Origin of the sequence: Streptomyces sp. NPDC050617 (genome assembly GCF_040654795.1) — a bacterium.
Lineage (GTDB): Bacteria > Actinomycetota > Actinomycetes > Streptomycetales > Streptomycetaceae > Streptomyces.
Genome location: NZ_JBFAIS010000015.1, coordinates 1 through 210,856, shown reverse-complemented (window position 1 = coordinate 210,856; position 210,856 = coordinate 1). Strand labels below are relative to the sequence as shown.

The following is a 210,856-nucleotide window of genomic DNA, read 5'->3' as shown; positions in this document are numbered from 1 at the left end:
AGGCAGGGGCCGAGGTCGAGGCAGGGGCCGAGGTCGAGGCAGGGGCCGAGGTCGAGGCAGGGGCCGAGGTCGAGGCAGGGGCCGAGGTCGAGGCAGGGCGGGAGCGGCGGTGTGCCGCGGCCCGGCCGGTGGCCGGTTCCGGCGGGCCGGGCTGCCGGCGCCGCCTATCCGGTGGCCGCGGCCGGCTGCGGGACTGCGGGGCGGGTGTCCGGCAGGAGGGCGAAGCAGCCCAGGCTCAGCAGGGCGACCGCGGTCAGGTACACGGCCACGCCCCAGGGGGCGCCGGGCCCGTGGGCGAGGGCGGTGGCCACCATCGGTGTGAGCGCGCCGCCCAGGACCGTGCCCAGGCTGTAGCCGACGGACGCGCCCGTGCAGCGTACCCGGGAGGCGTACAGCTCCGGCAGATACGCCGCGACGGCGGCGAGCATCGTGACGCACCCGAGCATCGCGCCCAGATAGCCGAGGAAGATCAGCGGCGGCCGGCCGGTCGACAGGAGGCCGATCATCGGGAACATCCACACAGCGCAGCCCGTGCACCCGAGCAGGCACAGCGGCCGCCGCCCGTAGCGGTCCCCCAGAACGGCGGCCACGGGGATGAGCGCGCCCGTGATGACGGCGACGGACAGTGTGCAGCCGAGCATGACGGTACGGTCGACGCCCAGGCGGTCGACGGCGTAGGACAGGGCCCAGGTCGACATGGTGTAGGAGACGGCGGTCGAGGCGGCCAGCGCTCCCGCGGTGAGCAGGAGCAGCCGCCCGTGCTCGCGTGCTACTTCGACGAGCGGCATGCGGGCGCGCTCGCGCTGTTCGAGGAAGTCGGGGCTTTCCGGGAGCGAGGTGCGCAGCGCGAGTCCCGCCGCGGTGAGCACGCCCGCGAACAGGAACGGCAGCCTCCATCCCCAGAGCATGAACTGCGCGTCGCTCAGGGCGGCGGACAGCGCCAGCATGATGCCGTTGGCCAGGACCGAGCCGAGCGGCGGGCCGATCTGCGGGAAACTCGACCACAGTCCGCGCCGGCCGGCCGGCGCGTGCTCAGCGGTCAGCAGAACCGCGCCGCCCCACTCCCCGCCCACCCCGACCCCCTGCACGAAGCGCAACACCACCAGCAGCACGGGCGCGGCGATGCCGATCGAGTCGTACGTCGGCAGACAGCCGACAGCGACCGTGGCGAGCCCGGTCACCAGCAGCGAGATCACCAGGACAGGCCGCCGGCCGCGCCGGTCTCCCAGGTGGCCGAAGAGAGCGGAGCCCAGCGGCCGCGCCGCGAACCCGACGCCGAAGGTGGCCAGGGCGGCAAGGGTTCCGGCCAGCGGGGAGACCGTCGGGAAGAACTTCGGCCCGAGCACCAGCGCCGCCGCGATGCCGTAGACAAGGAAGTCGTAGAACTCGATGGCAGTACCGGCCAGCGAAGCCGCCGCAAGCCGCGACAGACGAGGCACAGCAGCAACACGTACGGACAGCGAAGGAGCCGAGGACGATGTGTACATATCGACTGAACTGCCCTGCATGATCACGGGTTACGGGGCGCACAGAGGCACGCAACCTGCCGGACCACACCACAGGACGCCACCACAGTCCAGCCGCCCACGCCGCGCGACCTACTCCGACCACAGACCCCCACCGGGACCGACCGCGCCGCGCGACCTACTCCGACCGCAGACCCCCACCGGGACCGACCGCGCTGCGCGGCCTACTCCGGCGGGAGCCCCCCACGGGGGCCGTCTTCTCCCTTCGTACACGCAGACGCGCCGGCACAGCACAGGCCCGCCCGACAGGCAGGCAGGCAGGCAGGCAGGCAGGCAGGCAGGCAGGCAGGACCAGCCGCGACCACAGGTCGACCGCTGGCAAACGCCCACGAAGTCACAGCTCCGGGGGCTCCGCCAGCACGTCGCACCCGTGCGCCCCTGGCCGCGCTCGGTCCCACCGGGACTGGAGGAACCGGAGGGGCCAGAGGGCGAACCTGCAACTCGCAAGGCCCGCTACGGACTGACAGCACACCGGATACCTCCCCCGGCCGGCCACCTTCCTCGGCCAACTGCGACCACGGCGACGCCGCCGGCGGATTCAAGACGCACGCCGCCCAGGAGTCGGCACCAGGACATGCGACCCGATCCGAGAACAGCGACGAACGAGTACGGCCAGCCAGGTACGAACTGGCCCGAGGTCCATCCGCTGCAGCCGCAGACAGGGCAGAACAGACACTCCACTCTGGTCGGGGCATCGGGACGGAGCCAGTCGCCGACGTCAACCGCGAGAACCAGGAATCCGCCGGCGGCCAGCGACATGGGCAGGCCCGCCAACACCCACCACAGCCGGGGCACCTCCACGCCCCCACACTCGAAGGACTCGACACAGGCTGACGCGGCACAACCCCGGCGGGACCAAGCCACGCGCCACCACGACCAGCCAGGGCAGGCCACGCCCGGCCAGGGCAGGCAGAGCGGGACGGGGCGGGGCGGAACCGTTTCGGCGGGAACGGCTCGTACGTCGACGAGGCGAGGAAGGGACCTACCACGCGAGGCCCCCGCGCGAACGAGCCGCTCAGCTCCGTGATCGCCTCGGCGGGCAACACGGCAACTCCCGCATCCGAACCCGGCCGCCCCGCAACGCACCGCGGCGACGGACACCGTCATTTCCTCACGGCCGTCCAGCACCAGCTCAGCACGGCTCCCGAACAGATAACCGGCCTGCACGCAGCCCTGCGCGCCACAGGCCAGTACACCGGCGCGACCATCGACCGGGCAACGCTTGAAGGGCCGCTGCTGACCGCCTACCTCACCGACTCCGCAACGCCTCCGGCCACCCCGCAGCACGGCACGAACCACCCACCGACACCCGGAGAAAACCAGCCCACCTGCGGGCGGAGGTACGGCGGGAACTGGAGAAGCTGATCCGACTCACGGACACCTCGGAAGAGCAGCCGACCGCGGAACTGACGGCCGAAGACCAGCCCGAACTGCGCCGACCACTCGACATCATCCACACCAACACCACCAACGAACCCAAAAGACAACCCACCCAAACCCAACAACCAACCACCCAACCCGACGACTGCTCGATTCGGTGACGGGCAGGACTTGCACAAACCGTTTCAGTAAGAATAGTTTCAGCGAGAACTGATTGAGGTGCTGCCGCGAGGCGGCCGACCACAGGAGACGACGATGACGGTCACGCACCAGGACACGGTCGAGCAATTCCTCGAACGGATCCGGGACGCCTGGGACGCAGGAGACGCGAGCGGCTACGCGGCACAGTTCGCGCACAACGCCTCGTACGTGATCTTCATGGGGGACGTCATGCTCGGCCGCGCCGCCATCGAACAGACCCATCATGAGGTGTTCACCCGGTGGCAGAAGGGCACACGCATGGCAGTCAGGCCAATCGACGTGCGGATGCCGGACGAGTCGACAGCGGTGGTGACCACCGTCGGCGGCATCGGCAAGGGCAGCCGGATCAACGTCGACAAGTTCCAGACCTTCACGCTGCACCGCCACGACGGACGCTGGGAATGCGTGGCCTTCCAGAACACGAAGATGAGCCGCCGCTCCAAGCGCGCCTACCGCCCCTGACGACCTCTCCAGCCGCTCCCGGACGCACCCCCGCCCAGCGCCCGGCCGCATACGGCACCCCCTGCAGGCCGGGCCCGGCAAGCCCCTCGGCGGGTCGGCAGGCATCAGGCCGCGGCCGGGCGTGAACCGCCCCAGCGAAGCGCGCGGCGCAGATCGCGGTCATCCACCCCATCGCCTGGGCATCGGCAGACCCGGTCATCCGGAACAGCACTGACCAAGCACATGCCACCGGGGTAACGGGAAGCGCCGGTCAGCTACTCCCAGACACATACGCACGGCTCTGCACAGCGCCGCCACCGGCGGCGGTGGATCGGCTCCGGCAGGATCTGCTGACCGGCCTGTGCGCCTTCGGGCGTCCAGGGGGCCTTGAAGGTGTCTGCCGCGGGACGGAGCGGTGCCGAAGCCTCGAAGCGTAGGGTGCCTTGGCCTCCTACGCTTCGAGGGCTGGGGTGAGGCGTGTGATCAGCAGACCTTGATCTTGTAGGTCTTGTCGTTGGGGCTTCCGCCTGTCTGCGAGCTGTCCTTGGACAGGTCCTTGAGGTAGTGCCCGGCATTGACCGCGATCATGAACCGGTCGCGGCTGTCGTAGAACCTGGACTGGACGTCGCCGTACTGGTTGCGGTTGTCGATCGAGGAGATGCTGCCCACCGCTGACTCCCCGTTGGGCCAGTGGAAGCGGCGCAGGTCCTGTGTCGTGCAGGTGGACCAGTACATGGCCCCGCCGGAGAAGTTGCTGTCCTTGTAGACGCACAGTCGGCCACGGGAGCATTTTCCGTCCGCGAGGTCCATGAAGGCGCCCTTGCCGAGTGCGATGGTGTGCGCGTCGATCTGGCGTGAACCGGGATTGTGCGCGAGGGCCTGACGTACCTGCTGGGCCATCCCGCCGACTTCCGCACTGCGGTCGTGCGGCGCTGTCGCGTAGGGTCCTCCGCCGCGGCCGTCTGGTGCCGCGGCCCAGGCGGACGCCGCGGGCGCGGCGATGAGCGCGATGGTCAGGGCGCCCAAGGCTGCGGCTTTCACCATGGGGTTGCCGATGAACTTCATGATGCCTCCGTGATCCGGTGTGCGCGGGCCCGTCGGGCCGCTTCGTCGCCCGGTCGGGCCTCGGGACGGGAGTGCCGTATGGAGGTTCCTCCCCGCACGGACCGAGAATGGCCGATGCGGGAGGAGAGGAGTTGACGACGAGCGCCACGTACGTGCCGATGAACGCCAACGACCTCCCAGGCATCCGTGTCAGAGAGGCGGATGGCCGGGCAGGGCCGCGGGAGGTGGCCGGAACCAGAAGTGCCCCGCCACCCCCAACGCGCCGTCGTGGCAGTGTGGGAACGGATGTAGGGGGCAAGTTGCTCGGGGGCTCGGGGGGAAGGCTTATGGGGCTGCTGATCCGTACCGAGGATCTGCCTCCGGCCGAACGGTTCCCGTTCTGGCGGGACATGATCTGCCAGACCATGGCGCCGTACGACATCCGCACCGACCACGTGGACGACTTCCGTGCCCAACTGCACGTGGCAGAACTCGGCGCCGTCGACCTGGGACTGATGATCCAACCGTCCCTGCAGGCCCACCGCACCCGCCAACACATCCGCCGGTCCGACCCTGAGCACTACACCCTCGGTCTCCTCGTGCGCGGGCAGGTCAATATGGCCCAGGACCACCGCGACACCACGCTCGGCCCTGGCAACTTCGTACTGCACAGCACCTCCCGCCCCCTCCGTACCTCTACCGAAACGGGCACAACGGGGTGGACCGGGCTGCTCATCTCCTTTCCCCACACGCTGCTCCCGCTGCCGGACCGCAAGATTGCACAGCTGACCGCCGCTCGGTTGCCGGCCCAGAACGGGCTCGGCCGACTAATGGCCCGGCAGCTTCACGAACTGGCCGACGGCGTGGGGACGTACACGGCCGCCGACGCCGCGCGGGTGGGCATGGTCACCGTGGACCTGTTGTCGGCCCTGCTCGCGCACGAGCTCGAAGCGGGCGCCGCGCTCCCGCCGGAGACACACCAGGCCACCCTGATCGCCCGCATCCACGCCTTCATCGACGAGAACCTCGGTGACCCGGGACTTACACCGCAGGCGGTCGCCGACGCCCATCATCTGTCCGTACGTAGTCTCCACCGGCTCTTTCGCACTTGTGACGGTTCCGTTGCGGCATGGATCCGCTCCCGTCGGCTGGAGCGCTGCCGTCGCGATCTGACCGACCCCGGGCTCCTGCACCAGTCGATCCAGACCATCGCGGTACGCCGGGGCTTCACCAACACCGCCCACTTCAGCCGCATCTTCCACACCGCATATGGCCTGAGCCCCCGCGACTACCGGCGCCAGGCGGCCACCCGCAAGCCACAGTGGTGACATACGGGCGCGACGGCGCCCTCCGGTCTCCGTTCGGAGACCCACTTGGGGCGGCGTGGAACAACTGGCTCAGAGGGGCAGTGCAATGCCCTTGCTGCCACACGCGCGGGCGGCGGTCACGAGGGTGACGTGATGGTGCCGGCGGGCACCAGGTCACACGGCCTCACTGCCGGGGCCGGTGCGGCCTCCTAGCCAGGAGCTCCGGAGCCCTTTCTCGGCTCGACGAGGTACCAGTCGCCGGCTTCCAGCGCGTCCGGGAGAGGTGTGTACGGGAGAGGTGTGTACGGCTCAACCAGCCCCCTCGCGCCCTTGGCCGGACGGTAGAACAGATGCGTAGCCGAGTGCTCGGCGGAACTGCCGTCCTCCAGCGACGTGTTCGCCGGGACTCGGTAGATGTACTTCCCGGGCTCCACCCAGGAGCCTCTGGCCATACACCGACCGGCCTTCAGCGCCCGCAGGGCATCGGAGAAGTCCATACGGACACGGTAGTCCTGACACCCGGCCGCGCAGCACCGGATCGCATCCGACCAGACTCCCAACCACCCCCGCCCCGAGCCCGTCCGCTACCGGCGGCGGGTGATGCCGAACCGGCTGCGGGACTTCACGGCCGGCGCTTCGGCGGCGGCGCGTTCGGCTTCCTCCGCCTGCCGGCGCGCGACGCGCTCAGCCTCCGCCCGGTCGGCGGCCTCCTTGGCGCACGGTCCGCACAACCCGTCTCGCCCACCGGGGCCACGAGGACCGCCTGGTCTCCTGCCAGCGTTCGTCGGTGAACTTGGTGCCGCAGCGCGTGCACACCGGCCGTCGCGCCTCCCGCTCAGCGGCACGGTGCCGCTCCTCCTCCGCATCGGCGCGGGCTTCCTGGGCGCGAAAGAGGACGTCGCCGTAGGGGTTGTCGAGCGCGGCCGTCAGCGTCTGCCCGCCCTGGCGTCCCAATCGTCGCCACATCGCCGCGCCGGCGCCGTGCTCCGCACGCTGCCATCAGCGCCTTCCACGACCTCGGGGCCGTTCAGGCCGGCGACATCGACGCCGCCCGCGAGTTCGCCGACACCGAGCCGCGCATGTCCAGGAACTGGTCGCCGGATATCGGTCGACGCCCACACCACGGCAGGGAGCAGCGCCGTCACGGCCGGCGTCGCCGATCGGCGCACTGCGGCGAACGCCAGGAACACGGACACGCGCAGTCCGAGTCAGGACAGGAAGGTGTCCAGGAGGCTGCCTAGGTTCCCGGGCGTGTTCGGCACGAGCGAGTGCCGCAGCATCAGCAGCGCGCTGAGCACGGCGGCGCTGCCAGGGCTCGGCCGCGCCGCCGGACGCCGCCGCGGCCGGGTCCCGCCGACTGGTCCGGGGCCTGGGCCCGGAGAGTGCCGGGGGGGGAGGTAACGCGGTCACGAGCGGGCCCCCTTGTCGCCGTTGTCCTCGCTGCTCTTTTCGCCGTCAAGCGCGGCGGGCAGCTGCGTGCGCAGCGCCTCAATGAGCTTGCCGCTGCGGTCCAAGGCGGCGGACAGGCCCTCAGTGGGCGTGGTGTTCGCCCGCTGGGCCAGGGTGACGCCGAGCACGAGGCGCTGCCGGCCGCCCGCCCGTACCTCGGCGGCCCACATCAGGCTGCCGCCCGCGGGGGTGGTCGAGCCGGTTTTGAGGCCGATGACGCCGGGCCGGTCCAGGAGCTGGTTGGTGTTGGTGACCGTGCCGGGTATGCCTGGCACGGTGGTCTCGCGCAGGGCGACGACCTTACGCAGGGCCGGCTGCCCCATGGCCGCCCGTGCCAGCTTCAGCTGGTCGTCGGCGGTGCTGCGGGTGCTCTCCTCGACGCCGCTGGCACCCGTGTACGCGGTGTGGGTCATCCCGAGGTCCTGAGCGGCCCGGTTCATCTTCTCGACGAACTTCTCCTGGGAGCCGGAGTCCCAGCGGGCGAAGAGCCGGGCGGCATTGTTGCCGGAGGGCAGCATGAGGAGCTCCAGGAGCTGGCGCTGGGTGAAGCGCTGCCCCTCGCGCAGCGGCACAGTGGACTCGCTCAGGGACTGCGACTCCTGGGCGGCCTTCGCATCGACATCGACCCGCGGCCCCTGCTCCCCGTCCTTGAGCGGGTGCTCCTTGAGGATCACGTACGCGGTCATCACCTTGGTCACGCTCGCGATCGGCACCGGCGTGGCCCCGCCCTTGCTGCCGAGCGAGCCCAGCCCGTCGACCGCGATACTGGTCTGGCCCTCGCCCGGCCACGGCAGGTCCATCTTGCCGGCGATCGCCGCGCGGTCGGTGAGGGAGGAGTGCGAGGAGGCGATAGGGGACGGCCGGTCCCCGACAAATGCGACACCCGCGTACGTACCCCCGCCGAGAACCGCGGCCAGCGCCAGCGCGCCGCACACCGCACGTCGCCGGGGGACCCGGACCGCCCTCGCACGCCACACACCCATCGGAACCCGCCTCTCCGCCGCCAGTCGCACGGTTCGCCGTGCACTGCACACAGCCTGGACGGGCCCCGTATCCGGTCGATCGTGGCCGTGCATCCACTAGTGCGCGGTTTTGTGCCGGCCGGGTGACGGACATGTTCCGAGACCATGACCGACGCTCTGGAGCCCGTCGGCCACGCCGCTTTGCTGACCGCCGAGCGGGCCGTCCGGACCGAGATCAAAATCGGATATGCCCGCGTCGCAACCGGCGGGCAGAAACCCGAACGGCAACTCGACGCCCTCACCACCGCCGGATGCCGGATACCGGATACCGGAAGATCTTCACGGACACGAAGTCCGGCAGACCGCGCTCCGGCCGGAACTCACGGCATGTCACGCCTTCCTCAACCCCGGTGGTTTTGTAGGGACCTTCGGGAGATGTTCGTGCCGACTCCGGGAGGCGCTCAATGGAGCTCGAGGCACGGAATGTCGGTGAGTTTTGAAGTCGCTCGTGCGTGCGATGGCGGGGTGACGAGCCTCCAGCCCTGATCACGAACCTCGCACTCCTCGGCCCTGGTAGGTGGCTAACGGGGCGCTGACAGCTGGCAGCGGCAAGGTGCTCGGCCCTGTACTCGTGAAACTGCCGCTACCTGGCATGCAGCGGGGCGTGGCTGACTTCCGAGGTCTGCAGCGGGGGCATGCAGATTGACGCGGTGCTCGTACTCGCGGCGGGCCTTGCGCTGGGCCGGGACCGCCGCGGTGCCGTCGGGGGCTTGGCGGAGGTCGAGGTGTCGGCGGTGGGTCGCGGGCATGGCCTTGATGCGCAGGGTGTAGCCCTGGCCGCGCCGCACGGTTACGCCCTGGTCGAGCGTGGCGCGCTCTGCGGGCTCCCGTTCGGCCGCCTCTGCCGAAGGCCCGCGCCTCCCGGCCACGACGGTCGAGGTTCACCCCGGTTCATCCGTTCGCGCGGCGCCGCCGCCCCTCCCGGGGCTCGTTGGACAGCCCTATCCGGTTCCCGCGGCGCGGCCAGCGCGACGGGACAGCTCCGCGAACGCCACACGCAACTCCGCCGAGGCAACTACCTCGATCTCGGTGTCGAAGCGGGCCAACGCCGCCGCGAGGGCGGCGACCGGACCAGGCTGACGCCGGGATCCTGATCCTGGGCCGCCCTCGCCATGGCAGGGCCAGACGTCCGCGCTCCCGGAACCCTCGAACCGGGCCGACAGGAAGGCGGTCACGTCGCCCCCGGCACTCCACGGGGAACGAACCGCGGCCCAGCCAGGACCCGCAGTGCCATCCGGTCGACACGGAAGGTCCGCCAGTCGCCGCGGTCGGGGGCCCAGCCGGCGACGTACCAGCGCCCGAAACGCACCACCAGATGATGTGGCTGCACCCGGCGAGGCGGGCGCGGCTCGGCATCCTCGGTGCGCCCCGGTGCGCCCCGGTGAGCGGTAGTCGAACCGCGGCCTCTCCCCCGCGCGGGCCGCGGCACTCAGCGTCAGCAGGATCCCGGTATCGGCCTGCGAATCGGCACCGTGCCCGGCCACGCTGACTTTGTCGGTGTCGAACCGCTGCCGCAACCGCGACGGCAGCACCTGCCGCACGGTGGCCGGCGCCCGCGCGGCCGCCTCCTCGATGCCCGCGCCCGTCCCGACGGCGATCCGAAGCGCCACAGCCAGCGCGACCGCCTGCTCCTAGTCGAACAGCAGTGGCGGCACCTGGCTGCCCGCTGCGAGTCGGTAGCCGCCGTGAGGGCCCTTGATCGCCTGCACGCGGTAACCCAGCTCGCGCAGCCGGTCGACGTCGCACGGCACGGTTCGTTCGCTGACGCTCAGCCGCTCGGCGAGCAGGCCGCCCGGCCAGTCCCGGCGGCCCCGCAGCATGGACAGCAGCAGCGTCGGCAGCCGGCTGGAGGTCGTCGTCGAGGAGGCGATCGGCATGTTTCGCCGTGCCAAAAGAAGCGGACGTTTTCTGACCTGTACTGCTGACATCGTCGGTCCTGTCGCCGGAACCTCCGGCACCAGAAATCACTCGTGAAGGACCGGAACACCATGTCGCTCAACGCTGTCGCGCACCTGAACTTCCACGGCCAGGCCCGCGAAGCCCTGGAGTTCTACCAGTCGGTCTTCGGCGGCCGGCTCACCGTCGCCACCTACGCCGACTTCGGGATGCCCGCCGAACTGCCCGGCGCGACGAACGTCGTTTTCGGCCAGGTCGTCGCCGACAACGGCTTCCGGGTCATGGCCTACGACGTGCCTGGCGAACACACGCCGACCGCCCCTGGCGCGCCCACCACGCGTCGGCAGAACGGCACCACGATCACCCAGGAGCCGTTCTTCCTGTCCGTCCGCGGCGACAGCGTCGAGGAGGTCACCCCCGTGTGGGAGGGCCTCGCCAAGGGCGCGACCGTGATCGAGGCGTTCGGCCCCGCCCAGTGGGCGCCCGCGTTCGGGATGCTGGCCGACCGCTTCGGCGTCACCTGGATCGTCGACGTCGCGGCCGAGTACACCCAGGCCTGACCGTTCCGCGAGGTGTGCGGCCGGACCGGCCGCCCACCTCCACCCCAGGAGAAACCCATGCGAACCCGTCCGCTCGGCCGGACCGGCATCCAGGTCAGCGCCTACGCCCTGGGCACGATGATGTTCGGCCCGTACGGCAACCCCGACCCCGACGACTGCGTCCGCATCGTCCACCGCGCCCTCGATGGCGGCATCAACGTCATCGACACCGCCGACGTCTATGGCGGCGGCGGTAAATCCGAGAAGATCATCGGGAAGGCCCTGCGCGGCCGCCGCGACGACGTCGTCCTGGCCACGAAATTCAACGGCCCGATGGGATCCGACCCCAACCGGCGCGGCAGCTCCCGCCGGTGGATCGTTTCCGCGGTCGAAGGGTCGCTGCGCCGCCTGGGCGTCGACCACATCGACCTCTACCAGGCCCACCACCCCGAGCCCGGCACCGACACGGAGGAAACCCTCGGCGCGCTGACCGACCTGCTGCGCGCGGGCAAGATCCGTGCGATCGGCCACTCCAACCTGCCCGCCTCGGACATCGCCCAAGCCCAATGGGTGGCCGAACAGCGCGGGCTCGCCCGCTTCCGCTCCGAACAGCCGCACTACTCGGTCCTCAATCGCGGGATCGAACGCGAGATCCTGCCGGTCTGCGAGCGCTATGGGCTGGGTGTGCTGGTGTGGAGCCCGTTGGCGATGGGCCTGCTCGCCGGGCGCCTCCGAAAAGACAACGGGGAAACGGTCTCGGCCGGGCGTCTGCACTGGGCACGGCGGCATATGACCGACGAACGCAAGCTCGACGCCGTCGAAGCGCTCGCCCGGATCGCCGAGCAGGCCGGACTGTCGCTGCCCCACCTCGCTCTGGCGTTCGTAACGGCCCACCCCGCGGTCACCTCGGCGATCATCGGCCCCCGCACACCCGACCAGCTCGACGACCTGCTCGCGGGAGCGGACACGCTCCTCGACGACGACCTGCTCGACCGCATCGACGAGATCGTGGCGCCGGGAACCGATGTCGGACCCGTCGACGTCGCCTACGTCCCACCGGCGCTCGCGCAGCCGGAACTCCGCCGACGCACCACCGAAACCCGGGCAGCGCGCCGACAGCCGCCGCAGTGACGTGACGACGGCTGCTGCTGCATGCACAGTGCCCGCCCCGGGCGATGGACTCGGCCGGACCGCCGGTTCCGGCGCCGCGACGCCGGAGCCCACAGGCATGCCTGCGGATCCATTACAGGGTGAACGCGCTCACAGCGCGCGGCCCGACCATGACCCACATCCCCCGGAAGAAACAACTACCAGGCCACCTCCCCCGAACGACCCTACGACCCTTCTCAAACCCCTCCAGGGCACATCCAACATCGCCCTGACCTGATCGACGGCTGTCTCACCGGCCCTGGACCGGAACTGACCCGCCATCCGACAACACCCGAACCAGTCGGTAAGAAATGTCGGTAAGAAATGGGGACTCACTTCATGCCGATCCCACTGTCCGCGTTGGACCTCGTAATCGCGGAGCAAGGACGCACCGCCGCCGAGTCGCTCGCCGCAACCAGCCGAACCGTGATGCGTCTGGACGATCTCGGATACCGGCGTATCTGGTTCGCCGAGCATCACGGAACCGATCTTTCCGCGAGCGTGGTGCCGGCGGTTCTGATCGCGCACCTCGCAGCACAGACCAGCAGAATTCGACTCGGGTCCGGCGGTGTTCTGGCGCCCAACCATGCGCCACTGGCGCTCGCGGAACAGTTCGCCACACTGGCGACGCTGCATCCGGACCGCATCGATATGGGCATCGGCCGGGGACCGGGTACCTTCGACCAGACGATCGTGCGGGCGTTGCGCCGAGGCGGTGAACCGAGCACGGACAGGGAGTACAACGAAGACGTGGCCGCGGTGCTGCATTACCTTTCCGGTGAAAGCGGCGTACAGCTCATCGCGGGCCGGCGACAGGACAAGGGCGGCGCCCGTCCGTGGCTGCTGGCGTCCAGCCCGGCCAGTGCGGAACTGGCGGCGCGACTGGGACTACCGATCGCGCTGGCGCACCACATCCGGCCGGACCGGACCATCACCACGGCAGCACGTTATAGGGAACTGTTCACGCCATCGCGGTGGGCGGACCAGCCCTACGTGATGGTTGCGGTCGAGACGGTCGTGGCGGACACCGAGGCGGAGGCCGCACGCCTGGCCCGGCCGACCGACGTCGCAAGATCCAAGCAGACCTCATCAGCGCTGCTGTCCCCGGAAGAAGCAGCCGTCCACGAGATTCCGGAAGAGGCCCGGAGCTACGTAGAGGCCACCGGTGCGGAACAGGCACGCGGCACGGTGGAGACGGTGCGACGCCGGTTCGCGGAGATCGTGGAGCAGACCGGCGCGGACGAGCTGATGCTGTACGCGTCCATCTACGATGCCGACGCACGGATCCGCTGCTATGAACTGGCCGCAAAAGCCGCCGAGTAGGCCCAACGGTCGGCCCTGGCCCACATGCTGCCGTCAGCATCAAGGCGAAACGGTCGTCCTCAAAGCGCTCGCCAGCCTGCAGAGTGTGTCGTGTTAGCCGTGCCCCTCATCGGCCGAGGTGGCATCGACGCGGCCGTAGCGGGCGATGGTCTTGGCCTGCTGCTTGTCGTCGGCGGCTTCGAGGAGTTCGTTGACGAACTGGGTGGCCAGGACGTACTTGACCCGGTAGCCCTTCACGGCGGCTTCGGTGCCCAACGCGATCAGCAGAGTCGAACGCCCGCAGCGACTTCTCCCGGGGGAAGCGGCAGCCTTGATGCGACGCTCGGAGCGGCGCCGGGCCCGGTCGTCGCACTCGGCCAGCAGCAGCTCGGCGAGGAAGCCCCAGTAGGACATCTGTTCCCGGGACGCGGCCTGGGCGAGGCCGGGGAACTGGTTGCGGACGGTGGGTAGCCGCAGCAGCCTGCACGCCCGGCCGATGGCGGTGGTCGCGGCTGCCTCGGTGATCCCGCGGTTGCGGTTGGCGCGCATGTCGCTTCTCCCCTCACGTGGAGCCCTGGGGCCGCGGTGTCGCAGTAGCTGGTCGTAGAGGGCAATCGACGGCAGCGGCCGGGTGTCGGGCGGCAGGTGGGTCAGCCGCCACTCGACTAGGAAGGTGACCGTGGCCCGCGCCGGCCCGCCGACCCCAGGGCGCACAGGGGCCGGCGGCGCAGGAGCGGTGGGGGCGGGGGTGTCGAGTACGTCGCCGGCGGCGGCCTTGCGGTCCTCAGGGCGACCCGTCCGCTGTCAGGGCTCCGCCACCGAAGAGGAGGGCGCCGCGAGGTCGACGCGCTGGCCGGTGCTCAACGCGCAGACGTGCAGCGGGCCCAAGCCCGTACCGCCTGGGAGAGAGAATGCGACGGCCGAAACGGTGACGCCTGCAGACCGAAACGCCCCCGCCCCCGGTGGGACGCCTCGCCGGAACCCGACCTCCTCTACGGGCCTGCTTCTGCGCCGCACCGGCTCTGGGCGCTTTCACGGCGGGTGGCGCGGCGGTGCCCCCGTACCGCTCGCTTCCAAGGAACCGCAGGATGGCACGTGTCCTCTCGTACAGGGTCAGGCGGGGCGGGAGCGCGGGGCCGGGAGTCAGGAGGGCGTGGTTGCGAGCGACGCGGCAGCCTCCCAGGCGAACCCGTCCGGGTCGGTGAAGGTGTCGGCGGTGCTGCCGAGGACGATGCGGTGCGAGCCGGCGCCGTCGGCGGGGACGCCGAGATCCTTGGCAAGGGAACGGTGCTTGTACAGCGCCAGCTTGACGGGGCTGGACTGCCCGGGGGCGAACTCGGCGTACTTACCACCGAAGCTCTTGGCCACGGTCAGGCCCCGGCCGACGTAGAACTGCTTAGTGGCCTTCACATCCTCGACGCCGAGCAGTAGGACGACCTCGTCGATCTCGCGGGTGGCGGGGCCGGTGTCCTTCTTCGCCGAGGTCGCGATCTTCCAGATCGTCCCGTCCGGGGCCTGGACGGTGCCGCCGTAGCCCCACAGCGACTTCGCGGCGGGCTTCAGCACCGTGGCGCCGGCGTCCACGGCGGCGCCGACGAAGCTGTCGACGGTGGCCGGCCCGGACACCGTGAGCGCCAGGGTGAAGCCGCGGAATCCGGTGGAATGCGCCTCGGACGCCCGCAGGCGTATGTACGTGTCCACGCCGAAGGCGCTGTAGAAGCGGCGGGCGGCCTCGGGGTCGGCCACCTCAAGGGTGACGGACGCGAGGGACGTGTTGGCTGTGGTGGAAGTGGTGGTTGCCATGACCATCACGCTAGGGGCTGCGCGGCGGCCGGGGCTTCTCGATTCCTGACCGGTCTCGCGACTTGTTTCGCCACGCACGCCGGCATCCCCTCCACCTTGATCGCCGGTCCCGCATCGCGGGCCGTACCCGCGGCATCGGCATGGTCGGCCGCCGCATCGGCCGCCTGGCGCCGGAAGGCCCCGGGCGGCATGCCGACCAGCTCGGTGAAGCGGGTGGTGAACGTGCCCAGCGACGCGCAGCCGACCGCGAAGCAGATCTCGGTGACGCTGAGGTCGCCCCGCCGCAGCAGCGCCATCGCCCGCTCGATGCGACGCGTCATCAGGTACGCGTACGGCGACTCACCGTAGGCGGCCCGGAACTGCCGACTCAGGTGCCCGGCGGACATGTTCACATCACGGGCGAGCGACTCTACGTTCAGCGGCTGCGCGTATTCCCTGTCGATCCGGTCGCGGACGCGGCGCAGCCGCGCGAGATCAGCCAGGCGCTGGGCCTGGACGCGCGCACGTCGCCACTCAGGCTTACACATGAGGCCCTCCCCTTTGTCTTTCATCTTCCCTTCCCATCGACGTCTTCGAGCGTCTGGGGCGCCCGCCTCGGCGGGCGCCCCAGACGCTCGGTGGTGTGGGCCGACCCGCCGGGCTCGACCAGCCGGTCGAGCGACTGCCGGACAGCAGCGGGACGGAGTTTGGGCTCATGACCGGTTCAGCAAGGCCCCGGACGCGGCCCTCACGGGCGACCGGCAGGGCAGGCGACCAGCAGGGCAGGCGCTTCCGCTCTGGTGAGCCGCCGCGTTCCTGAGGAGTGGTCGCGATGTCGGCCCGCCTCACGGCCGCATCGATACCCTCACAGCTCAGCGCAGCTCCTGGATGCGGACCAGGTTGCCCGCGGGGTCGCGGAACGCGCAGTCGCGGACGCCGTACGGCTGCTCGGTCGGCTCCTGGACGACCTCAGTATCACCGGCCTGCACCTTCTCGAACGTGGCGTCGAGGTCCGGGGTGGCCAGCAGGATCCAGCCGTAGGTGCCCTTGGCCATCATCTCGGTGATCGTGCGGCGCTCGTCCTCGGTGATGCCGGGATCGGCGGCGGGCGGCGCCAGAAGGATCGACGTACTCGGCTGACCAGCCGGGCCGACCGTGATCCAGCGCATCCTGCCCTGCCCGACATCGCTGCGGACCTCGAAGCCGAGGACGTCACGGTAGAAGGCGAGCGACGCGTCGGGGTCGTCGTGCGGCAGGGAGCTGGTGTGAATGGTGATGTTCATGATGAGCAGACTAGAAGCGGCTCCGTGTCCCGCGCTTCTCGATTCCTGATCGATCCGGCCACGCTCGGACGTCGCACCGCCGTGCGGCCATCCGCAGCCGCCCTCTGCCCTACAGCGGCCCCCGGCCTCGAAATGTGCAACGCGCCCCGGAACTTTCTTGCAGAGAATCCCAGATGATCACCCGTCCGTACACCCCATTGCCCCCTCGTGTACATGGCGCGGGCCACCGGTCTCTCCCGTAGAAGCAGAAGGACCGCACGGCCTGTCTCAGGGAGGGCCCACCATGCATGCCCACCACGTGCCGGGAAGTTTCGTCGGTCTCAATAAGATGCTCCAGGCACCCGACGAGCACACCACGAAGCCCGAGAAGGAGCACGTCAAAAACTATTTTTCGGGAGCTGCATTCAACGACGAGGAGACGGCGAAACTGATCGAATTCACTTCGACCCCCGCCATCGCCGCCGGATACGCGACACAGTCCCGGTGCGGATACGTGCTCACCGTACAGGTCAAGAAGAAGTACCTGACGAAGAGCGGCGACGGCATCGAGGCCGACTGGATGGCGAAGCAGGCCGCACCCTACAAGATCGTCGGGATTCAGCGAGTGGAAAATCTGACGTCGGACGTGGTCGCACTCACCGAGGCCGAGCTACGCGAGGCGGCCAAGAAAGAGGAAATGGCCGATTTCATTTAAAGATGGACAACGATATAGAATTCAAGGAATCCCACTTCGGCAAATTCCTGCCCGACCAAAAGGCCGAGGCGGCCAGGAACTACCTCAAGGACAAGCAGGAATTCTTCGGCAGTTGAGCGGCAGGGAAGGGTTCCCGTAGAGCTGGATGCGGGTCAGGGCGCAGCGCAGCGGGTCCGCGGCGGCGATGATGGCGTGCCCGGCGCCCGCGTCCTCCGGCAGTGGGCGTATGAAGACGGCCGAAGGCGTGGACCGATCGGTCAGGCGGCCGCACGGCGGCATCGCGGCAGGCGCCTTGCCTTGCGAAGGTCTCGCCGGCGGGAGGAGTCCGGGCGTGACGGCCTCCTCGTATGCGGCTGTGTCCATGAGTTCAAGCCGGCCGTGGTCGCCAGGGACGCGGGGTCCGGCGATGCCGGGCCCCGCGTCGCGACGTGCTGACGGCAGCGTCTACTGGATGGTGAAGAAGAAGGCGGCGTTCGTGAAATCGCCGTCCTTGTTGAAGACGCTTACGTAGGCCGTGTGCGGGTCGCTGTTGCAGACGCCCACCGGCTTGGTGAACACCCGCACAGCCCCGCCCCTGGCCTCGTATCCGTTCAGGGTCCCTGTCGGGATGCTGCGCGCGAGGTCGATGTCCGGGTCGGAGATGTGGACGCAGTAGCGGCCCGCGGACGGGTTCGTGACCTCGTCCACGTTCTTGGCGAGCAGCAGACTGCCGTTTGCCGCCACCGATGCCGCTGCCTGTGCGTAGGGAGCGTCCGCCTTCGGGGGGTCGGCTGCCACGGCCGAGCCCGACCCGGCCGCCAGCAGCGCGGCGGCGAGAACCGCCACCGTCGCGGAGAGGCGCTTGCGCATGTGTCCTCCTCATAGCGCTGTCCGGCACTCGCCGGACAGGACGGGGGAATCCTGGGCTTGACGCCCCCAATCCATGCGGAAAGTCCCCTATAAGAATGAAGTTCATGAAAAGTGCCATACGTTGACGCTCACGCCTGGTGGGCGGTGAGGAAGGCACGACGCCCGCGGTGCCAAGACGCGGGGATCACCCGCACCTGAGTGTTCGGCACTCGTCGACGAGGGCCTTCATTGGCGGGCACCAGGACGTGCCGGGCGCGGGCGTTCGCGCGCAGCACCTTCTCGTTGGCCGCCGCGATCAGGTTCGGTGCGCTCCAGCGCAGTTTCGTGCCGTACGCGGGAGCGTCGGGGACGACGTCCAGGTGGCTGGTGTCCGCGTCGAACGCCACACCCGGGCACGCCAGGAACCGGCTGCGAAGGAAACCGCCCCGTGCCGCACGACCCCAGCGAACCCGCCCGGCCCAGCGCTCCACCCGAACCGGCGACACCCGAAGCCGCCCCCGCCCCGCAGGGCGCCGGGGCTGCCCAGAGCACTTCGGCGGACCATCTCGGCGAGGTGCTCGAGGAGATCCGGGCGGTCGTCGCCGGCGACGGGGCTGGCGAACTGCGCCGGGAACTGGACCAACCGCGGCAGGACCTCGAAACACTATGCGAGGACGTCGCCGCCGGTGAAGGCAGCGCGCAGACGGCCCTGCCGGGGGGGGTATTCATCCACGCGGGGGTGGTCGCCCTGTACTTCCTCGCCCGTGACCTGTGGTCCACCGATGACGAGACCAGCGAGGGAACCGGGTGTCCGGAACTCCGCGAGCCGAAGGCTGCCACCTGGTCTGGGGTGCCGACGCAGGAGGCGCTGTGCTGGTGCATTACCACTACGCCGGCAAAGAAATGAAGGCTCAGGCGACCTTGCGGAGATTTCTCGTGCTCACTCCATCGGCGGGGGGACACAGCGGGACTACGTCTCCATCGCGAACACGTACCGCTCGCGCCGGTACTCATTGAGCGCCCACATGCCCACACGCCCACAGGCGGCCGGTTCCGCCGTGACAACTCAGATCTTCCGGTCCAACGGGGAGGCGCCATGCCTCGTCGGCCGGAGAGGTGCTGCCGCCCTCCTTCCATGTACGGAGGTAGCCGCGGCGGCGGGAGCCGTTACTGATGGAGAGGTAGTAGGTACCGCCTGCGCTGACCACACCCTGTACCTGACGGGCATTGGGAATTTCGGCGATGCCGGTGGAGTAGACCCGGTTCTCCGAATCGACCGGTACGAGCGCGCCGCTGGAGGGGTGCAAATTCCAGCGCACGGCCTGAGTCACGGTGGTGGCGGGCTCGTCGGCCAGGGAAGGCGCGGCGAGTTGAGCGGCGACTACGGCGAACGGGGTGGCGGCGATGCTGCGGAGGATCGTTCTTCGGGTTGCTCCTCCGCTAGCCGGTTGCACTTGAGGCGTGTCCATGACATGCAAGGTAAGGCCGGATTCCTTACCCCCGGTGGCGATATTCAGCCTCGTCTCCTCGGGGATAACTGAATGCAGCCGACCGCAACTGGGTGGCGTAGGCGGCGGTGGCGGGGCGCGGGTGGAGGGTGCCGGTGTGGGGGACCGTGCCGACGAGCTCGGGGCGAGGGCGAGCCACTGGTCGCGGAAGCTGCCGTCGCCAGCAAGCGGGCACCAGGCTCTCGGCCCCCGACCTGCCCGCTGGATCTCCCGCGCGCTGCGCTTTCTTGGCCTTCGCGGCTGCCTCGCGTTCCTTCACAATCGGCTCGAGCCGCTCATCGTGGCCATGCTCCCGCTGGACTGCTTCGCCGCCCGGCTCGCCTGGGTCGGTGCAGTCCTGGCCGGCCTTCGTACCGTAGAGGGGCAGGATTCGCGGTCAGGGATGATCAGGGCATGACTGACCTGGCCTCCATCGACCTGAGACCGGCCGTCGCCGAGCAGCCCGATCCGCTGCTCTTCGTGACGGTCTCGGGCGCGCACCTCTACGGTTTCCCGTCCCGCGATTCCGACGTCGACCTGCGCGGCGTCCACCTGCTGCCGGTCGAAGCACTGGTGGGCTTGCACGATCCGGAGGAGACCCGGTCGCGTATGTGGGTTCACGACGGCGTCGAGTTGGACCTCGTCACCCACGATCTGCGGAAGTTCGTCCGGCTGATGCTGCGCCGCAACGGTTACGTGCTGGAGCAGCTGCTCTCCCCGCTCGTCGTGCACACCACGGCCGCGCACGCCGAACTGGCAGCCCTCGCACCGGGCGTGCTCACCTCGCACCACGCCCACCACTACCGGGGTTTCGCGAACACCCAGTGGAGGCTCTTCGAGAAGAACGGCGAACTCAAACCCCTCCTCTACACTTTCCGGGCGCTCCTGACCGGCATCCACCTGATGCGCAGCCGCCAGCTACAAGCCGACCTGCCGACGCTGCTCGGCGAGGTGGCCGCGCCCGACTACCTGCCGGACCTGATCACCGCCAAGGCCGCCGCCGAACACGCCGCCTCGACCGAGATCCCAGCGGAACGCGCCGCGCAGGACGTTCAGCAACTGCACGCGGTGCTCGACGAGGCCCGTGCGGCCACGGAACTGCCGGACACGGCCACGGCACAAGAGGCCCTGCACGACTTCGTCGTACGGCAACGCCTGACGGAAGCCGGATGACAGTGGAAGAACGGTAGCGACAGGGATGGTGGCCTCTATGGATATGACGTCGTCGGGCCGGGCTCGGGTCGAAGCGGGGTGGCAGAAGGTCCGTGACGACGGGCGGGTCTGCCCGCTACTGCTCGAAGCCGCCTACGCCGAGCCCCGCCTGCGGCAGCTGTTCCCATGGACCGGAATGGGAGAGCTGCACTTCAGCCGCTGCACAGAGTGGGACTGGACCTCGGACATCCCCTACATCCAGCCCGCCGCAGACAACAGCTACTGGGTCTCCGGCCCCCTGCGCACCCAGACCGTAGGGCCAGCGGCGACACCCGAGGAAGCCGTCGCGATGGTGGTCGAACGCCTTCCCCCGGGCTCCGGCCCCGCCTTCGCCGGCACCCCGGAGGAACTCGCCGCCCACGAAGCCAACCGGTCAGGTTCTGCAGACAGAAGAGCCATCGAGCACATTCGTGGCCGCCCCATGAGCGACGCATGGCCGCCAGGCTCAATGTCCCCCGGCACTCGCGTAACGGTCATTCGCGATCCCTCGTGGAACGGACCGTGGCAAGACGAGTTCCCGGGGACGATTGACGATCTCGGCACCCCCGAACCCGCTCAGCAGGCCAATGCACGGGAAGGTGAACTGGCGTACTGGGTCACCTTCGACGAGCCTCAATACGAAAGCAATGGGGATGGTCCTTACCGGAAGGCGCAGATTTCGGAGCAATACCTACGGCGAGAGCGCCAGGAGTAGGCCGTTGCCGAGTACCAGAATCGCGGGTCGGGAGCCGGCCGGGCTGCTATCCCCGGTGCCGCCCGGTCGTGTCGCCTCGTGGTCACGGACCTAGCCAGTCCGTGCCGTCGCGCTGCCAGCCGGCTTCGACGGGGCGGAGCGGTAGATTCCGTCAGCCCATTCACCGTTTGGGCCGCGGCGGGTGAGGCCTCGACGACCTGGGTGGCGACCAGCAGGCTGGGACGGCACTGCTTGCCGGTGCCGGACCGTCCGGTGATCTCCTTCTCGATGACTGTGCGGTCGCCGCGCTTGAACCGGGAGTGCAGCAGTACGGTGCCGCCGGGGCCGTGGCGTTCGGTGAGCGTGGTGAAGAGTTCCACGGCGCGGGCGACGTTGTTGGCCACGACCGCAGGGTCCGAGGGTTCCCGGGTGTCCCGGCCATAGTCGGGGTGCCCGCCGGAAAGGACGTGTTGCAGCCCGTCGCGGGTTAAGGGCCCGTAGCCCGTAGCTCCTCGGCCGGTGCCGCCAAAGAGCCCGGACGGAGGCCGTCGAAGGATCTGGCAGCACGACGGGCTTCTCGTTCCGTTCCCATCGGGCCCCGGGACGGGTCAGCGGGTGCGTTCGTAGTGGCGGCGTGCTTTTTCGCGGTTGCCGCAGACAGCCATCGAACACCAGCGGGCGCGGTTGGCGCGGCTGCGGTCGAGCAGGAACAGGCGGCAGTCGCTGTTGGCGCAGGGGCGCAGTCGGCCGGGCAGTTGCTTCTCGGTGGCGGCCCAGGCGAGGACCGTCTCGACGGCCAGCCGGGCGTGCGGTGGGGTTCTGACCGCCCAGCGAAGGCCGTCCGAAGTGATCTCCGGGGTCTGGTAGACCCCTTCGAGCAGCGGGCCCAACGCGGCGGCAGGGCGTTCTCCGCAGACGATGCCCTGCAGGACGTCCCGCGTCTCGCGCAGCAGGGCGAGTTCCGCGAGGCTGCCGTCGCCGCCGTGCTCCTGCGCCCAGCGCCTGCCCTCGGCCGGGTCGTCGAGGGCGTCCTGTTCCTCACCGTTGACCAGTGGCCTGCTGTTGAGCAGGTCCAGTAGCGCGGCCATCGGATGCCACTCCCCCTTCTAACCGTATCGATTCATTTGACAGGTTAGATCACCTCATGCTTGTGTGGCGAGCGGGCTAACCGGATCAGGCGCACAAAGGGGTTAGATGTGCGCTCGGTGCACCACCGGGTCGTCGCCGTCGGCGCCCCGTGATCGTCCTGCTGCACGGTTTCCCGACCAGCTCGTTCATGTTCCGCGAACACGGTCTCCTCGGGCGGGTGCCCGGATAAGCAGGGCCGGGGCCGGAATCGGTGAGTCACCGCGCCCGGCCGCCTGCGGTGTGCGGCATGCCTCCCGCAGCGAGAACACCACAGCTCAAAAGATCAGCGAAAGGCGATCAGCTTCTATGAACGGTGCCGAGACGGTCCTGTGCAGCCTGCTCAACAACGGCGTGGACGTCTGCTTCGCCAATCCCGGCACGTCGGAGATGCAGTTCGTCGCGGCGCTCGACCGCCACCCGAGCATGCGCGGCGTGCTGTGCCTGTTCGAAGGGGTGGCGACCGGTGCCGCCGACGGCTACGCCCGTATGACCGGCCGGCCGGCCGCGACCCTGCTCCACCTCGGCCCCGGCCTGGCCAACGGTATGGCGAACCTCCACAACGCCCGCCGAGCGCATACCCCCGTGGTCAACGTCATCGGCGACCACGCCCGTTCGCACAAGGAGCTCGACTCGCCCCTGGAGTCCGACATCGACGCCGCAGCCGCGACCGTCTCCAGCTGGGTGCGCCGGCCGACGGCCTCGGCGGACATCGGTCCCGACACCGCTGCCGCCGTGGCGGCGGCGATGAGCGCCGGGGTGCCCGATGCCCCGGACAAGTCACGCACCGGCACCTCCGGCGCGATCTCGACACTCATCATGGCGGCCGACCTGTCCTGGGAAGAGAGCGCTCCGCCCGCGCCGCACCTCGCGGAACCGCCACTGCGGTCCGTGACCCGCGCCGACGTGGAGGCCGCAGCGGCGCTGGTCGCCGGGCCCGAGCCCGTCGCGCTGCTGATCGACGGCGCCGGGCTGGGCGAGCGCGGCCTGCAAGCCGCCGCCCGGATACGGAAAGCCACCGGAACCACCGCCTTCTGCCCCACCTGGCCCGCCCGGTTGCGGCGCGGCGCGGGCGTACCGGCGATCCAGCCCCTCGGCTACCGGGCCGAAGCCGTCAACCAGCAACTGGCAGGCATCGAGCACCTCATCCTGGTCGGAGCGCGCGAACCAGTGGCGTCGTTCGCCTACCCGGGCCGTCCGGGCCTCCTCACCCCACCGGGAACGCACGTGCACCACTTCGTCCCCGACGCGGGCTTCGATGTCGTCAACGCGCTGACCGAACTGGCAGACACCGTCGCACCGGACACCCGCGTAGCGCTGCCGGCCCAAGACGCTCCGACTCCCCACGTGGACGAGCCGCTGCGCACGGAGAATTGGGCCCAAGTCATCGGCGCCCTGCTCCCCCGGGAAGCGATCATCGTCGACGAGTCCATCACCGAGGGGATGAACACCCTCGCCCCGGCGACCGCCGGCTCCGCACCGCACGACGTACTCGGCCTCGCCGGTCTCGCCATCGGGCAGGGCATCCCCGTGGCCGCCGGCGCGGCCATCGCATGTCCCGAACGGCCCGTCGTCTGCCTGCAAGCCGACGGCAGCGCCCTCTACACCATCTCCGGGTTGTGGACCCAGGCCCGCGAGAAGCTCAACGTCACCACCGTCATACTCAACAACCGCTCCTACGCTATCCTCCGCGCCGAACTGGACCGCGTCGGCGGCAGCCAGGCAGGACCGGCCGCCAACGCCCTCTTCAACCTCAGCCGACCCGACATCGACTTCACCGCCATAGCCACCGGCATGGGCGTCCCCGCCACACGGGCAACGAGCACCACCGAACTGGCCCAACAGTTCGCCACCGCACTGGCCACACCCGGACCCCACCTCATCGAAGCGATCCTCCAGCCGACCTGAAGCGGACCCGGCTGCCGACGCACCCGTGCTCGTGCTCGTGCTTGTACGTGCTCGTAGCGGATGGCCTCGCGCACATGCGCGCGCTGCGCCGCCGTCACCCCACGCAGCGCATCGCCCCCGCCGGGACGGACCGGACCCCGGCCCCTCTCGCGGCTTGAGTCCCGGGGGGGGCTTTGGCACCCTGCGCGTCACCGTGGCGCCGTAGGAGCGTGGCGTGTTCAGGCGGCGGGGGTGAGTTCGGCGCGGCCGAACAGCAGCGCGAACCCGGACGGGAGCTGGTGCAGGATGCGCGTGAGAAGGTCGGGACCGGCCAGGGCGGCGACGGCGGCGAAGACGGCTCCGGTGTCCCAGCGCATGGTGGCCGGGGAGGCTTCGGCGCGGGCGGCAAGATCCTTGACGAAGGCCCAGCCCGTCAGGGGCCGGGGGTCGGGGATCTGGGCGGTGAGGAGACGTGCGGCTGTTCGGGGAAGACGGGCGGCGAGTTCGACGCGCTCGTCGCCCGTCAACTGGCGCCCCAGTCCCTCGACGACCAGACGGACGGCCTCGTCGGCCCGTTCGCGGGTGGGGTAGGCGCCTTCGTAGCGGACCTTCTCCAGCATCTGCTCGTACGACATGCGGGGTGCGGGCTGCAGCGGAACGTGCGGGGCGGAGAACACGTGCGGTGGTTCCTTTCTGTCGCGGGGACGGTGATCACCGGAGAATTGAGGTCAGGCGGGCTGCGGCGTCCGACGAGCAGGCCGTAGTCCGCTGGGCGGTAGGGGGCAGTGCCTGCCCCAGCAGGCATCGGCGGCGTCTGTGTCGGCGACGCCGAGGGCGGTGACGGCGCACCGAGCCGCGATCCGCCCGGCGGCCCCTCGGTCCAGGCCGGGCCGCCGTCCGGACGAACCGCTCCGGTGACGGCGGTTCGGTGCTCTGCAGCGAGTTGGGAAGAAGCCGGGAACGCTTCGCGGAGCAGGGCACCGCCGCCGCCTTCTTCCGCCGACGGGCCGACAGACCGACGGGCCGACGGAGTGCGCGGTACGGGAGAGGGGAGATCTGCTCTCCCCCTCTCCCGATGTCAGGTCCTTGCCGCCCTCACGTCAGCCGGAGACTTCCCTGGGGCTGGATCCGCCGCTGATGGAGATCTTGCGGGGCTTGGCGCGTTCCGCGATGGGGATCCGGAGGGTGAGCACTCCGGCGTCGTAGTCGGCCTCGATGTGCTCGGTGTCCAGCGTGTCGGCCAGCACGATCTGGCGGGAGAAGACGCCGAGCGGCCGCTCCGACAGTTCCATCTGCACGTCGTCGGCCTTCGCCACGGGCCGGCGTTCGGCCCTGACGGTCAGCATATTCCGCTCGACGTCGATGTCGAGCGCGTCCGGGCTGACGCCGGGGATGTCGAAGGCCACCACGTACCGATCGCCCTCGCGGTACGCGTCCATCGGCATCGGAGACGGCCGCGACCAGGTGCTCGGGCCCGTCATCTGCTGGGCCAGCCGGTCCAGTTCACGGAAGGGGTCGGTGCGCATCAACATCGTGAAAACACCTCCAGCGGTTCGGGCAGTTGCTGCCAATGCGCTGCGCTGAAATCCGTTGTAGCATGTCATCCAATGGATGACAAATACTGCGTCGTCCAGTCGACGACAACCTTGAGGGAGGCACCCGTGACAGCAGCCGACCAGCCGGCCCCGTCCGGGGCCGACGGCCGCAACCCGGCGTCGTTTCTCGCCGCCGCAGCGGCCCTGCACGCCATCGACGACGCCCTGCACACCGCCCAGCAGGAGAGCTCCGACACCTCCGCCGCCGACCCCGGTCCGCAGCAGGCTCTGGCCTCCCTGCTGCTACTGAGACAGGTCCGCGAGCAACTCGCCGGATGGGAGACCGGACTGATCGAAACGGCCCGGTACGCGGGGGCCAGCTGGGCCGACCTCGCCCACCCGCTCGGCGTCGCCAGTCGTCAGGCCGCCGAACGCCGCTACCTGCGCAACCGGCCCGGCCCCGCCGGGAGCACCGGCGAACAACGCGTCCAGGCCACCCGCGAACGCCGCGCCGCCGACCGCTCCCAAGCCGACTGGGCCCGCCGCAACGCCGCCGACCTGCGCAGTATCGGCGGCCAGATCACCGCCCTTACCGACCTCCCGCCCGCCGCTCGCCGTCCGCTTCGCCAGCTCCACTCGGCTCTCGCCCACGACGACCCCGCCGACCTCATCCACCCCCTCAGCGCCACCCGCCCCCACCTGACCGCCACCCACCCCGACCTCGCCGCCCGACTCGACACCCTCATCGCTCCGGTCGTCCCCTGACGGGAGCTCGTACGACCGGTCAAGGCTGAGGCCCGCGCCTCAACGGCGGCGGAATCACTCGACGCGCACATACCCTCAGCTCCGTGACCCGCAGCACGACGAAACCCCGCGGCCTGGCCGCCGACGGGCTTCTGCCGCTCGGCGGCCGCACGACGCCCGGCTTCGGCGGCACAGGGCATCGAAGCCGTCCGTAACCGCGCAGCGGTACCTCTCGGAGGAACGACGTCGACGAATTTGGTGACGGAGTACAGGGGGTGAGCGTCGGCGACCCGTTCTGGGACTGGGCGGTGTCGCCGGCGCAACCGCGGGATGCGGCGGCCCGCCGACGGCGCCGCCCCTCCAGCCGGCCGTCGGCGGCCCGAGCTCGGTACTACGGACGCTCGGCCGGCCGCGAGGACGCCCAGCCGCATCAGTTCTCACCAGTCGGCCGGCCGCGGCCTGTTCGGCTGAGCGGTAGCGGAGCGGGCAACCGGTTCGGGGTTACAAGCGCTCCTGGATCCACAGGACGAGGAGGCTGACCGCGCCGGTGCCGATGCCGTAGCAGGCCCCGCGCAGCAGGTGCCCTGCGGCGGCGCGGCGTTGTCGTACGGCCCATCGCCCGAGCCGTTTCGTGCGGGTGTCGGCCGTGCGGGGAGCGGGCAGGCCGGGGCTGTCGCGCATGGCAGGTGTCCTTCCGTACGGGGATGCCGGGCAGGAGCCCTTCCGACTGGGTGCCTGGAGGTCGATGGCCGGAAGGGCTCCTTCGCTGTCGGGTCAGCGGCGGTCGGCGAACTGGTCGAACCGGTCGGCCAGGCGCCGGTCGGGGCGGGGCACGATGGGGCAGGCGGCGCTACGGGCGGCCAGCCTGTCGACTGCCTCCTCCAGGTCTCCGGTGGGGCCCTTCGCCCTGGATCCGCCGGAGCGGACGTTGCGGGCGACGGCTTCGAGGCCCTCGACGAACGCGTCGTCGGGGAAGCTCGTCTCGTCGGCCATGGAGTGCGCCAACTGGTGGTACCAGTGCCGGGCCTCCCTGGACTCGCCGAGGTGGAGGTGGTGGAGGTGCAGGCAGTAGGCGGCCGCGCGGTTGCCGGCGCCGGCGGCCAGCTGCCACCAGAACTGCGCGGACTCGGAGTGCCCGGTCAGGTGGAGCAGGCAGGCGTACACCAGCGCTCCGGCGACGTCCATCTCCTCTTCTTCGACCAGATGGGTGTGGGGGCCGGCCCCTTCGGCTTCGGCGAGCTGGCCGACGTGTCCGGCGGCTCCGGGGCCGTTGAGCACCCAGCGGGAGACGACGCCGAGGCGCTGCCCGGCCTGGGCGGCGCGGGCCATGTCCGGGGGCGGGGCGGTCTGGGCGGCGTCCGCGGCCAGGCGGCGCAGGGCGGCTCCGACGTCGAACGCGGCGGGGGATGTGGTGGGTACGTACGCGTCGGCCAGGAGTTCGTCGATCGTCAAGGTCACTGTCCTCGCCCTTGCCCTTTCCTTTTGCCGTTCCTGCTCGGGTTCGGCGGCAACTGCAGGTGAACCCGCAGCCGGTCCCTGCCTTTGCGGCCGTGGTAGTCGACGGTGCGCTCGTCCAGTCCCATGAAGCGGGCGATCTGGCGGGTCGGGTAGCCCATGAGGTGGCGCATGACGATGACGGTGAACTGGCGGGGCGGCAGCAGCGTGATCGCCTCGTACAGGCCGCAGGGCCCGTCCGCCAGTTCCAGCTCGTCACGGACCGCGCGCAGGCTGCGGGCTATCGACCCGTTGATGATGAACGCGGGGTCGCGCTGTTCTCGCTCGAGCTGGGTGGTGACGTGCCGGTGCAGAACGGCGAGGGTGTGCTGTTCCAGGTCTTCTTCCTGGAGCAGGTCGTCCCAGCCGGCCCGGATCTCAAGGAAGACGCGGTGGACGGATTCCTCGGCCGCGGCGCGGCTGCCGAGGTGCAGCTCGGCGAAGGTGTGGAAGAACTCCTGGTGGCCCAGGTAGAAGGCTTCGAAGTCGATCGGAAGGTCCACGAAGTCGGGGGCCGGCTGGGTCAGCTGGGGGCGGCGCGCCGTCGGTGCGGCGTCCGGGGGGACGTCATCGTCGCTCACGCGGGCTCCCCTGGGAGATGGGCATCACGGTCTCTTTTCGCCGAGGCAGGAGCACGCCAACTCGCGTGCCCTGAGGGTTTGTTGGCCTCACTCACCACCTAAGCGATTTCGGACGCGAACCACTCATACCTCTCCCGGGAAATCTCACGTTGCGCAAGCATCCGTAAGCGAAGGGCAAGATCATGCTCGTCGGACGCACCCCTGACCAGCACATGTGGCGCGTGAGCCATCGCAGGCGCGATCACATTCGTTCATTCAAGTGGCATACGTCACAACGGATTTGGCCAGAAGGTGGAGTGGTTTCCGCAGAGCAGTACAGAGTTGGACGGAACCGCCGAAAGCTCCTTCCGTGCGGCACCACTGCCACGAACCGGCCGCCCCGGGCCGCTGCGCACACCGTCAGGCGGCGCACTCCGTCAGGCTGCGCGCTCCGTCCGGCGGCGCACACCGTATGAAAAGCGCCCCGGGACACGGGTAGGGCGACCGCACCGCGGGTAATCCCCTCGCACGGAGGACGCGTCGTTTCGCCGGGCCGCCGGCCCTGCGCCCATAGACCGAGGCCCTCCGTCCCTGGAAGGACACGATGCGTTGTCCCTGCCCGCCCCGTACCACCTGCTCGTGCTGCCCGACGGCGCATGGGAGACGGTCGACTGCCTGGCGGCCATGATCCGCTGCCACGCCACAGCGTCCACCGTCATCGTCGACGTCTCGGCCGTGAACCGGCTGACCATCGACGCGCTGGCCATCCTGGTGCGCAAGGCCATGCGCCTGCACTCCATCGGCGGGCAGCTGCTGCTGGTCGGCCCCACCCCCGCCATGCGCAGGCTCATCGAACGCACCGGCAGCGCCCCCCTCCTGCGCACCTTCCCCGGCAAGGCCGCCGCGGTCCGTTCACTGTCTCAAGACGGCCGCACCTGGCGCCCGGTGGACCTGACGGAGGGACGGGGCACCCTCTTCACCGATACGCCGCCCACCCCCACCTGACCCCTCCGGGGCGGACTCGAAGGGCGCTTCGCGACGGTGGAGGAAGACCGAGCGCCGCCGCGCCCGAGGCCGGCGGATGCGCCGAAGCACCGGAGCACGCGGGCGGGCTCGGGGTCTGTCGGCGGTGGAGGGCGGCGCGGAGCGGGTCGACCTCGGCCACGGCCACGTAGGTGGGCGGCAGGCCGTCGAGGTCGTCGGCCCGGAGCGGGGAGGCGTACGGGGCGGAGTGGCTCCGGGGCGCGTAGTACTGCCAGCCCTGCCGCATGGCGGCGCGGTTGAGGACGGGGGTATCAGTGAACTCCCGCATCGAGGCGCTGGTCGCGCCGGCGTCCAGGCCCGGGTAGGTGAGCGCCTGGAAGGCCACGTACGGCCCGTCGAGATCGCGGGCGCGCAGCGCGGTGGCGGCGGCGAGGTTCCCGCCCGCGCTGCCGCCCGCGACGGCGATGCGCCGCGGGTCGCCGCCGAGGTCGGCCGGGAGCAGGGCATGGGAGCCGGGCGCGAGGTTCGCTAGACCGCGGTGAAGCCGCCGTCAGCGGCTACCACGGCGCCGGTGATGAAGCTGGAGCGCGGTGAGGCGAGGAAGCACAGGACCTCGGCGATCTCTTCGGGCTGCGCGACTCGGCCCAGGGGGTGCGCGTCGGCGAAGGACGCCAGGTACGCACGGCTGTCGGAGCGGATGGCGTCGAGGAAGTCGGTCTCGATGACGCCTGCGGCCACAAGGTTGGCGCGGATGCCCAGGGGCCCGCCCTCGACGGCGAGCACCTTGGTCAGTTGGGCCAGAGCGCCCTTCGACGCGCTGTAGGCGGCGCCTTCGGGCAGAGCGACGGTGCAGGTGTAGGAGCCGGTGCTGACGATGGCGCCGCCGCCGCGGTTCTTCATGGCCCGGAAGGCTTCGCGGGCGCAGAAGAAGGCGCCGCGGGCGTTGACCGCCATCACGGCGTCCCAGTCCTCGGCGGTGGTTTCGGTGATGGACTTGTTCAGGATGCGTCCGGCGTTGTTCACCAGGATGTCCAGTCCTCCGAAGGCATCCAGGGCCGACTGCACCGCGCGGGCGGCGGTCTCTTCCTGTGCGATGTCGCCGCGCATCGCGAGTACGCCGGGAAACTCGTCCGGCAGAGTCGTGATGTCGGGGCTCAGGTCGACGGCGACGACGCGGGCTCCGCGGGCGTGCAGGAGCGCCACGGTCTCCTTGCCCACGCCGCGCGCGGCCCCGGTGACGAGGGCGGTCTTCCCTGCGAACTCGGCGGATTCGGCGAACCCGGCGGATTCGGTTGCTTCGGACGCTTCGTACGCCCCGGATGCTTCGGATGCTTCGGCGGATGCGGCGGCGGGCGTGGATGCAGATGTCACGGTGCGGTCCCTGGAGAAAAGGTGAGTGTGAGTACGAGCACGGGGCTTCTGGTGTGCTGTTCCGTGGCGCGGTGAACGGTCCTGGCTGGCCGGGCCGTTGGCGGTTCACGGGGGGCGCGGCGTTCATGGCGGGCGGCCGACGCGGGCGCCGTACGGCCGGGTTGTTCAGTGCGCGGTGAGCCCGCCGTCGACCACCAGTTCCGAGCCGGTGATGAACGAGGAGTCGTCGCAGGCCAGGAAGAGGATGGCGGGTGCGACCTCGTCGGCGCGGCCGGCTCGGCGCATGGGGGTGCGTTGGATGTCCGGCTGCTGGTCGCCCTGGTCGTCCAGGAGTTCCTGGATCATCGGCGTGGCGATCACGCCAGGATGCACCGAGTTGATCCGTACTCCCTGCCGGGCGTATTCGACGGCGGCGGTCTTGCTCAACAGGCGCACGGCGCCCTTGGACGCCTGGTAGGCCGCGGCCGCACCGCTTCCGACGAGGCCGAGTACCGACGACGTATTGATCACCGACGCGTTGCCGCTCGCGCGCAGGAGCGGCAACGCGGCCTTCATGCCGAGCCATGTGCCTTTCTGGTTCACGTCGATGACGCGGTTCCAGACCTCTTCCCGTGTGTCCTCGATGCCTGGCCAGTCCAGGATGCCGGCGAGGTTCACGAGCACGTCCAGCGTCGCGAACCGGTCGCGTACGACGGTGATCACTTCGTCCCACTCCCGCGCGGAGGAGACGTCGAGGCGGGCCGCGACGACCTCCGTGCCGCGTTCCCTGATCCGGTGGGACAGGTCCCGCAGGGGTCCTTCGGCGACGTCGGTGATCACTAGCCGGGCGCCTTCGCGGGCGAAGAGTTCGGCGGTCGCTGTGCCGAGGCCGCCGGTCGCGCCCGTGATCAGCGCGACCTTGCCGTCAAGTCGTCGTCCTGCCATCGACAGGGTCCTCGATTCTCGTTGATGCCGGCCGGCTGGCAGGCCGGTTGGCAGACCGACTGGCCGGCTGACTGCTGTTCTGCTGTACTGCTGTGCCGAAATTTCGTGGTCCGGGGACGTCGGATTCGCCCCGGTGACCAGCCGGGCCGCGGCCCGGCCCGGCCTCCTCTACGACGGCTGCTGCTGCTCCCGGTAGAGCACGAGGTGCTCGTGATAGAGCACTCCGTCCCGGATGTCGCCCGTGGCGGTGAACCCGGTGTCGTCGACGTAGTCGAGGTGGCTGCCGGTCACCGTGTACCGGCCGGTGTACGCGCTGCGCCGCTCGCCGCGGGCTTCGTCGTAGCGGCCGTCCGGCAGCAGCTCCTGGCGGATGTGGCCATCCGCGGTCACCCACATCCCGACCACGTCGACGTGGTCGCCCTCAACGGTGACGGCCATGGCGGCCCCCTCTCCTCGAATGGTGCGGCGAATGGTGCGGCCCTCGCCGCTCCACCGAGTCTGGGCAGGTCAGCGGCCGTCAACCAGGACGTGTGCTGCCTGGGTGCGGCACACCCAGGCAGCACACCGCACCCGCCGCCTAGCCTGGACACATGGACGACAACCGCCTGGGAGACTTCCTGCGCATACGCCGTGCCGGCCTGCGGCCGGAGGACGTCGGCATGGCGAGCTACGGGGTCCGCAGAGTCGCCGGACTGCGCCGCGAGGAGGTCGCCGTCCTGGCCGGAGTGAACGCCGACTACTACACCCGCCTGGAACAGGGCCGCGAGCGCAATCCCTCACCCCAGGTGGTCGACGCGCTCAGCCGCGCGCTGCGCCTCGACGCGGACGCCCGCGCGCACGCGTACCGGCTGGCCGGGGCCGTACCGAACGACCGGCTCGCCGTCCATGCCGCCGAGCGGGTCAGCCCGGCGCTGCGCCAGCTGATGGACGGCTACTCGAACACTCCGGCGTTCGTCATGAGCCGGACCTTGGACCTCCTGGCCGCCAACGCCCTGGCCGATGCCCTCTACGCCCCGTTCGAGCCGGCGGACAACTTGGCCCGCATGATCTTCCTCGACCCCGCGGGCCGCAGCTTCTACACGGACTGGGACCGGGCAGCGCACGCCGCCGTCGCCAATCTTCGCGAGGCCACCGGATTCGACCCGGACAACCCACGGCTGCGTGAACTGGTCCGCACCCTCACCGAGCACAGCGCGGACTTCACCCGCTTGTGGGACACCCACACCGTGCGCGGCAAGACCCAGGACGCCAAACGCCTCCTCCACCCGGACGTCGGTCCCCTCGCCCTCACCTACCAGGCTTTCGACGTACGCGAAGCCCCCGGCCAGCAGCTCGTCATCTACCACGCCGAACCAGGCAGCCCCAGCGCCCAGTCCCTCGATCTGCTCGGTTCCCTCCAGGCCACCCGGCTCCGGCCCGGCCCTCGGCCCCCTCGCTGATACGCCGACGAAACAGACGTCGCCGACGTCCTTCCCTGCGCATGCTCCAACAGCCGGGCCGAGACGCCTGAACCGAGACGGCCGGTCCAACCGACTTCAGTCGCTCTGCTTCCAGGCCGTGAGCTGGAAGAGCCGGGCGGTGTGCATGTAGGGCGGACGGGCGGTGGTGGCGAGTTCGAGGCGTTCGAGGTCCGCGTAGAAATCCGGTTCGTATTTGCGCGCGTCGTCGGTGATGTAGTCGCAGAAGCTGCGGATGCCGTAGTGGGCGATGTCCCTGCACCCGAGCTTCCGCAGGCTGGGGATGATCTCTTCGGCCGTGTGGAGTGTCAGCGCCGAGTCGAACATCCGGGTCCGGGCCTGATCGGTTTCGAGTGCGGCGAGCGCGGCCGCGGGGTCCCCCTCTCGGACGGTGATGTTCAAGGGCGCTGAATGCCGGTTGATCGCCATGACGGAGATCAGTCCCCCGGGCTTCAGCGGGGCGAGCGCCGCGGCGAGAGTGCCCGGTACGTCGTCCACGTACTGCAGGAGGTTGTGGCAGAGCACGACGTCGAACTCCCCGTCGGCGAGGTCGCGGGGCAGGTCGGTCGCATCGGCCTCGACGCAGTCGATCAGTTCTGTCACGCCGCCCGCCTCGGCGCGTTCGCGAGCCGCGGCGAGCATGGCGGGCGCGTAGTCGACGATGGTGACATGGTGCCCGCGGGCCGCGAGGCGGATGGCGTCGCCGCCGTCGCCGCCGGCGAGGTCGAGTATCCGCAGCGGATCGCCGCCCGGGCCGCCGAGGTGGCCGAGCAGGTTCGCCTCAGCGATCGAGTAGCGCAGCCGCCCCCAGGGGGCGTCCTGCCATTCCTGCCACGTGGTCATCGCCGTGTCGAACTTCTCAGGAGCTTCAGACATCTGGCGACGATAGCGGCCTGGCCGTGGCGGCGAGGGGTGCGGGCGGAGCAGCAGTTTGGTCGACCGCGCGTCCCGGCGTCCGCGACGAGGGTCGAGAAGCCGTGAGGTGCGGTTTGCGCGTCACAGCGGGCGGGCGAACGGTGCGAGCAGGCCCAGGGCACGGGCGCGGGCGACTGCTTCGGCTCGGCCGTGCGCGCCGAGTTTGCGGTAGACGTTGCGCAGGTGGGTCTTGACGGTGTTGCGCGATACGGACAGTTCTCGGGCGATCTCCGGTGCGGGCAGGTGGGTCGGCAGGTAGCGCAGCACCCGCATCTCGCTGTGGCTGAGCGGCTCCAGCGGCGGCGCGGTCCATGTGTCCGCGGGGCCGCTTCCGGCGGACAGGTTCCGGATGGCGGTGATGAGGGCGGCATGCCGGGTGCGGTGCGCGTGGTGCCTGCTCAGCAGGTGGTGGGCCGGATGCAGCAGGAACCAGATCAGTACGCCGTCGGGCTCGGCCAGGTCCAGTGCCCGTTCGAGGGCGCGTTCGGCCGCCGCGGGGTCCTCCAGCCTGTCCCGGGCGATCGCTTCCAGCAGGAACGCCTGCGCCGACCAGGCCCGCCAGATGAGCGTCGCGGAACCGTCCAGGACCGGCGCGAGGGCGGTGACCGCGGCGTGCGGGTCGTCCTGGGCGAGCCGTAGCATCGCCAGTACGATCCGCATCTCCGCCTTCTCCCGGTCTCCGCGGTCGAGCCCGTTCAGGACCCGCGCGGCGCGCTCCGTCTCCCCCAGGCGGACCAGGGTCTGCAACTGGAAGCCGTGCATCGATGTGGCCACGGGGTTCGGCGCGGCCAGGAGTCCGGACAGCTGTTCGGCCGCCTCGAAGGCGGCCAGCGCCTCCGTGTTCCGGCCGCGCGCCGACGCCAGGGTCGCGCGGACATGGCAGATTCCCATCCCGGCCAGCGGCTGGGCGGCGGCTCTGATGGTGTGTTCGGCGCGCCGCACCCACTGTTCCGACTCGTCGAGCCGTCCTTGCCAGGCTCGTACCGCGCCCAGGGTCATGTAGGCCGCCCCGGCGGCCGGTTCCTCGGTCCAGCCGTGCTGCCGGGCCAGGTTCACCGCCCGCATGCCGTGGTCGGCCGCCAGGTCGAAGGAGAGGAAGAACTCGTTGGCCGCCTGGTAGGCCAGGCTGCTGAACTCCAGATAGGGCCGCCCGGTCCGCCGGGCCAGTACCCGGCCCAGCTTCAGGTGCCGCCGGGCCTCGGCAAAGCTGGCTGTCCAGTACTCGCTGCTGTCGAGGCTGGTCAGCGCCAGCGCCCGCAGGTCCTCCTCAAGCCGGGGCCGCGTCGCGTCGGCGGCCCCGGCCCGGCGGGCCCCGGCCCCGGCCTCGGCCTCGGTCAGTCGCTGCACCTGTCGCGCCTGCTCGGCCGCGGCCGGCAGGTCCCCGCGCCGGCGGGCCAGCATCAGCCGGACGATGCCGAGCAGGAGCCGCAGGTGGTCGTGCCGGTCGGCGGGCGCCTCCGGCTCGCGGCGTTCCGCCAGGCCGAGGTACCGCTGTGCCGCCGTCACCGATCCATGGGCGAGCTCGTCGGCGGCGAACAGGGCGGCGAGCTCACCGTCCGCCGCGGCCGCCTCGTCGGGGAAGCCGGTGAGCAGCTCGTGCGTGGTGGCCGTCCGGCCGTCCAGGTACAGCGCGGCCCAGTGGTCGGCCAGCAGGCGGGTGGCCAGGCGCCACTCCCCCGCGGCCTGGGCGTGCCGGATCGCGTCCACCGGGTGTCCGTGCCCGGCGAGCCATCCGGCGGCGGTGCGGTGCAGCGCGGCCAGTTGGTCCGGCGCGGTGCGGCGCAGTTCGAGCCGCAGCAGATCGGCGAAGAGCCGGTGGTAGCGGAACCGGGATCGCGAGGCGTCCAGGCAGAACACGAACGCGTTGGCCCGCTCCAGGTCCTGGAGGACCCCTTCGGCGCCGCTGCCGCCGGTGAGCGCGTCGGCGAGTTCGCCGCTCACCCATTCCAGCACCGAGGTCCGCAGCAGCAGTTCCCGCACCGGACCGGGCTGCCGTTCCAGCACCTCGGCCAGCAAGTACTCGGCCACCGTCCGCTCGCTGCCGGAGAACTCGGCCACGAACCGCTCCGGGTCCCGGTGCCCGGCCAGCGACAGGGCGGCGAGCCGCAGCCCCGCCGCCCAGCCCTCGGTCCTGCCGTGCAGCAGTGCCAGCGACGGCTCGGGCAGCGTCACTCCGGCCGCGGCCAGCAGATGCCGGGCCTCCTCCGGTGTGAAGCGCAGGTCGGCGGTGACGAGCTCGGTCAGTTCACCGTCCAGCCGCAGGCGGTGCAGCCCCAGCCGTACGTCGTGCCGGGTGACGAGTACGAACCGCAGTTCGGCCGACGCGCGCATCACCAGCAGTTCGAGCTGCCGGCGCGCTTCCGCCGGGCCCAGTTCGTGCACGTCGTCGATGACCAGCCAGATCCGGTCCGTCAGCGGCGCCAGGTCGGTCAGCAGTCGTTCCACGACCTCCCAGCCGTCCAGGTCCGGCGTCGCCGTCAGCGCCCGTACCAGCGTGGCCCCCGCGACCGTGGCACGCAGCGCGTCGAGCACCGACAGCCAGAACCGCTGCGGATCACGCCCGTCGGGGCCGACCGCCGTCCAGGCGACCCGGTCGGCGCCGCCCGCCTGGTCGGCCCACTCTTTGGCCAGGACGGTCTTCCCGCTGCCGGCCGGGGCCGATATCACGGTCACCCGGCCCGCGGCCGAGAGCCGCTCGTACAGCGCGGGTCGCCGCACCCGGCCCGTACCCGGGCGGGGTGGGCGCCCGGCCGCGTGTCGCGCGCCGTCGGCAAGTTCCATGGTGGCGATCCAATCACCCCGATGGGGTGAGGCCCGCTCACCCCCTTGACGCGGACGCTGGCACCCGAGAACCGGGACGGCGTCACGCCTGCCGGGCGACCACGCCCGCGGAGCGACGCCCACAGAGCACCAGGGAGAACCGAGCATGCGCGCGGTCGTGAACACCGACGCCGGAATCCGTACCGTGGAGGTCGGCGAACCGGAGGGGGCGCCGGACGGAGCGGGGGTACGGATCTCGGTGGCCGCCGCCGGGATCTGCGGCACCGATGTGCAGTTCGTCGGCGCCGGCATCACCGGATTCGTCTACGGCCACGAGTTCGCCGGGGTCGACGACACCGGCAGGGCCTATTTCGTCGAGCCGACCCTCTACGGCGGAACGTGCGAGGAATGCCGGGCCGGACATCCGCAGCGATGCGTGGAACCCGGCCACGGGAATCTCGGCGTCTTCATCGACGGGGGCATGGCCGAAACAGTCGTGGTGCCGGAGTACACGCTGCTGGAGCTGCCGCCGCGGCTGGCCGCACGGGACGCCTGCCTGATCGAGCCCGGCGCGGTCGCCTGGCACGCGCTGCGCCGGGCGCGCGTACGGCCGGGGGAACGTCTGCTCGTGGTCGGCGGGGCCACGATCGGGCTGCTGGCCGCCGCCGCGGCCCGGTATCGAGGGATCGACGTCGATGTGGACGCACGCCATCCCCATCAGCTGGCGGCCGCCGAGAAGCTGGGAGCCGGCCGGCCGAACGGCGCGTACGACGTGGTGATCGACGCGGCGGGCGGCGATTCGAGCCTGGCCCGGTCCGCCGACGCCGCACGGCGCGGCGGCCGGATCGTCTCACTGGGCGTGTACATGGACACGATGCCGGTGCCCGGCAGCGCCGTGAGCCAGGTCAAGGAGCTGACGTACATCAACAGCATCGCCTACGGCCGGCACGACGGGGTCCGCGAAGTCGGGGAGGTCGCGGCCATGCTGGCCGAGCAGCCGGACATCGCACACGCACTCATCACCCATCGGTACCCGATCGAGGACGCGCGCGAAGCCTTCCGCGTCGCGGCCGACCGCAAGGCCGGCGCGATCAAGGTGGTCATCGAGCCCTGAAGCCCTGACCGTTCAGCCATCGCAATCGCCTCGCTCGCCTCGCCTCGCCGGACGGGCGAGCGCGCCATTCCAGTGCAGGCCACAGGCCACAGGCCACCCTCAGTCGTTGCACACAGCGGTATATGCATACATAAACAATGCGCGCTTGATTTAACCGGCGTGTGCAATTATCGTCCAGCGCTGTAAGCACCCGATGCAAGCACCTGGAAGGTAGCTCCCATGCCTCTCGCGCTCCTGGCCCTCGCCATCGGAGCCTTCGGGATCGGCACCACCGAATTCGTGATCATGGGTGTGCTGCCCCAGGTCGCGGGCGACTTCGGCGTGACCATCCCGACTGCCGGCCGGCTGGTCTCCGGCTACGCCCTGGGCGTCGTGTTCGGCGCGCCGCTCCTGACCGCCCTCGGCACCAAGGTGTCCCGCAAGAAGATGCTGATGTTCCTGATGACGCTGTTCGTCATCGGCAACGCGCTGTCCGCCCTCGCGCCGAACTTCGGCGTCATGCTCATCGGCCGGATCGTGGCCTCCCTGGCGCACGGCGCGTTCTTCGGCATCGGTTCCGTGGTCGCGGCCGGCCTCGTCGCTCCGCGGAAGAAAGCCTCGGCCATCTCCCTGATGTTCATGGGCCTGACCGTGGCCAACATCGTCGGCGTCCCCGGCGGTACGTACATCGGCCACGCCGCCGGCTGGCGCGTCACGTTCATCCTCGTCGCGGCGCTCGGCGTCATCGGCTTCCTCGGCGTCGCCAAGCTGGTGCCCGATACGGGACGGCCCGATTCGGTGTCCGTACGCACCGAGTTCGCCGCTTTCCGCAATGCGCAGGTGTGGCTGGCCATGGCCATGACCGTCCTCGGCTACGGCGGCGTCTTCGCCGCGATCACCTACATCACCCCGATGATGACCGAGGTGGCCGGCTACACCGAGGCCACGGTGACCTGGCTGCTCGTCCTCTTCGGCATCGGCATGTTCCTGGGCAACCTCCTCGGCGGCACGTTCGCCGACCGCAGGCTCATACCGATGCTCCTCACCACCCTCGCGGCCCTCACCGCCACGCTGCTGCTGTTCACCGTGACCGCCCACAGCAAGGTACTGGCCGCGGTCACCCTCTCCCTGATCGGCGCCCTCGGCTTCGCGACCGTGCCGCCGCTGCAGAAGTGGGTGCTCGACCATGCCTCGGCCGCTCCGACCCTGGCCTCAGCCGCCAACATCGGCGCCTTCAACCTCGGCAACGCCCTCGCGGCCTGGCTCGGCGGCGTCGTGATCGCCGCGGGCCTCGGCTACACCTCCCCCAACTGGGTCGGCGCCGCCCTCTCCGGCACAGCCCTGCTGCTCGCCCTGGTCGCCGCCCGCCTCCACCGGCGCGCCCGCACCGCCGAACACGTCGCCTTCACAGCGCCGCCGCCGACCGGGGCCCCCGCACCCGACCAGGCCAAGGGGCGTACCGCCGTCCCTGCCGAGCCCTGATCGATCGCTCCCGCGTGGCAATCGTTTGCATTACCAGGCGTCTGCAATTATTGTGCGCGCCGGGGATGTCATCGCACCCCGGCTCCACCGACCGAAAGGGCACCGTCATGTCCCTCAAGGAAATCCTCCCCGGCCGCCTCGGCTTCGGTACCGCCCCGCTCGGCAACATGTTCCGCGCGATCCCCGACGAGGAGGTCACCGCCACCGTCGAGGCCGCCTGGGACCAGGGCATCCGCTACTACGACACCGCCCCGTTCTACGGCGCCGGCCTCGCGGAGTCCCGCCTGGGCGAGGTCCTGTCCACCAAGCCCCGCGACAGCTACGTCCTGTCGACCAAGGTCGGCCGGGTCGTCCTCGACGAGCTGGAGGAGGGGGCCCGCGACCTCGGCGAGAAGGGCGGCCTGTTCGAGCACGGCAACCCCAACAAGATCCTCCACTCGTGGACCGCCGAGGCCGCCGAACGTTCCATCGAGGACAGCCTCAAGCGGCTCGGCACCGACCGGCTCGACATCGTCTGGGTCCACGACATCGCCCAGGATTTTCACGGCGACCTGTGGCTGCAGAAGTTCGAGGAGGCCCGTACCGGCGCCTTCCGTGTGCTGTCGCGGCTGCGCGACGAGGGCGTCATCAAGGGCTGGGGCCTCGGCGTGAACCGCACCGAGCCCATCGAGCTGACCCTCGCCCTCGACGAGCCGCGGCCGGACGGGTTCCTCCTCGCCGGCCGCTACACCCTCCTCGACCACGAGCACGCCCTGCAACGGCTGCTGCCCATGGCCCAGGAGCAGAACGTCGACATGGTCGTCGGCGGCCCCTACAGCTCCGGCGTCCTCGCCGGCGGCGCCCACTTCGAGTACCAGCAGGCCCCGCCGGAGATCGTCGAGAAGGTCTCCCGCCTCAAGGCCCTGACCGAGAGGCACGGCGTCTCCATCAAGGCCGCCGCCCTCCAGTTCTCCCTGGCCCACCCGGTCGCGGCCGCCGCCGTTCCCGGCGCGACCCGGCCCAGCCGCATCGCCGAGGACACCGCCGCCCTCAACGAGACCGTCCCGGCCGCGTTCTGGCACGAGCTGCGCACCACCGGCCTGGTCAGCCCGGCCGCTCCGCTGCCCGACGGCGCCTGACCACAGTCCGCGGACCGTCTGGGCGCAGCACCAAGCACCTCGCGAAGCGGGTGTTCGAACGGTCCGGCCGGGCAAGGGGACGTCGTGGCGCGGCAGTTCGACGCGGCGCCGATGTCCGTGGGGTTCAAGCTCTCGGCGGATCTGCTGAAGCATCTGTCGGGGCTGTCCGAGGGGGCGGTCGCCGACACCGCCGTACGGACGCGGAAGACCGTACGGGCGATGGCCGGGGACCACGTTCAGCACAACGCGTACTTCATCGGCTTCCCCCGCCAACGTGCCGGACACGTACGAGTTCTGGCAGCAGTGCGTCGTAATGAAATTAGTCCCTTCGCTTTCCTCGCCCTCGACGCCACGCCGGGTGTCATATGGCACCCAGCACTTGGCTTCCTTGACGCCCTCGCAGGCAGCTAAGCCTTAACGTACGACCGGAAGGCGATGTCGAGATCCTGATAATTTCTGGTTGTGGGACTGATGAGCCGCCTTTCCCCTCCGCACTTCGGCTTCTCGTAAGCCCAGTACGAATACCCACGGCCATTGAAGACGGAGACGAATCCGGGGTCGCCGCTCGGGAAGCTGTAGCAGGTCTTCCCTGGCGGCCCGCTGTCCGGAGCGGGAAAGTCATACCGTCCTTGATGCCCCGCCTGGCGGTATGCGCACAGCGAAGAGGGGCCGCATGCCGCGCCGTTGACGATCTCCTGTCCAAGCCTCGCCTCCTCCTGCGCCACGATTTTCCACGTGGTGGCCGATGACGGGTTCGGCTTCGCGGACGGTTCGGCAGGCGACGGCTGAGACTTCCGCGCCGTCGCTTCCCTGGAACTCGCCTCCTCGTCCTGGCCGTTCGGTAGCGCGGCTTCCCTTCCGGGGGCGGCCGCTTCCCCGGGCGCCGCAGGAGACCCCGCGGAAGGAGCGGAGGGCGATGGGGAAGTCCTCACGTCGGCCGGACTCGGTCGCGGCGCGACGCCGGGACTGTTTTTGAGCGCTTGATGCTCCGCCAAGGGCATCCGGTGGTTGAGAACCGCGATCAAGACACCGACGACAACGCCCATGACGGCGAGGAACGCCACAGAGATGATCACCGGCGGGAAAACGCGACGCGGCGGCGCCTCAGTAAAGGTCAGACTGGAGATGGTTCCGCTCTGCACGACGTTATGCGCACGTCCGCCGGAGATCTGATTGTCGACCGTGTCGCCTTTTGCCGGGTCGCACCTCCCCGGACCGTCATTTCCCGAGCCAGCTCCCGAGCCGGTCTTTTCTGTGCCACTGCCGCTCATACCGTCCCCCCGTTCGCTGTCCGGCAGCCTATGGCACCTCAGCGGCCACGCAGAAACTCCTTACAAAGCCGATCAGTTGCGTTCACATCTGAAATCGAGCGGTAAGGGGCCGGGCGCGCCTCTTCGATCAGGAACGGACAGGTCTTGCTGTGTCGGTACGGGGCTGCCTGCGGACAGGCGGCAGCTTCACGGCCGGCGTGGAGTGAGGCGTACGAAGGGCAGTTGGCGGCCGACCGCACGGTAGTCCTCTGGTGTGCCGTCGACGGAAAAGCCCATGAAGCGCACGAGTTTGCGCGCGGCCTTCGGGTGGCGCGGTGCGTAGCGAGCCATGAAGTCGCCGCCTTCGTCCGTGCCGAGCGGATGCGCGGTGACGGGGATGGTGCGCAGGCCGACTTGGATACTGGCCCGGGGCGTGGCGAGGAGGTTCTGGTACCAGGCGGCGGTGGGGCCGAAGCCGGAGCACACCACGTAGCTGTTGTCGGTCCGGTCGTGTTCGACGACTTCGATGACGACTTGGCGACGCTTGCCGGAGACGCGTCCGGTGTGGTTCAGCAGGAGCAGCCGACCGCCGAAGAGCCAGCCCAGGCGCAGTCGGTAGAGGCGGATGGGCGCCCGGAACAGCAGGCGGCGCAGGCCGGTGGGCGGGGCGGGTCGCTGGGTGATCTCCATGGTGGGTGTCCTTCGGGCGCGCAGGCGAGGTCCTGATGATGTCGCCATAGTTTTAGCCGTAGTTGTAGCCGTAGTTGTAGCCGTGGCGCGCCCACGTCCCATACCAGTTGGAACAGCAGTCGGCGGCTGCCTGGGCGCTCGGCGCGGGCGGTCACGGCTCCTGCCTGGTGGCGAGCCGGGCCAGGGCAGTCAGTTCGCGGACGCACTGGGCCAGGGACAGGCGCGGCGGGCGCGCCATGCGGACGATCGCCGCGTCGATCGCGGACTTCAGGGTGAGGGCCATCAGCCCCGTGTCGAACTGGCGGAACTCCCCGCTCTCCTGCCCCGCGCGCAGGATCGGCTCAAGCGCGTCGACGTTCGCCCGCGCCGTGACCTCCATGCCGTAGCGCAACGCCCCCTCGGCGTCCCGCTCGTTCAGGCAGATCTCGGACATCGCCCGTACCGAGGACGGATTGCGGGCCACCCACTCCAACTGGGCCTCGATCCGGGCGGTGAGCGCCCCGAGCGCCGAGGTCTCACCCGCGACGCGTTGCGAGATCGACCGGTGCGCACGTAACCCGACCTCTTCCAGGACGGCGTCCATCAACTGCCCCTTGGTGTCGAAGTGGTAGGAGATCAACCGGGTGCTGGAGATCCCCGCCCGCTGCTTGATCCGCGCGAACGTCGTCTGCCCGTAACCGTATTCGGCCAGCGTCTCGATGGCCGCCTCCACGATCTGTGCTCGCCGCGCACTCGCGGCGAGCGACCGCTCGGACGCGCCGGTGGGCGGCTCGGCCGCCTCGCTCATTTCCTTTGTTACTCGCATGAGTAATTAGTTGCTCAGCCGAGTAACGCTTAAACCTGTGCGAAGCCGGCTACGGACGGGGCCGGAACGTGGCCGTACGTTGCCGGGACCTGCTCGTACGCTCAGCGCTCCCACCACGGCGGGTGTACGACACGGGTCTCGGCGACGGCACAGGCAGTGCCGTTGACGACCTCGTGGTGGGCGAGGGACCAGCCGACGACGCCGCTGCCCTTCCGGCCGAGTTCGATCAGCCGGTCCGAAGTACCGCCGTGGCCGGTGTCGACGGCGCAGTCGACGAGGGGCGCCCAGGCCCTGCCGTCCAGGGCGGACGCGAAGGCCGCGACGGGCAGCACGAGGACCGCCAGGATCAGGGCCGCCCCTTGCTCGGCGCCGGCGAGCCGGTGGCCCCATGTGCGCGGCGCCCCGGCGGCGCGGCGTCGGCGTCCGCCGGGGCCGCGGCGGCCCATCCGGTACTCGGCGACGATCCCCTGGCGCAGCAGACAGGCCGTCAGCCCGGTGGCCGTCCCCCACCACGGGCCGAACAGGACGGCCACGACGATGCCGACCGCCAGCGGATTGACCGCGGCGAGGGCCACCACGCGCAAGGTGGCGGCGAACGACCGGGCGTGCGGTACGGCCCCCTTCGCGGCGAAGTAGGCGAAGACCATGCGGGAGAGGACGACGGCGAGCACGGCGGTGAGCGGCGCGCTGGACAGGAGCATGCCGATGAGCACGTCGGGCCAGTTGCCCGGTTCCAGTCCGGTCAGCACCTCGGTCGCCGCTTCCCCGCCGCCGACGGTGTAGGCGAGTTTTACGGCGGGCAGGGCGACGACCGCGGCCATGAGCACCGTATGGCCGGGCCCTCCGCGCGCGTCACGCTCCCGCGCCCGCGCGGGAGCGTCGGCAGAGGCTGGCGCCGCGTCCAATGCGGGTGCGGTGTCGGACACCGCTCACCCCTGGTACGCGGCGTGCTCAACGCCGCCGTCGTGCCATGCGGTCGCGGCGGGCCCCACGGCGGTTCCGCCGGGCTTCCGGACGAGTCCGTCGAGCCTCCTGGCGGGCCCACCTAGCTCCCCGGCAGGCCCGGTGACGAGCGGGAAGCCGGGCGCTGACTGCGTGTCAGTGGCGTCGGCGGCAGTGGGGAGGAGGAAGGGAAGGATGGAGAGGAGAGAGCGCGGCGCATGGTCCATGATCCATGGTGAGAACGGGCCGCGCGTCGGCGCCACCACAGTTCCACCGTCAGATGGACAGGCCGTGCGCGTACGGCCGTGGCTGCCGGGCCTCCCGTCCCACCCTGACTTCTGTGAGGTACCGCGACGGCTCGGCCGGGCGGAAGGTGTACGTGAACGGGGGATCCGGCGGCACTGCGGATCCGTACACCGGATGATGCATCCGGATGCGCGCAGACGCACCCGGATGTACGCAACCGTCAGGGCGGCGCGGCCCGGCGCGTCAGGACCGACGCCAACCGAGCCGCGGCACCGACCGGGCCGCGGCGCCAACCGGGCCGTGCACCCGCCCGCGCCCGGCCGCATCAGGCCGCATCCGACCGCACACGTCCGCGTCCGGATGCCTCCCCACGCCAACGCCTTCGGACTTCAAGAGGAGAAGACCGTGAACAAGTACGTCACCCGCGCTTCCAGGACCGTGCTGGCCGGGGCCGCTCTCGCCGGGCTGACCGCGCTCGTCGCCCCGGCGACGCCCGCGGCGGCCACCCCGCCCGGCCTTTCCTGCCAGACCGGCAAGCATGCCAATGACGACTACACGGGGTACGCGCTGTGCCAGAACAACGGCGCCGCGCCGCAGACCTTCTGGGTGCACCTCGTGTGCGGCTGGGCACCGGACGTGGACGGCGAGCACGTCACGCTCCAGCCGGGCAGTCCAGCCAGTCCACCGCGCACTGCGGCGCCATCGGCACCGGCATCGGCGAGATCAGCGTGCAGCCCTGACCGCCGACCGGAGCCGTCCCGGGGTCCACCGGTTCGGGCCCCGGGCCGTATGCACCAGGACCGTGGAGATCCAGACCGCACAGGTCCGGACCGGTCGTCAAGAGCCCGGCAACTCATACGGCTTGGGCCATCGCGCGCATCGCCCGGGAAGCGACGGAACCTACCATCCGAGGCAGCCGACGGCATCGAGCACGCCGCCGGCGAAGACAGGGGCAGGGGCAGGACTCCCGGCCCTGTACACACATCGGATGGAGGATCTCGACCATATGCGTAGCTTCAGCCGCGTCATCGCGTCCGTAGCCATCGGGGTGGTGGCCGTGACAGGGCCGGTCGCCCTCGGCACGTCCTCGGCGAGCGCCGCGCCGCGCACCGCCGTCACCGCGACCGCATCGGCGCCGGTGGCGACGGCCGCCGGCAAGACCCGCTGCAACCCGGCCAAGCTCATACACCAGGCGAACGTGTACGCGCAGAAGTCCGACACCTACACGGCCAAGGCGCGGCACGAGATGTTGCTGGGTCATAAGAAGAAGGCCGTCGCCTATAAGAAGAAGGCGCGGGCCTATGACAAGAAGGCGACCGCCTACCGCGCCAAGGCGAAGCGGTGCAGTGACCGATAGGTGACAGACGCCGTACCACCTGGGCTCGCGCTTTATCCTCAGCCCGAGAACAGCACCAGCATCAGCGCCGATGAACGTTCACGGGGGATAAAGCACGAGTCCGAGGGCCGGCTCTCCTCTCCGACGGTCACGAACGGGCCGCGGAGGGTGCGGACTTTCCTGGTCCGGATGGGGATTGCCGGTCCGCGTACGGGCGGTGGATATCGGGCGCGGGGCCGGTGGGGAGCGGTTCGCGGTGGTCGGCGCGCAGGCCGTCGAGGGAGAGGTGCAGCAGCCTGTTCCACATGTGCGGGCGGCACTGGTCGGTGAGCTGGACGGCGCGGCCCAGTGAGACCAGTAGGAGCAGCAGGTCGTCGGCGGTCACGCCGGGCCGCAGCAGGTTCGCGGCGTGGGCGCGGGCGCACAGTTCCTCGATGACGAGGCGGAGCTGCTGGATGCCTTCCACATTGGGTTCCGACCAGGTCAGTGCGAAGTTCTCCATGGTCGCGCGGTGGTGTGCGTAACCGGTGAGCGCCTGCTGGTAGAAGTCGGCCAGCGCCGCCCAGGGGTCCTCGGCGTCGATCGCCGCCCGGCGCGCGGACTCCGCCCACTTCGAGAAGTCCCTGTGCAGGACGGTACGGACGAGGTCTTCCTTCTTCGGGAAGTGCCGGTAGAGGGTGCCCATGCCCACGTCGCTGCGGCGGGCGATCTCACGGACGTCCACCGCGGTGCCCTGCTCGGCGAGTACGCCGGCGGCGGCCTCGATGATCGCTTCCCGGTTGCGGATCGCGTCCACGCGCGGCGCGCGGCGCCGGGTGGTGCCTTCTGTCTCGTCCCCTGCCATGGGACGAGCATATCCCCCTTATGCGGAGCGCATGTTCCGCACCGTGCTACGTTGTGGAGCAAGTGCTCCGGATAACGAAGGTGATGCCGTGCCCGACCCGTCGACCACCACCGCCCACGAGACCAAGACCCCAGCCGCCGGCGGCTGGAACGAACAGATCATCGCCGAATTCCGAGCCAACGCCGGGTACGTGCCCTGGAGCAGCGAGGAGGAGTTCGCCGCGGGCCGCCCCGTTCCGCCCCGGTTCCCCGGGTTCGACGAGCAGGGCATGCCGCTCATCCTGGTGCATCACACCGGGGCCAGGACCGGCCGCGAGCGGATCAGCCCGCTGTTCTACCAGCCGGTCGGCGACAGCTGGGCCATCTTCGGGACCCACGGCGGCAGCCCCCGCCACCCCGTCTGGTACCACAACCTCATGGCCAACCCGCAGGCCACAGTCGAGGTGGGCACGGAGACCGTGCCGGTCGTGGCCCGGCTCGCCGAGGGCGCGGAACGCGAACGGCTCTGGGCGAAAGAGATAGCTCTCGTTCCGAAGTTCGCCGAGTTCGAAGCCGCCGCCGACAGGCAGATCCCCGTCGTCGTACTGGAACGCGCCGACGGACATGTCGCCGCCCCGCCCCTCCCCCACCACTGAACCACGCAGTTCCTGGCACATATCAGGAAGCCGCCTTCCCTGATATCGCCAGGCTGGTATCGCCCATCAGCTCACCAGAAATCCGGCGGCCGGCCCGAGATCGCGACCTCAAGCGCATACACACCTCCCCAGGGAAAAGCATGATGACTGTCACCGCAGAATCCGGTTCCATCCGATACCTCCTCGACAGGGCCGCCATCACCGAACTGATCTATACCGTCGCGCGCCATGGATAACCGCGACTGGGATCTGCTTGCGACCTGCTACGCCCCGGAAGCCGTCGGCGAGTACATGAATGCAAGCGTCGCCGGCCGCGAGGCGATTACCGCAGGGGCGAAGGGATTCCTTGAGCCTTTTGACGCCACCCAACACCTCGTGGGCAACGTCCACATCACTTTCACAGCCGACACCGCCACCGCCACCACGCATTCCACCTTCATCGCTCAGCACGTGCGCGAAGAGGCGGCCGGCAGCGGGCAGTACATCCTCGGCGGCAACTACGACGACACTCTTCGCCGGACGGACGAGGGCTGGAAAATCACCAAGCGTCAAATCCGCGGAATTTGGGGCACCGGCGACGACTCGGTTCTCACTGCACCTGTTTCCTAGCGATCCTGCCGCACCGTCGCCTGACCGGGAGGAATCGCCCTTCCCTCCCGGCTTCGCCAGGGCCAAGGCCCACGCCGTCCTCGACACCGAGTCGAGTGCGCTTCCAGCCTGCGAGACCGTCAGGAATTCCCTACCAGACCCCTCCGCCAAAGAGAGACACATGCCTCATCTCGCTCTGTACACATTCGGCGTCCTGAAGTCGCCACTCAACGATCCCGCACCTCTCCCTCGGGAGTTCCATGAAAGCGGCGAAGCCATTTACCGGGAGATCGGAGGGCATCCCGGATATATCGCTCAGGCTGAGGCAGCGGACAGCAGCCAGGGCACATTGTTCGAGTGGGACTGGGGCGAATGGGGAGCCTTCACCGCTCCGGCCTGGTACGAAAAAGGCCGCACCGAGGAAACCACCGCCCTGATAGCGACCCTCTCGCTCTGGACCGACCTGCGATCCGCCTTCGACGCCGTCTACACCGGTCCGCACCGCGCGGCGCTCAACAGGCGTTATGACTGGTTCGAGAGGACGGAACACCCGGGTTACGTGTTCTGGTGGGTCGCCGACGGCTCGATACCCACCTGGCAGGACGGGGTTTCCAGGCTGGAGTACCTCGACGGCCACAGCGCGGCACCGTACGCCTTCACCTTCCACCGCTCATTCGATCCAGCCGGAAAACCGACCAAGCTCAAAGACGTCCGATCGAGGAACGACTCGCCTATATCCGAATCGCCTGCATAGAACTGACCGGGATTCAGTACGCGGCTACACCGATGCCTTGGTTCCTGCCGTGGTTCCCCGGCGCGGAACTGACCGTCACCGCACAGCGCTACGGCGGCATCCCCCACTCGTACGTGGTCTGCGGCCGGGACAACGTCGTCCCTGCGGCGCTCCAGCGCCGCATCATCAAGGAGATCGACGCGGTCTCGGCCACGCCGGCCGCCGTGACCGAACTCGACTGCTCCCACTCCCCGTTCCTGTCACAGCCCGCCGCCCTCGCCGACGCCATCGCCGCCGCACCGGCCGCGGACTGAGACCGGCCGGATCCTCGCACCATGGAGGACAGGGCAGGGCAGCGCATCGGCATCGTCGGATCAGCTCGTCGGCCTCGGCCCCGCTCAGCCGCTCAGCCGCTCAGCACACCGAGCAGGACCCGGACCGTCTCCGCCATCTTGTCCCGGCCCTGGGCGACGTAGGGGCGGGGGTCGGTCAGGTCGGGGCGCTCCGCCAGCGTCTCGCGGACCGCGCCGGTGAACGCGACGTTGAGAGCGGTACCGATGTTGATCTTCACGATGCCCGCCTGGACGGCTTGTCGCAGGTCGTCGTCGCCGACGCCCGACGAACCGTGCAGCACCAGAGGTACGGGCACGGCCTCCCGGAGGCGTTCGATGAGCGCGTGGTCCAGGGTCGCGGAGCGTTCGGTCATCGCGTGGCTGCTGCCGACGGCGACGGCCAGGGCGTCCACCCCGGTGTCCGCGACATAGCGCGCCGCCTCCCGCGGATCGGTGCGCACCCCGGCCGCGTGGGCGCTCGCGGGAGCGTCGGGCTTGCCGCCCACATAGCCGAGTTCGGCCTCCAGCCACAGGCCCGCGCCGTGGGCCCACTCGGCCGCGGCGCGGGTGGCGGCGAGGTTCTCGGCGTACGGCTGCGCCCCGGCGTCGAACATCGCGGAGGAGAACCCCGCGTCGGCCGCCGTGCGCAGCAGCCGCATGTCCGTCACGTGGTCCATGTGCAGTGCGACGTCGACGTCACAGACCTTGCCGACCTCGGCCGCGGCCCGCGCGATCGGCTCGACCCGGCCGCCGTGGAACCGTACGGCGTTCTCGCTGATCTGCAGGATCACCCCCGGGACGCCCGCGGCGGCCGCGCCGGCGGTGATCGCCTCGGCGTGCTCCAGCGTGATCACGTTGAACGCCGCGACGGCCCGGCCCGCGGCGGCGGCCTTCGAGACGAGTTCGCGCGTGGGAACCAGGGGCATAGGGGTGTCCCCTCGCTTTCTTGTCGGTTCGGTGGGTACGGGCCGGTGTCGGCCCGTACCGCTGCGTGGTTCGGACGGTACGGATACGCGGGCGATCAGGACTTCAGCGGGGCCGGACTCTCGTCCGCGACGTCGTCCGCCGCGCCCGGGGCCACAGAGTTCTCGGCGTGCTCGCCGCTCTTCTCATCGCTGTAGACCATCAGAGTCGAGCCCGCGAGGGCCAGCACGATACCGAGGGCGCCCCACACGCTCGGGAGCGTCTGGTAGACCGCCAGGGACAGCACGATGGTCAGCACCGGGGCCAGCGCGTTGGTGATGGGGGCGACGACCGTGGCCTTGCCCCGGCTGAACGCCATGACCAGGAACAACGCGCCGACCGCGTTGAGGACCTGGGTCACCGCGGTGAGCGCCGGCGCCTGCCACGGAGCGTGGGACGGGAAATCGCCCATCATCACGAACGCCACCGGAACCAGCAGCAGTCCGCTGATGGTCATCCAGCCGAAGGTCGTCCCGTCGTTGACCCCGACCACCGCGGCCTTGCGCATGCAGAACGCCTGCACGCCCCAGGCGATACAGATCAGGATGGCCATCAGCAGCCACGGGCCGTGCGAGTTCGAGTCGTCCTTGCCGCTGGGAATGGAGAGCAGCACGATCGCCGCCAGCGCCGCGACGACACCCACCAGGGCCAGCCGGTTGATCCGCTCCTTCAGCAGCGCCATCGCCATGAGGACGGTGACCACCGGGGAGAGCGACACCAGGGGGAAGATCAGGTACGCCGGGCCGTTGGCGAGCGCGTGGAACAGCAGGAGTTGGCCGCCGGCGCCGGTCAGTCCCGCGATCAGCCCGTACACGGCGGCGATCGGCCGGCGGTCGAATGTGTTGCCGCGCATCGCGAAGTACGCGGGAATGAGCATCGTGAAGGCCCAGATGATGTAGATCATCTCGTTGGGGTAGTCGTACCTGCTGTTCGGCTCACTGGAGAAGGCTCCCCACACACCCCAGAACAGGACCAGCAGCGACGCGTACAGGATCCAGCTCTTCTTGCCTGCGTTCATCGGTCTTCTCCTCCTGGGGCAGAGATCCCGGAGGCCATGCGCAGCGCGTCGAGCGCGGGCTGGTCGAGCGGGGTTTCGGCGAGTTTCGCCGCGTACAGGGCGGCGCCTACGACGGGCTCGTACAGAGGGTGTCGCAGTTCGTAGTGGGTGAAACGACTCTTCAGTCCGGTGGCGAACGCCTCCAGCACCGCGTCCGCGCCGAAGGTGCCGCCCGAGTAGGAGACCGGTACGGTCTCGTCCGGGCCGAACCCCAGCCGCTCGCGGGTGACGTCGACGAGCAGGGCGAGTTCCCGGCCGGCCTCGGCGAGGATCGCCGAGGCGGCCTCGTCGCCCAGAGCGGCAGCCTCGGCCACCGAGCGGCTGAGCGCGGCGATCCGGCCGCGGTCGCCCTGCCACTGGTTGTGCACGACGTCGATCACGTCGAGGTCGGACGCGAGATCCAGGTGGCGCCGGAACACCTCGGCCAGAGGGCCCTCGGGGAGCCGTCCGTCGCCCATCCGCGAGAAGGCGTTGAGGCCGCGGACCGCGATCCAGTGCGCAGATCCCTCGTCGCCGAACATCTCGCTCCAGCCGCCGACGCGCACGCCCCGGCCCAGCCGCTCGCCGTAGGTCATGGAGCCGGTGCCGCTGATGACGTTGATGCCGTCGACCGCGCCCAGTGAGCCGGCCCAGCCGCAGACCATGTCGTTGTCGCAGGCGTAGCGGTCGTGTCCGAGCACGGCCCGCGGGGTGGCGTTCAGGACGGGCAGATCGCGTGCCGCCTCCCCGTAACCGGGCAAGCCGAAAAAGGCGTACTCGATGTCGGCGGGGGTCAGCTCGGCCGCCGCACAGACAGCGTCGACCCCTTCCCCCAGCACCCGCTCGACGAGCTCGATGCCGTGGGAGAAGTAGTACGAACTTGCCGCCTGCGCTCGCGCCACGACTTGTCCGCCCCGGTCGACCAGGCAGAATGCGGTTTTCGTACCGCCGCCGTCGACACCTAGGAACATCGTTGTACCTCCGTCCGGCGCCCTGGATCCGCGCCGTTGATGCCTTTGATCAGTTGTGCAAGGAGTGCAGGGTCACGCCCTGCACGACGCGGTTGACCTCACCCGAGGGGAACGGGTTGTCGGCCCGCAGGCCCCGGGCCTGGGCGGAGCGCAGGGCTATGAGCTGGGCGTACACCACAGCGGACAGCGCCAGGGCGACGTCCTCGACGCCGTCGAGGCCCGGCAGCGGCCAGGCGTCGTCGCCGTCCGCTCCGGCATCGGGGCCCGCGGAGACCGTGACGACGCTGCCGGCGGGAAGATTTCCGCGCAGCTCCGCGGAGATGTCCTGGTCGTACTTGCGGGTGTAGGGGTCGTTCGACATGTACACCACGACGGCCGAACGGTCGTTGAGCACCGCCTTGGGACCGTGCCGGAATCCCAGCGAGGTCTCCGAGACGGCCATGAGCCTCCCGCCGGTGAGTTCGAGCACCTTCAGCGCCGACTCCTCGGCGAGGCCCTTCAGGGGGCCGCTGCCCAGGAAGACGATGCGCTCGGGCGCGCGGGCCACGAGGGCGCCGACGGTGCGGTCCACGGCGTCGCTCTCGCAGATCGACTCGACCGCCTGGGCCAGGCGTTCGGCGACCTTGTCGTAGGCGCTGCCGCCGAGAGCGAGCAGTGCCGCGAGCGTCATGCACGTGAAGCTCGACGTCATGGCGAAACCGCGGTCGTTGGACGCGGCCGGCATCAGCAGCACGTGGGACTTCGGCAGCTCCGCGTGCTCGCGGGCCAGGCGGCCCTGCTCGTTGCAGGTGATCACGAGGTGGTGCACCTCGGTGAGGACCTGGTCGGCGAGGGCGGTGGCGGCCACGGACTCCGGGCTGTCGCCCGAGCGCGCGAAGGAGACCAGCAGCGTGGGAACGTCCTCGGCGAGAGCGCCGCGGGGGTCGGCGACGAGGTCCGTGGTGGGGACCGCGTCGACGCGGCGTCCCAGGCGCCGGGCCAGGGCGGGCTGGAGCACCTGGCCGGCGAACGCGGAGGTGCCGGCGCCGGTGAGTACGACGCGCAGGTCGCCGCGGGCGACGAGCGGACGCACGAAGGCGTCCAGCGACTCCCGGGAGGCCGCGACCATCCGGTCGACCTCCCGCCACAGGGCGGGCTGCTGGGCGATCTCGCGGACGGTGTGGGCGGCGCCGTCGTCCAGGGACAGGGCGCCGGAGGGCGTGGTCACACGTGCTCCATCAGGTGGGGGTGGGAGGCGCGGTCGTAGTCGCGCAGAACGTCGCGGACGTGGTCCACGGCCAGGTCGCGCGGCCGGGCGGCGAGCTCGCCGTGGCGGACGCGGGCGTACTGGAGCGGGAGGTGGGCGCTGAGCAGCGGCAGGGGGATGTCCACGGCCGAGAGGTTGTCCATCAGCCGGGCCTGGGCCTTCTCGATCTCAGGGTCGGGCCAGTAGTACCGCATCCGGTCGCTGTAGCTGTAGCGGCGGGCGAGGCGCTGCTCGGCCGCGCTGCCCGGGTAGTAGCCCTCCCACTTGGCGGGCTCGGCGAGCATCCGCTCCTCGACGACCTCGGGAAGGCGTGACCGCTCGGCGGCCGGGACCAGTTCGTCCTCGATCGCGGCGAGGGCGAACAGCGCCTCGCGCAGGGCGAAGGTCAGCCCGGGGCCCACCTTGAGGACCGCCCAGTGGTCCTCGACCAGCGCGGTGAGCGCCTCGGCGGTCTGGTAGTCGGTCGAGTGGGCCTCGTAGACCATGGTGGGTTCGTCGTCGAGGACCGTGCGCAGTTCCTCGGTCAGCTCACGCCGGTAGTCGACGACCTGCACATGGTCGAACTCGACGGCCGGCTGGACCACGAGGGCCATGACGCGCGGCCAGACCTCGTCGATGCCGTGCTGGGCGAACGCCTTGCGGTGCTGCTCCAGTGTGGTGCGCGCCGCCTCGGGCGTGGTGGGTGCGAGCGCGTCGAGCGTCTCGTGCGCGCCGCCGGGCGTGGGCACCTCGGTACCGATCACGTACCGGATCCGCTCGGCCCGCTCGGGGCCCGCCGTCTCCTCGGCCGTCCGGATCAGCCGCGCGGCGCGTTCGGCGACCAGGGCGTCGGTCAGCGGTACGGGGTCACCGGCGCAGGCGAAGCTGCAGTCCAGGTGGATCTTGGTGAAGTCCGCCGCCACGTAGGCGGCGACCAGGGCGTCGGCCCGCTCCATCGCCTCGTCGGGCGTCAGGGACTGCCACCGGTTCGGTCCGAGGTGGTCGCCGCCGAGGATCACGCGGTCCAGTGGCAGACCGTTATCGGCGGCGATGCCGTACACGAGGTCGCGGAAGTCCGCGGGCCGCATGCCGGTGTATCCGCCGTACTGGTCGACCTGGTTCGAGGTCGCCTCCACCAGTACATGACCGCCGGTCTCCCGTGCTTGCACCACGGCTGCCTCGATGACCAGCGGATGAGCCGAACACACCGAGGTGATGCCCTGCGGTCGTCCGGCCTTCTGGAGCCGGACCACCTCGCTCAATGGGCTCTGCATTGCCAACCCCTTACTCAACATGCGTCTTCAAGCCAATGTGCCGTCATGGCCTGCGGCTCATTCCGGACAGTACTGGTCTGGTTCAGGGTCGTCAATAGTCTTATTCTGGTATTCATCTGGTATTGCGCCGTCGCGCCGGCAGACCGCGGCGACCGCCCAAGTCCGGTGGGCGATCGCCTAGGTCCGGCAGGTGATCGTTTAAATCTCGTTGGTGATGGAGGCCCGGAACCGGTAGCGGTCCCCCCGGTAGACCTGGACGGTCAGTTCGATCGGGCGTGATTCCTGGTTCGACGTCAGCTGGGTCGCGACGAGCATCGGCATGGTCTCCCCGATCTCGAACAGCTCGATCTCCCGTGGCGTCGGGTGGCGGGCCTCGACCGAATAGTCGGCGACGCGGGGCAGCTGCGGCGGGTCGGCGGCGCGCAGGGTGGCGTAGAGCGAGGCCGTGTTGAAGTCGGTCTCGGCCAGGGCGGGGCAGGCCGCCAACGGAAGCCGGTTGTGCTCGAGCACGACGAGCAGACCGTCGAGGAAGCGCAGCCGGTGGAGGTCGAAGAGGTCGGCGCCCGGAGCGATCCGGAGCTGCTCGGCCTCGGACACCGTGGCCGGACGAACGGTGGCGGAGAGCACCTTGCCGGCCGTCGTCAAGCCGTTGACCTGCGCATAGTCGGCGAACCCCTGGACCTGCGGGGCCGCCGAGGCGGACGCCACCGTCGCCTCGGGGAGCACATCGAGCTCGGCGACGAACCACCCGCGCGACGACGACGGCCGCACGATGCCCCGCGACTCCAATTGCGCGAGTGCCGCTCGCAGCGTCACGCGCGACACGGCGTACCGCTCGACCAGAGCCCGCTCGGAGGGCAGCCGGTCACCGGGGCGGGCGGCAGCGGCGCGCAGGTCGTCGAGCAACTGCTTGGCTGTGCGCTCGTACAACGGGAGGGCGTCGTCACCGAACAGACCTCTGGGCATCGACGTTCGCGCATCTGTCATACCAGAAGCGTACCGATTCGATCGACGGTGTGAACCCTCGTCCAGGAGGCCCACTCGTTGACAGTCCACTCGAATACCGCTTACGTTCTCGAAGCAGGCCACCCGATGATGAAGAAGTCGCCGGTGAGCGACCTTCCGTTTCGCCGCGCCCCGGGCACCGCCGGTGATCGAGGCGGCGTTGTCGCAGCTCACCGAGGATGCCCGCGCGCTACCGCCGGAGGCGACCTCGCACGGGGGCGCCCGTTCGGACGATACGCCGTCCCCCGACCCCAGCCGACCCACTGAGAAAACCGGTAGTAAGACCAGGCGTCGACCAGCCTTACGGACGGTCGCTCCGTCGCGAGCGTGCGGCTCGACTTCGACGATCCACAACGACGGACAAAAGGCGGCTGCCCCAGTCGGGCACGCACGACCGAAAGAGAGTTCGACATGACGGACATGAACCGGCGAAGCGTACTGAAGGTGGCGCTGGGAGGTGCCGGCCTGGCCGCCTTCCCCGCCGTGGCCATGGGCGCCTCACCCGCGACCGCCGCGCCGAACTCGGGTCCTGACCTCGTCGGAGTCGGCGACACCTCCATCACCCTGGAATTCGACGACCGACTGCGCAGCCGGGTGGCGCTCAAGGGCGTCGACCTCACCCGCTTCGACGCCGGCGAAGCCCTGCTGGTGGACGGCAAGGCCATCGAGGCGTTCGCCTACCGCGGGCACCGGACCCACCACACCCGGCACCCCCGCCACGGCGCGGGCGTCCGGGTGACGATCGAGGGCACGTCCAAGGAAGGCGTGCAGAAGACGGTCGAGCTGACCTCCTTCAAGCGCCTCACCGGCATGATCGTGATGAAGGTGACCTACACCAACAGGTCCTCCACCGCGCTGAAGGTGACCGGGTGGCGCAACGGAGCCCACGAACTCCTGGAGACTCCCGGCGGCTTCTACACCTTCTCCGGCACCACGTACACGGACCGCCGCGACTGGGTGATGCCGGTGAAGGACGGCTACGTCCAGGAGAACTCGTTGGGGATGGACTCCTCCGACTACGGCGGCGGCACCCCGCTGGCGACCGTCTGGCGCCGGGGCGCGGGCCTCTCCGTCGGACATGTCGAGCCCGTGGCGACGATCCTGCGCATGCCGGTCCGCAGGACGGACGCCGGAGCGAGCATCGCCATCCAGGACGACACCGCCCGCACCCTGAAGCCGGGCCGTCGGCTCAGCACCGCCACCACGTTCCTGACCGCCCTCCCGGGCGACCACTTCGTGCCGCTCCAGCGGTACCGCGACTACATGAGCGACATCGGCCAGCGCGCTCCCAAGGTCCCCGCCTCGGCCTTCGAACCCATCTGGTGCGCCTGGGGCTACGAGCGCGGCTTCGCCACCGAGCAGGTCACCGGAACGCTGCCGAAGGCGCACGACGTCGGTCTGCGCTGGGCCGCGCTCGACGACGGCTGGCAGACCAACGTGGGCGACTGGGGCATCGACACGGCGAAGTTCCCGCGCGGCGAAGCGGACATGCGGGCCTTCACCAAGGAGATACGGGACGCCGGTCTGCGGCCGCGCCTGTGGTGGGCCCCGCTGGCGGCGCACCCCGACAGCAAACTGTTCCGCGACCGGTCCGACATGCTGCTGCTGGACCGCGACGGCAAAAAGCAGTACGTCACCTGGTGGGACTCCTACACCGTCTGTCCGGCCTACCAGCCGACGGTGGACTACTTCGTCGAGCAGGCGAAGAGGTTCATCGGCGAATGGGGTTACGAGGGGCTCAAGATCGACGGCCAGCACCTCAACAGCGTCGCGCCCTGCTACAACCCGAAGCACCGGCACGCCCGCCCCGAGGAATCCACCGAGGCCGTGGCCACGTTCTGGAAGGCGATCCACGAAGCCGCGCACGGGGCGAACCCCGACGCCCTCGTCGAGCTCTGCCCCTGCGGCACCGCCTTCGCCTTCCACAACCTGCCCTACGTCGACCAGTACCCCAGCTCGGACCCGGAGTCCTCCTACCAGGTCCGGAGCAAGGGCAAGTCGATGAAGGCGCTGATGGGCGCGGGCAGCAGCTACGCCGGCGACCACGTCGAACTGAGCGACGGCGGGAATGACTTCGCGTCCTCCTACGGGGTCGGAGCCGTCCTGTCGACCAAGTTCACCCTCCCCGGAACCGGAGCCCCGGACAAGGCGACCGACCTCACCCCGGAGAAGGAGGTCCTCTGGCGCAAGTGGGTGTCCCTGTACGAGAAGAACATGCTGTCCACCGGCGAGTACCGCGGTGAGCTGTACGACATCGGCTTCGACAAGCCCGAGGCGCATGTCGTGGCCAAGAAGCGGACCCTCCACTACGCCTTCTACGCCGACCAGTGGGACGGGACGGTCGAGCTGCGCGGTCTGGGCCGCACGCGGTACCGCCTGACCGACCCGTTCACCGGCAAGTCCCTCGGAACCGCCACTGCTCGGCACAACACCGTGAAGCTGTCCTTCAAACGATTCCAGCTCATCGTGGCCGAGCCCATCGGCTGATCAGCGGGGGCGGCCGGGGCGGCCGGGCGGGCCTCGATCAGCGCCGCCCGCACCCGGTCGCCGCAGCCGGTCCTCGGCCGCCCGCGCGGCGACCTCCTCGCCCCGCGTCAGCTCGGCGACCGCCTGGACCTTCCCGCCACCGTCTGCGACCGCTCGACGCACCGGCCCGTGACGTCGAAAGGATCCGGATCGTGTCCCTCCCAGATCCGGCGGGACGCCTCTTCCGGGTACGGCACGGTCTGCGACTCGACGTCCAGGACGCGGGTCAGCGCTCGCTCGGGCTCGTGGGCGGGCCATCCGGGGTCGCCGGTCATGGCGAAGCGGACCCATCCCCCTCGCAGTTCGCGGGATGCCGCTGAGACCTCCGGCGCCGGGCGGTCGCCGAAGGCGTACTGGCCGACGGGGCTGTCCAACGTGCCGAACGCCAGGGGGACGTCGAGGCTGTGGCAGGCGCCCAGGGCTCCGCCAGCCGCCGACGCCGACGCCGCCAGCCGCAGCTCGAAGAGGAACGACGTGCCTCCGGCCGCCTGGTTCGTCTGGGCCAGCCGCAGTGAGGGCATCCGGAAGAGCGCGTCCGAATACACCAGTTCCAGCAGTTCTTCCCAGGTGGCCTGCGGGTAGGCGGCGCGGTAGGCGTCGGCGCCGTCCGGTGCCGGAGCGAAGAGGTCCAGGGCCGTACGAGCCTCGGCCTCGGTGAAGGTGCCCAGTCGGCCCATCATGACGCTGAACAGTCGGAACTCGTCGCGGGTGTGGCCGACGAGGAGTTCGATTCCGCCGGTACGGCCGTCGGCCAGCGCCCTCCAGGGCGGTTCGGTGAGCACCGTGCCGTCGAGGACCGGGCACACGGCGACACCGGTCTGCGCGAGCCGGCCCCACCTCTGGCGGTGGCCCGAGAGGTCGGCACCGAGGGCGGTGAGCTCGCCGGCCAGGCGCGAGGGGTCGATGCCGGACAGGGCCTCGGCGTCGGGTGCCGCACCGATCCGGTCCGCGAGGACGGCGGCGACCTCCTCGGCCAGCGCACGGGTGCACAGCGACCCCGGAACCGAGTGCGCGATGGCCCTGCGGAACAGCCCGCGCGCCCGCTCCATCGTCAGCATGGCCGCGATGGACCCCGCCCCGGCGGACTGCCCCGCCACCGTGACCTGGTCTGGGTCCCCTCCGAAGGCGGCGATGTTGCGCCGCACCCATTCCAAAGCCGCTATCTGGTCGAGAAACCCTCGATTGGCCGGGGCTCCCCCGACCAAGACGAAACCCTCGGCCGCCACCCGGTAGTTGATGCTGACCACGACCAGGCCCGCGCTGGTCAGGGCCGCAGGATCGTACATGGGATCGCTGGAGGCGCCCGCGATGTAGGCGCCACCGTGGATCCACACGAGCACGGGCAGACCGGCCGACCCCAGGGCCGGGGTGCTGACGTTGAGCGTCAGCCAGTCGTTCCCGGCCGAGTCCTCGGCCGTCGGCCCCGCCTGCGGAACCACCGGGCCGAACTCGGTCGCCTGCCTCGTCCCGTCCCACCCCTCGACCGGGGCAGGAGCCTGGAAACGCAGCTGCCCGACCGGCGGCCGGGCATAGGGGATGCCCCGGAACACCGCGTGCTCACCCCGCCATCGCCCTGCGACAACTCCCTCCGCGGTATGCGCCCTTGGCTGTCCGGACATGCCGCTCCCTCCGCTACGAACGGACTCCCAGCTTGTACCGGGTGCGGCACCGCTTCGCCACCCAGGAGGGTGCCGGCCTTCGCCACGGCCTCGACGCGGGCCGCCGTGGGGGCGGGGCTGCGCCTCATGGCCAGCTCCGCCACCGCGGCGCCCGCGTCGTCCCGCCCCGGAATTCCTCTGCTCGTTCCTCGTGTTCCGCTACTCCGAAGCGCTACCGGCTACTCCGACGCGTTATCGGCCTGGTCGCGGAGTACCAGCCACTCCTGAAGCTCGATCAGGTTCCCTTCCGGGTCCGCCAGGTACGCGACCCTCATCCGGTCGCCCATGGGGGCCGGGGCTGCGGAGAATTCCGCACCCCGCGAGGTGAACTCGGCGTGGGCGGCGTTCAGATCCTCCACCCGCAGCACCACCAGCGCGCGGTATCCCTCCGGCTCCGCCCCCAACCGCTCCAGCACACCGGCCATCTGCGTACGGTCCTGCAACGCGATCCCGGCCTGTCCGGCGTCGGGGGTGAACTTGGCGTACGGGCCGTTCTCCGCCTCGAACTGCGGCTTCAGCCCGAGCACGTCGCGGTAGAAGCGGTAGACGCGGGGGAAGTCGGACACCAACAGGCGTATCTGGGTCAATTCCATACCCGCCTTTCTAGCCCAGTTCCGGCTCCGACCCGAATCGAATGCGGTTGGCCCCCGGGCGCGCGCCCGGGCGGCGGGCTACGGGACTACTGGGCTACTGGGCTACTGGGCTACCGGGACGCGTCGGGATACGCGGCGGTCGCGCGGATCTCGATGAGGAGTCCGGGGCTGGCGAGACCGCTGACTCCGATGATCGTCCAGGTCGGGTAGGGGGCCTTGACGAGACGCTGCTTGGTTTCGACGAAGCCGTTCAAGTGCTGTCGGATGTCGACGTGGTAGCTGGTGACGTCGACGAGAGCGGACGAGTCGAGGTTTTCGAGCCGGAGGATCTCTTCGATCTTCCGAATGGCGATCTCGCTCTGCTCTTCGATGGTCTCCGGGATGGTTCCGTCGGCGCGGCGGCCGATCGTCCCCGCGATGAACAGGAGGCCGTGCGCACGGACCGCGGCGGAATAGCCGAAGCTCTCGAAGGCGCTGGTGGTGCTCCCGAAGACGGCGTTGTCCTCGGGGATTTCGACGGTGTGGATGGTCATTGCGGTGTTTCCTTTTCTCTGTCGAACATTTCTGGGTCGGCTATTTCTCTGCCGCCGTGGTCGTGGGGTCAGTTGCCCCAGCGGGAGGAGCAGCTGGCGTGCTCCATCCGGGTCCGGCCGAAGGTCTCGCGTTCGCGGAGGAATTCGCCGGGGATCGTGTACCGGAGTGCGTTCTTGGGGTGCTTCGCAGCCTGCGCGACGATCGCGTCGGTGAGCGAGCGGACCATGTCCAGCCGTGGATACGCGGTGTGCACGACGTCGGCCTGCTCGTCGGTGAGGTCGTCGATATGGTCGGCGCCGAGCGTGCCGCCGAAGTCGAGGGCGAGGCCTTCACGGACGAGCACGCACAGCGTGCCGCGGCGTTCGGCGATGCCGGGCGACGTGTGCAGGGCGATGGCCTGCCATACCTGATCCGCGTCCGTCGCGGGCAGCCCGCGCTCGATGAGGAAGGCGGCGGCCCGGTCGGCGCCTTCGACCTCGAACCGCTGCCGGTACGGGCCGCCCGACGCCACGCCGAGGTCGTGCATCGCACACGCGGCGAACAGAAGGTCGTCGTCGTAGTCGTCGCCGGCGGTCAGGGCGAGGCGCGAGGCCGCCAGTCGCGCGTACAGGTACGTGCGAATGCTGTGGTTGAACACGGATGGCGTCTCCACCGGCTGGACGAGGTCCACGATGGCGGCGGCGAGCGGTGTGCCGGGCAACGCGATCAGGTCGGTGGCCGGTTCGCTGGCCGATTCGCTGGCCGATTCGGTGGTCGTCGGGTTCAGGTCGGGAGTCGCTTCGCGAGTCGGTTCGCTCATGTCTTCAGCCTGGCCGTACCCGCCCTGACCTGGCGAGAGGCTAAATTCCCTCACTTCGATAGAATCTTGCCATGACAGTGCACCGAGTCGCAGTCCTGGCGCTGGACGGGGTAACCCCGCTCGACCTGGCGATCCCTACGCAGATCTTCAACGCCCGCCCGGAGACCCCCTACGAGATGACCGTGTGCGCGCTCGACACGAAGGTGGCCACCACCGCGGGATTCGCCCTGGTCGCCGACGGGGGCATGGACCAGGTGCGCGCCGCCGACACCGTGATCGTGCCGGGATACGAGCCGCTCCTCCGGCCGCCGGAAGCCGTGCTCGGCGCGCTGGCCGAGGCCCGTGACCGGGGCCGCCGTGTGGTATCCATCTGCACGGGAGCCTTCGCGTTGGCCGCGGCAGGCGTGCTGGACGGGCTGCACGCCACGACCCACTGGAGGCACATCGACGACCTCGAACGGGACTTCCCGGCTGTCACGGTCGATCGCGACGTGCTCTACGTCGACGAGGGCGACGTGCTCACCTCGGCCGGGGTGTGCTGCGGCATCGACCTGTGCCTGCACATCGTGCGCCGCGACCTGGGCGCGGCGGAGGCCAACCAGATCGCGCGCGGCCTGGTCGCCGCCCCGCACCGCGACGGCGGGCAGGCCCAGTACGTACCGGCTCCGGTCCCGGTCGCCGGTCAGGCATCGCTCTCCGACACCCGGGGGTGGGCCCTGCACCGGCTCGCCGAGCCTCTCACCCTGCGCGTGCTCGCCCGGCACGCCGGCCTGTCGCAGCGCACCTTCATGCGCCGGTTCACCGAGGAGACGGGCACGACTCCGTTGCAGTGGCTGCTCAACGCCCGCCTCGGCAAGGCACGGGAACTGCTGGAATCCACGGACCACCCGATCGACCGGGTGGCACGCGACTGCGGCCTCGGCACCGCCGCCAACCTGCGCCTGCACTTCCGCCGCGCCCTCGACACCACCCCCACCGCCTACCGCCGCACCTTCGGACGCTCGGCGCCGCGCACCCCGGCCCGTTCGCCAGAAGACCTGCGTTCGTAAGGCCGGCACTCGGAAGGTCTGCGTCCGGCAGGCCCTCCCTCGGGCTGAACGCGCCGCCCGCCGGCGGTGCGGTCGACGAGGGCGGTCGCAGGCGCCTGTTCCCCTTCCCCCCTCCGCCGGGCTCTGCCGAAAGGCAGAGTTCCGGATCGGTCCTGAGGTGCACGCCCGCGCGCCCGCGGCGATCGATACTGGACGACGTGCCCCTCATCAGCCGTTTTCGCCGTTCCGTACGTCGCCCAGGGCCGGACGCTCCGGCGTATTCGGGAAGCGCTGGACGGGCCGTCGCGGGGACGGCCGGAGCAGCGCTCGCCGCGCTGTGTCTGTTGGCGGTCGCCGAGCGGTTGTGGCATCTGCCGCACGCCGTATTCCAGCTGTCGATGGTCGCGGTCGCCACGGTGGCCTTCCCGTGGCGGCGGCGCCGACCCGAGGCCGTGCTCCTGGTGCTGGCGGTCCTCGCCGGGGCGGCGCCCGTCGTCGGCCCGGTGACGGCGGGCGCCGCGTACGCGGCGGCGCTCGGCACGGTACGGCCGCGCCACCGGGTCCGGCTGCTGGGCGGCGCGAGCCTGCTGGTCATGGCGGCCGGGATCGCGACCGGGCCCTCGCACGGCCCCGGTTCGGCCGTCTACGGACTCGAACTCGGAGTGGTGCTGGCGGTGACCGCCGTGGTCGTGCCCGGTCTGATCGGGACGGTGTACGGGCAGCAGACCCGTTTGCTGCGGGCGCTGCGCGAACGCGGCGACGCGGCCGAGCGGGCCCGCCGGTCCGCGGACAGCGAGGCCCGCACCCATGAACGGTCCCGGATCGCCGCCGAGATGCACGACCTGGTGGGCCACCGGCTCAGCCTCATCTCGCTGCACGCCGGAGGCTTGGAACTCGCCCTCGACCGGGCCGCACCGGAGCTGCGCGAGGAGGCCGTGGTCGTCCGGCGGACCACACGTGACGCGATGCGCGAACTGCGGCAGGCGCTCGGGGTGCTCGGGCCGCTCGGGCGGGACGCCGGCCGGGACGCGCTCACCGACGCCACCGGAACCCGGGCCGACATCGAGGCGCTCGTCGCGGAGTCCCGCGACGGCGGGATCTCCGTACGGCTGGAATGGAGCGGCCCCGATCTCGACGCGTGCCCGGCGCGGGTCCGCCGCGCGGTGCACCGGGTGGTGCGGGAGGCTTTGACGAACGTGCACCGGTACGCGACTGCCGCCCACGTCACCGTACGGGTCGAGCGGGGCGAGCGGGTTGAACCGGTCGGGCAGGACGAACCGGCCGACGACCGGGCGGTGCGGGTGACGGTCCGCAATGGCCCGTCCCCCGCTGCGGACGGCACGCCGCCCGAAACCTGGACGTCATCCGAAGCCCGGAAGTCTTCCGCATCCGGCACGGGGCGAGGGCTGACGGGCCTGCGCGAGCGGGTCGAGCTGCTCGGCGGCGCCTTCGAGGCCGGCCCGCTGGCGTCCGGCGGGTTCCAGGTGCTCGCGACCGTACCCACGGAACCGGACGACGACGTCGCGTGGAGACGGTCCGGAGACGGCGCGGAAGCTGTCACACCGACCGCGGCGGACGACGCGGCGGCGCTGTCGCGCGGGCCGCGCACCGCCAGGGTGCTGACGTTCGGCCTCGGGGCGGTGGCGCTGTGGGTGCTGATGGCGCTGGCGATCGCCTTGGTGTACGGCCAGCCGAGGCACCTGGCCCCGCCTCAGAGACCGCGCCTCGGTATGTCGTACCAGGAGCTGAAGGGGGTCTACGACAGCGCGGCCGAACGCGCCGCGGCCACTGGGCACGAACCGCCGCGCCCCAGCGGTACGGCGGGCTGCGTCTACCCGCCCGCCGGCCGTGACCCCCGGCCGGGCGAGTTCGCCGTCACCCGGTACTGCTTCGACGTCTCGCGACGTCTCATCTCCATCGACCGTTTCACCGTCCCGTCCGTACGGGACACCGCACCCTGGGAGACCCCGTGACCGAGCCCGTACGGCCGATCCGTGTCCTGCTCGCCGACGACGAGGCGATGATCCGGCACGGGGTGCGGCTGATCCTGCGGCACGCCGACGGCATCGACGTGGTCGCCGAGGCCGCCGACGGGCGCCGGGCGGTCGAGGAGGCCGCCGCGCACCGCCCGGATGTGGCGCTGGTGGACATTCGTATGCCCGGCCGTGACGGGCTGGCCGCGATCCGGCCGCTGCTCGCGCTCGATCCCGCGCCGCGCGTGGTGATGCTGACGACCTTCGGCGACGAGGAGAACGTACTCCGGGCGCTGCGGGACGGCGCCTCGGGGTTCCTGCTCAAGGACGAGGGGCCGCAGGAGCTGATCAGCGCGGTCCGCGCCGCGGCGGCCGGTGACGCGGTGCTGTCGCCCGGGGTCACCGGGTCGGTGATCGCCCGGATGCTGCGCGGCGGCGCGTCGCGCGCCGACGACCCGGCCGCGCGGGACGAACGGATCGCGCGGCTCACCGGGCGCGAGCGGGAGGTGCTGGCGATGCTCGGCGAGGGGCTGTCCAACCAGGACGTCGCGGAACGGCTGGCCATCGGCATCGGCACGGTGAAGACGCACGTGGGCGCGATCCTGGAGAAGACCGGATCGACGAGCCGGGTGCAGGCGGCCCTCCTCGCACACCGCGCCGGGTTGTGTCCCTGACCTCTGACCATTCGGCACTATGCGGCGTGACCGTTTTGACCGTGCGATCGCGTGAGAGGCGCGTTCGGATAGCGCCCTTTCGGCAGTGCTGAGGGCCCGACCAACGGCAGAGAACGGGTCGGCGGAGGTCTGCCGAAAGGCAGGGGCGGGCGGCTCGTACTCTCCTCTTCGACAGAGCCCAACTACCGCCTACGGGACGACGTTTACGCAGGTGAGAGACGTGATGCTGGGTACGTCCCCCAGCCCGCGCGTCAGTCGCGGGCCGCCGTTCCCCAGGCCCCCAGGCGGAGTCCTCATGTCGCAGATGTTCGTTTCCCGCGGAACTCCCGGTTCTCACGGCACCCCCGACTCGCAAGGCACTCCCGGCCCTCCCGGCTCTACCGACGCCGGGTCGGCCGCCGCCCGTGCCACCAGCCTGACCAAGACGTACGGGAAGGGCGAAACCCAGGTCACCGCGTTGGACTCGGTGTCCTTGGAGTTCGCGCGGGCCCGGTTCACCGCGGTCATGGGGCCGTCCGGGTCCGGCAAATCGACGCTGATGCACTGCATGGCGGGCCTCGACCCGGCGACCTCGGGTTCGGCCCGGATCGGCGACGTGGAACTGGCCTCGCTGAATGACCGTCAACTGACCGAGCTGCGGCGGGAGAAGGTCGGCTTCGTATTCCAGGGCTTCAATCTGCTGCCCACCCTGACCGCGCTGGAGAACATGACGCTCCCGCTGCGCCTCGCCGGCCGGCGGCCCGACGCCGCCTGGCTGGACACCGTTGTCGCCACCGTGGGGCTCGCCGGACGCCTCGCGCACCGCCCGGCCCAGCTCTCCGGCGGCCAGCAGCAGCGCGTCGCCGTCGCCCGCGCGCTGGTGTCCCGTCCGGAGATCGTGTTCGCCGACGAGCCGACCGGCAACCTCGACTCCCGTTCCGGCGCGGAGTTGCTGGGCTTCCTGGGCGATTCGGTGCGGGAACTGGGCCAGACGGTGGTGATAGTGACCCACGACCCGGTCGCCGCCGCGCACGCCGACCGCGTGGTCTTCCTCGCCGACGGGCGGCTGGTGGACGAGCTGCACGAGCCGACCGCCGATGCCGTGCTCGACCGGATGCTCGCGTTCGAGGCCCAGGGCCACCGCGCTCGCTGACCGTACGGCTGACGGCTACCCGTTTCCCTCCGCGTACGACTTCCCCGTACGACTCCCCGTACGACTCCCCGTACGACTCCTCGTACGACTCCTCGTACGACTCCTCGTACGCCTTCCCGCGCGTCTCCCCCATACATCGAAAGCCCACCCACCATGCTGCGAACAGCCCTGCGCAACGTTCTCGCGCACAAGGCCCGTCTGATCATGACCGTCCTCGCGGTCTGCCTCGGTGTCGCGTTCATCTCCGGCTCCCTGGTCTTCGCCGACTCCACCACCGCCGCCTATCGCGCCGCCATGTCCAAGAACTACGCGGACCTCGCCGTGATCGTGAGCCCGAAATCCCGTCCGGGGGACGCCGTCGGCGAGGAGTACGGGGCTCTGGACGACGCCCTGGCGCGGAAGCTGGCCGCCGTTCCCGGCGTCGCCTCCGTCCGCCCGAAGGTGGGCGGTTCGGCCACCCTGGCCGCCAAGGACGGCACGCCGATGCACGGCGGCAGCCCGGCGGGCGGGACCGGCGCCGCCTACGTACCGGGGCCCGACGGCCAGGACAGCGACTACCCGCTGGCAGCGGGCCGCGCGCCGCGCGACGGCGGCGAGGTCGCGCTGGACCGCGGGACCGCGGCGGCCGGCGGCTACTCCCTCGGCGACACCGTCACGCTCGCCAGTGACGGGCCGGTCCTCAAGCCGCGCCTGGTGGGCCTGGTGTCCACCAAGGACGACCGGGTGAACTCCGGGGGCGCCACCCTGGCGTTGTTCGACAAGGCCACCGCCCAGAGGCTGTTCACCGCGCCAGGGCGTTACAGCGGGATGGACCTGACCGCCGCGCCGGGCACCGACCAGTCCCAGCTGTCCGAACGGGTCGCCGCCGTGCTGCCGGCCGGCCGCGCCGAGGCCACCACCGCTGCCGCCCTGGCCGACCAGCAGTCCCTCTTCATCGGGACCAAGACCAAGAGCTACGAACGCCTTCCGATGCTCTTCGCCGCCGTCTCGCTGTTCATCGGCACGTTCCTCATCCTCAATACCTTCACCATGCTCGTGGCGCGCCGCAGCCGCGAGATCGCATTGCTACGGGCGATCGGCGCCACCCGCCGCCAGGTGGTCCGCTCGGTCCTCGCCGAGGCGGCCCTGGTCGGACTCGCCGCGTCCGTACTCGGGTTCGTACTGGGCCTGGGCGTGGCCTCGGTGCTGCCGGACGTACTGGAGACGTCCGGCGAGCCGCTGCCCAGCGGGCCGTTGGTGATCGGCCCGACCGCGGTTCTCGCCTCGCTCGCCGTGGGCGTCGGCGTCACCGTGCTCGCCGCCTGGCTGCCGTCGCGCCGTGCGGCGCGGATCGCGCCCGTCGAGGCGATGCGTACGGCCGAACAACCGCCGTCCGCCGTGGTCTCCCGCGTACGCGGCGCGGTCGGCCTGGTCCTGGCCGTCCTGGGCGCGGGGCTGCTGTTCTCGCTGAGCGACGCGACGAGCGCTACGGACGCCAACCTCCAGACGGCGATGTTCGGTTGCGGCATCCTCGTGGCCGGTCTGATCGTGCTGGCCCCGCTGCTCGCGGGCCCGGTGATCCGCGTCTTCGGCCGGCTCCTCACCCGCTTCGGCGCCGTGGGCGATCTCGCCCGCGAGAACGCCCTGCGCGATCCGCGCCGTACCGCCGCCACCGCCGTCGCCCTGATGATCAGTACGGCGCTGGTCTCCGGCCTCGCCGTCGTGCACCGGTCCACGAGCGAGGCCCTGGACGCCCAGGCCGCCGCCGGACTGAGCGCGGACTACGTCATCAGCACCCGCTCCACCACCACCGCCGTCGACTCCGCCGCCGTCCGGCGGATCGCCGACGTGCCCGGCGTGCGGACCGCCTCCGCCGTGGCCGACTCCACCATCGCCGCCGGGCCCCTCGTCAAGAGCGTCTCCGGGGTCGACCCGAAGACCGTGGACGACGTGATGGGGCTCCACTACCTGAGCGGTTCCGCCAAGGACCTCGGCCCCGGCAAGCTCGCCGTCTCCCGCGGCTTCGCCCGCGACCACCACGTCACCACCGGCCAGCAGATCAAGGCGAGCATCGGCCCCGGAACCGTCGACCGCGACGAGACCTACACCGTCGTCGGCGTCTACCAGGACAACCCCACCGCCGAGGACGTCCTCGGCTACCGCGCAGACGTGCAGAAACACGGCTACCTGCGCGACTCCGTACAGCGCGTCCTGGTCCGCACCGCCGACGGCGTGGTCTCCAAGGACCTGGAGAGGCGCCTGCGCGCGGCCGTGGGAGGCAGCCCGCTGCTGAAGGTCCAGAGCCGTGCCCAGCTCGTCCGGGAGCAGGCCGGTGTCGCCGGCGAACTGATGACCATGGTGTTCGGGCTGCTCGCCATCGGCGTGCTGATCTCCGCGCTCGGCATGGTCAACACCCTCGCCATGTCGGTCTCGGAGCGTACCCGTGAGATCGGGGTCCTGCGCGCCATCGGCATGGACCGCTCCGGCGTCCGCCGCATGATCCGCCTGGAGGCCGTCTGCGTCACCGCCTTCGGCACCCTGCTCGGGCTGGCCAGCGGGCTGTTCGGGGCGTGGAAGGTCAGCGGGCTGGCCAACGGCGCGATCCCGCAGTACTCCTTCGCCCTCCCCTGGGGCACCCTCGCCCTCGTGGTCGTGCTCTCCCTCGCCGTCGGCGCGCTCGCCGCCGCCCTGCCGGCACGACGGGCCGCCGCGCTGAGCCCATTGGAAGCTGTCGCGGAGGCGTAGAGGACATAGGAGGTAGAGGCGGTGGAGGCGATAGAGGCGGTGGAGGAGGTATAGGCGGTGGGGCAGGAGATAGGAGGGGGGAGGGGGCATGGGCCGCTTACGTGATGCCGCCGTTGCTCATCAGCAGCTGGCCATTGATCCACTCCCCCTGCCTGGAGCACAGGAAGTCCACGAGGTGCGCGGTGTCCTGCGGGGTGCCCAGCCGCCCGAGCGGGGTGCTGCGGAGGCATGCCTCCCGAACGTCCTCGGGCATCCAGCCGGTGTCGACCGGTCCGGGATTGATCGCGTTGGCGGTCACCCCGAGGTGGGCGAGTTCTTGGGCGGCGGCCAGGGTGATGCGGTCCAGGGCACCTTTGCTCGCCCCGTAGGGCAGGTTGCCGACGGTGTGATCGCTGGTGAGGCTGATGATCCGGCCGGTCCCCCGCTCCGCGGCGAAGCGGCGTCCGAACTCACGGATGAGCAGCCAGGTGGCGCGCGCGTTGACGGCGAAGTGCCGGTCGAAGCTCTCGACGGTGGTGTCGAGCAGCCCGGAGTCGACGGACTCGCAGTGGCTCATCACCAGCGCGGTGACGCCGCCCATCCGCTGCTCGACCTCGTCGAAGACGCGTGCCGGGGTGTCCGGGTCGGCGAGATCCGCCTCGATCGCGGTGGTGGACGCGCCGTGCTCGGCCAGGGAGCGGCTGATCGCCTCGGTCGCACCGGGCTCGCGGCCCCAGCTCATACGGTCGTCGTACGGGGTCCAGTAGGTGAAGGCGATGTCCCAGCCCGAAGCGGCCAGCCGACGGGCGATGCCCGCGCCGATACCGATGGTGCGGCCGACGCCGGTGATCAGGGCTATCGGGCGGACGCCCGCGACGCCTCGCCCGGGTCCTTGCCCTTGCCCATCTCCATGTCCGTGTCCGTGCTCGTGTCCGTCAGCAGGCTGGTTATGATCGGTGTTCGTCGTCACGGCCCGGAATGCTTCACGAACGGCACCGCAGCGTCAATCGCTTTCTGGTGGACGTCAGCGTGAGCAGCGCGCAGTGCACGGGGGAAATGACGGAGGAAGACGAGTATCGAGTATCGAGTGGCGTGTGTCGAGAGGCGAGTTCGGTGCGAGCAGAGTGGCGCGGTCGTGACGGGCCCGGCAGGGCGGTCCGGACGGGCGGACTTTCTGTACGACACGGCCCCGCCGTGGCCTGAACCTTGCCGTTTTCGCCCACGGGCACCAGGGAATCCTGCCCCCAGCACCGCGGGCCCACTGCTCCGCACATCACACACCGCACGCCGCGTCGGCGGAAAGGCGGGTACGTCCATGGCCGATCTGGCGAGATTCCCCGCGTCCGCCTCGCCGCGGGACCTCATCGACGCCATCGAACGGCACGGCGTCGTCGTGGCCGAGGGGCTGCTCGCGCCGGATCTGCTCGCCCGTCTCAACGCGGAGCTGGACCCCCTGCTCGAAGGGGCCGCGCCGGACCATGGGAAGGCGTTTCTCAATCCGACGCTGTCGGAGTTCTTCGGCGAGCGGACCCGCCATCTCACCGGGGTGGCCGCCGTCTCGCGGGTGTTCGCCACCGAGGTCGTCACGCACCCCGTGCTGCTCGCCGTGTGCGACGCGTTCCTGCTGCCCGGCTGCGCCCGCTACCAGCTCAATCTGGCGCATGTGATCGACCGGGGCCCCGGTGCCGAGCGGCAGTGGCCGCACCGCGACGACGAGGGCTGGGACGTGTATCTGCCGGACGGCCACCCGGAGTTGCAAGTCGCCTCGGTCCTCGCGCTGCGCGACTTCACCGCTGAGAACGGTGCCACGCTCGTCGTCCCCGGCAGCCATCGCCGGCCCGATCGTATGCGTACCGCGGCGGAAGCGGAACTGGTGCCCGTAGAGATGAGCGCCGGTTCCGCGGTCATCTACCTCGGCTCCACGCTGCACGCGGGCGGCGCCAATTCCACGACGGATCAGTGGCGCAGAGGTATGCAGGTCAGCTATGCCCTCGGGTGGCTTCGTACCGAGGAGAACCACTTCCTCACGACCCCGCCCGCCATTGCCCGGACACTCCCCCGGCGCGTCCAGGAGCTGTTGGGGTACGCCGTTCACGACGGCGTGGAGCGCCAGGGCGGGGCGCTGGGCCACGTCGATCTCCGTGAGCCGGTCGAACTCCTCGCCGAGGGGGCGCTGTAGCGGGGGCCCGGAGTGCGTCGCGCCCGGCGCGCAGGCAGGCCCGTACGCGCGGGAGCGGGTTCCGCGCGGACGAGCTCCGGATGAACAGGTTCCGCGTGTCCGTCGTCCACACCGAAAGCGAGGAGGCAGTGTCCGAGACGCGATCGCACCGCGGTGCGATCTGGCCGCCGGCCCCCACCGTCCAGCCGTGTGTGCCGCTGCCCGCGCAGCGCCTCCGTCACGCCGGCCGGGGGCCGTGCGGCCTGCCCGAAGTGGCGCTGCGGAGCCTGCTGGTGTCCCGCCTCACGCCGGTCGTCGGCGCCGAGCGGGTCGCGGCCGCCGAGCGGGAACTGGAGGCTCTGCGTTCGCGGCTCGACGGGCGCCAGGTCTGGCACATCAGCGACAGTGCGGCCCGCGGCGGCGTGGCGGAGACGCTCCGCGAGGAACTGCCTTACTTCCGGGGCGCGGGCATCGCCATGCGCTGGGCGACCCTGGACGCTCCTCCGGCGTTCCGGCGGTTCACCAAGGCGCTCTACTACCGGCTGTGCGGGGTGCGTACCGACGGCTCGCAGCCGGAGCCTGACGGCGACCGCGATCGCGATCGCGACCGACCGCTGTACGAGCGGGTGTGCCGGGAGGCGGCGGAACGGTTCGTCGCCGGGGTCGGCCGCGGCGGCATCGCCGTGGTGCACGACCACCAGGCGGCCGGGCTCATCCCCCAGCTGCGCGAGGCCGGCTTCACCGTACTGTGGCGGGCCCATATCGGCGCGCCTTCGCCTCCGCAACAGGCCGATCCCGCCTGGGAGTTCCTCTACCGCTACGTCGCGGACGCGCACGGCTGCATCGCCTCGTACCCCGGCGCCCTGCCTCTACCTCTCCCCCTGTCCATGTCCCAACCTCAGCCCCCGCCCCTGCCGCGTGGGCTGCCGCAGCCAGGCCGCCCGCACATCGTCCGCCCGTCGATCAATCCGCTGGCCGCGAAGAACATCCCGCTGCGCGCCCCGGCCGACCGCGTGCTGGAGGCAGTGGGCCCCCTTCCGCCTCGTACGCCGCTGGTCACGCAGGTCGGCCGGTGGGACGCGGTCAAGGACGTTCCCGGCGTGATCCGCGCCTTCGCCGACCACGTGGACCCGGCCTTCGGGGCCCATCTGCTGCTCGTCGGCCCCAGCACCGAGGGCGATCCGCACGCCGGGGAGGTCTTCGCGCAGTGCCGCCGGGCCCGGTCGGGTCTGGGGCGGTTACGGGCGCGGGTGCGCGTACTGCGGTTGCCGGTCGCGGACTCGCGCGAGCACGCCCTGACCGTCAACGCCATTCAGCGCTGTTCGGCCCTCGTGATCCAGAAAAGCCTCGCGGAGGGGTTCGGGCTGACGGTGTCCGAGGCCGCGTGGAAGGGCCGCGCCGTGATCGCTTCTCCAGTCGGCGGTCTGCGGCAGCAGGTCGAGCACGGCCGGAGCGGGCTGCTGCTGACCGGCCCTCACGACCTGGCGGGCCTGGGAGCGGCGGTCAACCGCCTGCTCGCGGACCCCGCCCACGCGGCGGAACTCGGCCGCAACGGTCACGAGCACGTACGGCGTCACTTCCTCATCGACATCGGCCTGCGCGACTTCGCACGCGTCCTGACCCGGACTCTGCCCTGCTGAAGGCCGCCGGCGCCGCCGGCTCTCGCCAACGCCGCCGCTGTGCCCGGCCGGGCCGGAACCACGGACGAAGGACGCGGCGCCCAGGCGGGCCGCACACCGAGAAGGATGCCGCACACCGAGAAGACCGAGAAGGGGGAACCAGTGCGTGTTCTTGCCTTGGGGGCCCACCCGGACGACATCGAGCTGCTGTGCGCCGGCACTCTCGCCCATTACGCGGGCCAGGGCGCGCGGGTCACGGTCGCGATCTTCACCGACGGCGCGCTGGGCTCCGGCGCCCCGACCCCCGCCGGGACGGCGGCCCTGCGCGAGGCGGAGGCGAGGCGTGCCGCGGACGTCCTGGGCGCGGAGCTCGTCTGGCTGGGGCTGCCGGACGGCTTCCTCTACGACACCCGCGAGACCCGGACCCGTACCGTGGACGTCCTGCGCCGCGCCCGGCCGGACATCGTCTTCGCCCACCATCCCGACGACCAGGCGGCGAGCCGACTGGCGGCGGCCGCACGGCTGCTGGCCCGCGAATCCGCGCTCGCCACCGGGCACCCCGCCACCACCGCGGTGCCGCCCCTCTTCTACCTGGACACCCTGGCCGCCACGCACGGCGCCCCGGATCTGTGGGTCGACATCACCACGACCATGGATGTCAAGGAAGCCATGCTCACGGAACATCTGAGCCAGAACGCGGCCAGACGTGCCCGCAAGGGCAGCGATTTCGTCGATCTGGCGCGGCAGCAGGCGGCGCGGCGCGGACGGCAGGCCGACGTGCGCTATGCGGAGGCGTTCAGCTGTGCCCCCGCCCACCCGGCCACCACCGCGGCGGACCTGACGCCGCCCGGCATCACGGTCCCGTACCGTCTCGCATCCGCGTCCACATCTACATCTGCATCTGTTCCGAGGGGCCGCGACGCCCCCGGGCGCGGGCGGGGGGCGGCGGCACGTTGAACCGGACGCCGTCGCGGGGGCTGCGGCGGGCGGGAGGAGACCGACGTCCATGGGCAGTACGCAGAAGGAGACCGCGCGGCGCCGGGGCGCGACGGCGCTCTACGCCGTCTTCTTCATCAACGGCCTGGTGCTGGCCGGCTGGGCTCCGCGCATCCCGCAGATCAAGGCGGACCTCGGCCTGACCGAGGCCGAACTGGGTCTGGCGCTGCTGGGCGTGGCGCTGGGTTCGCTGCCGGCCATGGCGGCGGCGGGCGTCCTGGTCAACCGGTTCGGCAGCCACACGGTCGTCCGTATCACCGTCGTCTGGTACGCCGCCTCCATCGTGCTGCCCGGACTCGCCCGGAACCTGGCCGGGCTCGTCGCGAGTCTGACGGTGCTCGGGGCGGCGGTGGGCTCGCTCGACGTGGCGATGAACACGCACGCGGTGGAGGTCGAGCGCGGCTCCGGCCGTTCCCGGATGTCCTCCTTCCATGGTCTGTACAGCGCGGGCGCACTGGCGGGCGCGCTGCTCGGCACGGCCTGCGCGGCGCTGGGGCTGACCCCTCTGGCCCAGTTCGCGGGCACCGCCGTGGTGACTGCCGCGACTGCCTGCTTCGTAGGCGGCGCACTGCGCCCGGTGCCCCGTCAAGAGCTCCCGCCCCACCGGAACCACCCGTCCCATCGGAACAGTCCACACCGCCGGAACGATCAGCCCCGTCGGGTCGGCCCGTACCGCCGTCGTCCGCGCGCGGGGCGGTTGCCCCTCCGCCTCCTGCTGCTCAGCGCGTTGGGCCTGTCCGTGCTGATGATCGAGGGGGCGATGACCGACTGGGGCAGTGTGTACCTGGCGGGCTCGCTGCACGCCGGGCCGGGGGTGGCCGGGACGGGCTACGCAGTCTTCGCACTGGCCATGATGGCGGGACGGCTCGGCGGGGACCGGGCGGCCGGGCGCCTGGGACCGGCCAGGACGGTGCGTTACGGAGCCGTGCTGAGCGGATGCGCGGCGCTGACCGCTCTCGCGGCCGGGGACCCCGTGGTGGCGGTGGCGGCGTATGGGGTCGTGGGGCTGGGAATCGCGGCCTCCTTTCCGCTGGTGGTCAGCGGAGCCGGGCGCTACCCCTCCGGTACGAATCGAGCGGATGACCCATACAGCTCTCGTAGCACGCCTGGCACGGCCGTGGCCACCGTCACCTCGACCGGCTATCTCGCCTTCCTCGCGGGACCGCCGCTGATCGGCTCGTTGGCATCCGCCGTCTCCTTGCGCGCGGCCCTGCTGGTGGTGCCGGCGCTGGCGGTGACGGCGGTATGCCTCGCCCCGCTGCTCGGCGCCGGGCCGGACCGCGGGCAACCCACCGATGAGCACTGAACTACCGTGACGTTTCACCGGAGTTGCACGGAACAGGAATTGAATCATGCATACAGTCGCTCTGTTCGACCTGGACGGAACCCTGGTCAACTCGGAGCCGCGCAGCCGCGCGGCGTGGTCCCGCCTCTTCCGGCGCCACAAGGTGCCCCACGACGACGCCACGCTGCGCGCCTTCGCCGGACGCCCGGGAAAGGAGGCGCTCGCCGACCACCTCCACTCCTTCCACGGGCACACGCTGGACGAGCTGTACGAGGAGGTGGTCTCGTACTCGTCGCACCCCGACCTGCCCGTCGCCGAACCCGTAGCCGGAGCCCTGGAACTGCTGGCACGGCTGAGACAGCAGCACGTCCCACTGGGCCTGGTGACCTCGGGCCCCCGCGACTACGCCCACGCCGAACTCGGCAACCTGGGCGTACTGGACGCCTTCGACGTGCTCATCACCTCCGACGACGTGACCCGAGGCAAGCCCGACCCACAGGGCTACCTCGCGGGCTGCGCCGCACTCGACGCGGAACCGGCCCGAGCCGTCGTCTTCGAGGACGCCCCCGCCGGCATCCGCGCGGCCAAGAGCGCCGGCATCTTCTGCGTCGGCCTCACCACCACGCAGTCCCCCGCGGCACTGGCCGGAGCAGACGTGATCATGGCTGATCTGACCCAGGTCACGTGGCCGATCCTGTCGACACCGAAGCCCGGACCGGGCGAGCCGCGGCCCGTGGGCTGACGAAGACGAGCAGAAAGCGCGCCCTCCGGCGGCTTCCGAGGGGGCAGTACGCACGCTGTTGCCAACGACGTCGGACTCGGCGCTCCGCTGTTTCCGGCATAGCACGGCTGTCCTGATGCCGTCTGCGACCCGCAACTACGAACGAGTGGGGTGCCGTGGAGGAATCAGCCCTGATAACGCCACAAGCGCGTAGCCGCCTTGTCGTGCGTTTCGGGTCAGGCGTTGCGGCCTGGTGTGACCGGTTGCCGGAGCTCGTTGATCAATTAGCGGCTCGCTGGAACCTGGCCGTCCTCGGGGCGGGTGGAGGCGGCACTTCGCGGGTGTTCCGCTGCACACGGCAGGGTGGTGGGACTGCATGGCTGAAGCTCACTCCCGACCTTGAGATCGCCGCCGCGGAAGCGGAGGCGTTGCGTGCCTGGGCCGCCACGCCGTCAGTGGTCGGCCTGCTGGCGGCGGATCTGGCCGTGGGAGCCCTGCTGCTGGAGGACGTGCGGCCAGGGGTACCAATGCGGCAGATCCCCTGGGGACTGCCGGAGGTCGCGGGGCTGCTGCGGGCACTGCGCGTGCCCGTCCCTGCTCTCGGGCGAGGGTCCGTACTGCGGCCCCTGGCGCACCGAGTGGACTTCCTCTTCGAGCTCACCGACCGCCGGTTGTCGAGCGCAGGCCTGAGCGGGGCGTTCGCCCCGGCGGTGCTCGACCGCGCTCGTACGGCTGCCCTGGATCTCGCCGGCAGCGGCACGGTAGGACTCGTACATGGTGATCTTCATCCGGCCAACGTGCTGTCCGGGCCCGGCCGGCGCATCGTCGCGATCGACCCCCGACCCGCTCTGGGCGACCCCGACTTCGATGCCGTGGACTGGGTGATGGCGGGGGTGCGGGAGTTCGCCGAGCTGGAGCGGAACGTCGAGGAGCTGACTGCACTGGTTCCCGGCCAGTCCGCCGCTCGCGTACTGGCCTGGTGCCGCGCTGTCGCCGTCCTCGACGCGGCCTCCAGGCTCTGTGCAGGGCGGAACGACGCCGAGTCACGGTTCCTCGTGGCTCTGGCTCATAGCTGAAAGTGAATGAGACGGACGGTGACGCAGGGGCGCGTTCGGCTGCCGGGCCGCCCTCGGTGGGCGGTGTCGGCAGAGGGCGGCGGCGCCTGATCGGCTGAGGCCGCCGCCGGCGCCAGCATGCCGCGCCGCGGGCCGTGTCACCGGCCGCGTGCGGCTACGGCGTCGAAGAACCGCACTACCTTCGGCGCCGCCGCCTTGAACGACCCGACGTGATCGACGTTCCCCTGGTCCATCACCGGCGCCCGCGTCCCGTGGTCGGCCAGTTGCGCGGCGCAGCTGGTCGCGTTGCCCATCGGTACGTCCGTGTCGCCCGAGGCCGCGTACAGGCGTACCGGTACGGCCGGCCCCCAGTCGCAGGTGTGGTCGGCGGCGCGCATCGCCTCCAGCAGGCCCCCGGTGGGGTGCTGCATCTTCGCGCGGAAGGCGGGGGTCAGCATCTTCTCCACCGTGGCGGGCAGCGCCTTGAGGATCTCCTCCTCGCTGTGCTCGCCGTCGTACAGTTCCTCGACGCGGCTCGCGTACGGCGCGCGGAACGCTTCGGCCGGGGCCTTGTACAGCGGATGCAGGCGGTTCTGGGCGACGAGCCAGTACGAGGTGTAGAGGACGCCGCTGGTGTCGTTGACCCGGCCGTCGAACAGCGCCGGGATCTCCTGTCCCTCCAGGTCGTACGGGCCGCTGATCGGCGCCAGCGCCTTCAGCCGGAAGTGCCGGTCGGCTCCCCCTTGCAGGGCCCGCCCGAGCGCCATCGCGGCCTGGCCGCCCTGGGAGAAGCCCGTCGCGTAGACGTCACCGGTGAGGGTGCGGCCGAGGCGGTCCGCCGCCGTACGGGCCGCCCGCAGCATGTCGACCGAGGCCGTCACCGCGGAGCGGGTGTCCATGTACGGGTGGCGGCCGGGTCCTTCGCCGAGGCCCAGGTAGTCGGGCGCGGCGACCGCCCGTCCGGCGCTCGCGTTCAGGTAGGAGGAGATGCGGCCGGGGCCGTCCTCCACGGAGGGCGCGTAGGAGCGGTTGACCATCGTGCCGTGGGTGTCGGCGACCACGTCGAGGCGGTGGCCGAGGCGGTGGCCGCCGTCGGCGGGAAGCGTGAACAGGCCGGTGGCCGTGGTGGGCCGGCCGTGGGAATCGACGGTCCGGTACGTCAGTCGGTACGCCCGTACTCCGTATCGTACCGAGTCGGGGGCCGTCCCATGCTCGACGAGGAACCGCCTGACCTCTGCGGCATCGCGGGCGGCGACGGGCGTGACGGAGATCAGCGTTCCGCGGGAGGCATCGGCGTGCTGCGCTGCGCGGGCCGGCCCGGCGGGTACCGGCACGGAGGCGGCGGGCGCCGCGACGGCCGGCGCGGCGGCGACCGCGGCCAGCAGCAGGGCCCCGGCAGCGGCGATACCTCGCCCCTTCCGCCAAGTACGGCTGTTCCGGGAGGACTCGGGGGGCTTGTACGTCTCATCTCTCATGCTCCGGACGCTACGGACACGCCGGTCGCCCCGACATCCGAGAACCCCCCGGAATCGGGGTGGTCCTGATGCCACCCCACCAGCGCGCTTTACTCCGCGGGGAGTTGGGACAGAAAAGAACGCACAGCGGCGGCGAACTGCTCCGGAGCGTCGCGGTGCACGACATGTCCGGCGGGAAGTTCGGCCAGCTGGGCCCGGCCGGCCCGGCGGGCGATCATTTCCCGGGCGTGGTCGTGCGTCAGTACCTCGCTCTCCGTTCCCCTGATCAGCAGGGTCGGGCAGTCCACCGATTCCCAGTCGCTCCAGTATTCGCCGGTGAGGGCTTTGTGGGACAGCACGGTGTGGTCGATGTCGAACGAGTACCCCCAGCCGTCCTCGAACTGACGGAACGAACACTCGAGATAGGGCGCCGTCGCACCGAGTCCCGAGACCAATGCCTGGCGCGACGGTGCGTTTCGCGGCAGTCGCGTCACCAAAGACCAGTCGGCGTTCACCACGGCACCGATGTCCTCGACGATCAGAGCGGTGACCTGCTCCGCGTGCCGGGCGGCGTATTGATAGGCGTTCACGCCGCCCAGGGAATGGCCGACCACCGCCGCCGGACCGATTCCCAGGTGCCGGTGGAATGCCGCGATGTCAGCGACGTAGTCGGTCCGTTGATAGCTCTGGGCGCGGTCGGACTCACCATGGCCACGCTGGTCCAGAGCGATCACCCGCCATCGCGGCGCCAGCGCCTCGGCCAGCGGAGCGAACGTCGACGCCTCGTTGTAATGCCCGTGAAACGCCAGCAGCGGGATGCCCGCACCACCGAAGTCCAGAAACGAAAGCCGCCGCCGATCAACCGTGCAGAACTCACGCATATGCGCATGCTAGGCGCTCTGGCGGGAGGCCGGTACGCCGCCGGCGCCACGGTCGATGGCTGCGAGGCTGCGACCCCGGCGAGCCGTCCGGCGCAAACCAGTAGAGCACTGCCGGATGCACGGCAGCTCGCGGGCGGTAGGCCCCCTGCCGGGGCACTCCATCTGGTCGCCGGGATCCCGTCCATAATGGTCCGGTCCCATTTCCATCGATGTTCCCTTGTCGTCTTCTCGATGCGGAGTCTTGAATGCGCCGTTTCCTCTCCCCATTCATCGCCCTATGCTGCGCGCTGCTCGGCATAGCCGGCCTGGTCGTGGGTCTGCCCGGTGGGCAGGCCCAGGCCGCCGCCGGGCCGCCGCCCTCCTCGACAGGGCAGAGATGGACGCTCCAGTCCGTGGCGAACGGCAAATACATATCCGCCGAAATCCACGACAGCGGCAACGACTACGGCAAGCTGCGCGCCCGTTCCGACAGCGCCGGCTCGTGGGAGCGGTTCACCCTGCACAGCGATGACGGCGGCAAGACCGTATCGCTGCGCTCCGAGGCCAACGGCGACTACGTGTCCACCGAAATCAAGGACCAGGGAAACCACAGCGGAATGCTGCGCGCCCGTGGCACGCACCTCGGGTCCTGGGAGCGCTTCGTCCTGAACCGCGCCGCCGACGGGACCTACACACTGCGGTCCCAGGCCACCGGGAAGTACGTATCCGCCGAGATCGACGGTACGGGCGGCGACGCGGGGCTGCTGCGCGCCCGCTCCGCGACGGCCGGATCCTGGGAGCACTTCCGGCTCCAGAAGGACGGCGGCGTCAGCTCCGGTACGGACGCCCCGGCCCATCCGACCCCCGCGAACAGCGTGCACGTCATGGAGTGGAACGTCTGCGCCAACAACAACGGCGACGCCGCCTGCCGCTTCTACCGCTCGACGGCCGCGCCGCTGGCCGACGCCGTCGCCCAGCGCGCCAAGAAGACGTCCGCGGACGCGGTGCTGCTGGAGGAGTTCTGCGAGAAGCACGCCCAGCCGGTCGAGCAGCGGCTGAACGAGGTCACCGGGCGCGGCTGGGCCGTACGGTTCGCGCCGATCCAGCTCCTCGTCGACGGGACGGGCGGCGCGGTCGCCGCGCAGAAGCAGTGCCACGCCGACAGCACCGGCGCGGACCGGGGCTCGTACGGTGTCGCCCTGGCCGTACCGGACGAGAACACCTGGTACGCCGCCTACCCCCTCCCCTCTCCCCCGGGCAAGGAGCAGCGCACCGCCCTCTGCGCCACGGCCCCGTCGCTCGCCGTCGACTTCTGCGCCGCGCACTTCAGCACGGGCGGCGCCAAGTGGGATGACCCGGACGGCAGTTACCGCAGGGCGCAGGTGCAGACGATGCTGAAGGCCGTCGACAAGCCGGGCTACCGCGCCGTCTTCGGAGGCGACTTCAACACCTCACCGCCGGATGCCGAGGACGGTGACGGGCCGGCGGACGTGACGGTGCCGTTCTACGACCGTTTCCAGGAGTGCGACCAGTCGGCGGCGGGCGGCAGGCGCGACGGCACGATCACCAACGGCAGGCTGAAGCTCGACTACATCTTCGGGCCGCAGCAGGCTACGTACCGCTGCGGCGTGACGGAGACGGGCCTGTCCGACCATAAGATGCTCGACGCCACCATCTCCTTCGGCTGAGGATTTGGGGCCTTGGGGCCGCTGTGGCGTCGCAGCAGCGACGCCACAGCGGGCCCCTCACCCACCCTCTGAATTCCATCCCCTCAATTCGCCTCCGGCCCGAATCGGCGCTTGTACGCCGACGGCGTGATGCCCGTCTCGCGGCGCAGCAAGGCGCGCAGATTGGCGGCGGTGCCGAGCCCGCTGCGCCGCGCGACCAGCTCGAAGCGGGCCTCGCCCCGCTCGATCAACCTGCACGCGAGGGCGAGCCGTTCCGCTGTGAGCCAGGCCAGCGGCGTCGTACCCAGCTGCGCCTGGAAGCGGCGGTGCAGGGTCGCCGGGCTCACCGCCGCATGCGACGCGAGGTCGGCGACGGTGAGCGGTACTTGAAGGCGTTCCTGGGCCCAGGCCAGGACAGGCGCCAGGGACTCGTCGGGCAGGTCGGGCATGGGCCGTTCCACGAACTGCCGCTGCCCGCCGTCCCTGTGCGCCGCGAAGACCAGCCGTCGGCTCACGGAGTTGGCGATCTCCGCGCCGTAGTCGCGGCGGACCACATGCAGCCCGAGATCGAGGGCGGCCGCGCTGCCCGCGGCGGTGAGGATGGAGCCGTCGTCCACGAACAGTACGTCCGGTGCGAGATGGACGGACGGGAAGCGGGCCCGGAAGTCGTCCGCCCACTGCCAGTGCGCCGTGGCCCGGCGGCCGTCGAGTACGCCGGCCTCGGCCAGCGTGAAGGCGCCGCTGCAGAAACCGATCAGCCGCGCGCCGCGCGCGTACGCCCGTCGGACGGCGTCGAGTACGGCCGGGCGGCGGGGCACCTCGATGTCGGGGCGGTTGGGGACGATCAAGGTGTCCGCCGTGTCGGCCGCTTCCAGGTCGGCGACGCCCGTGAGCGTGAAGAATCCGTCCCGCATCGGGGTGTGGGGCTCGGGGGAACAGAGCCTGAAGTCGTAGAGCTCGCGGCCGAGCTCCGGTCGCCGCAGGCCGAAGATCTCGATGGCACAGCTGAGTTCGAAGGGGTTCGAGTTCTCGTCGACGATCACGACGACGCGGTGCGGACCGTCCGCCGAGCATGACGCTTCCTGCGAGGGTGATGCGTACGGCGCATGCGAGGATTCTTTCGTCATGTGCGATTCCTAGCACTCGTGCCCCTTCGCCACACGACTCAGGATGGGCGCATGAACAACGAACCCCTGCACCTCAGCAAGGCTCTGGCCTCCTTCGACGCTCTGTGGAGCCCTCGCATCGTCGAGCGGGTGAACGACTATGACGTCCGCATCGCAAAGGTCGAGGGCGAACACGTCTGGCATGTCCACGACGACACTGACGAGTTCTTCCTCGTACTCGACGGAGAGCTCCGCATCTCCCTGCGCGAATCCGCCGGGGAACGCACGGTCGTACTCCCGAAAGGCGCGGTATTCACCGTCCCCCGCGGCACGGAACACAAGCCGCATTCCCCCTCCGGCGCGGCGATCCTCCTGTTCGAGCCCACCGGGACGCCGACGGTCGGCGATCGCCACGATGAGGTCCCGGACCATGTGGATGTGACGACCGGACACGCCCTCAGCATGTGAGCCGGGGACGGGGCGCCCTGGCCCCATTCGGTACGGTCCTGCGCGTGCCCTGTACTGTCGCGGACAGTCGTCGGGCGATTCCTGAGGTTGATGGCTCAGGAAGCGAGAAATGGTGGGATTTCGTAGATGGGCCAGCCGGATCCGCATCTCCAACAGCATCCGCAACCGCACCCCCCTCCGTATCCCCATCCGCCGAACTTCGCACGCCTGGCCCGGTACGGGGCCATTTCCACGCGCTTGTCGCTGCTGAGCGACCGTCGGCTCGGCGACGCAGTGGCCGCCGCGACTCCCCTCGGGTCCGGGATAGGGGGGCGGTCGGCGGAGATCAAGGTCGATGGGGCCGGAGTCTTCGTCAAGCGCGTCCCTTTGACGGACATCGAGCTGCGGCCGGAGAACGTACGGTCGACGGCGAACCTCTTCGGGCTGCCGATGTTCTATCAGTACGGGGTGGGCTCAGCGGGTTTCGGGGCCTGGCGCGAGCTGGCCGTGCACACGATGACCACCAATTGGGTTCTCGGGAACCAATACGAGGGCTTTCCCCTGATGTACCACTGGCGGATCCTCCCGGACTCCCCTCCCCAAGGGTTCGCCGATGAATTCGGCGGTATCGAGGGAGCGGTCGCGCACTGGGAGGGCTCGTCGGCCGTGCGGAGGCGGTTGCAGGCCATCGGCCGGTCCTCCTCCAGCCTTGTGATCTTTCTGGAACACATACCGCGGACGCTCGACGCGTGGCTGGGCGAACGGAGAGCGGGCGCTCCGGAAGACGCGGACGGACCGGCGTACGCATGGGCCGAGGAGGCTCTCCTGCGCGGCGCCGCCTTTATGAGTTCCCGCGGCCTCGTCCACTTCGATGCCCACTTCCGCAACGTCCTGACCGATGGCCGGTCGATCCATTTCGCGGACTTCGGTCTCGCCCTCAGCTCCGGGTTCGAGCTCTCCCCGGAAGAGGCCGAATTCCTTTCCCGGCATCGCATGTATGACGCCCGCTACATCGCCGCCCATCTGCTGCGCCACCATCTGCCGGACGGCGTACGCGGCGGCGCCGAGCACAGCGCGTTTCTGCGGAATTGGCTCGCGGGGGAAAGGGCCGCCGTCGACCTTTCACCCGAGATCGCCGCGATCATCGACCGACATGCCCGGAGTTCCCTGGTGCTGGACCGATTCCACCGCCGCCTCCTCACCACGAGCAAGCGGACTCCGTACCCGGCGGCCGAGGTGGAAAGGGCCGGGGCGAGCGGCCTTTCGGTGCGATAGGCCAGGCACCGCAGGGCTACGCGGAACGCGGGGCGGGCAACGACCTCCCCAAACGTACGAGCGGGGAGGCGGCCATGAGCGCCGGGGACAGCAGCATCCCCGCGGCCGTCGCCAGCAGGCTGGTGCGCAGCCCCCATTCCTGCGCGAGGAAACCGCCGAGCAGGGAGCCGAGCGGGGCCAGGCCCATGCCGGCGAATGTGATCGTCGCGGCGGCGCGGCCTTGCATCGCGTCCGGGGTTACGGACTGCCGGACGGCCATGACCGTGACCGACACCAATTGGCTGCCCGCGCCGAATACGAAATTGACCGCCAGGAGCACGGAAACCGTCACCGCGGAGGAGTCGTGCAGTACGGGCACGCAGAGAAACGCCCCATCGCCCGACGCGGCCGCGGATATGAGCACCACACCGTAACCGAATCGGCTCGGCAGACGGGCCGCCAGCATCGAGCCCAGGAGCGCTCCCGGCCCCATCGACGCGAGCGCCAATCCGACGGCGGTTCCTGAGAGGTGCAGTTCTCGCGGCAGAAAGAGCAGATAGACGGTCATCATGGCTGCGAGGGAGAACTGAAAGGCCGCCGAAGCCAGGCATACGGTCCGCAGCGAGGTGTCGCCGGCGACGCATCGCAGACCTTCGTGGATGCGCCGCCACACCTGGCTGAGGCGTCCTGAGTGGCTCGCCGGGATCGTTTCGCGGCGGCCAATCCGTCGGATCGACAGGAACGACATCGCGAAGAACAGCGCGCTGGAGGCGGCGGCGACCGGGGCCGACAGCAGCGACACCAACGCGCCGCCGAGGGCGGGGCCGCCGGTCTGCGCCGCTGACCTGCTGCCTTCGAGGGCGCTGTTGCCCCGTACCCATTGGTCCCGCGCCACCAGTCGTACGAGAGATGCCTGATACGCCACGTCGAAGAACACGGACAGCGTCCCGACAGCGAAGGCGACCACGAACAGCGCGGTCAGCCCGAGCCGCCCGAGGAGACCCGCCACGGCGGCGGCCCCCAGCGCCAGCGCCCGTCCGGCGTCCGCCAGCACCATCACTCTCCGCGCCGACCACCCGTCCACCCACGCACCGACGAAGAGCGAGAGCAACAAGGCCGGCGCCTGTCCCACCGCACGAAGGACGCCCAATTGGCCGGCGCCGGCGTCGAGCGTCAGGACGGCGAAGAGCGGCAGCACCACCAGACACGTGTGTTCGCCGAGCTGGGAGGAGGTCTGTCCCACCCAGAGTCTGCGGAAGTCGAGGTTCCGCCACAGGTTCGAGGGAACAAGGCGATCGGAATCGGACACGGGAGAGGAGGCCGACGAGGCGGATGGCACGGGAACCCCTGAGGTTGCTGAACACGAGCCCGCCACCGCCCGGGCGCACGAAGACGCACCGACGGTTCAGGCGGGAAAGGCTCGCTGTGCCGCAACAGCCGCGATGTCTGGAGCAGCACGCGATGACGGGCCGATCACGGCCTACGACGTCAACGCGCGCTCATACGACCGGGCATGCCTCAGCTCCTCACGGGTCACTCGCTGCGTCTGGACATTAGCCTTCCGGAGCGCGGCGGGGAAGGCCGTTGTGGAGGGGCGTGGAGGGAGTACGGCCGACCGCGCCAGCGACGTCGTCCACGCCCTGCCGACGGCTCAGCGCGGGTTGTGGTCCCCGGTGAACCCGTCGATCGACTCGCGGAGGATGTCCGCGTGTCCCGCGTGCCGGGCGACTTCTTCGAGCATGTGGATGAGCACCCAGCGCAGCGAGACGGCAGCGCCGCCGAAGAACGCGTACGCAGTCCCGACGGCGTCGATGTCGAGGCTCTCGATGGCCTCGTCCGCAGCGGCTCGGGCACGGGCGTAGAAGTCGAGGATGTCCTCGGTCTTCTCATCGTCCGCGATGTGCCAGTCGGACGCCCCGTCGCCTTCGACCTGGAACGGTAGGGGCTCGTCGTCGCGGCCGAAGGTCAGGCAGAACCAGCCGAGTTCGGTGCCTGCGAGATGTTTGACCAGCCCCAGCAGACTAATAGTCGACGGGGTTACCGGACGGCGTAGTTGGTCGTCGTCAAGGTTTTCGAGCTTCCATAGCACAGCGTCGCGGTGACGATCCAGAGCGGCATGCAAGCTCTCCTTCTCACCGCCGGTGAACGGCACATGTTTGACCATCCTCTGAGCCTATTTGACCAAGGCGGTGTCCAAACCTGCTCCGTGCGAGGCCCCATGCAACTCCTGACGCGGGACATCATCCGACGGAGCGATGCGCCACGACATACGTCTGCTGAGAATGAGGGTCGTGAAGGCTTCAAGAACATCCAGCCGCATGTCCTTGTTCGTAGCCGTCGTAGCCGTCATGGCCGTTCTCGGGCTCGTCGGTTCCTGTTCCGGTCCCGGCAGTGCGCCGCACGCCCGCAAGGGCAGTCCTGGTTCGATCGCGGGCGGAACCGTCGAAGTGGAGCAGGGGCGGTTGAAAGGGGTCGTGGGTGGTGGGGCCGCCGTGTTCCGCGGGGTTCCCTATGCCGCGCCGCCGACCGGGAGGCTTCGGTGGGCTCCGCCCGTCGCCGCGCGGTCGTGGGTGGGGACGCGCGACGCCACGCGTACGGGCGCCGCGTGCCCACAGCTCGACGGTGCGGGCAAGCCCGCGGCCAAGACCTCGGAGGACTGCCTCCATCTCAATGTCACCGTCCCGACCGGGGGCGGAGCCGCGAAGCCGGTCATGGTGTGGCTGCACGGCGGCGGGTTCAACACGGGCAGCGCGAACGACTACGACCCGACGAGCCTCGCCCGCGAGGGCGACGTCGTCGTGGTCGGCGTCGATTTCCGGATCGGCGTCTTCGGCAACTTCGGGCTGCCCGGCATGGCCGGCGCGGGCGACTTCGGTCTTCTCGACGAGCAGGCCGCGCTGCGCTGGGTGCGTGCGAACGCCGCCGCTTTCGGCGGCGACCCGCGCAATGTCACGGTGTTCGGCGAGTCCGGCGGCGGGGTGGGGACGTGCGGGCTGCTGACCTCGCCCGCCTCCAAAGGGCTGATCGACAAGGCGATCATGCAGAGCGGGTCGTGCATGCTCGACTGGCCGGCGGGCGGGCTCGGACTCGGCGCTCCGGCCGGATCGTTCTGGCAGCCGGTCGAGCAGGTCGAACGGGCCAGCAGCGACGCGGCGGCCAAGCTCGGCTGCACCGGCAGGCCGGACAAGGTGACGGAGTGCCTGCGCGCCCTGCCCGCCGAGAAGGTCTACGGGTCCGGGGCCGGCTTCAACGCGGCCGCTGTCGGCACGCCCGTACTCCCGGAAGATCCCGGCGACGCGCTGCGCGCCGGCAGGTACCTGCGCGTGCCGACGGTGTCCGGGCACACCCACGACGAGGCCAGGGCCATCGCCGGCGTCGCCGATCTGCTGGGCGACCCGATCACCGACGAGCGGTACCGGGAGCTCGCCCGTACGGCCTTCGGCCGCCGCGCGGGCGACGTCCTGGGCCGCTATCCCGCGCAGGACTACCCCTCGCCGGCCCTGGCCTGGTCGGCCATGGACGGGGACCGGGTGTTCATCTGCACCCAGCTGAGGGCCACCGCCGCACTGGCGGCGCACGCGCGCACCTATGCCTTCGAGTTCGCCGATCCCAAGGCGCCGTCCTACGAACCGGCCTCACCCGCGGTGCCGCCGGGCGCCTCCCACGCCTCCGACCTCAACTACCTCTTCGACCACGCCGGAGGTCAGCCGGCCGAACTGAACCCCGCCCAGCGCGCACTGAAGAAGGCCATGATCGGCTACTGGACCCGCTTCGCCCGCACCGGCGACCCGAACGGCGCCGGAGCGCCCGTCTGGCGGCCGTGGCACGGGGAAGGCCAAGGTACGTCCCTCTCGCTCGCCCCAGGAACGGGAAAGATCACCCCCGTTGACGCCAGGGCCGAACATCACTGCGCGTTCTGGTCGACCGTTCCCAAGTGATCCGGCGTCGCTGACGGGACACGCCCACATCCGGGGGTACGGCCCGGGCCGCGGGCAGGCGACCGAGAGGCCTGCCCGCGGCCCGGCCACCTCGGGAACGCGCAGGGGCGTCGGCCGGTCCGTACCGCGCTACTCCCCCGCGTCACTCCAAAGGACCTCGCCGTCCACCACGACGTCGAACGGGTTGAGACCGAGCGCCCGTGCGATGCCCATGGAGGCGTCGTGTCCCGGGTGGATGTACGCGACCAGTTCGGCCACTCCTTGTGCGCGCAGCCAGCCCGCCATGGCGAGTGCTCCCTCGCGTCCGTAGCCGTCGCCCTGGTAGTCGACGCCGATCACCCATGCGAGCGACGCCTCAAGGATTCCGGACCCCGGGCGGCGGCGCAGCGTGGCCTGCACCGTGCCGACCAGTCGCCTGTCGGAGGTGCGGCGCAGCATCCAGTTCAGCCATCCCTGTGTGCCGTCCGGCGACCGGCCTTCGCACTGGCGGCCGTACCGCGCTTCGAGCTGGGCGGGTGAGTCGGGCGCGCCGCCTGTCCAGGCGTGGAGTCGGACATCGTCGAAGAGCGTGACCGCTTCACGCGCGTGTTCGACGCGGAGTGGTTCCAGGGAGAGGCGCGGTGTGGCCAGGGGAGCGGCGGCGGGCCATGGCGTAGTAGCGGGCATCGGCGCACCATAGCCCGGCCCCACCTTCGAGTGAACTGAGCCGACTGCCAATGGAGTTGGCGCGGGCCGTGCGTCGCCGATCGCGACCGTCGCCGTTCGCTGTCGTCACCTGCCCGTGCATCGGGGCGCGAGAGCGTCTGAGCCCCGCTGCGGAAGGGCGGATCTCTGCCCGCGTCAAGCCAGTTGGGCCGCCCCTCCCCCGCGAAGCGCGGCGCCGGGCGCCGCCGGGCGGCGCGTCACGGCTTGGGGCGAGGGGCAGCGTGTCGGCGGGTAAAGAGCTGGCAATGTCGGTATATGTATGCTCGTACCCGCAAAGAGGACACCAACTCCCCAGCGTGTGCACGCCGTCGCCGCGTGCCGCCCTCGTCAGCCGTGGGCCGGTCCGGCCCTTCGGCACCCCTCCATCGACCCGCGTACAGACCGCCATCGCCGAGTCGATGCTGTGCGCAATCCCACCCCGCCCTCGGCCAGTCACGGCCGCATGTAAGGAGAGAGACATGCGCTACGGAAACGCGCTGCGCGAACAGATCCACACGCCCGATACGACCCCGCTCGTCGGCATCTACGACATGTACTCGGCCTCGGTCGCCGCCCGGCACTACGACGGGTTCTTCGTGTCCGGGTTCGGCTTCGCGGCCTCGCACTACGGGCTGCCGGACATCGGGTTCATCGCGTGGCCGGACATGGTCGCGTTCGTCGAACGGCTCCGGCTGGCCTTCCCGACCCACCATCTGCTGGTCGACATCGACGACGGCTACGTCGACCCGGAGGTCGCGTGCCACGTCGTGCAGCGGCTGGAGCGGACCGGCGCGTCGGGCGTCATTCTCGAGGACCAGCAGCGCCCGCGCCGGTGCGGCCACGCCGACGGCAAGCGGGTGCTGCCCCTGGAGGAGTACCTCCAGAAGCTGGACCTCGTCCTCCGGAGCCGTCGGGACCTCGTGGTCGTGGCGCGTACCGACGCCACCGAGGAGGAGGACATCCTGCGCCGCGCCCAGGCGCTCGCGGAGACCGACGCCGACGTGGTGCTGGTCGACGGGGTGCGGGACGTCGAGTGGATCCGCCGGATCCGCAAGGTCATCAACGACAAGCCGCTGCTCTTCAACCAGATCGCGGGCGGCAAGTCGCCGCGGCTCTCGCTCTCCGAACTCACGGCCCTGGAATGCCAGGTGGCCATTTACAGCACGCCCTGCCTGTTCGCCGCCCACACCGCCATCGACACCGCGCTCGGCGAGTTGAAGAAGGCCGACGGCCGGCTCCCCGAGTTCTCACCCTCCACGTCGGTGGGCGTACGCGCGTCCACCGAGCTCCTGGAGAAGAACATCAGCCGGCACCACCCCCAGGAAACCCAACTCGCCTCCGTCTGAGGCGGATCACTTTTCGGGGCACCCGCGCGCCATGCGTGGGTGCCCTTGCCGACGTCAGATCCGATGGCTATGTATGAGAAGCGGTAACAGCATGATGGGATTCACCGTGCACAAGGCACGGAATACCTTGGCAATCGGCGTCGGCCTGCTGTGCGCGGCGCAGTTCGCGGACGGAACCGCGTGGGCCGACGCGCCCGATGGCGGCATGGAGACGCATCACGGCTCCTCGCTGATCACGATCGACAATTCGAATGCCGATTCGTGGCTGGAGATCGACAGGACGCTGAATGTGCTCGGTCCGTTCAGCAAGGGAACGGCCGGCAGCGACCACGACGGCGGCGGGGGCGCCATCGACCAGCATTTGTCGTGCTCGGAGGGCCATGTTCAGGCCGCGCCCGTGGAACGCGGTGAGGAGAGGGAAGAGGAGGGCCGGGGGTCCGCGGCGCACGGCGGCGATGATCCCGAAGGGGACGCCGACCACGGCTCGTCGCCCGCCGACCATCAGAAGCCCGGAGCCGGCGGCCCCGCCCCCCGGCCCGCGAACCAGTGCATGCCCCGCACGTCCTCGCCCCGGGAAGGAGGCCCGGCATGCCCGTGACCCTGCTCCGGCACCGCTGGCTGCGCCGCGTCGACTGGTACATCGTGGCGCTGCTCTCCACCATCGGCCTCGCGACCTTGCTGCCCGCCCGCGGCGCGTCCGAGGACGCCCTCGGGGCGGCGACCAGCGTGGCGATCGGGCTGCTGTTCTTCGTCTACGGCGCCCGGCTCTCCCCGCAGGCCGCGTTCTCGGGGCTGCGGCACTGGCGGCTGCATCTCTCCATTCTCTCTTTCACCTTCGTCGTCTTCCCCGTCCTCGGCCTGGCGTTCACCACCCTGCCGCCCTACGTGCTCGGCGCGGAACTCGCTACAGGCCTGCTCTTCCTGTGCGTACTTCCGTCCACCGTCCAGTCGGCCGTCGCTTTCACGTCTTTGGCACGGGGAAATGTGGCCGCGACGGTCTGCTCCTCGTCGTTCTCCAGCCTGCTCGGCGTATTCCTGACGCCGCTGCTCGCCGCGCTTCTGCTCCAGGGGGAATCTGAGGGGGGCATGCGTTTCTCGGCGGATCAAATGCTGAGCATCGTGGTGCAGCTTCTGGTGCCGTTCGGACTGGGACAGGCGGTACGGCCCTGGATCTCGGGCTGGATCACCCGGCACCGCCGCATCACGATGGTGTGCGACCGGGGGTCCATTCTGCTGGTGGTCTATTCCGCGTTCGGGAAAGGGGTCGACGCCGGTATCTGGGGGCGGCTCTCTCCGGTACGGCTCGGTGTGCTCCTGGCGCTGTGCGCGCTGCTCCTGGCCCTTGTGCTGGCGATGAGCACATGGGCGGCGAAGAGGCTGGGCGCGGGCCACGAGGACCGGGTCACCATCGTCTTCTGCTCCTCGACGAAGAGCCTGGCCAGCGGTCTGCCCATCGCCAGCGTGCTGTTCGCCGGGCAGGACGTGGGCCTGGCCGTGCTCCCCTTGATGCTGTACCACACGCTTCAGCTGATGGTCTGCGCCGTCATCGCCCGCCGCTGGAGCGAACGGCCCGTGGCGGACGTTCAGCAGCCGGCGGCCGCCTCCGCCGCCGCGGAGGCCCCGGCCGTCAGAGCCTGAGGGACAAGCAAGAGGGGCGGCCCTCCGTCCGGCGCTTCGCCCGTCAGTTGCCCCAGGGCGACTGACGGGCGAAGCTTCGTCCCGTTCGGGTGAGCATTCGGGTGAGCGAAATTATCGGGAGTTCGTCACCCGATATTCGTCAGGGCGTCGAACGCGGCGTCGGGCAGGGTGATTTCGGCGGCCCGTACGTTCTCCTCCAGATGCTCTACGGACGAGGTCCCCGGGATCGGGAGCATCACCGGGGAACGCTTCAGCAGCCACGCCAGGGCGAGCTGTGACGGGCTCGCGCCGAATTGCCGTGCCTGGGCGGCGAGGGGGCCGTCGGTCTTCGACAGCTCCCCTGTGGCCAGGGGGTACCACGGGATGAAGCCGATGCCGTTGTCCGTCGCGTACTCCAGCAGCGGCTCGGCCTTGCGGTCGGCGAGGTTGAACAAATTCTGCACCGAGGCGATCGGGGTGATCGCCGACGCCGCTTCGACGTCGGCGACGGAGACTTCGGAGAGTCCGATATGGCGGATCTTCCCCTCCTGCCGCAGCAGCTCAAGCTCGCCGACCTGCTCTTCGAGAGGCACCTTCGGGTCGATGCGGTGCAGCTGGAAGAGGTCGATCCGGTCCAGGCCCAGATGACGGAGGCTCATCTCGGCCTGCTGGCGCAGGTATTCCGGCCTGCCGACCGCAAGCCACTCGCCGGGGCCCTGACGGGTCAGGCCCGCCTTGGTCGCGATGACCAGGTCGTCGGGGTACGGGTGGAGCGCCTTCTTGATGAGCGGTTCGGCGACGACGGGGCCGTACGAGTCCGCGGTGTCGAGGAAGTTCACCCCGAGGTCCACGGCGCGGCGCAGCACGCGGACGGCTTCGTCCGGATCTCTGTGGTCGCCCCAGATGCCGGGGCCCGTCATCTGCATGGTGCCGAGGCCGAGACGGGTGACGGGAAGGTCATTGCCCAGGCTGAACGCCCCGGCTGCCGTCGCGGGTCTGTGGAGCGTGGTCGCCCTGTCGGTGGTCATCGACGGTCTCCTCAGTGGGTTCTTGTCCGGATGTGCTGGTCAGCGTGCGTCCGTTCGGTCGTCCCAGGGGCGCCAGTGGCCCGTGGTGTCGACGGTTCCCAACTGCTGGTCGGCGAAGTGGACACCGTATCCGTAGACGCCGTCCTGGGCGAGAAGGCCGATGAGCCGGCGGCGTGAGCGTTCGGCTTCGGCGCGGTCGTGGTCGAGGACGACTGCCCAGTCGGGGTGCGCGACCTGGACGGGTGAGTGCATGGCGTCGCCGAAGGCGACGATGCGGCGGCCGTCGCCGGTGTCGAGGATCCAGGCGGTGTGGCCGGGGGTGTGGCCGGGCAGCGCCCAGGCGCGGACGCCTTCGGCTATCTCGGTCCCGTCGGCGACGGCCGTGGTCCGCTCCCTCTCGCCCGCGAGGCGTTCGCCCGAGGCGGGGGCGGCGCCTTGGCTGTCGTCCGAGGCGGAGGCGGCGCCTCGGAGTTCGAGTTCGCCTTCGCCGACGATCCACCGCGCGTTGGGGAAGAGGCTGTGCGGGCCCTCGACCGCGTCGGGGCGGGCCCAGCCGGAGTGGTCGTCGTGCAGGTGGGTGAAGGCGACCGTCTCCAGCTCGGCCGGGTCCACGCCGAGGCTCGCCAGGGACGCGGGCAGGTCTTGTACGTGCTCGAAGCCGTGCTGGAAGTGCTCCGTGTCCTCGCCCGAGATGCGTCCGTGGCCGGCGTCGAGGAGCACGCGGGTGCCGCCGCGCTCGACGAGCAGCGCCCCGCACCCCATGGCCAGGTGCTCCGCGTCCGTCATGTGGTGGCGGTGCGGGTGCCAGTCCGCCGCGGCGGAGGCGGGGTAGACGCGCGTCGGGATCATCGCGACGCCCGCGTCGGGGACGTAGCTCAGGGTGAGTTCGCCGATGGTCCGCGTCCACAGGCGGGGCAGCCGGGAACCGGAGTCGTCGGCGGGGTGGCTCTGACGGATGTCGTCCATGGTGGAAGTGGTGGCCTTCTCGGTTGGTCTGCGGTGGTGGTCGGCGGGGCGCGGTGCGCTCACCGCGTCAGCTCGCGGATCGGTTCTCCGGCCGCGTACGCGCGGATGTCGTCGAGCGCGTCGCGGTAGAAGACGGCGTAGGTGTCGGCGGTGACGTAGCCCAGATGCGGGGTGAGCACCGTCCGCGGGGCGCTGCGCCACGGGGAGTCGGCGGGCAGCGGCTCGATGGAGTGGACGTCGAGGGCGGCTCCCCCCAGCGTCCCGGCGGTGAGAGCGGCCAGCAGCGCCTCCTCGTCGACGACGGGGCCTCGGGAGGTGTTGATCAGCAGCGCGTCCGGCCGCATCCGGGCGAGTTCGTCGCGGCCGATGAGTCCGGCGGTGCGCGGGGAGAGCTTGACGTGGAGGGTCACCACGTCCGAGGTCTCCAGCAGTTCGCGCTTGCTCACCGGGGTGACGCCCAGCGACTTCGCGTGCTCGGCGTCGAGGTGGGCGCTCCAGGCGACGACGTCCATGCCGAAGGCGAGGCCGACCCCGGCCACGCGGCTGCCCACGCCGCCGAGGCCGATGACGCCCAGCCGGGCCCCGTACAGGTCGCGCCCTACGGTGCGCTGCCAGGCGCCTTCGCGCAGGTTGCCGTCCTCGGCGGGGAGGGAGCGGGCCAGGGCGTGGATCAGGCCCCACGTCAGCTCGGCCGTCGGGGTGAGTCCGGCGGGGCGGGTGCCCGAGACCGTGATGCCTCGCCGTCGGGCTTCGGCCACGTCGATGGAGGCGTTGGCCGGGCCGGTGGTCACCAGCAGGCGGAGACGGGGCAGGCTGCCGAGCACTTCGGCTGGGAAGGCGGTGCGCTCGCGCATGGCCACGACGACGTCGTACGGCTCCAGCGCGGCGATCACCTCGTCCGGGCCGCCCAAGTGGTCGGTGAATACGGTGAGTTCGGGGCTATCGGGCAGGGCGCTCCAGTCGGCGTACTGGTGGGCGACCCGCTGGTAGTCGTCCAGGATCGCCACTCGGCGGATCTCAGGCATGGGCGTTCTCCTTCCGGTGCCGGTTTCCAGGGCAGCACTCGCTCTCACTGCTGAGCGTGCTGCCGCTTCGGGGGCCGCTCTCGCACTGGTACCCGTTGCCGGGCCGCTGCTCGCTGTCGCGGCCCGTGCCCGTACCGCGTCGGTCTGCCGCGCCGGCCTCTGCCGTCACCACTGGGTCGGCGACCGGTCCGGCGCCGAGCTCGGCGACCGGTTCGGAAGGACTCGGGCGGAGGAGTTCGAGGCACCAGATGCCGACGCCGATCAGCGCGGTCACGGCGCCGAGCGCGCAGACCCCGGCCCAGCCGAGGGCGGGGTACAGCGCCGACGCCAGGGCGGAGGCGACGGTGCTCCCCGCGAACGACGCGACCATGAGGGCCGTCGTCACCCGGCTGCGGGCGTGCGGGACGCGGCGGTAGAGCACGCTCTGATGGCTGATCAGCAGGGCCTGCTGGGCGAGGTTGAGCGCCATGATGCCGACGATCAGCGCGATCAGGCCGCCGGGACCGCCCGTTCCGGCGAAGGCCAGGACGCCCCAGCTCGCCGTCAGCAGGACCAGTCCCCCGGTCGCGACCTGGCGGCCGCGGCCGCGGTCCGCGAACCGGCCGGCCGCCACCGCGGCGACGGCTCCCACGACCCCGGCGAGCCCGAACAGGCCGATGACGGCGGGCCCGTACCCGTAGGCCGGACCGGCGAGCAGGAACGACGACGCGGTCCACAGGATGGTGAAGCAGCCCATGCCGACCGCGGCCAGGCCCATGCGGCGGCGGAGCAGCGACTCGGTGCGTACGAGCGTCAGTACGGAGCGCAGCAGCTGGGGGTAGGGGGTGTTCCGGGTCGGCGGCACCGGGCGCAGCACTACGCGCAGGGTGATCGCCAGCACCGCCATGACGACGGCCGCGAAGACGAACACCAGCCGCCAGTCGCCGAATTGGGCGAGCACGCCCGCGGCGGTGCGGGCGAGCATGATGCCGACGAGGAGGCCGCTCATGACCGTGCCCACCACCGAGCCGCGTTCGTGGTCGGCGGCCAGCGAGGCCGCCATCGGCACCACGATCTGTGCCACGGCGGAGGTGACCCCGACGATCGCGACGGCGGCGTACAGCGCGTTCAGGGAGGGGGCGGCGGCCGCGCCGAGGAGGGCGACGGCGCTCAGGCCGAGGAGCACGCTCACCAGCCGGCGGCGTTCGAGCACGTCGCCCAGGGGTACGAGCAGCGCCAGCGAGAGCGCGTAGCCGATCTGGGAGGCGGTGACGACGAGGCCGCCGGCGCCTTCGGAGACCCCCAGGGCTCGGGAGATGACCGGCAGCAGCGGCTGGGCGTAGTAGATGTTCGCGACCGCCGCGCCGCAGACCACCGCGAGCAGCAGGACTGTCGCGCGGCTCAGTGGCGACCGGTCGCCGGCGGCGCCCTGCCCAGATTGTGGATCGTTCATGCCAGAAGTCTTGCCGCCGCCGGTCGCGGCGGTCAAGCTGTTTCGGATTGAACGTTCCATAAGTGAGGGGTGTCACACATCGCCGACCCCCGCCGGGGTCGGCGGCGCCCTTATGGAGCGGATAGTCCAATATGGAGACGCAAGGAAGCGCTCCCCGCGCCCGCCGGGGTGCTCGCGCCGCGACGCAGGAGGTTCATGTGCCGTCCGTAGGCCGCCCCCGTGCCTTCGACATGGAGACCGTGCTGGAGGCCGCTATGCGGCTGTTCTGGGAGCAGGGCTACGAGGCCACCTCGCTGGCACAGCTGCGCGCGGCCACCGGTCTGTCCTCCGCGAGCCTCTACGGCACCTTCGGCTCGAAGGAAGGGCTGTTCGAGCGGGTCGTGGAGCACTACGCCCAGGGTCCCGGCGGCGTCACCGACGTCATCGCCGACGAGACGATCAGCCCGCGGGAGGCCGTCGCCTGCCTGCTGCACGGCTCGATCGACATGCAGGCCGACTCCGGCCACCCCGTCGGCTGCCTCATCGCCCTGTCCGGCACGACGCGCGCGCCGGGCGAGGATCAGGCCGGCGTGCGCGCGGCCGTCGCGTCGCGCCGCGCGGCCGACCGGGAGCGCATCAGGGCATGCGTGGAGCGAGGAGTCGCCGCAGGCGAACTCGGCGCCCGCACCGACGTCGACAGCGTCACAGCCATGATCCACACCTTCCTCCTGGGGCTCTCCACGCAACTGCGCGACGGGGTGCCGGCGGCGACGCTGCACTCCGCGGTCGACGCGCTGCTGACGGTCTGGGGCCCGACCGCGGAGGCGTAGCGACGGCTCCTCGTCACCGGATCGGAGACCGTCACGCCGTCATAGGGGCAGGACGCAGCCCAGCGACGACGTGGCGAAGGGCGGGCCGGAAGGCGTGAGGGCGCCGGTGTCGCGGTTGACGGTGTAGACGCCGACCGTGTTGCCGTATTGGTTGGCGGTGAACAGGAGCGCGCCCGTCGGGGACAGGCTGAGGTGGCGGGGCCAGGAGCCGCCGCTGGGGACCGTGTCCAGCAGGCGCAGGCCGGCCCCGGCCTCGGTGACGGCGAAGCGGGCGACGCTCTCGTGGCCGCGGTTGGAGAGGTAGAGGAAACGGCCGTCGGCCGAGACCGCCACCTCGGACGGGTAGTTGCGGACGGCTTTCGCCGAGCGGGCGGGCACCGTGGGCCGGCTCTCGCCGCGCGTCAGGGCGCCGGTCGCCGGGTTGTAGGAGTAGACGGTGACGGTGCTGTCGAGCTCGTTGGCCACGTAGGCGTACGGGGCCGTCGGGTGGAAGACCATGTGCCGGGGGCCGGCGCCCGGCGCCGAGCGGACCTCGGAGACCGCGCGGAGGGCGCCTCCGGCGTCGAGCCGGTACGTGTACACCTTGTCGGTTCCCAGGTCGACGGCGAAGACGTACGCGCCCTTGGGGTCGGTGATGATCTGGTGCGCGTGCGGGCCTTCCTGGCGGCTGGGGTCGGGTCCGGAGCCGGTGTGCTGCACGAGTCCCGTGCGCGCGCCCACGCTCCCGTCGCCGCCTATGGCGTGGGCGGCGACGCTGCCGGCGCCGTAGTTCGCGCTGAGCAGGTAGCGGCCGCCGGGGTGGACGGAGAGGTGGGTGACGTTGGCGCCGCCGGTGGACCGCGCCGGGCCCAGAGCGGTCAGCGCGCCGCCCGTGCCGATGGCGAAGGCCCGTACCGCGCCCTGCCGTCCGCCGTTGTCCAGCGAGTAGAGCACCTTGCCGCCGGGGCCCGCCGCGAGGAAGGAGGGGTTGGCCACCGCCGGGAAGCCGCTCCGCCGGGTCAGCGCGCCGGTCGCGGTGTCGTACGCGCAGGAGATGATCCCGTTGCCGTACGTCCCCAGGAACGCCTGCCCCACGGCGGCGTCGGGTTCCCGGTCGGAGGGCGCTCGCAGAGCGCGTGCGACGGGCGCCTGGGCGCCGAGTGCGGCGGCGCCCAGCAGCCCGATGAACGAACGGCGGCCGAGGCCGGAGCTCCGAGCGGCTCGCTCGGGATGATCGGGGTGCTCGGGGGGATGTGGGGGCATGGCGGGCACCTTTCGACACCTGAGAGGGGATGACACGCGTCGGAGGCGGAGTCGGCGCGACCTCCGCGCGTCATGTCATGCAATCGTCAATAGCATGGCGGCCGACACCCGCTTGGCCCAGACCAATTGCCGCCATCCGCTCCGCTCCGGCCTCTCACGGCCCCGCGCGAGCCGAGACCGTCAGGACAGGCGCGGCTGACCGTTCGAAGCGGTCAGTCCGCCGTCGACCGGAATGTGCACGCCGTTGACGAACCGGGCGGCGGAACTGGCCAGGAAGAGGATGACGTCGGAGACTTCGTCGGCTTCCGCGGGGCGCCGCATGGGCGTCCGCTTGCGGTACTCGGCGAGCAGCTCCTCGTTCCCGGTGAGGGGCGCGGCCAGCGGGGTGCGGGTGAGGCCCGGATGCACGGCGTTGACGCGTACGCCCTCGTGGCCGTGGTCGAGCGCCATGGCGTTGGTCAGGTTGACCAGCGCGCCCTTGGCGGCGTTGTAGGCGACCAGGGCCCAGTCCGCCCGCAGCCCGGACACCGAGCCGACGTTGACGATGTTGCCGCCGACGCGCCGCAGATGGGGCAGCGCGGCCCTGGATGCGAAGAAGACGCCGTCGATGTCGACAGCCATGATCCTGCGCCACGCGGCGGTGTCGGTCTGCTCCGCCGTTCCGGCTTTGGCGGTGGCCGCGTTGTTGACCAGTACGTCCAGGCGGCCGTACTCCTCGGCCGTGTCCGAGACCAGCGCGGTGACCGCGGCCTCGTCGGCGACGTCCACGACGCGCGTCACGACCGTCGCGCCGGAGGGCGCTTCGGCGGCGGTCGCCTTCAGCTTCCCCTCGGTCCGTCCGGCGGCGATCACCGTCGCGCCCTCGCTCGCGAAGCCGCGCACGGCGGCGGCGCCGATGCCGGACCCGCCACCGGTGACGATGACGACCTTGCCCTCGAAGCGGTTCGCTTCCACAGCAACTCCCCACTCATATATGGCCAGTTCACACGACAGTACGCGGGGACCACAGCGCCGCGCACCACCGCGTTCCCCGCGCTGCACACCTCGCGGGGCCGCAGGCATGGCGCACCCTGGCGAACTGCGGTGACGGCGTCAAAACAGTGGATTAGACCGCCGATTGCGGGCAGGGAATCAGAAGACCCTTTCACCAGCCACCCCCACCCCCCTCGGAACGGACCGCTCATGATCGGACCGTACGGGCGCTGAACCACCCGTACGCGCGCGCGTGGCCCCTCGTGCGGGGAAGAACGGAGACTGCACATGGCCCGCCACGCCCCCAACACCCTGCTGTCCGCGTTACTGGTGGAGGCCGACTGGTCCTCGGGCGGGCTGGCGCGTGCGGTCAACGTGCTCGGCACCGCGCAGGGTCTGACCTTGCGCTACGACCGCACGTCGGTGGCCCACTGGCTCAGCGGCTCCCGGCCCCGGCCGCCCGTTCCCGAGCTCGTCGCCTCCGCCTTCAGCCGCCGCGTGCGGCGGGTGGTCACCGCCGAGGACACCGGACTGCTCCAGGCGCCGCAGGCGACCCGGCCGTTCCCGCCCTCCCCCGCGTCGGGGGGAGACGCCCTGCGCCGCCTGACGGCCCTGTGCCGCACGGACGCCGACCCCGCCCGCCGGGCCGTGCTGGCCCGTACCACCGCCTACACCCTGACCGCCCTCAACCCGCCCGCCTGGAAGCCGCCGTCTCCCCCGGCCCCGCCGCGCGGGCCGGAGGGCCAGGCGACCTCCGCCGACGCCCTGGCGTTACAGGCGATGACCGAGACCTTCGCCTCCCTCGCCGAACGCCATGGCGGCGCCCACATCAGGTCCGCGCTGACCGCCTACCTCGCCGAGGGCGCCGGCCGGCTGATCACCGCCCCCGCCCCCCACGCCTTACGCCGCGACCTGCTGACCGGCACCGTCCAGCTCACTCACCTGCTCGCCGGCATGACCGACGACTCCGGCCACCACAGCCTGGCGCAGCAGTACTTCCACACGGCGCTCCAGCTGGCCCAGGAAGCCGGCAACCGCCGGCTGTACGCGGTCACGCTGCGCGCCATGAGCACGCAGGCCCTGAACCTGGGGCACCCGGACCACGCCCTGACCCTCGCCGACACCGCGGTGGACGCCGCGGGCGCCGGCGCCGGGCCGGCCACCCAGTCGTTCCTCCTGGCCCAGCGCGCCCATGTCTACGCCAGGCAGCACCAGCCGCGCCGCGCCCTGGCCGATCTGACCGCGGCGGAACGCCACCACGAGCAGGCCTCCAGCCCACCCGGCCCCTTCACTGCCTACCCGCGGGCCGGCCTGGACTACCAGCGCGCGCAGGTCCTGCGCGCGCTGGACGACCCGTCGCAGGCGCTCTCCGCCCTGTCGGCCTCCGCTCGGCACCGCGCCCCCACCCAGCGCAGGGCGCACATCCTCACTCAGGCCCGGCTCGCCGAGACCCTGCTGTCCATGGGGCACGTGGAAGCGTCCTGCGACCACTGGCACACCTTCCTGGACCAGTACCCCCACCTGCACTCCCAGCAGGCCGACCGCGCGCTCGCCCTCCTCCTGGAGAGTCTGCGCCGCTTCCCGCGCCAGCCCCAGGCGACCGCTGTCCGCAAGCGCGCGCTCGCCCTCGCGCGCCTCCGCCCCGCTCCGTGATTCGGCCGGTCGGATCACGCGTCCCTCGCCTCCCGCGCCGCACGCTCCTGTCGCCCCGCCTCCATGCCGGAGGCGGGGCGTTCGAGGGCGCCCGCCGCGGCGCTCGGCATCACCTCGCCCTGTGCCCGCTCACTCCTCGGCTCCGGCGAACTTCGCTTCTCGCTCGGCCTCCGGGCGGGGCAGCCCCCTTCCCCCGTGTCGGCTCTGAAGCCGCCCTCCCTCAGCAACTCGACGGAACGGTTGAGTAGTTGATCGCAGATGAGGAGGGGGGCGCAGAACCTGAAGGGATCGTCCATCCCTTCTGCATACGTGCTCCGTGCCGCCCGCGCCAGGGCAACGCCGAGGCCGGAGGCGTCACCCACCCGAAGAAACGTTCCTCATTCGTCCACATGCCGGACGCGGCGGAGGCTAACGGACGGAGGGCCGGGAACGGCGCGTTCCGTGCGGGGTTCGCGCCGGCCCGCGAGCCGCCTCGCGCCGAGGCACCAGAGGACCATCGGCGCCCCAGGAACCCCCCGGAGACTCGCCAGTGCGTGTGCGTTCAACGCGTGCACGCACTCACGCACCGGGGCGCTTGTCCGGCCCCGGCGGCCGTGGCCTGCTGGACATGAGCCCGCAAGGCGCCGGTCCCATCCCGCTCCCACCATGAGCGGGCGGCAGCCGACGGGCCCCGCCCCCGGCGACCTCGCCCTTTCACGGGAGGACTTGTGATGGCCACGACCGCGTTCACCGCATCAGCCGACGGCGCCGATCCCGGCGTGGCCGTACTGGAGTGGGCCCGCCAGCTGACCGGTCCGGCGCTGCGCAGGTGGACCGAGCTGCTGCCGCCGGCCGTGGCCGGCTGGGCGGGCTACCACCTGGGGTTGCAGGACGAGACCGGGCGCCCGCCGCGAGGGTACCGGGGAAAGGCGGTGCGCCCGGCCCTCGTCCTCAGCTGCGCCGAGGCGGCGGGCGGGGCGGCGCGGGACGCGGTGCGCGCGGCGGTGACCGTCGAGCTGGTGCACAACTTCTCGCTCCTCCACGACGACGTCATCGACCAGGACGCGCTGCGCCGCCACCGGCCCACCGTCTGGAAGCTGTTCGGCGTTCCGGCGGCGATCCTCACCGGGGACGCCCGGCTGGCCCTGGCCCATCGCGTCCTCGCGACCGCCCCCGGCCCGCGGACGGCCGATTCGATCGCCATGCTCGGCCACGCCGTGGAGGGGCTGGTCGAGGGGGAGGCGATGGATGTGGCCTTCGAGCGGCGCCCGGAGGTCACCACGGCCGAGTACGCCGCGATGGCCACGGCCAAGACCGGGGCGCTGACGGGGGCCGCGTGCGGCCTGGGCGCGCTGGCAGGCGGCGCGGACGTCGAACGGGCCCGCTTCTTCACGAAGTTCGGACGGCATCTTGGCCTGGCGTTCCAGATCGTGGACGACCTCCTCGGAATCATCGGTGATCCGGGGACGACGGGCAAGCCGGTGGGCGGCGACCTCGCCGCACGCAAGAAGACCTATCCCGTAATCGCCGCCCTCGCCTCCGACACGGAGCAGGGCCGGACGCTGGCCGGGATGTACGCGAGCGGCGCCCCGCTGTCGGACGCCGACCTGCGGTGGGCGGCACTGCTGGTCACGGATGCCGGCGGCGTACGGGCAGCCCGTAGCGCGGTCGACCAGGAGCTTGAGGCGGCCTTCGCCGCACTGGCCGAGGCCGACCCCGCCCCCGAAGCCCGACGAGATCTGATGGCGCTGGCCCGAGTGCTCACCCACCGCGACGACTAGTGCTCGCCCACCGCGACGACTGAGGAGTGGACCCGTATGCCGCACGACCAGCACACCAACGGCCCCGACGACGGAGCGGCCGCTACCCCACCGGCACCGGGAGGCGGCCGGGCACGCACGGTCGTCCTGGCCTCCCCCCGCTCCTTCTGCGCCGGGGTGGAGCGCGCGATCGAGGTCGTCGAGACCCTGCTGGACCAGCGTGACGGCGCCGGACAGCCGGTGTACGTCCGTAAGCAGATCGTCCACAACACCCATGTGGTGCGGGGGTTGGAGCGGCGCGGAGCGGTCTTCGTCGATGAGCTCGACGCGGTGCCCGACGGGGCGCTGGCGGTGTTCTCCGCACACGGCGTATCCCCCGCCGTGCGGGCCGAAGCCCGCCGCAGGGGGCTGCGCGTGGTGGACGCCACGTGTCCGCTCGTGACCAAGGTGCACTCCGAGGCGCGCCGCTTCGCGGCCCGGAACGAGCCCGTGGTGCTGATCGGGCACGCCGGGCATGAGGAGGTCGAGGGCACCCTGGGCGAGGCCCCGCAGGCGTCGGTGCTGGTCGAGAGCGTCCAGGACGTGGCGGAGCTGGATCTGCCCGAGGACGCCGAGGTCGCCTACCTGACCCAGACCACCCTGGCCGCGGACGAGACCCGCGACGTCATCGCCGCGCTCAAGAACCGGTTTCCGCGTGCCCACGGCCCCGGCGCGGACGACATCTGCTACGCGACCACCAACCGGCAGCTCGCGGTGGAGGCGGTCGCGTCGGAGGCGGACGTGGTCTTCGTGGTGGGGTCGGCGAACTCCTCCAACTCCGTGCGCCTGACGGAGGTCTGCCGGCGGCTCGGCACGCCCGCCCACCTCGTCGAGGACGCTCACGCGATCCGCCCCGAGTGGGTGGCGGACGCGGACACCGTCGGGCTGACCGCCGGGGCCTCCACCCCGCCCCCGCTGATCGAGGGCGTCATCGCGTTCCTGCGCACGCTGGGCCCGGTGACCGTCGAGGAACGCAGCACCACCATCGAAGACGTCCACTTCGCCCCGCCTGCCGCCGTGAGGACCTGATGACCACACTCGCCCCCGCCCACACCGCCTATCCGCTGCTGTCCGGGATCGCCTGTCCGCAGGATCTCCGCGGCCTCTCCGCCGGGAAACTGGAGGAGCTGGCCGAGGAAATCCGCGCCTTCCTCATCGAGAAGGTCACGGCCTCCGGCGGCCATCTGGGCCCCAATCTGGGGACCGTGGAGCTGACCCTGGCGCTGCACCGGGTCTTCGACTCCCCGCACGACACGCTGCTCTTCGACACGGGCCATCAGGCCTATGTCCACAAGCTGCTCACCGGCCGCGCCGAGGGCTTCGACCGGCTGCGCCGGGCCGGGGGCCTGTCGGGCTATCCGAGCAGTGCCGAGTCGGAGCACGACGTCATCGAGAACTCCCACGCCTCCACGGCCCTGGCCTATGCCGACGGCCTGGCCAAGGCCCGTCAGCTGGCGGGCGAGAGCGACCGGGCGGTGGTGGCGGTCGTCGGCGACGGGGCGATGACCGGCGGCATGGCCTGGGAGGCCATGAACAATATCGGCGGCGCACCCGACCGTCCGGTGATCGTCGTCCTCAACGACAACGAACGCTCCTACGCGCCCACCATCGGGGGTCTCGCCGACCATTTGCAGACGCTGCGGACGGAGACGCGGGACGACGCCGGGTGGCTGAGCCACCGCCGGCCGTCCGACGAAACCACCGGCGCCCCGGATGGTGCGAGCGCCGGCGCCGCCGGGCCGCTGCCGGTGGCGCCGAGCCTCTTCGAGCAGCTCGGCTTCGCCTACCTCGGCCCCGTCGACGGCCACCACCTGCGCTCGGTCGAGGAAGCCCTCCAGATCGCCCGCGAGATGCGCGTGCCGGTCGTGGTCCACGCCGTCACCGTCAAGGGCAAGGGCTACGAGCCGGCCGAGAGCGAGCCGGCGGACTGCATGCACGCCGTCGGCGTCCTCGACCCGGCCACCGGCAAGCCCCGGTCCGGCAGCTCCTCGCCCACCTGGACGAACATCTTCGCCGACGAGCTGTGCGCGCTCGGCGCCCGGCACGAGGAGCTGGTGGCGATCACCGCCGCGATGCCCGGCCCCACCGGTCTGGCCCGCTTCGGCCGGTGCTACCCCGACCGGTTCTTCGACGTCGGCATAGCCGAGCAGCACGCCGTCACCTCCGCCGCGGGGCTGGCCGCGGGCGGGCTGCACCCCGTCATCGCCGTCTACGCCACCTTCCTCGGCCGCGCCTTCGACCAGGTGCTGATGGACGTCGCCCTGCACCGCCTGCCGGTCACCTTCGTGCTGGACCGGGCCGGCATCACCGGTCCCGACGGACCGAGCCACCACGGCATGTGGGACCTGACGCTCCTCGGCGCCGTGCCCGGCATCCGCATCGCCGCGCCCCGCGACGCCGCCCAGCTGCGGCTGCTCCTGGCCGAAGCCGTCACCTGCGCCACGGGCCCCACCGCGCTGCGCTTCCCCAAGTCCTCGGTCGGCCGCGACATTCCCGCCGTCGAGCGCCGCGGGCCGCTCGACGTCCTGTACCGCAAGGGGTACCCGGACGTGCTGCTCGTCGCCGCCGGGCCGCTCGCCGAGCCCGCCCTCGAAGCCGCCGACCGCCTCACCCGTCACGGCGTGGGGGTCACCGTCGTCGACCCGCGCTGGGTCCTGCCCGTACCGTCCGAACTGACCGAGCTGGCCGTACGCCACCGCCTGGTCGTCACCATCGAGGACAACACCCGGCACGGCGGCGTCGGCACGGCCGTCGCCCGCGCGCTGGCCGACGCCGGCGCGACCGTGCCGATCCGCGCCCTGGGGCTGCCCGGCCGCTTCATCGCGCACGGCACCCGGGGCGAGCTGCTCGCCGCGGCCCGCCTCGACGCCCAGGGCATCGCCCACTCCGTGCTCCGCGCCCGCGCCGGGCACCCCGCCCGGGCGGCGGAGCTCGACGCCGCCCAGCACGTACGGAAGGTCTGAGGATGACCGCCATCGACCTGGGCCTGCCGGCCCTGCCCCCGAAAACCCCGGTGCGCCGCCCCACCCGGCGAATCCATGTCGGCGATGTCCCCGTCGGCGGCGGCGCACCGGTCTCCGTGCAGACGATGACCACCACCAACACCGCCGACATCGACGCCACCCTCCAGCAGATCGCCGAAGTCACCGCGGCCGGCTGCGACATCGTCCGGGTCGCCGTCCCCTCCCAGGACGACGCCGACGCGCTTCCGGCGCTCGTCGCCAAGTCGAAGATTCCCGTCATCGCCGACATCCATTTCCAGCCCCGCTATGTCTTCCAGGCCATCGACGCCGGCTGCGCCGCGGTGCGCGTGAACCCCGGCAACATCAAGAAGTTCGATGACAAGGTCAAGGAGATCGCGGCCGCGGCCTCGGCGGCGGGGACCCCGATCCGCATCGGCGTCAACGCCGGGTCCCTCGACTCGCGGCTCCTGGCCAAGTACGGCTCGGCCACCCCCGAAGCTCTCGCCGAGTCCGCGCTGCACGAGTGTTCGCTCTTCGAGGAGCACGGCTTCGCCGACCTCAAGATCGCCGTCAAGCACCACGACCCGCTCACGATGATCGCCGCCTACCGGGCGCTGTCCGAACGCTGCGACTACCCGCTCCACCTCGGCGTGACCGAGGCGGGCCCCGCCTTCCAGGGCTCCATCAAGTCCGCCGTCGCCTTCGGCGTGCTGCTGGCCGACGGCATCGGGGACACCGTCCGCGTCTCCCTGTCCGCCCCGCCCGTCGAGCAGGTCAAGGCGGGGAACCACATCCTGCAGTCCCTGGGACTGCGCCCCCGTCAGCTCGAAATCGTCTCCTGCCCCGGCTGCGGCCGCCTCCAGGTCGACATCCACACACTCGCTTCCCGGGTCGAGGCCGCCTTCGACGGCTTCCCCCACCCCCTGCGCATCGCCGTCATGGGCTGTGTCGTCAACGGCCCCGGCGAATCCCGCGAGGCCGACCTCGGCGTCTCCTGCGGCAACGGCAAAGGGCAGATCTTCGTCAAGGGCGAGGTCATCAAGACGGTCCCCGAGTCGAAGATCGTCGAAGCTCTTCTCGACGAAGCGACCCGAATCGCCGGGGAGGGTGGGCTGCGATGAACGCCTCACCGCTCCCTGGCCGCCAGCGACCGGGCCGGCGCCCGCCCTCGGCGCACCGGGCGTACGGGCGCGCGGCCGGCCCCGAGCGGCGGCGCGCCGCTCGGCCGGAGCGCCCACCAGCGGCTCCCCCTTCCGCCGACGGTCTTGCCGGAAGGCCGTCCACGGGGAGCAGCCGGGCCGCCGCGGCGTTCTGCGGCGGCCCGGCCGGAGGGCCCGAGGGTCGGCCCGTCACACCACGTCGATCTTGAAGGTGGAGGTGGTGTTGCGGATGTTCTCGGCGTTGTCCCGCAGGGTGAGCCGGCGGAACGTCGCCTGTCCCACGGCCGGTCCCTGCCCCGGCTCCGGCATCTCGTTGGCCCAGATCCCGAAGCCGGACCTGGCGTCGTACTCGTCGCCGCTCTTCTTCGCCCCGGAGACCGTCACGTCCGTCAGCTCCGTGTCCTCGACCGGGTTCTGGGGCCGCTGTCCGACGTAGTTCGTCTGGAACATGATCCCGTGGTAGGTCGGGTCGGTGATCACGGCGCCGTTCACCCGGATCGCCCGGAACGGCTTGGACGCCGAGAAGAGCCAGATGGCGGGGAAGGTCTGGCCGTTCCAGAAGTGGCCGCCCGTGCGCTCCAGGGCGAGGTTCTCGAAGGTGGTCCGGCCGGGCCCGAAGCCGTTCATCGGGAATCCGAAGTCCAGCGAGGAGATGGTCACCGCCGAGTAGACCAGGGTGTCGGTGACGCGGATGTTCCGGAAGGTGTTGAGCTGGCCGCCGTAGACGGCGAGGCCGGCGGCGCGCCAGGTGAGCTTCGAGGTGAGGTTCTCGTAGACGTTGCCGGTCTGCTCGCCGCCGCCCGCGTCGAGCGCGGAGAACAGCGCGAAGGAGTCGTCGCCGGTGGACCGCGCCTCGTTGTTGGTCACCAGGTTGTCGGTGGAGCCGTTGGTCATGTTCAGGCCGTCGGCGTAGGTGTCGCGGATGCGGTTGTTCTTGAGCGTCATCCGGTCGGTGTCGGCGCCCCAGTAGAGGCAGACCATGTGCTCGGCCCAGATGTCGTCGATGGTGATGCCGGAGACCTTCTGGAAGTCGAAGACCTTGCCGGGCCCGTCGATGCGCGAGGTGTAGTTGCCGAAGTAGGCGAAGCCGGAGAACGTCGAGCCGTTGGCGCCGTTGTCCGCGCGGAACCCGATGTCGGTGTTCTGCTGCCCGGCGGGGGCGTGGAAGCGGGTGAACCACGGACCGGCGCCGATCACCTTCACCGGCTTCAGATAGACCTGGAACTTGCTGGAGGTCTCGTAGTCGCCCGGCGGCAGATAGACGCCCTTGAGCTTCCCGGTGGTGTCCATCCGGGCCTTGTCCAGCGCGTTCTGCACGTCCTGGTGGCCGAATCCGGCGGGTTGCACGAAGGTCGCCGGGTCGGGGTTGGGCGCCGCGGCGGTCTTCTCGAAGTCCGCGAAGTCGATCGTGTACGAGGAGGAGTTCTGGGCGTCCTTCTGGAGCCGGACCTTGCTGCCCGCCGGAACGGTGCGGCCGAGGTCGAGGCGGGCCTCGTCGTAGATGTGCCGGGCCGGTCCCGCGCCCGGGTCGTTCACTGGGTACGCCTCGGGCCCGTACAGCCAGGCGTACTTGGACGTGAGGTCGAGCGGCGCCGTCTTCGCGCCGTTCACGTAGACGTTCAGCGTCGCGTTCGTTCCGCCGCCGCCCGGCGCGTCGGGGAGGGAGAACCGGGTGACCAGGGTGTTGGTCTCCACCGGGGTGGTGAACTCGACGTACTGGCCGGTCTCCTTGAGCGTCACGGCCTTGCGGCCCGACGCCTCGCCCGCCAGGTCGCCGATCTTCCGGTTGGGCCCGATGATCTGGGCGCCGCCGCCGGTGGCGGCGGATTCCGCCTCGACGGTGCGGTACGGCATGGCGGCGCCGGTCGCCGCCGATCCGGCGTGCGCGGGGCCCGGTGTGGGCTTGCCGCTCGGCGGGGTGAACGCGGCCCGCGCGGAGCCCTCGCCCGCCGCGACGGTGCGTGAGGCCGTACGGCTGTCCGGGGACGCGTTGCCCGCAGCGTCCCTGGCCCGCACGGTGTAGGCGGTCCGGTGGTCCGTGCCGCCGGGGGCCGTGGTGTCCTGCCAGCTCGTGGCCGCGGCGGGCAGGCCGGCGCGCAGCCGGCCGTCGGCGTAGACGTCGTATCCGGCCGCTTCGGGGGTGTGCTCCCACCTCAGCGTCGCGCCGTCCAGCCGGACGCCGCGCGGCGCCTGCGGCGGGGTGGTGTCGCCCGACACGGCTCCGTACACGGCGAGTTCGCCGACTCGCCGCGCTCCGGCGACGCGGAGGTAGCGCAGCGGTGCGCCGTCGAGGGGCAGCGTGACCTCGCCCCGGCGGGCGCGGGCGTCGGAGAGGTCGACGAAGTCGCGGCCGTTGTCGGAGCCCTGGAGCCGGACCTGCTGGGCGGCTCCCGGCAGCCGGAGCTCGACCCGGTCGAGGCGGCGGGTGGCCCCGAGGTCGGCCCGTACCCAGTGGGACGTGCTGCCCTTCGCATACGAGCCGGGGTCGCCGTCGTGGGCGCGGGCGGCGTTCGCTTCGCCGGTGAGGCGGATGGGCAGCGGCGGGGCGCTGTCGCGGTCCGGCGGGGCTCCGGCGGTGGCGGGCTGGCCGCCTGCCAGCATGAGTCCGGTGCCGAGCAGGGCGGCGAGCACGGGTCGCCAGGCTCTGGTGCGGTGCGCGGTGCGCTCCGCGCCGTATTCTGTTGTGCCCATGACATTCCCTTCTGTGGGAGGGTGGGCGGCGGCCGTGCCGCGAGGCGGTCAGCCCCGCAGCCAGACCGCCGTGTCCTGCGGCAGCGCGCCCCCTGGCGTTAAGGGGCCGCTGGCCAGCAGAAGTTCGGAGTGCGCGGGCAGCGCCATGTCCGCCGCGCCGAGGTTGACGACGCACAGCACGCTGTCGCCGCCGTCCGGCAGCTCCCGCGCGAAGGACAGCGCGTGCGGCGCGTCCGTACGCAGCCAGCGCAGCGGGCCCGCGTCCTGGAAGGTGCGGCGCGAGCGCAGCGCGGTGCGGTAGAGGGCGAGCATCGAGTCCGGGTCGGCGGCCTGCCGTTCGGCCGCGTACCGCTGCCAGCCGGCCGGGCGCGGCAGCCAGCTCGGGCCGTCGCCGGCGGCGCGCCAGGGCAGCGGCACCCGGCAGCCGTCGCGCCCCGGATCGACGCCGCCGGAGCGGGCGTGCATGGGGTCCTGCACCAGCTCGGGCGGTATCTCCGCCTCCGGCAGGCCCAGTTCCTCGCCCTGGTAGAGGTAGACGGAGCCGGGCAGGGCGAGGGTGAGCAGGGCCGCGGCGCGCGCTCTGCGGGTGCCGAGGGCGAGGTCGGCGGGGACCCCGAAGCGCTTGCGCTCGAAGGCGAAACCGGTGTCCTCGGCCCGCCCGTAGCGGGTGACCGTGCGGGTCACGTCGTGGTTGGCCAGCACCCAGGTCGCGGGCGCGCCGACGGGGGCGTGCGCGGCGAGGGTCAGGTCGATGGACGCGCGCAGCTCGGCGGGGTCCCAGGGGCGGGCCAGGAAGTCGAAGTTGAAGGCGGTGTGCAGCTCGTCGGGGCGCAGGTAGCGGGCGAAGCGCTCGGGGTCCGGCAGCCAGATCTCGCCGATCAGCACGGCCCCGTACTCCTCGGCCAGCCGCCGCCAGGAGCGGTAGACGCCGTGCAGCTCCGGCCGGTCGTGGAAGGGGTGGCGCCCGTCCTCGGCGTCGCCGCCGGGCATGTCGGGCAGCCCGTCGGCCTTGGCGAGGAGCGCGGCGGAGTCGATCCGTACGCCCGCCGCGCCGCGCTCGAACCAGAACCGCAGGACGTCCTCGTGCTCCTGGCGCACCGTGGGGTGGGCCCAGTTGAGGTCCGGCTGCTCGGGGCTGAAGAGGTGCAGGTACCACTGGCCGCTGTCGGTGCGCGACCAGGGGACGCCGCCGAACTCGCTCACCCAGTCGTTCGGCGGCTCGGCGGAGGGCGGCCGGAAGTGGAACAGCTCCTGCTCCGGCGAGCCGGGGCCGGCGGCGAGCGCCGCCTTGAACCACGGGTGCTGGTCCGAGACATGGTTGGGCACGATGTCCACGATGGTGCGCAGGCCCAGGTCGCGCGCCTCGGCCAGGAGCCGCTCCGCCTCGGCGAGGGTGCCGAAGGCGGGGTCCACGGTGCGGTAGTCGGCAACGTCGTAGCCGCCGTCGGCGAGCGGCGAGAGATACCAGGGGGTGAACCACAGCGCGTCCACACCGAGCTCCGCCAGGTACGGCAGCCGGGCGCGGACCCCGGCCAGATCGCCGGTGCCGTCGCCGTTCCCGTCGGCGAAGGAGCGTACGTACACCTGGTAGATGGCGGCGGTGCGCCACCAGTCCGTGCGGGGCAAAGGAGGGGTCCTTTCGTACGGGTGCGTACGGGGGCGTACGAGGCCGGGCGCGTGCCAAGCAGGCGTACGGGCGGTCTCAGGGGCGGGGTCAGCCCTTGAGTCCGCCCGCGCCGAGGCCGGCGATGATCTGCCGCTGGAAGACCAGGAACAGCGCGATCAGCGGAAGCGAGGCCATCACCAGCCCCGCCACCAGACTGTTGAGCGGGGTGTCCTGGGCGACGCGCTGGAGGAAGACGCTGAGCGGTTGCTTCGCCGGGTCGGGCAGGACGAGCAGCGGCCAGAGGAAGTCCTTCCACGCGGCGACGACGGAGAGGATCGACACCACGGCGAGGATCGGACGGGACAGCGGCAGCACGATCCGCCACATCGTGCCGACCGGGCCCGACCCGTCGATGCGCGCGGCGTCCAGCAGCTCGTCGGGGACGCGGTCGAAGAAGTTCTTGAGGAGGTAGATGTTGAAGGCGTTCGCGGCGGCGGGCAGCCAGACGGCGCTGGGGCTGTTGATCAGGTTCCGGTTGACGAGCGGTACGTCGACGACCGTGAGGTAGGCGGGCACCAGCAGCGCGGTGGCGGGCATCATCAGGGTGACGAGCATCAGCCCCAGTACCGCGTTCCCGAACCGGGGCCGCAGTTTGGAGAGCGCGTACGCGGCGGGGACCTGCACCGCGAGCTGGATGAGCCAGGCGCCGCCCGCCAGCAGCACGGTGTTGAGGAAGTAGCGGGTGAGGTCCATCTCGCGCCAGGCGCGGGCGTAGTTCTCGGGGTGCCAGTGCTCGGGGACGTAGGTGGGCGGGTTCCGCGCCAGCTCGGCCGAGGACTTCATCGCGCCCGTCGCGGCCCAGTACAGCGGGACGAGGAAGGCGACGGTGAACAGCGCCAGCGCCACGGCCAGCGCCGACCAGTAGACGAGCTTCCCCTTGCGGGTGCGCAGCACGCCGGGGCGGACGAGCGTACGGGTCGAGGCGGTCATCAGTCCTCCTTGGCGCCGCGGGTGGCGCGCAGGTAGAGGGCGGAGAACGCGGCGAGGACGAGGAGCAGCAGCAGGCTCAGCGCGCTCGCGGTGCCGAAGTCGTCGTAGACGAAGGCGTAGCGGTAGACGAGGAACATCACGGTGACCGTGGAGTCGTCGGGGCCGCCGCCGGTCATCACGTACGGCTCGGTGAACACCTGCATCGTCGCGACGATCTGGAGCAGCAGGAGGACCAGCAGGACGAACCGGGTCTGCGGGATCGTGACGTGGCGCAGCCGCTGCCAGAGGTTCGCGCCGTCCAGCTCCGCCGCCTCGTACAGCTCGCCGGGGACGGTCTGGAGGGCGGCCAGGTAGATCAGGGTGGCGGTGCCCATGTTGGCCCAGGTGGAGACGACCACCAGGGAGACCAGTGAGGTGGAGGCGGAGTCGAGCCAGCCGGACGCCGGCAGGTGGAGGGTGCGCAGCACCTCGTTGAGGAGCCCCGGCCCCGGGTCGTAGAACCACTTCCACATCAGCGCCACGACGACCGGCGGGAGCATCACCGGGAGGTAGACGAGGACGCGGAAGTACGCGCGGGCGTGCCGGAACTCGTTGAGCAGCACGGCGGTGAGGAACGGCACGAGGAAGCCCAGGACCAGCGCGTAGGCGGTGAACAGCGCGGTGTTGCGCCAGGCGGTGGCGAGCAGCGGGTCGCGGAACAGCTTCTCGAAGTTGGCCGTGCCCGCCCAGGTGTTTCCGGTGGCGAAGTTGACGTGCTGGAAGCTCAGCAGCACATTGCGGATGATCGGCCACCAGGAGAACAGCGCGAAGACGGCCACGGCGGCGCACAGGAATCCGTACGCGGTCAGGTGCTCGCGCACCGAACGGCGGCGGCGGGCGGCGCGGCGCTCCCGCTCGGCGGCGGGCGGCCGGGACGGGGGCGCGGTCAGCTCCAGCGCGGGCGCGGCGGCCATCAGAGCGCGCTGTAGATCTGGTCGACCTTGTTCTCGGCGGCGGCGAGGAGCGCGTCGATGTCGGCGTCCTTCTCAGTGAGGACGGCCTGCATCGCGTTGTCGAGCGCGGCGTAGACCCGCTGCGCCTCCGGGGGCTCGATCAGGCCGGGGACGCGGGGGGACGCCTCCATGAAGGACTGGTAGTTGCCGACGGGGACGTTGGCGTACGTGCGCTTGGCCTTCTCGACCCGGTCGCGGACGGAGCCCTTCCAGATGTCCGGGGTGGGCGGCATGGGCAGCCCGACGGGCAGCTTGGCCGCCAGATTGTCTTTGATATTCCGCTCGACGAGATCCGGGTTGAGGTACTTCCACTGGAGCCACGTGACCGCGGCCCTGATCTTCTTCGGCGAGGACTTGGGGTTGACCATGTACCCCTCGCCGCCGATCAGCGTCGCCTTGGCGTCGGGTACGGGCGCGAGGCCGTAGTCCCGGTACGCGCCGCCGAACTGCTTGGCGATGACGGCGATGTTGTCGGCGGCGGAGACGTACATGCCGAGCTTGCCGCTGCCCATCATCCGCTGGACGTCCTCGGCCTGGAGCAGTTGCCTGCTGCCCATGGAGTCGTCCTCCCAGCGCATGTCGTGCAGGGCCTGGAGGGTGGCCCTGCCCGCCGCCGAGTTGAACGCGGCCTTCCATTTCCCGTCCTGCTCGGTGGCCATCCGGCCGCCGCGCGAGTACAGCTCGGCGGTGAAGTGCCAGCCGCCCTGGTTGTTCTTGGAGAAGTCGGCGTAGCCGGCGGTGTCGTCGCCGAGCTGCGCGATCCGCCGCGCCGCGGCGCGCACCTCCGCCCAGGTCCGCGGCGGCTTGTCCGGGTCGAGCCCGGCCTTCTCGAACAGCGCGCGGTTGTAGAGCAGGCCCATGGAGTAGTTGGCGGTCGGCAGGCCGAACTGCCGGGACCTGTCGTCCTGGAACACCTTCATCAGCTCGTCCCGGACGTCGCCGCGGTGCGGCATGTCCGTGAGGTAGTCGGTGATGTCGGCCGCCTGCTTCTTCGCGATCAGGCCGCGGGTGTCGGTGAAGTAGACGTAGAAGACGTCCTCCAGCTTGCCGCCCGCCAGTTTGGTGTTGAAGGTCTTCGGGTCCATGAAGCCTTCGTGGGGGACGATGTCGATATCGGGGTTGGCCTGCTCGAATCGGCGCACGTGCTGGTCGAAGAGTTTGCGCTCGAACGCCTGCGTCGTGGGCGGCTGCCCGTTGACGGCGAGCTTCACCTTGCCGCCCGGCGCGCCGTCGTCACCGCCGCCGCTGTCACTGCTGGTGCCGCAGGCGGTCAGTGCGGTGAGGGCGAGAACGGCGGCGGAGGCGAGGACGAGGGAGCGGCTTGTCGAAGACGGCGTGGGTGACATCGGTGGACCCCTCCGGGCGTGGGCGATGCGGTGAGCGGTGGCGCACACTCAAGCACCGGGGCCGGAGGAGGGCAAGATGTCACGCAGAACTTGCAAAATACTGACAGCTATGGAGAGTTCAGCCGATCGGGCGGGCTCAGCTCGTCGGGGCCGGGCCCGTCGAGCCCCGTACGACGAGCTCCGGCTCGAACATGATCTCGTCGCGGACCACTTCCCGGCCGTCGATCTGCGCCGTGAGCAGCTGCACCGCGGTACGGCCCATCGCGTCGATCGGCTGCCGTACGGTCGACAGCGGCGGCTCCGTGACCGTCATCAGCGGCGAGTCGTCGTACCCCACCACCGAGACGTCCTCCGGGACCCGCAGCCCGCGCCGGCGGGCCGCCCGCACCGCGCCCAGCGCGATGATGTCGCTGGCGCAGACGATGCCGGTCACCCCGGCGTCCAGCAGCCGGGAGGCCGCCGCGTGGCCGCCCTCCATCGAGTACATCCCGCGCACCACGCGCTCCGGCGGCAGCTCGGCGCCCGCGGCGCGCGCCACGGCCTGACCGGCGGCGAGCTTGCGCCGCGAGGGCACGTGGTCGGACGGGCCGAGCGCCAGGCCGATGCGCTCGTGCCCGAGCGAGGCGAGATGGCGCCACGCCTGCTCCACGGCGACCGCGTCGTCGGTGGAGACGCAGGGGAAGTCGAGCCCCGGAATCGGCGCGTTGACCAGCACCACCGGCAGGTTCCTGGCGTGCAGCAGCCGGTAGTGGTCGTGCGCCGCGTCCGCCTGCGCGTACAGGCCGCCCGCGAACACCACGCCGGAGACCTGCTGCTGGAGCAGCAGGTCCACATAGTCCGTCTCCTGGATGCCGCCCGGCGTCTGGGTGCAGAGCACGGGGGTCAGGCCACGCTGGGCGAGGGCGCCGCCGACGACCTCGGCGAACGCCGGGAAGATGGGGTTGGACAGCTCGGGCAGCACCAGCCCGATGAGCTTGCCGCGCTCGCCGCGCAGCTGCGTCGGCCGCTCGTAGCCGAGGACGTCGAGCGCGGTGAGCACCGCCTGCCGGGTGCCCTGCGAGACTCCGGGCTTGCCGTTCAGCACCCGGCTGACGGTCGCCTCGGAGACGCCCACCTTCTTCGCCACCAGCGCAAGTCGTCGCGTCATACACGCAACATTAGCGCAAGTTTTGCAGGCCGCTTGCGCCAGTGTCACGTTCCCTGCGCGGCTTGCGAGTGGTCATGAACGGCGGGCGAATCCGGGCGGCCGTCACGGGAGTTGCTACCTCAGTACGGCCAGCAGGGACCGGTTCAGCGGACGAACTTCCAATTCACCTGCGGGACCATGTCGGTGCCGGCCGGCACCAGCTTGCGGAAGGCCGCCTGGCCGAGGTCTATGTGGGTCGAGGGGCAGGAGGGGCACTTGTCCCGGACCGGCACGGTGATGGTCTTGCCCTTGTACGTGACCTGCACCTTGATCCCCGAACAGAGCGGGTCGTTGTTCGGGTTGGCCGAGGTCCACCACGCGGCGGAGACGGCTACCAGGTCCTGGGCGGTGGGGTCGATATACGTGCCGCAGGCGCCGTAGCCCTTGTCGTTGTAAAAGGTCATCTTGCCGGTCATGGTCTTGCCGATAGGTATGTCGGCGTGGGCCGTTCCGGTGCCGAGGGCTATGCCGGTGACGGCGATCACGCCGCAGACCGTGGATCTCCAGCGTAGGGATGCGCGCATGGCTTCTCCTCATCCGAGTTCATCCGGGTCGTTCCGGGGTGGTGCTCGGGGCAGGTGCCGTTGCCCGGGAGGCGGTGGATCTCGGAGCTCTCCCGAGCACATGAGTGTCATGGACTCCGACCGCCTCACAACCCTCAATGGGCACAACTGTCCGGAACTAGCGGATATATTCGGTGAGTTTGGCCCGGAACGGAGGTCCGGTCTCCGCTCCCCCGCCCCTTGCGTTCCCTGACGTCTCAGCCGCCGTCCGCCTCGCCCTGCGCGTCGTTCTCCGCCTCGGGGAGCAGCGGAAACAGCCGGGAGATGAGTGCCACGGGCCGGGCGTCGGCGGGGCGGGCCAACGGGCGCTGCTCGCGGTCCTGGTAGGGGGCGAGCGCCCGCCGCAGGACGGCCGCGACCCGGCTCATCTCGTCGGGCGTCAAGTAGGCGACCGCGCTGAAGGCTTCCTCCTGGCGCCACTCGGCCGGGGCCTGATCGCGCCGGGCGACCCACCGCCGCCAGCTCTCGTCCTCCAGCCCGCGGGCCAGGTCGCCGAACTCCGCCGCGGGCGCGCCGCCGTCGGCGCCGGACCCGCGCCGCCGCAGCCGCCAGGGCCGGGCCCGCCCCCCGCTGTGCGGGGCTTCTTCCACCTGGCCGTGGCGGGCGAGCTGCCGCAGGTGGAACGAGCAGAGTCCGGAGCTGTAGCCGAGCCGCGCGGCCGCCTCGGTCGCGGTGACGGTGCCGACTTCCCCCAGCAGGGCCAGCAGGGCGGTACGGACCTCGTGCTCACGCAGTCCGCCGCCCTCGTCTCCCTCGCCGTCGCGGGTCCGGCCGGGCGGGGTGGTGAGGTCGTCTTCGGTCACTTTGCAAAGTCTGCTACTTTGCAAAGCTCCTGGCAAGCCGTGACCGCATGCTGCGCGCGAAATATGGGGAGACACCACCGTCATGTCCGTTCATCACGACCCGTCCCACCCCCTCGACCGGCGCGTGCGCGTGCAGGGCCGGCCCGTCGACTCGTACCCGGAGCTGCCGGCGGAGGCGCGGCGCGGCTCGGCGCGCCGGGTCACGGAGATCGGCGAAGAGGTCCTCGGCCGCCGGTGCCGGGAGGTGGCCGAGTTCGGCTCCGCCGAGCTGTCGGCGCTGATCGACGACATGTTCCGGACGATGTACGTGGCCGACGGCGCCGGCCTCGCCGCCAATCAGGTCGGCGTCGACCTGCGGCTCTTCGTGTACGACTGCCCGGACGACGCCGGCATCCGGCACGTCGGCCACATCGCCAACCCGGTCCTCGAACTGCCCGGCCCGGACGACCGCCGCCTCGTCGACGACCATGAGGGGTGCCTCTCCGTGCCGGGCGCGACCATGCCCGTCCACCGCACCGACCGCGCCGTCGTACGGGGTTTCGACAAGGACGGCGAGCCGGTCGTCGTCGAGGGGACGGGGTACTTCGCCCGGTGCCTCCAGCACGAGTGCGACCATCTCCTCGGCCACACCTATCTCGACCGGCTCTCCAAGCGCGACCGCAAGGACGCGCTGCGCCAGATGGCGGACCGCCGCGAGGAGGTCTACGCCCGTCGCGCCGCCAAGGCCGCCGATCTGGGCTGATGAGGGGTCGAGGGGGGCGTCGGAGGGGCCGCCGGCGCCGGATGGCGGAGCAGCGGTGGCGGTGCGCGCGGGGACGGGGGAAGTTCGAAGCATCCGTCCGGTCGGCGTGACGGACGTCCGAGTGGTGGCGGCGGGTGGCGGGGAGCGAATCCATGACCGATGTCCCGGCTTCGGCCTCGACAGTGCGCGACGGCGGGCGAGCCGGCCGTCGCTCCTGGCAGATGATCGACGGGGCGCTGGAACCCCTCGACTTTCCGGGCCCGACGGACATGCGCTTTCCGGAATCCCTCGCCGAGTATGTGCTGGAGCATTTCTCCCGGCCCGGAGACTGGGTCCTCGACCCGTTCTGCGGCTTCGGCACGACGCTCGCGGCAGCCGGCCGGCTGGGCCGGGAGGGCGTCGGGTTCGAGCGCGACGCGGAGCGCGCCGCCTTCACCCAGGCACGGCTCCCCGATCCGTCGCGCCTCCTCGTCGCGGACGCGGAGCACGTCGACGCCGGGCCGTGGCCGCCGTTCACGCTGCTGCTGACCAGCCCCCCGTTCACCAGTTTCCGTACCTCCGTGGGGCGCGACGGCCGCGAGACCCATCTCGACGACGCGCGACGCATCTTCGCGAGTCTCAGGCGCTTTCTCGCACCGGGGGCGACGGTGGCGGTCGAGGTGTCCCAGCTGCGGCGTCCCGAGTGGCGCTGGACCCGGCCGCTGGTGTGGGAGTTCGGCACGCTGCTCGGCGAGCTCTTCCACTTCAGCGAGGACATCGTCTTCGTGCAGACAGGGTCCGACCACGCGGCTCCCGGCTATCACCACACCCACGTCCTGGTGTTCCGCCACGAGCCGTGACGGCCGCGAGCAGGTCGCGGGCGATGGCGGAGGCTCCGTTCGCGGCGGGGGTCCCGTGCGCGGCGGCTGTCGGCGTCGGTGGGGATGACGGTCTGGCGGAGGCCGTGGTCGTCGATGAGCCGCTGGTGGCGCTCGGTGAGCAGGAGCGAGTCCAAGCCGTGGGACCGGAGTTCGGTGTGGACGGCGATGAGGCGGGAGACGTGCCCCAGGCCCCGGCCCCGGCCCCGGCCCCAGGCGAAGGAGACGACGCGGCGGGTCATGAGGGGTCCTGGGCGAGTGCGGCGGACCGTCCGCGCGGGGCGGGGCGCTGCCCTCCGGCGGGCCCATGGCCGGCGACGCGTTCCTGGGCGACGGCGCGTTCCCGGTCGGGGGCACACTCCTGGCCGACGGCACACTCCTGACCGACGGCGCGCTCCTGGTCGGGGGCACGCTCCTGACCGACGGCGCGCTCCTGGTTGGGGGCGCGTTCCTGGTTGGGGGCGCGTTCCTGGTTGGGGGCGCGTTCCTGGTCGGCGGCGGGGAGCGCGAAGCGCACTGCGGTGTCTTCGCCGACCGGTCGCAGCGGCGTGACCGTCGCGTACCCGGCGGCGAGGAGGGCGGCCTCGCCGCCGTCGCGGGGTGCGGCCGGCTGGTGGGCGGCGTGGAGGAGTTCCGGACCGAGGCGCTGGATGGTGAGGCGGCTGTCCGCGTGGGCGCCGAGCCCGGCGTGCCGCACTCCGGCCAGCCGGTGCGCGGGCACGTTCGGCACGTTCACATTGCAGAGCGGCGGCGGCTGCCGCCGGTCGCGCGCGCGGGCGAGGACCGCGGGCAGTACGGCCGTGAGGACGTCGAGCGCCGTGTCCCAGTGGTAGGGCGCGCCGTGGCCGAGGGAGAGGGCGACGGCCGGACGCCCGTACTGGATCGCGGTGAGCGCGGCGCCGACCGTGCCGGAGTGCAGCACGGCCGGGCCGATGTTCGCCCCCGGATTGATGCCGGACAGGACCAGGTCGGGCGCGGGGCCGAAGGCGCCCTGGCAGGCGGCCGCCACGATCAGCCCCGGCGGGGCCGCCACGGCGTGGACGGGGATGCCGGCCAGGCCCGCCGGGGCGCGGAGCCGGGTGGGCACCAGCCCGTCCGCGGCGACCGCGCGGCTGGTGCCGCAGCCGCTCTCGTCCTCTTCCGGGGCGGCCACGACCACGTCGAAGTCCTGGTCGCGGAGGCGGCGGGCGAGCCGGTGCAGCCCCTCGCCCGCCACGCCGTCGTCGTTGGTCACCAGGACTCTGGCGGCTGCGGTCATGCGGTGCTCCTCCCCCGGCGCCGTCGGGCCGGGCGGCGCATCGGGGTCAGCCGCCGATCATGGACATGCTGCGGTCGGGGCGGACGAAGTCGGGGTGGTTGATCTTGTGTCCGGGCCACTTGTGCCAGAGGGCCTCGCGGATCATCCGCTCCACCGCGGGGTCGTCGGCGCCCGAGCGGAGCGCGGCGCGCAGGTCGGTCTCCTCCAGCGCGAACAGGCAGACGCGGAAGGCCCCTTCGGCGGTGACGCGCATGCGGTTGCAGCTCTCGCAGAAGGGGTTGGTCACCGAGGGGATGAAGCCGAGCGCGCCGGGTGCGCCGTCGGCGAACCGGAAGGACGTGGCCGGCTGGGGCGAGTCCTGGGCGACGGGGACGAGGTCGAAGGCGGCGGAGACGGCCGCCAGCGTCTCCTCGGCCGGCACCACCTTGTCGCGCTCCCAGGTCTTCTCGGCGTCGAGCGGCATGTACTCGATGAAACGCACGTCGTAGCCGCCCTCGCGGGCCAGGCGCGCGAAGTCGACCGCCTCGTCGTCGTTGGTGCCGCGGATGACCACACAGTTGATCTTGATGGGGTCGAGCCCCGCCGCCCGCGCGGCCTCCAGCCCCTCGGACACCTTGTCGAAGGCGTCCCGCCGGGTCATCTCGGCGTAACGGTGGCTCAGCAGCGAGTCGCAGGAGACCGTGACGCGGCGCAGTCCGGCCTCGCGCAGCGGCCCGGCGAGCCTGTCCAGCAGCAGCCCGTTGGTGGTGATGGAGACGTCCACCCCCTCCAGCGCGCAGACGCGGCGCACGATCTCGGGGAGCTCGCGGCGTACGGTCGGCTCCCCGCCCGTGATCTTGAACTCGCGCACGCCCAGGGAGTGGAAGAGGCGCGCCAGCCGGTCGATCTCGTCGACGGTGAGGATCTCGTCCTTCTCCAGCCAGGGCAGCCCCTCGGCCGGCATGCAGTACGTGCAGCGCAGATTGCACTTGTCGATGACCGAGATCCGCAGGTCGCCCGCGACGCGGCCGAAGGTGTCGGCGAGCGGGCCCTCGGTGGGGGCGGGGCCCGGGTTACGCCAGTCGTACGTGGGTGCGGCCATGGCTGCTGCTCCTGTTCTGCGCGGGACTGTGGGCGGTTCGTCCGGTGATGGGGGCGGAGTCCGCTTCCGGGAGCAACTCCCGGAAGTACTCCAGCACTTGGTCGGGGGACAGCTCGGAGGCGTCGAGGTGGTGGACCGGCACGCGCGACGACAGCTCCTCGGCCACGTCCTCGAAGCACTGCGACACCAGGGACACATAGGAACTGGTGAAGGAGCGCTCCAGCACGCGGTTCCGCCGCCGCATCCGGCGCATCAGCACGTCGGTACGGGCCGTCAGGTGCACCACGGCCGCCGGCGGCGGCAGCGCCGAGGTGATCAGGTGGTGGTAGCGGTAGTAGGTCTCGTACTGCTGCGCGCTCAGCGCGCCGCTCAGCCGCATCGCCTTCGCGTACGCCAGTGAGCTGTGCACGTCCTGGTCGAGCACGCTGCCGCTGCCGGTGCGCAGGTTCTGCAGGACGCGCAGCAGCAGGGTCTCCAGCTGGCAGAGGAGGGCCGAGCCGCTGTCGCCGCGCAGATAGCGGGTCAGGTAGTTCTCCCGCGCCCCGCCGCGGCCCCGGCCGCGGTTGACGGGGACGATGTCCCGGACGTGGTGGGTCCGCGGCGCGCGGGCGGTGTGCCGTTTGAGCAGCGTGCTCTTGCCCACGGCGGGCGGGCCCAGGAGCACGACGGGGGCCGGCGCCGCCTCCCGCCACAGGGCCGGGACCGGATCGATCAGGCGACGTGCCGCCCGCTCGATGTCGGCCACGGGCACGTCGGCCATGGACGGGTCCGGTTCGGCCGCCGGGCGGGAGAACCGGTGCGCCTCCTTGCCCAGACAGTGCGCGGCCGCCGGTTCCAGCTCGCCGTCCGCGATGCTGTCCAGCGCCCGCCACCGAAGGCCGGGGCCGGGGGCCTGGCCCGTGTCCATGCTGCGCCGCCAGGTGAACACCCGCAGGTCATAGGGGACTTCACCGTGCGGCCCCGCGGGGAGGTACAGCTCGGCCAGGTAGTCCAATCGGGCGGCCGGCACGCGCTGTCGGCAGGCCCGGCCGGCGGCGGCCGCGGCGGCCTGCCGTGCCATGCCTCCGGGCGGGACCTCGGTCCAGGGGAGTCCGGCGGCCCCGGATTCCGCGTTCGGACCGGGATCGGCGAGCAGGACCCGGCCCCGGCTGTCGAGGATCAGGCATGCGGCGCGTCGGTGGGCGGGGCGGTGCCCCGGCGGCAGGTCGGTGAGCATCGCGTTCCTCACGGCTCGGTCGGCAAGAGGCGGCGGTCGGGGGCCGGGTCCGCTGCTGGGGCGGGGGCGGGTTCCGCTACAGGGGCGGGGGCTGGGGCCGCGAGGGGGTCGAGGGTTGGTGCGCGGTGGATGGGCGCGGGCGCGGGCCCGGCGTGCCGGAGGTCCATCGCCCCGTCCATCGCCCCGTCCATCGCCCCGTCCATCGCCCCGTCCTTCGCTCGGGTGCGGGCCAGTTGCGCCAGGGTCAGCAGGGCCACCCGCTCCGCGAAGGCGACCGGGTCGACGTCCCGCCCGGCGCGGGCGCGGGTCTCCCGTGGCGGCAGCAGCCAGGAGAAGCGCACGTCACCGCGGATCAGCGCGTCCCTGACGGCGGCCTCGGCGGCCTCGGCCGTCCCGGCCGTCCCGACGGCCCCTGCGGTTTCGGCGGCCCCTGCAGTTTCGGCGGCCCTGGCCGTCCCGTCCGTCCCGGCGGCCCCTGCGGTTCCGGCGGCAGGCGAAAGCGACGCCCGCACCCGGAAGTCGGGTCGCTCCAGCACGTCTCCCCCGCCCGGCCGGTCCGCGCCGAGAAGCGCGGCGGCCCCCTCCGGCCCGGCTTCGACCAGGCCCCGCACCAGGCAGCCGGGCGACTCCTCCACCCGCAGGACGCGGCTCGCCGAGCCCGTTCCCCGTACCGGCGGCAGGCCCAGCCACCAGCGCTCCTCCACACGTTTCCCCTCAAGCGCCCCCGGGGGGTCGAGGATCTCGCCGCGCCACCCCCGGCGCGCCAGGTCGGCGCGGAGCCGGCCGGCGGAGACGGGGAATAGCGACGCGGCACGCCATCGCGGCGCCCGCACCCCTTCGGGGAGGGCGTGCAGCAGGCGCCACCGGCGGATCGGCGAGGTTTCGATGTTGGTCAGCAACCGGCGGTAGGAGTCGGCGGGGAAACGCACGCCGCCGCCGAGGTGCGGCTGCGCCTCGACCAGGCAGGCCAGCAGCAGAAACCCCGTGTCGTCGTCCGGCTGGGCCCGCGGCGCGGGCCACGGCGCCCGCCCGAGGACACCGACGTAGCGGCGCCGCCCCCCGTCGGCGACCGTCCCCGAGGCGAGGCTCGGATCCTCGCCGCGCGCCAGGCACCGGGCGATGCGCGTCCATACGGCGTCCTGTACCGGCAGGTCCCGCGACGGAATCGGGGGGAGTTCGGGCGAGGGGTGGAGCGTACGGGCGCGGGCCGCGCCGGGCGGCCGGGCCGGGCGCCCGTACAGGCACGCCTCGATCTCGCGGTCCAGTTCCGCCAGCGGGGACCCGAGGCGGGTGCGGAGGAGCAGCGCGAACAGCCCGATGCCGGAGAGGGCCACCGGCCCGTCCGCCGGCAGCGGGTCGTGCCGGCTGGTGATGAGCGCCGGGCCGGGAGCCGGGTCGGCGGCGAGGCCGGGGCGGATCTCGCGCAGCCGGCCTCCGTACTGCGCGGCGGAGTAGCCCAGCCGGCCGGTCAGGAGTTCTTCCAGGTCTCCGGCGGCGACCGCCACCTCGATGTCCGGCACGGCCGCGGGCGGTTCCGCGGTGAGGCCGCCCCCTGCCCGTAGCCGCATGGTCCGTACGGCCGAGGGCCGCGCGTGGGCGTCCACCACGACGAAGCGGTAGACGGTCTCGCGCAATCGGCCGTGCGCGGCGGCGGCGAGTTCCTGGAGGGCGGTCATCGGAGACGGGGTGGACTCGGCGCGGTCACTACCATCACCGCGGTCGGCGGGAAGTCCCGTCAGCTGTTCCAGCAGGCGCGCGGCCGGGACGGCCCGGTCTTCCGCGGCGAGGGGCCCGATCCGGGAGCCGGGGTGGTACGTGCGGTCGCGGGGCTCGCCCGTGGCCCGTGCCCACGCCAGCGCGTTCCGCTCCCGCCGCACGCCGCGCCGTACGGTCCCCCCTGGGTCCGGCGCGGACATGACGGTGATGCGGTCTCCCGGTACGGGGCGCAGGATCTTCCGGTTCGGGTCGTCCGCGCGCAGGACCCGGTCCACGAGGCCGGGCGGTACGGGGAACTTGTGGGCGTTGAGCCATGCCGCGTCGCCGAGCCCGTACTGCCCCTCGGGCAGCGGGGCCACGCAGGCAGGGCGGGCCCGGGACAGCAGCTCCGCCAGCGGTTCCGCCCAGTCGGCGTCCGCGCCCGGCGGCTCCCCCTCCACGCTGCGGGTCTCCATGATCGGTTGACAGGGCGTCAGGAGCAGGTCCGGCGCCCCGGTGTCCGTCAGCCGGTCCACCCAGGCGGGGGTGGTCAGGCTGTCGACCATGTGCCACACGAAGCAGTCCGGCGTACGGACGGCCAGGCCGTGCTCCGGGCCGTCGAAGGTCGAGGGCGTCCACATCAGCTCCAGCCCCGGGCGCGGGGCGAGCGTCATCCAGTCGCGCACCACCGTCGTGTCGGTGAAGCCGAGCCGCCGCAGGGCGTGGGCGATGCGGGGGTCGTCGGGGTGCAGGACGGGGAGGGCGCGGTCCAGGAGGTGGAGCGAGGCGATGTCGAAGTGGTCGCGGTGGGAGTGGGAGATCCACACCGCGTCGGGGCGGGGCAGGGCCCGCGGCCGGATCCGCCGGGCCGGGGCGAAGCCCGTCAGCCCGCCGCGGTAGCTGTCGCGCAGGTGCGGATCGCACAGCAGCGTGAAGCCGCCGGCGCGCACCAGCACCGTCGCGTGCCCCGCGACCTCGATCGCTACGGACATACCGGCCTCCTCACAGATTCCGCGGGGCGCGGCCGACGCCGCCGGACGTGACGCGGTCCTCCCCGCCTCGCGGGCGGCCCTCCGGGCGGTGCGCGCTGATCCGCAGCCGTTCGGCCAGGCCGCGGAAGGCGCGCCCCCGGCAGTACAGGGCGGACTTCTCCGCCGCCGTCATCTGGCCGAGGGTGCGCCCGTCCCCGTCCTGCGGCACGAACACGGCGTCGTAGCCGAAGCCGGCGTCGCCGCGCGGCCGTTCGGCGATGTACCCCCGCGCCACGCCCTCGCCGACCACCCGCCGGCCGTCCGTATGGCAGAGCAGGGCCACGGTCCGCACGCGCGCGCCGCGGTGCGCCACGGGTACGCCCGCCATCTCCGCCAGGACCTTCGCCACGTTCTCGGCGTCGTACGCGCCCTCGCCCGCGTACCGGGCCGAGCGCAGTCCGGGGGCGCCGCCGAGCGCGTCCACTTCCATCACCGTGTCGTCGGCGACGGCGAGGCGCCCGGTGGCGCGGACCACCGCGGCGGCTTTGAGGTAAGCGTTCTCCTCGGCGGTCGCACCGTCCTCGACGACGTCGGGCAGCCACGCGGGCCGGGGCAGGAGGTCCAGGCAGCCGTGCAGCAGGGCCCGGATCTCCGCGGCCTTGGCCGCGTTGGCGGTGGCCAGGACTGCTTGCAGCATGCGGAACTCCTCAGCGGCGGCGAACGGGGGGCATTGGGGATGGCGGACGGGGGTCATTCGTCGTCGCGCCGCCCCGGCAGCGGCGCGGGCTCCGATCGGCTGTGGCCCATGGCGAGGTAGCCGCCGTCGACGGGAAGGTCGGCGCCGGTGATGAAGGTCGCGCCGGGCCCGCACAGGAAGAGCACGGCGGCGGCGATCTCCTCGGGCTCCCCCACCCGCCGCAGCATGTGGTGCTCGCCCAGTACGGGCCCCCAGGCCGCCCGGTCGCCGCCCGTCATCCGCTCGACTTCGGGGGTCCACACCAGGCCCGGCGAGACGCTGTTGACGCGGATGCCGTCGTCGGCAAGGTCGAGCGCCTGACAGCGGGTCAGCGCCAGCAGCGCCCCCTTGCCGGCGCTGTACGTCCACTGGCCGGGCTGCGCGATGTGCCCCGAGATCGACGCGACGTTGACGACGGCGGCGCCCGAGGTCAGGCGCAGCAGGGGCCCGACTTCGGCGGTCATCATGGCGCTGCCCTTGACATTCGTGCCCAGGCTCCGGTCCCAGTCCTCGGGTCGGGCCCGTTCGCCGCGCGCCAGGAACGCGGCGGCGCAGTTGACGAGGGCGCGCACCGGCAGTCCGACGGCCTCGGCGGCCCGCGCCGCCGCGCGGCAGTCGGCCTGCCGCGAGATGTCGCCGACCACCTCGGTGGCCGTCCCCTCCAGCTCCTTGGCCGTACGGTGCAGGGTTTCGGCGTCCCGGTCCACGAGGACGACGTGGGCGCCCGCCGCGGCGAAGGCGTGGGCCGTGGCGCGCCCGATGCCGGACGCGCCCCCGGTGATCACGCAGGTGGCGCCGGCGAAGTCCCGCGCCGGTCGCCGCGCGGCCGGCGCGGTGCTGCCGGAGGTGGTGATCGGCGCTGTCATGACTGGCCCCAAGACTCGATGGTGCGGCGCTGGAACTCGATGGTGCGGCGCTCGCGGCATGAGCGAGCCGCCTACACATACTCATAGTGACGAGATCATCACCATCCGCAACCGCAGGAGGCTCGCCGGGCCTCGCGCGAGCAGTTGTGTACCGGCGGTCCCCCGGCCCGGCCAGAAAGGACGGCCGCGAGTTGAGCAGGTCTCCGGAGCCCCCGCCCCGCCTCGTCCTCCCCCCGTACCGGGCGGGCGCGGGCGCGGAGGCAGGACGAGGCCGACCACCTGTCGGACGCGCTGCTGCCGTACATGAGCCCGTACGGGGCAGGGGTGCACCCGCCGGGGCCGCCCAGCTGGTCCGGTCGCCGCGTCGGCGGCCTGGAGGGCTTCGCCCGCGGCTTCCTCCTGGTCACCGTCCGCCTCGCCGGGGCCGGGGGCGCGGACCCGAACGGCCGGGACTCCCCCGCCCTCGCCCTCGCCCTCGCCCTCGCCCTCGACGAGGTGTTTTTTCCGCCTGGCGTTTCCGTGACGGTCGACGGCCTAGCGGTGCGCCTGGAAGCAGCGCCCGGAGAGCGTCAATTGCTGATCAGGCCGGGCGCTTCGCGGCCCGTCGTCACCGGGGGACGTTCTTGACCGGGAGTTCCTTGGTCGCGCCCGCGATGTAGTAGTCCTTGGGGGCGGAGAAGAGGACGAAATCGTGATCGTCCTTGCCGATTTTGGCGCGGACGGTGAAATTGCCGTTGGCGTCGGCGGTGGTCTGCGCGTTGGTCTCGGTCTCGTAGTACGTGCGCAGCAGGACGCGGGTGCCCTTGACCGGCCCGTGCCCGGCGGGCCATGCGACCTTGCCGGTGACGGTGAGGGTGTCGCCGGGGTGCACCGTGGTCTTGTCGACCTTGTAGCTGATGGTGCCGGCGACGGGCTGGACGGCCACCGAGGTGTCGGCGAAGAAGAAGTGCCCGTCGTCGGGGTCGCCGGGGTCGTACGCCGCGCGGAACTCCACCTCGTGGCTGGGGGCCAGGAACTTGCTCGGCTTCTTCTCCCAGCGGTCCGCCCGCACTCCCCGGAGCGCGAACCGGCCCTCGGCGTCGGTGCGGAGGGTTCCGAGGCTGCGGGTTTCCCGCTCGGTGGGGTCGATGGGGTCGCCCCACGGGTTCCAGGTGTCGAAGGTGACGTTCTCGCTGAGCTGGACCGGCGCGTCGGCGGCGGGGGTGCCGTCGGCGCGGGTCACCGTTCCGGTGAGGTCGACGGTGCGGTGCGAGAAGTCGGTCGTCGCGGCGCTGCTGGAGAGGGTGACCTTGAAGGGGTCCGCCGGCTCGGCGGCGGCTCCGTGGGCGGCCGGTATGCCGATGGCGGTGGTGGCCATGGCGAGGGCGACGGCCGTGGTGAGCCGGGCGAGGGGGATGCGCGTATTCACATGGGCTCCGCTGGTGTCGTGGGTCGCCGGTGGTTCCGGCACCCGCTTCGACGTGCGGAGTGACGTGCGTGGTTGTAGGGGCCGCGGAGAGTGCATGGGCTGTTCAACGGCTGGTCGTCTGCTGGTCTTCTGCGACAGGAGCGGCGACCGCCCCGAGGTCGCTGCGCCCCTCACTCGCACCGACGCTCACGGCGGGCGCGTGGAAGGATGCTCCCCCATGGGATCACGACTGGTGTTCGGGGACGGCCTGCGGGCCGAACTGGGGTCGCCGAGGCGCGTCCGCAGGCTGGAGAGCAGCCCCCGCTCGCGCGTGTGGCACGTCGAACTGCCGCGAACACCGGGCTGCTTCGGATCGTCGGTTGTGGTGAAGCAGCTCGTCGAGGGCCCCGGCGCCGACGAGCGGTACGCCCGTGAGGTCGCGGCCCAGCGGCTCGCGGCCCGCTCCGAAGTCCCCGTGGCGGCCGCGCTGCTGGCCGCGGATGCCGGGGAGCGGATGCTCGTACTGGAACATCTGGAGCACCGGCGCCCGTCCGGCGACTGGATCGTCGGCTACGCGACCGCGCTGGCCCGGCTGCACGCCACTGCCCGCCCGGAGGACGCGGGCACGCTCCCCCGATGGCGCGGCCCGAACCGTACGGACGTCGAGTCCTTCCTCGGGCTCGCCGAATCCCTCAAGGCCCCTGTCCCGGCCGGGGTTTCGGATGAGCTGCACGACCTCGTGTCCCGCCTCGACCGGGCCCCGGCCAACGCCCTCCTCCACGGGGACCCGTGTCCGGGGAACGACCTGCACACCCCCGCCGGGGTCAGGTTCATCGACTTCGAGCAGGCGTCACTGGGCAACGGCCTGATGGAACTGGCCTATCCGCGCATCGGCTTCCCGACCTGCTGGTGCGTCACGTCGGCGTCCGTGCCGCTGCTGGAGCGGGCGGAGCGCGCGTACCGTACGGCCTGGCGGACCGCGACGGGCTCCGAGCCCGAGGGCGACCTCACCGACGCGTGCGCCGGCTGGCTGCTGCGCGGCGACGCCCTGGTCGAACGCGCCCACCGCGAAGGCGCCGACCACCTCGCCCGCGTCCCGCACGAGGACTGGGAATGGGGCACCGCGACCGCCCGCCGGCGACTCGCCCACCGGCTCGCCGTGGTCAGCCGCATGACCGCCGCCCACCCCGCCCTCACCCGCGTCAGCACCCTCACCGCCGACATGCGCCGCCGCATGCTCACCCGCTGGCCGGCCCTCCAACCGGTCCCGGCCGAACGGCCGTAGGGAACGCGCGGCCCTGGCGGCGGCTAACGTTCCGTCGTGATCGATTCCCCGCTGCCTCTCCTCTTTCTCGACGTCGACGGCCCTCTCATCCCCTTCGGGGCGACGCGGCAACAGTTTCCGGACGGGTACCCGACCTACCGGGCGGCGCGGCCCGTGCCGCGCGGGGGCGGCGCGAACCCGCTGCTGACCAGGGCCAACCCGGCCTACGGGCCACGGCTGGCGGCTCTGCCGTGCGAGCTGGTGTGGGCCACGACCTGGATGTCCGACGCCAACGCGTGCGTCGCGCCGTGGCTCGGCCTGCCGGAGGCGCCCGTGGTGGCGTGGCCGGACCCGTCCGAGGACGAGGGGCGGGACGGGCTCCACTGGAAGACCCGAACCCTTCTCCGCTGGGCGGCCGGAGGACCGTTCGCCTGGGTCGACGACGAGATCACGGACCGCGACCGCGCCTGGGTCGAGGAGCGCTGCCCGGGTCGCGCCCTCCTGTACTCCGTGGACCCCCGTCGAGGACTCGCGGACGACGACTTCCCGGCGCTCGAAGCGTGGCTGCGAGCCGCCGCGTCCGCCGGCCGGACCGGTTCGTGACTCAGGGCGACTCGGGCGCGTGACGGTTTTCCGGCGGGTCCGGCGAGTCCGGCGGGTCCGGCGGGTCAGGCGGGTCAGACAGGTCAGGCGCCGGACGCGGCCTCCTGTGCGGCGCCGGACGCGGCGCGGTGGCGGTCCACGACTCCCTCGATGATTCTCATCAGCCGGTCCCCGGTCTGGACGATGCTTCCGTTCTGCTTGCTGACCTGCGCGCCTTCGAGGAGGAAGGTGATTTCGGCCGCGGCCTGTCCGGGGTCGGGCAGGCGGGCCGCGGCGCACATGGCGGTCAGTCTGCGGGCCTGGTCGGCCTTGTGCTGTTCGATCACCTGGCGCGCCGGGTGGGAGCGGTCGGGGAGTTCGGCGAGGGAGTTGATGAAGGGGCAGCCCCGGTGGGAGATCGCGGGCAGGCCCTCCGCGATGAAGCGGGCCAGGCCCAGGATCTGCTCGGCGGGCCGGTCGGGGTGTTCGGCCTCGACCCGGTCGAAGGCCGCCTGGTAGTCGGCGGCGACGATCCGCAGCCACTCCGCGACCAGCGCGTCCTTGGTGTCGAAGTGCCGGTAGATCGCCATCTTGGTGGTCTCGGCCTTCTCGGCGATGGCCTGGACGCCCACCCGCCGGATTCCCTCGCTCTGGAAGAGCTCTTCCGCCGCGTCGAGGATGCGCTCACGCGGCGGCAGTTTCGCCACCCTGCTCGGTCTTCTCTCGGTCGATGCCATGACTGCTCCGTGACGTCCGGTCGGTCGGTTGCCTGACTGCGGGGGTCTCAGCCCCTGCTACGGTACCAGTCCGTCCCGTGCGATACCGTTGGGTATCGCTAGGGACCTATCGGTATCGTTCTTTCCTCTGGGAGTGACAGTGAGAGTTGCCGAGTACGTACGCTTCGACGCGGTCGGACTCGCGGAGCTGGTCGCCGACGGCCAGGTGACCCCCGCCGACCTGGAAACGGCCGCGCGCGAGGCCGCCGAGGCGGTCAATCCGCACATCAACGCCATCGTGGAGACCTGGCCGGCCGACGACGGGCCCGCCCCCGGCAGCGCGCCGCTGGCCGGAGTCCCCTTCCTGGTCAAGGACATCGGGGTCACCATGGCCGGACGGCGGCTGGAACTGGGCAGCCGCCTCGCCGCCGGCAACACCGCCCGCGCCGACTCCTTCCTGATGCGGCGCTTCCGCCGCGCCGGCCTCGTGACGTTCGGGCGTACGACGACACCGGAGATGGCCTACAGCATCACGACGGAACCGGTGCTGTACGGGCCGACCCGCAACCCGTGGGACCTGGAGCGGAGCGCGGGCGGCTCCAGCGGGGGCGCGGGCGCGGCGGTCGCCGCCGGAGTGGTGCCGATCGCGCACGCCACCGACGCCGCGGGCTCGCTCCGCATCCCCGCCGCCTACAACGGCCTCTTCGGGCTGAAGCCCACCCGCGGCCGTATCTCCATGGGCCCCGACGCCGACGAGGTGTTCAGCGGCCTGGCCGTGCAGGGCGGCGTCAGCCGCACGGTTCGCGACAGCGCCGCGCTGCTCGACCAGATCCGCGGCCCGGAGCCGGGCGACCCCTACTTCGCCCAGGAGCCGCACCGGCCCTACACGCAGGAGATCACCCGCTCCCCCGGCCCGCTGCGCATCGGCGTCCTCCCGCAGGCTTGGGGCGGACGCCGCACCGCCGCGCCGGTCGCCGAAGCCCTCGCCCGTGCCGTGCGCCTGCTCGAATCCCTCGGCCACCACGTCGAGGAGGCCGAGGTCGGCCTCGGGGCCGGCTGGGAGGAGTTCGTCCTGGCCAACGCCCGTCTGATGGCGGCGAACCTCGCGGCCTCCGTCGACGAACTGGCCGCCGCCTTCGGCCGGCCGATCGACGACTCGACCCTCGAATCCGAGACCCTCGCCGGATACCGCTACGGTCAGCAGGTCAGCGGCGCCCAGCTCGTCGCCGCCCTCGCGATACGGAACCGGGTCGCCCGGAGCCTGGCCGGGTCCTTCGACGCGTACGACGTCCTCCTCACCCCGACCGTGCCGGAACTCCCCATGCCCTTGGGCGCGTACGCCGAGGGCGGCGACGCCCTGGACGGCCTCGGCTGGATCGACCGCCTCAACGACCGCTCGCCGTTCACCATGGCGTTCAACGCGGCGGGCACGCCCGCCATGTCCGTGCCGGTGACGGCCGACGCCGCGACCGGGCTCCCGGTCGGCATGCAGTTCGCCGCCGGATACGGCCGCGAAGGCCGCCTCTTCCGTCTCGCCGCACAGCTCGAACAGGCAAGCCCGTGGTCGGACCGGACGCCGGCGGTGTGGGCGGGGAACCGCACGGACGGCTGAGGCGCGGCGACGGAGCCTTGCTCCGCGCGGGCTCCGGCCGGCCCTTACGCGGGACCACCGACACGCTTCTACAGAGACTCCTCTGCAAATAATCCTTTGCAGAGGAGTCTCTGCATTGCGTACCGTCCCGCCATGCCTTCCGAAGAGCCTGAAACCGGCGCCACACAGCCCCCCGTCAAGCCCACCCGCCGCCTCGACGCGCACAGCCTGCGCGGGCTCGCCCACCCGCTGCGGATGCAGATCTTCGAACTGCTGAGTCTGGACGGGCCCGCCACCGCCACCGGGCTCTCCGAGCGCGTCGGGCAGAACACCGGGACCGTGAGCTGGCACCTGCGCCATCTCGCCGAGCACGGGTTCATCGAGGAGGAGACCGGGCGCGGCACGAAGCGCGAGCGCTGGTGGCGGCGGGTGGACGCCACGAACGAACTGAACATGGCCGACTTCCGCGACGAGCCGGAATCCCGCGGCGCGCTGTCGGTCTATCTGCACGAGCTCGTGCAGCAGTACTTCAGCCGCGTCACCAGCTACATCAGCGAGGACTGGGACGACGCCTGGCGCACCGCCGGCACCGTCGCCGACTGGCCGGACCTGCGCATGACGCCGGACCAGCTGGCGGCGCTCAACGCGGAGCTGATGGCCGTCGTCGCCCGCCACACCCCCGCCCCGGATGCCGTACCCGATCCGGACGCGTTGCCCGTGGTCGTACAGCTCCAGTCCTTCCCCCGCCACGAACGCGGCTCCGCGTCGTGAACGCGGTCGTACGCGGCGGGCTGCTGCGGCGGCACCGCGACTTCCGGCTGCTGTGGTGCGGCGAGACGGCCGGCAAGTTCGGGGCGGCCGTCACCGGGGTGACGATGCCGCTGATCGCCGTATCCGTCCTGCACGCCGCCACGTTCGAGGTCGGGCTGCTGACCGCCGCCGCCTGGGCTCCGTGGCTGGTCATCGGCCTGCCGGTCGGGGTGTGGGTGGACCGGACGCGGCGCCGGCCGATCATGCTGACCGCCGCCGCGGTCTCCCTCGTCGTGTTCGCCGCCGTGCCGGTCGCGGCGGCCACGGGCCTGCTGAGCATCGGCCTGCTGCTGGCCGTCGCCCTGCTGACCGGTACGGCGACGGTGTTCTTCCAGACCGCCTACACCGCCTATCTCGCTACCCTCCTGGAACCGGCCGACCAGCCCGAGGGCAACGCCAAGCTGCACGGCAGCGCCTCCGCCGCGCAGATCGCCGGGCTCAGCTCCGGCGGCGTCATCGCGCAGTTCGCGGGGGCGGTGAACGGGATGTTCGCCAACGCCGCGACGTTCCTCGTGTCCCTCCTGTGCCTGTCCGGCATCCGGCACGCGGAGCCGCGCCCCGCCCGCCGGCCGCGCGCCGCCAGGACCGGGCCGACGGATGCCGCCGACGGGACGGCGCGGCCCCGCGGCGCTCTGACCGGTGAGCTCGCGGAGGGGCTGCGGCTGGTCGCGGGCGACACCTGGCTCCGTACGCTCACGCTCTTCGGCGCGGCGTCCAACCTCGCCCTCATGGGGTACCAGTCGATCAATGTGGTCTTTCTGGTCAGGACCGTCGGGCTGCCCTCCGGTTCGGTCGGCGCGCTCGTCGCGGCGGCCGGCGCCGGCGGCGTCGCGGGGGCCTTCGCCGCGCGCCGGGTCGCCGGGCGGGTCGGTACGGCCCGCGCGACGCTCCTCTTCGAGCTGGGGCTCTCCCTCTTCGCCCTGCTCATCCCGCTGACCACGGGCGGCGCCGGGGTCCTGTTCTATGTGGCGGGCGGGTTCTGCGTCTCGGCCGGCGTCGTGGCCGGGAACGTCATCAAGGCGAGCTTCCAGCAGCGCTACTGCCCGCCCGAGCTGCTGGGCCGGCTCACCGCCACCACGTCGTTCCTCAACTACGGGACGATCCCGCTCGGGGCGCTGCTGGGCGGCGCGCTCGGCGCCGAGCTCGGTCCGCGCGCCGCGATGTGGATCACCACGGCGGGCATCCCGCTGGCCGCGCTGATCCTGGTCTTCTCACCGATCGGGCGGTCCAGGGACCTGCCGACATCGCGCCGCCGACCGGAGCCAGAATCGAACGGACCGCGGTATTCGGCGCGCGAACCGGTCTCGCCCCCGCACTGAACGGGCGTTCCCCGCGCCCTCCCGACGGGCTCGACGCCGCCCGGCCACCCCTTATGACCGGGAAGTTCGCCACCGTCCGGCGACCGCCGTGGAGCCGGAGAGCTTCGCCGCGGCACCGGAGCGGACACCTCCGCTACGACAGAATCACACAGGCTATGTTCGAATCCGGGCGATCACTGTGGAAAGCTGAGCCCGTGCTCTCCATGCCCATCCGGTCCACCGGAATCCTGGCTCTGTCCCTGGCGCTCATTACCGGCTGTTCCGCCGGCGCGTCCAAGTCCGCGCCCGAAACGCCTTCGAAGGCCGCCGAGCAGAGCGCGTCCGCGAAGTCCGGCGAAGATATCCGCCTGCCTCAGGCCAACGCCTCTTTCGACTACCAGATCGGCGGGCCGTACACGCCCCCGGACGGTGTTCAGGCGGTGTCCCGCGACCGAACGGCCAAACCGGCCAAGGGCCTCTACAACGTGTGCTACGTCAACGCCTATCAGACCCAGCCCGGCAAGGCGATCGACTGGTGGAAGGAGAACCACGACGACCTTCTCCTGCGCGACTCCCATAAGGAACTCGTCGTCGACGGCCCCTGGAAGGAACCGCTCCTCGATATCTCCACCCCGGAGAACCGCAAGGACCTCCTCGACATCGTCGGCCCCTGGATCGACGGCTGCGCCAGTGCCGGATTCGACGCCGTGGAACCCGACAACCTCGATTCCTACGAGCGCTCCCACGACCTGCTCACCGTGGAGGACGCCGCGGAATTCGCCAAGCTCCTGACCCGCCGGGCCCACGACAAGGGCCTGGCCATCGCCCAGAAGAACACCACCGACCTCCTTGAGCAGCACGAGGACATCGGCTTCGACTTCGCCGTCGCCGAGGAATGCGCGCACTACAAGGAGTGCCCGGACTTCATGGACGCCTATGACAACAAGGTCTTCGCCATCGAGTACGAGAAGGACGATTTCGCGGCCGCCTGCACGTCCTGGGGCAAGGATCTCTCCGTCAATCTGCGCGACCGCGATGTGGTTCCCGCCGGCAAGAAGGGATATGTCTCCAAGCGCTGCTGATGAAGCGCGCCACTGAATGAGCGATATTTTGCGTTACTGGCGATGAGTTGCGGACGAGGGGCGCTGCCGTGCGGCAGCGCCCCTCGTCCGCTGTTCGGGAGCCATCCGGCTCGCTCAGGATTCGTCGCGTTCGCCGCTCAACGAGTCCTTCACTCCGTCGGCGCGGTCCTTCAAGTCGTCGACCGCGCCCTTGGCCTTCCCCTTGGCCTGATCGGTCTTGCCCTCGGATTTCATGCGCTCGTTGCCGGTCGCGTTTCCGACGGCTTCCTTCGCCTTGCCCTTGATCTTGTCCATCGCGCTGTTCTCACCCACGGGAGACTCCTCACGGTCTTGGATCACTGACGAACCCAAAGTAGTACAAATGGCGCTATGAGGTCCATCGGAGACCTATGTCAGCTCTGCTCGCGACATCTGCCGTTCACGCCCCTTCGGGAGCATGCAGGTGCGGGTGCCCGGAATTCCGCCGCCCAACCGTCCTCATCCGAGGGCATGGGCCGGATCACCGCTGGTCGGGTCGGCGCCGGCCCCCGCAGGCGCGCGGCGACGGGCGCATGACCGGTGTATCGACCAGGCGGCTCCGCGGGTGCACCATCCCGACATCCGGGGCATGACTCAGCAACCTGACCGAAAGGCGTGGACATGGCCCTGCTGGACCCCCTGGCATCGGCGCTCCTGAGCGGTGCGGTGGAGGTGGTCGACCTCACGACCCCGCTGAGCGAGAGCACACCCGTCATCGAGCTGCCCCCCGAGCTGGGCCAGGCCCGGCCGTTCGAAAGGGAGCTGATCAGCCGGTACGACGCGAACGGGCCGGAGTTCTACTGGAACAACCTCCGGCTGTCGGAGCACACCGGCACCCACTTCGACGCCCCCGTCCACTGGCTCTCCGGCCGCGGCCTCGACGACGTCGCGTCCGTACCGCCGGCCCGGCTGGTGGGCCCCGCGGCCGTGCTCGACTTCCGCGCCCAGGCCGCCGCGGACCCGGACTACCTGCTCACCCGCGAAGACCTCGACGGCTGGGCCGAACGGCACGGTCCGCTGCCCGAGCACGGCTGGCTGCTGCTCCGTACGGGCTGGGACGCCCGCGCGGGCGACCGCGACCGGTTCCTCAACGGGGGCCACAGCCCCGGCATCGGCCCCGAATGCGCCCGCTGGCTGGCCGAGGAGACATCGGTGCTGGGCATCGGCGTGGAGACCGTCGGCATCGACGCGGGAGCCGCCGGGTCCTTCGCCGACCGGCCGTTCCCCTGCCACTGGCACCTCCTCGGCGCGGGGAAGTACGGGCTCACCCAGCTCCGCAACCTGGACCGGCTGCCCGTCACGGGCTCGATGGTGCTGGCAGCGCCGCTCCCCATCGTCGGCGGCTCCGGCAGCCCGGCCCGCGTCCTCGCCCTGGTCGAGAGGTCCGGGAAGGCCGAGGAAGCCGAGAGGTCCGAGAAGGCCGAGAAGGTCGGCGACGTCAAGAAGGTCGAGAAGGTCGAGAAGGTCGAGAAGGTCGAGAAGCCAGTCGATGAGCATGAGCGATGAGCAGATGAGCGATGACCCGGGGATGGAGCGCAGCCGCGAACTGCTGCGCCGCCACCAGGAACACACCACGCGCAGGCCCCGCACCTTCACCGCGCTGCGCAAGGAATGGGACGTCTTCCCCGGCGTCTTCTCCCCCGAATTCACCCCGGTGACGGCCATGTTCACCGCCTGGCTCCCCTATCCGCCCGGCGGCTCCTTCCTGGAGGTCGGCTGCGGCACCGGAGTCACGGCCGTCTGGGCGGCGCTGCGCGGCTGCCGCCGCGTCGTCGCCGTCGACATCAACCGCGCCGCGGTCGAGAACACCCGCGCCAACGCGCGCCGGCACGGCGTCGCCGACCGGCTCACCGCCGTCCACAGCGACCTGTTCGCCGCGCTGCCCCCGGACGCGGCGTTCGACGTCGTCTTCTGGAACTCCAACTACGTGGAGCCGCCGGCCGGTTTCCCCCTCGACACCATGCTCCACCACGCGTTCTTCGACCCCGGATACGCCGCGCACCAGCGCTTCCTCGCCGAGGCGCCGACCCGTCTGACCCCCGGCGGCCGGCTCCTGCTCGGCTTCAGCGACGTCGGCAACCACGAGCATCTGAGGGAGCTGTGCGATACGTACGGGCTGACTCTCTCCACACTCCGCTCCGAGGTCCGCGAGCTGCACACGACCGTGGAGTTCCAGCTCCTGGAGCTGACCCCGGCCCGTCGTCGGCGGTGATGCCGCGCCGCGTCACCCCATCGGGTCTCTTGACAGGCGTTTCGGCGCGAAAGCGCCGCGCGTCGGCGAATCTTGCCCGCGCCGGTCCGTCGGACCTCGGACCGGCGGACGGACCGGGATCACCGGTATCACTGGGGAAGGGAAATTCCACACTGTGAACTTTCGTAAGCGCGCCGCTGTCGGCCTGATGGCCGCGTCCCTGCTGGGCAGCGGCCTGGCCCTCGCTCCTGCGGCCTCCGCCGCCCCCGCCGCCTCGACCGCTTCAGCCGCCTCGGCCATCAACATCGCGGGCACCGCCCCGTCCTGCGTCAGGCGGGACGTCATCAAGCACAAGAAGTACGTGAAGGTCACCAACGGGTGCGGCCGTGCGATGCACCTGAAGGTCGTCATCGACTGGGGGCCCGACTCGCGGTGTCTGACGTACCAGAACGGCGAGCAGTGGCAGTGGCACTGGGGCCGCGGCTCGTACGGCAAGGTCGTCACCTGCTGAGCCCCTGCTCACCTCCACCGCGCTCATGAACGCGGCCGCGGCCCCCGGTGGCGTGCACCGGGGGCCGCGGCCGGCCTGGAGCCCGTACGGCCCGGCGGCGCCGATCAGAAGAAGCGCGAGCTGCCGACCGGTCCGGGCGAGCCGACCCGGGCGCGGGTGCCGGTCAGCCAGCCCGCCGCCGTGGCCGTCACGAACGCGGTGAACGCCTCGTCGGGATCGGGCGGCGTGTTCCCGTCCCCCGGATCGGGGGTCCCGTCGGCCCGTACGATCTCGGCCGCGATCTCCGCCTCCGGCCGGTCGTCGGCGGGCAGCCGCTCCGTACCGCTCTCGCCGGCGTGCAGCTTCTCCCCCCAGGGCTCGACGGCGAATTGGCAGAGCAGCCCGCTCATGTCGGCGCAGGCGACCGGGGGCTGCGTCCAGCAGGTCGCGTGCTCGTAGAGGACCTGGCCGTCCGCGCGCTCGCGGAGGGCGACGGCCGTCTCGTCGTCGAGTTCGCGGAGGTCGTAGGCGACGACGACCGTGTCCGTACGGCCGGGCGCGTACGGCTCGGCGGGCAGGCCGAGGACCTCGGCGGCGGCGAGGCCCAGGATGCGCTGGGACCGGCCCGGCAGCAGGGAGACCGTGCGCGGCTTCAGGCCGGTGGCGGCGAGGACCGCGGCCAGCCGATCGAGTCCGGCGCGGCACTGTTCGACGGTGTCCTGGACGTAGGCGTAGCGGCCTCTCATGCCGGACGTGAAGCCGTACGGCGAGAGGGCGCCCAGGTAGCCGCCGGTCAGGGCGTAGTGCCAGCCGCGCAGGTCCCGGCCGTCGAGCGGGCCGGCCGCCGCCGCGAGTCCGGCCCGGTGGAGCATGCTCCGGACGCGGTCGTGGGCCCATTCCCAGCGGGCGTCGTCCGGGGCCGGGAGCTGGGCCGCGGCGTCGCGCGCCCGGTCGAGCTCGCCCGCCAGCAGGGAGTTGAAGACCAGGAGGTAGCGCTCGGGCCAGGGGTGCAGTACGGCTTCGCGCTCCGCGAGCACGGCGACCGCTTCCCCGTGGCGGTGCTCGCGCTCCAGGGCCGAGACCAGTTCGGCGCGGAGTGCGCGCGACTCGGGGGCCTGCCGCAGCGCCTGGCGTAGGGCCGGTACGGCCAGGAAGGACACGCCGCGCTCGACGCAGGCGTAGCCGAAGTCGTAGAGCGCCTGCGGGTTTTCGGGTTTCTTCGTCAGGCCCTTCGCCGCCTTCGCGAGGTCGTCGAAGTCCGCCGCCGCGGCGAGCCGTCGCACCACTTCGGCCAGGTCGCGGAGCGGGGCCGTGTCGGCGAGGGGGCGCAGAGCCCGTACGGTCCCCGGAAGGTCGCCCGAGTCGAGGAGCTGACGGGCCTGTTCGAGTTCGTTCGTCATCAAAGGTGATCTTTGTCCGGGGCGCATCGCGACGCAACGGGTTTTCGCCCGGCTGTGCGCGGAGCGTTCCCCTCGCCCTTACTATCGCCCGGTCGCTCTCACCGCTCTCTCCCCTTCTCTCTCTTCTCTCCCTTTCCTCTTCCGTCTTCACAACTCTCCCTGGAGAAACTGTGATCGCACATATGGTCAACCGGAACGACAAGTTACCGATCACCGCCGCCGCATTCCTGGCCGCCGCCTCCCTGGTCGCGACCGCGGCGCCGTCGGCCGTCGCCGACCCGGCGCCCGCTCCCGCGCTCACGGCACTGCCGTTCCTGCCCGGCGACTGGTACAGCCAGCCGACCGGGCTGAACGAGGAGGGCGCGGTCTCGGGGTATTCGACCTCCCCCGACGGCATGTACCCCGCCAACTACCGTGACCGCGCGGTGCGCTGGGACTCCGACGACACCATCCACGCCCTGCCGCCGGCCCCCGGCGATCTGTACGGCAGGGCCACCGAGATCAACAACTCCGGTACGACGGCGGGGTACTCCTGGTCCGCGGGGACCTCGCAGTCCGCGCGGCAGGGACACGCCGTGCGCTGGAGCGGCACCGGCGACGTCACACCGCTCGCGCCCGTACCCGGCGACGCGTTCTCGCGACCCGCCGCCCTCAATGACGCGGGCGCCGTGGCGGGCACCTCCTGGACGGGCGACGTCTCGCCCGACGAGGGCCATGGGGTGGTCTGGAAGCCGGACGGCACGCTCGTCGCCCTGCCGCCGCTGCCCGGCGACGCCTACAGCGCGCCCGTAGCCATGAACGGCACGGGCGAGGCCGTCGGGTACTCCTGGAACGGCGGCCTCTCGACGCGGCACGCGGTGAAGTGGAGCCCCGGCGGCGCCGCCACCGACCTCGGCGCCCTCATCCGCGCCAAATGGCCGCAGCACGGCGCGAGTTCCGCCTTCGGCATCAACGACTCGGGCGCCGTCATCGGAACCGCCGCCCGGCCCGAACCGGCGGGTCCGGTCGAGCCGCACGCCGTCGAGTGGGGCGACGACGGCACCGTGAAGGACCTGGGACTGAACGCCTCCGCCACCTCGATCAGCGACCAGGGCATCGTGTCCGGCTCCCGGCGCACGGACATATCAGTCAAAGCGACCGCCGTGCGCTGGGCCCCCGACGGCACGGCAACCCCGCTGGCGCTGCCGGGCGACATGCGCGGCAACGGCAACGGCGCCCAGGTCAACGACGCGGGCACCGTCGTCGGTGACGCCTGGGACGGCATCCCGAGCCGCGAGAACAAGCGCGCCATGCGCTGGGGCGCCGACGGCAGCGCCGTCGATCTGGGGAGCGCACCCTCCGATCCGTACAGCTCGGCACTGTTCGTCAACTCGGACGGCGCCATCGCGGGGGTATCGATCCGCACTCCCCTTTACACCTATCTGGGCGGTACGCACCACGCGGTGGTGTGGCGTCCCTGAGGTTCCCGCAGGTCCTGCGGCGCGGAGTCAACGGCCGGGCCGGGCGCGGCGACCCCTGTCGAATCGACGCGGCGGATATCGATATGAAAGGGTGAAAACTGGCTGAAACCAACTCTGAAAGGAGGCGGCATGTCCTCGAAGCGACGCCGCAAGAAGAAGGCCCGCCGCAAGAACGGCGCCAACCACGGTAGCCGTCCTCAGTCCTGAGCTGACGGCCGCCTCGCGGTACGCCCGAGTCGCGCCGCACGGAAACGGCACACCACCGTCGCCCAGGCCGGCCCGCACGCCGCACCGACCGGCGGCCTCCCCCGCGGAGGCCGCCGGCGTCTTTTTTCTCCTCGCCACTTTGCTCGGCTCTCCCCCCGTTATCTTCTTCGCGGTCCTGCCCCTGCTCCCGACGCAGGGCGTCACCACCGGCCTCGCCGCGCGGCCGCGCACCTCGAAAGTCCTCCGCCTCCGAACAGGCCGCCTCTGACCTCTGAGCAGGCCGCCTCCGAGCGCACCAAGGCCAGCCCACACCGCACCCCCCCTCAAGCGTGGACTGCTCCCCGCTTCTTGGTACGCTCGCCGAACGTAAACGGGGAACAGTCCCCAAATGTTTGGGAGCCACCATGAGCATCGACTCGATAACCGAATTGACCTCGGCCTTTCCCGGTTTCCTCACCGACCCCCACCCCGCCTACCGGGCCCTGGGCGCCCAGGGCCCGGTGCACCGGGTGACGATGCCCGCCGGCGAGACGGTCTGGCTGGTCCTCGGGTACGACGCCGTGCGCACCGCGCTCGCCGACCCTCGGCTGCGCAACGACATCCGGCACTCGGCGGAGTTCAAGGACGACGGCGGTTTCGCGATCGGGCTCAACATGCTCCAGACCGACCCGCCCGACCACACCCGGCTCCGCACGCTCGTCGCCCGCGAGTTCACCGCCCGCCGCATCGCACGTCTGCGCCCGCGCATCGAGCACATCTGCGCCGAGCTCCTCGACGGCATGGCCGCCGCAGGCCGCGCCGATCTCGTGAGCGACTACGCCTTCCCGCTGCCCGTCACCGTCATCTGCGAGCTCCTCGGCGTCCCGGCCGCCGACCGCGCCGCCTTCCGCGGCTGGTCCGGCGACATCGTCGCCGTCGCCGACGCGGAGGCCGCGGGCGCCGCGGCGGTCGCCATGACCGGCTACCTCACCGGCCTCATCGAGGACAAGCGCCGCCAGGACCCGGACGAGGACGGCGACCTGCTGCACGCGCTCGTACGCACCCACGACCAGGACGAGGACCACCTCACCCCCGAGGAACTCCTCGGCATGGCCTTCCTGTTGCTCGTCGCCGGACACGAGACCACGGCCAACCTCATCTCCAGCGCCGTCCACCACCTCCTGGGTCACCCCGACCAACTCGCCGCGCTGCGCGCAGATCCGGCCCTCGTGGACGGCGCGGTCGAGGAGGCGCTGCGCTACGAGCCGCCCGCGCAGATCGCCGCCTACCGCTACACCGCCGAACCCATGACCCTGGCCGGCACCCCCATCGAGCAGGGCGAACGCGTCGTCCTCGCGCTCGGCGCCGCCAACCGCGACCCCGAGCGGTTCGCCGACCCCGACCGCTTCGACATCCACCGCGACCCCGCCGTCAACCGCGCGCAGATCGCGTTCAGCCACGGCATCCACCACTGCCTCGGCGCGCCCCTCGCCCGCCTCGAAACGGCCGTCGCCCTGCCCGCGCTCCTCCAGCGATTCCCGGGCCTCGCCCCCGACGACACGGCGGACGCCCCCGAGTGGCGCCCGAGCCTGCTGCGCGGGCTGCGCAACCTGCCCGTCCGCTGGTAGCCCGGCGTTCCCTCGCCGGTCCGCTTCCGGCGCCCGCGCGTATGCGGATGCGGATGCCGGATGCGGATGACGGATTCGGATGCCTGACCGGCCTGAGACGTCTGAGGCTCCCTTGCGGCTTCTGCGGTGTAACGATGCTTATGCGGACGGCGCGACGGGGGACGACCCTCGCGCCGCCGGTAACGGGGAGAAAGGCTCCCTCGTCAGAAGGGAAGAAACACCATGAGCATCCGCAACAACCGCAGCCGCAGCCGCATCACCGTCGTCGCCGCGGCACTCGCCGGGGCCGCCGCGATGTTCGCGGCGCCGGGCACGGCCAACGCGGACCCGGCCCAGTGGCCGTGCGACCCGTCGGAGTTCTGCGTCTACCACGACGCGCAGGGCGGCGGGAGCCACCTGTCGCTGTCGGACGGCGTCTACGACCTCGGCGGCGTGGCCGGGAACCTCAACGACCACGTGTACTCGGTGAAGAACATCTCCGGCGGCAACTGGTGCCTGTACCGGGACGCCGGGTACGAGAACCAGATCCAGCTCATCCCGGACGGCGCGGCCATCGACCTCAACGCCGACGTCGCCAACCAGGTCAGCTCCGTCAAGTCCTGCTGACCCCGGCCGGATTCCGTCCGGCGTGTGAAGCGCCCCGGCGCAGGCGGACCATGCCTGCGCCGGGGCGCACGGCCGCGCCCGGCGCCGAAGCGGCCGTCCCTCAAAGGTCGTCGGGCCACACGAGGGGCGGGAGACGGTCGGCGAGCCGGCGCTCCTGGGCGGTCAGCGGCACGTCGGCGCGGACCCGCTCGGGGTGGCCCGGCGGCGGTCCGGCCAGGGACGGCGGGGACTGCGGCGGGGACTGCGGGGGTGCGGAGTGTTCGGTACGTGCCACCGTGCGTACGGGCGGAGGCATTTGGCCGGTCACGTGCAGCGTGCCGAAGGCCACCAGGCCCTCCCACAGAGAACGCCACAGGGGACGCAGAAGTCGGCCGGCCACGCGGTGTCTGATCCCTGCGTTGGGCATGGCCGCAGGGTGCCAGCGGCCGGTCGAGGCGGGATGGTGTCCGGCTGGGGTGACGGCCGAAGCGGGTCGGCACGGCGGCGCGTCAGGACGGCAGGACGGCAGGGCGTCAGCGGGAACGACGGCCGATACGCGCCGGGGCGCCTTCTGCCCACGGCCTCGGCAGGACCACGACCGCCCCGGCCCGGCCCGGCTGATGTGGCGAGTGCGGTGCGCGTCAGGCGGCCGTGCGCCGCCGTCGGGCGTGCTTCTTGTGCGCGGACTGGCGGGACACGCCGAGCGGCTCGGCGATGTCGCCCCAGGCCCAGCCCAGTTCGCGGGCCCGGTCCACCTGCCGGGCCTCCATGTCCTCGACGAGGCGACGCAGCAGGCGAACGGCGGCCAGCCCCTCGCGGACCCCGCCGGATGCCGCGGCGGCCACGAGCCGGTTCACCTCTGCTTCATCCACTCCGTCCACTTCTTCCACGGCCGTCAACCTAGGCTGACTACCGAGGGTCGTCAAGCACTCACGAAGCCATAACCGGAATTGGGCTCACCGCCCCTGAGCCGCCGCTCAGCCGCCCCGGATAGGGGCCTTACGCGTCGATGCCGAACTCGGCCAGTACCGCCTCGGTGTGTTCGCCCAGCGCCGGCACGGCGTCCATCCGCGCCTCCGTGTCCGTGAAGGTGATCGCCGGGAGTACGGCCTCGACCGGGCCGACCGGGGTCTTCACCGTGCGCCAGCGGTCGCGGGCCGTCAGCTGCGGGTGGCCGGCCAGGCCGTGCACGGAGTTCAGCCGGGCGTTGCCGATGCCCGCGTCGTCCAGGGCCCGTACGAGCTCGGCGACGGACAGCCGCGCGGTCACCTCGCCGATGAGGCCGTCCACGGCCGCGCGGTGGCGGCAGCGTGCGACGTTGGTGGCGTAGTCCGGGTGCTCCGCCAGGTCGGGGCGGCCCAGCACCTCGGCGGCCAGGGCGCGCCACTGCCGGTCGTTCTGCACGCCGATCAGTACGTCCGTGCCGTCCGCCGTCGGGTACGCGTCGTAGGGGACGATCGCGGGGTGGCCCAGCGCGGCGCGCGGCGGCTGCGCACCGGTGTGCAGTGTGGTGTAGAGCGGGTGCCCCATCCACTCGGCGATCGCGTCGAACATCGACACCTCCACGCACGCTCCGCCGCCGCCCCGCTCCCGCCGCAGCAGGGCCGCCAGGACCGAGGAGAAGGCGTAGAGGCCGGCCCCGATGTCGGCCACCGGGATGCCGGTCTTCACTGCCTCCCCCGCGGTGCCGGTCACCGAGGCGAGGCCCGTCTCCCCCTGTACGAGCAGGTCGTAGGCGCGCTTGGTGTGCAGCGGGCCGCTGCTGCCGTAGCCGGACATCTCGACCACGACGAGGCCGGGGTGCGCGGCGCGCAGGGCGGCCGAGCCGAAGCCCAGCCGGTCAGCGGCGCCCGGCGCGAGGTTCTGGACGAAGACGTCGGCGTGCGTCAGCAGGGCGCCCAGCGCCCCACGGCCCCGCTCGGTCTTGAGGTCCAGGGCGACCGATTCCTTGCCCCGGTTGAGCCAGACGAAGTGCGAGGACATGCCGCGCACCGCCTCGTCGTAGCCGCGGGCGAAGTCGCCGCCGTCGGGCCGTTCGATCTTGATGACGCGGGCTCCGAGGTCGGCGAGATGGCGGGTGGCGATCGGGGCGGCCACCGCCTGCTCCAGGCTGACGATGGTGACGCCGTCGAGTGCGCGCATGGTTCCTCCGGAGGCGTGGCGAGGCGAGGGCGGTTCCGTACGAGCGGAGCGGTACGAGCAGAGCGGTACAAGCGGAGCGGTACGAGCGGTGGTCAGCGGTTCCGTACAAGCGGAGCGGTGATGCCGAACGACGGTCAGGCGGTGCGGTCGGGCGGTGCGGTCAGTACGAGCGCGGCAGGCCCATCACGTGCTGTGCGACGTAGTTGAGCACCATCTCCTGGCTGACCGGCGCCAGCCGCAGCAGCCGGGACTCCCGGAAATAGCGCTCCACGTGGTACTCCCGCGCATACCCCATACCCCCGAGCGTCTGCACCGCCCGGTCCGCCGCCTGGAAACCGGCGTCCGCGCAGAGCCACTTGGCCATGTTCGCCTCGCGTCCGCAGGCCAGCCCCCGGTCGTACCGCCAGGCTGCCTGACGGGCCATCAGCCGGGCGGCGTCCAGCCGGGTGAGGGCCTCCGCCAGCGGGAAGGCGATGCCCTGGTTCTGCCCGATGGGGCGGTCGAAGACGACGCGGTCCTTGGCGTAGCGGGTCGCCGCGTCCAGGGCGGCCCGGCCGAGCCCCAGCGCCTCGTGGGCGAGCAGGATGCGCTCCGGGTTGAGGCCGTCCAGCAGATAGCGGAACCCGTCGCCCTCCTCGCCGATCCGGGCGGACGCGGACACCCGGAGGCCGTCGATGAGGATCTCGTTGGAGGCCACCGCGTTGCGGCCCATCTTCGGGATGGGCCGGATGTCCATGGCGCGGCGGTCGACGTCGGCGAGGAAGACCGACAGGCCGTCCGTGGGCCGGGCCGCCTCGTCGCGCGGGGTCGTACGGGCGAGCAGGATCATCTTCTGCGCGTCCCCGGCCTTGGTGATCCATATCTTGCGTCCGTGGATCACGTAGTCGTCGCCGTCGTGCCGCGCGACGGTGGAGATGCGGGTGGTGTCGGTGCCGGCGTCGGGTTCGGTGACGGCGAAGCACACATGCAGTTCGCCAGTCGCGGCGTGCGGCAGCACCGCGCGGCGCAACTCCTCGCTGCCGTGCCGGGCCAGGACGTTGAGTCCGAAGATCGTCAGATGCATCGTGCTGCATCCGTTCATGCCGGCGCCGGACGCCGCCACTTCCTCCAGCAGCAGCGCCGCGTCCAGCACGCCGAGCCCGCCGCCCCCGTACTCCTCGGGGACGGCGATGCCCAGCCAGCCGGCCGCGGCGAAGGCGTCGTAGAACTTCCAGGGGAATTCGCCGCAGTCGTCGCGTTCGGCCCAGTACTCGGGCGGGAAGCTCCGGGCCAGGTCGCGGACGCCGGCCTGGATGTCCCGCTGCTGCTCGGTGAGTTCGAAATCCATGTGCCGCTCCGATCACCCGGTGCCGCTCCGGTCACTCGCGCCGTTCCCAGCGTTTATCCCTGGCGCTGTTCCTATATAAGGACGCGAGTTCGTAAGTAGGGAGGAACCTAGGTACGGGTGTGACCCCTGTCAAGGGATGGGGCCGCCCCGCGCGGGCTGCGACAATGACCGGCGACAACGGCGGCCGGGCAGCGGCGCGGACGAGCACGGAGGCGACGTGGCAGGTCACGACGGAGACGGGAACGCGCCGGGGGCGCAGGCCGCGGGCCCCCGGGCGGCGACGCCCAAGGAGCACCGGACGGTCACGCGGGTGACCACCATCCTGGAGACCGCCGCCGCCTCCGACGGCATCCGGCTGGCCGCGCTGTGCGCCGTGCTGGACGCCCCGAAATCCTCCGTGCACGGCCTCGTGCAGGGGCTCGTGGCCACCGGCTACCTCGCCGAGCGCGACAGCGGCTACGTGCTCGGCCCGGCCGCCGGGGCCCTGCTCGGGGCGGTCCGGCCCGCCCTGGCCGACCTCGCCCGCCCGGCGATGGAGCGGCTGCTGCGGGAGTTCGACGAGACGGTGATGCTCGGCGAGCCCGTCGGCGACTCGATCGTCTACGTCCAGGTCCTCGAGTCCACCCAGGTGATCCGCTACTCCGCTCCCCTGCGCACCCGCCGCCCGCTGTATCCGACCAGCACCGGCAAGGTGGCCCTGGCCCACCGCGACACGGCGCGCCGCAACGCCTACCTGCGGGCCCGCCTGCCGGACGAGCGCCGACGCGCACGGGCCCGCGAGGAGCTGGCGGCCGTCGTCGCCGAGGGCGTCGCCTTCAACCGCGGGGAGACCCTGCCCGACGTCAGCGCCACCGCGGCCGGGGTGTTCGCGGGCGGCGGCCGGCTCGTCGCCTGCCTGGCGGTCGCGGGCCCCACTCCCCGTACCGCCGAGCGGCTCGACACGGTCGCGGACGCCGTACGCGCCGCCGCCAAGGAGCTCTCGGCCACGCTCTCCCGGACGGGCGGCGCGCCGGCCTGACTCCGCCGCCGGGCCTCCCGGCCGGGACGGTTCCGGAACCGTACGGCCTCCGCGGGGCGACCCCCGATGCCCCGCGCCGCCGCGGCTGACGATGATGGGAGGCGTACAGCAGCACGGCACGCAGCAGCGGAGGACGGCGCATGGACCAGCACAATCACCCCATCGGCAGCAGGCCCGGCGCAGCCGGCGACTTCGCCCGCGCACTGGCCGAGGCGCTGCCCGAGGGCCGCGTCCTGACGGGGCCGGAGACCATGGACGGCTACCGGCACGACGAGGCGGAGTGGGCCCCGTACGGACAGCCGCTCGCCGTGGTCCGGCCCCGGTCCACGGCCGAGGTGCGCACCCTGGTGCGGTGGTGCCTGGAGCACCGGGTGCCGCTGGTGCCGCGCGGCGCGGGCACCGGGCTGTCCGGCGGCGCGAACGCCCTGGACGGCTCCGTCGTGGTGTCCTTCGAGGCCATGGACCAGGTGCTGGAGATCGACGCGGGCGAGCGGCTGGCCGTGGTGCAGCCCGGCGTCGTCAACGACGACCTGCGCCGGGCCTGCGCCGAGCACGGGCTGTGGTACCCGCCGGACCCGGCCAGCTCCCCCTGGTCGACGATAGGCGGCAACGTCGCCACCAACGCCGGCGGGATGTGCTGCGTCAAGTACGGCGTCACCCGCGACTACGTGCTGGGGCTGGAGGTCGTCACCGGCGGCGGCGAGGTGGTCCGGCTGGGACGGCGCACCGCCAAGGGCGTGGCCGGTTACGACCTGTGCTCGCTGCTGGTCGGCTCGGAGGGAACCCTCGGGGTGATCACCGAGGTGACGGTGCGGCTGCGGGCTCAGCGTCCGCCCGAGCGTACGGTGGTGGGCCATTTCGACTCGGCCGTCGCGGCGGGCGAGGCGGTCGCCGCCGTGGCCGCCGCCGGGGTGGCCCCGTCCGCGTTGGAACTCGTCGACCGGCACTGCCTGGCCGCCGTCGACGCCTGGAAGAACATGGGGCTCTCCGCCGAGGCCGACACGGTGCTGCTGGGGCGGCTGGACACGCCGGGGGCGGCCGGGGACGCCGAGGCGGACCTGATGATCGACTGCTTCCGCAAGGCCGGGGCGACCTGGGCGGCGGTCTCGACCGACCAGCTGGAGGCCGACGCCCTGTTCGAGGCCCGCCGCCTGGCCTACCCGGCGCTGGAGCGGCTCGGTCCGGTGCTCACCGAGGACGTCTGCGTGCCGCGGGCGAAGGTGCCGGAGATGCTGGCCCGCATCGACCGGACCGCCGCCGCGCACGATCTGCTGATCGCCAACATCGCGCATGCCGGGGACGGCAATCTGCACCCCCTGATCATCACGCCGCCCGGCGACGACGAGGCGCGCGCCCGCGCGCAACGCGCCTTCGAGGCGATCCTCGACGACGCGCTGGCGCTGGGCGGCACGGTCACCGGCGAACACGGCGTCGGGCTCCTCAAGCGGCCCGGCATGGACCGCGAGCTGGGGCCGGAGGTGCTGGCCCTGCACCACGCCGTCAAGGCCGCGCTGGATCCGCACGGCATCCTCAATCCGGGGAAGGTCGTCGACCTGGGCGGGGCCGTCGGGGGGCGTCGAGGGGTAGGCGGGCGGGACGACGGCCGAGGCGTTCGACGCGGGGTTCGGCGCGGGATTCGGTGAAGGAGCGGGCCGGGGCGGCGGAATCGGCGGGACACGGCCCGAGGCGGTGCCGGTGCCGGCCAGTTTCGGTGCCGGTGCCGGTGCCGGTGCCGATGTCGGTGCCGGTTCCGGTTCCGGTGTCGGTGTCGGTGTCGGTGTCGGCTTCAGTCGGCGAGGAGGGGGCATGAGCGACGCGGCCCGCTTCGGTTCCAGCTCGCCGCAGGTCAGTCCGGACAACGGCTCCGGACTGACCTGACGCCGGTAAAGGTCAGCGGTTCGACCCGGGCTTGAGGGTTTCGCGCGTACCGGCCTTGTGTCCTCGCCCGCGGGCGGCGAAAAGTCTCCGGGGTGGATCCAACGGAACACTTGAAGGCATGAAGGCGCAATGGCCGATACCGGCCTCATCGCCTCATCGCCCGCAAGGGATCCCCATCGGAAGGGAAATGGACTATGGGCCGCATTCGGGAAACCGCCGCCGTGGTCGACGGTTTCGTACCGGTCATCGATCTGTCCGGCAGAGGAAGCGCGCACGGACGCGGCCTCATAGCCGACGCGATCGGCAAAGCGTGCGCGAGTTCCGGGTTCTTCACCATCGTGGGGCACGGCGTGCCGCGCGAGCTGATCGACCGTATGCACGCGACGACGAACGCCTTCTTCGCATTGCCGGACGCGGAGAAGGACCTGGTGGCGAACCGCCCCGGCGTCGCCGGATTCCGGCGCTTCGGAGGCGTATCGGCGTTGAGCCTCGGCCAGGAGACCCCGCCCGACCTGTGCGAAGTCTTCGCATCACACGTGACGGGGGAGCTGAGCGAGGAGGAGCGCGACTGCCTCGGCGACTACTGGGCTCCGTGGAAGATGGCGAACATCTGGCCCGGTGCGCCGGCCGGCTTCCAGGACACGTGGCACGAGTACATGAGCGTCATGACGGAACTCTCCAGCGACATCATGCGCTTGTTCGCGGGGGCGCTCGGGCTGGCCGAGGATTTCTGGGACGACAGGTTCGACCGCCACACGTCGGCGCTCATCGCGAACTACTACTACCCGCAGCTCCAGCCGCCCCTGCCGGGGCAGTTGCGGCGCGGCGCGCACACCGACTGGGGCAGTCTGACGGTCCTGCACCAGGAGGACGGGCTCGGCGGCCTGCAAGTTCTCCAGGCCGCCGGGGACACGGCCGAATGGCGTGACGTACCGGCCGTTCCCGGCAGTTTCGTCGTCAACATCGGCGATCTGATGGCCCTGTGGACCAGCGGACGGTGGGTTTCGACCATGCACCGCGTGCTCAATCCGGAGCGGGGGAACCGCTCCTCGCGCCTGTCCATCCCCTTCTTCCACCAGCCCAATCACGACGCCCCCGTCGAACCGATCGCCGCCCTCGCGACCGACGACTACGAGCGCCCGCCCACGGACGGTATGACCAGCGGTGAGTGGATTTCGACGAAGATGGTCAAGACGTTCTCGACGGAGCCGTAGGACAAGGCCAGGCCCGGAGTCCAGGCCCCAGGGTCCAGGTCAGGCCCGGGGAGCAGCCCCTTCTGGCGGGGGCGCGAATTGCGGGGGCGGACCGTAGCGACCATGATCGCGAGGAGGGGCGGGGCCGTCCCTGAGGCAGCCCCGCCATACGTCCGAAAACCGCCCGAAAGCCCCCGTCAAATCGCCCGTAAACCACCCGAGAACCGTCCGTCCGGAGGAGAAGACCATGGAGCGCCACGACATCGGGCCGCGGATGATCGGCGGGCACCTCGCGTACCACCGGGCTGTGGTCGTGGAGGAGCCGCGCCGCTGGCTGCTGCTCTCCGGCCACGAGGCCCGCGACGACCAGGGGCGCATCGCCCACCGCGGCGACATCCGCGGGCAGATCGAGCTGACCTGCCGACGCCTCGGCGAGACGCTGGACGAGGTGGGGTTCGCCTTCTCCGACGTCGTCCAGATCCGCGTCTTCACCGTCGATCTGCCGGCCATGACCGCCAACTACGACGCGCTCACCGCCGAACTCGAACGCCGCGGCTGCGGGCCGACCAGCCTGCTCGCCGGGGTGAGCGCCCTCTCGGATCCGGACATGCTGGTGGAGATCGAGGCCGTCGCCGCCCAGTGACCCGCCCGTCCCCCCGCCCGCCGGTACGGGCGGCGCACGGATCTCCCGCACCGCCGCCCGTACGCAGGACTCGCTTCAGTCCGCCTTCGCCGCGGCGACCGCGGCCTCCACCACCGACAGCGACGAGGCGGTGGGGTGGATGCGGATCATCGTCAGCCCCGCCTCCGTCAGCAGCCGCCGGAAGTCGTCCGCGCCGCGCTCCCGGCCGGGCAGCGACGTCATCATCAGCACGTCGAGGCTCTTGCCGTGGTGCGGGGCGTTGTCCCGCGGGAGCACGGCGTCGATCACCAGCAGCCGGCTGTCCTCGGTCATCGCGGCCCGGCAGGCGCGCAGGATGCGCAGGCAGTCCTCGTCGTCCCAGTCGTGCAGGACGCGTTTGACGAGGTAGACGTCGGCAGCCGGTGCGGACGTGAAGAAGTCGCCGCTCTCCACCCGCCAGCGCCCGGCCAGTTCCGGCCCCTCCAGCGCGTGCCCGCGTACCACGGCCGCCCGGTCGTACAGGACGCCGGTGAGCTTCCGGCCGCGCAGCAGCACCTCGCGCAGCAGCCCGCCGCGACCGCCGCCGACGTCGGCGACCACTCCGGTGGCGGGGAGGGGACAGGCGGCGGCGATGGCGGAGTTCTCGCCGTCCGAGAGGGCGGCCATGCCCGTATCGAAGGCGGCGCCCAGCTCCTCGGAACTGGCCAGATAGTCGAAGAACGAGGCGCCGAAGATGTCGTCGAAGACGGTGCGCCCGGCGCGTACCGTCTCCTCCAGCCGGCCGGCGGGCCGCCAGAACGTGTCGTCCGACAGCATGCTCACCGCCTCCCGCATGGACCTCGGCACGTCCGAGCGGAGCAGTTCGGCCAGCGGGGTCAGGGCGAAGGCGCCCGTCTCGTCTTCGCGGAAGACGTCGCGGGTCGCCAGCAGGCGCAGGGCGCGGCGCAGATGACCGGCGTCCGCGCCGGTCAGGGCTGCGAGCTGGTCGGGGGTGCGCGGGCCGTCGGCGAGGTGATCGGCCACGCCGAGGCGGGCGGCGGCCCGCAGCGTCGCGGAGTGGAGATAGGCCAGAGCGTGCTCGCTCAGTTTCAGGACGAGCGCGTTCCGGTCGTCGGGGGCGGGGCGGGCCGGGTCCACGGCTGCCTCCTTGTCCATCACTGTCTCCTCTTTGTCGCGGGCCGTGGCGGTAGCGGGGCGTACGGACGGTAGCGGGGCGTACGGGCGTGGGTGCGGGTACGGGCGTGAGCGCTGTTACGCACGCAGGTACGGGTCGGGGGGCGGCGCTTGGGGGCGGTGTGCCGCCGCCGGCCTCCACAATGGCCAGGAATCCACGGGCCCACCAGGGGGCGTCGCCGTGGGAGCGGGCCTCCGGATCGCGAATTCCGCCCGAATGCCGCCTTGTTGTGGCGGTCCGGACGCGCGTTACATCAGAGGTACGGGTGGGCGGGTGCCGGGAGCGGTTCGGGGGCGGCAGCGCGTACCGGGCGGCGGGGCGTCAACCGTCCCCTCCGCCGGGGCGTCCCTTTCACCGCGGACGGAGTACCGGAGGACCGGGCGGCGGCAGCGCCGTACGGGCCCGTCCGCCGCACTGCGGCGGCCCACCCGCCACGGGGGTGCGGGTGGGCCGCTCGCGTGCGCCGGTGCGCCGGTGCACCGGTCCCGCCGACAGGGGCCGGGTCGCCGGACGCCCAGGAGGGCCGGGGGCACAGACGCGCCCGGGAGCCGGGACGCGGGCGGGTCCGGGAGCCGAGCCGCGGTCGGGGCCGGGCGCGGCGTCCGATCAGGCGCAGGCCGCCGTGGGGCACAGCCGCCACGGCTCCCAGCTGCCGCCAGGGGTCAGCTCGGTGGTCTGCCAGGTCCGGTCGCGGTTCCATTCGCGGGCGCCGACCCGCAGGCGGCCGTCGGCGAGTTCGGTGAGGCTGCCCGGCGCGCCGAGCCCCACATTGGCGTCGGGGACCTTACCCATGGACCGCACCGGTCCCCACGCGCCGGACGGGCCGCCCTGGCTCCGTACGTTCATCGAGGACGTACCGGCGGCGCTGGACGCGAAGGCGTGCAGCCGCCCGTCGCGCGTCGCGAACAGCACCACGCCGCCGTGGTACGGGGCCGGGTTCAGGCCGAAGTCCGCGGCCGGGCTCCAGTCCTCCGCGTCCGGGGCGGCCTGCGCGGTGTGGCAGAAGACGCCGTACGAGGGGAAGAACGCCTCCAGCCGTCCGTCGGCGTCCTCGGCCGCGCTCGCGTACGAGATCTTCGGGCCGATGGGCACGGCGCTGACGCGCTCCCAGTCGCCGTAGGCGCCGCCCGGCTCGTCCTGGGCGCGGTGCCACAGGAACCAGGGCAGTCCCTGGGTCACCGAGTCGTCCGCGAAGTACTGGAACTGCTCGACGCGCCCGTCGCGGCGCGGCACCGACACCAGGCTGCCGTCCAGGGGCCGGCTGGCCAGCCCCGCGGCTTCCGTGTTCGGGCGGCAGGCGGCGGCCGGTACGGCGGCGGAGGCCCGTACGGAAGCGGAGGCCCCTACAGCAGAGCGGTCTCGTACGGCAGAGGGGGCTCGTACGGAGGCGGGAGAGACGTGTGCGGAGGGAACGGCGTGGGCGGGCGCGGCCACCGCCGCGCCCGCCCAGATCACCGCACCTCCCATGGCCCACACCGCACGTCGTAACGGTCTGCGGAACACGATCAGCACACCTCCATGGCAGAGTCCCTGCGCCCTCGTGGTCATCCTCGCCCGCCACAGCGGCCACGGCCAGAGCGCGGAACCCCAACGCCCCCATGCATACGGAGACTTGACCGAATCAGGGGCGCCGGTCCCTCCGGGGCTCACCCCTGGGGGCCGGTACCCGACTGGAGGGCGCCGACGGTGAAGGTGTCGCCGCACACCCGCAGGCCCGAGGTCCGGGCGGTCATCGCGTCCTTGGAGCCGGGCGCGTACGCCTTGACGATCTTCCCCGTCTTCCAGCACGGGGCGTCCTTGAGGCCGTCGTTGATCGTGCGCAGCGCGGCGTACGCGCTTTTGCCCGGAGCCAGCCGTACGACGTGGCCCTTGTCGCCCTCGCGCTTCGCGGGCGAGCCCACCGTCTGGCCGTCCCCCGCCAGCAGCGACACTCCGGGGTATCCACCCAGGGAACAGGTCTTCTTGCCCGTGTTCGTGAACACCAGCGGGTAGTTGATGTTGCCGGCCCCCGCATCGCCGCGGCCCAGGCGCAGCGACATGTCGGCGGCCTCACAGCGGTCCGAGGCGGACTGCGGGGACAGGTTGGACGCGGCGGCGGCCGTGCTCCCCTTGCCGTGGCCGCTGCCGCCGGCCGTACCGGCCGCGGCGGAGCCGGAGCCGGAAGCCGAACCGGAGCCGGAGTCCGACCCGGACGCTCCGCCCGACCCGGAACCGTCGGCGGAGGATACGGACGACGAACCGTTCGACCCGCCCGCCTTGTCGTCCCCGCCCCCGCAGGCGGAGAGCGACAGAGCCGCGACGGCGACCAGCGAGAGCGCGGCGGCGGAACGAGCACGGCGGGCGACGAGAGTGGCAGGCGACATGAGAAAGCCCCTTACGAATACGTCAGATCGAACGCTTACGTCTCCACTCTCCCCCCGCCCGCTCACGATCCGCTAACACCGCACTAACGCCCGTACGGAAAGCGGCGGATAAGCCCCCGGACGCACAATCGTCCCCGGCATGACTCAGCCCCGCCGCAACGCGACGGGGCCGGTCGACGCACTCGTTCGGATTCCGGGTCAGGAAACCTGCTTCACGGTGGGCTTCGCCTTGCTGCCGGCGGTCTCGAACTTCAGCTTCGCCTTGTCCGACACAACGGATTTCTCAGCGGATCCACCGCCATTGGGGACGACTCGCACATTGACCGGCGTTCCCTTCGCCGGTGACACGGTGAAGGTCTTCGTCTGTCCCTTGCGGACGTCGGACTGGCAGGTCCCGCCCAGGTTGTCGGTGACGCAGATCGCCGCCGTGTAATTCCCCTGCTGCGTGACCTGGACCGTCACCTTCGCGGCCGCTTGCGCATTACCGCCCGAAACCGCCCCGGCCGCCGGTGAAAGCCCGAACCCCAGCCCCGTGGTAATTCCCACAGCCGCCAGCAATGTCACCGCGCGCCGCCCGTGCCTGACTCGCGAGGAAATTCCCATAGCCATTTCGCCCCCTGGCAAAATCACCCTGATCGGCGTTCCGGATGCCGATCCGGACTCCGGATGTCTTCCGGTCACAGCGAAATACGCGCCGACGCCGGGAGGCGTTCAAAGCCGCTTCGAAAAATCCTCGGCCGGATCTGTGAAGCACACCACAGGGCCCTGAACGGCTCCCCGGCGCCCCGCTCCCGGAGGGCCGGCGGGCCTCGGCGCAGGTCGGGCAGGGGTACCGGCGATGTGTATACAGCATATGGGATACCCTCGCTCGACATAAGCCAAGGCTTACCTAAGTAGGCCGCTGGGTCGTCAGATCGTCGTCGCGTCGTCAGAGTCGCCAGAGACAGCCGGAGCCTGTATGTCCCCTTCCCCCGCCGTCACCGCACCGACCTCCGCGCCCCGGCTCCCGCGCCGGGTCCTCGATCTCGTCGGCGGCGTCTTCATCCCGCTCATCCCCGCGCTCACGGGCTGCGGGCTGCTCGCCGGGCTGACCGGGCTGCTCGCCAACCTCGTCCATACCGGCCATATGGAGTGGGCCGCCGGGATCGTCACCGTGCTGCTGCCGCTGAGCAACGGGTTCACCGCGGTGCTGTCGGTGTTCGTCGGGTACAGCGCGGCGCGGGCGCTCGGGGGTACGCCCGTGCTCGGCGGGGCGACCGCGGCGGTGATGCTGCATCCGAAGGTCGCGGCCATCCACTACAGCCTGCCGCTCATCGGGCACGTCTCCCCCAGCCACAACGAAGGGGGGCCGCTGACCGCGCTGGCCATCGGCCTGGTCACCGCCTGGCTGGAGCGGCGGCTGCGGCGCGTTGTGCCGGCCAGTGTGGACGAGTTGTTCACGCCGCTGCTCACGGTGCTGACGGCGGGGCTGGCCACCGTTCTCGTGCTCATGCCGCTGGGCGGTGCGGCCGCCTCGGCGACCGGGACGCTCGCCTCCTGGGCGCTCGGCATCAACGGGGCCGTCGGCGGCGCGATCCTCGGCGGGGTCTTCATACCCGGCCTGCACCAGGCGCTGATCGGCGTCACCAGCACGCTCATCCAGCAGCACGGCTCCTCCGCCCTGCTGCCCATCATGGACATGGCCGGCGCCGGGCAGGTCGGCGCCGCGCTCGCCGTGTACCTGCGGGCCCGGCGCGGCAACCCCCTGCGCCATGCCATCCGCGCGACCGGTCCGGCGGCGCTGCTCGGCGTCGGCGAGCCCATGTACTACACCGTCACCCTCCCCCTCGGCCGCGTCTATGTGATGGGCTGCCTCGGCGGCGCGGCGGGCGGCGCGTTCCTCGGGGCGTTCAACCAGCTCGGCTACACGGTCGGCGCGGTCGCCCAGGGCAAGGCGGGCTGGTCGCTGCTGCCGCTGCTGACCGGCAACCACGGCACCGCCGCCGCGATGGGCCTGTACGCCGCCGGCCTGGTCCTGGGCACGGTGGTCGGCCTCGCCGCGGCCCTGGCGTCGCTGCGCGGCGACCGCGCCGCCGCCCTCCTCGAACGGACTCCCCCGGTGCGGGCCGGAGCCGAGCCGGCGCACGTCCCGGCCCGCCCGGCGCCCGCCGTCGCGGACGTCGGCCTCGTCAAGGAAAGCGTCTGAGGCTCGTACCGACGGCCCGGCGGTGAACAGCCGCCCCCGACGGCCTGCCCGCCTCGTGCCCGCCGGTCACGCGTCGCGGGTCAGGCCCTCCCAGTGGTCAGCCAGCGCCGTCAGCTCCGCCAGCAGGGCTGTCCGCTCGCCGGGCCCGTACGGCTCCAGCAGCCGTTCATCGAGCAGCCGGGCCCGCCGGTCGGCCTCCGCCAGCGCCTCCTCCCCCGCCTCCGTCAGGAACAGCAGCTTGCGGCGTCCGTCGTCGGGAGCCGTGCGCCGCACCAGCAGCCCCCGCCCCTCCAGCCGCCGCGCCACATCCGCCATCGTCGACGTGTCCAGCGCCACCGCCGACGCCATCGACGACTGATCCCGCCCCGGCGCAGCCCCCACCGCCGTCAACACCGCGAACTGCGGACCCGTCAACGCCGGATCCACCAACCGCACCCACGCCGCCACATACGCCTGGTACAACCGCCGCACCTGATACCCAGGAGCGGCCGAAAGAGCTGTGGGCGGCGTGTCCGCGCCCGTGTCGGGAGGTGTCGTCTCAGCCATGACCACACCTAAACACGGCCCTCGGCGGCGCCCTCGGCCGGTCCGGGAACCGCGTCGCCGCACGACGGCCCCGACGGCTCCTGCGCCGAACGAGTGGAGAGCGCAACAGGTGGGTTTCATCCGCCCCGAGGCGGGGGACCCGACCACGGTGCCGAGGGGGGCTTCCAGTGAAAGGTGTGGCACGTGGTACCGCACACCGCGCAGCATCCCCCGGCCGTCTCCGCGGTCACCCTCCATGTCAACGGCGTCCCGCACCGGTTGACCCTGGACAACCGCACGACGGTGCTCGACGCGCTGCGCGAACACCTCCGCCTGACCGGTTCGAAGAAGGGCTGCGACCACGGGCAGTGCGGCGCCTGCACGGTGCTCATCGAGGGCCGCCGCACCAACAGCTGCCTGAAACTCGCGGTCTCCTGTGACGGCGCGGAGATCACCACGGTGGAGGGGCTGGCCGACGGGGAGAACCCGCATCCGGTGCAGCGGGCGTTCCTCGACCGGGACGGCTTCCAGTGCGGCTACTGCACACCGGGACAGATCTGCTCCGCCGTCGGCGTCCTCGCCGAGGCCGCGCACGGCCACCCCTCGCACGTGACGCCCGTGCCCCATGGCGGCTCGGAGGCCGCCCCGGAGCCGGTGCCGCTCACCCCCGAGGAGATCCGCGAGCGCATGAGCGGCAACCTGTGCCGCTGCGGCGCGTACGCCAATATCGTCGCCGCCATCGAGGACGTGGCCGGGTGAAGTCCTTCTCCTACGTGCGCCCCAGCGACGTCGACACCGCCATCGCCGCCGTCGCCGCCGACCCCGCGGGCAGCTACCTCGGGGGCGGTACGAACCTGGTCGACCTGATGAAGCTCGGCGTGGCGGCGCCGGGGCTGCTCGTCGACGTCTCCGGGCTGCCGCTGACCGACGTGGCGCGGACCCCGGACGGCGGCCTGTCGATCGGCGCGAACGTCCGCAACAGCGACCTCGCGGCGCACCCGCTCGTCCGCGCCCGGTACCCCGTGCTGTCCCAGGCCCTGCTGGCCGGGGCCTCGGGCCAGCTCCGCAACGCGGCGACCACCGGCGGGAACCTGCTCCAGCGCACGCGCTGCCTCTACTTCCAGGACGTCGGCAAACCGTGCAACAAGCGGGAGCCCGGCACCGGCTGCCCCGCCCGCGAAGGGGTGCACCGGGATCTGGCGGTGCTCGGCCACTCCGCGCACTGCGTCGCCACGCACCCCTCGGACATGGCCGTCGCCCTCGCCGCCCTGGACGCCGTCGTCCGGCTGCGCGGCCCCGACGGCGAACGGGCGGTGCCCGTGACGGACTTCCACCGGCTGCCCGGCGACCGGCCGGAGCAGGACACCGTCATCGGCCACGGCGAACTGATCACCACCGTGGAGCTGCCCGCCCCCGCCCCGGGGCGCTCCGCCTACCGCAAGGCCCGCGACCGCGCCTCGTACGCCTTCGCCCTCGTCTCCGTCGCCGCCGCCCTGGATGTGCGGGGCGGTACGGTCCGCGCCGCGCGCCTGGCCTTCGGCGGGCTGGCGCACAAGCCGTGGCGCGCCCGCACGGCCGAAGAGGCGCTGCTGGGCGCGGAGGCCACGGAGGAGTCCTTCGGCCGGGCGGCCGACGCCGAGCTGTCGGCGGCCGAGCCGCTGCGGGACAACGCGTTCAAGGTGGAGCTCGCTCGCAATCTGGCGGTCCGAGTGCTCGCGGGGCTGGCCGGCGAGGCGGCCTCCGATCCCCGGTCCCCCGGCCCGTACACCGGCAGTTGAGGAGCGTTGGGATGGTTCGTACGCATAGCGCAGGTCAGGCCCTCGGCGCGCCGGTCGGCCGGCTGGAGGGCATGGAGAAGGTCACCGGCACCGCCCGGTACGCGGCCGAGCACACCCCGGCGGGCACCGTGTACGCCTGGCCGGTGCCCGCCGCCGTGCCCTGCGGCAGGGTGACCGCGGTGCACGTGGAGGAGGCGCTGGCCGAGCTCGGGGCCGTCGCCGTCCTCACGCATGAGAACGCGCCGCGCCTCGGCGAGTGCGACGACCCGATCCTGTGGGTCCTCCAGGACGACCAGGTGCCGCACCGCGGCTGGTACGTGGCCCTCGCCGTCGCCGCCACCCCGGAGGCGGCGCGTGCCATGGCCGCCGCCGTCCGCGTCGACTATGAGACGCGGGACCACGACGTCGTGCTCACCGCCGACCACCCGGGGCTGTACGCGTGCGAGGAGGCCAACGGCGGGGCCGAGGGGACCCGGGTGCGGGGCGACTTCGACGCCTCGTACGGGTCCGCTCCGGTGCGCGTCGACGCCACGTACACGATGTCCGGCCTGCACAACCACCCCATGGAGCCGCACGCCGCGACGGCCGAGTGGGACGGCGGCCGGCTGGCGGTGCACGATTCCAGTCAGGGCGCGACGACCGTGCAGCGCACGCTGGCCGCGCTGTTCGGGCTGGCCGAGGAGCGGATCACGGTCGTCTCGGAGCATGTCGGGGGCGGTTTCGGCGCCAAGGGCACGCCGCGGCCCCAGGTGGTGCTGGCCGCGATGGCGGCGCTGCACACCGGGCGCCCGGTCAAGCTGGCGCTGCCGCGCGCGCAGTTGGCGGCGGTCGTGGGCCATCGCGCGCCGACGATCCAGCGGGTGCGGCTCGGGGCGGGCGAGGACGGGGTGATCACCGCGCTCGCGCAGGAGGTCGTCACGCAGACCTCCACCGTCAAGGAGTTCGTGGAGCAGGCCGCGGTCCCGGCGCGCGTCATGTACACCTCGCCGAACAGCCGCACCACGCACCGGGTCGCGGCGCTGGACGTGCCGAGCCCGTCGTGGATGCGGGCGCCGGGCGAGGCGTCGGGCATGTACGCGCTGGAGTCGGCCATGGACGAGCTCGCCGAGCGGGCCGGGCTGGACCCGGTGGAGCTGCGGGTCCGCAACGAGCCGGCCGTGGAGCCCGACACCGGGAAGCCGTTCAGCAGCCGGCACCTCGTCGGGGCGCTGCACGACGGGGCGCGGCGGTTCGGCTGGTACGAGCGCGATCCGCGCCCCCGGTCCCGGCGGGAGGGGCGGCTGCTGATCGGGAGCGGCGTCGCGTCGTCCACGTATCCGGTGCTGATGATGGCCTCGCGGGCCGAGGCGCGGACCGAGCCGGGCGGCCTCTTCCGGGTCCGCGTCAACGCCACGGACATCGGTACGGGCGCCCGTACGGTGCTGGCGCAGATCGCGGCCGACGCGCTCGGGGCGCCCTTGGACCGGGTGGGCATCGACATCGGCAGTACCGCGCTGCCGGCCGCGCCGCTCGCCGGGGGCTCGTCCGGCACGGCGTCCTGGGGGTGGGCGGTGGACAAGGCGTGCCGTGCGCTGCGGGCGCGGCTGGACGAGCACGGGGGCGAGGTCCCGGCGGCGGGGCTCGTCGCGGCGGCGGACACGGCGGCGGAGATGGAGAAGGAGGCGGCGTCCCCGTACGCGAAGCACTCTTTCGGGGCACAGTTCGCCGAGGTGCAGGTCGACGTCGACACCGGGGAGACGCGGGTGCGCCGGCTGCTGGGCGTCTTCGCGGCGGGCCGGATCCTCAACTCCCGTACGGCGCGCGGGCAGTTCATCGGCGCGATGACGATGGGGCTGGGGATGGCGCTGCTGGAGGGGAGCACGATGGACCCGGTTTTCGGGGACTTCGCCGAGCGCGATCTGGCTTCGTACCATGTGCCCGCTTGCGCGGACCTGCCGCGGATCGAGGCGCACTGGCTCGACGAGGACGACGGGCGGCTGAACCCGATGGGCAGCAAGGGGATCGGCGAGATCGGCATCGTGGGGACGGCGGCGGCCATCGGCAACGCCGTGTACCACGCGACGGGCGTCCGGTTCCGTGAGCTGCCGCTGCATCCGGACAGAATCCTCGCCGGTCTCGGCCGCTTCGCCTGAGCGCGCGGGGGCGGCGGGCATAGACTGAATGCGCCCTTTGGGCGGAAAGATATGAGGTGTCCGGTGTGACGGCTGGGTGTATGACAGGCGCCCCGTGCTGGGTCAGCCTGATGGCGCGGAGTCTCGACGGGGCGGCGGACTTCTACGGTCCGCTGCTCGGGTGGCGGTTTGTGACGGGGCCCGAGCCGTGGGGTCGCTATCTGCGGGCCTTCGCCGGGGACACGGAGGTCGCGGGCGTGGGCGAGGTGGCCCGCGACTGGGAGTACCCGGTGACGTGGACGACGTATTTCGGCACGGAGAACGCGAATGAGACCGCCGCGTCGATCCGTGAGCGCGGCGGGACGGTGGCGGTGGGCCCGCTGGAGTTCGAGGCGGGGCGGATCGCGCTGGTCGCCGACCCGGCCGGGGCGGCGTTCGGCATCTGGGAGGCGACCGGCAGCGCGGGGAGCTCCCTGCGGTCGGGGGTGGCCTCGGCCTGGACGGAGTTGCGGACGCGGGACGCCTTCGACGCGGCGATCTTCTACGGCAACGTCTTCGGCTGGGACGACCGGGACCCGGCCCGCTACGAGGTGCGCTGGGAGTACGACCATGTGGTGCTGCACGTCGACGGGCGCAGCGTCGCGGCCCTGCACGGCGGCGGCACCGAGGCGGCGGTGGACCCCCGGATCCGGCCCCGGTGGCATGTCTTCTTCCCCGTGGCGGACGTCGACGAGACGGTGCGCAGGGCGGAGAAGCTGGGCGGCGAGCTGATGGACGCGCCTCAGGAGTCCATGCACGGGCGGGTGGCCGGGCTGCGCGATCCGGACGGCGCGCTGTTCTCCGTGATCAGCGGAGCACCCTGAAAAGCCTTCCAGCGGTGGCTTTCTGACGGTTGATCACGTCGCGTCGCCGTCGGGGAGCTTCTCCAGGAGCGTGCGGGACGCCTGAAGCATGAGGCGGCAGACGTCCTCGGGGTCGGCGCTCGCGATCGGGTCCTTGCCGATCACGCTGCGGGTGAGCCCGATGCCGAGCAGCCAGGCGAGGATGAGATCGGAGCGCAGCTCGGCGTCGTCGGCGTCGGTGAGGGTGGCGAGGACGCTCGTGTACTCCCGGCCGAGGAGGAGGCGGGTCTCGCTGCGCGCCTCGCCGGTGCCGGTGGAGCGCAGATACACCTCCAATGTCCGGTCGCGGTGGCCCTCGCCGGGTTCGAGGAGGCCGCGCAGCGCGACTTCCAGCAGCCGTTCCGGCGGGGTGTCGCGCACCTGCCGCCACCCCTGACGGGTCACCACCTCGCTGAAGAGGGCCTTCTTGGAGCCGAAGTAGCGGAAGAGCAGGGCCTGGTTGAAGCCCGCGCGGGCGGCGATGTCGCGCACCGTGGTGCGTTCGTAGCCCCGTTCGGTGAACAGCGCGGTCGCCGCGTCGATGAGCGCTCGCCTGGTCGCCTCGGCGTCCCGTCTGCGCTCCGGCCGGTCTTCCGTCATCCCGCGAGCCTCCCGAGAAATGGCCGTCAGCATAGCCCGGTTTTGAACTGACGGGCCGTTGACCGCTCCCGCCGCCGGACCTACGGTATGTAAGCACGTGCTTACAACGGCTTACAACGGAAGACGGAAGGGGCACAGGTGACCGCCACCGACATCGAACCCGCGGCTTATCCGTTCAACGAAGCGACCGCGCTGACGCTCTCGGATCTCTACGAGGACGCGCGCAGCCGGGAAGGGCTGCTGCGGGTCCGCCTGCCGTACGGCGATCCCGCGTGGCTGGCGACCCGCTACGCCGACGCCCGGCTCGTACTCGGCGACCGCCGGTTCAGCCGCGCCGACGCCGCGAACCACGACGAGCCGCGGCAGTCCGAGGCCCAGACCACCACCGGCATCCTCAGCATGGACCCGCCCGACCACACCCGGCTCCGCAAGCTCTCGGCCAAGGCGTTCACGGTGCATCAGGTCGAGAAGTTGCGGACGGACGTGCGGGCGCTCGCCGAGGGCCTGATCGACGACATGATCGCGGCCGGGCAGCCCGCCGACCTCGTCGAGGACTACGCGCTGCCGATCCCCGTCGGCGTCATCTGCCGCATGCTCGGGGTGCCCACCGAGGACCGCCCGCGCTTCCGGGTCTGGAGCGACAACGCGCTGTCCACGAGCTCCCTGACGGCCGACGAGTTCCACGCCAGCCGGGAGGAACTGCGCGACTACATGCGGGGGTTGATCGACCAGCACCGCGTCCACCCGGCCGACGACCTGATGACCTCCCTGATCGAGGCGCGCGACGTGGGCGACCGGCTCTCCGAGCTGGAGCTGGTCGATCTCTGCGTCGGCATCCTGGTGGCCGGGCACGAGACCACCGCCTCGCAGATCCCCAACTTCGTCTACACCCTGCTCGACCACCCCGAGCAGCTCGCCCTGCTGCGCGAGGACCCGGACCTCATCCCCGCCGCCGTCGAGGAGCTGCTGCGCTTCGTGCCGCTGGGCATCGGCGCCAGCCAGGCCCGGTACGCCACCGAGGACATCGAGGTGGGCGGCACGCTGGTACGCGCCGGGGAGCCCGTCGTGGTGGCCGTCGGCGCGGCCAACCGGGACGCGCTGCGCTTCACCGAGGCCGGCACGCTCGACGTGCGGCGGGAGAGCAACGGCCACCTCGGGTTCGGCCACGGCGCGCACCACTGCCTGGGCGCGCCGCTGGCCCGGCTCGAACTCCAGGAGGCGCTGCGGGCCCTGATCCTGCGGATGCCCGGACTGCACCTCGCCGGGGACATCGTGTGGAAGACGGAAATGCTGGTGCGCGGACCGCGCTCGATGCCGGTGGGGTGGTGAGCGATGACCTGGCACATCGACGTGGACCGGAGCGTGTGCATCGGTTCGGGGATCTGCGCGGGGACCGCGCCTGAGCTGTTCCGGCTGGAAGGCGAGCGGGCCCGCGCGGTCCAGGAGGACATAGAGCCGCAGGAGGGCGCGCTGGACGTCGCGGACTCCTGCCCGGCGCTGGCGATCACCATCACGGAGGGGACGGAGGTCCTCGCGCCGCGCGATTAGCCGCAGCGCGATTAGCCGCAGCGCGCCCGGTGGGGCGGCCTGTACCGGGTACGGGCCGCCCCGCCATTCCACGGGTCGGGGTCCGCCGCTCCCGGCGGAACGGCTCAGTCGGGCCTCGGCGCCTCCCGTTCGCTCGCGTAGCGCTGGAAGCCGCGGCGCTCGTAGTTGCGCAGCGCGTGCGGGTGGTCGCGGGTCGAGGTGTGCAGCCAGACCCGGCGCACCGCGGGGGCGTCCAGCGGCGGCTGGTCCCACGCCTGCCGGACGGCGAGCGTCAGGGCGTGCCCGCCGTACCCCCGCCCGACATAGCGCGGCAGCAGGCCGAACGTGTCGATCTCCACCTCGCCGCCCGCCGCCCCGCGCACGCTCAGCACGCCCGCGACCTCGCCGTCCACCCGTATCAGCCAGTGCCGCATCCGCTCGTCGTGGCGTCGGGCGCGCCACCCGCCGGACCATTGGTGCGGCGCGCCCACCGCGGCCTGCGTCTCGACCAGCGCCTCGGAGCCGGCCGGCGTCTCCTCCAGCGCGACCCCCTCGGCGGGCCGTGCGGGGCGCAGTTGGGCGCGCTCGGTCATCTCCAGGTACGTGACCACGTGTTCTGTCGACATGCCGCCATGCTGCCAGCCGCCCGCGGCGGTCCCCAGGGCCCCTGGAGCCCCGTCCGTACGGGCGTCAGGCGCCCGGCGCCACATCCGTACGGGCGGCGGCGTCCCTCGGGACCGCCCGCGGTTCCGCCGGGTGGTCGGGGGCGCGGCGGGCGAGGCGGCGGGCCAGGGCCGTGCAGACCATCAGCTGCAGCGTGTGGTAGAGCATCAACGGCAGGATCACCAGGCCGACTTCGTCGCCCGCGAAGAGCACGGTGGCGATCGGCAGGCCGCTGGCGAGGCTCTTGGTCGAGGCGCAGAAGACCGCGGTCACCCGGTCCTCCCGCTCGAAGCCCAGCAGCCGCGCCCCCTTCGCGGCGACCGTCAGTATCAGCGCCAGCAGCGCCCCGCACAGGGCGAGGAGGACGAGCAGCCGCCCCACGGAGGTGCGCTGCCAGATGCCGGCCGTCATCCCCTTGCTGAACGCGGCGTACACGACGAGCAGGATCGAGCCGCGGTCGCACACCAGGGTCAGCATGCGGTGCCGGGTGACCAGGTCCACGAGCAGCGGGCGGGCCAACTGCCCGGCCAGGAAGGGCAGCAGGAGCTGCACCACGATGTCGGTGATCTGCCCCAGGGAGAAGGGGACGGCGCCGCTCGCGCCGCCGCTCAGCAGCAGGGCGGCGAGCAGCGGGGTGAGGACCACGCCGAGGAGGGTGGAGAAGGAGGCCGAGCAGATGGCGGCGGCCACGTTGCCGCGCGCCATCGAGGTGAGGGCGACGGAGGACTGCACCGTGGAGGGCAGCAGGCACAGGAAGAGGATGCCGGTGGCCTGTTCCGCGCCCAGCACGGACTCGGGGAGCTGCCGGAGGGCGAGGCCCAGCAGCGGGAAGAGCGCGAAGGTGCAGAGCAGGATGGGCAGGTGCAGCCGCCAGTGGCCGAGCCCGCCCAGCGCCGCCCGCGGCGAGAGCCGGACGCCGTAGAGGAAGAACAGCAGTCCCACGGCGATCTTGGTGGCGACGCCGAGGGCCTCGGCGGGGGCGCCGTCGGCGGGCAGCAGCGCGGCCAGGCCGACCGTGGCGAGCAGCGCGACGATGTACCAGTCGACGCGGCCGCGCGCCAGGGCGCGCAGCCTGCGGGATAGGAGCGACAGCGGCATTCGGGGGTTCCTCTTCCTTCCTGATGGGCCGCCGGGGGCGGTGCGGGAGGCGGCGGCTCCCGGACAGCGCGGCACGGCCCGGAGCGCGGCGGTCCGGCCCGTACGCCGGGCGGCTCACCGGGCGGGCCGCGTACGGGCGCGGGGCAGGGGGGAGGCCCCGGTCGCGCGGACCGGGGCCTCCCTTTTCGCGATGGCCGCGGGCCGCACGGGCCCGCGCCGGATCAGAGCGCGGCGCCGGCCGGGGCGTGGTTCCTGCTGATGTTCCGCTCCAGCAGGGCCAGCGACTCGGCGACCCCGACGCTCTCCGCGGTGAACTGCGGCAGCCGCCCCTCGGCCTTCTTCAGCTCCGAGAGCGCCTGGTCGATGGCGGTCTGGGCCGCGAACAGGCACGGCGTGCTGTAGATCGCCACGTCGACGCCGAGCTCGCTGAGCTCGGGCAGCGAGAGCCGCGGCGACTTGCCGCCCGCTATCTGGTTGAACAGCAGCGGCTTGTCGCCGATGACCTCGCGGACCTTGCGGATCCAGTCGACGCTGCGCACCCCGTCGACCAGGATCACGTCGGCGTCCGTGGCGGCCAGGGCTTCGGCGCGGCGCAGTATCTCGCCCTCTTCCGTGGCGTCCGTACGGGCGACGACCACCAGGTCGCGGCGGGCGGAGAGGACCATCTCCAGCTTCTCGAGGTACGCCTCCAGCGGGAGTACCTGCTTACCGTCGACGTGGCCGCAGCGCCGGGGTCGCTGCTGGTCCTCAAGGATCACGCCGGAGGCGCCAATCGCCTCCAGGTGCTGGACGACGTGGCAGGCCGTCTCCGGGTCGACGTAGCCGTCGTCGATGTCGACGAGCAGGTGCTGCCGGGGGAAGGCGAGCCGCAGCCGCTGGACGAAGGCGACGATATCGGGCCACGCGATGAATCCGATGTCCGGCAGCCCGTAGTGCGACGCGGCGAATCCGAATCCGGAGACGAACATGCCGTCGTAGTGCTGGGCCGCCACGGAGGCGGAGAACATGTCGAATACGCCGATCAGTGGCGTCGTCTCTTCTTGGGCAATGGCGTCACGGAGCCGATTCGGATATTCCATGGAAACCCTCCAGCGTTGGTCGCGTCGATGCAGTTCCACCGGCGGCGGCCCGCCGAGCACAGGCGGCCGGTCATGAGGGGTGGCACTCGTGGCCCACACGGGCCGCTGACGACCCCTCACCCACAGTTAAACCAAGGAATGGTCATGCGACAACATGACGATAGTAAAGTCGCCTGATGAGAGGCATCTTTGCGCCGATCTTCGGCGCGCAGGGAAAGATCTCCCCCAACTCCTCGGCGGACAAAGGCGACACATGTTCGGTACGCCCAGTTCAGCGGCGCGCGGCGACTGGGGCTTGTTCGAGTCTTGTTCGCAAAAGATCCTCTTGACGGCGAACGGCCGCCATGTGACGTCTCCGCAGGGCCGCACGGAATGGCCCCGTGGAATGTTGAATAAGAAACGGCGGCATGCGCGCATCTGACGCCCAGTGAAATTGCGTGTAAACGCGGCGAGCCGATCGGGACACTGCGAACGGCGCGGCGGGGCGGCCGATGCGACCGGTTCAGGCGGGTCCGGAATGTTCCCTTATGTCACTGGAGTGAACCAAGAAGACCTTGGGAGTCAAGGGCTTAAAGTAACGCCTCTCCGGAGTTAGGGTCTGCCCTGCCAGACCCCCTCTCACGTGAGGATTCCCATGTCGGACCTATCCCGCAGGCGGTTCGCCGCGTCGTCGCTCGTACCTCTGGGGGCCGCGCTGCTGCCGGCCGCGCCGGCGCTCGCGGCGGAGAACCAGCAGGCGGAGAACCAGCAGACGGCGCATCCCCAGCCCGCACCCGGCGCGGAACCGCGGACCACCGAGTTCCGGCACGGCCTCCACGACCTCCTCGACCTGCGCGGACTGCCGGCGACCGCCGAGCCGCCGGGCGACAACCCGCTCAACGTCTTCGCGGACCTGGGCGCCTGGCACGCGTACGGCATCCCCTCCCCCTCCGACCACGACGCACTCGGCGGATTCAGCGGCCCCCTGTACATGGCGGAGGAGTACCCCTGGTACCTCAGCCGGTCGTTCTCCCGGTTCGCCCTCCTCGACACGCGCTCGCACCGGACCGTCGCGCTGTCCGACGACCGCTCCCCCACCGTGGAGTCCGCGCCCGGCCTCCTCCTCCAGTCGTTCCACGTCGACGGGTTGCGGATCACCCTGACGCTGCGTTACGCCAGCAACCGCACGGCGTTCGTCGAGGCGAAGGTGCACAACACCGGCGGACGGGCCCGCACGCTGCGGGCCTCCTGGTCCGGGACGCTGCTGCGGCACACCGAGGAGCCGATCCGCAGCGCGCCCCGGCTGCGGGCGACCCGTACAGGCGTGGCGGTCGGCTTCGCGCGGGTCCGCTCGTACACGGACTACCTCACCACCAACGCGGCCCGGTTCGAGGTCGAGCACGCCGGGGCGGTGCACACCTCGGTCCACGGCGACGGGTACCGCACCGTCGCGCGCGAGCCGGTGACCGTACGGCCGGGCAGGACGGCGACGTTCGTGTGGAGCGAGTCGTACACGTTCACCGAGGCCGAGCGCCGCAAGGACCGGCAGGCCGTACGGGAGGCGCTCACGCACCCGGACCGGGTCGCGGCCCGCGGGGACGAGCGCTGGCGGGAGTACCTGTCCCGCGCGCTGCACGGCGTGACGCCGGACCGCCGCCGCACAGCGGCCAAGGCGGTGCAGACCCTGGTGACCAACTGGCGCAGCCCGGCCGGCGCGCTGCGCTCGGACGGCATCACGCCCTCGCTCACCAACAAGGACTTCGCCGGCGGCTTCTGGGCGTGGGACTCGTGGAAGGAGGCCGCCTCGACGGCGCTGTTCGCGCCCCGGCTCGCCGCCTCCGCCATCGAGTCGATGTTCGACTACCAGATCACGGCATCCTCCGAGGACCGCCCGCAGGACGCCGGGATGGTCCCGGACGCGGTGTTCTACAACAAGGCCGGCACCGGCGGTCAGAACTGGAACGAGCGCAACTCCAAGCCGCCGCTGGCCGCTTGGGCGGTCTGGCTGGTGTACGAGCGCGGCGGGGACCGGGAGTTCCTGCGCCGGATGTATCCGAAGCTGACGGCGTATCACGCGTGGTGGTACCGGAACCGGGACCACGACCACAACGGCCTGGCGGAGTACGGGGCCACCGTCGACCCGGCCAACGACAGCACCAAGGAGCGCAGGCTGGCCGCGGCCTGGGAGAGCGGGATGGACAACGCGCCCCGCTTCGACGGCGCGGGCGTCGACACCAACACCGACCGCCGGGGACGTACGGTCGGCTACTCGCTGGCGCAGGAGTCGGTGGACCTCAACGCCTATCTGTACGCGGAGAAGCGCTATCTGGCGCGGGCCGCGAACGCCCTCGGGCGGCACGCGGAGTCGGCGGACTGGCACCGGCAGGCGGACCGGCTCAAGCGCCGGATCCAGGAGCGCATGTACGACCCGGCCGACGGCTTCTTCCACGACTACGGCACGGACGGCCGCGGGCCGCTCACCAAGGCGGGCAAGGGCATCGAGGGCGCCATCCCGCTGTGGGCGGGCGTCGCGACGGGCCGGCAGGCGGCGTCGGTCCGGGCCGCGCTCGTCGACCCGGCGCAGTTCGCGACCCATATGCCGCTGCCGACGGTGGCGCGGAACAACCCGAAGTTCGACCCGACCGGGTACTGGCGCGGGCTGGTCTGGCTGGACCAGGCGTACTTCGCGATCCTCGGTCTGCGCGAGTACGGCTACCACCGGGACGCGGGGGCCACCACGGAGCATCTGCTCTTCCACGCCCGCGGCCTGCTGGGCGACGGGCCGATTCACGAGAACTACCACCCGCTGACCGGCGTGGGCCGCAACTCCTCGAACTTCTCGTGGTCGGCGGCGGCGGTCCTGGAGCTGCTGCGCCGGTGACGGCGGCGCGCCCCGGCCGGTTCCGGCCGGGGCGCGCGTGTTCCGCGGTGCGTGCTCAGCGGATCGGCATGCCCGAGACGGTGCGGGCGATGACCAGGCGCTGGATCTCGCTGGTGCCTTCGAAGATGGTGTAGATGGCGGCGTCCCGGTGCATGCGCTCGACCGGGTACTCGCGGGTGAAGCCGTTGCCGCCGAGGATCTGGACGGCCTGGGCGGTGACCTTCTTGGCGGTCTCGCTGGCGTAGAGCTTCGACATGGAGCCCTCGGCGGAGGTGAAGGGTTTGCCGGTGGCGGCCATCCAGGAGGCGCGCCAGACCAGGAGCCGGGCCGCGTCGATCTGGGTCCGCATGTCGGCCAGTTGGAAGGCGACGCCCTGGTTGTCGATGATGGGCCGGCCGAACTGGGTACGGGTCCTGGCGTATTCGAGGGCTTCCTCGTAGGCGGCGCGGGCGGTGCCGACCGCCATGGCGCCGACGGCCGGGCGGGACGCCTCGAAGGTGGCCATGGCGGCGTTCTTGACGCGTTCGCCGCCGCTCTTCGCGCGCTCGCGGGCGCGGGCGAGGCGCTCGTCGAGTTTGTCCTTCCCGCCGAGCAGGCAGTGGCCGGGGACGCGGACGTCCTCCAGGACGACCTCGGCGGTGTGCGAGGCGCGGATGCCGTGCTTCTTGAACTTCTGGCCCTGGGAGAGTCCGGGGGTGTCCGGCGGGACGATGAAGGAGGCGTGGCCCTTGGAGCCGAGCTCGGGGTCGACGACGGCGACGACGACGTGGACGTTGGCGATGCCCCCGTTGGTCGCCCACGTCTTGGTGCCGTTGAGCACCCATTCGTCCTTGGCCGCGTCGTAGACGGCGCGGGTGCGCATCGCGGCGACGTCGGAGCCGGCGTCGGGCTCGGAGGAGCAGAAGGCGGCGACCTTGACGTCGTCGGCGTCGCCGTACATCTGGGGGATCCAGGTGCCGATCTGCTCCTCGGTGCCGTTGGCGAGGACGCCGACGGCGGCGAGGCCGGTGCCGACGATGGACAGGCCGATGCCCGCGTCGCCCCAGAAGAGCTCCTCCATGGCCATGGGGATGCCGAGCCCGGTGGGGTCGAAGAACTGCTGGGCGTAGAAGTCGAGCGAGTAGATGCCGATCTTGGCCGCCTCCTGGATGACGGGCCAGGGGGTCTCCTCGCGCTCGTCCCATTCGGCCGCCGCGGGGCGCATCACCTCGGCGGCGAAGCCGTGGATCCAGTCGCGCACCTCCCTCTGGTCCTCGTTCAGCTCCATGGTGAACTCGGCCATGACCCCTCCAAGCATTTGTTACTAGCGGTAACAAGAGTGTGTTACTCGCCAGTAAGGGCTGTCAACCTCGGATGCCGCCCCGATCCGCTGAGTGGACCGGGTGTTACGTTGCGCATGCGTCAAGAGTCACGGGGGCGGGGAGGCACACATGGTGGAGACCAGTCAGCGCGAAGATCAGCAGCGAGCCGCACAGGCGCGGCGCAAGGAGCTGCTGGAGGCCGCGGACCGGGTGGTGATGCGGGACGGGCCGGGGGCGTCGATGAACGCCATCGCCGCCGAGGCGGGGATCACCAAACCGATCCTGTACCGGCACTTCGGCGACAAGGGCGGGCTCTACCGCGCGCTCGCCGTGCGCCACACCGACGCCCTGCTGGACGGGTTGCGCGCGGCCCTCGACTCCCCCGTCCCCCGCCGCGACCGCGTCGAGGCGACGCTGGACACGTACCTGGTGGCCATCGAGACCCGGCCCCAGGTGTACCGCTTCCTGATGCACCCCGCCGACGAGGAGCAGTCCTCGGAGCAGGGGTTCGACGTCGGCCGGCACTCCGCGCCGCTGCTGCGACGGCTCGGCGAGGAGCTGGCCCAGGTGATAGCCGAGCGGGTCGACCTCGGTCCGGGCGGCGAGCAGCTGGCGCGGGCCTGGGGCCACGGCATCGTCGGCATGATGCACGCGGCGGGCGACTGGTGGCTGCGCGAGCGCCCGTTCCCCCGCGCCGAGTTGGTACGCCACCTCGCCGACCTCCTGTGGGGGCGGCTGGCCGCGGCGGGCGACCGGCTGGACGGCCCCGGCTTCTGAGAGCCTGCGTCATACTCCTGGCCGGGCGCCCGACGCCTGGCACACAGGCTCTGAGCGGGGCGCGCCGTCAGGACGCGGCGGGCGCCGACCACGGCGCCCGCCGGGCCGCCCGCAGCGCCCGGCGCCGCCGCAGCCCCGTCAGCCGGTCGGTGAACAGGCCCCCGTCGAGGTGGTCGCTCTCGTGCTGGAGGCAGCGGGCGAAGAAGCCCGTGCCCTCCACCCGGACCGGCGCGCCGTCCATGGTCGTGCCCTCGACGACGGCGCGGTCGAAGCGGGGCGTGCCGGCCTCGACGCCGGGGAGCGAGAGGCAGCCTTCCGGCCCGCGCACCCGCACGCCGTCGGCCTCGACGAGCCGGGGGTTGACGACGTGGCCGAGGTGGCGGCGGTCCTCGTCGTCGGGGCAGTCGTAGACGAAGACCCGCAGCGGCACGCCGATCTGATTGGCCGCGAGCCCGACGCCGCGGGCCGCGTACATGGTCGCGTACATGTCCTCGATGAGCGTCGCGAGGCCCGGACCGTACTCCTCCACCTCGGCGCAGGGCGCGCCGAGGACCGGGTCCCCGAGCAGCCGCATCGGCCGTATGAGTCCGCGGCTGCCGGGGATCGTGCCGTTTCGCATGCGTCAAAGCGTACGGTCCGCGGCGGCAGGTTCGGGCCTGCGGCCGGATCTCGATAGGCTGATCCCTGACCGATGCCTCCCGGCTGGCGATTCGGCGCGGAGGGGGCGTCCCGCCGGCGGACCACGAGGCGGCGCGGCGCCGGATGCAAGGAGGATCTAGGACGATGGCAGGGAACACGGAGCCGCTGTCCCCGCGGGCCAAGCTGGCCGTGACGGCGGGCAAGGCCGCGGCGGCGGTATCGCGGGCCGCGGGCCGCGGCAGCGGATCGGTGATCGGCGGCAAGGTAGCGCTCAGGCTCGACCCCGACCTGCTGGCCCGGCTGGCGACGCACTTGGACGTGGTCCTGGTGTCGGCCACCAACGGCAAGACGACGACGACCCGGCTGATCGCCGAGGCGCTGCGGGCCAGCGGAGTGGTGGTCTCGAACGCGCTGGGCGCCAACATGCCCGCGGGCATCACCTCCGCGCTGGCCGGCGGGTCCGACGCGCGGTACGGCGTGATCGAGGTGGACGAGAAGTACCTGGCGGGGGTCGCGCGCGATGTGGAGCCCAAGGCGATCGCGCTGCTGAACCTCTCCCGCGACCAGCTCGACCGCGCCGCGGAGACCCGCATGCTGGCCGAGAAGTGGCGCGAGGGCCTGGCCGGCACCAAGGCCGTGGTGATCGCGAACGCGGACGACCCGCTCATCGTGTGGGCGGCCTCCTCCTCGCCGAACGTGGTGTGGGTGGCGGCCGGCCAGGAGTGGAAGGACGACGCCTGGTCGTGCCCGTCGTGCGGCGGCGTGATGCAGCGCCCCGGCGACGACTGGTTCTGCGCCGAGTGCGGCTTCCGGCGGCCCACCCCGAGCTGGGCGCTCTCCGGCGACTACGTCCTGGACCCGCACGGCAGCGCGTGGCCGATCCACCTCCAGCTGCCGGGCCGGGCGAACAAGGCGAACGCCACCACCTCCGCGGCCGTCGCCGCCGCCTTCGGCGTGCCGCCGCAGGTGGCGCTGGAGCGGATGTACCAGGTCCAGGCGGTCGCCGGGCGGTATGACGTGGTGACGTATCTGGAGCGGGAGCTGCGGCTGCTGCTGGCGAAGAACCCGGCCGGCTGGCTGGAGACGTTCTCGCTGATCGACCCGCCGCCCACGCCGGTGATCCTCGGCGTCAACGCGCGCGGCGCGGACGGCACGGACACCTCCTGGCTGTGGGACGTGGACTACACCCGTCTCGCGGGCCACCCGATCCTCGTCATCGGCGACCGCAAGCTGGACCTGGCGGTGCGCCTGGAGGTCGCGGGGCTGGACTTCCGGGTGTGCGAGGACGTGGACGAGGCCGTGCGGATGTCGCCGCCCGGCCGGATCGAGGTCATCGCGAACTACACCGCGTTCCAGGACGTACGCCGCCGCGTCGGCAACTGACACCCGCAGAAGGAGCCTTAACCCATGAGCCAGAGCAGTCTGCGCCTGGTGTGGATCTACCCCGACCTGCTGAGCACGTACGGGGACCAGGGCAACGCCCTGGTGGTGGAGCGGCGTGCGCGCCAGCGCCGGCTGGACGTCCAGCGCCTGGACGTCCGCTCCGACCAGCAGATCCCGACCTCGGGGGACATCTATCTGATCGGCGGCGGCGAGGACCGGCCGCAGCGGCTGGCGGCCGAGCGGCTGCGCCGCGACGGCGGACTGAACCGGGCGGTGGCCAACGGCGCGATCGTCTTCTCGGTGTGCGCCGGGTACCAGATCCTGGGCCATGAGTTCATCAACGACCTCGGCCAGCGCGAGCAGGGCCTGGGGCTGCTGGACGTGGTCAGCACGCGCGGCGAGGCCGAGCGGTGCGTCGGCGACGTGCTGGGCGACATCGACGAGCGGCTGGGGCTGCCGCCGCTGACCGGTTTCGAGAACCACCAGGGCGTCACGCACCTGGGGCCCACCGCCCGGCCGCTGGCGCGGGTCCGGTTCGGCAACGGCAACGGCACGGGCGACGGCACCGAGGGCGCGTTCAACGACACCGTCTTCGGCACGTACATGCACGGCCCGGTGCTGGCCCGCAATCCGCTGATCGCGGACCTGCTGCTGAAGCTGGCGCTCGATGTGAACGCGCTGCCGCCGGTGGACGAGCAGTGGTACGAGGCGCTGCGCGCGGAGCGGATCGCGGCGGCGTCGCAGCCCGCGTGACGGCGGCGCGGCCCCGCGCGGCCAAGTGGCCCGTATGACGGACGGATCGGTGCCCCGCCACCCGCGCTTGTAGGGTGGCGGGGATGATCCAGCCGGACGACGGGGTCCGGTCATCCGGCCCTGTTGCAAAGGTTTTCGTGCCATGCGAATTGGTGTGCTCACATCCGGCGGCGACTGCCCCGGCCTGAACGCCGTCATCCGGTCCGTCGTGCACCGCGCGGTCGTCGACCACGGTGATGAGGTCATCGGCTTCCACGACGGGTGGAAGGGGCTCCTGGAGTGCGACTACCGCAAGCTGGACCTCGACGCGGTGGGCGGCATTCTGGCCCGTGGCGGCACGATTCTCGGCTCCTCCCGCGTGCAGCCCGCGCATCTGCGCGACGGGGTGGAGCGGGCCCGCGGCCACGTCCGCGACCTGGGGCTGGACGCGATCATCCCGATCGGCGGCGAGGGCACGCTCAAGGCGGCGCGGCTGCTGTCCGACGCGGGGCTGCCGATCGTCGGGGTGCCCAAGACCATCGACAACGACATCGCGTCGACTGATGTGACCTTCGGCTTCGACACCGCGGTCGGCGTCGCGACCGAGGCCCTGGACCGGCTCAAGACGACGGCGGAGTCGCATCAGCGGGTGCTGATCGTCGAGGTGATGGGGCGGCACACCGGCTGGATCGCCCTGCATTCGGGCATGGCGGCGGGCGCGCACGCCATCGTGGTGCCGGAGCGGCCGTTCGACATCGGCGAGTTGACCGCGCTGGTCGGCAAGCGCTTCGAGGCGGGCAAGAAGTTCGCGATCGTGGTGGTCGCGGAGGGCGCGAAGCCGCGCGAGGGGTCGATGGACTTCGACATCGGCTCCACCGACGTCTACGGGCACGAGCGGTTCGCGGGCGTCGCCCGGCAGCTGGCGACCGAGCTGGAGCAGCGCCTGGAGAAGGAGGCGCGCCCGGTGATCCTGGGCCATGTGCAGCGGGGCGGCACGCCGACCGCGTACGACCGGGTGCTCGCGACCCGGTTCGGCTGGCACGCGGTGGAGACGGCGCACCGGGGCGAGTTCGGGATGATGACGGCGCTGCGCGGCACGGACATCACGCTGGTGCCGCTGGCGGAGGCCGTCGAGACGCTCAAGACGGTGCCCGCCGAGCGGTACGGCGAGGCGGAGTGCGTGCTGTGAGCCGATCTTTTCGGCCGTTCTCCCACGGCGCCCGCCCGTAACGCGATCGGCGCCGAAAGCCGCCCCCGGCCGGAACTCCGGCCGGGGGCGGTTCTACTCTGGTGCGGGCGCATTGGTACGAAGTAGGAGAGAGCGGATGGACCACGGCGGTCACGGCATGATGATGATGGATCTGCCGCCGTTCACGCTGGGACGGGGCCTGGAGTTCAGCGGCGACGCTTTCTTCGTGATCGGCTGCTTGCTGGGGCTCGCGCTCTACGGCTGGGCCGTGGTGCGGCTGCGGCGGCGCGGGGACGCGTGGCCGGTGGGGCGCACGGTCTCGTACGTCATCGGCGTGCTGACGGTGGCGCTGGTGATGTGCACCAAGCTCAACGACTACGGCATGGTCATGTTCAGCGTGCACATGGTGCAGCACATGGTCATCAGCATGCTCTCCCCCATTCTGATCCTGCTGGGGGCGCCGGTGACGCTGGCGCTGCGGGCGCTGCCGACGGCGGCGCGCGGCCGGAAGGGGCCGCGCGAATTGCTGGTGTCGCTGCTGCACAGCCGGTATATGCGGGTCATCACGCACCCGGTGTTCACGATTCCGCTGTTCATCGCGAGCCTTTACGGGCTGTATTTCACGCCGATCTTCGACTTCCTGATGGAGAGCAGGGCGGGGCACATCGCGATGATGGTGCACTTCCTCGCGGTGGGCCTGGTGTTCTTCTGGCCGATCATGGGCGTCGATCCGGGTCCGCACCGGCCGGGATATGTGATGCGGATGCTGGAGCTGTTCGCGGGCATGCCGTTCCACGCGTTCTTCGGCATCGCGCTGATGATGGCGTCGGAGCCGATGATCAGCACGTATATGCATCCGGCGGCCTCGCTCGGCGTCGATCCGCTCTCGGACCAGATGGCGGCGGGCGGCATCGCGTGGGCGTTCAGCGAGATCCCCTCGGTGGTCGTGCTGATCGCGCTGGTCTTCCAGTGGTACAAGTCCGAGCAGCGGCAGGCGCGGCGCTCGGACCGGCTGGAGGCGCGCAGCGGCGACCAGGAGCTCGCGGCGTACAACGCGTATCTCGCGACGCTTCAGGCGCGCGGCGGCCAGTAGCCGTCTGGCGGTGAGGACCGCGGCGGGGTGACGATGGTCCCCTGACCGCGGTCCTCGCGTTATGCGGCCGGGCCGCCTTAGGGAGGTGCGGGACATGCCCGGATCTGCACGGATGATGGCGGGGATGACGGTGGGCGGCCTGGTCGCGGTGACCGGCTACAGCGTGGCGCTGGGCAGCAACGGCTGGCTGTGGTTCACCTGGGTGGTGCTGGGGCTGCTGACGGTGGGGGTGGTGGTGGCGCGGGGGAACTGAGGCCGGCGCCGGAGCCGGCCCGCGGTACGGGCGGGCGCCCGGCCCCTCCCCCGCCGCCCGCCGCGGGACTACTCTGCGTCGGCACCGGGACGAGGGGGAAGGCGGCCGCCGTGTTCTATCAGCTGCTCAAATATGTGTTTCTGGGGCCACCGATCCGGCTGTTGTTCCGGCCGAGAATCGAGGGGATCGACCATATTCCGGCCGAGGGCGCGGCGATCGTCGCGGGAAATCACCTGTCGTTCTCCGACCACTTCCTGATGCCGGTGATCCTGCCGCGCAGAATCACCTTCCTGGCGAAGTCGGAGTACTTCACGGGCCGGGGCGTGCGGGGGCGGCTCACGGCGGCCTTCTTCCGCGGGGCCGGGCAGATCCCGGTGGACCGCTCCGGCGGCAAGGCGTCCCAGGGCGCACTGCGCTCGGGCCTGGCGGTGCTGCGCAAGGGCCGGCTGCTGGGCGTCTACCCGGAGGGCACCCGGTCGCACGACGGGCGGCTGTACAAGGGGCGTACGGGCGTCGCGGCGATGGCCCTGCGGGGGCAGGTGCCGGTGGTGCCGTGCGCGATGGTCGGCACCTTCGAGATCCAGCCGCCGGGCCGGTCGATGCCGCGGATCAGGCCGGTGACGATCCGGTTCGGGGAACCGCTGGACTTCTCGCGGTTCGCGGGGCTGAGCGACGAGCGGGTGGCGCTGCGGGCCGTGACCGACGAGATCATGTACGCGATCCTGCGGCTCTCCGGGCAGGAGTACGTGGACCAGTACGCGACCGAGGCGAAGAAGGCCGACCAGGCCCGGCGCTCCGCGCGCCCGTTGCGCTGACGGCCGATCGGCGCACGGCGCGGGAGAGCGGGCGCGCCGTCACGGAGGGCCGTCACGGAGCGCCGTCAACGCCATTCGCGCCAGGGCCACTTGAAGTTCCGCATGAGCCGCACATGGCCGAAGACGGAGCGTCCGGTGATGCGTACCACTGGGCCGTCCGGGCCTCCCTCGGGGGTCTTGCCGGGGAGGGAGCGCTTGCCGAAGAGGGCGGTGCCGGTGTCGTAGACGCGGGCCTCGTCGGGGAGGAGGATCTCGATCTTGCCGCAGAAGGAGTTGGCCTCGATGACGACCTCGCGGCGGGTGAAGACGGCGTGCCGCAGGTCGAGGACGACCGCGCCGAAGCGGGCGTGCACGACGGAGTGCGGGGGTACGGGCAGTTGGCCGCCGCGCCGGATCTTGCTGAAGAGGGCGGTGACGGGCTCGGGGCCGGCGGGGTCGGCGAGGGCGCGGCCGGGTTCCGGGGCGGGCAGGTCCGCGGTGAGCGGGACGAGTTCGGCGCGGGTGCGCGCCTGGTAGACGGCTTCCAGGCGGTCGGAGTGCTCGTCGGCGGAGATGCGGCCGAGGGCGAGCGCGTCGGAGAGGAGGGCCGCTGCGGCGTCGCGCTCCTGGTCGGAGGCGCGGACGGCGGGAGCCTGGGCGGCAGGGGCCTGGGCCGCCTCGACCGGGGCGGCGGGGCGGTCGGGCTCGCGGAGGGGCTCCGGGGCGGCGGCGTGATCGGGCATGGGCGGTCTCCTCGGCGATACGGACCCAACTGCCCACTCACGCTATATCGCGACACTGCGGGGCGGCAAGGCGGTGAACACGCCACGACCGCCGGGCCGTCGGCTCATTCGCGACGCTCCCGAAGCGGCCGGGGCGCACCGCCTCACCCGGCGGCCTTGGCGTTCCTGCGCACCTCGTCCGCCTCCGCCGCCTTCAGCAGCGTCGGCAGCAGGCCGGGAAAGCGCTCCTCGACGTCCGCGCTCCGCAGGGAGATGTAGCGCTCGCGCCCGATACGCCGGGTATGGGTCCAGCCCGCCTGGCGCAGGATGCGGAAGTGGTACGAGCCGGTGGCCCGCGTCACGGGCAGTTCGATGTCGCCGCAGCCCACCTCCCCCTCCGCGGCCAGCCGTCGGACGATCAGCTGCCGCAAAGGCTCGCTGAACGCCGTGAGCAAGCCGCCGAGGCAGAGATCGGCGGCGTCGGGCTGGTCGGCGTCGGCCGGCGGCGAGTCGGTGGGCGACGAGCCGGCGGGCGGGGCGGCCGGGGTACGCACGGAGGGGGACATTTAGAGATCTCTCAAACTGAGTGCTAGCGTGCGGATTGTCATTTCGATGATCCTGTAAATGTTCTGGCGGTGCAACGCTGTGCCCCGTGGTGCCCCTCGCCCTCATCGGCCGGGCCGCCTGGCACGCGGCCGCCCCCGCACAGCGCTCCCCGGGGCGCTCCCCACAGAGACGGAACACCGCCGTGCACGACGCCACCCATGCCTCCCCCACCTCAGCGCCCGCGGCCGGCGGGCCGGAGCAGGACGGCGGCGCGCCGCTGCGGACGCTCTTCTGCATCGCCGTCACCCAGGAGTTCTTCAACGCCGGAGACGACGAGCGCGCCGAGGTGGCCGCCGCGATCACGCCCGCCTTCGACCGGCTCGCCGAACGCTTCGGCATCACGGTGCTCGGCACCCTCGACGACGACCAGCTGATGGTCGGCGCGACGCCCGGCTGGCCCTGGACCTCCTACATCCTCGCCGACGTGCCGGACGTGGCCACCGCCGCCGAGGTCTGCGGCATCGTCCGCGAGACGCCGGTCGGCGAGAGCCGGCTCTGGCGCTACCTGCGCGTCGAGGCGCGCGTCGGCCGCCCGCTGTTCTTCGGCACCCGCTGACGGGTCCCGCGCCCGCAGACCGCCCCTCACCGGACGCGTGGCACCACTCCCCCGCGTCCTTCCCGCATCTCGAAGCCGCATCTCCCGCATCCGCATCTCCCGAAAGGTCCCGCCCCATGCTCTCCACCGGCCTCGCCGGACGCACCGTCCTGATCACCGGTTCCGCCCAAGGACTCGGGGCCGCCCTGGTGCGCGCGTACTACGACGAGGGCGCGCGGGTCGCGGCGCTCGACGTCGACGACGAGCGCAACCGCGCGCTGGCCGCCGAGCTGGACCCCAGCGGCGACCGCGTCCTCGCGATCCGCACCGATCTGCGCGACCTCGACGCCCTGGCCGCCGGCTACCGCGCCGCGAGCGAGTGGGGACCGGTGGACGTACTCGTCAACAACGCGGCCCGGCCGCTGGTCAAGTCGCTCTGGGACATCACGCCCGAGGAGTGGGACGACGTGTTCGCGGTCAATCTGCGGGCCGCGTTCTTCCTCACGCGCATGGTCGCCGCCGACATGCGGGAGCGGGGGTTCGGGCGCATCGTCAACATGTCCTCGATCGCGGGCCAGGCGCCCCGGCCCACCGGCGCCGCCTACGGCACGACCAAGGCGGGCCTGATCTCGCTGACCCGCGTCTTCGCCGCCGAACTGGCCCCCCACGGCATCAACGTCAACGCCGTCGCGCCTGCGATGATCGACACCCCCATGGTCCGCTCCGTCTCCCCGGAGACCCTCGCCGAGATGACCGCGCAGGTGCCGCTCGGCCGCATCGCCACCCCGGAGGACGTCGCCCGCCTCGCCGTGTTCCTCTCCGCCGAGGACTCCTTCATCACCGGCGCGACGTACGACATCAACGGCGGCGCCCTCATGCGCTGACCCGCCGCCCCCGCGCGTACGCCGTGGCCCGGAGGCGTACGCGCGGGTTACGGGCCTCAGCCGGCGGTCGCCGACAGCGCCGGGTAGTCCGTGTAGCCGCGGTGGTCGCCGCCGTAGAAGGTGGTGCCGTCCGGCTCGTTGAGCGGCGCCCCGGTCCGCCAGCGGCGGATGAGGTCGGGGTTGGCGATGAAGGCCCGCCCGACGGCGACGAGGTCGGCCCGGCCGCTCTCGACGAGGTCGCGCGCGGCGGTCAGGTCGGTGACGGGGTCCCAGCCGTTGCTGACGATGCGGGAGCCCGCGAAGCGGTCGGCGAGGTCCTTCAGCAGCGGGGTTCCGGGGGCGCCGATGGTGTGCAGGTAGGCCAGGCCCATGGTCGAGAGCGCGTCGACGAGGGTGCGGTACGTGACGGCGGTGTCCTCCGCGTCGTCCTCCAGCGCCCCGTGGAGGTTGATGGCGGGAGAGACGCGGATGCCGACCCGTTCGGCGCCGATGGCGTCGGCCACGCCCTGGGCGACCTCGATGACGAACCGGGCGCGGGCCCGCGGGGTGCCTCCGTAGGCGTCGGTGCGGTGGTTGGTGGAGGGGGCGAGGAACTGGTGGAGGAGGTAGCCGTTGGCCCCGTGCAGTTCGACGCCGTCGAGGCCGGCGTCGATCGCGGCGCGCGCGGCCCGGGCGTACTCCTCGACGACGGAGGGGATCTCCTCGGTGCGCAGTGCGCGCGGGGTGGGGTGGGGCCGGCGGCCCGCGGCGGTGAACATCTCGCCCGGTGCGGCGATCGCGCTGGGGGCGACGGTCTCGGCCTGGTGCTTGTTGTCGGGGTGCGAGATGCGCCCCGCGTGCATGAGCTGCGCGACGATGCGGCCCCCGCCGCGGTGCACGGCGTCGGCGACGGCACGCCAGCCCTCGATCTGTGCGGGGGTGTGCAGGCCGGGCGAGTTCATATAGCCCTGGCCCGCCGCGCTGGGCTGCACGCCCTCGGTGATGATCAGCCCGGCGGCGGCGCGCTGCCCGTAGTACGCGGCCATGAGGTCGGTGGGCAGGCCGTCGGGGGTGGCGCGGTTGCGGGTCATGGGGGCCATGGCGACGCGGTTGTCCAGCGTCCACTTGCCGACGGTCACCGGCTCGAAGAGATCCGACATGGGGGGTGCTCCTTCTGGTGGGGTGGCGGCTGCGTCGGCGAACGCGGCCGAAGAGTGGTGGCCGGGATTCAGGCGGCGGGCGGCGCGTCGGCGGCGGGCGTCCGGGAGGTCTTCACCAGGGCGGTGAGGACGAGGAACGCGGCGGCCAGGAGTGCGCCCGCGACGATGAACGCGACGCGGTAGCCGTGGAGGAACGCCTCCATCCGCACGGCGTGCGAGATCCCGCCCGTACCCGCCGGGCGGGCGGCGAGGTAGCCGCTGACGGCGGAGATGTAGAGGGTGTTGAGGAGGGCCGGGCCCAGCGCCGCGCCGATCTGCTGGCTGGTGCTGAGCGCGGCGCTGGCGACACCGGCGTCGCGCGGGTCGACGGCGGACAGGGCCGCGTTGGGCCCGGCGAGGAAGAACAGTCCCACGCCCACGCTGACCAGGATCTGCGTCGGCAGGACCTCGCCCAGGTAGCCGGAGCCGGTGTCCAGGCGGGTGAGCCAGAACATGCCCGCCGTGGCCAGCGCCGTGCCGCCGGCCATCAGGGGCTTGGGGCCGAGGCGGGTGACGAGGGGCGCGGCCAGCGTGGTGGTGGCGATGATGCCGACGCTGAACGGCAGGAACGCGCAGCCCGCCAGCAGCGGCGGGTAGCCGAGGTTGACCTGGAGGAAGTAGGTCATGAAGAGGTTCATGCCGAACATGCCGGCGCCGAGGAGGAGGTTGCCCAGGAACACTCCGGCGCGGTTGCGTTCGAGGACCACCCGCAGGGGCAGCAGGGGGTGCGCGGTGCGGCGTTCGACGAGGACGAAGGCGGCGAGGAGGAGCACGGCCGCGGCCAGGAGCAGCAGGGTCGCGGGGGCCGTCCAGCCGTCGCCGTCGGCGGCCTGGGCGAAGCCGTAGACGAGGGCGACGAGGCCGCCGGTCACGAGGAAGGCGCCGGGGATGTCGTAGTGGCGGTCGCCGGCGGCGCGGCTCTCGCGGACGAAGCGCCGGGCGGCCACCGCCGCGGCCAGGGCGATGGGGATGTTGATGTACATGCACCAGCGCCAGCCGGCGTACTCGGTGAGGACGCCGCCGAGCAGCAGTCCGACCGCGCCTCCCCCGCCCTGGAAAGCGCCGAAGATCCCGAACGCCTTCGCGCGTTCCCTCTCGTCGGTGAAGGCGACCGTGACGATGGAGAGCGCCGCGGGCGCCAGGAGCGCGGCGAAGCCGCCTTGCAGGGCCCGTGCGGCGAACAGGGTGCCGGGGTTGGGCGCGATGCCGCCGAGCATGGAGGCCGCGGCGAATCCGACGAGGCCGATGAGCAGGGTCCTTCTGCGGCCCGCGAAGTCGGCGACGCGCCCGCCGAGCAGCAGCGGGCCGCCGAAGGCCAGGGCGTAGGCGGTGATCATCCACTGGCGGTTCGTGTCGTTCATGCCCAGGTCGCTCTGGGCCCGCGGGAGGGCGATGTTCACGATGGACACGTCCAGGACGACCATCAGCGTCGCGACCGACGCCACGGTCAGCGCCATCCATCTGTACGGATCCGGGGCGTGCGGTTCCGCCGCTGTCCCGGCGGTCCGGGCGGGGCTGGTCATGGGGGCTCTCCTGAGCGGTAGTCGAGGGGGACCGGCGAGCGGCGGGCCGCTCGCGTCGCCCGGAGAGTGCGGCCGGATCCGGCGGAGTTGCAAAGCCTCATGCCGTTTCGGCAAGGTGGGGGCATGGACGGAATCGATCAGGCGCTGACGGCCATCGGCCCCCGGCTGCGGGAACTGCGCAGGCGGCGCGACATCACGCTGGCCTCGGTGGCGCGGTCCACCGGCATCTCCGAGAGCACGCTCTCGCGCCTGGAAGGCGGGGGCCGCAAGCCCAACCTGGAGCTGCTCCTGCCGCTGGCCCGTGCCTACGGCGTCTCGCTGGACGAGCTCGTCGGCGCTCCCGAGACGGGCGACCCCCGGGTGCATCTGCGGCCGGTCACGCAGGACCGCATGACCTATGTGCCGCTGAGCCGCCGGCCGGGCGGGCTGCACGCGCACAAGCTCGTCATCCACCCCAGCACCTGCGAACCCTCGCTGAAGACGCACGAGGGGTACGAGTGGCTCTATGTGCTCGACGGGAAGCTGCGGCTGCATCTGGGCGAGCGGTCCCTGTCCCTGACGCCCGGTGAGGTGGCGGAGTTCGACACGCACGTACCGCACTGGCTCGGGCCGGACGACGACCGGCCCGTCGAACTGCTCGTCATCTTCGGCAAGCAGGGCGAACGCGCCCACCTCCGCGCCCGCCCCGCCTCCCCCTCCTGACCTGCCTGGTTCGGCTGGTCCGCCGCACGGTCACAGGCCCCGCGAGGCCGTCACGCCTCACGGGGCCCTCAAGACCCGCGGGATCGTCAGGACTCGTCGGACGGGGTCGACGCCAGCAGCGAGTCGACGCCGTGCCGCCGGTCGCCCAGGACCCGCTCGCAGACCGCCGCCTCGTCGGCGGCGCTGAAGACCGTAGTGAAGTCGACGCCGACGGCGCTGTCGCCCGCGGCCGCGCGGCGGCGGGCCACCGCCTCGTCCGCGTCGGCGTTCACCAGGTCGGCGTTGATCGCCGCGGCGGCCGTCATACCGCCGGCCTGGGCCATGGGGACGCTCCCCATCGGATCGGTGACGTTGCCCGCCGCCCACACGCCGGGGACGTCGGTCGCGCCGCTCGCGTCGGACGGTACGTACGTCCCCATGCCCGTGGGGTGCTCCGCCGTTCCGATGCCCAGCCCCGACAGGAACTCGCCGCGCGCGGCCAGCCTCGGGGCCACGGCCAGCGCCCGCACGGGGACGCGCGGCCCGGAGGCCAGCCGCACACCGGTCAGCGCGTCATCCGTGACGTCCAGACCGGCCACCTCCCCCTCCACGACCTCGATGCCGAGGGCGGCCAGCCGCTCCCACTGCTCCTCGCCGGGTTCGGGGCCGGTGTGCAGGAACAGCGTGATCTTCCGTGACCACTGGTGGAACAGCAGCGCCTGGTGGACCGAGGCGGCGCTCGTCCCCAGCACTCCGATCGGGGTGTCGCGGACCTCCCAGCCATGGCAGTACGGGCAGTGCAGGACGTCCCGCCCCCACCGCTCGCGCAGCCCCGGAACCGGCGGCAGCTCGTCCACCAGCCCCGTCGTCACCAGCAGGCGCCGCGCGCCGTACACCTTTCCGCCGTCCGTCACGACGGCGAAGCCCTTCTCCGTACGGCGGGCGGCCGTGACGCGCGCGGACCGCAACTCCCCTCCGTAGCCCGCCACTTCGTCCCGTCCGGCGCGCAGCAGCTCCAGCGGGGCCACTCCGTCGCGCGACAGCAGGCCGTGGGCCGCGGCGGCCGGGGCGTTGCGGGGCTCGCCCGCGTCCACGACCAGGACGGACCGCCGGGCGCGCGCCAGGGTCAGCGCGCCCGAGAGGCCCGCCGTGCCGCCGCCGACGACGACCACGTCGAATTCACCGGATACTCGTTCATCGCTCATGCGGCACACCGTGCGCCGCTCTTCTCCCGCGGGCAACCAATCTTGCCGGTACGGCAAAGCCATCCTGCCGGGGAGCCGGCGCCGCACGAACGCACCGTGCCCCCGCACCCTCGTGGAGAGGGGCGGGGGCACGGTGTCAAGCGGTGCTACTTGGCCGCGGCGGCCTTCGGCTCGGGGGTGGCGTGCGGGGTGCACGTCACGTCCCTGTGGTCGGTCTTGCCGTCGACCAGGTAGGCGTCCACCTTGCTGTTGATGCAGGGGTTCAGCAGCCCGGTGACGCCGTGCGAGCCCGCGCCCTTCTCGATGACCATGCGGGAGCCCTTGAAGCGCTTGTGCAGCTCGACGGCGCCCGCGAACGGGGTCGCGGCGTCACGGGTGCTCTGCACGATGAGCACCGGCGGCAGGCCCTTGTGGGACGTGACGTTCACCGGGGTCTGCTGCGGGCCGCCCCAGGTGGCGCAGGGCAGGTTCATCCAGGCGTTGGCCCAGGTCATGAAGGGAGCCTTCTTGTCGACCCGGGTGTTGTCGCGGTTCCACTTGTTCCAGCTCGTCGGCCACTTGGCGTCGGCGCACTCGACGGCCGTGTAGACGGCGTTGCTGTTCTCCGCCGCGATGTTGCCGGCGGTGTCGGACATGTCGGGCCCGGCGGCCGCGACGAGCGGCTTCTCGTCGCCCGCGCGGTACTTGCTCCACGCCTCGGCGACGGGGATCCAGTACGAGTCGTAGTACGGGGCCTTCTGGAAGTAGCCGATGAGCTCGGACGGGCCGACGACCCCGCCGATCGGGTTCTTCTTGGCGGTGGCCCGCAGCTTCTCCCACTGGCGCTGGACCTTCGCCGCGGTGTCGCCGATGTGGTAGACGGAGTCGTGCTTGGCGACCCAGTCCTTCCAGTCGGCGAAGCGGCTCTCGAAGGCCACGTCCTGTTCCAGGTTGGCCTGGTACCAGATGTTCGACTGCGCCGGGTTGACGACGCTGTCCACGATCATGCGCCGGACGTGGTCCGGGAAGAGCGTGCCGTAGACGGCCCCGAGGTACGTGCCGTAGGAGACGCCCAGGTAGTTGAGCTTCTTCTCGCCGAGGGCGGCGCGGATCACGTCCAGGTCGCGGGCGGTGTTCGGCGTCGTCATGTACGGGAGCATCGCGCCGCTGCGCTCCTTGCAGCCGTCCGCGTACTCCTTGGCGAGCTTGCGCTGCGCGCGCTTGTCGGCCTCGCTGTCGGGGACCGGGTCGGCCTTGGGCGCCTTGACGAACTCCTGCGGGTCGACGCAGGAGATGGCGGCGGAGTGGCCGACGCCGCGCGGGTCGAAGCCGATGAAGTCGTACGCCTTGGAGGTCTTCGTCCAGAGCGGGTTCTTCTTCGTGACCCGGGCGGGGAACTGCATGCCGGAGCCGCCGGGGCCGCCGGGGTTGTAGACGAGGGAGCCCTGGCGCTCGCTCTTGTCGCCGGTGGCGCGGGCGCGGTCCACGGCTATCTTGATGGTGCGCCCGTGGGGCTTGGCGTAGTCGACGGGGACCGTCACATAGCCGCACTGGATGGGGGCCGCCAGGCCCCAGGAGGCGGGGCAGTCCTGCCACGTGACGCCCGACTTCGCCGCCGCGGCCGCGGCCACCCGCACGCCGTACGCCTCACGGGCGCCGTTGTGCGAGCGCTCGCCGGCGGCGGCCGTCGGCGCGGCCATGAACCCGGCTATCAGCGCGCCGGTCACCACGGTGCCGGTCGCACCGAGTATTGCTGTACGTCTCACGAAGGAACTCCCCCTGCTGGGTGCGCCGCCTCCGGGGACGGCGATGATCACGGAGCTGCGAGGGAATACTTTCGTCTCTGTCACCCATATGGACAGATCGCACAGGTGTTTCTTTACCAATCCATAAGATTCGCCGCCGCATCGAGGTAACGGCGCAGGCACAGAGCGTCCGGAGCGACGGCTGTGACCAGAGCGGCGGGTCCCGCCAAGGGGGTCAGTACGGCCGTTTCGCCCAGGAGCGTCCGTTCCACGGGGCGTTCCTCGAAGGCCGGGTCCACGACGATCAGCTGACCGACCGCCCGGTAGCCGCCGAGTACCGCGCCGCCGTCCCAGCCGGGCGCCCCCGGCCCGTACGCCAGTTCCTGGTCGAAGAGCGGACGGCCCGCGCGGCGCACGGTCAGCCGGGTGACGAGCCGCCCGGTGTCCTCGCCGGCCCGGCCCAGCACCTGCTCCTCCCGGAAGACCAGGCGGGCGCTCGGCGCGAGATCGACGCGGGTGGTCATCCGCAGATCGCTGCCGCCCGCGGAGATCAGCGGCTCGGGGAGCCAGCGCAGTACGGCGTCCTCCCCCACGTCGAGCCGGGTGTCGTACGCGGCGGGGGCGCCCGTGCGGCCGGGCAGCGCGATGGTGGCCGCGGTGGTGGTGAAGCGCAGGGCCGCCCGGTCGGCGACGGTGGCGGAGAGCGTGAGCGCGTCCCCGCCGAGCGGCGCGCTCATCGCCCCCACCAGGCAGGCGCGGGCCTCGCGGCCGGCCGGCCGCAGCCGGCGGAGGGCGAAGGGGCCCTCGCCCTCCAGCACGGGCAGGCCGGTGGAGCCGCGCCCGTCCGGCACGGCGACGACCCGCGCCGCGGCCCGCACCCCGAATCCGGTGGCGAGGGCCGCCGGGCGCGGGGCGGTCCGTACGGTCGTGGCGCTCACGCCGCCGACGTCTTCGCGGTCCAGGCCGCGAGACGCTCGCGCACCCAGTCGGAGACCGGCTTGACGCCGCCCTCGCCCTTGATGGCGGTGAAGACGACGGGGAGTTCGCCGCGCTGCGCCTTGGCGTCGCGGGCCATGCCCTCCAGGTCCACGCCGACGTACGGGGCGAGGTCGGTCTTGTTGACGACGAGGAGGTCGGCGGTGGTGACGCCGGGGCCGCCCTTGCGCGGGATGTCGTCGCCGCCCGCGACGTCGATGACGAAGATCTGGAAGTCGACGAGGCCGCGGGAGAAGGTGGCGGTGAGGTTGTCGCCGCCGGACTCCACCATGACCAGGTCGAGCGGTCCGACCTGGTCCTCCAGGTCCTCGACGGCTTCGAGGTTGGCGGAGATGTCGTCGCGGATGGCGGTGTGCGGGCAGGCGCCGGTCTCCACCGCGCTGATCCGCTCGGGCGGCAGCACGGCCTCGCGGAGCAGGAACTCGGCGTCCTCGCGGGTGTAGATGTCGTTGGTGACGACGGCGATGGAGAGTTCGTCGCGCAGCGCGCGGCAGAGCGCGGCGACGGTCGCGGTCTTGCCGGTGCCCACCGGGCCGCCGAGGCCGACGCGGAGCGCGCGCCGGGTGCCGTCGGGGCGGAACGCGTCGGCGCTGTGGGTGTGGCGCTCGGGGAAGTCGTCGCCATGGTCGAGGTGCATGTCGCTCCTGGTGTTCTCTGCGGGTGGTTCAGTCGGTGCGGTCGATGGTCATGAGGCGGTCACGAGGCGAAGAGCCGTACGGGCCAGGTCGCGTGCTGTTCGGCGGTGATGTCGAGCAGCGGCGCGGACGGCGCGGGGAGCGCCGCCGCCCCTTCCCGTACGGCCCGCGCGGCCGCCTCCGCCGCGGCCCCGGCGACCTGGTCGAGGTCGGCGGCGAGGTGCGCGAGCACGGCGGTGGCGTCGAAGGGGTCGAGGCTCAGCAGCCGCACGGTGGCGGTCGCCGGGCCGCTCACCGCCTCGTACGCGCTCGCGTGCGCCGCGTCGAGCGGGGTGAGCCCGGCGGCGCGGGCCGCGAGGCCGAGCACGATGGGCTGGTGCGCGCCGCGCGGCCGGGCCGCCGCGAGGGCGTCCAGCTCGGGCGAGGGCCAGGCGGCCCGCGCGGCGCGCATCATCTGCCGGCCGAGGCGGCGGGCGGCGGCCCGCAGCGCGGGCGCGGGGGTGCGGGCGTCGGCCGCCTCGTCGAGGACGAGCGGGTCGAGGCCCGCCGCGGCCGCGGCGGCGAGCGCCGCCGCCGTGAGACCTGCGGTGTGCAGCCTGCCCCGGCAGAACTCCTCCATCGTCGCGGCGTCCCGGATCCGGCCCGTCTTGACGGCCGGTTCGGCCCCGCCGGAGTGGGCGTGCCCGCCGGCCGGGAAGCGGCCGTCGGCGAGGACGAGCAGGGCGGCGCGGGTTCCCGTCGGCCGGGCGGCGCGGTTGTCGGAGGTCTCCCGAGGCCGTACCCGTACTCCCCCGGCGCCCGCCGCGCCCTGGGCGGGGCGGGTCGGGCGGCCGGTGAGCGGCACGGCGGTCGGGGCCGTGGAAACGTCGGCGGCCATATCAGAAGAGGAAGTAGCGCTGGGCCATGGGCAGTTCGGCGGCCGGCGCCGGCTCCACGGCGTCGCCGTCGATGGTGACCGTGAAGGTGTCCGGGTCGACCACGACGCGCGGCCGGGCGTCGTTGTTGCGCATATCGGCCTTGGAGACGCCGCGCGTGGAGCGGATCGGGACGAACCGCTTGCCGAGGCCGAGCCGCTCCGGGAGCCCGTCGTCCATCGCCGCCTGGGTGACGAAGTTGATGGAGTTGTCCGCCGGCGCCCGGCCGACCGCGCCGAACATGGGGCGCGGCAGGACCGGCTGCGGGGTGGGGATGGAGGCGTTGGCGTCGCCGAGCTGCGCGTACGCGATCTGCCCGCCCTTGATGACGAGCTGCGGACGGATGCCGAAGAACACCGGGTCCCACAGCACGAGGTCGGCGAGCTTGCCGGTCTCCACGGAGCCGATCTCGTGGTCGAGACCCTGGGCGGCGGCCGGGTTGATCGTGTACTTGGCGACGTAGCGGCGCGCGCGGTGGTTGTCGGCGCGGCCGTCGCCGGGCAGGGCGCCGCGGCGCTCCTTCATGACGTGCGCGGTCTGCCAGGTGCGCAGCACGACCTCGCCGATGCGGCCCATGGCCTGGGCGTCGGAGGAGAGGATCGAGATCGCGCCGAGGTCGTGCAGGAAGTCCTCGGCGGCGATGGTGCTGGGCCGGATGCGGGACTCGGCGAAGGCGAGGTCCTCGGGGACGGCCGGGTTGAGGTGGTGACAGACCATCAGCATGTCGAGGTGTTCCTCGACGGTGTTGACGGTGTGCGGCCGGGTCGGGTTGGTGGAGCTGGGCAGCACATTGGACTCGGAGACCACGGTGATGATGTCCGGTGCGTGGCCGCCGCCCGCGCCCTCGGTGTGGTACGCGTGGATGGAGCGCCCGCCGATGGCCGCGAGGGTGTCGCCGACGAACCCGGCCTCGTTGAGGGTGTCCGTGTGGATGGCGAGCTGGGCGCCGCTCTCCTCGCAGACGTTGAGGCAGGCGTCGATGACGGCGGGGGTCGCGCCCCAGTCCTCGTGGACCTTGAACCCCACGGCGCCCGCGCGCAGTTGGTCGCGCATCGAGTCGTACGACATCGTGTTGCCCTTGCCGAGCAGCCCGATGTTGATGGGGTACGCCTCCAGCCCCTCGAACATCCGGGCCAGGTGCCAGGAGCCGGGGGTGATGGTGGTGGCCTTGCTGCCCTCGGCGGGGCCGGTGCCGCCGCCGACCAGCGTGGTGATGCCGGAGGCGAGAGCCTCGTGCACGGCGTCCGGGCAGATGAAGTGGACGTGGGTGTCGATGGCGCCGGCGGTGAGGATCTTCCCGTTGCCGGCGATGATCTCGGTCTCGGGGCCGATGACGAGGTCGGGGTGGACGCCGTCCATGGTGTCGGGGTTGCCGGCCTTGCCGATGCCGGTGATCCGGCCGTCGCGCAGGCCGATGTCGGCCTTGACGATGCCCCAGTGGTCGAGGATGACGGCGCCGGTGATCACGGTGTCGGGGGCGCCCTCCGCGCGGGTGGCGCGGGACTGCCCCATCGACTCGCGGATCACCTTGCCGCCGCCGAAGACCGCTTCGTCGCCGGAGTGTCCGGGGCCGCCGGAGCGGTCCTCCTCGATCTCCACGACGAGGGAGGTGTCGGCGAGCCGGATGCGGTCGCCCGCGGTCGGGCCGAAGAGGTCGGCGTAGGCGGGGCGGGTGAGCTCAGACATCGAGGGGTCCTCCGGTCTCGCCGCGCAGGCCCTCGACGATCCGCTTGCCGGTGATGGGCACGAGGTCGACCTCGACGGGGATGCCCGGTTCGAAGCGGACGGCGGTGCCGGCGGCGATGTCGAGCCGCTTGCCGTACGCGGCCGCGCGGTCGAAGTCGAGGCCGGGGTTGGCCTCGGCGAAGTGGTAGTGGGAGCCGACCTGTACGGGCCGGTCGGCGGCGTTCAGCACGGTGAGGCTGATGTGCGGGAGGCCCTCGTTGAAACGTACGGGCTCGTCGGCGAAGAGGATCTCTCCGGGGATCATGCGGTGCGCTCCCCCTGCCAGGCGATGGGCTCGTGCACGGTGACGAGCTTGGTGCCGTCCGGGAAGGTGGCCTCGACCTGCACGTCGTGGATCATCTCGGGGATGCCGTCCATGACCTCGTCGCGGGAGAGCACCTTGCGCCCGGAGGCCATCAGCTCGGCGACGCTGTGGCCGTCGCGGGCGCCTTCGAGGATGTGCGCGGTGATGAGTGCGACCGCTTCGGGGTAGTTGAGCCGCAGCCCGCGGTTCCTGCGCCGCTCGGCGACGTCGGCCGCCACATGGATGAGCAGTCGTTCTTGTTCGTGCGGGGAAAGTTGCACGCGTCCCACCTCACTGTCGTTCCTTCCTCCGCTCACAATTGGGCAGGAGGAACCAGCGTTCCGGCCGGTAGGCGAGTGGTGCGCGGACCGCGTCGTTCCGACTGGACGCAGATGGACCATATCGGTCGAGAATCCGGACTTGACCTGCGGTTCTCCGTCTCGCGACCTGTATTGCACGTTAATACTCAAGCTTTTCCACCGCGTTAACTGACGCTTTGCGCATCCATAGCCAAAGCTGGAGGAGCGCGATGACATCGATGTCATGGACGCGCGCATCCGGGCGCGAGCGCGGCTCCCCGAGGGCCCCGCCGCCATCCGGAGCAAGCGTCGGACGCCGACCACCGCCCGCCCGACCAGAACCGCACCGACAGCGGAGCGCCCCGCCCCCGGGCCGGCGGGGGCGGGGCGCGCGGATCCCCGCACAGTCGGCCCTACGTGACACGGACCCCGGATCCCGCTGGGTCACGCCCCTTTCCGTGGCGCCGTACCGCCGCGCCGCGGCAGCCACGCGGCGCTCGTCTTGTCGCCCGCCAGTCCGCCGATCGCGCCCTTGAGGACGGACAGGGCGGCCGGCAGCGCCGCGACCGCGGCGGCCTTCACGGCGGAGAGGCTGGTGAGGTCGAAGCCGTCGGCGAGGAGCAGGCCGAGGAGCGTCGTCACATAGGCGGCGACGGTGCGCTCGGCGATGTCGAGGAGGAGTCGGGGCAGTCGGTTCACGGGGAACTCACTTCCAGTAGAGCCCGCGGGCGCGGGCGGTGTGCAGCAGGGCGTGGCTGGTGTCGTCGGCGGCGTCCGGGCCGAAGCTGACTTCGAAGCGGACCGTCTCGCCCTTGCCGATGGAGCCGGCGTGGGCGAAGTCGACGAAGGACAGGCCGGGTGTGGTGAGCCGCTCGACGATCGGCCCGTCCCAGCGGGAGCCGTCCTTGCGCCGGTGGTAGAAGCGGCCTTGGACGGTGGCCCCGGCGGGCGCTTCGAGGGTCAGGTACACGGTGACCGTGTACGAACCGGCGCCGGCTATGAGGTCGGTGCGGCTGATGCTCAGGGTCTTCCAGGCGTTGGGTACCAGCTCCTGGCCCTGGTTGCTGATCTCGCCCAGGGTGTACGGCACGTCTCTCCTCCTACGGTGTGGTGGTGGCCGCTTCCTACGGGGCGGCGGGGGCCGTTTCCGCGGCGCGCGCGAGGATCGCGGCCATCGGGAGCAGGCCGGGGTCGCCGTGGTCGTTCTCCGGTACGTGCTGGTGGCCGCAGTGCCCGCGGAAGGCGTTCCACTTCGCGGCCCCCATCCGCACGCCGTTGGCGCCGTACGAGGCGGGGTACGCCTTGAACACCACGTCGCCCGTCAGCGGCACCCCGTGCTCGTCGTGGGCCCACTTCGCGAAGGCGGCGAGGTCGCGCAGGGCCCAGTCGGGCAGCTCGGGGGTGTAGAGGTGGCGCGCGGTCCACTTGCCGTGGGCGGCCGGGTCGCACGTGCCGACGATCTCGACCTGACAGACGTTGAGGGTGTTGGTCTCGACGCCGCCCGGTTTGTTGACGAGCGCCCGCGACGATATGTCGAAGTCGAAGTGCTGGTACCAGGTCAGCCGCTGCGCGTCGAAGTCGGGGAGCGCGGTGAAGTTGGGCGCGGCCGAGCCGCCGGCGTAGTCCGGCAGGCCGGTGCCCTCGGTGGAGTGCCAGACGATGGTGTTGACCTCCATGGGGTCGCCGCCCCATCTGGACTGCCACCACTGGGCGGTGGACGCCCCTGGATATTTCTGCGGTCCTGTCGACATGACGGCCCCTTCGCTGTGGCCGGGTGCGGGCATGGCTGAGACGCGGCTGGCGCCGACGGGGGTCGGCGCGGGCGCGAGGATGGGTGCGGGGACGGGACCGGGGCCGTGCGGAGCCGGCTGGTCATGCCCGCATCACTGTCATACCCGCCTCGGGGGCCGCTCCACCGTCCGACCGCTGGTCAGGTGGCGGTTGTATCGCGGTCGTATCGAGGGGGGGCGGGGCCGCCGTCGGCGGCGGCCTTCATCCGCCCGCGCTCGCTCGCGCCCGCCCGCGGCCCTCGCGTCCGCTCCGCGGAACACGTTGTTCTTTAATCGCCCTTGACGGATCGCGGCGAACCTTAAATCCTCATGTCCGCATCAAATGCTCCGCACCACCCCCCACTTCAGTTACGGAGCCCTCTGTGTTCACTGTGTTCACTACGTTCGCCGCAGCCACAGCCACACCACGGCGCCGCGCGGCTCTCGCCGCCGGCACCTGCACCGCACTGGCCGCCGCCCTGCTGGGCCCGGCCGCCGTGGCCCAGGCATCATCGGCCCCCGCCCCCACGCGTACGCCCCAGGCCGCGCCCGACATCGACGGCGCCGCCGTCAAGGCCGACCTCGGCGAGCTGCAGAAGATAGCCGACGCCAACGGCGGCACCCGGGCGCACGGCACCGCCGGGTACAAGGCGTCGGTGGAGTTCATCAAGGCCAAGCTCGACGCGGCCGGGTTCACCACCAAGCTCCAGGAGTTCACCAGCGGCGGCGCCAAGGGCTACAACGTCATCGCGGACTGGCCCGGCGGCGACTCCGGCGAGGTCGTCATGGCGGGAGCGCACCTGGACTCGGTCGACGCCGGGCCGGGCATCAATGACAACGGGTCCGGCTCGGCCGGGATACTGGAGGTCGCGCTCGCGGTCGCCAAGGCGGACCTCAAGCCCGCCAAGCACCTGCGGTTCGCGTGGTGGGGCGACGAGGAGGCCGGGATGGTCGGCTCCTCGCACTACGTCGACGACCTGGGCGCGGACGGCCTGTCGAAGATCGACGGCTATCTCAACTTCGACATGATCGGCTCGCCCAACCCCGGCTACTTCGTGTACGACGACGACACCCGGCTGGAGAAGGTCTTCACCGACTGGTTCGCGGCCAAGAAGATCGCGACCGAGCCGGAGACGGAGGGCGACGGCCGCTCCGACCACGCCCCGTTCAAGGACCGGGGCGTGAAGGTCGGCGGGCTGTACTCGGGCGGCGAGCGGACCAAGACGCAGCAGCAGGCCGAGCAGTGGGGCGGTAGCGCCGGCGAGGAGTTCGACGCCTGCTACCACCGCTCCTGCGACACCCTGAAGAACGTCGACGACAAGGCGCTCGACACCAACACGGACGCGATCGCCAACGCCGTATGGGAGCTCAGTTCCTGACGCTCCCCCAGCGCGCCGTCACCTCTCGCGGCCCGGACGCCGGTCACCGGTGTCCGGGCCGCGGTGCTCTGCCGCGATGCCGAAGCGCCGCCGTTCGCCCGGAGCGGACTCCAGGGGGCGCATCACCGACACCGTGCTGACCACCTGCTCCTCCGCCGCGCTCTCCTCCTGCTCAAGTCGTTGCAGGTCAGCGGCGGAAACCAGGGCGACCAGGGGTTTGCCGTGGCGCGTCACGACGACGCGTTCGCCGCCGTAGACGACTCGGTTGATCAGTTCCGCCAGTTCCGCTCGGGCTTGCGTCACCGGAATCTCGTGGGCCATGCTCCCCATCATAGAGATGTACGTCCTGTACATTTTTTACAGGTGTCGTACGACCCGCAGTGCGCGGAGAGCGCTGATGAGAGGTGCACCGATGAGCCGACCCACCGCCCGCCATGTCCTGCCCGAATTCACCGAGCGCACGAGCTCCGGCCAGCGGACCATGGACCCCTACTCCAAGCTGCTGTCCGAGCGGATCGTCTTCCTCGGCGCCCCGATCGACGACACCTCGGCCAACGATGTGATCGCGCAGTTCATGCACCTCGAACACGCCGCGCCCGACCAGGACATCTCGCTCTACATCAACTCCCCCGGCGGCTCGTTCTCCGCCATGACCTCCATCTACGACACGATGCGCTACGTGTCGTGCGACATCGAGACGGGCTGCCTGGGCCAGGCGGCGTCCAGCGCCGCCGTACTGCTGGCCGCGGGCACCCCCGGCAAGCGGTTCGCGCTGCCGAACGCGCGCGTCCTGATCCACCAGCCGTTCTTCAGCGAGCCGATCCAGGGGCAGACCTCGGACCTCCAGATCCACGCCAGGGAACTGCTGCGCACGCGCGAGCAGCTGGAGGAGATGCTCGTACGGCACACCGGGCAGAGCGCCGGGCGCGTCAGCTCGGACATCGAGCGCGACAAGGTCTTCGACGCCGCGGGCGCCGTGGCGTACGGGCTGGTGGACCACCTGGTCAGCAGCCGCAAGGCCAACGGCGCCGCGCCGGGCGCCGGCTCGCCCGGCGCCCGGTGAGCTCCGGTGCTGCCGCCCGAACTGCCGCCGCTGCCGCCGCTCACGCGCGCGGAGAGCGAGCTCGTCGACCGCTATCTGGAGGCGGTCGACCTGCTGGGCCGCGTCAACCCGGCGCGCGGCCACGACACTTACGCCGCGCTGCGGGCGGCTCAGGCGCTGGCCGCCAAGGCCGCGGGGCTGCGCGACGCGCTGGCCGTGATGCACGAGCGCGGCGAGAGCGAGCTGCACGCGCCCACGCTGGAACGTGCCATGCGGGTACTGGACGGGGAGCGGCGGACGGGCCGGGTGACGATGCCATCGGGTCCGGTGAGTTGACCCGCAGGTAGCTCAATGCCCATCCCCCGATAGGCGTATACGGGCCTGGACGATTCGCAGTGATCAACTTGCGCGATGCGCGCGGGTACTGGTCGGGCGGCGATACCGCACCGCTGGTGCGGGGCTGCGTACGGTTCGGGACGCGGAACGAAATCTCCGCGCGTCCACCCGAACAGGTCAGTCGTGACCAGCCTCACATAAGGCGATTTCGGCTCGGAATTCGTACCAGGGATGCGTCAAGATCCCTGAGACGACAAGCCCCCGCCTCCGCGGGGCGGTCCGGGCGGACGCCGAGTCCTGCCGCCGTGCCGGGCGTCTGGTCGACAAGAGTGCATCGGCAGGAGTGGAGGACCCGAGCACGGCGGGGGCCGCCTGATCGACGAAGTGCGACAGGCGGTCCCCTCGGGGTGAAGCCGCGGACGCGGCCGGGCAACTTCGCCAGCCCGAACCCGACAGGTCATCCTTCACAGGCGGTTGACGAAGGGTCGCGCATGACAGCGCACACACGCCCCCGACTGCTGTCCAGGACCGGCGCCGCCTCCGTACTCACCCTGGCCGCCTTCGGCGCCGCCGCTCTCCTGCCGAGCGGCGCCCCCGAGGCCGAGGCCGCCACGGCGTCCACCAAGGCGCTGCGCGTAGCGGCGTCGAAGAAGGGCTCCCCTTACCGCTACGGGGCGTCCGGCCCCTACCGCTTCGACTGCTCGGGCCTGACCCTCTACTCCTTCAAGCGCGCCGGCAAGCGGCTGCCGCGCACGGCCGCCGCGCAGTACAACCGCGCCCGGCATGTCTCGGCTTCCTCCCGCAAGGGCGGCGACCTGGTCTTCTTCCACTCCCGCGGCGGCGTCTACCACGTGGGCATCTACGCCGGCAGGGGCCGGATCTGGCACGCTCCGAAGAGCGGGACGGTGGTGCGCCTGGAGAAGATCTGGTCGCGGAGCGTCAGTTACGGGCGCGTGGGCTGACGGGCCGCCGGGCACCCGGCGATGTCAGTGACCGAGGGTAGTTCGAGCGCGCCAGGACAGCGCCCGTACGTCCCTTGAGGAGTCACATGCCGTTTCCCGGTCCGAGGGTGGGATGACCCCGCTCGCCTCGTTGCTCACCGACCTGGCGAAGGGGGTCTTCCCGCCCTGCACCACCACCGCGACGCCGTCCGGGCGTGGACGCACCCCGGCAGCACGGCCCCGGCCGACGCCTCGCGACGGCGGTCCGCCATCAGGTCCCGGCCGGCGGGCCCCGGGGCGGTCGTCCGGCCAGGTCACAGAGCCCGTGGGCTCGTCCAGGGCAGGGTGATCCATACGGTCTTGCCGCCGTCGGGGGCGGGGGTGATGGTGAGGGTGCCGCCGAGTTCCTTGGTGAGGGTGCGGACGATGACCATGCCGCGGCCGTTGTCCTGCTGGACGGCGGCGGGGAGCCGCCTGGGGCGGCCCGGATGGCTGTCGGCGACGCCGATGCGCAGCAGTTCGCCCCGGTCGAGCTGGACGACCACGGTGAAGACGGGCGACCGCCCCCACGTGTGCTGGACCACGTTGGTGGCGAGCTCGGAGACGATCAGCCGGACGATGCCGCCCGCCTCGGTCCGCTCCGGCAGGCCCCATTCGGCGAGCACGTTCGTGACGTGGCTCCGGGCCGCGGAGACCGAGGCGGGCACGGTCGGCAGAGAGACGGATGCTTCCTGCAGGTCTGCCATGGCGGCGTTGTTCCTTTCCCACCCGGCCGGTTTCCGGGGCGTTGCGCGGTGAAGTGTGAGTGCCCCGGACGGCTCTCCGCGACAGATTGCCATCGATGGTGTCGCCCCCGCGGCAATCCAGCCGGATGTGCATATATCTGTCGCTCAAAGCGGTGAACTCTGCGACGGGAGACCGTATTTGCGCGGCACACTGGCGCATTGACACCGAGTGAAAGGAGTCATCATGGGGAACGGTCCTGCGGTGCGCCGCCGCAAACTCGGCGCGGAACTGCGGCGACAGCGCGAGACGGCCGGGCTCACGAGCCGTCAGGCAGCGGCGGCGGTGGGCTGGCACCAGTCGAAAGTCAGCCGTATCGAGACCGGTCGCAGTGGCGTGAAACCCGCCGACGTGGTGCGACTCCTGGACGCGTACGAGGTGGTGGACGCCGAACGGCGCGCCCTGCTGACGGCACTGTGCAGCCCCGGCCCCGCGGACCGGAACGGGGCGCGGAACACCTGGTGGTACGCGTACGGCGACCTGCTGCCCGCCGAGTACCGGGACTTCATCTCGCTGGAGACCGCGGCCTCACAGGCCCGCACGCTGGAGACGACCGTGGTGCCGGGGCTGCTCCAGACGCCCGAGTACGCGCGCGCGGTCACCCGGGCGGCGCTGGGCGACCCGCCCGACGAGCAGGTCGAGGAGTTGGTGGCGGTGCGGATGACCCGGCAGGCGGTGCTCCGGGGGGCGTCGCCGACGCGGCTGTGCGCGGTCCTCGACGAGGCCGTGCTGCGGCGCGCGGTGGGAGGCCCGGGGGTCATGACAGGGCAGTTGCGAAAGCTGCTGGAGTTCGGCGCGCTGCCCAATGTGAGCCTTCACGTGCTGCCGTTTACCCATGGCGGCCACATTGGCATTACCGGGCCTTTCGTAATCTTCTCCTTTTCGCCCATGGCCGATCTGGATGTGGTCGTTCTCGACCATTTGACGGGCAGCGTCTACCTTGAACGGAAAGAGGACCTCCAGGCGTACTGCACCGCGTTCGAAACCCTGCGGGCCCGCGCCCTGCCGCACGACGCATCGTTGAATTTCATCACCGAGATCAACGCCGAGATCAACGTCAAGGCCAACGCCGAGACCGACGTCGGCGCCTGAGGAGGCACCATGTCCACCACGCCATGCCCGCTGTCCGGTGATGCGGAGCTGCTCGGCACCGCCTGGCGCCGCAGCAGCCACAGCACCGGAATGAACAACTGCGTCGAGACCGCCGCCACCGGATCCGGCCTGCTCGTGCTCCGCGACTCGAAGGACCCGTCCGGTCCCGTCCTGCTGTTCTCCCCCGCCGCCTGGAACTCCTTCGTCGGGGCTGTCCGCGACGGCTCCCTCTGACGGTCCCGGCGGGCCGGGCAGCCCCTGCGCCCAGCCGTTCCGACGGCTTCGAGAACCACTGATCACGAGGGCGGCGCGGTCCCCACGACCGTGGCGACCGCCCGCTCCACCTGCTGCTCCGTCAGATCCGCCCGCGCGGTCAGCCGCAGCCGCGACACCCCGTCGGGCACCGACGGCGGCCGGAAACACCCCACGGCGAGCCCCGCCCCCCGGCAGTCCGCGGCCCACCGCACCGCCGCCTCGGGCGACGGGGCCCGTACGGAGACGACCGCCGCCGACGGCCGGGGCACCGCGAGCCCCGCCGCCGTCAGCCGCGCGTACAGCTCGTACGCGACCCTACGCACCCGCTCCGCCCGCCCCGGCTCCCCGGCCAGCAGCTCCAGCCCGGCCAGCGCCGCGCCCGCCGCGGCCGGGGCGAGGCCGGTGTCGAAGATGAACGTACGGGCGGCGTTGACCAGTTGGTCGATCACCTTGGCCGGGCCCAGCACCGCGCCGCCCTGGCTGCCCAGCGACTTGGACAGCGTCACGGTGGCCACCACGTCGCGCGCGCCCGCGAGCCCGGCCGCGTACACGGCGCCGCGCCCGCCCTCGCCCAGCACGCCCAGCCCGTGGGCGTCGTCGACCAGCAGCGCCGCGCCGCTCGCCCGGCAGGCGGCGGCCAGCGCGGGCAGCGGCGCCGCGTCGCCGTCCACGGAGAAGACGGAGTCCGTGACGGCCAGCGCCGGGCCGCCGTGCGCCGCGAGCGCCGCGCGGACGGCGTCGGGCGACGCGTGCGCGACGACCGCCGTCCCGGCCCGGGAGAGCCGGCAGCCGTCGATGAGCGAGGCGTGGTTGCCGGCGTCCGAGACGATGAGGGCGCCGGGGCCGGCGAGGGCGGTGACGGCGGCCAGGTTGGCGGTGTAACCGCAGGAGAAGACCAGTGCGGCCTCGAACCCGCAGAACCCGCGCAGCCGTTCTTCGAGCCGGGCGTGCAGCTCGGTGGTGCCCGTGACGAGCCGCGAGCCGGTCGCTCCCGCGCCCCAGCGCCGCGCCGCGTCCGCGGCGGCCGCGGTGACCTCGGGATGCCGGGCCAGCCCGAGGTAGTCGTTCCCGGCCAGGTCGATGAGCGGGCAGTCGGCGGGGCGCGGCCGCAGGGTCCGTACGAGCCCCGCCCGCCGTCGCCGGCCGCGCTGCGCGTCGATCCATTCGAACGGGTCCTGCTGCATCGGCCGTCCCTCGTCGTTCTGTGGGGTTTGCATAGAACGTAGCCCTCGTGACGCGGGGTCAAGGTGCGGCAATACACACACCTCGCTCGACGGCTCTTGTATCAATCCTCCATAGTGCGAGGGTCGGGCCTGAGCGAGGATCAGCAGCATGGATCTTCTGCGCACATTGGTGGACAAGGGGCTGCGGCGGGAGCTGCCGACCCGTGAGGAAGCCCTCGCCGTCCTGTCGTCCGGCGACGACGAACTCCTCGACGTGGTGGCCGCGGCGGGCCGGGTGCGCCGCCACTGGTTCGGCCGCCGGGTGAAGCTCAACTACCTCGTCAACCTCAAGTCGGGGCTCTGCCCGGAGGACTGCTCGTACTGCTCGCAGCGGCTCGGTTCGCGGGCGGAGATCCTCAAGTACAGCTGGCTGAAGCCCGAGGACGCCTCGAAGGCCGCTGCCGCCGGGGTGGCGGGCGGCGCGAAACGGGTCTGCCTGGTGGCCAGCGGACGCGGGCCGAGCGACCGGGACGTGGACCGCGTCTCCCGCACGATCGAGGCCATCAAGGAGCGGCATGAGGGCGTCGAGGTGTGCGCGTGCCTCGGGCTGCTCTCGCGCGGGCAGGCCGAACGGCTGCGCGCCGCCGGCGCGGACGCGTACAACCACAACCTGAACACCTCCGAGGCGACGTACGGCGACATCTGCACCACCCATGACTTCTCCGACCGGGTCTCGACGGTCCAGCAGGCGCAGGCGGCGGGCATGTCGGCGTGCTCCGGGCTGATCGCGGGCATGGGCGAGAGCGACGCCGACCTGGTGGACGTCGTCTTCGCCCTCCGCGAGCTGGACCCCGACTCGGTTCCGGTCAACTTCCTCATCCCCATGGAGGGAACGCCGCTCGCCGGGGAGTGGAACCTCACGCCGCGGCGCGCGCTGCGGGTGCTCGCCATGGTGCGGTTCGTCTGCCCGGACGCGGAGGTGCGCCTCGCGGGCGGGCGCGAGGTGCACTTGCGCAGCCTCCAGCCGCTCGCGCTGCACCTCGTCAACTCGATCTTCCTGGGCGACTACCTGACCAGCGAGGGCCAGGAGGGCAGCGCGGACCTGGCGATGATCGAGGACGCGGGGTTCGAGGTGGAGGGCGCGGACACCACGACGCTGCCCGCGCACCGGGCGGACGCGCCCGCCGCGCCCGCCGCATCCGCCACATCCGCCACATCCGCTCACGCTCGTACGGACCGCTCCGACGCCGGTACGCGCCCTGACGCCCGTACGGACTCCGGCCCCCGTACGGACCTGGTCGCGGTGCGCCGGCGGGGCGCGGGCACGGATCTGCCGCCCAATGCCTGAGCCGCTCACCCCCGCCCGACTGCTGGCCCTGGACCGGCGGCACGTCTGGCACCCCTACGGTCCGATGCCGGGCCGCCAGGAGCCGCTGGTCGTGGAGTCCGCGGCCGGGGTGCGGCTGCGGCTCGCCCAGCCGGCCTGGGGAGCGGACGAGCTGATCGACGGGATGTCGTCGTGGTGGTCCGCGATCCACGGCTACGGCCACCCCGTGCTCGACGCGGCGGCGCGCGGCCAGTTGGAGCGGATGAGCCATGTGATGTTCGGCGGGCTCACGCACGAGCCCGCCGTGCGGCTCGCGGCCCGGCTGGTGGAGATCACCCCCGCCGGGCTGGAACACGTCTTCCTCGCCGACTCCGGATCGGTGTCCGTCGAGGTCGCCGTGAAGATGTGCCTCCAGTACTGGCGCTCGGTCGGCAGACCGCGCAAGCAGCGGCTGCTGACCTGGCGCGGCGGCTACCACGGGGACACCTGGCAGCCGATGTCCGTCTGCGATCCGGAGGGCGGCATGCACGGCCTGTGGCAGGGAGCGCTGCCCCGGCAGGTCTTCGCGGACGCGCCCCCGGCGGGGTTCGACGCGGAGCCGGACGCCGGGTACGCGGAGCATCTGCGGGGCCTGATCGCGCGTCACGCCGACGAACTGGCGGCGGTGATCGTCGAGCCGGTGGTGCAGGGGGCGGGCGGCATGCGCTTCCACTCCCCCGCGTATCTGCGGGTGCTGCGCGAGGCGTGCGACCGGCACGGCGTGCTGCTGGTGCTGGACGAGATCGCGACCGGGTTCGGCCGGACGGGCCGGCTGTTCGCGGCGGAGCATGCGGGGATCACGCCCGATGTGCTCTGCCTCGGCAAGGCGCTGACCGGCGGCTATCTGACGATGGCGGCGACGCTCTGCACGGCGCGGGTGGCGGAGGGCATCTCGCGGGGCGAGGTCCCGGTGCTCGCCCACGGGCCGACGTTCATGGCCAACCCCCTGGCGGCCGCCGTCGCCTGCGCCTCCGTCGAGCTGCTGCTCGCGCGGGACTGGCGGCGCGAGGTGGAGCGGATCGAGGCGGGGCTGCGCGAGGGACTGGCCCCGGCCGCGGGACTGCCGGGGGTACGGGACGTACGGGTGCTCGGCGCGATCGGCGTCGTCCAGCTCGACCATGAGGTGGACGTGGCGGCCGCCACGCGGGCGGCGGCGCGGGAGGGGGTGTGGCTGCGGCCCTTCCGGGACCTGCTCTACACCATGCCGCCGTACATCACCGATGAGCGGGACCTGGCCCGCATCGGCGCGGCCGTGTGCGCGGCCGCGCGTGCCGCCTGAGCGCGCGGGCGCCCGCAACAGCTTACTGATATGGGGAGTTGAGACATGTCGTCGGTGCTGGTCGTCACGGGGACGGGCACGGAGATCGGAAAGACGGTCGCCACCGCGGCGGTGGCCGCCGCGGCGCGGGCGCGGGGCCGGTCGGTGGCCGTGCTGAAGCCCGCGCAGACGGGTGTGGCGGCGGACGAGCCCGGGGACGTCGCGGAGGTGCTGCGCCTGGCCGGCCCGGTGACGGGGGTGGAACTCGCCCGCTTCCCCGAGCCGCTGGCCCCGGCGACCGCCGCCCGCCGGGCCGGACTCACGCCCGTACGCCCCGACGAGATCGCGCGGACGGCCCGGAAGCTGGCCGCCGAACACGACCTGGTGCTGGTGGAGGGCGCGGGCGGGCTGCTCGTACACCTCGACGAGTCGGGGGCCACGCTGGCCGACGCTGCGCGCCTGCTGGACGCGCCGGTACTGATCGTGGCGCCCGCCGGGCTCGGCACGCTCAACGCGACCGCCCTGACGGCCGAGGCGCTGCGGGCCCGCGGCCTCCGCTGCCGCGGTGTGGTCATCGGCAGCTGGCCGGGCGCGCCGGACCTGGCCGCCCGGTGCAATCTGGCGGACTTCCCGACGTGCGCCGGCGCGCCGCTGCTGGGGGCCCTCCCCGAGGGCGCGGCCGCGCTCGACCCGGCCGAATTCCGCGCGGCGGCGGCCGGTTGGCTCGCGCCGGAGCTGGACGGAACGTGGGACGCGAGGCGGTTCGGGGCGGAGCGGGGCTGACGGGGGCCGAGGGAGGCGGGGCGGGCGGCTTCCCCCTTCCGCCCAGTGGCCCATCGACGGCTGGAAGGGGCGCGGCGCGGGCAGAAAGCCCGTACAGCTGTACCTACGGGGAAGGGCCGTCGCCATGACCGGGCGCACCAGGAAAATCCCGCGTGATGCCGTGCATCACCCGCTCTTCGCGCGCGTCTACGAGAAGGTCGGCCCGATCGCCGACGAACGGGCGGGGGTGGGCGCGCGACGGCGGGAGCTGCTGGCGGGCGTGTCCGGGCGGGTGATCGAGATCGGGGCGGGCAGCGGGCTGAACTTCGCGCACTATCCGGGCACGGTCTCCGAGGTGGTGGCGATCGAGCCGGAGCGGCGGCTGCGGCAGGCCGCGCTCCAGGCGGGCCGGCGGGCCGGGGTCCCGGTGGACGTGGCGCCGGGGGCGGCGGAGGCGCTGCCGGTCAAGAGCGAGGCGTTCGACGCGGCGGTCACGTCGTTGGTGCTCTGTTCCGTGCGGGACGTCGGGCGGTCCCTGGCCGAGGTGATGCGGGTGCTGCGGCCGGGCGGGGAGCTGCGGTTCTTCGAGCACGGGCTGGCGCCGGGGCGGGTGCAGGCGGCGGTGCAGCGCGCTGTGGACCGTACGGTGTGGCCGCTGCTGTTCGGCGGCTGCCACACGTCGCGGGACGTGCTGGCGTCGATCGAGGCGGCGGGGTTCGAGGTCGTCTCGTACCGGCGGCTCCGGGTGCCGGAGGGCAGTACCCGCGTCCCCTCCTCGCCGTGCGTGCTGGGAACGGCCAGGCGCCCGCCGCTCTGACGCCGGTTTTCCCCAACGCCCTCTGGTGCGGGTGCGGCTGGGCACGTTCGTGCTCGGCTCGGCCTTTAACATGGGGCGCTGAAAGCTCAAAATAGGGGAGGAAACCGGATGGAAGGGGAAATTCCCTATCAAGGATGGCGAAGCCGTGAGGTGGAGATCAATCACACACCCGGGCAGCCAACACTTGTGGAAATACGCTCCCTGGGGTGGACCAGTTCATTCTTTGCATCTGGGGTCACCAAAATGCCGGAACGTGAAGTGCGAGGCCCTCTGGCGGTGTCGACGTGGGGAAGGAAGCCATACCGATTTCCACTTGAGCCGAAATACACCCACGTCCATGTCGAACGGAAGGCCGGCACGGAGCGTGGAGGTGGGATCTCTCGCTGGCGCCTGCGCGCATTGCCGGCCAACCTGGCGCGAACACTGTCAGGAACCATCAAAGGCGAAGCCGCAGATGTACTGCAGTGCCCTGCGGGGATTCATTCCATCGCGCATTCATTCGATCGGCGAACCGCAGATCAGGGGGTAGACATTGTCCATATTTCACGGACCGGGGAAAAGGTCACAGAGCTGCTGGATTCCGGATCCATTCGGGGAACCTTGAGAATCCCTGGGCCCGGGTATATACAGATCAGCACGGCCGGCCCGTGGGAAATATCGACATAACATAACGTCGGCAAGGCAAACCGATCCGCCCACCATTCGGTGGGCGGACTATGATGCCAAGACACCGAGCTGGAGAAGCCAGTGGCCCGAACTCTCCGTGCTGCCGTGGCCGAGATGAGGCCCGGCCGATGAACCGACGTCTGGCCGCTCGTGGTCACTGTTCTCCGCGGCACCGGCGGGTGTGGCTGGGGCGTGGGGTGTGGTGCGGGAGGCGCGCGGGGGTGGGGTGCCGCTACCGGTGTGGGGTGTGCGCTTCTTCCTTCGGATGTGTCCGGGGGTGGAGCCGTGTTCGGGGGTGCGGGCGGGTAGCCAGTCGCGGCACCGCGCGCGGCGTCCGGCTCGACGCGGCGCTCCTCGCACCGAGCGGCCAGCCCGCCCCCGCCCCGGAGCACGAGGCCCGGCTGCTCCTCGCGCTGGTCGACCACTCCCACCGCGGCCTCAACGCCGGGTGGGTGGAAGTGAAGAACCTCTCCCGGCACCCGGCGAACCTGCGCGGCTTCCCCCTGACCGACCAGCAGGGCAACCGCTGCCGCTTCGACCGCCTGCGCCTGGAGGGCCGCTTCGGCGTCACGGTCCACACCGGCCGTGGACACGGCGCTCGCCACGACGTCTGCCAGGGCCGCTGCGACTGCGTCTGGGACAACGACCACGACACCGCCACACTCCGCGACGCCCGCGGACACGTCCCGGATCGCGCAGCCTGGGGCCGTGGCCGCCACCGCCGCTGGCCCCACCCGCAACCTCAGCCCGGGCAGCCCCGCCCGCTCAGGCGCGGGGCTGCCCCGCGTTCACGCCACGGCCGATCCAGCTGCTGACCGACCGGAGCCGGGCGGCGCCGTATGCGGGCGAAGCCGGGCCGCAGACCGAGTTGTCCGGCTCGGTGCAGTTCCATTGCCGCGCGGCGGAGCGACAGCCCTTCTCCCCAGCCCGTCACGTCTCCTGCCGACGGATCAGGACTGATGCGGCGGGGCGTCCTCGAGGCCGGTCAGGCCTCCCCCCGCCCACTTCAGCAGCAGCGGCCGCGTACTCGTTCTTCGAGCAGGGTCTCGGCCTGCCCCTCCATCCGGTCTGCGCGGAGCCGCTCGCCTGCGGTGGGGCTCATATGACTGCTGCGGTTTGGGCAGGGTGACGGCATGGAGATGTGGGAGCACAAGTTCGTGATCTTCGAGCCGCGGTCCGTCTTCGTCGAGGGGGGATACGAAGCAGAGGTCAACTCGGCGCTTGAGCGGTACGGAAGGGAGGGGTGGCAGCTTGTGAGCCATGCGCCGCACCAAACGAACAGCAGCGGGTCGGTCAAGTCTCTGACGTTCACGTTCAAGCGGCCCAGGTGAACATTCGCTCTCCCCAGGATCCCATGCCGCCCCGAACGGGCAATTCAAGCAGCGGGTAAGGACGGCCGTGTCTGCTGGGGGGGGACGTCGAGCCCCGGCGTGAGACGAACGCGCCGGGGTTCGACGGCGGGCTCAGCGCGACGTGGGGGACAGCTGGAGCTTGGCCTTGCGGCCGGAGATCGACTTCACCCAGATCTTCAGGTTGTTGAGCTGGACGGTGCTGCCCGCGCTGGCGCTGCCGCCGAGCCGTGCTCCGGTCGTGGTGGTGGCCGACACGGTCACGGTCCGGGAGCTGATGCGCGTGATCTTGAACTGCTTGAACCCGAACGTGCGGCTGTCGACCTTGATGGTCTTGGGTGCCGACACCTTGGTCGTGCACCGCCCGTCGTAGCAGGGCCCGTGGCCGGCGGCAGACGCCACCGGTGTCATCAGGCCGCCCCCCAGTGTGCCCGCCAACGTCAGCGTCACGGCAGTCGTCGCGGCTCGTCGGCGCATACCCGTGCCCGTGCTCATCATGGACCTCCTGTTTCGGGGGAATTCCCGCCCGGCATTTCTAGTCCACTGGTTTCGGCCGCAGCAGGAGGTTTGAGTCATGTGGCAGAAACCAGGCTCCGGGCGGCTGGGGAAAATCGGAGGGCCCTCGAACGGCGGCAACCCTCAGCCCTCGCAGCCCATCGCGGCCCGCGGAAGCGCCACGGTGTCCGCGGCGGCTCGCTCTCCCGCGCTTCGTCCGCCTCTTCGCCGGCGTTTGCCACCTCGTCACGGGCCGCCCCAGGCGGGTGTGGGGCTGGTCAGTGCCCGGCCCGGAGCCTGGGGCTGCGTGCGGTGGCCGCTCTCGCCCGTGCGAGGGCGCGGGCGATCGTGGCACCGTGCTTGCTGCCCTGCGAGAGGGGAGCCAGGTCGATGCGCACGGTCATCAGTTCGCTTCCCATGACGCGGACGACGATCGCGTTCAGGGCGCGCAGTGGGTGGAAGCGGCCCATTCGCCGCTGCCGTGCGTACGGGTCGTCGTCGGGGAGCAGGTGGGCCGTGCCCTCGCGCCACGCGAAACGCCAGCCCTGGCGCAGCCTGACCCGCACCTGCGGGCAGCGCTGGATGTTGCGCACGTATCCGGCGCGCTGCCCGTGCTCGGCGACGATCCAGAAGGTGTCCTTGCGGCGGCCGTTGCCGACCGGTGTGGTGCGGGGCCGGCCGCTGCTGCGTCCCCGGGTCTCCAGCAGGGCGTAGCCGAGCGGCATCAGCCCCATGCGCAGGAGGAGGCGGACCGGCGGGTTGATCAGGTATCGCTGCACGGGGGTCACCAGGGCGCGTTTGAGGCGCGTACTGGCCAGCGTGAGGGGGATGTTGGCCGCGAGGGCGGCACTGACGACGGCGGGCAGGAGGGCGCCCTGCGGCGCGGTGGGGTCGATGAGCCACCACGCCCAGACCAGGCCCACCGCGACCCCGGTGACGGTGAACAGGCCGAGCGCCACATCTCGGCTACTTCCATAATGTCCCATACATTCGTATTGTACTCTCGTGAGTGAATCTCGACAGGAACAGCTGGCGGACGCGCTGCTGCACATCGCGGGCTCCCGCGGCCTCGACCAGGTCAGCGTCCGCGAGGTCGCCTCAACGGCGGGCGTATCCATCGGGGCGGTGCAGTACTACTTCTCGACCAAGGACGAGATGCTGGCCTTCGCCTTCCGACAGGTCGTGGAGCGCACCCGCGCCCGCATCGCCCGCCTCGACGCGACGGCCGAACCCCGCCAGTCGATACGAGCCGCCCTGCGCCAACTGCTGCCGCTCGACGCACGCCGCCTCGCGGAGTGCCGCGTCTACCTCGCCTTCGCGGCCCGCTCCCTCACCTCGCCCGTCCTCGCGGACATCCAGCGCGAAACGCTGAGCGCGATCCGCGACGAACTGCGGCTCGCGCTCGACGAGGCGCTCCCCGCGACGAGCGGACAGCCCGGCCCCGCCCCGGAACGCGAGGCCCGACTGCTCCTCGCGCTGGTCGACGGCCTCATGTTCGACGCGGTCACCGCCCCCGACGCGATGCCCCCGGCAGAAACGGCACAGGCGCTGGATACCTACCTGGAGCGGCTGCTGCCACCCGAACACTGAACGCCGCGGCGAGGCAAGCGGCCTGCCCGCATAGGGAATCGCTTCGCCGTACAGCGCGGTGAGCGCCCCGTCCGCGACGCCAGCATCGATACCGACGACGGGTACGGCACGGCGGACCGCATGCCCCTACCGACATGCACGGCCTTCCCGCCGCACCCCTTCGCAGCCGCCGTCGCGGGGCACCTCTGCGCACCCCGCCGCGACGCCGCCCTGGACGACATGGTCGTCCGGTCGGTTAGCTTGTTCCCTATGGCCCGAGTCAGTTTCATTCAGTGATGCTTTCTGGTCGCTTTACGGTCTTGCCCACGTCGCAGTGGGTGGCGGGTCGCCGGTTCTTCGAGCCAACTGGCCTTCCGGGGCAGGGCGTTGAGGGTTTGTGCGCACGGGCTGGACAGAGCAGGTGTGGGCGGAGGTTCCTGAACCCCCGGCGGACTCGGGCCGGGGTAAGCCGGCCGGTCGGTTTCTCCCACGGCCGTCTCAGGTCGGTGGCCGCCTGGCGGAGGAGGCGGAGGAGGCGGAGCTGAGTGTGGGCCGCGATGACGATCCAGATCCATCCAGCGTTCGCCGGCCTCGGGGGTGCGGAGCTTCGGCCGGGGCCAGCCCAGGGTCTGCTTCATCAGCCGGAACGTGTGCTCCAGGACGAAGCGCCTCAGGAACGTCTACCAGCGGACATCGACGTCCTCGCCGCTCAGGGCGATCGCCGACGACCAGAGCCAGAGGGGCAGCGGGTCCTGGCCCCGGGCAGGCGTCGACCTGGAAACTCGAAGACGATGAGGATGTCGCGGTCGCCGAAGTGCCAGCGACCCACCTCGATCAGGTCGGTGACCACCCGGCGGAGCTGGGCGGCGGTGGCCTCGGCGACATCGTCGGCGGGTCCGAGGCGGACAGCGTCCAGGAGCCGGCACCACGATGTCCGGCCCGATTCGAGGGCGGCGACGAAGGAGTACGACGGCCAGCCGGGGATGAATTGGTCCGAGGACCGGCCACTGCGGCCGTAGACGTGGCAGAACAGACGATCCGTGCTGGTCGGGGTGCCGGGACGGAGCCAGTTGCACACGTCGACGGCGAGGACCAGGCGCCCATCGGCTGCCTGAGGCAGGGGCAGGCCGGCCAGTACCTGCCGCAGCCGGGGCACGTCGATGGTCCCGTTGTTCAGCGCGTCGTACATCGCGCCGTGCCCCTCCGGTGCTCGGCCACCAGCGTTCTCACCGGTCCGTCCGCCGGTCGAGTCCGCGACCTGGGTATGGAGGCGCTACTCGGCCCGCCACCAGCCCTGTCCGACGTGCCAGTCCCTCACCCAGTGCAGGAAATCGCCCCCCGGCTGATCGGATGGGCGGTCGGCATAGGGTGCGGCGCATCCGTCTCTGAGCCACCACACCCGGCCGCGTTGCGGCCCGGTCACCACCAGCATCCAGTACTCACCGGGCCCGTCGCTGCCCAGCAGCACGGAGCCCCGCTGGTAGGTCTGGTGCAACAGAGACGAGTGGCGAGTGTGGTCGTAGTAGTCGTACTCCCACTGCCACTCCTCCTCAAGAGGGAAGGGCTGGCCGGGTACGCGTACGGCGGTGCCGTCGAACGGCTCCGGACTCATCCAGCAGTCCGCTTCCCAGACAGCCCAGCTTTCCGGTTTTTCTCCCAGCGGCAGCAGACCACCTTCGTCTGGCGGACCATCGTCGGTACCGTTCGCGATCTCGGTCACGAAAGTGCGATACGGCTCCGGCAGCACCACCCCGTGCCTGCACTCCCACACCCGAAGCTCGTCCCTGTCCAAAGGGCGGTGACGGACCTCTGCCGGAAAGGCTTCACGCAGGACGGCTATCGCACCCGAAATCGCATCTTCCACGCCCTATAGGTATCACCGGGCACTGACACTCTGGCCTCGGACCACTACACGCAGCAGGTTAAAAGACTTCCCAATCAGAAAGTCAAGCGACCATCGTGACTGGTGGTGCAGCTTGATAGCACGCTCCGTCGCGGATCATTGCCCACAGAACATT

Annotated in this window: 201 protein-coding genes, 7 pseudogenes and 1 riboswitch; of the genes and pseudogenes, 98 read left to right on the top strand and 110 right to left on the bottom strand. The window is 71.7% G+C overall.

The annotated features are described in order from the left end of the window. Nucleotides 1-164: 164 nt before the first annotated feature. Together AB0I49_RS21495 and AB0I49_RS21490 are read right to left on the bottom strand one after the other, a co-directional pair. The gene (locus AB0I49_RS21495; RefSeq protein ID WP_363228627.1) at nucleotides 165-1,430 is read right to left on the bottom strand and encodes an MFS transporter; all 1,266 of its coding nucleotides are present in this window, start codon (nucleotides 1,428-1,430) and stop codon (nucleotides 165-167) included. A gap of 636 nt (nucleotides 1,431-2,066) precedes the next feature. Further along, nucleotides 2,067-2,333 (bottom strand): annotated as a pseudogene (locus AB0I49_RS21490) (transposase); the annotation flags it as partial. 828 nt (nucleotides 2,334-3,161) lie between these two features. Here AB0I49_RS21490 and AB0I49_RS21485 point away from each other — a divergent pair. Further along, complete coding sequence (locus AB0I49_RS21485; RefSeq protein WP_363228611.1) at nucleotides 3,162-3,569, top strand: SgcJ/EcaC family oxidoreductase; 408 nt, start codon at nucleotides 3,162-3,164, stop codon at nucleotides 3,567-3,569. Between the two features lie 462 nt (nucleotides 3,570-4,031). Here the strand turns inward: AB0I49_RS21485 and AB0I49_RS21480 are convergent, their stop codons facing one another. Further along, nucleotides 4,032-4,613: a peptidase inhibitor family I36 protein gene (locus AB0I49_RS21480; RefSeq protein ID WP_363228610.1), complete on the bottom strand. Its 582-nt coding sequence runs from the start codon at nucleotides 4,611-4,613 to the stop codon at nucleotides 4,032-4,034. Between the two features lie 326 nt (nucleotides 4,614-4,939). On the opposite strand from AB0I49_RS21480, the gene AB0I49_RS21475 reads away from it, so the two are divergent. Continuing rightward, nucleotides 4,940-5,920, top strand: a complete 981-nt coding sequence (locus AB0I49_RS21475) for a helix-turn-helix domain-containing protein (RefSeq protein ID WP_363228609.1) — start codon at nucleotides 4,940-4,942, stop codon at nucleotides 5,918-5,920. A 188-nt stretch (nucleotides 5,921-6,108) separates the two neighbouring features. Here the strand turns inward: AB0I49_RS21475 and AB0I49_RS21470 are convergent, their stop codons facing one another. The 4 genes and pseudogenes from AB0I49_RS21470 to AB0I49_RS21455 all read right to left on the bottom strand — a co-directional run bounded on the left by AB0I49_RS21470 (nucleotide 6,109) and on the right by AB0I49_RS21455 (nucleotide 10,247). Continuing rightward, the gene (locus AB0I49_RS21470) at nucleotides 6,109-6,396 is read right to left on the bottom strand and encodes a hypothetical protein (protein ID WP_363228608.1); all 288 of its coding nucleotides are present in this window, start codon (nucleotides 6,394-6,396) and stop codon (nucleotides 6,109-6,111) included. 429 nt (nucleotides 6,397-6,825) lie between these two features. Further along, the gene (locus AB0I49_RS21465; protein WP_363228607.1) at nucleotides 6,826-7,095 is read right to left on the bottom strand and encodes a hypothetical protein; all 270 of its coding nucleotides are present in this window, start codon (nucleotides 7,093-7,095) and stop codon (nucleotides 6,826-6,828) included. 210 nt (nucleotides 7,096-7,305) lie between these two features. Beyond that, the gene (locus AB0I49_RS21460; protein ID WP_363228606.1) at nucleotides 7,306-8,331 is read right to left on the bottom strand and encodes a serine hydrolase; all 1,026 of its coding nucleotides are present in this window, start codon (nucleotides 8,329-8,331) and stop codon (nucleotides 7,306-7,308) included. Nucleotides 8,332-9,311: 980 nt separating this feature from the next. Beyond that, nucleotides 9,312-10,247: pseudogene (locus AB0I49_RS21455) on the bottom strand (WYL domain-containing protein). A gap of 111 nt (nucleotides 10,248-10,358) precedes the next feature. Here AB0I49_RS21455 and AB0I49_RS21450 point away from each other — a divergent pair. The 3 genes from AB0I49_RS21450 (at nucleotide 10,359) to AB0I49_RS21440 (ending at nucleotide 13,277) form a co-directional block, all read left to right on the top strand. After that, a complete protein-coding gene (locus AB0I49_RS21450; RefSeq protein WP_363228605.1) occupies nucleotides 10,359-10,826 on the top strand; it encodes a VOC family protein in 468 nt (155 codons plus the stop codon). Between the two features lie 57 nt (nucleotides 10,827-10,883). Continuing rightward, nucleotides 10,884-11,936: an aldo/keto reductase gene (locus AB0I49_RS21445; RefSeq protein WP_363228604.1), complete on the top strand. Its 1,053-nt coding sequence runs from the start codon at nucleotides 10,884-10,886 to the stop codon at nucleotides 11,934-11,936. A gap of 357 nt (nucleotides 11,937-12,293) precedes the next feature. Beyond that, on the top strand, nucleotides 12,294-13,277 hold the full coding sequence (locus tag AB0I49_RS21440; protein WP_363228603.1) for an MsnO8 family LLM class oxidoreductase: 984 nt from the start codon (nucleotides 12,294-12,296) through the stop codon (nucleotides 13,275-13,277). Nucleotides 13,278-13,400: 123 nt separating this feature from the next. Here AB0I49_RS21440 and AB0I49_RS21435 read toward each other — a convergent pair. The 4 genes and pseudogenes from AB0I49_RS21435 to AB0I49_RS21420 form a co-directional block, all read right to left on the bottom strand. After that, nucleotides 13,401-13,805 (bottom strand): annotated as a pseudogene (locus tag AB0I49_RS21435) (ATP-binding protein); the annotation flags it as partial. A gap of 594 nt (nucleotides 13,806-14,399) precedes the next feature. Beyond that, nucleotides 14,400-15,065, bottom strand: a complete 666-nt coding sequence (locus tag AB0I49_RS21430) for a glyoxalase (protein ID WP_363228602.1) — start codon at nucleotides 15,063-15,065, stop codon at nucleotides 14,400-14,402. Further along, complete coding sequence (locus tag AB0I49_RS21425) at nucleotides 15,065-15,586, bottom strand: helix-turn-helix transcriptional regulator (protein ID WP_363228626.1); 522 nt, start codon at nucleotides 15,584-15,586, stop codon at nucleotides 15,065-15,067. Before AB0I49_RS21425 ends, AB0I49_RS21430 begins: the two co-directional genes overlap by 1 nt. A 324-nt stretch (nucleotides 15,587-15,910) precedes the next feature. Continuing rightward, nucleotides 15,911-16,321 (bottom strand): VOC family protein, encoded by a 411-nt coding sequence (locus tag AB0I49_RS21420; RefSeq protein WP_363228601.1) that lies wholly within the window; start codon nucleotides 16,319-16,321, stop codon nucleotides 15,911-15,913. 283 nt (nucleotides 16,322-16,604) lie between these two features. Between AB0I49_RS21420 and AB0I49_RS21415 the strand changes: the two genes are divergently transcribed. After that, on the top strand, nucleotides 16,605-17,015 hold the full coding sequence (locus AB0I49_RS21415) for a hypothetical protein (RefSeq protein ID WP_363228600.1): 411 nt from the start codon (nucleotides 16,605-16,607) through the stop codon (nucleotides 17,013-17,015). Nucleotides 17,016-17,459: 444 nt separating this feature from the next. Here AB0I49_RS21415 and AB0I49_RS21410 read toward each other — a convergent pair whose 3' ends face one another. Both AB0I49_RS21410 and AB0I49_RS21405 read right to left on the bottom strand, forming a co-directional pair. Beyond that, nucleotides 17,460-17,864 carry a hypothetical protein gene (locus AB0I49_RS21410; protein ID WP_363228599.1) on the bottom strand — a complete coding sequence of 135 codons (405 nt, stop codon included), beginning with the start codon at nucleotides 17,862-17,864 and terminating at the stop codon, nucleotides 17,460-17,462. A gap of 128 nt (nucleotides 17,865-17,992) precedes the next feature. After that, nucleotides 17,993-18,250, bottom strand: coding sequence for a hypothetical protein (locus AB0I49_RS21405; protein ID WP_363228598.1), 258 nt, complete (start codon nucleotides 18,248-18,250; stop codon nucleotides 17,993-17,995). 41 nt (nucleotides 18,251-18,291) lie between these two features. Here AB0I49_RS21405 and AB0I49_RS21400 point away from each other — a divergent pair, with 41 nt between their 5' ends. Next, a complete protein-coding gene (locus tag AB0I49_RS21400) occupies nucleotides 18,292-18,750 on the top strand; it encodes a hypothetical protein (protein ID WP_363228597.1) in 459 nt (152 codons plus the stop codon). Between the two features lie 103 nt (nucleotides 18,751-18,853). Here AB0I49_RS21400 and AB0I49_RS21395 read toward each other — a convergent pair whose 3' ends face one another. Next, the gene (locus tag AB0I49_RS21395) at nucleotides 18,854-19,312 is read right to left on the bottom strand and encodes a hypothetical protein (RefSeq protein WP_363228596.1); all 459 of its coding nucleotides are present in this window, start codon (nucleotides 19,310-19,312) and stop codon (nucleotides 18,854-18,856) included. Nucleotides 19,313-19,744: 432 nt separating this feature from the next. Between AB0I49_RS21395 and AB0I49_RS21390 the strand changes: the two genes are divergently transcribed. Further along, a complete protein-coding gene (locus tag AB0I49_RS21390; RefSeq protein WP_363228595.1) occupies nucleotides 19,745-20,503 on the top strand; it encodes a nucleotidyltransferase domain-containing protein in 759 nt (252 codons plus the stop codon). Nucleotides 20,504-20,540: 37 nt separating this feature from the next. Continuing rightward, entirely contained in the window at nucleotides 20,541-21,236 is a 696-nt protein-coding gene (locus AB0I49_RS21385) for a DUF6193 family natural product biosynthesis protein (RefSeq protein ID WP_363228594.1), read from the top strand. A 587-nt stretch (nucleotides 21,237-21,823) separates the two neighbouring features. On the opposite strand, the gene AB0I49_RS21380 is transcribed toward AB0I49_RS21385, so the two are convergent. Next, nucleotides 21,824-22,303, bottom strand: coding sequence for a CGNR zinc finger domain-containing protein (locus AB0I49_RS21380; RefSeq protein WP_363228593.1), 480 nt, complete (start codon nucleotides 22,301-22,303; stop codon nucleotides 21,824-21,826). 346 nt (nucleotides 22,304-22,649) lie between these two features. On the opposite strand from AB0I49_RS21380, the gene AB0I49_RS21375 reads away from it, so the two are divergent. Beyond that, nucleotides 22,650-24,248, top strand: a complete 1,599-nt coding sequence (locus AB0I49_RS21375; protein WP_363228592.1) for an acetolactate synthase large subunit — start codon at nucleotides 22,650-22,652, stop codon at nucleotides 24,246-24,248. A gap of 218 nt (nucleotides 24,249-24,466) precedes the next feature. Here the strand turns inward: AB0I49_RS21375 and AB0I49_RS21370 are convergent, their stop codons facing one another. Then, a complete protein-coding gene (locus AB0I49_RS21370) occupies nucleotides 24,467-24,862 on the bottom strand; it encodes a DUF2267 domain-containing protein (protein ID WP_363228625.1) in 396 nt (131 codons plus the stop codon). 465 nt (nucleotides 24,863-25,327) lie between these two features. Beyond that, nucleotides 25,328-25,759, bottom strand: coding sequence for an Hsp20/alpha crystallin family protein (locus AB0I49_RS21365; protein ID WP_363228591.1), 432 nt, complete (start codon nucleotides 25,757-25,759; stop codon nucleotides 25,328-25,330). 129 nt (nucleotides 25,760-25,888) lie between these two features. On the opposite strand from AB0I49_RS21365, the gene AB0I49_RS21360 reads away from it, so the two are divergent. Then, nucleotides 25,889-26,527: a type III effector protein gene (locus tag AB0I49_RS21360; RefSeq protein ID WP_363228590.1), complete on the top strand. Its 639-nt coding sequence runs from the start codon at nucleotides 25,889-25,891 to the stop codon at nucleotides 26,525-26,527. A 480-nt stretch (nucleotides 26,528-27,007) separates the two neighbouring features. Here AB0I49_RS21360 and AB0I49_RS21355 read toward each other — a convergent pair whose 3' ends face one another. The 3 genes from AB0I49_RS21355 to AB0I49_RS21345 form a co-directional block, all read right to left on the bottom strand. After that, nucleotides 27,008-27,187, bottom strand: coding sequence for a hypothetical protein (locus AB0I49_RS21355; protein WP_363228589.1), 180 nt, complete (start codon nucleotides 27,185-27,187; stop codon nucleotides 27,008-27,010). Between the two features lie 93 nt (nucleotides 27,188-27,280). After that, nucleotides 27,281-27,964 (bottom strand): hypothetical protein, encoded by a 684-nt coding sequence (locus tag AB0I49_RS21350; protein ID WP_363228588.1) that lies wholly within the window; start codon nucleotides 27,962-27,964, stop codon nucleotides 27,281-27,283. Further along, nucleotides 27,961-28,581: a sigma-70 family RNA polymerase sigma factor gene (locus AB0I49_RS21345; RefSeq protein ID WP_363228587.1), complete on the bottom strand. Its 621-nt coding sequence runs from the start codon at nucleotides 28,579-28,581 to the stop codon at nucleotides 27,961-27,963. Before AB0I49_RS21345 ends, AB0I49_RS21350 begins: the two co-directional genes overlap by 4 nt. Nucleotides 28,582-29,169: 588 nt before the next feature. Here AB0I49_RS21345 and AB0I49_RS21340 point away from each other — a divergent pair. Next, the gene (locus AB0I49_RS21340; protein ID WP_363228586.1) at nucleotides 29,170-29,565 is read left to right on the top strand and encodes an STAS domain-containing protein; all 396 of its coding nucleotides are present in this window, start codon (nucleotides 29,170-29,172) and stop codon (nucleotides 29,563-29,565) included. Here AB0I49_RS21340 and AB0I49_RS21335 read toward each other — a convergent pair. From AB0I49_RS21335 to AB0I49_RS21320, 4 genes are all read right to left on the bottom strand, one after another. Beyond that, a complete protein-coding gene (locus AB0I49_RS21335; protein ID WP_363228624.1) occupies nucleotides 29,537-30,010 on the bottom strand; it encodes an alpha/beta hydrolase fold domain-containing protein in 474 nt (157 codons plus the stop codon). The genes AB0I49_RS21340 and AB0I49_RS21335 overlap by 29 nt on opposite strands. A gap of 62 nt (nucleotides 30,011-30,072) precedes the next feature. Continuing rightward, a complete protein-coding gene (locus AB0I49_RS21330; protein ID WP_363228585.1) occupies nucleotides 30,073-30,915 on the bottom strand; it encodes an SDR family oxidoreductase in 843 nt (280 codons plus the stop codon). A gap of 165 nt (nucleotides 30,916-31,080) precedes the next feature. Further along, a complete protein-coding gene (locus AB0I49_RS21325) occupies nucleotides 31,081-31,839 on the bottom strand; it encodes a glucose 1-dehydrogenase (protein ID WP_363228584.1) in 759 nt (252 codons plus the stop codon). Between the two features lie 168 nt (nucleotides 31,840-32,007). After that, nucleotides 32,008-32,277 (bottom strand): Atu4866 domain-containing protein, encoded by a 270-nt coding sequence (locus AB0I49_RS21320; RefSeq protein ID WP_363228583.1) that lies wholly within the window; start codon nucleotides 32,275-32,277, stop codon nucleotides 32,008-32,010. 152 nt (nucleotides 32,278-32,429) lie between these two features. On the opposite strand from AB0I49_RS21320, the gene AB0I49_RS21315 reads away from it, so the two are divergent. Next, nucleotides 32,430-33,278 carry a helix-turn-helix transcriptional regulator gene (locus AB0I49_RS21315; protein ID WP_363228582.1) on the top strand — a complete coding sequence of 283 codons (849 nt, stop codon included), beginning with the start codon at nucleotides 32,430-32,432 and terminating at the stop codon, nucleotides 33,276-33,278. A 96-nt stretch (nucleotides 33,279-33,374) separates the two neighbouring features. On the opposite strand, the gene AB0I49_RS21310 is transcribed toward AB0I49_RS21315, so the two are convergent. Together AB0I49_RS21310 and AB0I49_RS21305 are read right to left on the bottom strand one after the other, a co-directional pair. Then, nucleotides 33,375-34,172: a methyltransferase domain-containing protein gene (locus AB0I49_RS21310; RefSeq protein ID WP_363228581.1), complete on the bottom strand. Its 798-nt coding sequence runs from the start codon at nucleotides 34,170-34,172 to the stop codon at nucleotides 33,375-33,377. A 120-nt stretch (nucleotides 34,173-34,292) separates the two neighbouring features. Beyond that, nucleotides 34,293-36,992: a LuxR C-terminal-related transcriptional regulator gene (locus AB0I49_RS21305; RefSeq protein WP_363228580.1), complete on the bottom strand. Its 2,700-nt coding sequence runs from the start codon at nucleotides 36,990-36,992 to the stop codon at nucleotides 34,293-34,295. Nucleotides 36,993-37,137: 145 nt separating this feature from the next. Between AB0I49_RS21305 and AB0I49_RS21300 the strand changes: the two genes are divergently transcribed. From AB0I49_RS21300 to AB0I49_RS21285, 4 genes and pseudogenes are all read left to right on the top strand, one after another. Continuing rightward, a complete protein-coding gene (locus tag AB0I49_RS21300) occupies nucleotides 37,138-38,085 on the top strand; it encodes an alcohol dehydrogenase catalytic domain-containing protein (protein WP_363228579.1) in 948 nt (315 codons plus the stop codon). Nucleotides 38,086-38,304: 219 nt separating this feature from the next. After that, on the top strand, nucleotides 38,305-39,546 hold the full coding sequence (locus AB0I49_RS21295) for an MFS transporter (RefSeq protein WP_363228578.1): 1,242 nt from the start codon (nucleotides 38,305-38,307) through the stop codon (nucleotides 39,544-39,546). Nucleotides 39,547-39,653: 107 nt separating this feature from the next. Next, on the top strand, nucleotides 39,654-40,664 hold the full coding sequence (locus AB0I49_RS21290) for an aldo/keto reductase (protein ID WP_363228577.1): 1,011 nt from the start codon (nucleotides 39,654-39,656) through the stop codon (nucleotides 40,662-40,664). Nucleotides 40,665-40,682: 18 nt separating this feature from the next. After that, nucleotides 40,683-40,974 (top strand): annotated as a pseudogene (locus tag AB0I49_RS21285) (hypothetical protein); the annotation flags it as partial. A 97-nt stretch (nucleotides 40,975-41,071) separates the two neighbouring features. Here AB0I49_RS21285 and AB0I49_RS21280 read toward each other — a convergent pair. The 4 genes from AB0I49_RS21280 to AB0I49_RS21265 form a co-directional block, all read right to left on the bottom strand. Next, complete coding sequence (locus tag AB0I49_RS21280; protein ID WP_363228576.1) at nucleotides 41,072-41,935, bottom strand: hypothetical protein; 864 nt, start codon at nucleotides 41,933-41,935, stop codon at nucleotides 41,072-41,074. Nucleotides 41,936-42,121: 186 nt separating this feature from the next. Next, complete coding sequence (locus tag AB0I49_RS21275; RefSeq protein WP_363228575.1) at nucleotides 42,122-42,604, bottom strand: nitroreductase family deazaflavin-dependent oxidoreductase; 483 nt, start codon at nucleotides 42,602-42,604, stop codon at nucleotides 42,122-42,124. A 151-nt stretch (nucleotides 42,605-42,755) separates the two neighbouring features. Further along, nucleotides 42,756-43,391 carry a TetR family transcriptional regulator gene (locus AB0I49_RS21270; RefSeq protein ID WP_363228574.1) on the bottom strand — a complete coding sequence of 212 codons (636 nt, stop codon included), beginning with the start codon at nucleotides 43,389-43,391 and terminating at the stop codon, nucleotides 42,756-42,758. Nucleotides 43,392-43,510: 119 nt separating this feature from the next. After that, nucleotides 43,511-44,230 (bottom strand): hypothetical protein, encoded by a 720-nt coding sequence (locus tag AB0I49_RS21265; RefSeq protein ID WP_363228573.1) that lies wholly within the window; start codon nucleotides 44,228-44,230, stop codon nucleotides 43,511-43,513. Between the two features lie 805 nt (nucleotides 44,231-45,035). Between AB0I49_RS21265 and AB0I49_RS21260 the strand changes: the two are divergent. Together AB0I49_RS21260 and AB0I49_RS21255 are read left to right on the top strand one after the other, a co-directional pair. Beyond that, a pseudogene (locus tag AB0I49_RS21260) lies at nucleotides 45,036-45,337 on the top strand (hypothetical protein). A 248-nt stretch (nucleotides 45,338-45,585) separates the two neighbouring features. Then, a complete protein-coding gene (locus tag AB0I49_RS21255; RefSeq protein WP_363228572.1) occupies nucleotides 45,586-45,954 on the top strand; it encodes a hypothetical protein in 369 nt (122 codons plus the stop codon). Between the two features lie 127 nt (nucleotides 45,955-46,081). Here the strand turns inward: AB0I49_RS21255 and AB0I49_RS21250 are convergent, their stop codons facing one another. Beyond that, nucleotides 46,082-46,777 carry a helix-turn-helix domain-containing protein gene (locus AB0I49_RS21250; RefSeq protein WP_363228571.1) on the bottom strand — a complete coding sequence of 232 codons (696 nt, stop codon included), beginning with the start codon at nucleotides 46,775-46,777 and terminating at the stop codon, nucleotides 46,082-46,084. An 88-nt stretch (nucleotides 46,778-46,865) separates the two neighbouring features. Between AB0I49_RS21250 and AB0I49_RS21245 the strand changes: the two genes are divergently transcribed. The 4 genes from AB0I49_RS21245 (at nucleotide 46,866) to AB0I49_RS21230 (ending at nucleotide 49,046) form a co-directional block, all read left to right on the top strand. Beyond that, the gene (locus AB0I49_RS21245) at nucleotides 46,866-47,411 is read left to right on the top strand and encodes a nitroreductase family deazaflavin-dependent oxidoreductase (RefSeq protein WP_363228570.1); all 546 of its coding nucleotides are present in this window, start codon (nucleotides 46,866-46,868) and stop codon (nucleotides 47,409-47,411) included. 228 nt (nucleotides 47,412-47,639) lie between these two features. Then, nucleotides 47,640-48,020, top strand: coding sequence for a nuclear transport factor 2 family protein (locus AB0I49_RS21240; protein WP_363228569.1), 381 nt, complete (start codon nucleotides 47,640-47,642; stop codon nucleotides 48,018-48,020). Between the two features lie 160 nt (nucleotides 48,021-48,180). Beyond that, a complete protein-coding gene (locus tag AB0I49_RS21235; protein ID WP_363228568.1) occupies nucleotides 48,181-48,753 on the top strand; it encodes a DUF3291 domain-containing protein in 573 nt (190 codons plus the stop codon). Further along, a complete protein-coding gene (locus AB0I49_RS21230; protein ID WP_363228623.1) occupies nucleotides 48,672-49,046 on the top strand; it encodes an alpha/beta fold hydrolase in 375 nt (124 codons plus the stop codon). Before AB0I49_RS21235 ends, AB0I49_RS21230 begins: the two co-directional genes overlap by 82 nt. A gap of 92 nt (nucleotides 49,047-49,138) precedes the next feature. Here the strand turns inward: AB0I49_RS21230 and AB0I49_RS21225 are convergent, their stop codons facing one another. The 6 genes from AB0I49_RS21225 to AB0I49_RS21200 all read right to left on the bottom strand — a co-directional run bounded on the left by AB0I49_RS21225 (nucleotide 49,139) and on the right by AB0I49_RS21200 (nucleotide 55,520). Next, entirely contained in the window at nucleotides 49,139-49,990 is an 852-nt protein-coding gene (locus AB0I49_RS21225) for a ketose-bisphosphate aldolase (protein ID WP_363228567.1), read from the bottom strand. A gap of 95 nt (nucleotides 49,991-50,085) precedes the next feature. Further along, nucleotides 50,086-51,045 (bottom strand): DMT family transporter, encoded by a 960-nt coding sequence (locus AB0I49_RS21220; RefSeq protein ID WP_363228566.1) that lies wholly within the window; start codon nucleotides 51,043-51,045, stop codon nucleotides 50,086-50,088. Continuing rightward, entirely contained in the window at nucleotides 51,042-52,034 is a 993-nt protein-coding gene (locus AB0I49_RS21215; RefSeq protein ID WP_363228565.1) for a BadF/BadG/BcrA/BcrD ATPase family protein, read from the bottom strand. The genes AB0I49_RS21220 and AB0I49_RS21215 overlap by 4 nt, the downstream gene beginning before the upstream one ends. 49 nt (nucleotides 52,035-52,083) lie before the next feature. After that, entirely contained in the window at nucleotides 52,084-53,241 is a 1,158-nt protein-coding gene (locus AB0I49_RS21210; RefSeq protein ID WP_363228564.1) for an SIS domain-containing protein, read from the bottom strand. Beyond that, on the bottom strand, nucleotides 53,238-54,533 hold the full coding sequence (locus tag AB0I49_RS21205; RefSeq protein ID WP_363228563.1) for a D-tagatose-bisphosphate aldolase, class II, non-catalytic subunit: 1,296 nt from the start codon (nucleotides 54,531-54,533) through the stop codon (nucleotides 53,238-53,240). The genes AB0I49_RS21210 and AB0I49_RS21205 overlap by 4 nt, the downstream gene beginning before the upstream one ends. A 198-nt stretch (nucleotides 54,534-54,731) precedes the next feature. Continuing rightward, entirely contained in the window at nucleotides 54,732-55,520 is a 789-nt protein-coding gene (locus AB0I49_RS21200; protein WP_363228562.1) for a GntR family transcriptional regulator, read from the bottom strand. Nucleotides 55,521-55,949: 429 nt separating this feature from the next. Between AB0I49_RS21200 and AB0I49_RS21195 the strand changes: the two genes are divergently transcribed. Further along, entirely contained in the window at nucleotides 55,950-58,025 is a 2,076-nt protein-coding gene (locus AB0I49_RS21195; RefSeq protein ID WP_363228561.1) for a glycoside hydrolase family 36 protein, read from the top strand. 107 nt (nucleotides 58,026-58,132) lie between these two features. Here AB0I49_RS21195 and AB0I49_RS21190 read toward each other — a convergent pair whose 3' ends face one another. The 4 genes from AB0I49_RS21190 to AB0I49_RS21175 form a co-directional block, all read right to left on the bottom strand. Beyond that, a complete protein-coding gene (locus AB0I49_RS21190; RefSeq protein ID WP_363228560.1) occupies nucleotides 58,133-59,683 on the bottom strand; it encodes a carboxylesterase family protein in 1,551 nt (516 codons plus the stop codon). 218 nt (nucleotides 59,684-59,901) lie between these two features. Continuing rightward, entirely contained in the window at nucleotides 59,902-60,315 is a 414-nt protein-coding gene (locus tag AB0I49_RS21185) for a VOC family protein (RefSeq protein ID WP_363228559.1), read from the bottom strand. Between the two features lie 110 nt (nucleotides 60,316-60,425). Next, nucleotides 60,426-60,848 (bottom strand): RidA family protein, encoded by a 423-nt coding sequence (locus AB0I49_RS21180; RefSeq protein WP_363228558.1) that lies wholly within the window; start codon nucleotides 60,846-60,848, stop codon nucleotides 60,426-60,428. 68 nt (nucleotides 60,849-60,916) lie between these two features. Then, complete coding sequence (locus tag AB0I49_RS21175; RefSeq protein ID WP_363228557.1) at nucleotides 60,917-61,648, bottom strand: HD domain-containing protein; 732 nt, start codon at nucleotides 61,646-61,648, stop codon at nucleotides 60,917-60,919. Between the two features lie 71 nt (nucleotides 61,649-61,719). Here AB0I49_RS21175 and AB0I49_RS21170 point away from each other — a divergent pair, with 71 nt between their 5' ends. From AB0I49_RS21170 to AB0I49_RS21150, 5 genes are all read left to right on the top strand, one after another. Continuing rightward, entirely contained in the window at nucleotides 61,720-62,697 is a 978-nt protein-coding gene (locus AB0I49_RS21170; protein ID WP_363228556.1) for a helix-turn-helix domain-containing protein, read from the top strand. A gap of 323 nt (nucleotides 62,698-63,020) precedes the next feature. After that, nucleotides 63,021-64,649: a histidine kinase gene (locus AB0I49_RS21165; protein WP_363228555.1), complete on the top strand. Its 1,629-nt coding sequence runs from the start codon at nucleotides 63,021-63,023 to the stop codon at nucleotides 64,647-64,649. Beyond that, nucleotides 64,646-65,323, top strand: a complete 678-nt coding sequence (locus AB0I49_RS21160) for a response regulator transcription factor (RefSeq protein ID WP_363228554.1) — start codon at nucleotides 64,646-64,648, stop codon at nucleotides 65,321-65,323. The genes AB0I49_RS21165 and AB0I49_RS21160 overlap by 4 nt, the downstream gene beginning before the upstream one ends. 295 nt (nucleotides 65,324-65,618) lie before the next feature. Next, nucleotides 65,619-66,455: an ABC transporter ATP-binding protein gene (locus tag AB0I49_RS21155; RefSeq protein WP_363228553.1), complete on the top strand. Its 837-nt coding sequence runs from the start codon at nucleotides 65,619-65,621 to the stop codon at nucleotides 66,453-66,455. Nucleotides 66,456-66,608: 153 nt separating this feature from the next. Then, nucleotides 66,609-69,179 (top strand): FtsX-like permease family protein, encoded by a 2,571-nt coding sequence (locus AB0I49_RS21150; RefSeq protein ID WP_363228552.1) that lies wholly within the window; start codon nucleotides 66,609-66,611, stop codon nucleotides 69,177-69,179. A gap of 97 nt (nucleotides 69,180-69,276) precedes the next feature. Here the strand turns inward: AB0I49_RS21150 and AB0I49_RS21145 are convergent, their stop codons facing one another. Continuing rightward, nucleotides 69,277-70,017, bottom strand: coding sequence for an SDR family oxidoreductase (locus AB0I49_RS21145; RefSeq protein ID WP_363228622.1), 741 nt, complete (start codon nucleotides 70,015-70,017; stop codon nucleotides 69,277-69,279). A gap of 456 nt (nucleotides 70,018-70,473) precedes the next feature. Here AB0I49_RS21145 and AB0I49_RS21140 point away from each other — a divergent pair, with 456 nt between their 5' ends. The 6 genes from AB0I49_RS21140 (at nucleotide 70,474) to AB0I49_RS21115 (ending at nucleotide 77,013) form a co-directional block, all read left to right on the top strand. Next, nucleotides 70,474-71,337 (top strand): phytanoyl-CoA dioxygenase family protein, encoded by an 864-nt coding sequence (locus AB0I49_RS21140; protein WP_363228551.1) that lies wholly within the window; start codon nucleotides 70,474-70,476, stop codon nucleotides 71,335-71,337. Nucleotides 71,338-71,465: 128 nt separating this feature from the next. Further along, the gene (locus AB0I49_RS21135; protein ID WP_363228550.1) at nucleotides 71,466-72,956 is read left to right on the top strand and encodes a glycosyltransferase; all 1,491 of its coding nucleotides are present in this window, start codon (nucleotides 71,466-71,468) and stop codon (nucleotides 72,954-72,956) included. A gap of 141 nt (nucleotides 72,957-73,097) precedes the next feature. Beyond that, nucleotides 73,098-73,892: a PIG-L family deacetylase gene (locus AB0I49_RS21130; protein ID WP_363228549.1), complete on the top strand. Its 795-nt coding sequence runs from the start codon at nucleotides 73,098-73,100 to the stop codon at nucleotides 73,890-73,892. A 49-nt stretch (nucleotides 73,893-73,941) separates the two neighbouring features. After that, on the top strand, nucleotides 73,942-75,237 hold the full coding sequence (locus tag AB0I49_RS21125) for an MFS transporter (protein ID WP_363228548.1): 1,296 nt from the start codon (nucleotides 73,942-73,944) through the stop codon (nucleotides 75,235-75,237). Nucleotides 75,238-75,283: 46 nt separating this feature from the next. Beyond that, nucleotides 75,284-75,958: an HAD family phosphatase gene (locus AB0I49_RS21120; RefSeq protein ID WP_363228547.1), complete on the top strand. Its 675-nt coding sequence runs from the start codon at nucleotides 75,284-75,286 to the stop codon at nucleotides 75,956-75,958. Between the two features lie 155 nt (nucleotides 75,959-76,113). Beyond that, nucleotides 76,114-77,013, top strand: coding sequence for an aminoglycoside phosphotransferase family protein (locus AB0I49_RS21115; RefSeq protein WP_363228546.1), 900 nt, complete (start codon nucleotides 76,114-76,116; stop codon nucleotides 77,011-77,013). Between the two features lie 137 nt (nucleotides 77,014-77,150). Here the strand turns inward: AB0I49_RS21115 and AB0I49_RS21110 are convergent, their stop codons facing one another. Together AB0I49_RS21110 and AB0I49_RS21105 are read right to left on the bottom strand one after the other, a co-directional pair. After that, a complete protein-coding gene (locus tag AB0I49_RS21110) occupies nucleotides 77,151-78,467 on the bottom strand; it encodes an alpha/beta hydrolase (RefSeq protein WP_363228545.1) in 1,317 nt (438 codons plus the stop codon). An 89-nt stretch (nucleotides 78,468-78,556) separates the two neighbouring features. Then, the gene (locus AB0I49_RS21105; RefSeq protein ID WP_363228544.1) at nucleotides 78,557-79,327 is read right to left on the bottom strand and encodes an alpha/beta hydrolase; all 771 of its coding nucleotides are present in this window, start codon (nucleotides 79,325-79,327) and stop codon (nucleotides 78,557-78,559) included. A 245-nt stretch (nucleotides 79,328-79,572) separates the two neighbouring features. Here AB0I49_RS21105 and AB0I49_RS21100 point away from each other — a divergent pair, with 245 nt between their 5' ends. Beyond that, on the top strand, nucleotides 79,573-80,994 hold the full coding sequence (locus tag AB0I49_RS21100; protein ID WP_363228543.1) for an endonuclease/exonuclease/phosphatase family protein: 1,422 nt from the start codon (nucleotides 79,573-79,575) through the stop codon (nucleotides 80,992-80,994). Between the two features lie 83 nt (nucleotides 80,995-81,077). Here the strand turns inward: AB0I49_RS21100 and AB0I49_RS21095 are convergent, their stop codons facing one another. Continuing rightward, complete coding sequence (locus AB0I49_RS21095; protein WP_363228542.1) at nucleotides 81,078-82,100, bottom strand: helix-turn-helix domain-containing protein; 1,023 nt, start codon at nucleotides 82,098-82,100, stop codon at nucleotides 81,078-81,080. Between the two features lie 51 nt (nucleotides 82,101-82,151). On the opposite strand from AB0I49_RS21095, the gene AB0I49_RS21090 reads away from it, so the two are divergent. Then, nucleotides 82,152-82,547, top strand: coding sequence for a cupin domain-containing protein (locus AB0I49_RS21090; protein ID WP_363228541.1), 396 nt, complete (start codon nucleotides 82,152-82,154; stop codon nucleotides 82,545-82,547). 237 nt (nucleotides 82,548-82,784) lie between these two features. After that, nucleotides 82,785-83,801, top strand: coding sequence for a protein kinase family protein (locus AB0I49_RS21085; RefSeq protein ID WP_363228540.1), 1,017 nt, complete (start codon nucleotides 82,785-82,787; stop codon nucleotides 83,799-83,801). A gap of 16 nt (nucleotides 83,802-83,817) precedes the next feature. Here the strand turns inward: AB0I49_RS21085 and AB0I49_RS21080 are convergent, their stop codons facing one another. Continuing rightward, complete coding sequence (locus AB0I49_RS21080; protein WP_363228539.1) at nucleotides 83,818-85,119, bottom strand: MFS transporter; 1,302 nt, start codon at nucleotides 85,117-85,119, stop codon at nucleotides 83,818-83,820. A 312-nt stretch (nucleotides 85,120-85,431) separates the two neighbouring features. Beyond that, nucleotides 85,432-85,944, bottom strand: coding sequence for a DinB family protein (locus AB0I49_RS21075; protein WP_363228538.1), 513 nt, complete (start codon nucleotides 85,942-85,944; stop codon nucleotides 85,432-85,434). Between the two features lie 154 nt (nucleotides 85,945-86,098). Here AB0I49_RS21075 and AB0I49_RS21070 point away from each other — a divergent pair, with 154 nt between their 5' ends. Beyond that, nucleotides 86,099-87,718: a carboxylesterase family protein gene (locus AB0I49_RS21070; RefSeq protein ID WP_363228537.1), complete on the top strand. Its 1,620-nt coding sequence runs from the start codon at nucleotides 86,099-86,101 to the stop codon at nucleotides 87,716-87,718. A gap of 129 nt (nucleotides 87,719-87,847) precedes the next feature. Here AB0I49_RS21070 and AB0I49_RS21065 read toward each other — a convergent pair whose 3' ends face one another. Next, nucleotides 87,848-88,384, bottom strand: a complete 537-nt coding sequence (locus tag AB0I49_RS21065) for a GNAT family N-acetyltransferase (RefSeq protein ID WP_363228536.1) — start codon at nucleotides 88,382-88,384, stop codon at nucleotides 87,848-87,850. 497 nt (nucleotides 88,385-88,881) lie between these two features. Between AB0I49_RS21065 and AB0I49_RS21060 the strand changes: the two genes are divergently transcribed. The 3 genes from AB0I49_RS21060 (at nucleotide 88,882) to AB0I49_RS21050 (ending at nucleotide 91,386) form a co-directional block, all read left to right on the top strand. Beyond that, the gene (locus tag AB0I49_RS21060; protein ID WP_363228535.1) at nucleotides 88,882-89,748 is read left to right on the top strand and encodes an isocitrate lyase/PEP mutase family protein; all 867 of its coding nucleotides are present in this window, start codon (nucleotides 88,882-88,884) and stop codon (nucleotides 89,746-89,748) included. A 94-nt stretch (nucleotides 89,749-89,842) separates the two neighbouring features. Continuing rightward, a complete protein-coding gene (locus AB0I49_RS21055; RefSeq protein WP_363228534.1) occupies nucleotides 89,843-90,346 on the top strand; it encodes a hypothetical protein in 504 nt (167 codons plus the stop codon). Continuing rightward, nucleotides 90,337-91,386 carry a bile acid:sodium symporter family protein gene (locus AB0I49_RS21050; protein ID WP_363228533.1) on the top strand — a complete coding sequence of 350 codons (1,050 nt, stop codon included), beginning with the start codon at nucleotides 90,337-90,339 and terminating at the stop codon, nucleotides 91,384-91,386. Before AB0I49_RS21055 ends, AB0I49_RS21050 begins: the two co-directional genes overlap by 10 nt. Nucleotides 91,387-91,511: 125 nt before the next feature. Here the strand turns inward: AB0I49_RS21050 and AB0I49_RS21045 are convergent, their stop codons facing one another. The 4 genes from AB0I49_RS21045 to AB0I49_RS21030 are packed head-to-tail and all read right to left on the bottom strand — an operon-like array spanning nucleotide 91,512 to nucleotide 95,816. Continuing rightward, nucleotides 91,512-92,393 carry an aldo/keto reductase gene (locus AB0I49_RS21045; protein WP_363228532.1) on the bottom strand — a complete coding sequence of 294 codons (882 nt, stop codon included), beginning with the start codon at nucleotides 92,391-92,393 and terminating at the stop codon, nucleotides 91,512-91,514. Between the two features lie 39 nt (nucleotides 92,394-92,432). Then, nucleotides 92,433-93,422, bottom strand: coding sequence for an MBL fold metallo-hydrolase (locus AB0I49_RS21040; RefSeq protein ID WP_363228531.1), 990 nt, complete (start codon nucleotides 93,420-93,422; stop codon nucleotides 92,433-92,435). Then, entirely contained in the window at nucleotides 93,419-94,384 is a 966-nt protein-coding gene (locus AB0I49_RS21035) for a D-2-hydroxyacid dehydrogenase family protein (RefSeq protein ID WP_363228530.1), read from the bottom strand. The genes AB0I49_RS21040 and AB0I49_RS21035 overlap by 4 nt, the downstream gene beginning before the upstream one ends. Next, on the bottom strand, nucleotides 94,377-95,816 hold the full coding sequence (locus tag AB0I49_RS21030) for an MFS transporter (protein WP_363228529.1): 1,440 nt from the start codon (nucleotides 95,814-95,816) through the stop codon (nucleotides 94,377-94,379). Before AB0I49_RS21030 ends, AB0I49_RS21035 begins: the two co-directional genes overlap by 8 nt. Nucleotides 95,817-96,013: 197 nt before the next feature. Between AB0I49_RS21030 and AB0I49_RS21025 the strand changes: the two genes are divergently transcribed. Then, the gene (locus AB0I49_RS21025) at nucleotides 96,014-96,625 is read left to right on the top strand and encodes a TetR/AcrR family transcriptional regulator (RefSeq protein WP_363228528.1); all 612 of its coding nucleotides are present in this window, start codon (nucleotides 96,014-96,016) and stop codon (nucleotides 96,623-96,625) included. Between the two features lie 39 nt (nucleotides 96,626-96,664). Here AB0I49_RS21025 and AB0I49_RS21020 read toward each other — a convergent pair whose 3' ends face one another. Continuing rightward, nucleotides 96,665-97,867, bottom strand: a complete 1,203-nt coding sequence (locus AB0I49_RS21020) for a lactonase family protein (RefSeq protein ID WP_363228527.1) — start codon at nucleotides 97,865-97,867, stop codon at nucleotides 96,665-96,667. A 180-nt stretch (nucleotides 97,868-98,047) separates the two neighbouring features. Then, a complete protein-coding gene (locus AB0I49_RS21015) occupies nucleotides 98,048-98,821 on the bottom strand; it encodes an SDR family oxidoreductase (RefSeq protein ID WP_363228526.1) in 774 nt (257 codons plus the stop codon). Nucleotides 98,822-99,127: 306 nt separating this feature from the next. On the opposite strand from AB0I49_RS21015, the gene AB0I49_RS21010 reads away from it, so the two are divergent. From AB0I49_RS21010 to ispG, 5 genes are all read left to right on the top strand, one after another. Further along, a complete protein-coding gene (locus AB0I49_RS21010) occupies nucleotides 99,128-100,492 on the top strand; it encodes a hypothetical protein (RefSeq protein ID WP_363228525.1) in 1,365 nt (454 codons plus the stop codon). 710 nt (nucleotides 100,493-101,202) lie between these two features. Next, nucleotides 101,203-102,252 carry a polyprenyl synthetase family protein gene (locus AB0I49_RS21005; protein ID WP_363228524.1) on the top strand — a complete coding sequence of 350 codons (1,050 nt, stop codon included), beginning with the start codon at nucleotides 101,203-101,205 and terminating at the stop codon, nucleotides 102,250-102,252. Nucleotides 102,253-102,288: 36 nt separating this feature from the next. Then, nucleotides 102,289-103,299 carry a 4-hydroxy-3-methylbut-2-enyl diphosphate reductase gene (gene ispH / locus AB0I49_RS21000; protein ID WP_363228523.1) on the top strand — a complete coding sequence of 337 codons (1,011 nt, stop codon included), beginning with the start codon at nucleotides 102,289-102,291 and terminating at the stop codon, nucleotides 103,297-103,299. Then, nucleotides 103,299-105,233, top strand: a complete 1,935-nt coding sequence (gene dxs, locus AB0I49_RS20995; protein WP_363228522.1) for a 1-deoxy-D-xylulose-5-phosphate synthase — start codon at nucleotides 103,299-103,301, stop codon at nucleotides 105,231-105,233. The genes ispH and dxs overlap by 1 nt, the downstream gene beginning before the upstream one ends. Nucleotides 105,234-105,235: 2 nt before the next feature. Then, nucleotides 105,236-106,354, top strand: a complete 1,119-nt coding sequence (gene ispG / locus AB0I49_RS20990; protein ID WP_363228521.1) for a flavodoxin-dependent (E)-4-hydroxy-3-methylbut-2-enyl-diphosphate synthase — start codon at nucleotides 105,236-105,238, stop codon at nucleotides 106,352-106,354. A 228-nt stretch (nucleotides 106,355-106,582) separates the two neighbouring features. On the opposite strand, the gene AB0I49_RS20985 is transcribed toward ispG, so the two are convergent. The 8 genes from AB0I49_RS20985 to AB0I49_RS20950 form a co-directional block, all read right to left on the bottom strand. Continuing rightward, complete coding sequence (locus AB0I49_RS20985) at nucleotides 106,583-109,084, bottom strand: glycosyl hydrolase (protein WP_363228520.1); 2,502 nt, start codon at nucleotides 109,082-109,084, stop codon at nucleotides 106,583-106,585. Between the two features lie 48 nt (nucleotides 109,085-109,132). Further along, entirely contained in the window at nucleotides 109,133-110,710 is a 1,578-nt protein-coding gene (locus tag AB0I49_RS20980) for an alpha-amylase family glycosyl hydrolase (RefSeq protein ID WP_363228519.1), read from the bottom strand. A gap of 88 nt (nucleotides 110,711-110,798) precedes the next feature. Further along, nucleotides 110,799-111,680 (bottom strand): carbohydrate ABC transporter permease, encoded by an 882-nt coding sequence (locus tag AB0I49_RS20975; RefSeq protein ID WP_363228518.1) that lies wholly within the window; start codon nucleotides 111,678-111,680, stop codon nucleotides 110,799-110,801. Further along, nucleotides 111,680-112,633 carry a sugar ABC transporter permease gene (locus AB0I49_RS20970; RefSeq protein ID WP_363228517.1) on the bottom strand — a complete coding sequence of 318 codons (954 nt, stop codon included), beginning with the start codon at nucleotides 112,631-112,633 and terminating at the stop codon, nucleotides 111,680-111,682. Before AB0I49_RS20970 ends, AB0I49_RS20975 begins: the two co-directional genes overlap by 1 nt. Continuing rightward, nucleotides 112,633-114,018: an extracellular solute-binding protein gene (locus AB0I49_RS20965; protein ID WP_363228516.1), complete on the bottom strand. Its 1,386-nt coding sequence runs from the start codon at nucleotides 114,016-114,018 to the stop codon at nucleotides 112,633-112,635. The genes AB0I49_RS20970 and AB0I49_RS20965 overlap by 1 nt, the downstream gene beginning before the upstream one ends. 136 nt (nucleotides 114,019-114,154) lie before the next feature. Next, nucleotides 114,155-115,165 (bottom strand): LacI family DNA-binding transcriptional regulator, encoded by a 1,011-nt coding sequence (locus tag AB0I49_RS20960; protein WP_363228515.1) that lies wholly within the window; start codon nucleotides 115,163-115,165, stop codon nucleotides 114,155-114,157. Between the two features lie 143 nt (nucleotides 115,166-115,308). Beyond that, nucleotides 115,309-115,728, bottom strand: coding sequence for a cysteine/serine endopeptidase inhibitor (locus AB0I49_RS20955; RefSeq protein WP_363228514.1), 420 nt, complete (start codon nucleotides 115,726-115,728; stop codon nucleotides 115,309-115,311). 236 nt (nucleotides 115,729-115,964) lie between these two features. Then, nucleotides 115,965-116,570 (bottom strand): helix-turn-helix domain-containing protein, encoded by a 606-nt coding sequence (locus AB0I49_RS20950; RefSeq protein ID WP_363228513.1) that lies wholly within the window; start codon nucleotides 116,568-116,570, stop codon nucleotides 115,965-115,967. 82 nt (nucleotides 116,571-116,652) lie between these two features. Between AB0I49_RS20950 and def (AB0I49_RS20945) the strand changes: the two genes are divergently transcribed. Both def (AB0I49_RS20945) and AB0I49_RS20940 read left to right on the top strand, forming a co-directional pair. Further along, nucleotides 116,653-117,312 carry a peptide deformylase gene (def, locus tag AB0I49_RS20945; protein WP_363228512.1) on the top strand — a complete coding sequence of 220 codons (660 nt, stop codon included), beginning with the start codon at nucleotides 116,653-116,655 and terminating at the stop codon, nucleotides 117,310-117,312. A 152-nt stretch (nucleotides 117,313-117,464) separates the two neighbouring features. Beyond that, nucleotides 117,465-118,151 (top strand): DNA methyltransferase, encoded by a 687-nt coding sequence (locus tag AB0I49_RS20940; protein WP_363228511.1) that lies wholly within the window; start codon nucleotides 117,465-117,467, stop codon nucleotides 118,149-118,151. Here the strand turns inward: AB0I49_RS20940 and AB0I49_RS20935 are convergent. From AB0I49_RS20935 to AB0I49_RS20905, 7 genes are read right to left on the bottom strand one after another with little or no spacing between them, the layout of a single operon-like run. Continuing rightward, a complete protein-coding gene (locus AB0I49_RS20935) occupies nucleotides 118,112-118,411 on the bottom strand; it encodes a hypothetical protein (protein ID WP_363228510.1) in 300 nt (99 codons plus the stop codon). The two genes, AB0I49_RS20940 and AB0I49_RS20935, sit on opposite strands and share 40 nt — an antisense overlap. Continuing rightward, complete coding sequence (locus tag AB0I49_RS20930; RefSeq protein WP_363228509.1) at nucleotides 118,408-119,427, bottom strand: 5'/3'-nucleotidase SurE; 1,020 nt, start codon at nucleotides 119,425-119,427, stop codon at nucleotides 118,408-118,410. Before AB0I49_RS20930 ends, AB0I49_RS20935 begins: the two co-directional genes overlap by 4 nt. A 46-nt stretch (nucleotides 119,428-119,473) precedes the next feature. After that, nucleotides 119,474-120,508: a GTP 3',8-cyclase MoaA gene (moaA, locus tag AB0I49_RS20925; RefSeq protein WP_363228508.1), complete on the bottom strand. Its 1,035-nt coding sequence runs from the start codon at nucleotides 120,506-120,508 to the stop codon at nucleotides 119,474-119,476. Further along, a complete protein-coding gene (locus AB0I49_RS20920) occupies nucleotides 120,480-121,736 on the bottom strand; it encodes a deoxynucleoside kinase (protein WP_363228507.1) in 1,257 nt (418 codons plus the stop codon). The genes moaA and AB0I49_RS20920 overlap by 29 nt, the downstream gene beginning before the upstream one ends. Then, nucleotides 121,733-124,411: an MBL fold metallo-hydrolase gene (locus AB0I49_RS20915; protein ID WP_363228506.1), complete on the bottom strand. Its 2,679-nt coding sequence runs from the start codon at nucleotides 124,409-124,411 to the stop codon at nucleotides 121,733-121,735. Before AB0I49_RS20915 ends, AB0I49_RS20920 begins: the two co-directional genes overlap by 4 nt. Nucleotides 124,412-124,421: 10 nt before the next feature. Next, nucleotides 124,422-125,087 (bottom strand): non-canonical purine NTP pyrophosphatase, encoded by a 666-nt coding sequence (locus AB0I49_RS20910; protein ID WP_363228505.1) that lies wholly within the window; start codon nucleotides 125,085-125,087, stop codon nucleotides 124,422-124,424. Nucleotides 125,088-125,140: 53 nt separating this feature from the next. Next, nucleotides 125,141-125,992, bottom strand: a complete 852-nt coding sequence (locus AB0I49_RS20905) for an SDR family oxidoreductase (protein ID WP_363228504.1) — start codon at nucleotides 125,990-125,992, stop codon at nucleotides 125,141-125,143. Nucleotides 125,993-126,253: 261 nt separating this feature from the next. Between AB0I49_RS20905 and AB0I49_RS20900 the strand changes: the two are divergent. Beyond that, nucleotides 126,254-126,619, top strand: a pseudogene (locus AB0I49_RS20900) (DUF2264 domain-containing protein); the annotation flags it as partial. Here the strand turns inward: AB0I49_RS20900 and AB0I49_RS20895 are convergent. Beyond that, nucleotides 126,600-127,400, bottom strand: a complete 801-nt coding sequence (locus AB0I49_RS20895) for an acyl carrier protein (protein ID WP_363228503.1) — start codon at nucleotides 127,398-127,400, stop codon at nucleotides 126,600-126,602. The pseudogene AB0I49_RS20900 and the gene AB0I49_RS20895 overlap by 20 nt on opposite strands. A gap of 217 nt (nucleotides 127,401-127,617) precedes the next feature. On the opposite strand from AB0I49_RS20895, the gene AB0I49_RS20890 reads away from it, so the two are divergent. Continuing rightward, nucleotides 127,618-128,664, top strand: a complete 1,047-nt coding sequence (locus tag AB0I49_RS20890; RefSeq protein ID WP_363228502.1) for an aminoglycoside phosphotransferase family protein — start codon at nucleotides 127,618-127,620, stop codon at nucleotides 128,662-128,664. Nucleotides 128,665-128,700: 36 nt separating this feature from the next. Continuing rightward, nucleotides 128,701-129,246 (top strand): HAD domain-containing protein, encoded by a 546-nt coding sequence (locus AB0I49_RS20885; protein WP_363228501.1) that lies wholly within the window; start codon nucleotides 128,701-128,703, stop codon nucleotides 129,244-129,246. Nucleotides 129,247-129,329: 83 nt separating this feature from the next. Here AB0I49_RS20885 and AB0I49_RS20880 read toward each other — a convergent pair whose 3' ends face one another. After that, complete coding sequence (locus AB0I49_RS20880; protein ID WP_363228500.1) at nucleotides 129,330-129,962, bottom strand: helix-turn-helix domain-containing protein; 633 nt, start codon at nucleotides 129,960-129,962, stop codon at nucleotides 129,330-129,332. Nucleotides 129,963-130,101: 139 nt separating this feature from the next. Here AB0I49_RS20880 and AB0I49_RS20875 point away from each other — a divergent pair, with 139 nt between their 5' ends. The 4 genes from AB0I49_RS20875 (at nucleotide 130,102) to AB0I49_RS20860 (ending at nucleotide 134,722) form a co-directional block, all read left to right on the top strand. Continuing rightward, nucleotides 130,102-131,553: an amidase gene (locus tag AB0I49_RS20875; RefSeq protein ID WP_363228621.1), complete on the top strand. Its 1,452-nt coding sequence runs from the start codon at nucleotides 130,102-130,104 to the stop codon at nucleotides 131,551-131,553. Between the two features lie 132 nt (nucleotides 131,554-131,685). Next, a complete protein-coding gene (locus AB0I49_RS20870; RefSeq protein WP_363228499.1) occupies nucleotides 131,686-132,303 on the top strand; it encodes a winged helix-turn-helix domain-containing protein in 618 nt (205 codons plus the stop codon). Further along, the gene (locus tag AB0I49_RS20865) at nucleotides 132,300-133,661 is read left to right on the top strand and encodes an MFS transporter (protein ID WP_363228498.1); all 1,362 of its coding nucleotides are present in this window, start codon (nucleotides 132,300-132,302) and stop codon (nucleotides 133,659-133,661) included. Before AB0I49_RS20870 ends, AB0I49_RS20865 begins: the two co-directional genes overlap by 4 nt. 203 nt (nucleotides 133,662-133,864) lie before the next feature. Continuing rightward, nucleotides 133,865-134,722: an endo alpha-1,4 polygalactosaminidase gene (locus AB0I49_RS20860; protein WP_363228620.1), complete on the top strand. Its 858-nt coding sequence runs from the start codon at nucleotides 133,865-133,867 to the stop codon at nucleotides 134,720-134,722. A gap of 114 nt (nucleotides 134,723-134,836) precedes the next feature. Here AB0I49_RS20860 and AB0I49_RS20855 read toward each other — a convergent pair whose 3' ends face one another. Beyond that, nucleotides 134,837-135,034 carry a CsbD family protein gene (locus tag AB0I49_RS20855; protein WP_363228497.1) on the bottom strand — a complete coding sequence of 66 codons (198 nt, stop codon included), beginning with the start codon at nucleotides 135,032-135,034 and terminating at the stop codon, nucleotides 134,837-134,839. A gap of 327 nt (nucleotides 135,035-135,361) precedes the next feature. Here AB0I49_RS20855 and AB0I49_RS20850 point away from each other — a divergent pair, with 327 nt between their 5' ends. The 3 genes from AB0I49_RS20850 to AB0I49_RS20840 all read left to right on the top strand — a co-directional run bounded on the left by AB0I49_RS20850 (nucleotide 135,362) and on the right by AB0I49_RS20840 (nucleotide 137,442). Continuing rightward, on the top strand, nucleotides 135,362-136,246 hold the full coding sequence (locus AB0I49_RS20850) for a cyclase family protein (protein WP_363228496.1): 885 nt from the start codon (nucleotides 135,362-135,364) through the stop codon (nucleotides 136,244-136,246). Beyond that, complete coding sequence (locus AB0I49_RS20845) at nucleotides 136,230-136,952, top strand: methyltransferase (protein WP_363228495.1); 723 nt, start codon at nucleotides 136,230-136,232, stop codon at nucleotides 136,950-136,952. The genes AB0I49_RS20850 and AB0I49_RS20845 overlap by 17 nt, the downstream gene beginning before the upstream one ends. 154 nt (nucleotides 136,953-137,106) lie before the next feature. After that, nucleotides 137,107-137,442 (top strand): hypothetical protein, encoded by a 336-nt coding sequence (locus AB0I49_RS20840; protein ID WP_363228494.1) that lies wholly within the window; start codon nucleotides 137,107-137,109, stop codon nucleotides 137,440-137,442. 104 nt (nucleotides 137,443-137,546) lie between these two features. Here the strand turns inward: AB0I49_RS20840 and AB0I49_RS20835 are convergent, their stop codons facing one another. Further along, a complete protein-coding gene (locus AB0I49_RS20835; protein WP_363228493.1) occupies nucleotides 137,547-138,821 on the bottom strand; it encodes a hypothetical protein in 1,275 nt (424 codons plus the stop codon). A gap of 182 nt (nucleotides 138,822-139,003) precedes the next feature. On the opposite strand from AB0I49_RS20835, the gene AB0I49_RS20830 reads away from it, so the two are divergent. From AB0I49_RS20830 to AB0I49_RS20820, 3 genes are all read left to right on the top strand, one after another. Beyond that, nucleotides 139,004-140,281 (top strand): hypothetical protein, encoded by a 1,278-nt coding sequence (locus AB0I49_RS20830; protein ID WP_363228492.1) that lies wholly within the window; start codon nucleotides 139,004-139,006, stop codon nucleotides 140,279-140,281. Nucleotides 140,282-140,892: 611 nt separating this feature from the next. Further along, nucleotides 140,893-142,095: a cytochrome P450 gene (locus tag AB0I49_RS20825; RefSeq protein WP_363228491.1), complete on the top strand. Its 1,203-nt coding sequence runs from the start codon at nucleotides 140,893-140,895 to the stop codon at nucleotides 142,093-142,095. Nucleotides 142,096-142,317: 222 nt separating this feature from the next. Continuing rightward, nucleotides 142,318-142,701 (top strand): peptidase inhibitor family I36 protein, encoded by a 384-nt coding sequence (locus AB0I49_RS20820; protein WP_363228490.1) that lies wholly within the window; start codon nucleotides 142,318-142,320, stop codon nucleotides 142,699-142,701. 100 nt (nucleotides 142,702-142,801) lie between these two features. On the opposite strand, the gene AB0I49_RS20815 is transcribed toward AB0I49_RS20820, so the two are convergent. The 4 genes from AB0I49_RS20815 to AB0I49_RS20800 all read right to left on the bottom strand — a co-directional run bounded on the left by AB0I49_RS20815 (nucleotide 142,802) and on the right by AB0I49_RS20800 (nucleotide 146,149). After that, nucleotides 142,802-143,107, bottom strand: a complete 306-nt coding sequence (locus AB0I49_RS20815; protein WP_363228489.1) for a DUF6059 family protein — start codon at nucleotides 143,105-143,107, stop codon at nucleotides 142,802-142,804. Nucleotides 143,108-143,321: 214 nt separating this feature from the next. Then, nucleotides 143,322-143,552: a hypothetical protein gene (locus AB0I49_RS20810; RefSeq protein WP_363228488.1), complete on the bottom strand. Its 231-nt coding sequence runs from the start codon at nucleotides 143,550-143,552 to the stop codon at nucleotides 143,322-143,324. A gap of 127 nt (nucleotides 143,553-143,679) precedes the next feature. Beyond that, the gene (locus AB0I49_RS20805) at nucleotides 143,680-144,822 is read right to left on the bottom strand and encodes a CaiB/BaiF CoA-transferase family protein (RefSeq protein ID WP_363228487.1); all 1,143 of its coding nucleotides are present in this window, start codon (nucleotides 144,820-144,822) and stop codon (nucleotides 143,680-143,682) included. 160 nt (nucleotides 144,823-144,982) lie between these two features. Beyond that, nucleotides 144,983-146,149: an acyl-CoA dehydrogenase family protein gene (locus AB0I49_RS20800; RefSeq protein ID WP_363228486.1), complete on the bottom strand. Its 1,167-nt coding sequence runs from the start codon at nucleotides 146,147-146,149 to the stop codon at nucleotides 144,983-144,985. Nucleotides 146,150-146,366: 217 nt separating this feature from the next. On the opposite strand from AB0I49_RS20800, the gene AB0I49_RS20795 reads away from it, so the two are divergent. The 4 genes from AB0I49_RS20795 to AB0I49_RS20780 all read left to right on the top strand — a co-directional run bounded on the left by AB0I49_RS20795 (nucleotide 146,367) and on the right by AB0I49_RS20780 (nucleotide 150,881). Beyond that, the gene (locus AB0I49_RS20795; protein WP_363228485.1) at nucleotides 146,367-147,167 is read left to right on the top strand and encodes an IclR family transcriptional regulator; all 801 of its coding nucleotides are present in this window, start codon (nucleotides 146,367-146,369) and stop codon (nucleotides 147,165-147,167) included. 251 nt (nucleotides 147,168-147,418) lie between these two features. Then, nucleotides 147,419-148,810: an FAD-linked oxidase C-terminal domain-containing protein gene (locus tag AB0I49_RS20790; RefSeq protein WP_363228619.1), complete on the top strand. Its 1,392-nt coding sequence runs from the start codon at nucleotides 147,419-147,421 to the stop codon at nucleotides 148,808-148,810. A 429-nt stretch (nucleotides 148,811-149,239) separates the two neighbouring features. Continuing rightward, nucleotides 149,240-150,259 (top strand): 2OG-Fe(II) oxygenase family protein, encoded by a 1,020-nt coding sequence (locus AB0I49_RS20785; RefSeq protein WP_363228484.1) that lies wholly within the window; start codon nucleotides 149,240-149,242, stop codon nucleotides 150,257-150,259. A 226-nt stretch (nucleotides 150,260-150,485) separates the two neighbouring features. Next, nucleotides 150,486-150,881, top strand: coding sequence for a Rid family hydrolase (locus tag AB0I49_RS20780; RefSeq protein WP_363228483.1), 396 nt, complete (start codon nucleotides 150,486-150,488; stop codon nucleotides 150,879-150,881). 75 nt (nucleotides 150,882-150,956) lie between these two features. On the opposite strand, the gene AB0I49_RS20775 is transcribed toward AB0I49_RS20780, so the two are convergent. The 4 genes from AB0I49_RS20775 to AB0I49_RS20760 all read right to left on the bottom strand — a co-directional run bounded on the left by AB0I49_RS20775 (nucleotide 150,957) and on the right by AB0I49_RS20760 (nucleotide 154,961). After that, a complete protein-coding gene (locus tag AB0I49_RS20775) occupies nucleotides 150,957-152,015 on the bottom strand; it encodes a methyltransferase (RefSeq protein ID WP_363228482.1) in 1,059 nt (352 codons plus the stop codon). Between the two features lie 625 nt (nucleotides 152,016-152,640). Next, the gene (locus AB0I49_RS20770) at nucleotides 152,641-153,501 is read right to left on the bottom strand and encodes a hypothetical protein (RefSeq protein WP_363228481.1); all 861 of its coding nucleotides are present in this window, start codon (nucleotides 153,499-153,501) and stop codon (nucleotides 152,641-152,643) included. A 179-nt stretch (nucleotides 153,502-153,680) separates the two neighbouring features. Beyond that, nucleotides 153,681-154,397 (bottom strand): DUF4232 domain-containing protein, encoded by a 717-nt coding sequence (locus AB0I49_RS20765; RefSeq protein WP_363228480.1) that lies wholly within the window; start codon nucleotides 154,395-154,397, stop codon nucleotides 153,681-153,683. Nucleotides 154,398-154,595: 198 nt separating this feature from the next. Further along, nucleotides 154,596-154,961 carry a hypothetical protein gene (locus AB0I49_RS20760; RefSeq protein ID WP_363228479.1) on the bottom strand — a complete coding sequence of 122 codons (366 nt, stop codon included), beginning with the start codon at nucleotides 154,959-154,961 and terminating at the stop codon, nucleotides 154,596-154,598. Between the two features lie 394 nt (nucleotides 154,962-155,355). Between AB0I49_RS20760 and AB0I49_RS20755 the strand changes: the two genes are divergently transcribed. Beyond that, complete coding sequence (locus AB0I49_RS20755; protein WP_363228478.1) at nucleotides 155,356-156,582, top strand: PTS transporter subunit EIIC; 1,227 nt, start codon at nucleotides 155,356-155,358, stop codon at nucleotides 156,580-156,582. A 66-nt stretch (nucleotides 156,583-156,648) separates the two neighbouring features. Here AB0I49_RS20755 and AB0I49_RS20750 read toward each other — a convergent pair whose 3' ends face one another. Beyond that, complete coding sequence (locus AB0I49_RS20750; protein WP_363228477.1) at nucleotides 156,649-157,128, bottom strand: MarR family winged helix-turn-helix transcriptional regulator; 480 nt, start codon at nucleotides 157,126-157,128, stop codon at nucleotides 156,649-156,651. Between the two features lie 183 nt (nucleotides 157,129-157,311). On the opposite strand from AB0I49_RS20750, the gene AB0I49_RS20745 reads away from it, so the two are divergent. The 4 genes from AB0I49_RS20745 to AB0I49_RS20730 all read left to right on the top strand — a co-directional run bounded on the left by AB0I49_RS20745 (nucleotide 157,312) and on the right by AB0I49_RS20730 (nucleotide 161,859). Then, the gene (locus AB0I49_RS20745; RefSeq protein ID WP_363228476.1) at nucleotides 157,312-157,866 is read left to right on the top strand and encodes a 2Fe-2S iron-sulfur cluster-binding protein; all 555 of its coding nucleotides are present in this window, start codon (nucleotides 157,312-157,314) and stop codon (nucleotides 157,864-157,866) included. Then, on the top strand, nucleotides 157,863-158,885 hold the full coding sequence (locus AB0I49_RS20740; protein WP_363228475.1) for a xanthine dehydrogenase family protein subunit M: 1,023 nt from the start codon (nucleotides 157,863-157,865) through the stop codon (nucleotides 158,883-158,885). The genes AB0I49_RS20745 and AB0I49_RS20740 overlap by 4 nt, the downstream gene beginning before the upstream one ends. Nucleotides 158,886-158,896: 11 nt before the next feature. After that, a complete protein-coding gene (locus tag AB0I49_RS20735) occupies nucleotides 158,897-161,017 on the top strand; it encodes a xanthine dehydrogenase family protein molybdopterin-binding subunit (protein ID WP_363228474.1) in 2,121 nt (706 codons plus the stop codon). Between the two features lie 80 nt (nucleotides 161,018-161,097). Next, entirely contained in the window at nucleotides 161,098-161,859 is a 762-nt protein-coding gene (locus tag AB0I49_RS20730; RefSeq protein WP_363228473.1) for a VOC family protein, read from the top strand. Nucleotides 161,860-161,892: 33 nt separating this feature from the next. On the opposite strand, the gene AB0I49_RS20725 is transcribed toward AB0I49_RS20730, so the two are convergent. After that, nucleotides 161,893-162,477, bottom strand: a complete 585-nt coding sequence (locus tag AB0I49_RS20725; protein WP_363228472.1) for a TetR family transcriptional regulator — start codon at nucleotides 162,475-162,477, stop codon at nucleotides 161,893-161,895. 138 nt (nucleotides 162,478-162,615) lie between these two features. Here AB0I49_RS20725 and AB0I49_RS20720 point away from each other — a divergent pair, with 138 nt between their 5' ends. After that, on the top strand, nucleotides 162,616-163,806 hold the full coding sequence (locus AB0I49_RS20720) for a cytochrome P450 (protein WP_363228471.1): 1,191 nt from the start codon (nucleotides 162,616-162,618) through the stop codon (nucleotides 163,804-163,806). A gap of 3 nt (nucleotides 163,807-163,809) precedes the next feature. Then, on the top strand, nucleotides 163,810-164,025 hold the full coding sequence (locus tag AB0I49_RS20715; protein ID WP_363228470.1) for a ferredoxin: 216 nt from the start codon (nucleotides 163,810-163,812) through the stop codon (nucleotides 164,023-164,025). 104 nt (nucleotides 164,026-164,129) lie between these two features. Here AB0I49_RS20715 and AB0I49_RS20710 read toward each other — a convergent pair whose 3' ends face one another. The 3 genes from AB0I49_RS20710 to AB0I49_RS20700 form a co-directional block, all read right to left on the bottom strand. Next, nucleotides 164,130-164,630: a GNAT family N-acetyltransferase gene (locus AB0I49_RS20710; RefSeq protein WP_363228469.1), complete on the bottom strand. Its 501-nt coding sequence runs from the start codon at nucleotides 164,628-164,630 to the stop codon at nucleotides 164,130-164,132. 64 nt (nucleotides 164,631-164,694) lie between these two features. After that, complete coding sequence (locus AB0I49_RS20705; RefSeq protein WP_363228468.1) at nucleotides 164,695-165,765, bottom strand: bile acid:sodium symporter family protein; 1,071 nt, start codon at nucleotides 165,763-165,765, stop codon at nucleotides 164,695-164,697. A 221-nt stretch (nucleotides 165,766-165,986) separates the two neighbouring features. Beyond that, a complete protein-coding gene (locus AB0I49_RS20700) occupies nucleotides 165,987-166,844 on the bottom strand; it encodes an isocitrate lyase/PEP mutase family protein (protein ID WP_363228467.1) in 858 nt (285 codons plus the stop codon). A 634-nt stretch (nucleotides 166,845-167,478) separates the two neighbouring features. Between AB0I49_RS20700 and AB0I49_RS20695 the strand changes: the two genes are divergently transcribed. Continuing rightward, nucleotides 167,479-169,704, top strand: a complete 2,226-nt coding sequence (locus AB0I49_RS20695; protein ID WP_363228466.1) for a trehalase family glycosidase — start codon at nucleotides 167,479-167,481, stop codon at nucleotides 169,702-169,704. Nucleotides 169,705-169,759: 55 nt separating this feature from the next. Here AB0I49_RS20695 and AB0I49_RS20690 read toward each other — a convergent pair whose 3' ends face one another. Further along, nucleotides 169,760-170,986 carry an acyl-CoA dehydrogenase family protein gene (locus AB0I49_RS20690; protein ID WP_363228465.1) on the bottom strand — a complete coding sequence of 409 codons (1,227 nt, stop codon included), beginning with the start codon at nucleotides 170,984-170,986 and terminating at the stop codon, nucleotides 169,760-169,762. A 151-nt stretch (nucleotides 170,987-171,137) separates the two neighbouring features. On the opposite strand from AB0I49_RS20690, the gene AB0I49_RS20685 reads away from it, so the two are divergent. Next, nucleotides 171,138-171,782 carry a TetR family transcriptional regulator gene (locus AB0I49_RS20685; RefSeq protein WP_363228618.1) on the top strand — a complete coding sequence of 215 codons (645 nt, stop codon included), beginning with the start codon at nucleotides 171,138-171,140 and terminating at the stop codon, nucleotides 171,780-171,782. Nucleotides 171,783-171,849: 67 nt separating this feature from the next. Here AB0I49_RS20685 and def (AB0I49_RS20680) read toward each other — a convergent pair whose 3' ends face one another. Beyond that, entirely contained in the window at nucleotides 171,850-172,401 is a 552-nt protein-coding gene (gene def / locus AB0I49_RS20680; RefSeq protein WP_363228464.1) for a peptide deformylase, read from the bottom strand. 164 nt (nucleotides 172,402-172,565) lie between these two features. Here def (AB0I49_RS20680) and AB0I49_RS20675 point away from each other — a divergent pair, with 164 nt between their 5' ends. The 6 genes from AB0I49_RS20675 (at nucleotide 172,566) to AB0I49_RS20650 (ending at nucleotide 177,886) form a co-directional block, all read left to right on the top strand. Further along, nucleotides 172,566-173,804: a MurT ligase domain-containing protein gene (locus AB0I49_RS20675; RefSeq protein WP_363228463.1), complete on the top strand. Its 1,239-nt coding sequence runs from the start codon at nucleotides 172,566-172,568 to the stop codon at nucleotides 173,802-173,804. Between the two features lie 24 nt (nucleotides 173,805-173,828). Continuing rightward, nucleotides 173,829-174,557: a glutamine amidotransferase gene (locus AB0I49_RS20670; RefSeq protein ID WP_363228462.1), complete on the top strand. Its 729-nt coding sequence runs from the start codon at nucleotides 173,829-173,831 to the stop codon at nucleotides 174,555-174,557. A gap of 142 nt (nucleotides 174,558-174,699) precedes the next feature. Continuing rightward, complete coding sequence (locus AB0I49_RS20665) at nucleotides 174,700-175,725, top strand: 6-phosphofructokinase (protein WP_363228461.1); 1,026 nt, start codon at nucleotides 174,700-174,702, stop codon at nucleotides 175,723-175,725. Between the two features lie 136 nt (nucleotides 175,726-175,861). Further along, nucleotides 175,862-176,818, top strand: coding sequence for a cytochrome c oxidase assembly protein (locus AB0I49_RS20660; RefSeq protein ID WP_363228460.1), 957 nt, complete (start codon nucleotides 175,862-175,864; stop codon nucleotides 176,816-176,818). Between the two features lie 94 nt (nucleotides 176,819-176,912). After that, nucleotides 176,913-177,071 (top strand): hypothetical protein, encoded by a 159-nt coding sequence (locus AB0I49_RS20655; protein ID WP_363228459.1) that lies wholly within the window; start codon nucleotides 176,913-176,915, stop codon nucleotides 177,069-177,071. A gap of 110 nt (nucleotides 177,072-177,181) precedes the next feature. Next, a complete protein-coding gene (locus AB0I49_RS20650; protein ID WP_363228458.1) occupies nucleotides 177,182-177,886 on the top strand; it encodes a lysophospholipid acyltransferase family protein in 705 nt (234 codons plus the stop codon). Between the two features lie 65 nt (nucleotides 177,887-177,951). Here the strand turns inward: AB0I49_RS20650 and AB0I49_RS20645 are convergent, their stop codons facing one another. Further along, nucleotides 177,952-178,608: a DUF1707 domain-containing protein gene (locus tag AB0I49_RS20645; protein WP_363228457.1), complete on the bottom strand. Its 657-nt coding sequence runs from the start codon at nucleotides 178,606-178,608 to the stop codon at nucleotides 177,952-177,954. A 143-nt stretch (nucleotides 178,609-178,751) separates the two neighbouring features. Continuing rightward, nucleotides 178,752-179,153 (bottom strand): helix-turn-helix domain-containing protein, encoded by a 402-nt coding sequence (locus tag AB0I49_RS20640; protein WP_363228456.1) that lies wholly within the window; start codon nucleotides 179,151-179,153, stop codon nucleotides 178,752-178,754. Between the two features lie 86 nt (nucleotides 179,154-179,239). Between AB0I49_RS20640 and AB0I49_RS20635 the strand changes: the two genes are divergently transcribed. Then, complete coding sequence (locus AB0I49_RS20635; RefSeq protein ID WP_363228455.1) at nucleotides 179,240-179,749, top strand: hypothetical protein; 510 nt, start codon at nucleotides 179,240-179,242, stop codon at nucleotides 179,747-179,749. Nucleotides 179,750-179,865: 116 nt separating this feature from the next. Then, nucleotides 179,866-180,612, top strand: coding sequence for an SDR family NAD(P)-dependent oxidoreductase (locus AB0I49_RS20630; RefSeq protein WP_363228454.1), 747 nt, complete (start codon nucleotides 179,866-179,868; stop codon nucleotides 180,610-180,612). A 56-nt stretch (nucleotides 180,613-180,668) separates the two neighbouring features. Here the strand turns inward: AB0I49_RS20630 and AB0I49_RS20625 are convergent, their stop codons facing one another. Together AB0I49_RS20625 and AB0I49_RS20620 are read right to left on the bottom strand one after the other, a co-directional pair. Next, complete coding sequence (locus AB0I49_RS20625) at nucleotides 180,669-181,751, bottom strand: alkene reductase (RefSeq protein ID WP_363228453.1); 1,083 nt, start codon at nucleotides 181,749-181,751, stop codon at nucleotides 180,669-180,671. 68 nt (nucleotides 181,752-181,819) lie between these two features. Continuing rightward, nucleotides 181,820-183,313 carry an MFS transporter gene (locus AB0I49_RS20620; protein WP_363228452.1) on the bottom strand — a complete coding sequence of 498 codons (1,494 nt, stop codon included), beginning with the start codon at nucleotides 183,311-183,313 and terminating at the stop codon, nucleotides 181,820-181,822. 123 nt (nucleotides 183,314-183,436) lie between these two features. Between AB0I49_RS20620 and AB0I49_RS20615 the strand changes: the two genes are divergently transcribed. Beyond that, nucleotides 183,437-184,015 (top strand): XRE family transcriptional regulator, encoded by a 579-nt coding sequence (locus AB0I49_RS20615; protein WP_363228451.1) that lies wholly within the window; start codon nucleotides 183,437-183,439, stop codon nucleotides 184,013-184,015. 86 nt (nucleotides 184,016-184,101) lie between these two features. Here AB0I49_RS20615 and AB0I49_RS20610 read toward each other — a convergent pair whose 3' ends face one another. The 11 genes from AB0I49_RS20610 to AB0I49_RS20560 form a co-directional block, all read right to left on the bottom strand. After that, nucleotides 184,102-185,199 (bottom strand): NAD(P)/FAD-dependent oxidoreductase, encoded by a 1,098-nt coding sequence (locus AB0I49_RS20610; RefSeq protein ID WP_363228450.1) that lies wholly within the window; start codon nucleotides 185,197-185,199, stop codon nucleotides 184,102-184,104. Between the two features lie 146 nt (nucleotides 185,200-185,345). Next, nucleotides 185,346-186,944, bottom strand: coding sequence for an alpha/beta hydrolase (locus tag AB0I49_RS20605; RefSeq protein WP_363228449.1), 1,599 nt, complete (start codon nucleotides 186,942-186,944; stop codon nucleotides 185,346-185,348). A gap of 113 nt (nucleotides 186,945-187,057) precedes the next feature. Then, the gene (locus tag AB0I49_RS20600; RefSeq protein ID WP_363228448.1) at nucleotides 187,058-187,861 is read right to left on the bottom strand and encodes an urease accessory protein UreD; all 804 of its coding nucleotides are present in this window, start codon (nucleotides 187,859-187,861) and stop codon (nucleotides 187,058-187,060) included. After that, a complete protein-coding gene (ureG, locus tag AB0I49_RS20595) occupies nucleotides 187,858-188,556 on the bottom strand; it encodes an urease accessory protein UreG (protein ID WP_363228447.1) in 699 nt (232 codons plus the stop codon). Before ureG ends, AB0I49_RS20600 begins: the two co-directional genes overlap by 4 nt. 59 nt (nucleotides 188,557-188,615) lie before the next feature. Continuing rightward, nucleotides 188,616-189,431, bottom strand: a complete 816-nt coding sequence (locus AB0I49_RS20590; RefSeq protein WP_363228446.1) for an urease accessory UreF family protein — start codon at nucleotides 189,429-189,431, stop codon at nucleotides 188,616-188,618. A 1-nt stretch (nucleotide 189,432) separates the two neighbouring features. After that, nucleotides 189,433-191,154, bottom strand: coding sequence for an urease subunit alpha (locus AB0I49_RS20585; RefSeq protein WP_363228445.1), 1,722 nt, complete (start codon nucleotides 191,152-191,154; stop codon nucleotides 189,433-189,435). After that, nucleotides 191,147-191,458: an urease subunit beta gene (locus AB0I49_RS20580; protein ID WP_030874253.1), complete on the bottom strand. Its 312-nt coding sequence runs from the start codon at nucleotides 191,456-191,458 to the stop codon at nucleotides 191,147-191,149. The genes AB0I49_RS20585 and AB0I49_RS20580 overlap by 8 nt, the downstream gene beginning before the upstream one ends. Next, on the bottom strand, nucleotides 191,455-191,778 hold the full coding sequence (locus tag AB0I49_RS20575; protein WP_363228444.1) for an urease subunit gamma: 324 nt from the start codon (nucleotides 191,776-191,778) through the stop codon (nucleotides 191,455-191,457). The genes AB0I49_RS20580 and AB0I49_RS20575 overlap by 4 nt, the downstream gene beginning before the upstream one ends. 462 nt (nucleotides 191,779-192,240) lie before the next feature. Then, nucleotides 192,241-192,495 carry a holin gene (locus AB0I49_RS20570; protein WP_363228443.1) on the bottom strand — a complete coding sequence of 85 codons (255 nt, stop codon included), beginning with the start codon at nucleotides 192,493-192,495 and terminating at the stop codon, nucleotides 192,241-192,243. Between the two features lie 7 nt (nucleotides 192,496-192,502). Next, the gene (locus AB0I49_RS20565; RefSeq protein WP_363228442.1) at nucleotides 192,503-192,886 is read right to left on the bottom strand and encodes a hypothetical protein; all 384 of its coding nucleotides are present in this window, start codon (nucleotides 192,884-192,886) and stop codon (nucleotides 192,503-192,505) included. A gap of 34 nt (nucleotides 192,887-192,920) precedes the next feature. After that, nucleotides 192,921-193,547 carry a hypothetical protein gene (locus tag AB0I49_RS20560; protein ID WP_363228441.1) on the bottom strand — a complete coding sequence of 209 codons (627 nt, stop codon included), beginning with the start codon at nucleotides 193,545-193,547 and terminating at the stop codon, nucleotides 192,921-192,923. Between the two features lie 401 nt (nucleotides 193,548-193,948). On the opposite strand from AB0I49_RS20560, the gene AB0I49_RS20555 reads away from it, so the two are divergent. Continuing rightward, on the top strand, nucleotides 193,949-194,944 hold the full coding sequence (locus AB0I49_RS20555) for a M28 family metallopeptidase (protein ID WP_363228440.1): 996 nt from the start codon (nucleotides 193,949-193,951) through the stop codon (nucleotides 194,942-194,944). A gap of 18 nt (nucleotides 194,945-194,962) precedes the next feature. On the opposite strand, the gene AB0I49_RS20550 is transcribed toward AB0I49_RS20555, so the two are convergent. Further along, entirely contained in the window at nucleotides 194,963-195,265 is a 303-nt protein-coding gene (locus tag AB0I49_RS20550) for a type II toxin-antitoxin system Phd/YefM family antitoxin (protein WP_363228439.1), read from the bottom strand. Nucleotides 195,266-195,356: 91 nt separating this feature from the next. Between AB0I49_RS20550 and AB0I49_RS20545 the strand changes: the two genes are divergently transcribed. The 3 genes from AB0I49_RS20545 to AB0I49_RS20535 all read left to right on the top strand — a co-directional run bounded on the left by AB0I49_RS20545 (nucleotide 195,357) and on the right by AB0I49_RS20535 (nucleotide 197,284). Next, nucleotides 195,357-196,007 carry an ATP-dependent Clp protease proteolytic subunit gene (locus tag AB0I49_RS20545; protein ID WP_363228438.1) on the top strand — a complete coding sequence of 217 codons (651 nt, stop codon included), beginning with the start codon at nucleotides 195,357-195,359 and terminating at the stop codon, nucleotides 196,005-196,007. A gap of 6 nt (nucleotides 196,008-196,013) precedes the next feature. After that, nucleotides 196,014-196,322, top strand: a complete 309-nt coding sequence (locus AB0I49_RS20540; RefSeq protein WP_363228437.1) for a hypothetical protein — start codon at nucleotides 196,014-196,016, stop codon at nucleotides 196,320-196,322. A gap of 278 nt (nucleotides 196,323-196,600) precedes the next feature. Then, nucleotides 196,601-196,810, top strand: a riboswitch (cyclic di-AMP (ydaO/yuaA leader). A 3-nt stretch (nucleotides 196,811-196,813) separates the two neighbouring features. Then, nucleotides 196,814-197,284, top strand: a complete 471-nt coding sequence (locus AB0I49_RS20535) for a C40 family peptidase (RefSeq protein WP_363228436.1) — start codon at nucleotides 196,814-196,816, stop codon at nucleotides 197,282-197,284. Nucleotides 197,285-197,577: 293 nt separating this feature from the next. On the opposite strand, the gene AB0I49_RS20530 is transcribed toward AB0I49_RS20535, so the two are convergent. Then, nucleotides 197,578-198,009, bottom strand: a complete 432-nt coding sequence (locus AB0I49_RS20530; RefSeq protein ID WP_363228435.1) for an ATP-binding protein — start codon at nucleotides 198,007-198,009, stop codon at nucleotides 197,578-197,580. A gap of 223 nt (nucleotides 198,010-198,232) precedes the next feature. On the opposite strand from AB0I49_RS20530, the gene AB0I49_RS20525 reads away from it, so the two are divergent. Continuing rightward, nucleotides 198,233-199,138, top strand: coding sequence for a helix-turn-helix transcriptional regulator (locus AB0I49_RS20525; protein WP_363228434.1), 906 nt, complete (start codon nucleotides 198,233-198,235; stop codon nucleotides 199,136-199,138). 9 nt (nucleotides 199,139-199,147) lie between these two features. Continuing rightward, nucleotides 199,148-199,372, top strand: a complete 225-nt coding sequence (locus AB0I49_RS20520) for a DUF397 domain-containing protein (RefSeq protein ID WP_363228433.1) — start codon at nucleotides 199,148-199,150, stop codon at nucleotides 199,370-199,372. Nucleotides 199,373-199,434: 62 nt separating this feature from the next. Here AB0I49_RS20520 and AB0I49_RS20515 read toward each other — a convergent pair whose 3' ends face one another. Then, nucleotides 199,435-200,577, bottom strand: coding sequence for an 8-amino-7-oxononanoate synthase (locus AB0I49_RS20515; RefSeq protein WP_363228432.1), 1,143 nt, complete (start codon nucleotides 200,575-200,577; stop codon nucleotides 199,435-199,437). A 148-nt stretch (nucleotides 200,578-200,725) separates the two neighbouring features. Here AB0I49_RS20515 and bioB point away from each other — a divergent pair, with 148 nt between their 5' ends. The 6 genes from bioB to AB0I49_RS20485 all read left to right on the top strand — a co-directional run bounded on the left by bioB (nucleotide 200,726) and on the right by AB0I49_RS20485 (nucleotide 206,756). Beyond that, nucleotides 200,726-201,904, top strand: a complete 1,179-nt coding sequence (bioB, locus tag AB0I49_RS20510) for a biotin synthase BioB (RefSeq protein WP_363228431.1) — start codon at nucleotides 200,726-200,728, stop codon at nucleotides 201,902-201,904. Then, nucleotides 201,897-203,201: an adenosylmethionine--8-amino-7-oxononanoate transaminase gene (locus AB0I49_RS20505; protein ID WP_363228430.1), complete on the top strand. Its 1,305-nt coding sequence runs from the start codon at nucleotides 201,897-201,899 to the stop codon at nucleotides 203,199-203,201. The genes bioB and AB0I49_RS20505 overlap by 8 nt, the downstream gene beginning before the upstream one ends. Nucleotides 203,202-203,246: 45 nt before the next feature. Beyond that, nucleotides 203,247-203,963, top strand: coding sequence for a dethiobiotin synthase (bioD, locus tag AB0I49_RS20500; RefSeq protein ID WP_363228429.1), 717 nt, complete (start codon nucleotides 203,247-203,249; stop codon nucleotides 203,961-203,963). Nucleotides 203,964-204,087: 124 nt separating this feature from the next. After that, entirely contained in the window at nucleotides 204,088-204,759 is a 672-nt protein-coding gene (locus AB0I49_RS20495; protein ID WP_363228428.1) for a methyltransferase domain-containing protein, read from the top strand. Between the two features lie 911 nt (nucleotides 204,760-205,670). Then, entirely contained in the window at nucleotides 205,671-206,240 is a 570-nt protein-coding gene (locus AB0I49_RS20490; protein ID WP_363228427.1) for a lamin tail domain-containing protein, read from the top strand. Nucleotides 206,241-206,558: 318 nt separating this feature from the next. After that, complete coding sequence (locus AB0I49_RS20485; protein WP_363228426.1) at nucleotides 206,559-206,756, top strand: DUF4177 domain-containing protein; 198 nt, start codon at nucleotides 206,559-206,561, stop codon at nucleotides 206,754-206,756. 132 nt (nucleotides 206,757-206,888) lie between these two features. Here the strand turns inward: AB0I49_RS20485 and AB0I49_RS20480 are convergent, their stop codons facing one another. Beyond that, the gene (locus tag AB0I49_RS20480) at nucleotides 206,889-207,269 is read right to left on the bottom strand and encodes a hypothetical protein (RefSeq protein WP_363228425.1); all 381 of its coding nucleotides are present in this window, start codon (nucleotides 207,267-207,269) and stop codon (nucleotides 206,889-206,891) included. 278 nt (nucleotides 207,270-207,547) lie between these two features. Continuing rightward, complete coding sequence (locus AB0I49_RS20475; protein ID WP_363228424.1) at nucleotides 207,548-208,255, bottom strand: nitroreductase/quinone reductase family protein; 708 nt, start codon at nucleotides 208,253-208,255, stop codon at nucleotides 207,548-207,550. A 19-nt stretch (nucleotides 208,256-208,274) separates the two neighbouring features. Here AB0I49_RS20475 and AB0I49_RS20470 point away from each other — a divergent pair, with 19 nt between their 5' ends. Continuing rightward, the gene (locus AB0I49_RS20470; RefSeq protein ID WP_363228423.1) at nucleotides 208,275-208,859 is read left to right on the top strand and encodes a TetR/AcrR family transcriptional regulator; all 585 of its coding nucleotides are present in this window, start codon (nucleotides 208,275-208,277) and stop codon (nucleotides 208,857-208,859) included. A 265-nt stretch (nucleotides 208,860-209,124) separates the two neighbouring features. Here AB0I49_RS20470 and AB0I49_RS20465 read toward each other — a convergent pair. Together AB0I49_RS20465 and AB0I49_RS20460 are read right to left on the bottom strand one after the other, a co-directional pair. Continuing rightward, nucleotides 209,125-210,062 (bottom strand): annotated as a pseudogene (locus AB0I49_RS20465) (transposase); the annotation flags it as partial. A 49-nt stretch (nucleotides 210,063-210,111) separates the two neighbouring features. Next, the gene (locus AB0I49_RS20460; RefSeq protein WP_363228422.1) at nucleotides 210,112-210,702 is read right to left on the bottom strand and encodes an SMI1/KNR4 family protein; all 591 of its coding nucleotides are present in this window, start codon (nucleotides 210,700-210,702) and stop codon (nucleotides 210,112-210,114) included. Nucleotides 210,703-210,856 lie beyond the last annotated feature (154 nt).

Coding starts and splice junctions, on each gene's coding strand:
- AB0I49_RS21020 (WP_363228527.1), bottom strand. CDS start 97,867: ATGCCCCCACATCCCCCCGAGCACCCCGATCATCCCGAGCGAGCCGCT.
- AB0I49_RS20520 (WP_363228433.1), top strand. CDS start 199,148: ATGTCCACCACGCCATGCCCGCTGTCCGGTGATGCGGAGCTGCTCGGC.
- AB0I49_RS20755 (WP_363228478.1), top strand. CDS start 155,356: ATGTCCCCTTCCCCCGCCGTCACCGCACCGACCTCCGCGCCCCGGCTC.
- AB0I49_RS21220 (WP_363228566.1), bottom strand. CDS start 51,045: ATGAACGCAGGCAAGAAGAGCTGGATCCTGTACGCGTCGCTGCTGGTC.
- AB0I49_RS20710 (WP_363228469.1), bottom strand. CDS start 164,630: ATGTCGACAGAACACGTGGTCACGTACCTGGAGATGACCGAGCGCGCC.
- AB0I49_RS20630 (WP_363228454.1), top strand. CDS start 179,866: ATGCTCTCCACCGGCCTCGCCGGACGCACCGTCCTGATCACCGGTTCC.
- AB0I49_RS20485 (WP_363228426.1), top strand. CDS start 206,559: ATGGAGATGTGGGAGCACAAGTTCGTGATCTTCGAGCCGCGGTCCGTC.
- AB0I49_RS21415 (WP_363228600.1), top strand. CDS start 16,605: ATGCATGCCCACCACGTGCCGGGAAGTTTCGTCGGTCTCAATAAGATG.
- AB0I49_RS20940 (WP_363228511.1), top strand. CDS start 117,465: ATGACCGATGTCCCGGCTTCGGCCTCGACAGTGCGCGACGGCGGGCGA.
- AB0I49_RS21185 (WP_363228559.1), bottom strand. CDS start 60,315: ATGGAATTGACCCAGATACGCCTGTTGGTGTCCGACTTCCCCCGCGTC.
- AB0I49_RS21270 (WP_363228574.1), bottom strand. CDS start 43,391: ATGAGCGAGGCGGCCGAGCCGCCCACCGGCGCGTCCGAGCGGTCGCTC.
- AB0I49_RS21480 (WP_363228610.1), bottom strand. CDS start 4,613: ATGAAGTTCATCGGCAACCCCATGGTGAAAGCCGCAGCCTTGGGCGCC.
- AB0I49_RS21470 (WP_363228608.1), bottom strand. CDS start 6,396: ATGGACTTCTCCGATGCCCTGCGGGCGCTGAAGGCCGGTCGGTGTATG.
- AB0I49_RS20655 (WP_363228459.1), top strand. CDS start 176,913: ATGCCCGGATCTGCACGGATGATGGCGGGGATGACGGTGGGCGGCCTG.
- AB0I49_RS21190 (WP_363228560.1), bottom strand. CDS start 59,683: ATGTCCGGACAGCCAAGGGCGCATACCGCGGAGGGAGTTGTCGCAGGG.
- AB0I49_RS21005 (WP_363228524.1), top strand. CDS start 101,203: ATGGCCACGACCGCGTTCACCGCATCAGCCGACGGCGCCGATCCCGGC.
- AB0I49_RS20730 (WP_363228473.1), top strand. CDS start 161,098: ATGACAGGCGCCCCGTGCTGGGTCAGCCTGATGGCGCGGAGTCTCGAC.
- AB0I49_RS20530 (WP_363228435.1), bottom strand. CDS start 198,009: ATGGCAGACCTGCAGGAAGCATCCGTCTCTCTGCCGACCGTGCCCGCC.
- AB0I49_RS21225 (WP_363228567.1), bottom strand. CDS start 49,990: ATGCCCCTGGTTCCCACGCGCGAACTCGTCTCGAAGGCCGCCGCCGCG.
- AB0I49_RS21355 (WP_363228589.1), bottom strand. CDS start 27,187: ATGCGCGACAGCCCCGGCCTGCCCGCTCCCCGCACGGCCGACACCCGC.
- AB0I49_RS21070 (WP_363228537.1), top strand. CDS start 86,099: ATGTCCTTGTTCGTAGCCGTCGTAGCCGTCATGGCCGTTCTCGGGCTC.
- AB0I49_RS20480 (WP_363228425.1), bottom strand. CDS start 207,269: ATGAGCACGGGCACGGGTATGCGCCGACGAGCCGCGACGACTGCCGTG.
- AB0I49_RS21205 (WP_363228563.1), bottom strand. CDS start 54,533: ATGCAGAGCCCATTGAGCGAGGTGGTCCGGCTCCAGAAGGCCGGACGA.
- AB0I49_RS21155 (WP_363228553.1), top strand. CDS start 65,619: ATGTCGCAGATGTTCGTTTCCCGCGGAACTCCCGGTTCTCACGGCACC.
- bioD (WP_363228429.1), top strand. CDS start 203,247: ATGTCGTCGGTGCTGGTCGTCACGGGGACGGGCACGGAGATCGGAAAG.
- AB0I49_RS20475 (WP_363228424.1), bottom strand. CDS start 208,255: ATGGGACATTATGGAAGTAGCCGAGATGTGGCGCTCGGCCTGTTCACC.
- AB0I49_RS21280 (WP_363228576.1), bottom strand. CDS start 41,935: ATGAGCGGCAGTGGCACAGAAAAGACCGGCTCGGGAGCTGGCTCGGGA.
- AB0I49_RS20515 (WP_363228432.1), bottom strand. CDS start 200,577: ATGCAGCAGGACCCGTTCGAATGGATCGACGCGCAGCGCGGCCGGCGA.
- AB0I49_RS20525 (WP_363228434.1), top strand. CDS start 198,233: ATGGGGAACGGTCCTGCGGTGCGCCGCCGCAAACTCGGCGCGGAACTG.
- AB0I49_RS21475 (WP_363228609.1), top strand. CDS start 4,940: ATGGGGCTGCTGATCCGTACCGAGGATCTGCCTCCGGCCGAACGGTTC.
- AB0I49_RS21125 (WP_363228548.1), top strand. CDS start 73,942: ATGGGCAGTACGCAGAAGGAGACCGCGCGGCGCCGGGGCGCGACGGCG.
- AB0I49_RS20770 (WP_363228481.1), bottom strand. CDS start 153,501: ATGGGAGGTGCGGTGATCTGGGCGGGCGCGGCGGTGGCCGCGCCCGCC.
- AB0I49_RS20905 (WP_363228504.1), bottom strand. CDS start 125,992: ATGACAGCGCCGATCACCACCTCCGGCAGCACCGCGCCGGCCGCGCGG.
- AB0I49_RS20970 (WP_363228517.1), bottom strand. CDS start 112,633: ATGGCCGCCGCGCCCGCGCTGGAGCTGACCGCGCCCCCGTCCCGGCCG.
- AB0I49_RS20835 (WP_363228493.1), bottom strand. CDS start 138,821: ATGACGAACGAACTCGAACAGGCCCGTCAGCTCCTCGACTCGGGCGAC.
- AB0I49_RS20820 (WP_363228490.1), top strand. CDS start 142,318: ATGAGCATCCGCAACAACCGCAGCCGCAGCCGCATCACCGTCGTCGCC.
- AB0I49_RS21140 (WP_363228551.1), top strand. CDS start 70,474: ATGGCCGATCTGGCGAGATTCCCCGCGTCCGCCTCGCCGCGGGACCTC.
- AB0I49_RS21120 (WP_363228547.1), top strand. CDS start 75,284: ATGCATACAGTCGCTCTGTTCGACCTGGACGGAACCCTGGTCAACTCG.
- AB0I49_RS21445 (WP_363228604.1), top strand. CDS start 10,884: ATGCGAACCCGTCCGCTCGGCCGGACCGGCATCCAGGTCAGCGCCTAC.
- AB0I49_RS20800 (WP_363228486.1), bottom strand. CDS start 146,149: ATGGATTTCGAACTCACCGAGCAGCAGCGGGACATCCAGGCCGGCGTC.
- AB0I49_RS21430 (WP_363228602.1), bottom strand. CDS start 15,065: ATGGTCATGGCAACCACCACTTCCACCACAGCCAACACGTCCCTCGCG.
- AB0I49_RS21410 (WP_363228599.1), bottom strand. CDS start 17,864: ATGCGCAAGCGCCTCTCCGCGACGGTGGCGGTTCTCGCCGCCGCGCTG.
- AB0I49_RS20700 (WP_363228467.1), bottom strand. CDS start 166,844: ATGGAATATCCGAATCGGCTCCGTGACGCCATTGCCCAAGAAGAGACG.
- AB0I49_RS20645 (WP_363228457.1), bottom strand. CDS start 178,608: ATGCCCGATCACGCCGCCGCCCCGGAGCCCCTCCGCGAGCCCGACCGC.
- AB0I49_RS20910 (WP_363228505.1), bottom strand. CDS start 125,087: ATGCTGCAAGCAGTCCTGGCCACCGCCAACGCGGCCAAGGCCGCGGAG.
- AB0I49_RS21065 (WP_363228536.1), bottom strand. CDS start 88,384: ATGCCCGCTACTACGCCATGGCCCGCCGCCGCTCCCCTGGCCACACCG.
- AB0I49_RS21175 (WP_363228557.1), bottom strand. CDS start 61,648: ATGAGCGAACCGACTCGCGAAGCGACTCCCGACCTGAACCCGACGACC.
- AB0I49_RS21275 (WP_363228575.1), bottom strand. CDS start 42,604: ATGGAGATCACCCAGCGACCCGCCCCGCCCACCGGCCTGCGCCGCCTG.
- AB0I49_RS21060 (WP_363228535.1), top strand. CDS start 88,882: ATGCGCTACGGAAACGCGCTGCGCGAACAGATCCACACGCCCGATACG.
- AB0I49_RS21215 (WP_363228565.1), bottom strand. CDS start 52,034: ATGTTCCTAGGTGTCGACGGCGGCGGTACGAAAACCGCATTCTGCCTG.
- AB0I49_RS20580 (WP_030874253.1), bottom strand. CDS start 191,458: ATGATCCCCGGAGAGATCCTCTTCGCCGACGAGCCCGTACGTTTCAAC.
- AB0I49_RS21075 (WP_363228538.1), bottom strand. CDS start 85,944: ATGGTCAAACATGTGCCGTTCACCGGCGGTGAGAAGGAGAGCTTGCAT.
- AB0I49_RS21030 (WP_363228529.1), bottom strand. CDS start 95,816: ATGAACGATCCACAATCTGGGCAGGGCGCCGCCGGCGACCGGTCGCCA.
- AB0I49_RS21295 (WP_363228578.1), top strand. CDS start 38,305: ATGCCTCTCGCGCTCCTGGCCCTCGCCATCGGAGCCTTCGGGATCGGC.
- AB0I49_RS20725 (WP_363228472.1), bottom strand. CDS start 162,477: ATGACGGAAGACCGGCCGGAGCGCAGACGGGACGCCGAGGCGACCAGG.
- AB0I49_RS20535 (WP_363228436.1), top strand. CDS start 196,814: ATGACAGCGCACACACGCCCCCGACTGCTGTCCAGGACCGGCGCCGCC.
- AB0I49_RS20735 (WP_363228474.1), top strand. CDS start 158,897: ATGGTTCGTACGCATAGCGCAGGTCAGGCCCTCGGCGCGCCGGTCGGC.
- AB0I49_RS21460 (WP_363228606.1), bottom strand. CDS start 8,331: ATGGGTGTGTGGCGTGCGAGGGCGGTCCGGGTCCCCCGGCGACGTGCG.
- AB0I49_RS21035 (WP_363228530.1), bottom strand. CDS start 94,384: ATGCCTGAGATCCGCCGAGTGGCGATCCTGGACGACTACCAGCGGGTC.
- AB0I49_RS21255 (WP_363228572.1), top strand. CDS start 45,586: ATGGAGGATCTCGACCATATGCGTAGCTTCAGCCGCGTCATCGCGTCC.
- AB0I49_RS20590 (WP_363228446.1), bottom strand. CDS start 189,431: ATGGCCGCCGACGTTTCCACGGCCCCGACCGCCGTGCCGCTCACCGGC.
- AB0I49_RS20545 (WP_363228438.1), top strand. CDS start 195,357: ATGAGCCGACCCACCGCCCGCCATGTCCTGCCCGAATTCACCGAGCGC.
- AB0I49_RS20690 (WP_363228465.1), bottom strand. CDS start 170,986: ATGGCCGAGTTCACCATGGAGCTGAACGAGGACCAGAGGGAGGTGCGC.
- AB0I49_RS20675 (WP_363228463.1), top strand. CDS start 172,566: ATGGCAGGGAACACGGAGCCGCTGTCCCCGCGGGCCAAGCTGGCCGTG.
- dxs (WP_363228522.1), top strand. CDS start 103,299: ATGACCACACTCGCCCCCGCCCACACCGCCTATCCGCTGCTGTCCGGG.
- AB0I49_RS21395 (WP_363228596.1), bottom strand. CDS start 19,312: ATGGACACGCCTCAAGTGCAACCGGCTAGCGGAGGAGCAACCCGAAGA.
- AB0I49_RS21290 (WP_363228577.1), top strand. CDS start 39,654: ATGTCCCTCAAGGAAATCCTCCCCGGCCGCCTCGGCTTCGGTACCGCC.
- AB0I49_RS20850 (WP_363228496.1), top strand. CDS start 135,362: ATGGCCCTGCTGGACCCCCTGGCATCGGCGCTCCTGAGCGGTGCGGTG.
- AB0I49_RS20615 (WP_363228451.1), top strand. CDS start 183,437: ATGGACGGAATCGATCAGGCGCTGACGGCCATCGGCCCCCGGCTGCGG.
- AB0I49_RS20610 (WP_363228450.1), bottom strand. CDS start 185,199: ATGAGCGATGAACGAGTATCCGGTGAATTCGACGTGGTCGTCGTCGGC.
- AB0I49_RS21095 (WP_363228542.1), bottom strand. CDS start 82,100: ATGACGAAAGAATCCTCGCATGCGCCGTACGCATCACCCTCGCAGGAA.
- AB0I49_RS20775 (WP_363228482.1), bottom strand. CDS start 152,015: ATGGACAAGGAGGCAGCCGTGGACCCGGCCCGCCCCGCCCCCGACGAC.
- AB0I49_RS21320 (WP_363228583.1), bottom strand. CDS start 32,277: ATGGCCGTCACCGTTGAGGGCGACCACGTCGACGTGGTCGGGATGTGG.
- AB0I49_RS20860 (WP_363228620.1), top strand. CDS start 133,865: ATGCCCATCCGGTCCACCGGAATCCTGGCTCTGTCCCTGGCGCTCATT.
- AB0I49_RS20695 (WP_363228466.1), top strand. CDS start 167,479: ATGTCGGACCTATCCCGCAGGCGGTTCGCCGCGTCGTCGCTCGTACCT.
- AB0I49_RS20660 (WP_363228460.1), top strand. CDS start 175,862: ATGGACCACGGCGGTCACGGCATGATGATGATGGATCTGCCGCCGTTC.
- bioB (WP_363228431.1), top strand. CDS start 200,726: ATGGATCTTCTGCGCACATTGGTGGACAAGGGGCTGCGGCGGGAGCTG.
- AB0I49_RS20670 (WP_363228462.1), top strand. CDS start 173,829: ATGAGCCAGAGCAGTCTGCGCCTGGTGTGGATCTACCCCGACCTGCTG.
- AB0I49_RS20825 (WP_363228491.1), top strand. CDS start 140,893: ATGAGCATCGACTCGATAACCGAATTGACCTCGGCCTTTCCCGGTTTC.
- AB0I49_RS21110 (WP_363228545.1), bottom strand. CDS start 78,467: ATGAGAGATGAGACGTACAAGCCCCCCGAGTCCTCCCGGAACAGCCGT.
- AB0I49_RS21235 (WP_363228568.1), top strand. CDS start 48,181: ATGCCTCATCTCGCTCTGTACACATTCGGCGTCCTGAAGTCGCCACTC.
- AB0I49_RS20915 (WP_363228506.1), bottom strand. CDS start 124,411: ATGTCCGTAGCGATCGAGGTCGCGGGGCACGCGACGGTGCTGGTGCGC.
- AB0I49_RS20505 (WP_363228430.1), top strand. CDS start 201,897: ATGCCTGAGCCGCTCACCCCCGCCCGACTGCTGGCCCTGGACCGGCGG.
- AB0I49_RS20930 (WP_363228509.1), bottom strand. CDS start 119,427: ATGACCGCAGCCGCCAGAGTCCTGGTGACCAACGACGACGGCGTGGCG.
- AB0I49_RS21485 (WP_363228611.1), top strand. CDS start 3,162: ATGACGGTCACGCACCAGGACACGGTCGAGCAATTCCTCGAACGGATC.
- def (WP_363228512.1), top strand. CDS start 116,653: ATGTCCGTTCATCACGACCCGTCCCACCCCCTCGACCGGCGCGTGCGC.
- AB0I49_RS20560 (WP_363228441.1), bottom strand. CDS start 193,547: ATGTCGACAGGACCGCAGAAATATCCAGGGGCGTCCACCGCCCAGTGG.
- AB0I49_RS20780 (WP_363228483.1), top strand. CDS start 150,486: ATGGAGCGCCACGACATCGGGCCGCGGATGATCGGCGGGCACCTCGCG.
- AB0I49_RS21310 (WP_363228581.1), bottom strand. CDS start 34,172: ATGTCTGAAGCTCCTGAGAAGTTCGACACGGCGATGACCACGTGGCAG.
- AB0I49_RS21425 (WP_363228626.1), bottom strand. CDS start 15,586: ATGTGTAAGCCTGAGTGGCGACGTGCGCGCGTCCAGGCCCAGCGCCTG.
- AB0I49_RS21375 (WP_363228592.1), top strand. CDS start 22,650: ATGAACGGTGCCGAGACGGTCCTGTGCAGCCTGCTCAACAACGGCGTG.
- AB0I49_RS21420 (WP_363228601.1), bottom strand. CDS start 16,321: ATGAACATCACCATTCACACCAGCTCCCTGCCGCACGACGACCCCGAC.
- AB0I49_RS21450 (WP_363228605.1), top strand. CDS start 10,359: ATGTCGCTCAACGCTGTCGCGCACCTGAACTTCCACGGCCAGGCCCGC.
- AB0I49_RS20805 (WP_363228487.1), bottom strand. CDS start 144,822: ATGCGCGCACTCGACGGCGTCACCATCGTCAGCCTGGAGCAGGCGGTG.
- AB0I49_RS20665 (WP_363228461.1), top strand. CDS start 174,700: ATGCGAATTGGTGTGCTCACATCCGGCGGCGACTGCCCCGGCCTGAAC.
- AB0I49_RS21325 (WP_363228584.1), bottom strand. CDS start 31,839: ATGGCAGGACGACGACTTGACGGCAAGGTCGCGCTGATCACGGGCGCG.
- AB0I49_RS21440 (WP_363228603.1), top strand. CDS start 12,294: ATGCCGATCCCACTGTCCGCGTTGGACCTCGTAATCGCGGAGCAAGGA.
- AB0I49_RS21090 (WP_363228541.1), top strand. CDS start 82,152: ATGAACAACGAACCCCTGCACCTCAGCAAGGCTCTGGCCTCCTTCGAC.
- AB0I49_RS21315 (WP_363228582.1), top strand. CDS start 32,430: ATGGACGACAACCGCCTGGGAGACTTCCTGCGCATACGCCGTGCCGGC.
- moaA (WP_363228508.1), bottom strand. CDS start 120,508: ATGGCCGCACCCACGTACGACTGGCGTAACCCGGGCCCCGCCCCCACC.
- AB0I49_RS20705 (WP_363228468.1), bottom strand. CDS start 165,765: ATGCCGCTGTCGCTCCTATCCCGCAGGCTGCGCGCCCTGGCGCGCGGC.
- AB0I49_RS21265 (WP_363228573.1), bottom strand. CDS start 44,230: ATGGCCGCGGTCGTCGCCCTGCCCGCCGTAAAACTCGCCTACACCGTC.
- AB0I49_RS21380 (WP_363228593.1), bottom strand. CDS start 22,303: ATGGCCGCGCTACTGGACCTGCTCAACAGCAGGCCACTGGTCAACGGT.
- AB0I49_RS20975 (WP_363228518.1), bottom strand. CDS start 111,680: ATGACCGCCTCGACCCGTACGCTCGTCCGCCCCGGCGTGCTGCGCACC.
- AB0I49_RS21050 (WP_363228533.1), top strand. CDS start 90,337: ATGCCCGTGACCCTGCTCCGGCACCGCTGGCTGCGCCGCGTCGACTGG.
- AB0I49_RS21010 (WP_363228525.1), top strand. CDS start 99,128: ATGGCCCGCCACGCCCCCAACACCCTGCTGTCCGCGTTACTGGTGGAG.
- AB0I49_RS21055 (WP_363228534.1), top strand. CDS start 89,843: ATGGGATTCACCGTGCACAAGGCACGGAATACCTTGGCAATCGGCGTC.
- AB0I49_RS20495 (WP_363228428.1), top strand. CDS start 204,088: ATGACCGGGCGCACCAGGAAAATCCCGCGTGATGCCGTGCATCACCCG.
- AB0I49_RS21180 (WP_363228558.1), bottom strand. CDS start 60,848: ATGACCATCCACACCGTCGAAATCCCCGAGGACAACGCCGTCTTCGGG.
- AB0I49_RS21170 (WP_363228556.1), top strand. CDS start 61,720: ATGACAGTGCACCGAGTCGCAGTCCTGGCGCTGGACGGGGTAACCCCG.
- AB0I49_RS21385 (WP_363228594.1), top strand. CDS start 20,541: ATGGATATGACGTCGTCGGGCCGGGCTCGGGTCGAAGCGGGGTGGCAG.
- AB0I49_RS21045 (WP_363228532.1), bottom strand. CDS start 92,393: ATGACCACCGACAGGGCGACCACGCTCCACAGACCCGCGACGGCAGCC.
- AB0I49_RS20935 (WP_363228510.1), bottom strand. CDS start 118,411: ATGACCCGCCGCGTCGTCTCCTTCGCCTGGGGCCGGGGCCGGGGCCGG.
- AB0I49_RS21200 (WP_363228562.1), bottom strand. CDS start 55,520: ATGACAGATGCGCGAACGTCGATGCCCAGAGGTCTGTTCGGTGACGAC.
- AB0I49_RS21150 (WP_363228552.1), top strand. CDS start 66,609: ATGCTGCGAACAGCCCTGCGCAACGTTCTCGCGCACAAGGCCCGTCTG.
- AB0I49_RS21305 (WP_363228580.1), bottom strand. CDS start 36,992: ATGGAACTTGCCGACGGCGCGCGACACGCGGCCGGGCGCCCACCCCGC.
- AB0I49_RS20750 (WP_363228477.1), bottom strand. CDS start 157,128: ATGGCTGAGACGACACCTCCCGACACGGGCGCGGACACGCCGCCCACA.
- AB0I49_RS21370 (WP_363228625.1), bottom strand. CDS start 24,862: ATGTCGTACGAGCAGATGCTGGAGAAGGTCCGCTACGAAGGCGCCTAC.
- AB0I49_RS21240 (WP_363228569.1), top strand. CDS start 47,640: ATGGATAACCGCGACTGGGATCTGCTTGCGACCTGCTACGCCCCGGAA.
- AB0I49_RS20960 (WP_363228515.1), bottom strand. CDS start 115,165: ATGACGCGACGACTTGCGCTGGTGGCGAAGAAGGTGGGCGTCTCCGAG.
- AB0I49_RS20625 (WP_363228453.1), bottom strand. CDS start 181,751: ATGTCGGATCTCTTCGAGCCGGTGACCGTCGGCAAGTGGACGCTGGAC.
- ureG (WP_363228447.1), bottom strand. CDS start 188,556: ATGCACCTCGACCATGGCGACGACTTCCCCGAGCGCCACACCCACAGC.
- ispG (WP_363228521.1), top strand. CDS start 105,236: ATGACCGCCATCGACCTGGGCCTGCCGGCCCTGCCCCCGAAAACCCCG.
- AB0I49_RS21390 (WP_363228595.1), top strand. CDS start 19,745: ATGACTGACCTGGCCTCCATCGACCTGAGACCGGCCGTCGCCGAGCAG.
- AB0I49_RS21250 (WP_363228571.1), bottom strand. CDS start 46,777: ATGGCAGGGGACGAGACAGAAGGCACCACCCGGCGCCGCGCGCCGCGC.
- AB0I49_RS20715 (WP_363228470.1), top strand. CDS start 163,810: ATGACCTGGCACATCGACGTGGACCGGAGCGTGTGCATCGGTTCGGGG.
- def (WP_363228464.1), bottom strand. CDS start 172,401: ATGCGAAACGGCACGATCCCCGGCAGCCGCGGACTCATACGGCCGATG.
- AB0I49_RS20785 (WP_363228484.1), top strand. CDS start 149,240: ATGGGCCGCATTCGGGAAACCGCCGCCGTGGTCGACGGTTTCGTACCG.
- AB0I49_RS20585 (WP_363228445.1), bottom strand. CDS start 191,154: ATGTCTGAGCTCACCCGCCCCGCCTACGCCGACCTCTTCGGCCCGACC.
- AB0I49_RS21105 (WP_363228544.1), bottom strand. CDS start 79,327: ATGCGTGAGTTCTGCACGGTTGATCGGCGGCGGCTTTCGTTTCTGGAC.
- ispH (WP_363228523.1), top strand. CDS start 102,289: ATGCCGCACGACCAGCACACCAACGGCCCCGACGACGGAGCGGCCGCT.
- AB0I49_RS20890 (WP_363228502.1), top strand. CDS start 127,618: ATGGGATCACGACTGGTGTTCGGGGACGGCCTGCGGGCCGAACTGGGG.
- AB0I49_RS20880 (WP_363228500.1), bottom strand. CDS start 129,962: ATGGCATCGACCGAGAGAAGACCGAGCAGGGTGGCGAAACTGCCGCCG.
- AB0I49_RS20640 (WP_363228456.1), bottom strand. CDS start 179,153: ATGTCCCCCTCCGTGCGTACCCCGGCCGCCCCGCCCGCCGGCTCGTCG.
- AB0I49_RS20870 (WP_363228499.1), top strand. CDS start 131,686: ATGCCTTCCGAAGAGCCTGAAACCGGCGCCACACAGCCCCCCGTCAAG.
- AB0I49_RS20845 (WP_363228495.1), top strand. CDS start 136,230: ATGAGCATGAGCGATGAGCAGATGAGCGATGACCCGGGGATGGAGCGC.
- AB0I49_RS20790 (WP_363228619.1), top strand. CDS start 147,419: ATGGACGGCTACCGGCACGACGAGGCGGAGTGGGCCCCGTACGGACAG.
- AB0I49_RS20965 (WP_363228516.1), bottom strand. CDS start 114,018: ATGTCACCCACGCCGTCTTCGACAAGCCGCTCCCTCGTCCTCGCCTCC.
- AB0I49_RS21100 (WP_363228543.1), top strand. CDS start 79,573: ATGCGCCGTTTCCTCTCCCCATTCATCGCCCTATGCTGCGCGCTGCTC.
- AB0I49_RS21300 (WP_363228579.1), top strand. CDS start 37,138: ATGCGCGCGGTCGTGAACACCGACGCCGGAATCCGTACCGTGGAGGTC.
- AB0I49_RS20985 (WP_363228520.1), bottom strand. CDS start 109,084: ATGGGCACAACAGAATACGGCGCGGAGCGCACCGCGCACCGCACCAGA.
- AB0I49_RS20765 (WP_363228480.1), bottom strand. CDS start 154,397: ATGTCGCCTGCCACTCTCGTCGCCCGCCGTGCTCGTTCCGCCGCCGCG.
- AB0I49_RS20620 (WP_363228452.1), bottom strand. CDS start 183,313: ATGACCAGCCCCGCCCGGACCGCCGGGACAGCGGCGGAACCGCACGCC.
- AB0I49_RS20955 (WP_363228514.1), bottom strand. CDS start 115,728: ATGCGCGCATCCCTACGCTGGAGATCCACGGTCTGCGGCGTGATCGCC.
- AB0I49_RS20550 (WP_363228439.1), bottom strand. CDS start 195,265: ATGGCCCACGAGATTCCGGTGACGCAAGCCCGAGCGGAACTGGCGGAA.
- AB0I49_RS20830 (WP_363228492.1), top strand. CDS start 139,004: ATGGTCAACCGGAACGACAAGTTACCGATCACCGCCGCCGCATTCCTG.
- AB0I49_RS20815 (WP_363228489.1), bottom strand. CDS start 143,107: ATGCCCAACGCAGGGATCAGACACCGCGTGGCCGGCCGACTTCTGCGT.
- AB0I49_RS21195 (WP_363228561.1), top strand. CDS start 55,950: ATGACGGACATGAACCGGCGAAGCGTACTGAAGGTGGCGCTGGGAGGT.
- AB0I49_RS21365 (WP_363228591.1), bottom strand. CDS start 25,759: ATGTTGATGCGCACCGACCCCTTCCGTGAACTGGACCGGCTGGCCCAG.